The 190,677-nt window shown below is 71.5% G+C and carries 168 protein-coding genes and 5 pseudogenes; 86 read left to right on the forward strand and 87 right to left on the reverse strand.

The window, feature by feature from the left end; genetic code table 11:
* Positions 1 to 87 (reverse strand): annotated as a pseudogene (locus tag ADK57_RS49245) (polyphosphate kinase 2); the annotation flags it as partial.
* A gap of 49 nt (positions 88 to 136) precedes the next feature.
* Here ADK57_RS49245 and ADK57_RS26285 point away from each other — a divergent pair.
* The 11 genes from ADK57_RS26285 (at position 137) to ADK57_RS26335 (ending at position 15,367) form a co-directional block, all read left to right on the forward strand.
* Entirely contained in the window at positions 137 to 2,524 is a 2,388-nt protein-coding gene (locus ADK57_RS26285) for a phosphoketolase (RefSeq protein ID WP_053752047.1), read from the forward strand.
* Between the two features lie 35 nt (positions 2,525 to 2,559).
* Complete coding sequence (gene gap, locus ADK57_RS26290; protein ID WP_053752048.1) at positions 2,560 to 3,573, forward strand: type I glyceraldehyde-3-phosphate dehydrogenase; 1,014 nt, start codon at positions 2,560 to 2,562, stop codon at positions 3,571 to 3,573.
* Between the two features lie 168 nt (positions 3,574 to 3,741).
* A complete protein-coding gene (locus ADK57_RS26295; protein ID WP_053752049.1) occupies positions 3,742 to 6,471 on the forward strand; it encodes a bifunctional GNAT family N-acetyltransferase/acetate--CoA ligase family protein in 2,730 nt (909 codons plus the stop codon).
* A 13-nt stretch (positions 6,472 to 6,484) separates the two neighbouring features.
* Positions 6,485 to 7,219, forward strand: coding sequence for a CBS domain-containing protein (locus tag ADK57_RS26300; RefSeq protein WP_053752050.1), 735 nt, complete (start codon positions 6,485 to 6,487; stop codon positions 7,217 to 7,219).
* Between the two features lie 16 nt (positions 7,220 to 7,235).
* The gene (locus ADK57_RS26305; protein ID WP_053752051.1) at positions 7,236 to 7,739 is read left to right on the forward strand and encodes a flavodoxin domain-containing protein; all 504 of its coding nucleotides are present in this window, start codon (positions 7,236 to 7,238) and stop codon (positions 7,737 to 7,739) included.
* Positions 7,740 to 8,128: 389 nt separating this feature from the next.
* Positions 8,129 to 9,199 (forward strand): zinc-dependent alcohol dehydrogenase family protein, encoded by a 1,071-nt coding sequence (locus tag ADK57_RS26310; protein WP_053752052.1) that lies wholly within the window; start codon positions 8,129 to 8,131, stop codon positions 9,197 to 9,199.
* A 19-nt stretch (positions 9,200 to 9,218) separates the two neighbouring features.
* Positions 9,219 to 9,893: a helix-turn-helix domain-containing protein gene (locus ADK57_RS26315; RefSeq protein ID WP_053752053.1), complete on the forward strand. Its 675-nt coding sequence runs from the start codon at positions 9,219 to 9,221 to the stop codon at positions 9,891 to 9,893.
* A 48-nt stretch (positions 9,894 to 9,941) separates the two neighbouring features.
* Positions 9,942 to 10,382, forward strand: coding sequence for a pyridoxamine 5'-phosphate oxidase family protein (locus ADK57_RS26320; RefSeq protein ID WP_053752054.1), 441 nt, complete (start codon positions 9,942 to 9,944; stop codon positions 10,380 to 10,382).
* A gap of 147 nt (positions 10,383 to 10,529) precedes the next feature.
* A complete protein-coding gene (locus tag ADK57_RS26325) occupies positions 10,530 to 12,251 on the forward strand; it encodes a GAF domain-containing sensor histidine kinase (protein WP_053752055.1) in 1,722 nt (573 codons plus the stop codon).
* Between the two features lie 801 nt (positions 12,252 to 13,052).
* The gene (locus tag ADK57_RS26330; protein ID WP_053752056.1) at positions 13,053 to 13,418 is read left to right on the forward strand and encodes a hypothetical protein; all 366 of its coding nucleotides are present in this window, start codon (positions 13,053 to 13,055) and stop codon (positions 13,416 to 13,418) included.
* Positions 13,419 to 13,717: 299 nt separating this feature from the next.
* Complete coding sequence (locus ADK57_RS26335) at positions 13,718 to 15,367, forward strand: hypothetical protein (RefSeq protein ID WP_234390426.1); 1,650 nt, start codon at positions 13,718 to 13,720, stop codon at positions 15,365 to 15,367.
* A gap of 37 nt (positions 15,368 to 15,404) precedes the next feature.
* Here ADK57_RS26335 and ADK57_RS26340 read toward each other — a convergent pair whose 3' ends face one another.
* The 4 genes from ADK57_RS26340 to ADK57_RS26355 form a co-directional block, all read right to left on the reverse strand.
* Complete coding sequence (locus tag ADK57_RS26340) at positions 15,405 to 16,469, reverse strand: LacI family DNA-binding transcriptional regulator (RefSeq protein ID WP_053752057.1); 1,065 nt, start codon at positions 16,467 to 16,469, stop codon at positions 15,405 to 15,407.
* Between the two features lie 119 nt (positions 16,470 to 16,588).
* Positions 16,589 to 18,970, reverse strand: a complete 2,382-nt coding sequence (locus tag ADK57_RS26345; RefSeq protein WP_053752058.1) for a beta-galactosidase — start codon at positions 18,968 to 18,970, stop codon at positions 16,589 to 16,591.
* Entirely contained in the window at positions 18,970 to 20,730 is a 1,761-nt protein-coding gene (locus ADK57_RS26350) for a glycoside hydrolase family 35 protein (protein WP_053752059.1), read from the reverse strand. The genes ADK57_RS26345 and ADK57_RS26350 overlap by 1 nt, the downstream gene beginning before the upstream one ends.
* A 63-nt stretch (positions 20,731 to 20,793) precedes the next feature.
* Positions 20,794 to 21,963, reverse strand: a complete 1,170-nt coding sequence (locus ADK57_RS26355) for an MFS transporter (RefSeq protein ID WP_053752060.1) — start codon at positions 21,961 to 21,963, stop codon at positions 20,794 to 20,796.
* A gap of 196 nt (positions 21,964 to 22,159) precedes the next feature.
* Between ADK57_RS26355 and ADK57_RS26360 the strand changes: the two genes are divergently transcribed.
* The 3 genes from ADK57_RS26360 (at position 22,160) to ADK57_RS26370 (ending at position 24,342) form a co-directional block, all read left to right on the forward strand.
* Positions 22,160 to 22,858, forward strand: a complete 699-nt coding sequence (locus ADK57_RS26360; protein WP_053752061.1) for a helix-turn-helix transcriptional regulator — start codon at positions 22,160 to 22,162, stop codon at positions 22,856 to 22,858.
* Positions 22,855 to 23,832: a threo-3-hydroxy-L-aspartate ammonia-lyase gene (locus ADK57_RS26365; protein ID WP_053752062.1), complete on the forward strand. Its 978-nt coding sequence runs from the start codon at positions 22,855 to 22,857 to the stop codon at positions 23,830 to 23,832. The genes ADK57_RS26360 and ADK57_RS26365 overlap by 4 nt, the downstream gene beginning before the upstream one ends.
* 150 nt (positions 23,833 to 23,982) lie before the next feature.
* Positions 23,983 to 24,342: a cupin domain-containing protein gene (locus ADK57_RS26370; protein WP_053752063.1), complete on the forward strand. Its 360-nt coding sequence runs from the start codon at positions 23,983 to 23,985 to the stop codon at positions 24,340 to 24,342.
* Positions 24,343 to 24,363: 21 nt separating this feature from the next.
* Here ADK57_RS26370 and ADK57_RS26375 read toward each other — a convergent pair whose 3' ends face one another.
* The 5 genes from ADK57_RS26375 to ADK57_RS26395 form a co-directional block, all read right to left on the reverse strand.
* A complete protein-coding gene (locus ADK57_RS26375; protein WP_053752064.1) occupies positions 24,364 to 25,338 on the reverse strand; it encodes an NAD(P)-dependent alcohol dehydrogenase in 975 nt (324 codons plus the stop codon).
* A 125-nt stretch (positions 25,339 to 25,463) separates the two neighbouring features.
* Positions 25,464 to 26,822: a vWA domain-containing protein gene (locus tag ADK57_RS26380; protein ID WP_053752065.1), complete on the reverse strand. Its 1,359-nt coding sequence runs from the start codon at positions 26,820 to 26,822 to the stop codon at positions 25,464 to 25,466.
* The gene (locus ADK57_RS26385; protein ID WP_053752066.1) at positions 26,819 to 27,676 is read right to left on the reverse strand and encodes an AAA family ATPase; all 858 of its coding nucleotides are present in this window, start codon (positions 27,674 to 27,676) and stop codon (positions 26,819 to 26,821) included. Before ADK57_RS26385 ends, ADK57_RS26380 begins: the two co-directional genes overlap by 4 nt.
* Before the next feature lie 150 nt (positions 27,677 to 27,826).
* The gene (locus tag ADK57_RS26390; RefSeq protein ID WP_053752067.1) at positions 27,827 to 29,137 is read right to left on the reverse strand and encodes an FtsX-like permease family protein; all 1,311 of its coding nucleotides are present in this window, start codon (positions 29,135 to 29,137) and stop codon (positions 27,827 to 27,829) included.
* A 3-nt stretch (positions 29,138 to 29,140) separates the two neighbouring features.
* Positions 29,141 to 29,932: an ABC transporter ATP-binding protein gene (locus ADK57_RS26395; protein WP_053752068.1), complete on the reverse strand. Its 792-nt coding sequence runs from the start codon at positions 29,930 to 29,932 to the stop codon at positions 29,141 to 29,143.
* A gap of 135 nt (positions 29,933 to 30,067) precedes the next feature.
* Here ADK57_RS26395 and ADK57_RS26400 point away from each other — a divergent pair, with 135 nt between their 5' ends.
* The 3 genes from ADK57_RS26400 to ADK57_RS26410 all read left to right on the forward strand — a co-directional run bounded on the left by ADK57_RS26400 (position 30,068) and on the right by ADK57_RS26410 (position 32,134).
* Positions 30,068 to 30,712 (forward strand): hypothetical protein, encoded by a 645-nt coding sequence (locus tag ADK57_RS26400; protein WP_053752069.1) that lies wholly within the window; start codon positions 30,068 to 30,070, stop codon positions 30,710 to 30,712.
* A gap of 67 nt (positions 30,713 to 30,779) precedes the next feature.
* Positions 30,780 to 31,379 carry a hypothetical protein gene (locus ADK57_RS26405; protein ID WP_053752070.1) on the forward strand — a complete coding sequence of 200 codons (600 nt, stop codon included), beginning with the start codon at positions 30,780 to 30,782 and terminating at the stop codon, positions 31,377 to 31,379.
* Between the two features lie 176 nt (positions 31,380 to 31,555).
* Positions 31,556 to 32,134: a hypothetical protein gene (locus tag ADK57_RS26410; RefSeq protein ID WP_053752071.1), complete on the forward strand. Its 579-nt coding sequence runs from the start codon at positions 31,556 to 31,558 to the stop codon at positions 32,132 to 32,134.
* A gap of 69 nt (positions 32,135 to 32,203) precedes the next feature.
* Here ADK57_RS26410 and ADK57_RS26415 read toward each other — a convergent pair whose 3' ends face one another.
* The 6 genes from ADK57_RS26415 to rhaI form a co-directional block, all read right to left on the reverse strand.
* Entirely contained in the window at positions 32,204 to 32,848 is a 645-nt protein-coding gene (locus ADK57_RS26415) for a LutC/YkgG family protein (protein WP_053752072.1), read from the reverse strand.
* Complete coding sequence (locus ADK57_RS26420; RefSeq protein ID WP_053752073.1) at positions 32,845 to 34,365, reverse strand: LutB/LldF family L-lactate oxidation iron-sulfur protein; 1,521 nt, start codon at positions 34,363 to 34,365, stop codon at positions 32,845 to 32,847. Before ADK57_RS26420 ends, ADK57_RS26415 begins: the two co-directional genes overlap by 4 nt.
* Positions 34,362 to 35,117 (reverse strand): (Fe-S)-binding protein, encoded by a 756-nt coding sequence (locus ADK57_RS26425; protein WP_053752074.1) that lies wholly within the window; start codon positions 35,115 to 35,117, stop codon positions 34,362 to 34,364. The genes ADK57_RS26420 and ADK57_RS26425 overlap by 4 nt, the downstream gene beginning before the upstream one ends.
* Before the next feature lie 74 nt (positions 35,118 to 35,191).
* On the reverse strand, positions 35,192 to 36,640 hold the full coding sequence (locus ADK57_RS26430) for a rhamnulokinase (RefSeq protein ID WP_053752075.1): 1,449 nt from the start codon (positions 36,638 to 36,640) through the stop codon (positions 35,192 to 35,194).
* Positions 36,637 to 38,676 (reverse strand): bifunctional rhamnulose-1-phosphate aldolase/short-chain dehydrogenase, encoded by a 2,040-nt coding sequence (locus ADK57_RS26435; RefSeq protein WP_053752076.1) that lies wholly within the window; start codon positions 38,674 to 38,676, stop codon positions 36,637 to 36,639. Before ADK57_RS26435 ends, ADK57_RS26430 begins: the two co-directional genes overlap by 4 nt.
* Positions 38,677 to 38,802: 126 nt before the next feature.
* The gene (gene rhaI, locus ADK57_RS26440; protein ID WP_053752077.1) at positions 38,803 to 39,963 is read right to left on the reverse strand and encodes an L-rhamnose isomerase; all 1,161 of its coding nucleotides are present in this window, start codon (positions 39,961 to 39,963) and stop codon (positions 38,803 to 38,805) included.
* 272 nt (positions 39,964 to 40,235) lie between these two features.
* Here rhaI and ADK57_RS26445 point away from each other — a divergent pair, with 272 nt between their 5' ends.
* The 10 genes from ADK57_RS26445 (at position 40,236) to sigJ (ADK57_RS26490) (ending at position 51,385) form a co-directional block, all read left to right on the forward strand.
* The gene (locus ADK57_RS26445; protein ID WP_053752078.1) at positions 40,236 to 41,753 is read left to right on the forward strand and encodes a sugar ABC transporter ATP-binding protein; all 1,518 of its coding nucleotides are present in this window, start codon (positions 40,236 to 40,238) and stop codon (positions 41,751 to 41,753) included.
* Positions 41,750 to 42,790 (forward strand): ABC transporter permease, encoded by a 1,041-nt coding sequence (locus ADK57_RS26450; RefSeq protein WP_053752079.1) that lies wholly within the window; start codon positions 41,750 to 41,752, stop codon positions 42,788 to 42,790. The genes ADK57_RS26445 and ADK57_RS26450 overlap by 4 nt, the downstream gene beginning before the upstream one ends.
* Positions 42,783 to 43,814 carry an ABC transporter permease gene (locus tag ADK57_RS26455; RefSeq protein WP_053752080.1) on the forward strand — a complete coding sequence of 344 codons (1,032 nt, stop codon included), beginning with the start codon at positions 42,783 to 42,785 and terminating at the stop codon, positions 43,812 to 43,814. Before ADK57_RS26450 ends, ADK57_RS26455 begins: the two co-directional genes overlap by 8 nt.
* 70 nt (positions 43,815 to 43,884) lie before the next feature.
* A complete protein-coding gene (rhaS, locus tag ADK57_RS26460; protein ID WP_053752081.1) occupies positions 43,885 to 44,970 on the forward strand; it encodes a rhamnose ABC transporter substrate-binding protein in 1,086 nt (361 codons plus the stop codon).
* 41 nt (positions 44,971 to 45,011) lie between these two features.
* On the forward strand, positions 45,012 to 45,332 hold the full coding sequence (locus ADK57_RS26465; RefSeq protein WP_030043960.1) for an L-rhamnose mutarotase: 321 nt from the start codon (positions 45,012 to 45,014) through the stop codon (positions 45,330 to 45,332).
* Between the two features lie 74 nt (positions 45,333 to 45,406).
* Entirely contained in the window at positions 45,407 to 46,837 is a 1,431-nt protein-coding gene (locus ADK57_RS26470) for a BNR repeat-containing protein (protein WP_053752082.1), read from the forward strand.
* A 118-nt stretch (positions 46,838 to 46,955) separates the two neighbouring features.
* A complete protein-coding gene (locus ADK57_RS26475) occupies positions 46,956 to 47,981 on the forward strand; it encodes a LacI family DNA-binding transcriptional regulator (RefSeq protein WP_053752083.1) in 1,026 nt (341 codons plus the stop codon).
* 101 nt (positions 47,982 to 48,082) lie between these two features.
* Complete coding sequence (locus ADK57_RS26480) at positions 48,083 to 49,384, forward strand: alpha/beta fold hydrolase (protein ID WP_053752200.1); 1,302 nt, start codon at positions 48,083 to 48,085, stop codon at positions 49,382 to 49,384.
* 41 nt (positions 49,385 to 49,425) lie between these two features.
* A complete protein-coding gene (locus tag ADK57_RS26485; protein ID WP_053752084.1) occupies positions 49,426 to 50,169 on the forward strand; it encodes a PIG-L deacetylase family protein in 744 nt (247 codons plus the stop codon).
* 322 nt (positions 50,170 to 50,491) lie between these two features.
* Entirely contained in the window at positions 50,492 to 51,385 is an 894-nt protein-coding gene (sigJ, locus tag ADK57_RS26490) for an RNA polymerase sigma factor SigJ (RefSeq protein ID WP_053752085.1), read from the forward strand.
* Between the two features lies 1 nt (position 51,386).
* On the opposite strand, the gene ADK57_RS26495 is transcribed toward sigJ (ADK57_RS26490), so the two are convergent.
* On the reverse strand, positions 51,387 to 51,587 hold the full coding sequence (locus ADK57_RS26495; protein ID WP_053752086.1) for a DUF5999 family protein: 201 nt from the start codon (positions 51,585 to 51,587) through the stop codon (positions 51,387 to 51,389).
* A 200-nt stretch (positions 51,588 to 51,787) separates the two neighbouring features.
* Between ADK57_RS26495 and ADK57_RS26500 the strand changes: the two genes are divergently transcribed.
* Positions 51,788 to 52,618: a pentapeptide repeat-containing protein gene (locus ADK57_RS26500; RefSeq protein WP_053752087.1), complete on the forward strand. Its 831-nt coding sequence runs from the start codon at positions 51,788 to 51,790 to the stop codon at positions 52,616 to 52,618.
* Here the strand turns inward: ADK57_RS26500 and ADK57_RS26505 are convergent.
* Positions 52,580 to 54,100, reverse strand: a complete 1,521-nt coding sequence (locus ADK57_RS26505) for a cytochrome P450 (protein WP_053752088.1) — start codon at positions 54,098 to 54,100, stop codon at positions 52,580 to 52,582. The genes ADK57_RS26500 and ADK57_RS26505 overlap by 39 nt on opposite strands.
* A 107-nt stretch (positions 54,101 to 54,207) precedes the next feature.
* Between ADK57_RS26505 and ADK57_RS26510 the strand changes: the two genes are divergently transcribed.
* Entirely contained in the window at positions 54,208 to 54,810 is a 603-nt protein-coding gene (locus ADK57_RS26510) for a TetR/AcrR family transcriptional regulator (protein ID WP_053752089.1), read from the forward strand.
* 118 nt (positions 54,811 to 54,928) lie between these two features.
* Positions 54,929 to 55,654 carry a DUF2470 domain-containing protein gene (locus ADK57_RS26515; protein ID WP_053752090.1) on the forward strand — a complete coding sequence of 242 codons (726 nt, stop codon included), beginning with the start codon at positions 54,929 to 54,931 and terminating at the stop codon, positions 55,652 to 55,654.
* Here ADK57_RS26515 and ADK57_RS26520 read toward each other — a convergent pair.
* From ADK57_RS26520 to ADK57_RS26530, 3 genes are all read right to left on the reverse strand, one after another.
* On the reverse strand, positions 55,622 to 56,830 hold the full coding sequence (locus tag ADK57_RS26520; protein ID WP_053752091.1) for a lactonase family protein: 1,209 nt from the start codon (positions 56,828 to 56,830) through the stop codon (positions 55,622 to 55,624). The two genes, ADK57_RS26515 and ADK57_RS26520, sit on opposite strands and share 33 nt — an antisense overlap.
* Before the next feature lie 121 nt (positions 56,831 to 56,951).
* The gene (locus ADK57_RS26525) at positions 56,952 to 57,986 is read right to left on the reverse strand and encodes a hypothetical protein (protein WP_053752092.1); all 1,035 of its coding nucleotides are present in this window, start codon (positions 57,984 to 57,986) and stop codon (positions 56,952 to 56,954) included.
* Between the two features lie 54 nt (positions 57,987 to 58,040).
* Entirely contained in the window at positions 58,041 to 59,303 is a 1,263-nt protein-coding gene (locus tag ADK57_RS26530; protein ID WP_053752093.1) for an aromatic acid exporter family protein, read from the reverse strand.
* A gap of 193 nt (positions 59,304 to 59,496) precedes the next feature.
* Here ADK57_RS26530 and ADK57_RS26535 point away from each other — a divergent pair, with 193 nt between their 5' ends.
* Positions 59,497 to 60,834: an erythromycin esterase family protein gene (locus ADK57_RS26535; protein WP_078973354.1), complete on the forward strand. Its 1,338-nt coding sequence runs from the start codon at positions 59,497 to 59,499 to the stop codon at positions 60,832 to 60,834.
* Between the two features lie 9 nt (positions 60,835 to 60,843).
* On the opposite strand, the gene ADK57_RS26540 is transcribed toward ADK57_RS26535, so the two are convergent.
* A complete protein-coding gene (locus ADK57_RS26540) occupies positions 60,844 to 61,338 on the reverse strand; it encodes an FBP domain-containing protein (RefSeq protein WP_053752095.1) in 495 nt (164 codons plus the stop codon).
* A gap of 85 nt (positions 61,339 to 61,423) precedes the next feature.
* Between ADK57_RS26540 and ADK57_RS26545 the strand changes: the two genes are divergently transcribed.
* The 5 genes and pseudogenes from ADK57_RS26545 to ADK57_RS26565 all read left to right on the forward strand — a co-directional run bounded on the left by ADK57_RS26545 (position 61,424) and on the right by ADK57_RS26565 (position 65,486).
* Positions 61,424 to 62,404 (forward strand): DUF3626 domain-containing protein, encoded by a 981-nt coding sequence (locus ADK57_RS26545; protein ID WP_053752096.1) that lies wholly within the window; start codon positions 61,424 to 61,426, stop codon positions 62,402 to 62,404.
* Between the two features lie 35 nt (positions 62,405 to 62,439).
* A pseudogene (locus tag ADK57_RS26550) lies at positions 62,440 to 62,730 on the forward strand (hypothetical protein); the annotation flags it as partial.
* Between the two features lie 23 nt (positions 62,731 to 62,753).
* Complete coding sequence (locus ADK57_RS26555) at positions 62,754 to 63,746, forward strand: phosphotransferase family protein (RefSeq protein WP_053752201.1); 993 nt, start codon at positions 62,754 to 62,756, stop codon at positions 63,744 to 63,746.
* Between the two features lie 105 nt (positions 63,747 to 63,851).
* Positions 63,852 to 65,141, forward strand: coding sequence for an ROK family transcriptional regulator (locus ADK57_RS26560; protein ID WP_053752098.1), 1,290 nt, complete (start codon positions 63,852 to 63,854; stop codon positions 65,139 to 65,141).
* Positions 65,142 to 65,219: 78 nt separating this feature from the next.
* Positions 65,220 to 65,486: a hypothetical protein gene (locus ADK57_RS26565; protein WP_053752099.1), complete on the forward strand. Its 267-nt coding sequence runs from the start codon at positions 65,220 to 65,222 to the stop codon at positions 65,484 to 65,486.
* A 14-nt stretch (positions 65,487 to 65,500) separates the two neighbouring features.
* Here the strand turns inward: ADK57_RS26565 and ADK57_RS26570 are convergent, their stop codons facing one another.
* Complete coding sequence (locus tag ADK57_RS26570) at positions 65,501 to 66,529, reverse strand: SDR family oxidoreductase (RefSeq protein ID WP_053752100.1); 1,029 nt, start codon at positions 66,527 to 66,529, stop codon at positions 65,501 to 65,503.
* A gap of 105 nt (positions 66,530 to 66,634) precedes the next feature.
* Between ADK57_RS26570 and ADK57_RS26575 the strand changes: the two genes are divergently transcribed.
* Entirely contained in the window at positions 66,635 to 67,291 is a 657-nt protein-coding gene (locus tag ADK57_RS26575) for a M15 family metallopeptidase (RefSeq protein ID WP_053752101.1), read from the forward strand.
* Here the strand turns inward: ADK57_RS26575 and ADK57_RS49255 are convergent, their stop codons facing one another.
* The 4 genes from ADK57_RS49255 to ADK57_RS26590 all read right to left on the reverse strand — a co-directional run bounded on the left by ADK57_RS49255 (position 67,292) and on the right by ADK57_RS26590 (position 70,675).
* A complete protein-coding gene (locus ADK57_RS49255; protein ID WP_420711900.1) occupies positions 67,292 to 67,414 on the reverse strand; it encodes a hypothetical protein in 123 nt (40 codons plus the stop codon).
* Between the two features lie 284 nt (positions 67,415 to 67,698).
* The gene (locus ADK57_RS26580) at positions 67,699 to 68,892 is read right to left on the reverse strand and encodes an FUSC family protein (protein ID WP_053752102.1); all 1,194 of its coding nucleotides are present in this window, start codon (positions 68,890 to 68,892) and stop codon (positions 67,699 to 67,701) included.
* Positions 68,893 to 68,938: 46 nt separating this feature from the next.
* Positions 68,939 to 69,595, reverse strand: a complete 657-nt coding sequence (locus ADK57_RS26585; RefSeq protein WP_053752103.1) for an HAD family hydrolase — start codon at positions 69,593 to 69,595, stop codon at positions 68,939 to 68,941.
* A 42-nt stretch (positions 69,596 to 69,637) separates the two neighbouring features.
* Entirely contained in the window at positions 69,638 to 70,675 is a 1,038-nt protein-coding gene (locus ADK57_RS26590) for a PHP domain-containing protein (protein ID WP_078973343.1), read from the reverse strand.
* Positions 70,676 to 70,833: 158 nt separating this feature from the next.
* On the opposite strand from ADK57_RS26590, the pseudogene ADK57_RS26595 reads away from it, so the two are divergent.
* Both ADK57_RS26595 and ADK57_RS26600 read left to right on the forward strand, forming a co-directional pair.
* Positions 70,834 to 71,653, forward strand: a pseudogene (locus ADK57_RS26595) (SDR family oxidoreductase).
* Positions 71,654 to 71,710: 57 nt separating this feature from the next.
* Positions 71,711 to 71,947, forward strand: a complete 237-nt coding sequence (locus tag ADK57_RS26600; protein WP_053752105.1) for a hypothetical protein — start codon at positions 71,711 to 71,713, stop codon at positions 71,945 to 71,947.
* Between the two features lie 9 nt (positions 71,948 to 71,956).
* On the opposite strand, the gene ADK57_RS26605 is transcribed toward ADK57_RS26600, so the two are convergent.
* Positions 71,957 to 73,195 (reverse strand): ricin-type beta-trefoil lectin domain protein, encoded by a 1,239-nt coding sequence (locus ADK57_RS26605; RefSeq protein ID WP_053752106.1) that lies wholly within the window; start codon positions 73,193 to 73,195, stop codon positions 71,957 to 71,959.
* A 184-nt stretch (positions 73,196 to 73,379) separates the two neighbouring features.
* Positions 73,380 to 74,030 carry a VanZ family protein gene (locus ADK57_RS51420; protein WP_053752107.1) on the reverse strand — a complete coding sequence of 217 codons (651 nt, stop codon included), beginning with the start codon at positions 74,028 to 74,030 and terminating at the stop codon, positions 73,380 to 73,382.
* Positions 74,031 to 74,187: 157 nt separating this feature from the next.
* Here ADK57_RS51420 and ADK57_RS50600 point away from each other — a divergent pair, with 157 nt between their 5' ends.
* The gene (locus tag ADK57_RS50600; RefSeq protein WP_199830691.1) at positions 74,188 to 74,352 is read left to right on the forward strand and encodes a hypothetical protein; all 165 of its coding nucleotides are present in this window, start codon (positions 74,188 to 74,190) and stop codon (positions 74,350 to 74,352) included.
* Here ADK57_RS50600 and ADK57_RS26620 read toward each other — a convergent pair.
* The gene (locus tag ADK57_RS26620) at positions 74,340 to 75,002 is read right to left on the reverse strand and encodes a DUF4230 domain-containing protein (RefSeq protein ID WP_053752109.1); all 663 of its coding nucleotides are present in this window, start codon (positions 75,000 to 75,002) and stop codon (positions 74,340 to 74,342) included. The genes ADK57_RS50600 and ADK57_RS26620 overlap by 13 nt on opposite strands.
* Positions 75,003 to 75,144: 142 nt before the next feature.
* Between ADK57_RS26620 and ADK57_RS26625 the strand changes: the two genes are divergently transcribed.
* Positions 75,145 to 76,335, forward strand: coding sequence for a cytochrome P450 (locus ADK57_RS26625; protein ID WP_053752110.1), 1,191 nt, complete (start codon positions 75,145 to 75,147; stop codon positions 76,333 to 76,335).
* Between the two features lie 9 nt (positions 76,336 to 76,344).
* Here ADK57_RS26625 and otr(A) read toward each other — a convergent pair whose 3' ends face one another.
* The gene (gene otr(A), locus ADK57_RS26630; protein ID WP_053752111.1) at positions 76,345 to 78,207 is read right to left on the reverse strand and encodes a tetracycline resistance ribosomal protection protein Otr(A); all 1,863 of its coding nucleotides are present in this window, start codon (positions 78,205 to 78,207) and stop codon (positions 76,345 to 76,347) included.
* Positions 78,208 to 78,406: 199 nt separating this feature from the next.
* Between otr(A) and ADK57_RS26635 the strand changes: the two genes are divergently transcribed.
* Positions 78,407 to 79,360 (forward strand): ribose-phosphate diphosphokinase, encoded by a 954-nt coding sequence (locus ADK57_RS26635; RefSeq protein ID WP_053752112.1) that lies wholly within the window; start codon positions 78,407 to 78,409, stop codon positions 79,358 to 79,360.
* 78 nt (positions 79,361 to 79,438) lie between these two features.
* Positions 79,439 to 80,632: an elongation factor Tu gene (gene tuf / locus ADK57_RS26640; protein ID WP_053752113.1), complete on the forward strand. Its 1,194-nt coding sequence runs from the start codon at positions 79,439 to 79,441 to the stop codon at positions 80,630 to 80,632.
* A gap of 6 nt (positions 80,633 to 80,638) precedes the next feature.
* Here tuf and ADK57_RS26645 read toward each other — a convergent pair whose 3' ends face one another.
* Both ADK57_RS26645 and ADK57_RS26650 read right to left on the reverse strand, forming a co-directional pair.
* Complete coding sequence (locus ADK57_RS26645) at positions 80,639 to 81,019, reverse strand: anti-sigma factor antagonist (protein WP_078973344.1); 381 nt, start codon at positions 81,017 to 81,019, stop codon at positions 80,639 to 80,641.
* Between the two features lie 134 nt (positions 81,020 to 81,153).
* Positions 81,154 to 81,591 (reverse strand): MarR family winged helix-turn-helix transcriptional regulator, encoded by a 438-nt coding sequence (locus ADK57_RS26650; RefSeq protein ID WP_053752115.1) that lies wholly within the window; start codon positions 81,589 to 81,591, stop codon positions 81,154 to 81,156.
* Between the two features lie 103 nt (positions 81,592 to 81,694).
* Here ADK57_RS26650 and ADK57_RS26655 point away from each other — a divergent pair, with 103 nt between their 5' ends.
* The gene (locus ADK57_RS26655) at positions 81,695 to 83,149 is read left to right on the forward strand and encodes an aldehyde dehydrogenase family protein (RefSeq protein ID WP_053752116.1); all 1,455 of its coding nucleotides are present in this window, start codon (positions 81,695 to 81,697) and stop codon (positions 83,147 to 83,149) included.
* A gap of 25 nt (positions 83,150 to 83,174) precedes the next feature.
* A complete protein-coding gene (locus tag ADK57_RS26660; RefSeq protein WP_053752117.1) occupies positions 83,175 to 84,281 on the forward strand; it encodes an NAD(P)-dependent alcohol dehydrogenase in 1,107 nt (368 codons plus the stop codon).
* 1 nt (position 84,282) lies between these two features.
* Here the strand turns inward: ADK57_RS26660 and ADK57_RS26665 are convergent, their stop codons facing one another.
* Entirely contained in the window at positions 84,283 to 85,233 is a 951-nt protein-coding gene (locus ADK57_RS26665; protein ID WP_053752118.1) for an NADP-dependent oxidoreductase, read from the reverse strand.
* Between the two features lie 71 nt (positions 85,234 to 85,304).
* On the opposite strand from ADK57_RS26665, the gene ADK57_RS26670 reads away from it, so the two are divergent.
* Both ADK57_RS26670 and ADK57_RS26675 read left to right on the forward strand, forming a co-directional pair.
* Positions 85,305 to 86,264 carry a GlxA family transcriptional regulator gene (locus tag ADK57_RS26670; protein WP_053752119.1) on the forward strand — a complete coding sequence of 320 codons (960 nt, stop codon included), beginning with the start codon at positions 85,305 to 85,307 and terminating at the stop codon, positions 86,262 to 86,264.
* 65 nt (positions 86,265 to 86,329) lie between these two features.
* Positions 86,330 to 87,184, forward strand: coding sequence for a hypothetical protein (locus tag ADK57_RS26675; protein WP_053752120.1), 855 nt, complete (start codon positions 86,330 to 86,332; stop codon positions 87,182 to 87,184).
* Positions 87,185 to 87,188: 4 nt separating this feature from the next.
* On the opposite strand, the gene ADK57_RS26680 is transcribed toward ADK57_RS26675, so the two are convergent.
* Together ADK57_RS26680 and ADK57_RS26685 are read right to left on the reverse strand one after the other, a co-directional pair.
* Positions 87,189 to 87,752, reverse strand: a complete 564-nt coding sequence (locus ADK57_RS26680) for a TetR/AcrR family transcriptional regulator (RefSeq protein WP_053752121.1) — start codon at positions 87,750 to 87,752, stop codon at positions 87,189 to 87,191.
* The gene (locus tag ADK57_RS26685; protein ID WP_053752122.1) at positions 87,749 to 88,111 is read right to left on the reverse strand and encodes a DUF1304 domain-containing protein; all 363 of its coding nucleotides are present in this window, start codon (positions 88,109 to 88,111) and stop codon (positions 87,749 to 87,751) included. Before ADK57_RS26685 ends, ADK57_RS26680 begins: the two co-directional genes overlap by 4 nt.
* A 486-nt stretch (positions 88,112 to 88,597) precedes the next feature.
* Between ADK57_RS26685 and ADK57_RS26690 the strand changes: the two genes are divergently transcribed.
* The 5 genes from ADK57_RS26690 to ADK57_RS26710 are packed head-to-tail and all read left to right on the forward strand — an operon-like array spanning position 88,598 to position 92,915.
* On the forward strand, positions 88,598 to 90,298 hold the full coding sequence (locus ADK57_RS26690) for a sensor histidine kinase (RefSeq protein ID WP_053752123.1): 1,701 nt from the start codon (positions 88,598 to 88,600) through the stop codon (positions 90,296 to 90,298).
* 5 nt (positions 90,299 to 90,303) lie between these two features.
* Positions 90,304 to 90,714 carry a roadblock/LC7 domain-containing protein gene (locus tag ADK57_RS26695; RefSeq protein WP_030043913.1) on the forward strand — a complete coding sequence of 137 codons (411 nt, stop codon included), beginning with the start codon at positions 90,304 to 90,306 and terminating at the stop codon, positions 90,712 to 90,714.
* Positions 90,711 to 91,082 carry a DUF742 domain-containing protein gene (locus ADK57_RS26700; protein ID WP_053752124.1) on the forward strand — a complete coding sequence of 124 codons (372 nt, stop codon included), beginning with the start codon at positions 90,711 to 90,713 and terminating at the stop codon, positions 91,080 to 91,082. Before ADK57_RS26695 ends, ADK57_RS26700 begins: the two co-directional genes overlap by 4 nt.
* A complete protein-coding gene (locus ADK57_RS26705; RefSeq protein WP_053752125.1) occupies positions 91,063 to 91,668 on the forward strand; it encodes a GTP-binding protein in 606 nt (201 codons plus the stop codon). Before ADK57_RS26700 ends, ADK57_RS26705 begins: the two co-directional genes overlap by 20 nt.
* Positions 91,665 to 92,915: a cytochrome P450 gene (locus ADK57_RS26710; protein ID WP_053752126.1), complete on the forward strand. Its 1,251-nt coding sequence runs from the start codon at positions 91,665 to 91,667 to the stop codon at positions 92,913 to 92,915. Before ADK57_RS26705 ends, ADK57_RS26710 begins: the two co-directional genes overlap by 4 nt.
* A 61-nt stretch (positions 92,916 to 92,976) precedes the next feature.
* Here ADK57_RS26710 and ADK57_RS26715 read toward each other — a convergent pair whose 3' ends face one another.
* Positions 92,977 to 94,008 carry a 7-epi-alpha-eudesmol synthase gene (locus ADK57_RS26715; protein WP_053752127.1) on the reverse strand — a complete coding sequence of 344 codons (1,032 nt, stop codon included), beginning with the start codon at positions 94,006 to 94,008 and terminating at the stop codon, positions 92,977 to 92,979.
* Positions 94,009 to 94,355: 347 nt separating this feature from the next.
* Here ADK57_RS26715 and ADK57_RS26720 point away from each other — a divergent pair, with 347 nt between their 5' ends.
* A complete protein-coding gene (locus tag ADK57_RS26720; protein WP_053752128.1) occupies positions 94,356 to 94,748 on the forward strand; it encodes a VOC family protein in 393 nt (130 codons plus the stop codon).
* A gap of 40 nt (positions 94,749 to 94,788) precedes the next feature.
* Here the strand turns inward: ADK57_RS26720 and ADK57_RS26725 are convergent, their stop codons facing one another.
* Both ADK57_RS26725 and ADK57_RS26730 read right to left on the reverse strand, forming a co-directional pair.
* Complete coding sequence (locus tag ADK57_RS26725; RefSeq protein ID WP_053752129.1) at positions 94,789 to 95,085, reverse strand: DUF4235 domain-containing protein; 297 nt, start codon at positions 95,083 to 95,085, stop codon at positions 94,789 to 94,791.
* Positions 95,086 to 95,099: 14 nt separating this feature from the next.
* Positions 95,100 to 96,125, reverse strand: a complete 1,026-nt coding sequence (locus tag ADK57_RS26730) for a glutathione S-transferase family protein (RefSeq protein ID WP_053752130.1) — start codon at positions 96,123 to 96,125, stop codon at positions 95,100 to 95,102.
* 96 nt (positions 96,126 to 96,221) lie between these two features.
* Here ADK57_RS26730 and ADK57_RS26735 point away from each other — a divergent pair, with 96 nt between their 5' ends.
* Complete coding sequence (locus tag ADK57_RS26735) at positions 96,222 to 97,241, forward strand: cation diffusion facilitator family transporter (protein WP_078973345.1); 1,020 nt, start codon at positions 96,222 to 96,224, stop codon at positions 97,239 to 97,241.
* 62 nt (positions 97,242 to 97,303) lie between these two features.
* Here ADK57_RS26735 and ADK57_RS26740 read toward each other — a convergent pair whose 3' ends face one another.
* A complete protein-coding gene (locus tag ADK57_RS26740) occupies positions 97,304 to 97,753 on the reverse strand; it encodes a nitroreductase family deazaflavin-dependent oxidoreductase (protein ID WP_053752132.1) in 450 nt (149 codons plus the stop codon).
* A gap of 205 nt (positions 97,754 to 97,958) precedes the next feature.
* On the opposite strand from ADK57_RS26740, the gene ADK57_RS26745 reads away from it, so the two are divergent.
* Entirely contained in the window at positions 97,959 to 98,405 is a 447-nt protein-coding gene (locus ADK57_RS26745) for a nuclear transport factor 2 family protein (RefSeq protein ID WP_053752133.1), read from the forward strand.
* Positions 98,406 to 98,417: 12 nt separating this feature from the next.
* On the opposite strand, the gene ADK57_RS26750 is transcribed toward ADK57_RS26745, so the two are convergent.
* Positions 98,418 to 99,050: a LysE family transporter gene (locus ADK57_RS26750; protein ID WP_107091651.1), complete on the reverse strand. Its 633-nt coding sequence runs from the start codon at positions 99,048 to 99,050 to the stop codon at positions 98,418 to 98,420.
* A gap of 332 nt (positions 99,051 to 99,382) precedes the next feature.
* Here ADK57_RS26750 and ADK57_RS26755 point away from each other — a divergent pair, with 332 nt between their 5' ends.
* Together ADK57_RS26755 and ADK57_RS26760 are read left to right on the forward strand one after the other, a co-directional pair.
* Positions 99,383 to 100,582, forward strand: coding sequence for a cytochrome P450 (locus ADK57_RS26755; RefSeq protein ID WP_053752135.1), 1,200 nt, complete (start codon positions 99,383 to 99,385; stop codon positions 100,580 to 100,582).
* Between the two features lie 12 nt (positions 100,583 to 100,594).
* Positions 100,595 to 100,795 (forward strand): ferredoxin, encoded by a 201-nt coding sequence (locus ADK57_RS26760; protein ID WP_053752136.1) that lies wholly within the window; start codon positions 100,595 to 100,597, stop codon positions 100,793 to 100,795.
* Here the strand turns inward: ADK57_RS26760 and ADK57_RS26765 are convergent.
* The gene (locus tag ADK57_RS26765; RefSeq protein ID WP_053752137.1) at positions 100,770 to 101,672 is read right to left on the reverse strand and encodes a sigma-70 family RNA polymerase sigma factor; all 903 of its coding nucleotides are present in this window, start codon (positions 101,670 to 101,672) and stop codon (positions 100,770 to 100,772) included. The two genes, ADK57_RS26760 and ADK57_RS26765, sit on opposite strands and share 26 nt — an antisense overlap.
* A 66-nt stretch (positions 101,673 to 101,738) precedes the next feature.
* Here ADK57_RS26765 and ADK57_RS26770 point away from each other — a divergent pair, with 66 nt between their 5' ends.
* Positions 101,739 to 102,416 carry an FMN-dependent NADH-azoreductase gene (locus ADK57_RS26770; RefSeq protein WP_053752202.1) on the forward strand — a complete coding sequence of 226 codons (678 nt, stop codon included), beginning with the start codon at positions 101,739 to 101,741 and terminating at the stop codon, positions 102,414 to 102,416.
* A gap of 2 nt (positions 102,417 to 102,418) precedes the next feature.
* On the opposite strand, the gene ADK57_RS26775 is transcribed toward ADK57_RS26770, so the two are convergent.
* Positions 102,419 to 102,970: a TetR/AcrR family transcriptional regulator gene (locus tag ADK57_RS26775; RefSeq protein WP_053752138.1), complete on the reverse strand. Its 552-nt coding sequence runs from the start codon at positions 102,968 to 102,970 to the stop codon at positions 102,419 to 102,421.
* Positions 102,971 to 103,064: 94 nt separating this feature from the next.
* On the opposite strand from ADK57_RS26775, the gene ADK57_RS26780 reads away from it, so the two are divergent.
* The 3 genes from ADK57_RS26780 (at position 103,065) to ADK57_RS26790 (ending at position 105,289) form a co-directional block, all read left to right on the forward strand.
* On the forward strand, positions 103,065 to 103,523 hold the full coding sequence (locus ADK57_RS26780; protein WP_053752139.1) for a nuclear transport factor 2 family protein: 459 nt from the start codon (positions 103,065 to 103,067) through the stop codon (positions 103,521 to 103,523).
* 9 nt (positions 103,524 to 103,532) lie between these two features.
* A complete protein-coding gene (locus ADK57_RS26785) occupies positions 103,533 to 104,060 on the forward strand; it encodes a flavoprotein (protein WP_053752140.1) in 528 nt (175 codons plus the stop codon).
* Between the two features lie 257 nt (positions 104,061 to 104,317).
* Positions 104,318 to 105,289: an aldo/keto reductase gene (locus tag ADK57_RS26790; RefSeq protein ID WP_053752141.1), complete on the forward strand. Its 972-nt coding sequence runs from the start codon at positions 104,318 to 104,320 to the stop codon at positions 105,287 to 105,289.
* Positions 105,290 to 105,298: 9 nt separating this feature from the next.
* Here ADK57_RS26790 and ADK57_RS26795 read toward each other — a convergent pair whose 3' ends face one another.
* On the reverse strand, positions 105,299 to 106,117 hold the full coding sequence (locus ADK57_RS26795) for a phytanoyl-CoA dioxygenase family protein (protein WP_078973346.1): 819 nt from the start codon (positions 106,115 to 106,117) through the stop codon (positions 105,299 to 105,301).
* A gap of 63 nt (positions 106,118 to 106,180) precedes the next feature.
* On the opposite strand from ADK57_RS26795, the gene ADK57_RS26800 reads away from it, so the two are divergent.
* Complete coding sequence (locus ADK57_RS26800; protein ID WP_078973347.1) at positions 106,181 to 107,101, forward strand: helix-turn-helix domain-containing protein; 921 nt, start codon at positions 106,181 to 106,183, stop codon at positions 107,099 to 107,101.
* Positions 107,102 to 107,530: 429 nt separating this feature from the next.
* A complete protein-coding gene (locus tag ADK57_RS26805; protein WP_053752144.1) occupies positions 107,531 to 109,492 on the forward strand; it encodes a ricin-type beta-trefoil lectin domain protein in 1,962 nt (653 codons plus the stop codon).
* Positions 109,493 to 109,500: 8 nt separating this feature from the next.
* On the opposite strand, the gene ADK57_RS26810 is transcribed toward ADK57_RS26805, so the two are convergent.
* The 3 genes from ADK57_RS26810 to ADK57_RS26820 all read right to left on the reverse strand — a co-directional run bounded on the left by ADK57_RS26810 (position 109,501) and on the right by ADK57_RS26820 (position 113,048).
* Positions 109,501 to 110,799, reverse strand: a complete 1,299-nt coding sequence (locus ADK57_RS26810) for an arsenic transporter (RefSeq protein WP_053752145.1) — start codon at positions 110,797 to 110,799, stop codon at positions 109,501 to 109,503.
* 59 nt (positions 110,800 to 110,858) lie between these two features.
* Entirely contained in the window at positions 110,859 to 111,542 is a 684-nt protein-coding gene (locus ADK57_RS26815) for a DUF4232 domain-containing protein (protein ID WP_053752146.1), read from the reverse strand.
* 138 nt (positions 111,543 to 111,680) lie between these two features.
* Entirely contained in the window at positions 111,681 to 113,048 is a 1,368-nt protein-coding gene (locus ADK57_RS26820) for a serine/threonine-protein kinase (protein WP_053752147.1), read from the reverse strand.
* A gap of 88 nt (positions 113,049 to 113,136) precedes the next feature.
* Here ADK57_RS26820 and ADK57_RS26825 point away from each other — a divergent pair, with 88 nt between their 5' ends.
* Positions 113,137 to 113,688 (forward strand): RNA polymerase sigma factor, encoded by a 552-nt coding sequence (locus tag ADK57_RS26825; RefSeq protein WP_053752148.1) that lies wholly within the window; start codon positions 113,137 to 113,139, stop codon positions 113,686 to 113,688.
* 51 nt (positions 113,689 to 113,739) lie between these two features.
* On the opposite strand, the gene ADK57_RS26830 is transcribed toward ADK57_RS26825, so the two are convergent.
* Positions 113,740 to 116,124: a SpoIIE family protein phosphatase gene (locus ADK57_RS26830; RefSeq protein ID WP_053752149.1), complete on the reverse strand. Its 2,385-nt coding sequence runs from the start codon at positions 116,122 to 116,124 to the stop codon at positions 113,740 to 113,742.
* A 266-nt stretch (positions 116,125 to 116,390) separates the two neighbouring features.
* On the opposite strand from ADK57_RS26830, the gene ADK57_RS26835 reads away from it, so the two are divergent.
* The gene (locus ADK57_RS26835) at positions 116,391 to 119,495 is read left to right on the forward strand and encodes a glycoside hydrolase family 2 TIM barrel-domain containing protein (protein WP_053752150.1); all 3,105 of its coding nucleotides are present in this window, start codon (positions 116,391 to 116,393) and stop codon (positions 119,493 to 119,495) included.
* 144 nt (positions 119,496 to 119,639) lie between these two features.
* Positions 119,640 to 121,883: a glycoside hydrolase family 9 protein gene (locus tag ADK57_RS26840; protein WP_053752151.1), complete on the forward strand. Its 2,244-nt coding sequence runs from the start codon at positions 119,640 to 119,642 to the stop codon at positions 121,881 to 121,883.
* Here ADK57_RS26840 and ADK57_RS26845 read toward each other — a convergent pair.
* From ADK57_RS26845 to ADK57_RS26855, 3 genes are all read right to left on the reverse strand, one after another.
* On the reverse strand, positions 121,828 to 123,339 hold the full coding sequence (locus tag ADK57_RS26845) for a cytochrome b (RefSeq protein ID WP_053752152.1): 1,512 nt from the start codon (positions 123,337 to 123,339) through the stop codon (positions 121,828 to 121,830). The genes ADK57_RS26840 and ADK57_RS26845 overlap by 56 nt on opposite strands.
* Entirely contained in the window at positions 123,336 to 124,280 is a 945-nt protein-coding gene (gene sigJ / locus ADK57_RS26850; RefSeq protein WP_053752153.1) for an RNA polymerase sigma factor SigJ, read from the reverse strand. The genes ADK57_RS26845 and sigJ (ADK57_RS26850) overlap by 4 nt, the downstream gene beginning before the upstream one ends.
* Positions 124,281 to 124,373: 93 nt before the next feature.
* Positions 124,374 to 125,096 carry a 2OG-Fe(II) oxygenase gene (locus tag ADK57_RS26855; protein WP_053752154.1) on the reverse strand — a complete coding sequence of 241 codons (723 nt, stop codon included), beginning with the start codon at positions 125,094 to 125,096 and terminating at the stop codon, positions 124,374 to 124,376.
* A 183-nt stretch (positions 125,097 to 125,279) separates the two neighbouring features.
* On the opposite strand from ADK57_RS26855, the gene ADK57_RS26860 reads away from it, so the two are divergent.
* The 3 genes from ADK57_RS26860 to ADK57_RS26870 all read left to right on the forward strand — a co-directional run bounded on the left by ADK57_RS26860 (position 125,280) and on the right by ADK57_RS26870 (position 128,040).
* Complete coding sequence (locus ADK57_RS26860; RefSeq protein WP_053752155.1) at positions 125,280 to 125,525, forward strand: hypothetical protein; 246 nt, start codon at positions 125,280 to 125,282, stop codon at positions 125,523 to 125,525.
* Between the two features lie 3 nt (positions 125,526 to 125,528).
* Positions 125,529 to 125,906 carry a toxin Doc gene (locus ADK57_RS26865; protein ID WP_053752156.1) on the forward strand — a complete coding sequence of 126 codons (378 nt, stop codon included), beginning with the start codon at positions 125,529 to 125,531 and terminating at the stop codon, positions 125,904 to 125,906.
* Between the two features lie 511 nt (positions 125,907 to 126,417).
* Positions 126,418 to 128,040, forward strand: a complete 1,623-nt coding sequence (locus tag ADK57_RS26870) for an RICIN domain-containing protein (RefSeq protein WP_053752157.1) — start codon at positions 126,418 to 126,420, stop codon at positions 128,038 to 128,040.
* Positions 128,041 to 128,058: 18 nt separating this feature from the next.
* Here the strand turns inward: ADK57_RS26870 and ADK57_RS26875 are convergent, their stop codons facing one another.
* The 4 genes from ADK57_RS26875 to ADK57_RS26890 all read right to left on the reverse strand — a co-directional run bounded on the left by ADK57_RS26875 (position 128,059) and on the right by ADK57_RS26890 (position 131,940).
* Positions 128,059 to 129,228: a lactate 2-monooxygenase gene (locus ADK57_RS26875; RefSeq protein WP_053752158.1), complete on the reverse strand. Its 1,170-nt coding sequence runs from the start codon at positions 129,226 to 129,228 to the stop codon at positions 128,059 to 128,061.
* Positions 129,229 to 129,318: 90 nt separating this feature from the next.
* Positions 129,319 to 129,513 carry a hypothetical protein gene (locus ADK57_RS26880; RefSeq protein ID WP_053752159.1) on the reverse strand — a complete coding sequence of 65 codons (195 nt, stop codon included), beginning with the start codon at positions 129,511 to 129,513 and terminating at the stop codon, positions 129,319 to 129,321.
* Between the two features lie 29 nt (positions 129,514 to 129,542).
* A complete protein-coding gene (locus ADK57_RS26885; RefSeq protein WP_053752160.1) occupies positions 129,543 to 131,138 on the reverse strand; it encodes a purine-cytosine permease family protein in 1,596 nt (531 codons plus the stop codon).
* 250 nt (positions 131,139 to 131,388) lie between these two features.
* Positions 131,389 to 131,940, reverse strand: a complete 552-nt coding sequence (locus ADK57_RS26890) for a hypothetical protein (RefSeq protein ID WP_053752161.1) — start codon at positions 131,938 to 131,940, stop codon at positions 131,389 to 131,391.
* Between the two features lie 333 nt (positions 131,941 to 132,273).
* On the opposite strand from ADK57_RS26890, the gene ADK57_RS26895 reads away from it, so the two are divergent.
* The gene (locus ADK57_RS26895) at positions 132,274 to 132,708 is read left to right on the forward strand and encodes a protease inhibitor (protein WP_053752162.1); all 435 of its coding nucleotides are present in this window, start codon (positions 132,274 to 132,276) and stop codon (positions 132,706 to 132,708) included.
* Positions 132,709 to 132,843: 135 nt separating this feature from the next.
* Here the strand turns inward: ADK57_RS26895 and ADK57_RS26900 are convergent, their stop codons facing one another.
* The 8 genes from ADK57_RS26900 to ADK57_RS26935 form a co-directional block, all read right to left on the reverse strand.
* Positions 132,844 to 133,221 (reverse strand): STAS domain-containing protein, encoded by a 378-nt coding sequence (locus ADK57_RS26900; protein ID WP_063786012.1) that lies wholly within the window; start codon positions 133,219 to 133,221, stop codon positions 132,844 to 132,846.
* A gap of 142 nt (positions 133,222 to 133,363) precedes the next feature.
* Positions 133,364 to 133,561 (reverse strand): CDGSH iron-sulfur domain-containing protein, encoded by a 198-nt coding sequence (locus tag ADK57_RS26905; RefSeq protein ID WP_053752164.1) that lies wholly within the window; start codon positions 133,559 to 133,561, stop codon positions 133,364 to 133,366.
* Entirely contained in the window at positions 133,542 to 134,207 is a 666-nt protein-coding gene (locus ADK57_RS26910; protein ID WP_234390427.1) for a HemK2/MTQ2 family protein methyltransferase, read from the reverse strand. Before ADK57_RS26910 ends, ADK57_RS26905 begins: the two co-directional genes overlap by 20 nt.
* A 21-nt stretch (positions 134,208 to 134,228) precedes the next feature.
* A complete protein-coding gene (locus ADK57_RS26915; RefSeq protein ID WP_053752165.1) occupies positions 134,229 to 135,242 on the reverse strand; it encodes an iron-containing redox enzyme family protein in 1,014 nt (337 codons plus the stop codon).
* Positions 135,243 to 135,435: 193 nt separating this feature from the next.
* Positions 135,436 to 135,615: a hypothetical protein gene (locus tag ADK57_RS26920; protein ID WP_053752204.1), complete on the reverse strand. Its 180-nt coding sequence runs from the start codon at positions 135,613 to 135,615 to the stop codon at positions 135,436 to 135,438.
* Positions 135,616 to 135,693: 78 nt separating this feature from the next.
* A complete protein-coding gene (locus tag ADK57_RS26925) occupies positions 135,694 to 136,701 on the reverse strand; it encodes a hypothetical protein (protein WP_053752205.1) in 1,008 nt (335 codons plus the stop codon).
* 35 nt (positions 136,702 to 136,736) lie between these two features.
* Positions 136,737 to 137,231 (reverse strand): methyltransferase family protein, encoded by a 495-nt coding sequence (locus ADK57_RS26930; RefSeq protein WP_053752166.1) that lies wholly within the window; start codon positions 137,229 to 137,231, stop codon positions 136,737 to 136,739.
* 125 nt (positions 137,232 to 137,356) lie between these two features.
* Positions 137,357 to 138,859: an MFS transporter gene (locus ADK57_RS26935; RefSeq protein ID WP_053752167.1), complete on the reverse strand. Its 1,503-nt coding sequence runs from the start codon at positions 138,857 to 138,859 to the stop codon at positions 137,357 to 137,359.
* Positions 138,860 to 139,094: 235 nt separating this feature from the next.
* Here ADK57_RS26935 and ADK57_RS26940 point away from each other — a divergent pair, with 235 nt between their 5' ends.
* Positions 139,095 to 139,625 carry an SRPBCC family protein gene (locus tag ADK57_RS26940; protein WP_053752168.1) on the forward strand — a complete coding sequence of 177 codons (531 nt, stop codon included), beginning with the start codon at positions 139,095 to 139,097 and terminating at the stop codon, positions 139,623 to 139,625.
* A gap of 12 nt (positions 139,626 to 139,637) precedes the next feature.
* Here the strand turns inward: ADK57_RS26940 and ADK57_RS26945 are convergent, their stop codons facing one another.
* The 5 genes and pseudogenes from ADK57_RS26945 to ADK57_RS26965 all read right to left on the reverse strand — a co-directional run bounded on the left by ADK57_RS26945 (position 139,638) and on the right by ADK57_RS26965 (position 146,685).
* A complete protein-coding gene (locus ADK57_RS26945) occupies positions 139,638 to 142,451 on the reverse strand; it encodes an NHLP bacteriocin export ABC transporter permease/ATPase subunit (RefSeq protein WP_053752169.1) in 2,814 nt (937 codons plus the stop codon).
* A gap of 1 nt (position 142,452) precedes the next feature.
* Positions 142,453 to 144,678 (reverse strand): NHLP family bacteriocin export ABC transporter peptidase/permease/ATPase subunit, encoded by a 2,226-nt coding sequence (locus ADK57_RS26950; protein ID WP_053752170.1) that lies wholly within the window; start codon positions 144,676 to 144,678, stop codon positions 142,453 to 142,455.
* The gene (locus ADK57_RS26955) at positions 144,675 to 145,481 is read right to left on the reverse strand and encodes an HlyD family efflux transporter periplasmic adaptor subunit (protein ID WP_053752171.1); all 807 of its coding nucleotides are present in this window, start codon (positions 145,479 to 145,481) and stop codon (positions 144,675 to 144,677) included. The genes ADK57_RS26950 and ADK57_RS26955 overlap by 4 nt, the downstream gene beginning before the upstream one ends.
* Before the next feature lie 120 nt (positions 145,482 to 145,601).
* Positions 145,602 to 145,817 (reverse strand): hypothetical protein, encoded by a 216-nt coding sequence (locus ADK57_RS26960; RefSeq protein ID WP_053752172.1) that lies wholly within the window; start codon positions 145,815 to 145,817, stop codon positions 145,602 to 145,604.
* 454 nt (positions 145,818 to 146,271) lie between these two features.
* A pseudogene (locus tag ADK57_RS26965) lies at positions 146,272 to 146,685 on the reverse strand (PaaI family thioesterase).
* Between the two features lie 186 nt (positions 146,686 to 146,871).
* Here ADK57_RS26965 and ADK57_RS26970 point away from each other — a divergent pair.
* Entirely contained in the window at positions 146,872 to 148,206 is a 1,335-nt protein-coding gene (locus ADK57_RS26970) for a S1 family peptidase (protein ID WP_053752173.1), read from the forward strand.
* A 118-nt stretch (positions 148,207 to 148,324) separates the two neighbouring features.
* Here ADK57_RS26970 and ADK57_RS26975 read toward each other — a convergent pair whose 3' ends face one another.
* Entirely contained in the window at positions 148,325 to 150,478 is a 2,154-nt protein-coding gene (locus ADK57_RS26975; protein ID WP_053752206.1) for a SpoIIE family protein phosphatase, read from the reverse strand.
* A gap of 161 nt (positions 150,479 to 150,639) precedes the next feature.
* Between ADK57_RS26975 and ADK57_RS47870 the strand changes: the two are divergent.
* Positions 150,640 to 151,326, forward strand: a pseudogene (locus tag ADK57_RS47870) (LuxR C-terminal-related transcriptional regulator); the annotation flags it as partial.
* On the opposite strand, the gene ADK57_RS52560 reads toward ADK57_RS47870, so the two are convergent.
* The 4 genes from ADK57_RS52560 to lanKC form a co-directional block, all read right to left on the reverse strand.
* The gene (locus tag ADK57_RS52560; protein WP_063786013.1) at positions 151,249 to 153,171 is read right to left on the reverse strand and encodes an ABC transporter ATP-binding protein; all 1,923 of its coding nucleotides are present in this window, start codon (positions 153,169 to 153,171) and stop codon (positions 151,249 to 151,251) included. The pseudogene ADK57_RS47870 and the gene ADK57_RS52560 overlap by 78 nt on opposite strands.
* Entirely contained in the window at positions 153,168 to 154,937 is a 1,770-nt protein-coding gene (locus ADK57_RS26985) for an ABC transporter ATP-binding protein (protein ID WP_234390428.1), read from the reverse strand. Before ADK57_RS26985 ends, ADK57_RS52560 begins: the two co-directional genes overlap by 4 nt.
* Positions 154,938 to 155,058: 121 nt before the next feature.
* Entirely contained in the window at positions 155,059 to 155,175 is a 117-nt protein-coding gene (locus tag ADK57_RS26990; protein WP_053752174.1) for a SapB/AmfS family lanthipeptide, read from the reverse strand.
* 57 nt (positions 155,176 to 155,232) lie between these two features.
* Positions 155,233 to 157,839 carry a class III lanthionine synthetase LanKC gene (lanKC, locus tag ADK57_RS26995; RefSeq protein WP_053752175.1) on the reverse strand — a complete coding sequence of 869 codons (2,607 nt, stop codon included), beginning with the start codon at positions 157,837 to 157,839 and terminating at the stop codon, positions 155,233 to 155,235.
* Between the two features lie 188 nt (positions 157,840 to 158,027).
* Here lanKC and ADK57_RS27000 point away from each other — a divergent pair, with 188 nt between their 5' ends.
* From ADK57_RS27000 to ADK57_RS27025, 6 genes are all read left to right on the forward strand, one after another.
* On the forward strand, positions 158,028 to 160,484 hold the full coding sequence (locus ADK57_RS27000; protein ID WP_053752176.1) for a SpoIIE family protein phosphatase: 2,457 nt from the start codon (positions 158,028 to 158,030) through the stop codon (positions 160,482 to 160,484).
* A gap of 57 nt (positions 160,485 to 160,541) precedes the next feature.
* Positions 160,542 to 160,961 (forward strand): CBS domain-containing protein, encoded by a 420-nt coding sequence (locus ADK57_RS27005; RefSeq protein WP_053752177.1) that lies wholly within the window; start codon positions 160,542 to 160,544, stop codon positions 160,959 to 160,961.
* A 161-nt stretch (positions 160,962 to 161,122) separates the two neighbouring features.
* On the forward strand, positions 161,123 to 161,302 hold the full coding sequence (locus ADK57_RS27010) for a hypothetical protein (protein WP_053752178.1): 180 nt from the start codon (positions 161,123 to 161,125) through the stop codon (positions 161,300 to 161,302).
* A gap of 73 nt (positions 161,303 to 161,375) precedes the next feature.
* On the forward strand, positions 161,376 to 162,443 hold the full coding sequence (locus tag ADK57_RS27015; RefSeq protein WP_053752179.1) for a glucose-1-phosphate thymidylyltransferase: 1,068 nt from the start codon (positions 161,376 to 161,378) through the stop codon (positions 162,441 to 162,443).
* A complete protein-coding gene (gene rfbB / locus ADK57_RS27020; RefSeq protein WP_053752180.1) occupies positions 162,440 to 163,423 on the forward strand; it encodes a dTDP-glucose 4,6-dehydratase in 984 nt (327 codons plus the stop codon). The genes ADK57_RS27015 and rfbB overlap by 4 nt, the downstream gene beginning before the upstream one ends.
* 223 nt (positions 163,424 to 163,646) lie before the next feature.
* Entirely contained in the window at positions 163,647 to 164,450 is an 804-nt protein-coding gene (locus ADK57_RS27025; RefSeq protein WP_053752181.1) for a methyltransferase type 11, read from the forward strand.
* 175 nt (positions 164,451 to 164,625) lie between these two features.
* Here the strand turns inward: ADK57_RS27025 and ADK57_RS27030 are convergent, their stop codons facing one another.
* The gene (locus tag ADK57_RS27030) at positions 164,626 to 166,590 is read right to left on the reverse strand and encodes a glycosyltransferase family 2 protein (RefSeq protein WP_053752182.1); all 1,965 of its coding nucleotides are present in this window, start codon (positions 166,588 to 166,590) and stop codon (positions 164,626 to 164,628) included.
* Between the two features lie 183 nt (positions 166,591 to 166,773).
* Between ADK57_RS27030 and ADK57_RS27035 the strand changes: the two genes are divergently transcribed.
* Both ADK57_RS27035 and ADK57_RS27040 read left to right on the forward strand, forming a co-directional pair.
* A complete protein-coding gene (locus tag ADK57_RS27035) occupies positions 166,774 to 167,274 on the forward strand; it encodes a metallophosphoesterase family protein (RefSeq protein ID WP_053752183.1) in 501 nt (166 codons plus the stop codon).
* 67 nt (positions 167,275 to 167,341) lie between these two features.
* Positions 167,342 to 168,256, forward strand: a complete 915-nt coding sequence (locus ADK57_RS27040; RefSeq protein ID WP_053752184.1) for an aminoglycoside phosphotransferase family protein — start codon at positions 167,342 to 167,344, stop codon at positions 168,254 to 168,256.
* Positions 168,257 to 168,260: 4 nt separating this feature from the next.
* Here the strand turns inward: ADK57_RS27040 and ADK57_RS27045 are convergent, their stop codons facing one another.
* From ADK57_RS27045 to ADK57_RS27075, 7 genes are read right to left on the reverse strand one after another with little or no spacing between them, the layout of a single operon-like run.
* On the reverse strand, positions 168,261 to 168,854 hold the full coding sequence (locus ADK57_RS27045; RefSeq protein ID WP_053752185.1) for an SRPBCC family protein: 594 nt from the start codon (positions 168,852 to 168,854) through the stop codon (positions 168,261 to 168,263).
* Between the two features lie 21 nt (positions 168,855 to 168,875).
* Positions 168,876 to 169,985 (reverse strand): XdhC family protein, encoded by a 1,110-nt coding sequence (locus ADK57_RS27050; RefSeq protein ID WP_053752186.1) that lies wholly within the window; start codon positions 169,983 to 169,985, stop codon positions 168,876 to 168,878.
* A complete protein-coding gene (locus ADK57_RS27055) occupies positions 169,978 to 171,120 on the reverse strand; it encodes a VWA domain-containing protein (protein WP_053752187.1) in 1,143 nt (380 codons plus the stop codon). Before ADK57_RS27055 ends, ADK57_RS27050 begins: the two co-directional genes overlap by 8 nt.
* Complete coding sequence (locus tag ADK57_RS27060) at positions 171,117 to 172,001, reverse strand: AAA family ATPase (RefSeq protein WP_234390430.1); 885 nt, start codon at positions 171,999 to 172,001, stop codon at positions 171,117 to 171,119. Before ADK57_RS27060 ends, ADK57_RS27055 begins: the two co-directional genes overlap by 4 nt.
* 15 nt (positions 172,002 to 172,016) lie before the next feature.
* Complete coding sequence (locus tag ADK57_RS27065; RefSeq protein ID WP_053752189.1) at positions 172,017 to 172,871, reverse strand: FAD binding domain-containing protein; 855 nt, start codon at positions 172,869 to 172,871, stop codon at positions 172,017 to 172,019.
* Positions 172,868 to 175,231: a xanthine dehydrogenase family protein molybdopterin-binding subunit gene (locus tag ADK57_RS27070; protein ID WP_053752190.1), complete on the reverse strand. Its 2,364-nt coding sequence runs from the start codon at positions 175,229 to 175,231 to the stop codon at positions 172,868 to 172,870. The genes ADK57_RS27065 and ADK57_RS27070 overlap by 4 nt, the downstream gene beginning before the upstream one ends.
* Complete coding sequence (locus ADK57_RS27075; RefSeq protein ID WP_053752208.1) at positions 175,228 to 175,725, reverse strand: (2Fe-2S)-binding protein; 498 nt, start codon at positions 175,723 to 175,725, stop codon at positions 175,228 to 175,230. The genes ADK57_RS27070 and ADK57_RS27075 overlap by 4 nt, the downstream gene beginning before the upstream one ends.
* Before the next feature lie 229 nt (positions 175,726 to 175,954).
* Between ADK57_RS27075 and ADK57_RS27080 the strand changes: the two genes are divergently transcribed.
* Complete coding sequence (locus tag ADK57_RS27080) at positions 175,955 to 177,925, forward strand: elongation factor G (RefSeq protein WP_053752191.1); 1,971 nt, start codon at positions 175,955 to 175,957, stop codon at positions 177,923 to 177,925.
* Positions 177,926 to 178,006: 81 nt separating this feature from the next.
* Entirely contained in the window at positions 178,007 to 179,866 is a 1,860-nt protein-coding gene (locus tag ADK57_RS27085; RefSeq protein WP_078973357.1) for a cellulase family glycosylhydrolase, read from the forward strand.
* A 157-nt stretch (positions 179,867 to 180,023) separates the two neighbouring features.
* Here the strand turns inward: ADK57_RS27085 and ADK57_RS27090 are convergent, their stop codons facing one another.
* The gene (locus ADK57_RS27090) at positions 180,024 to 180,986 is read right to left on the reverse strand and encodes an NAD(P)H-dependent flavin oxidoreductase (protein WP_053752193.1); all 963 of its coding nucleotides are present in this window, start codon (positions 180,984 to 180,986) and stop codon (positions 180,024 to 180,026) included.
* Positions 180,987 to 181,329: 343 nt separating this feature from the next.
* Positions 181,330 to 182,583, reverse strand: coding sequence for a YncE family protein (locus tag ADK57_RS27095; RefSeq protein ID WP_053752194.1), 1,254 nt, complete (start codon positions 182,581 to 182,583; stop codon positions 181,330 to 181,332).
* Between the two features lie 171 nt (positions 182,584 to 182,754).
* On the opposite strand from ADK57_RS27095, the gene ADK57_RS27100 reads away from it, so the two are divergent.
* Positions 182,755 to 183,417 carry a TetR/AcrR family transcriptional regulator gene (locus ADK57_RS27100; RefSeq protein ID WP_053752195.1) on the forward strand — a complete coding sequence of 221 codons (663 nt, stop codon included), beginning with the start codon at positions 182,755 to 182,757 and terminating at the stop codon, positions 183,415 to 183,417.
* Between the two features lie 250 nt (positions 183,418 to 183,667).
* On the opposite strand, the gene ADK57_RS27105 is transcribed toward ADK57_RS27100, so the two are convergent.
* On the reverse strand, positions 183,668 to 184,915 hold the full coding sequence (locus tag ADK57_RS27105) for an MFS transporter (protein ID WP_053752196.1): 1,248 nt from the start codon (positions 184,913 to 184,915) through the stop codon (positions 183,668 to 183,670).
* A 122-nt stretch (positions 184,916 to 185,037) separates the two neighbouring features.
* Between ADK57_RS27105 and ADK57_RS27110 the strand changes: the two genes are divergently transcribed.
* Positions 185,038 to 186,006, forward strand: a complete 969-nt coding sequence (locus ADK57_RS27110) for a LysR family transcriptional regulator (RefSeq protein ID WP_053752197.1) — start codon at positions 185,038 to 185,040, stop codon at positions 186,004 to 186,006.
* A gap of 101 nt (positions 186,007 to 186,107) precedes the next feature.
* On the opposite strand, the gene ADK57_RS27115 is transcribed toward ADK57_RS27110, so the two are convergent.
* On the reverse strand, positions 186,108 to 187,337 hold the full coding sequence (locus ADK57_RS27115) for a glycosyltransferase (protein WP_053752209.1): 1,230 nt from the start codon (positions 187,335 to 187,337) through the stop codon (positions 186,108 to 186,110).
* Positions 187,338 to 187,541: 204 nt separating this feature from the next.
* Between ADK57_RS27115 and ADK57_RS27120 the strand changes: the two genes are divergently transcribed.
* On the forward strand, positions 187,542 to 189,518 hold the full coding sequence (locus ADK57_RS27120) for a ricin-type beta-trefoil lectin domain protein (RefSeq protein WP_078973352.1): 1,977 nt from the start codon (positions 187,542 to 187,544) through the stop codon (positions 189,516 to 189,518).
* Between the two features lie 7 nt (positions 189,519 to 189,525).
* Here the strand turns inward: ADK57_RS27120 and ADK57_RS27125 are convergent, their stop codons facing one another.
* Both ADK57_RS27125 and ADK57_RS27130 read right to left on the reverse strand, forming a co-directional pair.
* Positions 189,526 to 189,858 (reverse strand): hypothetical protein, encoded by a 333-nt coding sequence (locus ADK57_RS27125; RefSeq protein ID WP_053752198.1) that lies wholly within the window; start codon positions 189,856 to 189,858, stop codon positions 189,526 to 189,528.
* A partial coding sequence (locus ADK57_RS27130; RefSeq protein ID WP_078973359.1) for a cbb3-type cytochrome c oxidase subunit I occupies positions 189,855 to 190,677 on the reverse strand: 823 nt, incomplete at its 5' end. The genes ADK57_RS27130 and ADK57_RS27125, both read right to left, overlap by 4 nt.

The raw sequence follows: 190,677 nt of genomic DNA on the forward strand, positions 1-190,677 counted from the left end.
CTGCAGCTTCACCAACTCCGTCTGCAGGCGCAGCAGTTCCTCCTCGTACGTCTTGCGCGGCACCTTCTCCGCCTTCTTGCCCGCCATGCCGCCTCCACCACCCGATGACCTACGTCGATGACTTACGGAGTCACCCATGTCCAAGGTCGAACACCAGAACGCCACGGTACTTTCCGACAACGAACTGCGCACCCTGGACGCCCACTGGCGGGCCGCGAACTACCTGACCGCCGGCCAGATCTACCTCATGGCCAACCCCCTGCTCACCGAGCCGCTGAAGCCGGAGCACATCAAGCCGCGACTGCTCGGCCACTGGGGCACCTCGCCCGGCCTCAACCTCGTGTACACCCACCTCAACCGGGTGATCAAGGCGCGCGGACTCGACGCCCTGTGCGTCTGGGGCCCGGGCCACGGGGGACCGTCCGTGCTGGCCAACGCCTGGCTGGAGGGCAGCTACAGCGAGACCTACCCGGACGTGTCCCGGGACGCGACGGGCATGGAGCGGCTGTTCCACCAGTTCTCGTTCCCGGGCGGCGTGCCGAGCCACGTCGCGCCGGAGACACCGGGCTCGATCCACGAGGGCGGAGAACTCGGCTACTCGCTGGCGCACGCGTACGGTGCCGCCTTCGACAACCCGAACCTGCTGGTCGCCTGCGTGATCGGCGACGGCGAGGCGGAGACCGGGCCGCTGGCGGCCTCCTGGCACTCCAACAAGTTCCTCGACCCGGTGCATGACGGCGCGGTGCTGCCGATCCTGCATCTGAACGGCTACAAGATCGCCAACCCGACCGTCCTGTCCCGCATCCCCGAGGCCGAGCTGGACGCGCTGTTGCGCGGCTACGGCCACGAGCCGATCCACGTGAGCGGCGACGACCCGATGCAGGTCCACCGGGCGATGGCCCAGGCCTTCGACCGAGCGCTGGAACGCATCGACGTGATGCAGCGCACGGCACGCGAGGACGGCGTCAGCGAGCGCGTGCACTGGCCGGTGATCGTGCTGCGCACCCCCAAGGGCTGGACCGGCCCCGCCGAGGTCGACGGCGAGCCCGTGGAGGGGACGTGGCGCGCCCACCAGGTCCCGCTGTCCGGCGTACGCGAAAACCCGGAGCACCTGAGGCAGTTGGAGGCGTGGCTGCGCTCCTACCGCCCGACCGAGCTGTTCCACCCCGACGGGCGCCCTGCGGCGGACGTCCTGGCCTGCGTACCCGACGGTACGAAGCGGCTCGGCGCCACCCCCTACGCCAACGGCGGCCTGCTCGTCCGGGACCTTCCCGTCAGGTCCCTCGACGACTTCGCCGTGCCCGTCGACAAGCCCGGAACCACCCTGCACGAGCCCACCCGGGTCCTGGGAGACCTCCTCGAACGGATCATGGAGGACACCCGCATCCGTCGGGACTTCCGAGTCGTCGGTCCGGACGAGACCGCCTCCAACCGGCTGCAGGCCGTCTTCGACGCCAGCGGAAAGGCCTGGCAGGCGCAGACGCTCACGGTGGACGAGCACCTCGACCGGCACGGCCGGGTGATGGAGATCCTCTCCGAACACCTCTGCCAGGGCTGGCTGGAGGGCTACCTGCTCACCGGACGGCACGGGCTGTTCTCCTGCTACGAGGCGTTCGTGCACATCGTCGACTCGATGGTCAACCAGCACATCAAGTGGCTCAAGACATCGAGGGAGTTGCCCTGGCGGGCCCCGATCGCCTCGCTGAACTACCTGCTCACCTCGCACGTGTGGCGTCAGGACCACAACGGCTTCTCCCACCAGGACCCCGGCTTCGTCGACCACGTCCTCAACAAGAGCCCCGAGGTCGTCCGGGTCTACCTGCCGCCGGACGCCGACGCCAACACCCTGCTGTCGGTGGCGGACCACGCCCTGCGCAGCCGGGACTACGTCAACGTGATCGTGGCCGGCAAGCAGCCCTGCTTCGACTGGCTGTCCATGGACCAGGCGCGGGCCCACTGCGCACGCGGCGTCGGCATCTGGGACTGGGCCGGCACGGAGAACGGAGGCGAGCCCGACGTCGTACTCGCCTGCGCCGGGGACGTGCCCACCCAGGAGGTGCTGGCCGCCGCGCAGTTGCTGCGTCGACACCTGCCCCAGCTGGCCGTACGGGTCGTCAACGTGGTCGACATGACCCGGCTGCTGCCACGCGAGGAACACCCGCACGGCATGAGCGACTTCGAGTACGACGGCCTGTTCACCACCGACAAGCCGGTGATCTTCGCCTACCACGGCTATCCGTGGCTCATCCACCGCCTCGCCTACCGCCGCACTGGCCACAAGAACCTGCACGTGCGCGGCTACAAGGAGTCCGGCACCACCACCACGCCGTTCGACATGGTCGTGCGCAACGACCTGGACCGCCACCGCCTGGTCATGGACGTCATCGACCGCGTCCCCGGTCTGGGCGTGCGTGCCGCCGCCGTACGCCAGCAGATGGTCGACGTCCGCACCCGCCATCACGCCTGGATCCGCGAACACGGCACCGACCTGCCCGAAGTCGCCGACTGGAGCTGGAACGCCTGACCCCGGTCCCTCCGGAACGGAAGGAGTTCACCGCCATGACCGTACGCGTCGGCATCAACGGGTTCGGCCGCATCGGCCGCACCTATCTGCGCGCGGCACTCGACCGTGCCGACGCAGGCACCCAGTACGCCCACGTGGTCGCGATCAACGACATCGCGCCGCCCGCCACCCTGGCCCACCTGCTGGAGTACGACTCGACGTTCGGCCGCATCGGACGGGAGGTCCTCCACGACGACAGCTCGATCATCGTCGACGGCAGGCGCATCGCCGTCACCGCCGAGCGCGACCCGTCGTCCCTCCACTGGTCCGACTACGGCGCCGACATCGTCGTCGAGTCCACCGGGCGTTTCCGCGACCGCGACTCGGCCGGACTGCACCTGAAGGCCGGCGCCCACACCGTGTTGCTGTCGGCACCGGGCAAGGGCGTGGACGCCACCATCGTGATGGGCGTCAACGACGACACCTACGACCGGCACCACGACCGGATCGTCTCGGCCGCCTCCTGCACCACCAACTGCGTCGCCCCGATGGTCAAGGTGCTGCACGAGACCTTCGGCATCGACCGCGGCATGATGACCACCATCCACGGCTACACCAATGACCAGGCACTGCTCGACGGCCCGCACAAGGATCTGCGCAGGGCCCGTTCGGCCGCGCTGAGCATCATCCCCACCAGCACGGGAGCCGCCCGCGCCGTGGGTCTCGTCGTGCCGGAGCTGGCCGGGGCCCTCGAGGGCATCGCGGTCCGGGTGCCTGTCGAGGACGGATCGCTCACCGACCTCGCCGTGGTGCTGAACAGCGCGGCGACCGTGGACGAGATCAACGCGGCGTTCACCGCGGCCGCCGAGGGTCCGCTGAACGGCGTCCTGCGCGTCACGAAGGCCCCGATCGTCTCCCGCGACGTCATCGGCGACCCCGCCTCCTGCGTCTTCGACCCCGCCCTGACCCAGGCCAACGGCACCCTGGTCAAGGTCTTCGGCTGGTACGACAACGAGTGGGGCTACACCAACCGGCTCCTCGACCTCACGGCCCTGGTCGCGGACGACTGACACATCCCAAGGGGCCCGGTGCCGACGACCACCGGTCCCCGCCCCGCACCGGGGACGACCAGCGCAGCCTTGGGCCGACCGGCCCTCTTTCCCGACCCGGACAGCCCATGGGACCCCCCGCCGATCCGGTGGATGCTCGAAGTGGACAAACCTTGGAGGTGACCCCGGATGACGGACGACGTGCTCAGCCGACCCCCGCTCCACGCCCTGCTCGCGGACGGCACCACCGTGTGCATACGCCCCGCCGAGCCGGACGACCACGACCAGTTGGAGGGACTCTACGAGCACATGTCACCGGAGAACCTGCGCCTGAGGTTCTTCGCGGCGAGCCGGCGGTCCGCCGCCATGGCCGCCGAGCGGGCCTGTGCTCCGGCCCGCCCCGGCTACCGGGCCCTGCTGGCCGAGACGAACGGCCAGGTGATCGGTCTCGCCGAGTACGACACGGGCGACGACGAGGACTCCGCCGAGATCTCCGTCGCCGTCGCCGACGGACTGCACCACCGCGGTGTGGGCACCCTGCTCATCGAACACCTGGTCGCGGCGGCCCGAGCGGACGGCATCACCACCTTCACGGCCGACGCACTCAGCGAGAACCACGAGGTGCTCCGCCTCTTCTCCGATCTCGGCCTGCGCGTGGCACGCCACTTCGAGGGGCCCGAGGTGCGCTGCACCATCCTGCTCACCGAGGACGACACCTATCTGTCGGCAGTGGAGGCCCGTGGCCGGGCCGCCGACGTGGCCAGCCTCGGGCCGCTGCTGTGCCCGAACGCCGTCGCCGTCGTGGGCGCCGGACGCAGGCCCGGGTCGGTCGGCCGGGCGATCCTCCACCATCTGCGCGCGGGCGGCTTCACCCGACGCCTCTTCGCCGTGAACCCCGGTGTCCGCGCGATCCTGGGCGTCCCGTCCTACCCCTCCGTCAGCGCCCTGCCCAAGGTCCCGGACCTCGTGGTGATCGCCGTGCCCGCCGCCGCGGTCCCGGCCACCGCCGAGGAGTGCGGGAAGACGGGGGTACGGGCCCTGCTGGTCGTCTCGGCGGGTCTCGACAGCGACCAGGCACAGGCGCTGCTGGCCGCCTGCCGCACCTACGGCATGCGACTCGTCGGCCCCAACTGCCTCGGGATCTCCAACACCGACCCGGACCTGCGCCTCGACGCCACCTTCGCCGCCGACCATCCGCGCCCCGGCTCGGCAGGTGTGGCCGTGCAGTCCGGCGGGGTCGGTATCGCCCTGCTGGACGGGCTGTCCCGCCTCGGCATCGGCGTCTCGTCCTTCGTCTCGCTCGGCGACAAGTACGACGTCAGCGGCAACGACATGCTCCAGTGGTGGGAGAGCGACGGCCGCACCGGCCTGGCCCTGCTGCACCTGGAGTCCTTCGGCAACCCGCGGGCGTTCTCCCGTACCGCCCGCCGCGTGACCCGACGTATCCCGGTCCTCACCGTCGACGCGGGCCGCACGGACGCGGGCCGGCGGGCCGCCGCCTCGCACACCGCGGCCGCCGCCACCCGCACCATGACCCGGCAGGCCCTGTTCACCCAGGCCGGCATCACCGCCACCCGGTCGGTCGGCGAACTCCTGGAAACCGCCGCCCTGATGCACTCCCAGCCCCTGCCGACGGGCAGCCGCGTGGCGATCGTCACCAACGCGGGCGGCGCGGGCGTCCTGGCCGCCGACGCCTGCGCCGAGGCGGGACTCGCCCTGCCGCCGCCGACTCCCGCGCTGGTCGACGACCTGCTCGCCGTACTGCCCGAAGGGGCCGCCGCCGGCAACCCGGTGGACGCCACCGCAGCGGTGACGGAGGACCAGCTCGAGGAGTGCGTGGAACGGCTCCTGCGCCACCCGGGCATCGACGCGGTGCTCGTGGCCCTGGTGCCCACGGCGGTCGCCCAGGCGACCGGCGACGACCTCGTGCGGGCCCTCACCCGGGCGCCCGGGCGCCCGGCCCGCCCGGTCGTCGTGGTGCGCCTGGAGCAGGACCTGCCGGTCCGGCTGCTCCCCGCCACCTACGGCGGCACGATCCCCTCGTACGCCGAACCCCAGGCCGCCGCACGCGCCCTGGCCCATGCCGCTCATCGCGCCGCCTGGCTCGCCCGGCCCGCGGGCACGGTCCCCGACCTCGACGGCATCGAGGCCGAGCGGGCCCGCCGAGTGGTCGATGACTACCTCGCCGCACTCCCCCAGTCTCGGCTTCGCTCGACCGGGGGGACCCCCATCGACGGCGGCTGGCTCGACCCGCGCACCTGCGCCGACCTCCTGGCCTGCTACGGCATCCCGCAGATCCCGTGGGCCTGGGCGGAGACCGAGGACGAAGCCGTCCTGGCCGCCGACCGGCTGCGCGGCTTCGACGGCCGCGTGGTCATGAAGGCCCACTGGCCCGGGCTCGTGCACAAGACCCAACAGCACGCCGTTCACCTCGACCTGCGCGGCGACTCCCAGGTGCGCGCCGCCTTCAGGGACTTGGAGACACGATTCGCCGGGCTGATGACCGGCGTGGTCATGCAGCCGCTCGCGGCCCGCGGCACCGAACTGTTCGCGGGTGTCGTCCAGGACGAGGTGTTCGGCCCGCTCGTCCTGTTCGGGCTCGGCGGTACGGCCACGGAGGTACTGGCCGACCACGCCGCCAGGCTCGCCCCGCTCACGGACCACGACGTGCACGACCTGATCACGTCCCCGCGCTGCGCTCCGCTCCTGCTCGGGGCGGGCGGCAGCGGACCCGTCGACCTCGAAGACCTGGAGCAGCTGCTCCTGCGGCTTTCCCGCCTGGCCGGCGATCTGCCGCAGCTCGCCGAAGCCGACTTCAACCCGGTCCTCGCAACGCCGGGCCAGGTCACCGTGCTCGACGCGCGGATCCGCCTGCTTCCGCGTCGACCCCAAGACCCCTATCTGCGCCGGCTCCGCTGAGGAGGAAACGGACATGAAGCACAACAAGGTCGGCTCCGTGATGACCACGGACGTCGTTCGCGCCGAGTACGGCACCCCGTTCAAGGAAGTGGCACGGCGGCTCGCGGATCACCGCATCAGCGGACTGCCGGTGGTCGACGAGGACGACAAGGTCATCGGCGTCATCTCCGAGACGGACCTGGTGATGCGCCAGGCGGCCACGCCCGACCCCTACGAACAGCCCAGGCGTCGCCCGAGGCTCGTGGCGCTCACCCGCAGCGCCCGGCGACAGGCCGCGAAGGCGAAGGCACGTACCGCCGGTCAGCTGATGACCGAACCGCCGGTCACCGTGCACGCCGACGACACCATCGTCGAAGCAGCCCGGACCATGGCCCAGAGGCACGTGGAGCGGCTGCCGGTCCTCGACGAGGCGGAGCGGCTGGTCGGCATCGTCACCCGGCGCGACCTGCTCCAGGTCTTCCTGCGGCCGGATTCCGAGATCGGGCGCGAGGTGGTCGAGGAAGTGCTGGTAGGCGCGCTGTGGCTGGCTCCCCGCGGCATCGACGTCTCCGTGACGGAAGGCGTCGTCACGCTCGCCGGCCACATGGAGCGCAAGAGCGAGACGGAGATCGCCGTCTCGATGACCCGCCAGATCGACGGCGTGGTCGCCGTGGTCGACCAGCTCACCTACCGGCTGGACGACGCGCGACTGCAGCCCGACGAGCAGGCCCTGCACGGCGTGGCCGACGACTGGCTGCGCCGGCTGTGAGAGGAGGCGGACCGCCATGACCGGCAAGGTACTGGTGGCCTACGGAACGACGAACGGTGCGACCGCACAGATAGCCGAAACCATCGCCGAGGTCCTGTGCAAGGACGGCCTGACCGCCGAGGCGCTGCCGGCCCGGTCCGTGGCCGACGTGGCACCGTACGACGCAGTCGTGGTCGGCGGCGGCCTGTACGCCGGACGCTGGCACAAGGACGCCCGCCGCTTCGTCCGGCGCCACCGGCGGGCTCTCGCCGAACGCCCCCTCTGGCTCTTCAGCAGCGGCCCGCTCGACGCCTCGGCCTCCGAGCGGGACATTCCGCCCGTGCCCGGTGTGCAGCGGGTCATGACGCAGCTGGACGCCAACGGGCACGTCACGTTCGGCGGCTGCCTCGAGGAAGGCGCGAAGGGGCTGGTGGCCGGGATGATCCTCCGCTCCGGGAAAGGCGGGGACTTCCGGGACGCCGCTCACATCGAGGCGTGGGCGGCGCGCGTCGCCGACGAGGTGACGGACGGAGAGAAATAGAGGATCGGGAGAGCAGTAGGGGAGCGGGAGAGCAGTAGAGGAGCGGGAGAGCGGTAGAGGAGCGGGAGAGCGGTAGAGGAGACGGAGAGCGGTGGAGGAAGGGAGACGACGTCCGATCGTCGCGACCCCGGTGCCCGGATGTCACCCGGCACCGGGGCCGCCGTGGTTCGCAGGACATCTTCGCTCGCTCGCCGCCGGGCATCGGCCGTACGACGACCCCGTCCGGCCGCCGATGGGGGCCGACCGGCCCAAGCGGTACGACGGCCGCCCGGACAAGCTGGATCTGCGGGGCAATCCCGGCACAGTACCGGCGACAGGCTCGTACCGGCAGCCGTCGGGCCGCGGGGTCACCCGAGCTCCGCCGAAGACCGAGTGGCGTGAGGAGCATCATGAAAGGCTTCGTTTTCCACGGCCCCGGACAGTCCTCCTGGCAAAATGTCCCGGACCCAGGCATCAAGGACCCCACCGACGCGATCGTGCGCGTCGACGCCGTCACCATCTGCGGCACGGACCTCCACATCCTCAAGGGCGACGTGCCCGAGGTGCAGCCCGGCACGGTCCTGGGACACGAAGCGGTCGGTGAGATCGTCGAGGTCGGCAGCGACGTCCGCACCGTGCGGCCCGGGGACCGGGTCCTGGTCTCCTGCATCACCGCATGCGGGCGTTGCCACTACTGCCGTCAGGCCATGTACGGCCAGTGCCGGGGCGGCGGGGGCTGGATCCTCGGCCACCTGATCGACGGTACCCAGGCCGAGTACGTCCGGGTGCCCTACGCCGACCTGTCCGTCCACCCGCTGCCCGGCGACCTGGACAGCAACGACGCGGTACTGCTGGCAGACATCTTCCCGACCTCGTACGAGGTGGGAGTGCTCAACGGACACGTACGTCCGGGAGACACCGTCGCCGTCGTCGGGGCCGGCCCCATCGGACTGGCCGCGATCGCCACGGCCCGGCTGTTCGCGCCCGAGCGGATCGTCGCCGTCGACCTGGCCCCGGCCCGGCTGGAGGCGGCCAGGCGACTCGGCGCCGAGGCCGTGGCCGACGCCCGCGAGGCCCCGGAACAGCTCATCGCCGACCTCACCGACGGGCTCGGCGCCGACGTGGTCATCGAGGCGGTCGGCGTGCCGGAGAGCTTCGAGCTGTGCACCCGCATGGTGCGGCCGGGCGGACACGTGGCCAACGTCGGCGTGCACGGCAAGCCGGCCACCCTCCACCTCGAAGACCTGTGGATCAAGAACGTGACCATCACCACCGGTCTCGTCGACACCTACTCCACCCCCACCCTGCTGCGGATGGCGGCCGCCGGGCGGCTGCCCACCTCGCAGTTGGTCACCCACACCTTCCCGCTGGACCGGATGGAGGAGGCGTACGACGTCTTCGCCCGTGCCGCCGACACCGGCGCGCTCAAGGTCGTACTCGGCGGGCAGCAGCACGAGGTCGTCGCCGTGGGCGAGGCCTGACGAGAGGACGTGACCGGCCATGGCCGAACAGAAGCGGGCGAGCGCAGCGGAGGTACGGCACGTGGGCGACCTGGGCCGACGCATCGTCGCGCGGCGCGAACAACTCGGCCTGAACCGGACAGAGACAGCCGCCCGGGCGGGCATGGCGGCCAACTACCTGCGGCACCTGGAGGAGCACGCCACTGCGGCGCCCGACGGGGGTGTCCTCCTGAAGTTGGCCGGCGCCCTGGAAACGACGGTGACGGACCTGACCGGTGGCAACGTCGATCTGCCGCCGGGCCGTGGACAGGCTGCCCGCACCCCTGAGTTCAGGGAACTGAGCACATACGAGTGCCGAGCCCTGCTCTCGACACACGGAGTGGGGAGACTCGCGCTGTCCACCGCCTCGGGTCCCGTCATCGTGCCGGTCAACTACAGCGTCGTCGACGGCGCGGTCGTCTTCAGGACAGCCGCCGGAGCGACGCCGTCACTGGCGACCGGCTGCCGGGTGGCCTTCGAGGCCGACCACATCGACGAGGTGTTCAGCCGGGGCTGGAGCGTGCTGGTCCGCGGCCACGCGCGGACCGTGACGGATCCCGACGAGGCACGCCGGCTCGCCCAACGGGCGTACAGCACGCCCTGGGCCGGAGGCCGCCGCGACCAGTGGGTGCGTGTGGATCCGATCGCCGTCACCGGCCGCCGGATCACTGTGTGACGTGGATCGGTCACGCCCAACCTTCCTATCTGGTGAGAGACGACGCTGATGTACCCCAATGACGGATTCCGTGAACTCGACCGGCAGGAATGCCTGCGGCTGCTGGCGAAGGTGGTCCTCGGCCGCATCGTCCACACACGCCAGGCCCTGCCCGCCGTGCAGCCGGTCAACTTCTCTCTGGACAACGACAACGCCGTGATGCTGCGTACTTCCGCGTCGTCCGAACTGGTCCGCGCGATCGACGGCGCGGTGGTCGCCTTCGAGGCCGACGAGGTCGACGTGAGGGCGCACTCGGGCTGGAGCGTCGTCGTCACCGGGCCGGCCACTGTCGTCACCGACCCCGCCGAGCACGCACGCCTGATCCGGACCGGCCCACGCTCCTGGGTGCCCGCCCCGGACGAGGTCTTCGTCCGCATCGAGCCCGAGTTGGTGACCGGGCGCGAACTTGTCGGCGGGCGCACGATCTACGGCCTGCACCTGATGCCCTGAGCCTGCCGGAAGGCGTCATGCCGACGGAACGGCCGGTCGGCCCACCACGCACACCCGATTCCGTACCGTCACCCGCCGCGGGAGATTACCGTGGCACGTGACCGGCGCGGTGGGTGTCCGTGCGTCGAGGGGACCGGAGGTACGCAGGTGGGAAGCTCCGAGGAGTCAGAGGCCCGCCTACGGCTGCCGCAGCTGAAGCTGGACGAGCTGCTGGAGGAACTGCAGGCCCGTCTGGACGCCGCCCGCGGCACCCGCGACCGGGTGCACAGCCTGCTGGAAGCGGTGCTCTCCGTCGGCCGGGAACTCGAACTCGAGCAGGCACTGCGCAGCATCGTGGAAGCCGCCGCGGTGCTCGTCGACGCCGAGTACGCCGCCCTCGGGGTGATCGGCCCCGACGGCAAGCGGCTGTCCGCCTTCCACACGGTCGGCGTCAGTGCGGAGGAGATCGCCCGCATCGGCCCGTACCCGGAGGGCCACGGCATCCTCGGGGAGCTGATCCGCAAGCCCGAGCCGTTGCGCCTCGCCAAAATCTCCGAACACCCGGCGTCGTACGGCTTCCCGCCGAACCACCCGCCGATGAACACCTTCCTCGGCGTTCCCATCCGGGTGCGTGACCAGGTCTTCGGCAATCTGTACCTGACCGAGAAACGGGGTGGTGCGCAGTTCGACGAGGAGGACGTCTCGGTGACGTCGACGCTGGCCGTGGCGGCCGGTGTGGCGATCGACAACGCCCGCCTGTACGAGGAGTCCCGGCTGCGTGAACGCTGGCTGCGGGCGAGCGCGGAGATCACTCACAGTCTGATGTCCGGCAGCGAGCGCATGGAGGTCCTCGGCCTGATCGCCGAAGGGGCCAGGGAGATCACGGGCGCGGCCCTCGCCGTGGTGGCGGTGCCGATGGAGGACACCGGATCACTCACGGTGGAGCTCGCCATCGGGCGGGACGCGGAAGCCCACCGTGGACTCGTGGTGCCGGTGGACGAGAGCCTGATCGGCCAGGCCTTCGCCAACGCGGCTCCCGTCATCAGCCCGGACGTCTCCCACGACACGCGGGTATCGGCCGGGCCACCGCGTTTCTCGGGACTCGGTCCGGCCGCTGCGGTCCCCATCGGCACGGGTGACGGGGTACGAGGCGTGGTTCTGCTGGTCCGCGAGTCGGGTCGGGCGGCGTTCTCGGAGAAGGAGACCGAGCTGCTGCAGGGCTTCGCCGCGCAGGCGGCAATCGCGATGGAGCTGGCGGCGCGCCGCCAGGACGCCGAGGAGATCGCGGTGCTCAAGGACCGCGACCGGATCGCCAGGGACCTGCACGACCTGGCGATCCAGCGATTGTTCGCCACCGGGATGACACTGCAGAGCGCGGGCCGCTTCATCGAGCACGAGGAGGCTTCCGAGCGGGTCCGGCGGGCCGTGGACGACCTGGACGAGACCATCAAGATCATCCGCTCGACGATCTTCGGTCTGCGCTCGCGCGAGGGCGCCGCCGGATCCGGGCTGCGGGCGCGTGTGGTGCGGATCGTCGGCGAGACGGCGCCGGTCCTGGGCTTCACCCCCAGCGTGCGCATGGAAGGCCTGGTGGACACCGACGTGCCCAAGGGCGTGGCCGACCACGTGGTGGCCGTGCTCTCCGAGGCCCTGACCAACATCGCCCGGCACGCCCACGCCGGCCGGGCTGACGTCGTCCTGACGACGGCCGGCCGTGACGTGCGGCTGACGGTCGCCGACGACGGGGTGGGGATTCCGCCGGACGGCCGGCGCAGCGGGCTGCGCAACATGGCCGAACGGGCCCGGCAATTCGGCGGCGAACTGGAAGTGAGCAGCCCTCCCGAAGGCGGCACCACGCTCGTCTGGCACGCTCGGATACCGCAGGACTGAAACGACCGGTCCACCGCGTCCGGCACCGGTGGCTCGATCCGGTGCTCTCCGCGGCTGTGGTCCGGGAGGAGGTCATCCCCTCCTGACGCCCGTGGACCCGAGGAGACGGGCCGAACCCGACGCGTTCTGCAGGACGTTCGGGGAGAGACGCCCTTGGCCGGCAGCACGGTCGGCAGCAGCTCCAGGGGACGGCCGTACCGACCGATCCGAGCAGCACTCGAAGAGAGCCGCCCGCGTTGACGACGACGATCGAGCGGTGCGGCTGGTCCTCGAGGCCGACCAGCGCCATGGTCGGCCGGACGGCACACACCAGCGCGGCCCCGGCGGCCGAGGCGTAGCGGACCAGGGCGATCACCGGGCATCCCTCCTGACGTCCGAACGGGGGCCGCGGGGCCGCGGTCTCCCGCGGCCCCGGTGAGACCCGCAACCGACCAGCGATGTCGCAGAGCCTTCAGCAGAACGGTGTCCGAGTGTTCCCGCACGACCCGCACGACCCGCACGACCCGCACCACCATGGCCCCGTCCCGGCGGGCGGCATCCAACACACCCGGCAGGCAAGCCAGTTCACCTGGTCGGTGAAGACCACCGAACCGCCCCTGCCGGAGACCTCGTCGATGAACTCGGCCAGGGCCCCGTGGGCCGAGGCGTCCAGACCCGACCGGCGTTCGCCGAGGACCAGCGTTCGGGCCGCCCGTGGCCTCCCGCTCGACGCGGGCCGCGAGGGTGTGTCGCACGGCACGGCCCTCCGTGGCCTTCTGCACTACGCTGCCGCGCGTCACGGGTCGTGGTCAGGAGCGTCAGGTGCGGAGCAAGATCCTCGGTGTCGTCGTGGGCGCCGTCGCCGTGCTCGGGCCAGTCCTCCTGCTCACCCATGAGGTCAGCGCCACGCAGTCGACCACCGGCCTTGACCACTACAGCGCGGTGACGATCGACGGTCACTGGGTTCTGAAATCGAACATCGTCGCGGGGCGGACGCTGAGCCTGTACCACCCGCTGCCCTGGGTCGGCACCTCGTTGACGGACATGTCCTGCCCGACCGGTCTGAAGGCCGTCGCCGGGACCAGGCTCACCTGCCACGGAACCAGGGGCGACGGCTCGCTGGTCGACGTTCCCGTGAAGGTCGTCGCAGTGACCGACTCCTCCGTCACCTGGAAGTTCGACCGCTAGGCCACCGCCGGGCCACCGCCGGGCCCTGTCGTCACCTTCCCGTCGCGCGCGGCCCGACGCCTCCAGCAGCCGCCTCGGCCGAATGGCCGATCCACGACGATGCCCCACCGCCGCGCCTCCGGCCGTTCGGCCGATGCCGGGCACCTGCCCACGGCCGAAGAATGAGATCGCAGCCGACGGCCTCCCTGACCAGGGCACATCCGCGTACGCCACCGGCGCCGTGATGTCCCGGCCGGTCGCGCCCGCATACCCGGCACCGACCAGGCTGCGCCTCATTCCCGAACGGAGACGCCGCCCTCATGACAGTTCCTGCCGTGCCGGCTCCCGCCCAGGCGGACGCCGCGACGCCGCCCCGGAAGCCGCCGTACCGCCGGATCCCGGCGTTCGCGCGTCGCCGCCGCGTCCCCCTCGCCACCCTCACCATGCTTCCGCTGTACCTGGTGTGGGCGTTCTTCCGCGCCAACGGCGGCGGGGACCTCGCGGCCCAGGAGACATGGGCGCGCTTCGCCGCCGAGCACGGCGGCTCGGCGTACGGCCTGTTCTGGTACGGCGGGGTCCACACGGCGAACTACAGCGTGCTCTCTCCGTACTTGATGGGCTTCTTCGGCGTGCGCACGATCGCCGTCGCCTCCGGTCTCGCCGCCGGGTGGCTGACCGCGGTCCTGTTCGTACGGTCCGGGATCCGATGCCCGCTGCCACCGGCGCTGCTCGCCGCGTTCGGGCTGTGGGTCGACGTGGCGGCGGGCCGCGTGACCTTCGCTCTCGGCGTCGCCTTCGCCCTGGCTGCCTGTGTGCTGCTGGTGGGCGAGCGGCGGGTCGTACTGGCGGCCGGGTACGCGATGCTCGCGACGACGGCGAGCCCGGTGGCCGGCCTGTTCCTCGTGGTGGCCGGCGCGGCCTACGCGCTGCTCCGCGACGGGAGGCGGGCCGCCGCGCTGGCGGTCCCGCCGTTCGTGGTGGTGGGCGCGACCACACTGCTGTTCCCCTTCCACGGCGAGGAACCGATGGCGGCGGGACGGATCCTGTGGCCCGCCCTGCTGGGCGCGGCCGTGGCGGTGTGTGCGCCGCGCGCCTGGCGCGTCGTGCGACTCGGCGGCGCCGTGTACACGGCGGGTGTCGTCCTGACCTATCTGATCCCTTCGCCGATCGGCGCCAACGTGGAGCGGCTCGCGCTGCTCTTCGCGCCCGCCGTGCTCCTCGCCGCCCTGCTCTCGGCGGAACGGCGCCCGCGGTACGGGCGCGGTGTGCTCGCGCTGGCGCTCGCCGGGTCCCTGTTCTGGCTGGGATCGGGCACGCCCACCTCCTTCCTGCGCGGGACGGGGCAGGTGCCGGCCTGGGCGGCCGACAGCCACGGAGTCGTGCGGGCCCTGGGCCGGCTCGGCGCGGACCGCGCCCGCGTCGAGGTCGTCCCGGCCCACGACCACCGCGAGGCCGCCCTGCTCGCCCCGTACGTGAACATGGCGCGCGGCTGGAACACCCAGCTCGACGTCACACGCGGCCGCCTCTTCTACGACGGCACGCTGACGCCGATGTCCTACCGGGCCTGGCTGGCCCGCTGGGCCGTCGGCTTCGTGGTGCTGCCTGCGACCGAGCCCGACCGGTACGGGGAGGCCGAGGCGCGTCTGGTGCGCGGCGGGGCCGCGTGGCTGGAACCGGTGTGGCGCGACGCGCACTGGAAGGTCTACCGGGTGCGGAACGCCGTACCGCTGGTGTCGGCCCCCGCCACCGTGGTCCGTACGACCGATGCCGAACTCGACGTGCGCATACCGAAGCCGGGCTCGGTGACCGTACGGATCGCGTACTCGCCGTGGCTGCGGGTCGAGGGCGGCTGTCTGAGCCAGGAGGGCGAGTTCACGAGGCTGACGGTCGGCAGTGCGGGCGTGTACCGGATCGGGTCGTCGTACCTTCCCTCCTCACCCTCGTCCTCGTCGGATTCGGGCGGCTGCTGATCCTTCGGCATGGAGCCGGGCAGGTGCGGCGGACGACTCAGCGCGGCGCCGGCCCGCTGCTCCGGCGGACGACGAGGTCGACCGGGACGAGGGACTCCGGCTGCTCGGGTCCGGCGGAGCCGTCGATGCGGTTGAGCAGGAGGCGCAGGGAGCGGGTGCCGATCTCCGCGAAGTCGGTGCGCACGGTGGTCAGCGGCGGCAGCAGATGGGCGGCCTCCGGGATGTCGTCGTAGCCGACGACGCTGACCTCGCCCGGCACGGAGCGGCCGGCCTCGTGGAGGGCGTGCAGGACGCCGAGGGCCATCTGGTCGTTGGAGGCGAACACCGCCGTGACGTCCGGGCGCGCGGCCAGTCGTCGGCCCCGCTCGTACCCGGAGTCGGCGCTCCAGTCGCCGACCAGAGGTTCGGGGATCTCGGCGCCGGCCGCGGCGAGGGTCGACCGCCAGCTGTCCAGCCGGTGGTCGGCGGAGGTCCAGCCGGTCGGGCCGGCGATGTGCCACACCGTCGCGTGACCGAGCCCGAGGAGGTGCTCGATGGCCTTGCGGGCCCCGGTCCGTGAGTCGCCGGTGACCAGCTCGGTGTGATCGTCGAGGCCGTTCTCCAGTACTACCAGCGGTGTGTCGAGGTGGGTGTCGGCCAGGGCGCGGCCCACCCACAGCTGCGGGGCGATGGCGATCACGCCGTCCGCGCCCTCGGCCGACAGCCGGTTCACGGCCTCGATGACCGTGTCGTGGTCGGCCGTGTCGAGGGCGATGGAGCTGACCAGGTAACCGGCCTCCTGGGCGGCGGTGTTGATCGCCGTGAGGATGGCGGCGGGTCCGTAGCGGGCGGCGTCGAAGGAGATGACCCCGAGCATCCGGGTCCGGCCGCTAGCCAGCGACCTGGCACTGCGGCTGGGCCGGTAGCCGAGCGTGCGCATGGCCACCAGGACCCCCTCGCGCGTCTCCGGGCGGACGGAGGGGTGGTCGTTCAGCACGCGGGAGACGGTCTGTTTGGAGACACCGGCCAGTCGGGCCACGTCGTCCATCACGGGGCGCGAGCCCGCGAAGTTCCGTCTGCTGCGCCCCTTCGGGACGGCCCCGTCGGCGGCGCTTCGGGTCATGGTGGCGGTTTCCTCGACGTCGTGGCGGCGGTGTGGTCCCGCCCGGCAGGACCACAGCATAGGCGGGAGAGTCCCGAGGGCTCGGGGGCGCCGGACCCTCGGGCGGTACGGTCGAGCGGTCAGCCGGCCCGGACGGTCCAGGTGCGGGCGGTGACCCACTCGGCGCGCACGACGGCCGCCGTCTCCCCGGCGCCGCCCGCCTGCTCCGGCACGTACACCGGGGCGTCGGCGTGCAGGGGCAGCACCCTCAGCCGCAGACCGTCGGCGCGCAGGGCGCCGGCGGGCAGCCGGTCGAGGCCGATGTCCCACCCGCGCCCCGAGAAGAACTGGTCGGCGACGAGCGTGTCCCCCACGTACGCCCGCCCCACGTCACCGGTCCAGTGCAGGCGCAGCAGGGTCCCCGGCGGCAGGTCGTCCGGCACGTCGACGCGGTACTCGGCGGCGACGGTGTCGAAGTACTTGTCCGCGGGCGCGCTCGCCCGGCCCTGCACACCGGTCGCGGTCTCGGGCGCCGGACCGGCGGGCCGGACGAGAGTGACCTGAGGGGTGTCCTCTCCGCGTTCTGGAGACGGGACCGCGTAACGGGTGAACACCCCGTCCGCCTCCGGGCTCACCGGCACCCCGTCCACCACCGGTGTCCGCTCCGGTGCGGGCAGTACCGCGAACGACACAGGCGCCTGCGAGCCGTGCAGCCGTACCTCCTCGCGGTCGAAGACGACCCCGTCCCCGCACAGCACCAGCCGCTCGGCACCCCACGCCCGGCCCCGGTAGGCGGTACGAGCCGTCGCCGCGTCGAGGACGAGCAGGCCGACCCGTCGGCCGTGTGCCGTCTCCACCTCGACCAGGGCGTCGGTGCCGGGGCGCAGCCCGGTCACCAGCAGCCGGTCGCCGACGGGCGTGATGTCCCCGGTCGGCGCCCCGACCGACGCCACCGTCGAGGCGTCCAGGGCGAGTTCGGGGGCGATGCCGTCCGTCGCGGCCAGTACCAGGACCGTACGGCCGTCCACGTCGACCGTGCACACCGGCTGGGCGGTGGCCCACTCCAGCCGCAGCCCCGCCACGTCGAGCCGCAGCGGCCAGCAGAAGTAGGCGCCGCTCGGGACGGTGACAGGAGTGCTGGGCAGGGTCGACTCACCGGAGCCGTCCGGGAATCCGACCGTGAACGACGTGTCCGGGTGGTCCGGCAGAGGCTCGTGCGGCTGGTGGTTGTTGACGAACAGGAACCCCGAGGCGCCGTCGCTCCGCACGGCCCAGCGCAGGGTCTCCCGGTCGTCCTGAGCCGCCGGCTGCCGCTCGGGCAGCACGGACTCCATCGGCGCGATGAGGTGACCGAAGTCCGCCAACATCAGGTGCTGGAGACGCAGTTCGTGGTAGGTCCGCCGGTACTGGCCGTACTCGCCGAGCGGGGCCTGGAAGTCGTACGTCAGGACGGGCAGGTCGTTGGGGTAGTCGGTGGCGTGGGACTCCTGCAGGGTGGTGAGTTCACCGGCGGGGTTGGTGCCGCCGTGGAACATGTAGAAGCCCTGCCAGACCGAACCGCAGCCGATCTTGGTGAGGCCGAGGGCGCCGATGTCGTCGGGGTCGACGCGCGGCCGGCGGTGGTACGACACGGCCATGCCGCCGCCCAACTCGCAGGTCGCCCAGGGGAATCGGTCCGCGAAGGCGTCCGGCTCGCCGCCGCGCACGGTGGTGGGCCTCAGGTCGGCGCCGATGCCCTCGTCGTCGCGCTGGTGGGTGAAGAAGAAGTGCTTGCGGCAGGTGTCGGGCCAGCCGCCGTCCGCCTCGGTCCAGAAGGTCTCGGTGTAGCCGCCGTACAGCGGAAGCAGTTCGTCGGGCGGGAGCTGGACCCCGCCCCAGGCCGTCGACGTCCAGAGCGGGGCGCTCATTCCTGCCTCTTGGGCCATGCGCTTCAGGGTGAGGAGGTGGCCGGGCTGGTCGTAGAGCTCGTTCTCGATCTGGATCGCCACGATCGGGCCGCCGTGCGCCCGGTCGAGGCCGCGCAGCTGCTCGGCGATCGCCGTGAACCAGGCGCGGACGGGCTCCAGGTAGGCGGGGTCGTCGGTGCGCGGGGTGCAGTCGCGGGCCAGCAGCCAGTCGGGCAGGCCGCCGCCCCGGACCTCTGCGTGCGACCAGGGTCCGATGCGGGGGATGAAGTCCAGGCCGTGGCGGGCGCACAGCTCGGCGAAGCGGCGCAGGTCGCGGTCGCCGTCGAAGCGGACGCGGCCCTCGATCTCCTCGTGGTGGATCCAGATGAGGTAACTGGCCACGACGGTCACCCCGCCCGCCTTCATCTTCAGCAGCTCCTCCTCCCACTCCCCGGCGGGGTAGCGGGAGTAGTGGAACTCGCCGGAGACGGGGAACCAGGGGCGGCCGCCACGCGTGAGCCAACGGCTGTTGACCGCGATCGGGTCGGGCACCCCGGGGGCATCCGCGAAGGGCAGGTGCCCGGTGAGCGGCGGACCGGCGGGGGAGGGGACGCGCAGGCGGTGCGGGTGGGTCATCAGTCGTTCTCCGGTCCGAGGTCGGGAGTGTCGGTCAGCTGGGCGCGGGTGCCGGTCGTGGCGTGCAGCTCCAGCAGGACCAGTTCGTTGGAGCCCGAGCGCAGGACGGGGCCGGGGACGTACAGCGTGCGCTGCGGGCCGCGGTTCCAGTAGCGGCCGAGGTGGAAGCCGTTGACCCAGGCCTGGCCCTTGGTCCAGCCGGGGAGGGCGAGGAAGGCGTCGGCAGGGGTGTCCACGTCGAAGGTGCCCCGGTGGAAGGCGGGGACGGCGTCCGTGGCGGCGTCGGACGGGCCGAACGGCACGGCGGCCAGGTCGTCGAGGGGAACGGCCCGGCACTCCCAGCCGTGCAGGGCGGTGCCCTGGAAGGACACCGGACCGAGCAGGCCCTTGGGCGCGCCGATGCGCGGCCCGTAGTTGACGCCGCCCAGGTTCTCCACGAGAACCTCCAGCACGGCACCGGCGTGCGGCACGCGCACGGGCAGCGTCTCGTCGTGGCGTTCGCGCTCCAGTACGCCGACGCAGGCGCCGTCCACGAAGACCTGGGCGCGGTCGCCCACCCCGCCCGCGAAGTGCAGCAGCCCGTCGCCCGAGGCCGGAACGCTGGTGCGGTAGAGCACGTGACCGGTGTGCACCCCGAGCTCGTTCATGGTCACCGGGTCCTGCGAGCGCACCGCTGCGGCCGGCCCGCGGAGGTACGGAAGCAGCGGCGCCCGGTGGTCCAGGTCGACGTCCGTGAGCGGGAGTTTGCGGCCCGGGGCCGGGGCGGGCTCGTCAGGGACCGGTGCGTGCCGGGCGATGACCTCGCGGAACGCGTGGTACTTGGGGCCGGGGTCGCCGCTCTCGGTGAGCGGGGCGTCGTAGTCGTAGGACGTGACGGTGGGCTCGTAGGCGTGCTTGTGGTTGGCGCCGTTGGTGAAGCCGAAGTTGGTGCCCCCGTGGAACATGTAGATGCTGACGGAGGCACCGGCGGACAGCAGCCGGTCCAGGTCGGCCGCCGCGTCGGCCGCCGAACGCGTGTGGTGCGGCCCGCCCCAGTGGTCGAACCAGCCGATCCAGAACTCCGCGCACATCAGCGGGCCTTCGGGCTGGTGGGTGCGCAACGCGGCCAGATGCTCCTCGACCCGGCTGCCGAAGGTCGCGGTGGCGAGCGTGCCGGGCAGGCTTCCGGCGGCCAGGTGCTCGGCGTTGGCCTGGTCGCAGGTGAACAGCAGCTCCTCCACCCCGCGCGAACGCAGCGCCTGCTCGACGTGCTTGAGGTACGCGATGTCGTCGCCGTACGCCCCGTACTCGTTCTCCACCTGTACGGCGATCACCGGGCCGCCGTTCGCGGCGAGGTGCGGCAGCAGCGGCGGCAGGAGCAGGTCGAGGTAGCGGTCGAAGGCATCGGTGAAGCGGGGGTCGCTGGTGCGCAGCCGGATGTCGGGGTCGGAGATCAGCCACGCGGGCAGCCCGCCGTCGTCCCACTCGGCGCAGATGTACGGCCCGGGGCGCAGCAGCACGTGCAGGCCCTCCGCCTGGGCCAGCCGCAGGAAGCGGGGCAGGTCGAGCAGCCCGTCGAGGACGAGCGTGCCGGGTTCCGGCTCGTGCAGGTTCCAGGGCAGGTACGTCTCGACGGTGTTGAGGCCCATCAGACGTGCCTTGCGCAGCCGGTCGGTCCACTGGTCGGGATGGACGCGGAAGTAGTGCAGGGCCCCGGAGATGATCCGGAACGGCTCGCCGTGCAGGAAAAAGCCGTCGGACGAGGTCGTCAGAGCGGGCATGCGGGTGCTTCCCTTCGGTTCGGGTTCGACAGCGCGGTTCAACGGGCTCACGTACGCCCCGGTTCAACGAGTTCGCGTGCTGCGGATCAGCCAGAGCGTGGCGGACAGGCAGAGCGCCGAGACACCGCCGAGCAGCAGCGGCACCGACCGGATGCCGGCCGCCTCGATGGCCTTGCCGAGCGCCGGTCCCGCCGCGACTCCGCCGACCATGGACGCGGCGATGACCAGGGCTCCGGCCCGCCGGGCGCTCGGGGCCGCCCGGTGCAGCCAGGGCAGGCCGGTGGGGAAGATCGGGGCGATGAACAGACCGACACCGGCGTAGGCGTACGGCGCGAGCGCCGGGATCGACGCCAGCAGGAGACAGACCGTCATGCCCGCGCAGGAGACCGTGATGATGGCCTGGGCGGAGAAGCGCAGGGCGACCGGGGCGACCAGGAACCGGCCGACGGTCATCATCAGCCAGTACACGGAGGTCGCGGTCGCGGCGACCCCGGCGCCGTATCCCACGGTCTCCAGATGGGTCGGCTCCCAGCCGCCGACGCCCGCCTCGATGCCCACGTGCAGCACGTAGAGCGCGACGAACACGGCGAGCACCGAGCCCAGGCTGCGGCCGAGGACCCGTCGCCCGCCGCTCTCGGGGCCGTCGGTCGGTCCGGGCGCGTGGTCGCGTACGCCCTTCAGGCACAGCAGCAACGGCAGGTTGGCGAGCGCGAAACCGAGGAAGACCGCCGGGTAGTGCGCGGAGCCGACCACGCCGATCAGCGCCGGACCGAGGATCGCGCCGATGCCGAAGTGCGCGTTCAGGATGTTCAGCATCGCGGTCGAACGGCGACCGAAACCGACCGCGAACAGCTGGTTGAGGCCGTAGTCGATCCCGCCGAAGCCGAGCCCGGCCAGCAGCGCCATGGTCAGTGCGGCGGGCCAGTTCGGCGCGAGCGCGAAGCCTGCCGCGCCGACCGCCATGAGCAGGTACGAGGCGCCGAGGATCTGCCGGTTGCCGAGCCGGCCGTAGAGCCGGTCGAACAGCAGCACACCCGCGACCCCGCCGACGAAGTGGGCGCTCAGCCCCAGTCCCGCGGCCGAGGGGGACAGCCCGAACTCCCCGCGGAAGGCCGGGATGGCCGGCCCGTACAGCGCCTGGAGCGCGCCGATGAGGACGAAGCCCACGCAGGAGGCGGCCACGGCGGCGGGACTGAAGACCGGCGTGCCCGGCCGTACTCGGGTGGACGACATCGGCCTGCTGCTGTCGACAACTCGTTTTCCCCCCGGCACAGCACACCTCTCGATCGCTCCGACCGTTGTGATGTTACCGGTAACATAGTCGCCGTCAAGATCCCGGACGCAGATGAGTGCGCAGAAAGGAATTGGACTGTCGGTCCAGTGGCTGGACGTGTAGTCTAGAAGTCCTGGTGGTGGTGGAAGGAAGGGCATGCCGGTGGGCGGGGCGAGGGTGGAGGCGGAGCGGGACGCGGTCATCGCCGCGCTGGTCCCGGTGGTCGACGGGATCGCGGCCACGTTCGGCCCGGTGTGCGAGGTGGTGCTCCACGACTACCGGCGCCCGGAGGAGTCGGTGGTCGCCATCGCCGGCTCGGTGACGGGGCGCGCGGTGGGCGGTGCGATGAGCGAGATCGGCATGCGGATCGTCGCCCGGGGCGAGGAGGCGGACGACGAGCTGAACTACGTCACCAGGACCCGGACCGGACAGACCGTCAAGTCGTCCACGATGGTGCTGCGGGACTCCACGGGCGCGGTGTTCGGCGCGGTGTGCGTGAACCTGGACGTCACCGCGCTCACCGAGGCCCACACCGTGCTCGGCGCGCTCGCAGGCCTCGGCCGGCCGTCCGCCGAACTCCCGGTCACCACCTTCGGTAACGACATCGACTCCGTCGTCGACGTCATCCTCGACGACCACCACCTGAGACAGGACCGGGCGTGGGCGGGCCTCGACCGCGCGGCACGCCTGGAGCTGTTCCGCAGCCTCGAAGAGCGCGGGGTGTTCGCGGTGCGCCGCTCGGTCGAGCAGGTGGCCGCCCGGCTCGGCATCTCCCGCGCCTCCGCGTACAGCTACCTCGCCCAGGCCCGGGCCGCGACGGACGCGACCCCCGACTCCACCGGAGGACACGCGTGACGCCCACCACCCTGCCGGTCACCCTCGACGACATCCGTGCCGCGGCCGCCCGGCTCAAGGGCGTCGCGCACCGCACACCCGTGCTGCGCTCCCGCACCCTCGACGCGCTCGTCGGCGCCGAGGTCTTCCTCAAGTGCGAGAACTTCCAGCGGGTGGGAGCCTTCAAGTTCCGCGGCGCCTACAACGCGGCCTCGCGGCTGACCCCGGAGCAGCTCGCCCGGGGCATCGCCACCTACTCCTCCGGGAACCACGCCCAGGCCGTCGCCCTCGCCGCCCGCGAGCTCGGCACCACCGCGGTGATCGTGATGCCGCATGACGCCCCGGCCTCGAAGCGGGAAGCCACCGCGGGCTACGGCGCCGAGATCGTGACGTACGACCGCTACACCGGCGACCGCGTCGCCATCGCCGAGGCCCTGGCGTCCGAACGGGGCCTGACGGTCATCCCGCCCTACGAACACCCCCATGTCATCGCCGGGCAGGGCACGGCGGCACTCGAACTCCTCGAAGAGACGGGGGAGTTGGACGCGCTGATGACTCCGGTCGGCGGTGGCGGACTGATCGCCGGAAGCGCCACCGCGGCCAAGGGCCGGCACGCGGACCTGCGGGTGATCGGCGTCGAGCCGGAGGCGGGGGACGACACCAAGCGGTCCCTGGAGGCGGGCCGTCGCATCGAGATCCCCGTGCCGCACACCATCGCCGACGGCCAGGCCCTGCACACACCCGGCGAACTCACCTTCTCCATCAACCGGCTGCTCGTCGACGAGATCGCCCTGGTCTCGGACGACGAGATCCGGGAGGCGATGCGGTTCGCGTTCGAGCGTCTGAAGATCGTCGTCGAGCCGAGCGGTGCCACGCCGCTGGCCGCCCTGCTCGCGGGCCGGATGGGCAGCCTGCCACGCCGGGTCGGGGTGATCATCTCCGGGGGGAACGTCGATGCGGAGCGCTTCGCCCGGCTGTGCGGGGGCATGGACTGACGCGGCGGCGCCGTCACCCGAATGGCGGTTCCCGGCGGACGGGCGGACGATGGAGTGGTGGGGCACGGCCCCCGCCGGTGCCGCTCGCGGTGGGCGGGAGACGGAGGCCGGCCCCGGCCGTACAGAGCCCGGCCGGAAGGGAGAGTCGTCATGATCGAGGTGAAGACGCTCGACAAGCCGGACGAGCGCCGAGATTTCCCCCGGGGTCATCTCGAAGCCGTCCACATGAGTGGACTCGACTTCGCCGTGGCCACCTTCGAACCGGGCTGGCGCTGGTCGGAGTCCGTGGCCCCGATCGCGGGCACGGACAGCTGCGAGGTCCACCACAACGGCTATGTCGTGCAGGGGCGCATGCACATCCGCATGGACGACGGTGGCGAGAGCGAAGTGGGTCCCGGCGACGTCTTCGTGTGCCCGCCCGGACATGACGCCTGGGTCGTCGGCGACGAACAGGCCGTGGTGTACGACTTCGCGGGAGGCATGGCCAAGGAGTACGCGAAGGCCGACTGACGCCGACCGCGGGCGCACGCCTCACACGGTGACGACCACCTTCGCGCGCGCGTGCTCGACCTCCAGATACCGCATCGCCTCGGGCACCTCGCTCAGCGGATACGTGCGGTCGACGACCGGGGCGATCTTCCCGGCCTCGACGAGCTCCCGCAGCGCCGCGAGGTTGGCCTTGCCGGGTTTTGCCGGGAGTTCGAGCAGGCGCTGTCGGACGAAGGGCGACACCAGGCGCCGCTTGAAGAAGAGCCCCATCGGGCCGACCAGGCTGCCGCCCTCGAACACACCCCCGCCGGACAGGACGAGCGTCCCGGTGGGGGTCACGGCGCGCCGGAACGCGCCGAGGGAATGGTTGCCCACCAGGTCCAGTACGACCTCGTACTGGAGTCCGCCGCGGGTGAAGTCCTCCCGCGTGTAGTCGATGACGTGGTCCGCGCCGAGCGACCGGACGAGGTCGACGTTGCGTGTGCTGCACACGCCGGTCACCTCCGCGCCGTACGCCTTGGCGAGTTGCACCGCGAACGTGCCGACCCCGCCCGACGCCCCGTTCACCAGCACCGTCCGGCCCGCCCGGACCCCGGCCAGGTCGCGCAGGCCGATGAGCGCGGTGTTCGCGGCGAGGGGGATGGCGGCTGCCTGCTCGAAGGTGAGGCCGGCCGGCTTCAGGTCCACGGCGTCGTCGGCGGCGCACACGAACTGAGCGAAGGCGCCGTCGGCCTCGCCGTAGACCTCGTCGCCGGGGCGCAGTCCCCCGACCCCCGCACCCACGGCCTCCACCCGCCCGGCGAAGTCCCGGCCGCGGATCCTCGCCCTCGGCGCGCGCAGTCCGAACGCCAGGCGGGCGATCTTCGGGTCGCCGCGCATGAGATGCCAGTCGTAGGCGTTGAGCGCCGCCGCGTGCACCCGCACCAGCACCTCGCCGGCGGCGGGCACGGGCGCGTCGACCTCCCTGACTTCCAGGGTGTCCGCCGAGCCGTACCTGTCCTGGACCACTGCCTTCATCGGTCCCCCTCTGTTGCTGCGGAGCGTAGAGGCGGGAAGGCGGGACGGCTATCGGGGACAAGCCCTACGTCTCCGGGATGAGCCGAGCTGCTCACGAGGGGCGGCCTCAGCCGGGGCACCGCGAGTCAGACCGGCAGCAGACGCCCCACCAGGGCGCTGAGCTGGCGGGTGTTGCGGCATTCGTGCATCTCGACGGCTTCGGCGTAGGCGGGGGCGGCGGAGTCGCCCGTGCCCCACTGGGTGTGCGCCTCGGGGTTCAACCAGTAGACACGGCGGGCCCGTTCGGCGATCTGCCGGACGGCGGGCAGGTTCGGATCGCTCATGTTCGTACGGGCGTCACCGAGGACGAACACGGTGGTGCGCGGGCCGACCGCGTCGCCGTACCGCTCCGCGAACTCGCCGAGCGCGACGCCGTAGTCGCTGCTTCCGTGCCAGCCGGTGAGCGTCGCCTCCGCGCGGATCCGGGCGCCCAGACCCTCCGGGTCGGCCGCACCGTGTACGAGCAGCCGGGTCACCTCGTCGATCCGGTTGACGAAGGCGAACACCCGCACCTTGCTGAACTGGTCGTGCAACGCCTGCACCAGAAGCATCGTGAAGTCCGAGAACCCGGACACCGAGCCCGACACATCGCACAGCAGCACCAGTTCGGGCCGGGCGGGACGCCGCCGGCGCAGCACGGGCCGCATCGGCACCCCGCCCGTCGACAGCGACCCGCGCAGCGTCCGCCGCAGATCGATGCTGCCGCGCGCGGCACGCCGCCGCCGGGCCGCGAGCCGGGTGGCGAGCTTGCGGGCGAGCGGCTGCACCGTCCTGCGCAGCTCGGCCAGCCGGTCCTTCCCGGCGAACAGGAAGTCGACCCGGTCGGCGGTCGGGGCCACCGCCCGCCGCGCGATCTCGTCCCGGTCCCGCCGCTCGGCGACCCGCCGCCGGGCCTCGGCTCCCACCAGGGCGCGGAACGCCTCGATGCGCCGCCGGATCTCGTCCTCCAGGAGCCGATCCGTGAACCCCTGGCCGCGGCCCTGCGCCCGCACGTCGTCGCGTACGCGGGCGAGCAGCGTCTGCGGGCGGATCCGATCGAGCGTCTGGTACGACGACCAGCCGTCCGACGCCGGCGAGGAACCGTATCCGCCGAAACCGTCGACCGCCTCGGCCGCCAACCGGCCCATCAGTGCCCGGTCGTTGGCGGCCAGCGCGGCCGCGAGCCGGTCGCGCAGGCCGTCCCGGTCCGCGGCCTCCGTCTCCGGCGCTCCCACGCCCCGCGGGAAGTACAGGTCGAAGACCGGGTCGAACACCGGCCGTTGGGCCGTGCCGTGCAGCAGCGTCGCCGCCAGCCCCTCCCGCAGCAGCTCACGGTCAGCGAGCCCGAGTGCCGCCACCGCCTGCGCCGCGTCCACGGTCTCCCCGGTGCCGACCCGGACACCGTGCGCGCGAAGAGCGCCGACCAGGGACGTCAGCCGCTCCGGGACACCGGCCGGCGTGCTCACAGAGCTCCCAGGTCCAGCTTGGCACCGGCCTTGAGGACGTCGTCCTGGTGCTTGAGCAGCACGCCCAGACTGTCCCGTACAACGGTCTCGTCGAGCGTGTCGGCACCCAGCGCGAGGAGCGTGCGCGCCCAGTCGATGGTCTCGGCGACCGACGGCACCTTCCGCAGGTCCATGGCCCGCAGTGCGCCGACCACCCGGACCAGCGACTCGGCCAGCGCCTCGTCCAGACCGGGCACCTTGAGCCGTACGATCCGACGCTCCAGTTCCTCCTGAGGGAACCCGATGTGGAGGAACAGGCAGCGGCGGCGCAGCGCCTCGGACAGCTCACGGCTCGCGTTCGAGGTGAGGACGACGAAGGGGCGCCGGGTCGCGGTGATCGTGCCCAGCTCGGGGACGGTGACCTGGAAGTCGCTGAGCACCTCCAGGAGGAGACCCTCGACCTCCACGTCCGCCTTGTCGGTCTCGTCGATGAGCAGCACCTTGGGCTCGTCGCCGCGGATCGCGGTCAGCAGCGGACGGGGGAGCAGGAACTCCTCGCTGAAGATGTCCGTGCGCGCCTCGTCCCAGGTCTCGTCCCGGCCGGCGCTGATGCGCAGCAACTGCTTGGCGTGGTTCCACTCGTACAGCGCCCGGGACTCGTCGACGCCCTCGTAGCACTGCAGGCGCACCAGCCGCGCCCCCGCGACCTGGGCCACGGCCTTCGCGAGCTCCGTCTTGCCGACCCCGGCGGGGCCCTCCACGAGCAGCGGCTTGCCGAGACGGTCGGCGAGGAAGACGGTCGTGGCGACGGCGGGGGACGCGAGATAACCGGTCTCGGCGAGACGTGCGGAGACATCGTCGACGGAAGTGAACAACGGGGGCCTCCAGCTCGGCGGCGATACCTGGACCGCCACCTATCTAAGCGCTTGTTCAGCGCCTGTGTCACCAGGAATCCGGTGAGGGAAAGACAGAGGTGAGGGAAAGACAGAGGCGGCCGTCGAAACGGCCGCCCCCTCTCCTCGTCCTCACGCAGCCACCGCGACCGCCGCCACGGCCGGAGTACGCAGCACCCGCCGGGCCGTCACCAGGCTCGTCCCCAGCGTGGCCGCCGCCGCGACCGACACGACCGCGAGCCAGATACCGAGGCCCTGACCCGGCAGCACCGAGTCGGTGCGGACCACGGTGAACGGGATGATCCCGGCCAGCGCGGCCACCGTGCCGAAGAACAGGCCGGTGACCGTCAGGACCAGGCCCTCCGCGCCCACCGTGCCGAGGACCTGCCCCGGCGTCGCCCCCGCGAGGCGCTGCTGCCCGAACTCCCGGCCGCGGTAAGTGGTCGCCGCGTAGAGCGAGTTGACCAGCATCACGCAGACGAACACCACGATGATGCCGACGACCGTGAAGTTCAGCGTCTCCAGGTTCTTGGCGTCGACCGACTTCGTCGGACCCGAGGCGTCGACCGCGTCGCTCTCCACCGCCTGCATGTACAGCGTGGCCGTGGCGACCGCCGTGAACAGGATCAGCGACATCAGGATCCCGGCGAGGTGCTCCGCCCGGCGGCGCAGGTTGCGCACCGCCAGCCAGCCGCTCGCGCCGGTCAGCGGCAGCCGGTCCAGCACGCCCTTCAGCAGCCGCGGCGACAGCAGGGCGAAGCCCACCGACAACAGGATCGCCCCGTACGCGGGCGCAGCCATCAGCGCCGCGTCCGTCGCCGAGAAAGCGAAGGTGGAGCACACGGCCGCGGCTCCGGTGAGCAGCGCGGCGTACGCGAAGAACGTCCGTCCCCTGCCCCGCCGTTCGTGCCCGCGCGTCGCCCGCCGGACGGCGAGGAACGCGGCGCCGGCAGCCGCCAGCAGTGTGACGTCCACACCCGACAGCAGCGCGAAGGGACCGAAGGAGTGGTCGACGGTACGCGCGACCTGCCCGCTGTCCTGGAACACCTCCAGCAGCGCCCGCCCGCCGAGCACCGCCGGACCGATCGCCAGCACGGCGCCCACCAGGGCCACGGCCACCGCCTCACCCACCACCATCCGCTTGATCTGCGCCGGAGTCGCCCCCGAGCAGCGCAGCAGCTCCAACTCGGCCGCACGTTGGCGGACGTTGACCGTGAGTGACGAGGCGACGGCGAAGAACACCAGGAGCGTGCCGTAGCCGCCGACCACGCTCGCCGCGGTGGTCAGTGTCTGCGAGCTCACCGAGTCGACGCCGTCCTGCGCCGCCGTGTCGTGCATCGAGTTGAACGTCATGATGATCGCCGCGCCCAGCAAGGCGGACAGCAGCGTCGCGAGGAACCGTCCGGGCCGCTGCCGGATCGACCGCATGGCCAGCATGAACATCGCTCACACCCCCGCCATCGTGTCGTCGCCGAGATGGGCCAGCCGCTCGGCGACCGCGTCCGCCGTGGGAGCGTCCATCCGACCGGCCAGCCGGCCGTCGGCGAGGAACAGCACGGAGTCGGCGTAGGAGGCGGCGACCGGGTCGTGCGTCACCATCACCACGGTCCGCCCGTGCACCCGCACCGTCTGCTGGAGCAGCCGCAGCACGTCTCGCGCGCTGCGGGTGTCCAGGGCGCCCGTCGGCTCGTCCGCGAAGATCACCCGGGGCTCGGTGACCAGGGCGCGGGCGATCGCCACACGCTGGCGCTGGCCGCCGGAGAGCTGGTCGGGGAGATGGCCGAGGCGGTCACCGAGCCCGACGGACGTCAGTACCTCGCGGGCCCGCTCACGGTCCACGCGTCGCCCGGCGAGCTTGAGCGGCAGCACCGTGTTCTGGGCGACGGTCAGCGTGTCCAGCAGGTTGTACTGCTGGAACACGAACCCGATCCGGCCGCGCCGGAACCTCGTGAGCTCGGCCTCACCGCCCCCGGTCAGCTCGGTGCCGTCCACCCGCACGATGCCGCTGTCGGGCATGTCGAGGCCGGCCGCGCACTGCAACAGCGTCGACTTGCCGGAGCCCGACGGCCCCATCACCGCGGTGAAGGTGCCGCGGCCGAGGGTGAGTGTGACCCCGTCGAGGGCGGTCACGGCACTCTCGTCCGTCCCGTAGGTCTTGCTGACCTTGACCAGCCGCAGTGCTTCGGCGGCGGGTCCCGTGTCGTGCGTACGTCGCGAGCCTGCGCGAAACATCGTCATCACTCCCCGTCCGGCACGCCCTGTGCCTCGCTCAAGAAGCTACGGAGACGGCCGCCGGAGCACATGGGGCGCAGAACCCGTATCCCGGGGTGTACTCAGTGACACCCAACGGCCCGATGCGCCAAGGTGATCTCCATGACTGACGGAATAGCCTGGCTCGCCGAGCCCCGGTCCATCGCCTGGGGCGGCTACGGCATCGTGATCGCCCGCGACCTCGCCTCGGAGACACTCGCCTCGCGCGTCGCCGACACCGTGTCCGGCCCGCGCCGGGACAAGCGGTCCGTCGGAGAGCTCACCGGCCGACAGGTGCAGGACCTGCTGGAAGGCCTCTTCGGGGACGTCCACAACGGCGTCGCCCTGCGCCACGGCGAGATCGACGAGTGGGCGTACGTGGTCAAGTACGGCGGCTGGCAGGGGGAGTTCGGCGACCCGCCCCCGGTCTCGCGCGGTGGCGCGGACGTCTTCCTGCTGGAGTACCAGGAGGAGAACGGCAAGCCGGTGCCTCCGCGGTTCGCATACCTCCACGACGAGCGCTTGATGTGCGCGTTCAACCTGCACCTGGACAGCACGTGGGCATACGGCGAGCCGCACGGGGACCCCGAGGTGGCGTCCGCCGTGCAGGAACGGCTGACGGCCGCCGGACTGCCCGACGAGGAGCTGGAGCGGCGCGTCGTCCACCGGACCTCACTGGAGGTCATCGAGCGGCACTTCGGTCTCACCCTGCCCCGGCGGCCCATCCTGGAGGAGACGCTCCCCACGATGCTCCTGTGGAAGCTGTGACACGCCTGTGACCGGAGGTATGGCTTCCGCCACAGCACCACCCGGCCTGTCCTGATCGACTCGTCGGATGCGAAGAAGCACGATCGGCCGCTACGCCGTGGCGGGCGTGACCGTCCTCACCCTGGCCGGCTGCGGCAACATCCGCGCCGGGGCGGAGTCCACGGCCACCACCCCGAGTCCCGCGGCGACGGCGACGGCGCCGTCGTACTCGCCCGCCCCGCGTCACATCAGCGCCGAGTTGCGGAAGGCGGAGGACTCGGTGTGCGGCACCACGACACCGCCGCCGTCCGCCGAGGAGAGCTCCGCCTCGCCCTCGACGGATGCCGTCGAGGACCGGCCCCCGAACTACGCCGACAACAACGCCTATCGGCGCGCCCTGCCCCTCAAAGGCCTGGCCGTCTGCCGGGGCGACGTGCACGTCGGGCGGCTCACGGAGAACCTGAGGAGCGTCCCCGTGGACAGGGCGGAGGTCGACGCCGCGCTGTCCCGTCTCGGTTACGGCTACCAGGTCGAGCAGGTCCGAAGCACCGGCCAGGGCGTCCAGTTCGTCATCGGCCTCGACGGAGTGTGCGTCACGGGAACCCTGTTGCCGACCCACGAGAGCACGATCGAGGCCCACGGGCCCTACATGGAGGGCGGTTGCGTCGAGCCCGCCTACGGGCACTGACGCCGACCGGGCATCGACACCGCACGCGTGGACCTCATGGGCGTCGGCACGACCCGGGCGGGACGGGCCGTGCCGAGCGGCCAGGACGAGAGGGCGCTCACCACCACGACCGACGCCACCCCGGAGGACGCAGGCCGCTGAATCGGGTTGTCAGTGGGGCCTTGTACGTTGCGGGCATGGGTGTCTATCTGGTCGGCGTCGATGCGCAGGAATGGTTCAGCGAGGACGAGGGCGAGGGCGGGAAGGGCGCGATCGCCTCGGCGCTGAACGAGGAGTTGAGACGCCGCGGGCTGCCGCCGTACGAGTCCGTTCCGGAGCCGGGCCCGGCCGTGTGGTTCGAGGAGAAGCTGAGCCCTTCCATGGACGGGTTCGGCGCCTTGTGCCGCGCACACCTGACGCGGGAGGAGGAAGAGACGCTCTGCGGTTGGTCGGTGCTCGTGCCGGTCTCGCTCGACCAGGAGATACATCTGCCCATCGGCTCCGCCTACACGGACACGACCGTGATCGCGGGGGCGCCTCAGGTGCTCGCCCTCGCGCAGCGGCTGGCGTCGGTGATCGGGCTGCCGCCCGAGGTGCCGCAGGTGTTCGAGAACCTCGGCCTGACGCTGTGGTTCCTGGACGGCCCGGCCAAGGACCTGGCCGCCGCCCGGCGGGGACCGTGGAGCGAGGACCTGGACACCGCCTTCTACGTGGCCATGTACCTCCGCGCCGCCCAGCACTCACTGCGCCGCGGCTGCCCCGTCGCGTACTCCTGATCAGGCGTCCGTCACCGAGGCGCCTGCCGCACACCGCTCACCGGCGGCACCCGTCCTGACGACCGCGGCTCAAGCCGTCACGAGCACCACCTCCAGGGTGCGCGGCCCGTGCACCCCCTCCACCCGGTCCAGTTCGATGTCGCTGGTGGCGGACGGCCCGGAGATCCAGGTCAACGGGCGGGTCGGATCGAGCCGTTCGAGGGACTGCGGGACCGACGCCACGACCTGTTCGGGGACCCGTACGACACAGATGTGGTGGTCGGGGACGAGGGTGATGCGGCGGCGGCCCTGGTCCGGGCTCCCGTCCAGGACGATCGTGCCCGTCTCGGCGATCGCCACCGCGCACGCGGTGACCACGCTGTCGACCCGGTCCAGTTCGTGCGGGGTGCTCTCCGCCCGGTCGCAGACCCGCTCGGCCTCCGCCGCCGACAGCCACTGCGGGTCCAGACCCGGCGGTGCCAGTACGGTCTTCGAGCCCCGCGCGGCCAGCATCCCGGCGATCGTCGCCGCCAGGTCCGCGGTGGTGCAGCGGTGCACGATCGCCCGGTAGTCCGCCAGGTTCTCGGCCAGCAGATCCACCGTCTGCTCGACACTCCGGTCACCGTGCTCGCGCAGATAGTCCCGCGAAAGCGCCTGCTCGTACGGCGTGTCGTCCTGTTGTACGTCCGCCAGCGCGCGCCGCACCCGGCCCAGGATCCGCTCCCTGCTGCTCACTTCGCGGCCCCCTTGTCGCCGTTCCCGCCCTGCGTCCGCTGCCACCAGTCGCGGAACGGTTCCGCCGGTACCGGCGGCAGATCCCGCGTCCCGCTCCACGCGCTGCCGGGACCGGGCAGCGTGCGCGGATGGAAGCGACGGGTGCGCGAGGCCAGCCGCTGACCGGTGCGCAGTACCCCCGGGCGCGCGAACGCCCAGCGCGCCGCACGCATCGCCGCCCGCTCGGCGGCATGCCCCTTCGCGGGCTTCAGCACCACCTTGTTGCCCTCCCGGGTCACCGGGCCGCCCTCGACGACCCGTTCCCGCAGGTGCACCAGGACCTCGGGGATGTCGATGGCGACCGGGCACACCTCGTAGCAGGCCCCGCACAGCGACGAGGCGTACGGCAGGGAGGCGTCGATCTCGCTTGCCGTGCCCCGGAGTTGGGGGCTGAGGATGGCGCCGATCGGGCCCGGGTAGACCGAGCCGTAGGCGTGGCCGCCGGCCCGCTCGTACACCGGGCAGACGTTCAGACACGCCGAGCAGCGGATGCAGCGCAGGGCCTGGCGGCCGACCTCGTCGGCGAGGGTGTCGGTGCGGCCGTTGTCGAGCAGGACCAGGTGGAAGGTCTGCGGCCCGTCGGCTGTTTCGGAGTCCGTCGTGCCGGTCCACATGGACGTGTACGGGTTCATGCGCTCGGCCGTCGAGGAGCGGGGGAGGGTCTGCAGGAACACCTCCAGGTCCCGCCAGGTCGGCACGATCTTCTCGATGCCGACGACCGAGATGAGCGTCTCGGGGAGGGTCAGGCACATCCGCCCGTTGCCCTCGGACTCCACGACCACCAGCGTGCCGGTCTCGGCGACGATGAAGTTGGCGCCGGAGATGCCGACCTTGGCGCGCAGGAACTTCTCCCGCAGGTGCAGCCGGGCCGCATCGGCGAGTTCGGCGGGGGTGTCGGTGAGCCCTTCGGGGGCCGGGCGGCCCCACTCGCTCATCTCGCGCGCGAAGATGTCCCGGATCTCGCCCCGGTTGCGGTGGATCGCGGGGACGAGGATGTGCGAGGGCCGGTCCTTGCCCAACTGCACGATCAGCTCGGCGAGATCGGTCTCGTAGGCGTGGATCCCCTCGGCTTCGAGTGCCTCGTTGAGCCCGATCTCCTGTGTCGCCATCGACTTGACCTTGACGACCTCCGACTCGCCCGTCTCCTTGACGAGTTCGGTGACGATCCGGTTGGCCTCGTCGGCGTCGGCGGCCCAGTGGACGATGCCGCCCGCGGCCGTGACCGACTCCTCCACCTGTACGAGATACCGGTCCAGGTGACGGAGCGTGTGGTCCTTGATCTGCTTGCCCGCCTCCCGCAGTTCCGCCCAGTCGGACATCTCCGCGACGGCCTTGGCCCGCTTCGCACGGATGGTGTGCGTGGCGTGGCGCAGATTGCCCCGCAGGGTCGGGTTGTTGACCGCCTCGTGCGCGGCCTCCGGGAAGGCCGGGTGGGCGGGCGGGGGAAATGCGGGCATCCCTACGAACGTTCCGCTCATGCCGCCGGTTCCTCCTCCGTGCTCGCCAGGATCTCCGCGATGTGCACCGGCCGCATGCCCGTCTTCAGCCGGGTCATCGTCCCGCCGATGTGCATCAGACAGGAGTTGTCGGCCGCGCACAGCACCTCGGCGCCGGTCGACTCGGCGCTGCGCACCTTGTCCGTGCCCATCGCCGCCGAGACGTCCGCGTTCTTCAGGGCGAAGGTGCCGCCGAAGCCGCAGCACTCGTCGGCGCCCGGGAGTTCGACCAGCTCCAGCCCCTTCACGGCCTGGAGCAGCCGCCGGGGCCGGTCGCCCAGCCCGAGACCGCGCAGTCCGTGACAGGTCGGGTGGTAGGTCACGGTGTGCGGGTAGTACGCCCCGACGTCCGTCACCCCCAGCACGTCCACCAGGAACTCCGTGAGCTCGTACGTCTTCGGCACCACCGGCGCCAAGGCGGCCGCGAGGGTGTCCCCGCGCCCCTCGGCCCGGGCCCGCTCGCCCATCCGCGGATACAGCTCCCGCACCATCGCCCCGCACGACCCGGACGGCGTCACGATCGCCTCGTAGTCCCGGAAGACATCGGAGAAATGCCGGGCCAGCGGTTCCGCCTCATGCCGGTACCCGGTGTTGTAGTGCGCCTGCCCGCAGCAGGTCTGCGCCATCGGGAAGTCGACGGCGACGCCCAGTCTGGTCAGCAGTTTCACCACGGCGCGCCCGGTGTCCGGATAGAGCGTGTCGTTGACGCAGGTCAGGAACAGGGCGACACGCATCGCGGCTCCTTGTGGTGGTCGATCATCGGATGAGTGAAGGGTAGTCCGGGCCCGCAGCCCGGGGGGAGTCCCGGTCACCCCACGGCGAGCCGGGCCTGCGCCTCGCGCCACCGGGCGGTGTCGCCCCGCGGCTCGTACCGCGTCAGCGGCTGCGTACGGACGAGCAGTCCGCGCATTCCCGCCAGGTCGCCGACGAGGCCGTGGGCCCGGGCCTGCACCAGGACGTTCCCCAGAGCCGCGGCCTCCGTCGGGCCCGCGACGACCGGCAGTCCGCAGGCGTCGGCGGTCAGCTGGCACAGCAGCGCGTTGCGGGTGCCGCCGCCGACGACGTACACCACGTCGACCGGGTGGTCGGCCAGCCGCTGCGCGTCCTCGACGGCCCGGCGATGAGCCAGGGCGAGGGAGTCGAGGATGCAGCGCGTGATCTCGGCGGGCGACTCGGGCACCGGCTGCCCCGAGACACGGCACGCCTCGGCGATCCGCTCCGGCATCCGGCCCGGCGCCAGGAACGCGGCGTCACCCGCGTCCACCACCGACCGCAGCGCCGGCACCTTGGCCGCGTCGAGGAGCAGCGCTCCCAGATCGGGGTCGCCCCAGCCCCGTACGCACTCCTGGAGCAGCCACAGCCCCATGATGTTGCGCAGGTAGCGGACCGTGCCGTCCAGGCCCAGCTCGTTGGTGAAGTTGGCGGCCCGGCTCTCCTCGGTCAGTACCGGCGCGTCCAGCTCCAGGCCCGCGAGGGACCAGGTGCCGGTGCAGATGTACGCGAACCGCTCGCCGCCCGCCGGGACGGCCGCCACCGCGGACGCGGTGTCGTGCGACCCGACCGCCGTCACCGGCACCGGACCGCTCAGCCCGACCTCCTCCAGCACCTGGGGACGCAGCACGCCCGCCGCATCGCCGGGCTGCCGCAGCGGCGCGAACAGCCCGAGATCGATGCCGAGCCGGGAGGCGACGTCGTGCGACCACTCGCGCGTGCGGGGATCGATCAGCTGGGTGGTCGACGCGTTGGTCAGCTCGGTGCCCTGCTCGCCCGTGAGCCAGTAGGTCAGCAGGTCGGGGACGAGCAACAGCCGCCTCGCGTGCGCCAGTTGGCCGGAGGAGCGGGCCGCGACCAACTGGTAGAGGGTGTTGAAGGGCGCGTACTGCAAGCCGGTCGCCGCGTACAGCTCCTCGGCGGGCACGGTCGCCCACACCTTCTCCGCGACGCCCTCGGTCCGCGCGTCCCGGTAGTGCACGGGGTTGCCGAGCAGCGCCCCGTCGGCGTCGAGGAGGCCGTGGTCCACGGCCCAGCTGTCGATGCCGACGGAGTCGACCCGGCCGGCCGCCCGCAGTCCGTCGAGGACGCCCCGGTACAGCCCGAGGATGTCCCAGCGCAGCCCTTCGGGCACCCGGACCGGCCGGTTGGGGAAGCGGTGCGCCTCGGTCAGCTCCAGGCTGTCGGGGCCGACGCGGCCGACCATGACACGTCCGCTGGACGCGCCGAGGTCGACCGCGGCGTACGACTTCACGTGCGCGTTCATCGCAGGAAGGCGGCCGCGACGCCGGCGTCGACCGGGACGTGCAGCCCGGTGGTGTGCGTCAGCTCCCCGCCGGTCAGTGCGAAGACCGCGTTGGCGACGTGGTCGGGCAGTACCTCGCGCTTGAGGATGGTCCGCTGGGCGTAGAACTCGCCCAGCTTCTCCTCCGAGACGCCGTACACGGCCGCCCGCTGCGCACCCCAGCCACCCGCGAAGATGCCCGAGCCGCGTACCACCCCGTCCGGGTTGATCCCGTTGACGCGGATGCCGTGCTCGCCCAGCTCGGCGGCCAGCAGCCGTACCTGATGGGCCTGGTCGGCCTTGGTCGCGGAGTAGGCGATGTTGTTGGGGCCGGCGAACACGGCGTTCTTCGAGGCGATGTAGACGATGTCGCCCCCCAGCTCCTGCGCGATCATCACCCGGGCCGCCTCGCGCGAGACGAGGAAGGAGCCGCGGGCCATGATGTCGTGCTGGAGGTCCCAGTCCTTCGCCGACGTCTCCAGCAGCGGCTTGGAGATGGAGATCCCGGCGTTGTTGACCACCAGGTCGACCCCGCCGAAGGCGAGCGCCGCCGCCTTGAATGCCTCGGCGATCTGCTCCTCGGACGTCACGTCGACGGTCACGGCGACGGCCTTGTCGGGCCCGCCCAGCTCCTGGGCGACCTGAGAAGCGTTCTCGGCGTCGAGGTCCGCGATCACCACACACGCGCCCTCGGCGACCAGCCGCTCGGCGATCGCCTTACCGATCCCGCTCCCGGCGCCCGTGACGAGCGCGATGCGCGTCGCGAGCGGCTTGGGCTTCGGCATCCGCTGGAGCTTGGCCTCCTCGAGGGCCCAGTACTCGATGCGGAACTTCTCCGACTCCTCGATCGGCGCGTACGTCGAGACCGCCTCGGCCCCGCGCATCACGTTGATCGCGTTGACGTAGAACTCGCCGGCCACGCGGGCGGTCTGCTTGTCCTTGCCGAAGGAGAACATGCCCACGCCCGGCACCAGCACGATCGCCGGGTCGGCGCCGCGCATCGCGGGGGAGTCGGGCTCGGCGTGCCGCTGGTAGTAGGCGGCGTACTCCTCGCGGTACTCGGCGTGCAGCTCCTTCAGCCGGGCGATCGCCTCGTCGAGGGGAGCCGTCGGCGGCAGGTCGAGGACCAGCGGCCGGACCTTGGTCCGCAGGAAGTGGTCGGGGCAGGAGGTGCCGAGCGCGGCGAGCCGCGGGTGCTCGGCGGCGGACAGGAAGTCGAGGACGACGTCGGCGTCGGTGAAGTGTCCGACCTGCGGCCTGTCCTGGGAGGCGACGGCACGGACGTACGGCGCGAGCGCCGCGGCCCGCTCCTTCCGCTCGCCCTCGGGCAGCGCCTCGTACCCTTCGAGCGCCGGACCGAACGGCTGGGGCTTCCCCCGCTCGGCGAGGAACGCCTCCGCGGTCCGGATGATGTGCAGCGAGTTGCGCTCGCACTCCTCGGACGTGTCACCCCACGCCGTGATCCCGTGCCCACCGAGGACACAGCCGATCGCCTGCGGGTTGGCCTCCTTCACCGCCGCGATGTCCAGCCCCAGCTGGAAACCGGGCCGCCGCCACGGCACCCACACCACGGTGTCGCCGAAGCACTCGGCGGTCAGCTTCTCCCCGTCCGCGGCGCAGGCCAGCGCGATCCCGGAGTCGGGGTGCAGATGGTCGACGTGCGCGGCCTCGACGAGCCCGTGCATGGCGGTGTCGATGGACGGAGCCGCACCGCCCTTCCCGTGCAGGCAGTAGTCGAACGCGGCGACCATCTCGTCCTCGCGCTCGACGCCCGGATACACACCGGTCAGCGCGCGCAGCCGGTCCAGCCGCAGCACGGCCAGCCCGCCCTCGGTGAGTGTCCCGAGGTCACCACCGGACCCCTTCACCCACATCAGCTCGATGTCCCCGCCGGTGACGGGGTCGGTGTCGGTGCCCTTGGCGGACGTGTTGCCGCCGGCGTAGTTGGTGTTACGGGGATCGGCGCCGAGTCGATGGGAACGAGCGAGGAGGGCGGCGGCTTCGGGGTGGGGTGCCATGTCTCTTCAGTCCTTCTTGAAACGAGGGTTCGGACAGCGCCCCTTGGGGGGCGCGGGGAACTGCGCGACCAGCCACGTACGGCCGGCAGCCTGCAACGAGTGGTACGGGCAGATGAGAATCGGCGATCACGCCCCCCAGCCGGCCTGCTGACCACCCACCCGCTCCGCCACGATCTTCGCGGCCCACCCGGACCGCCGATACGCGGCGATCGGATCGGCGTCCAACCCCATCTCCTCCCGCACCTCACGAAGCAGCGGGCGCACGTCCGTGTTGTACGCGTCCATGATCACCGCGTTCGCCTCCAGCACGTCCCCCGACCGCTGCGCCACATCCAGCGCCTCCCGGTCCACGAGCAGAGCCTTCGCCGTGGCCTCCTGGACATTCATCACGGACCGGATGATCGCCGGGATCTTCGCCTCGATGTTGTGGCACTGGTCGAGCATGAACGCCACGTCGGGGGAGTACCCGCCACCCCGGATCACCTCGTACATGATCCGGAACAGCTGGAAGGGATCCGCGGCCCCCACCATCAGGTCGTCGTCCGCGTAGAACCGCGAGTTGAAGTCGAACCCGCCGAGCTTCCCCTCCCGCAGCAGCGTGGCGACGATGAACTCGATGTTGGTGCCGGGCGCGTGATGCCCGGTGTCCACCACGACCTGCGCCTTCTCACCCAGCTTCAGGCAGTGGGCGTAGGCCGTCCCCCAGTCCGGCACATCCGTGGTGTAGAAGGCGGGCTCGAAGAACTTGTACTCCAGCAGCATCCGCTGGTCGTCGCCGAGCCGCCGGTACACCTCGGCCAGCCCTTCCGCGAGCCGGTCCTGCCGCTCCCGGATGTCGTCCTGCCCGGGGTAGTTCGTCCCGTCCGCGAACCACAGTTTCAGATCATGCGAGCCGGTCGCGTCCATGATGTCGACGCACTCCAGCAGGTGATCGACGGCCTTCCGCCGCACCGCCGCATCCGCGTGACAGATGCTGCCCAGCTTGTAGGCGTCGTCCTGGAACGTGTTCGAGTTGATCGCGCCCAGCTTCACGCCGCGTTCCTCGGCGTACTTCGCCAGTGCTGCGTAGTCGTCGACCTTGTCCCACGGGATGTGCAGGGCGACCGTCGGTGCCACACCCGTGAACTCGTGGACCTTCGCCGCGTCCGCGAGCTTCTCCCATGGATCGCGGGGGACACCGGGCTGCGCGAACACCTTGAAACGCGTCCCCGAGTTCCCGTACGCCCACGACGGCGTCTCGACTGCCTGGGTCTTGAGAGCGGCCTTCACGGCGGCGAGTTCGGTCACTTCGGGGCTCCTGTGACGTCGGGGCGGAATGTCTTCTGAAAGGGCTTCAGGATGAAACGATTCAAGAGGCGAAGTTATGAGTCCCCCGGAGGGGTGTCAAGCCCTGTGACCCAGCCTTTTGCTCGTGACCACGCCGTGACCTACCTGCATCGAAATGTTTTCGACACGAACCCATTGACGTGACATGGGCTGCATGCCTAACGTCCCGGCAACCGAGTTGAAACCTTTCATGACGCTGTGACGGCCTCCGCCGGCGTTGTCGAGGAGCCCCCATGACCCACCCGTCCGACGCGGGTTTGGCCCCGGTGCTGTCGCTCAAGGACGTTTCGAAGTCCTTCGGAGCGGTGCGCGCACTGCGGGACGTTTCCCTGGAGCTGTTTGCCGGCGAGGTACATGCCCTCGCCGGTGAGAACGGCGCGGGCAAGTCCACCCTCATCAAGACGCTCGCCGGGGTGCACCGACCGGACGCCGGCCAGGTGCTGCTCGATGGCGAGCCCGTCCTCTTCCACGGACCCGGCGACGCCCGCGACGCCGGTATCGCCGTGATCTACCAGGAGCCCACGCTCTTTCCCGACCTGTCGATCGCCGAGAACATCTTCATGGGCCGCCAGCCGCGGCGCGCTCTCGGCCGGATCGACCACAAGGCCACGCACGCCGCGACCCTGGCCCTGATGCAGCGGCTCGGCGTCGAACTCGACCCCGACCGCCCCGCCCGCGGTCTGTCCATCGCCGACCAGCAGATCGTCGAGATCGCCAAGGCGCTCTCCTTCGACGCCCGCGTTCTGATCATGGACGAGCCGACCGCCGCCCTCACCGGCAGCGAGGTGGCCCGCCTGTTCGGCGTCGTCCGTACCCTGCGCGAGCAGGGCTCGGCCGTCCTCTTCATCTCGCACCGCCTGGAGGAGATCTTCCAGATCTGCCAGCGGGTCACCACGCTGCGCGACGGCGCCTTGATATCCAGCGAACCGATCGACGGGATGACCGAGGACGACCTGGTCCGCCGCATGGTCGGCCGTGACCTCGACGAGCTGTACCCCAAGCAGGAGGTCGAGCCCGGCGAAGTAGCGCTGAGCGTACGCCGGTTGACCCGCGAGGGCGTCTTCACGGACGTCTCCTTCGACGTCCGCCGCGGCGAGATCGTCGGCCTGGCCGGCCTCGTCGGAGCCGGCCGTACGGAGGTCGCCCGGGCCGTCTTCGGCATCGACCGCTGGGACGCGGGAGAGGTCGACATCGACGGCAAGGCGCTCACCAACGGCGCCCCCTCCACTGCCATGTCCGCCGGGCTCGCCCTGGTCCCCGAGGACCGCCGCGCCCAGGGCCTGGTGATGGACATGTCCATCGAGCGGAACATCGGGCTCACCGGACTCCGCACGACGGTGAAGGCCGGCCTCGTCGACCGCGGCGCCGAGCGCAGCCGCTCCCTCGACTGGGCCGTGAAGCTCCAGGTGAAGTACGCCCGGATCGCCGACACCGTCAACACCCTGTCCGGCGGCAACCAACAGAAGGTCGTCCTCGCCAAGTGGCTCGCCACCGGCCCGAAGGTGCTGATCGTCGACGAGCCCACCCGGGGCATCGACGTCGGCACGAAGGCCGAGGTGCACCGCCTCCTCAGCCAGCTCGCCGCAGACGGGGTGGCCGTGCTGATGATCTCCTCCGACCTGCCCGAGATCCTCGGTATGGCCGACCGCGTGCTCGTGATGCACGAGGGCCGACTCACCGCCGAGATCCCTCGCTCCGAAGCCACCGAGGAATCCGTGATGGCCGCAGCCACCGGGAGGGCCGCCGCATGACGGTGACCACCCCTCAGAACACCCCCGTCACCGAGGTGCCCAAGTCCAGTGGCACCCGGCTGGTGGACCGCGTCTTCAAGATGCGTGAACTCGCCATCCTGGCCGTCTTCCTGGTGATGATCGTCGTCACCCAGTTGGGCAACAGCGAGTTCCTGACCGAGCAGGGCATCAAGGACCTGCTGCTCAACGCGACCATCCTGGTGCTGGTCGCCGTCGGTCAGTCGCTGGTAGTGATCACGCGGAACGTCGACCTGTCGGTCGGCTCCACCCTCGGCATCAGCGCCTTCGCCGCCGGTACGTATCTCCAGGGCGGCGGGAACGCGGTCGTGGCCGTGGTCCTGGCGGTCCTGCTGGGTATCGGCTTCGGCCTGCTCAACGGCCTTCTCGTGAGCCTCGGCCAGGTGCCCGCGCTCGTCGTGACCCTCGGCACGCTCTACATCATCCGGGGCATCGACTCGATCTGGGTCGGCTCGCGGCAGATCACCGCGGCCGACCTGCCCGACGGCTTCGTGGACTTCGGCTCCGGCGGACTCTCCGCGGTGCCGTACCTGGCGCTGATCGCCCTGGTGGTGCTGGTGGCGACGGCGTACTACCTGAAGCACTTCGGCAGCGGCCGCGAGCTGTACGCGCTCGGCTCCAACCCGGAGGCCGCCCGTCTCGCCGGTATCCCGGTGCGCAAGCGGATCCTGGTCGCGTACACCTTCTGCGGCGCCCTCGCCGGACTCGCGGGCGCGCTGTACCTGGCCCGGTTCGGCAACGTCGACTCCGGCACGGGCAATGGCTACGAACTGACCGTCGTCAGTGCGGTCGTGGTCGGTGGCGTCGTCTTCACCGGCGGATCCGGCAGCGTCTACGGGGCGGCCCTGGGTGCCTTGCTGCTGACCTCCATCAACAGCGTGCTGCCCGCCCTCGGCGTCAGCTCGGTCTGGGTGCTCGCGATCAACGGCATCCTGCTCATCCTCGCCATCGCCGTGGACCGTGTGGTCGCGCTGCGGGTGGCGGCCGCTCTGAAGAAGAGGAACGCCCGCCATGGCTGACTCCACCCTGTCGCGCGCGATTCGCAGGTCCGCCTTGAAAAGGTGGGATTCAGCCGTCGGCGCGCTCCTGATCGTCGTGCTCCTGCTGTCCTTCACCACCGTCGACGGCTTCGGGAACGCGCTCAACCTGTCCTTCCTCATCGGCAACACCCTGCCGATCGCGCTGATCGCCCTCCCGATGACGCTGCTCGTGGTCGCCGGCGAGATCGATCTGTCGGTCGCCTCCACCGCCGGTCTGTCCGGCGCGGTGATGGGCGCCCTGTGGAACCAGGGCATGACCATCGAGGTGATCATCCCGATCTGCCTGCTCCTCGGCGTGGTCTGCGGACTGATCAACGGCCTGCTGGTCACCCGGCTCGGCCTGTCCTCCCTCGCCGTCACCATCGGTACCCTCGCCGCCTACCGGGGCATCGCACAGATCGTGCTCGGCTCCGACGCGGTGACCGACTTCCCCACGCAGTACCTGGACTTCGCGGCCGGCCGGATCGGCGAGAGCTTCGTCCCGCAGGCCTTCATCCCCTTCCTGGTGCTGCTCGTCATCGCCGTGGTCGCCCTGCACCTCACCCCCTTCGGGCGCTCCCTCTACGCGATCGGCGCCAGCGAGGAAGCCGCGCGCTTCTCCGGCATCCGCGTCAAGCGGCAGAAGCTGCTCCTGTTCACGGTGACCGGCCTGATGGCCTCCCTCACCGGCATCTTCTGGGCCCTGCACTACGCCAGTGCCCGCTTCGACAACGCGACGGGACTCGAACTCTCGGTCGTCGCGGCCGTGTTGCTCGGTGGCATCGACTTCGACGGCGGCAAGGGCACGCTCGGCGGCGCGATCGCGGGAGTCTTCCTGCTGGGCACGCTGCAGAACGTGATGAGCCTCTCGGACGTCTCCGCCCAGTCGCAGATCGTCGTCACCGGCGTCCTGCTCGTCCTCTCCGTGCTCGGCCCCCGGGTCGCACATCAGATCTCCGTCGCGAGGGCCGGCCGCAGAGCTGCCTCAGCGCCGGTGCCAAAGGCGCCCACTCCAGTCTCCTGAACGGCTGGCCCCCCCACCGCCGACCTCGCACACCCTCACCCGCCCGTCCCTCAGTACCAAAGGAACCCTCATGCGCAAGTCGACCCTCCGCCGCTCCTGTGCGGTCCTCGCCGCCGTCACCTCCCTCGCCCTGGCCACCACCGCCTGCGGCGGTACCACCAAGGAGGACGTGAAGAGCGAGAGCACCGCCTCCGCGGCCTCCGCGGGCAAGGCCGACCCGAACGCTGCCCTCAAGAAGGGCCTGACCGTCGGCTTCCTGCCCAAGCAGGTCAACAACCCGTACTTCACCTCCGCCGACAAGGGCGGCGAGGCGGCCCTGAAGGAGCTGGGCTCCAGCTACAAGGAGGTCGGCCCCTCCAGCGCCACCGACACCTCCGGCCAGGTCTCCTACGTCAACACGCTCACCCAGCAGCAGGTCGACGCGATGGCCGTCTCCGCGCAGGACCCGGGCGCCCTGTGCACCGCGCTCAAGCAGGCCATGAGCAACGACATCAAGGTCGTCACCTACGACTCCGACACCAAGCCGGAGTGCCGCAACGCCTTCGTCTCGCAGGCCAGCGCCGAGGACCTGGGCCGCACCGAGGTCCAGCTGCTCGCCGAGCAGATCGGCTACAAGGGCGAGATCGCGATCCTGTCGGCCGCGCAGACCGCGACGAACCAGAACGTCTGGATCGACTTCATGAAGGACGAGCTCAAGGACCCGAAGTACAAGGACATCAAGCTCGTCAAGGTCGCCTACGGTGACGACGACGCCCAGAAGTCCTTCCAGCAGACCCAGGGCCTGCTCCAGGAGTACCCGAACCTGAAGGGGATCATCTCCCCGACCACGGTCGGCATCAAGGCGGCCGCCCAGTACCTGTCGGGCTCCAAGTACAAGGGCAAGGTCAAGCTGACCGGCCTCGGCACCCCGAACGACATGCGCAAGTACGTCAAGAACGGCACCGTCGAGGGCTTCGAGCTGTGGGACCCGTCGAAGCTCGGCGAGCTGGCCGCCCGTACCTCGGTGGCGCTGGTCTCCGGCCAGATCACCGGCCAGGAGGGCGAGACCTTCACCGCCGGTGACATGGGCGAGTTCACCATCGGCAAGGACGGCGTGATCTCCCTCGGCAAGCCGACCGTCTTCACCAAGGACAACATCGACCAGTTCAACTTCTAGTCGTCAGTCCTCTTCAACACCCCGCTAAGGAGCGGTACCTCATGCAGCGCGTCTGTTTCCTGCTCAAAGTCCGACAGGACCGGATCGACGAGTACCGCGAGCGGCACGCCGCCGTGTGGCCGGAGATGCTCGAAGCTCTCTCGGCCACCGGCTGGCACAACTACTCCCTCTTCCTGCGCGACGACGGCCTGCTCGTCGGCTACCTGGAGACCGAGGACTTCCAGGCCGCGCTGGCCGGCATGGAAGCCGCCGAGGTCAACGCCCGCTGGCAGAAGGAGATGGCGCCGTTCTTCGAGTCCCTCGACGGCGCCCGGCCCGACGAGGCCATGAAGCCCCTCACCGAGGTGTTCCACCTCGCCTGAGACCGTGTTACACCTCCCCGTCGCCAGACCCCCTCCCCGTATCCGCACCTCGTTCGACAATGGAGTCCCCCGAGATGAACAGACGCACACTGCTCGGTGCCGCCCTCGCCGGCGCCGTGGTGACACCCGTCCTCGGCGCAGCCACCGCCCGTGCCGCCGACCCGGGTCCTTCGGTCACCGTGACCGGTACCACCACGCTCGACACCCAGGCCCTGTTCTTCGTGTCGTACAACGGCCTGGTCAACAACAACTCGTTCCAGAAGAACGCGATGCTGACCTACAAGGGCTACCAGTACGCCGTCTGGTACACCGCCGACCGCAACGCCGTCGTCGGCCGCCGCGTGTTCGGTTCGAACACCTGGTCCACCGTCAAGGTCGGCCACACCCTCAAGACCGACGACTCCCACAACGTCATCTCCATGGGCATCTCCAAGGTCGACGGCCGACTGCACCTCAACATGGACTCCCACAGCGACGGTTTCACCTACGTCAAGTCGGTGGCCGGCCTCATGGACAACCCCGGCGGACTGAGCTGGACCACGAGCCGCTTCGGCGCTCCCCAGTCCACCCTGGACGGCCTCGCCCTCACCTCGCAGTTCACCTACCCGCAGTTCGTCTCGACGCCCGAGGGCAAGCTCCAGCTGAGCTACCGCGTCGCCATCTCCGGCAACGGCCGCAACGCGATCGCCGAGTACGACGGCACGTCCTGGACCAACCTCGGCGAGTGGTCCAGCTCCACCGGCACCTACACCAGCGAGCACGGCTCGAGCACGGCCCGCAACATGTACCTGCACGGCATCGACTACGACGCGAACGGCCGCCTGCACTCCTTCTTCACCTGGCGCGAGCAGAACGGCGCCGTGATGTGCAACAGCGGCGGCATCACCAACCACGACACCGGCTACGTCTACTCGGACGACCGCGGTCGCACCTGGCGCAACAACGCGGGCGCCGTCGTCGGCACCACCGGAAGCTCCGACAAGGTCGCCGTCACCGACAGCGGGCTGGTGATCGACTCGCTGAACCCGGACCACTCCCTGATGAACCAGGAGAGCCAGTGGACCGACTCGGCGGGACGCCCCCACGCCATAATCAGCTACGTCCCCGGCCGTTTCGGGCAGTGCACGACGAACTACGTCACCGACCGCACCAACAACGGCCGTGCCTTCCACGTCCGCAAGAACGCCTCCGGCGCCTGGCAGAAGACCGAGATACCGGTGCCGCTGAACTCCAGCCAGCGCACCAAGCTGTTCCTCGACAAGTACGACAACGCCTACGCGCTCTTCCCCTTCCTCCGGATCGCCGCCGCTTCCGCGGCCTCGGGGTACACCGACTGGACGATGCTGTACGACGGCGTCGGCGCCGGCCTGAACGCCTTCGGCGAGGTCGTGTTCGACGAGTCACGGATCGGTGCGGACCACTTCCTGTCGGTCATGTACCAGGAGAAGTCCAGCGGTACGACGCCCTCGGCGCTTCGCTCGATCAACTTCAGCCTGCCTGCCTGATCCGTACCGTCGGGACCGGGAAACCGTGACCGACGCGGCAGTGGCGGGTGCGTGCGAACCACGAAGGTAGTGTGAACGCGCACCCGCCGCTTCCCATCTCCCTGGAGGTCCCCGCCCGATGGCCCAGTCGGTGGGTATAAAGGACGTCGCCCGTGCCGCCGGAGTCTCCGTCGGCACCGTCTCGAACGTCATCAACCGTCCGGACACGGTCGCCACCGAGACCCGGGCGCGGGTGCTGTCCGCGATAGACCGGCTCGGTTACGTCCGCAGCGAGTCCGCGCGTCAGCTGCGCGCGGGCCGCAGCCGGATCATGGGCCTGCTCGTCCTCGACATGGGCAACCCCTTCTTCGTCGACGTCGCGCGCGGTGCGGAACGGGCCGCGCGGGAGGCCGGCCTGGGCGTGATGGTCTGCAACAGCGCCCAGAACCCGGGCGAGGAGGCCGACTACCTCTCGCTCTTCGCCGAACAGCGGGTGCGGGGGGTCCTGCTGACCCCGGCCGACGCGACCGGCCGCAACATCGAGTCGTTCCGGCGCCACGGCATCCCCTTCGTCCTCGTCGACCGGGTCGCCGAGGGCACCACCGAGTGCTCGGTCTCCGTCGACGACGTGGCGGGCGGCGCGCTCGCCGTACGCCACCTCGTGGACGCCGGACACCGCTCCATCGCGTACGTCAGCGGTCCGCCCGGCCTCAACCAGGTCCGTGACCGCCGTACCGGCGCACTCAACGCACTGGCCGAGGCCGGACTCGGCCCCGAAGCCCTGCGTGAACTGCCCACCGAGCGGCTCGACGTGGCCGCCGGCCGGGACGCCGGCGCCCGCCTGCTCGGCCTCGGTGACCGCCCGACCGCCGTGTTCTGCGCCAACGACCTGCTCGCCCTGGGCGTCCTGCAGGCCATGTACGCGGCCGGCGTCGGCGTCCCCGACGAGCTGGCGATCGTCGGCTACGACGACATCGAGTTCGCCGCCGCGGCGGCCGTCCCGCTCACCTCGGTCCGCCAGCCCGCCGTCACCATGGGCGCCCTGGCCGCCGAACTCCTCCTGGAGGAGACGGAGGAGGAGACCTCGCCACGGGGGCACGAGCACCGCCGGGTCGTCCTCCAGCCGGAACTCGTCGTGCGCCGCTCCAGCCTCTCGGCCCGCTGACCCCCCAGTCAGTAGGATTTCATGATCCCGGGGGTCGGTGGCCGGAGGAACATGTGCTGAACTGGGACGCGGTCCGCAATCCGTCCGTCCCGGGAGCCCTGTTGTCCCTCACCTACCGCCAGCCCGGCGTCGTCCTCACCGACCGCCGCTTCACCGTGCCCCTCGACCACGACGACCCGGCGGGGGAGACCATCGAGCTCTACGCCCGCGAGGTCGTCGCGAGCGACAAGGCGGGCCAGGACCTGCCGTGGCTGATCTACCTCCAGGGCGGCCCCGGCTTCGGGGCGAACCGCTTCGTCGGCAAACCGGCCTGGCTCGGCCGCGCCCTGAAGGAGTACCGCGTCCTGCTCCTGGACCAGCGCGGCACCGGCCACTCCACCCCCGCCAACCGCCAGACGCTCCCGCTGCGCGGCGGCCCCGTCGAACAGGCCGACTACCTCACCCGCTTCCGCGCCGACTCGATCGTCCGCGACTGCGAGGCGATCCGCCCGGCCGTCACCGGCGGTGCCCCCTGGACCGTCCTCGGCCAGAGCTTCGGCGGCTTCTGCACGGTGAACTACCTCTCCACCGCCCCCGAGGGCCTGCGCGCCGCCGTCGTCACCGGCGGCCTGCCCTCGCTCGACGCCCACGCCGACGACGTCTACCGGGCCGCCTACCCGCGCATCGAACGCAAGGTCGCCGCGCACTACGAGCGCTACCCGCAGGACGTCGACCGCGCCCGGCAGATCGCCGAGTACGTCCTGCGGCACGAGCCGGTCCTGCCGAACGGCTACCGTCTCACCGCCGAGGCCTTCCAGTCCCTCGGCATCCTCCTCGGCGGCGGCGAGGGCAGCCACCGCCTGCACTTCCTCCTGGAACACGCCTTCGTCCGCACCCCGCAGGGGCCCGCCCTGTCCGACGCGTTCCAGGAAGAGGTCCAGTCCCTCCTGTCGTACGCGAGCCACCCCCTGTACGCCCTCGTCCACGAGGCGATCTACGGCCAGGACCGCCGCCCCACCGCCTGGTCGGCCGAACGCGTCCGTGCCGAGTTCCCCCGGTTCGACGCCGCCAAGACCCTCGCCGGCGACGGACCGCTGCTGTTCACCGGCGAGTCGGTCCATCCCTGGATGTTCGACTGCGACCCGGCGCTGCGCCCCCTGCGCGAGACCGCCGAACTCCTCGCCGCCCGCACCGACTGGACCCCTCTCTACGACCCCGCCCGCCTCACCGCCAACGAGGTGCCGGTCGCGGCGGCCGTGTACCACGACGACATGTACGTCGACACGGCCCACTCCCTGGAGACCGCCCGGACGATCCGCGGCCTGCGCACCTGGGTCACCGACGAGTTCGAACACGACGGCGTACGGGCGAGCGGCCCGCGCGTGCTGGACCGCCTGCTGTCACTGACCCGCGACGAGGTCTGACGCCGCCTTGAGATGTCAGCGCCGCGGACTAGTCTGCGGCCATGACCGAGCCGAAGACCACCCAGCTCCAGCCCATGCCCGACGACTGGCGGCGCGCGCTCGCGGTCGTGGCGCATCCGGACGATCTCGAGTACGGCTGCTCCGCGGCGATCGCCGCCTGGACCGACGCCGGCCGTGAGGTGGCGTACGTCCTCGCCACCCGCGGCGAGGCCGGCATCGACACGCTGGCACCTGCCGAGTGCGGCCCGCTGCGGGAGCAGGAGCAGCGGGCCAGTGCCGCCGTGGTGGGCGTGTCGGTGGTGGAGTTCCTCGACCACCGGGACGGGGTCGTCGAGTACGGCACCGCCCTGCGCCGCGACATCGCCGCCGCGATCCGCCGGCACCGGCCCGAACTGGTGATCACCCTCAACCACCGGGACACCTGGGGCGGCGTCGCCTGGAACACCCCCGACCACGTGGCGGTGGGACGGGCCACGCTGGACGCGGCGGGCGACGCGGGCAACCGCTGGATCTTCCCAGAACTCGTCGAGCAGGGCCTGGAACCCTGGAACGGCGTGCGCTGGGTCGCCGTCGCCGGCTCCAGCACGCCCACCCACGCCGTGGACGCGACGCCGGGACTGGAGCGCGCGGTGCACTCACTGCTCGAACACCGCACCTACATCGAGGCGTTGACCGACGAGGACCCGGAGACGTACGTACGGGGCTTCCTGACGGGCAACGCCGAGGCCACCGGGGAGCGGTTCGGCGGGAAGCCGGCGGTCGCCTTCGAGGTCTTCGGCCGGTAGGCCGTCGGGGGCGGGCACTGCACGGCGTCAGGCTGCCCGTGCCGCGAGCCCTCGCAGGATCAGCGCGGAAGGTGATCCGGGATGCGCCGTGATCCCGACATGCTGTGCCGAAATCCCGACACAAGGTGCAAGTCGTCGGCCAGGAGGCTCGGATGCCCGGACCCATCGTCACTCCCGTCCGGTCGCGGTCGGCCGGCGTTGCTGTGGCGGTGGCCGCCGCGAAGGCACACCGGTACTGAGAACGGGACGTTCACAGCCCGGAGCGGGCGTGGTTGGATCATCACGCCTTCATTCGGCACCGGGATCGTCTTGGGGGGACGACATGAACGACACAGAACTGCTCGCGGACCGCTTCGAAGAACACCGCGGGCACCTGCGGGCAGTGGCCTACCGCATGCTCGGCTCGCTGGCCGAGGCGGAGGACGCCGTCCAGGAGACCTGGCTGAAACTGAGCCGCACCGATGCCGGGGAGATCCAGAACCTCGGCGGCTGGCTGACCACCGTCGTCGGCCGGATCTGCCTCGACCTGCTGCGCTCACGCACCGTGCGCCGCGAGGATCCCCTGGACGACACCTTCGTCCCCGATCCCGTGATCCGGCCCCTGACAGTGACCGACCCGGAACAGGAGGTCCTGCGGGCCGACTCGGTCGGTCTCGCCCTCCTGGTGGTCCTGGAGACACTGGAACCCGCCGAGCGGCTCGCGTTCGTCCTGCACGACATGTTCGCGGTGCCCTTCGACGACATCGCGTCGATCCTGGAGCGCAGTTCCGCCGCGACCCGCCAACTGGCCAGCCGGGCAAGGCGCCGCGTGCAGGGGGGCACGCCCTCGGCCGAACCCGATCTCGGCAGGCAGCGTCAGGTCGTCGACGCCTTCCTCGCCGCCAGCCGTGCCGGGGACTTCGAGGCGCTGCTCGCCGTCCTCCACCCCGACATCGTGCTGCGGGTCGACTCCGGGGTGCTGGTCGGCGGTGCCGCCGTCTCGAAGCTGGTGAGCGGAGCGAAGGCGGTGGCCGAACAGGCGCTGATGTTCCGGCAGTTCGCCCCACTCGCCCAACTGGCCCTCGTCAACGGCGAGATCGGCCTGCTCAACGCCCCCGACGGACAGCTGCAGTCGGTCATGGGCGTCACCGTCGTCGACGGCCGCATCGTCGCGATGTACATCCTGGCCGACCCCGAACGCCTCGCCGGTCTCGAACTGCCGGACGCGACCGGCTGAGTCAGGCGGCCAGGGCCGGCATGCCGAGGATGCGGTGCGGGCTCACGATCCTTCCGTCGGGAAGGAGTTCACCGGTGTCGTCGAAGACGATGGTGCCGTTGCACAGCAGGCTCCAGCCCTGTTCGGGGTGGGCCGACACGATCACGGCGCAGTGGTGGCCCGGGGCGGTGGCGGAAGGGCACGGGGGCTGGTGGCTGCACATGACGTCTCTCCTCGATCCGGGTACGGCTCCTGGCTCGGTCGGCTCCTACCTCTGTGGTAGCCGAGGTTGTTTTCGGTTGGATGAGGGGACCCCCACAAGGCCGGAAACTCAGCGGTGAGTTTCCGGTCCCCAGCCGCGCCCCCCAGGGGCGGGCCGGCGCGAATCCGGGACATGACCTGCGGGAAAGTAGGCTGGAGGGCATGCCCGACCACATAACCGACCGGACCGGCCTGCGCGGCGACTGCGAGCAGTGCTTCGGCCTGTGCTGCGTCGCCCTGCCCTTCTCCGCGTCGGCGGACTTCGCCATCGACAAGCCGGCCGGAAAGCCCTGCCCGAATCTCCGGGGCGACCACCGCTGCGGTATCCACGCCGAGTTGCGGACCAAGGGCTTCACCGGTTGCACGGTCTACGACTGCTTCGGCGCCGGTCAGAAGGTCTCGCAGATCACCTTCGGCGGCCGGGGCGGGCGCACGGCCCGGAGCGACGACGTCCGGCGCATGGTCGACGTCTTCCCGGTCGTCCGCCAACTCCACGAACTGCTCTGGTACCTCACCGAGGCACTGACCCTGCCGGCCGCCCGCCCGATCCACGCCGACCTCAGCCGGGCGCTGGAGCGGACCGAGGCGCTGACTCGTCAGACCCCCGAGGAACTCGGCGTGTTGGACGTCGGCGCACACCGGCAGGAGATCAACGTGCTCCTGCTGAAGACCAGTGAGCTGGTCCGGGCGGGCGCAGGCGGCAAGAAGAAGAACCGCCGCGGCGCGGACCTGATGGGCGCCCGACTCAAGGGCGCCGACCTGCGGGGCGCCAGCCTGCGCGGCGCCTACCTCATCGCCGCCGACCTCACCGGCGCCGACCTGCGCGGCGCGGACCTGATCGGCGCCGACCTGCGCGACGCCGACCTCACTGACGCGGACCTGACCGACGCCTTCTTCCTCACCCAGCCGCAGCTGAACGCGGCCCGGGGCAGCGCGGGCACCCGGTTGCCGGGATCAGTCGCCCGCCCCGTGCACTGGGCAGCGCAGCTCTGAGGGAGCCTCGGTCTCGGCGGGCGTGGCGGACGAGTCCGAGGTGATGGCTGCCCGTCGCTCCAGGTGCAGCCGCAGACCCTCCGGCATCAGCGTGAGCCGCTCGGTCACCCGCAGCCGGTAGTCCGGGTCGGGCCGCAGCTCGTAGCGGCGCAGCAGCAGGCCGAGGACCAGGGTGGCCTCGTGCAGCGCGAACTGCCGCCCGATGCACGCCCGAGCCCCCGTCCCGAACGGCTTGAAGGTGTGCGGGGGACGCGACCGTACGGCCTTCGCCTCGAAGCGGTCCGGGTCGAACCGTTCGGCGTCGGCACCCCAGACCGCCCGGTCGCGGTGCAGCATCGGCGTGATCACCAGCGTCCACGCGCCCCGCCGCATCGGATGCGTCTTCGCCAGTACCGTGTCCTGCAGGGCCTCCCGGGCGAAGGCGGGCGCCGTCGGCCACAGCCGCAGCGTCTCGTCCAGCACCCGGCGGACGTATCGCAGCTTGGCCACCTGCTCGTAGCCGGGCGGCGCCGTGTCGCCCCAGACCCGGTCCACCTCGGCGCGGGCCCGGGCGGCGACGTCCGGATTCCGGGCGAGGTAGTGCAGGGCGAAGGACAGCGCGCCCGAGGTGGTCTCGTGGCCTGCGACCAGGAAGGTGATGACCTGACGCCGGACGTTCTCCGCGGACAGCCGTTCCCCGGTCTCGGGGTGGGCCGTCTCCAGCATCCGGTCCAGCAGGTCCCCGTCCCCGCTCCCGCTTGTCGTGCGCCGGGCTTGGACCAGATCGTCGACCGTGCGGTTGAGGTACGCGATGTCGGCCTCGTTGCGCCGCGCGGCCCGGCGCAGCAGCAGCGGGAACGGCACCGTGTTCAGCCGCTGCGCATAGGTGAGCGTGCCCACCATCGCGGTCACGAAGGGGTGCAGGCGGTCCCGTTCGAAGGAGTCGAAGTCGTGTCCGAAGCCGGTCCGCGCGATCGTCTCCAGGGTCAGCTTCGTCATGTCGCCCGGCACGTCCACCGCCCGGCCCGCCACCAGTTCGCGGTCCCAGTGGTCGGTGAGCCGCCCGGCCACCGCCAGCATCTTCGAGTGATAGCCCTCCATGGCCTCCCGGTTGAAGCCCGGGGCCAGGACGTCGTGCGCCAGTTGCCAGTTCGGCTCGTGGTTGTACGCCGTGAACAGCCCGTCCCCGGCGACCGGCCGCAGATTCGCGACCCCGAGCCCCACGTGCTTGGCGAACCGCGACTCGTCCGCCAGGTCGGCCACGAGGTCGGCACCCCACGTGAACACGAACTCCCTGCCGAAGGCCTTGCGCCGGAAGATCGGCCCCAGCTGCCGGGCGTACCGGAGGGTGTCCTGGAGGGGTGTGCGCCGGTCGACGCCGACCACGTCACCGAGCAGGGGCAGGCGGTGCGGGGGATGCGGGATGCGGTGCAGCTCGGGCCAGCCCTGCTCCGCACCGCGGAAGCCTGCGGGCAGCGTGGCCTCTGTCGTCGTCTCCGCCATGGCCCATCTCCCTTGATGCAGCGGCAGGTCGAGCGTGTTGTACGTCGGTTCAACAACGCCTTTCAGTCTGGTCCCGCTGTTGAACCGACGTCAAGTAAAGTGCGGGCATGGCCGCGAACCAGGGCGCACGCGCACGCCGTCGGCTCAGCACCGAGGAGCGTCGGGAGCAGCTGCTGTCGGTGGGGGCGCGGCTGTTCTCGGAGAGCCCGTACGACGAGGTGTGGATCGAGCAGGTCGCCGAGATCGCCGGTGTCTCGCGCGGGCTGCTGTACCACTACTTCCCGACCAAGCGGGACTTCTTCGCGGCGGTCGTCGAGCGCGAGAGTGAGCGGATGCTGCGGATGTCGGCTGCCGTGCCCGGCGTACCGGTGCGCGAGCAGCTCGCCGCCGGCCTCGACACGTATCTCGAGTACGTCCAGGCCCACGCACACGGTTACCGAGCCTTCCACCGTGCCGACGCGTCGGGCGACCAGAGCGTGCGCAAGGTCTACCGGCGGGCGCTGGCCGCGCAGGAGCGGCAGATCCTCGCGGCCCTGGCCGCCGATCCCGAGTTCGGCCCGCTCGCGCAGACGCGGCCCGAACTGCACCTGGCCGTCCGGGGCTGGCTGGGGTTCATCACCGCCGTGAGTCTGGAGTGGCTCCGCGGCTCGGACCTCTCCCGGGAACAGGTGCGCGACCTGTGTGCCCGGGCGCTGCTGGGCGTTCTCTGATCCTGAGGTGGCAGCGGAACCCTCTGATCCGCCCCGGCGGCAATCCGTGGCCGCCCGTGGTTGGCTTCGGCTCCGATCTTCGATAGGTTAGGCAAGGCTTACCTAAGGAGGTTTTGGGATGGGTGACAGCCAAACCTGGACGGCGGCACCTTCCGGGGCGGAGTGGGCCCGGTCGGTGCTCGCCGCCGCGTGGTCCTGCGCGGTGACCGCGGAGGGCGGACGCGAGGAGTTCGTCGGCGCGCACACCGTGACCGAGGACGGGCGGGTGCTGCTGCAGGTGCCCGAGGACAGCACCCTGCTCGCGGCCTCGATCTGCGCGCCCCGCGGGGAGCCGTCCGCCGTCCTGGAGTTCGCCGACGTCGCGCCCGTCCCGGTGCGCAACCGGATCCGGGCCCGGCTGTGGATGGCCGGATGGTTCGTCCCGGAGGACGGCCGCCTGGCGTTCCGGGCCACGCGTGTGGTGCTGCGCCGGCCCTCCGGCGCGGTGGTCGTCGACCTCGACGAGTTCGCCGCCGCCGCACCCGACCCGCTGGCCACGGCCGAGGCCCGGCTGCTCACCCATCTCGCCGACTGCCATGCCGACGCGGTCGAGCGGCTCACCCGCCTCGTCGACTCCGACAGCCTGCACGGCGCGGTCCGTGTCCAGCCCCTCGCGGTCGACCGGCACGGACTGACGCTGCGCGTCGAGCGGGCCCGGGCCCACGGCGACGTACGCCTGGCGTTCCACCGGCCCGCCGACGACGTCTCCCAGCTCACGGAGCGCATGCACGTCCTGCTCACCCAGGCCGGCACCACCACGTGTCCGCGGGCGCTACAGCGGCAGCGCGCAGACGGCGACGGGTGACGCGAACGGCTCGCCCGCGAGCCGCAGTCCACCGCTCTTCTCGTCCACGTGGAAGACGCTCACCGTGCCGGACTTCTGGTTCGCCGCGAACAGCAGCGTCCCGTCCGGCGAGAAGGCGATCTGCCGCGGGAAGTCGCCGGACACCGGAACCGTGTCGATCAGCCGCAGCCGGGCGCCGTTCGCCTCCACCGCGTAGCGCGTGAGGCTGTTGTGGCCCCGGTTGGCGAGATAGGCGTACGCGCCGTTCGACGTCACCAGGATCTGCGCCGGGTAGCTGGTACCCGACCCCGTTCCCGTCGACTGGGCGTCACCGACGGTCAATCGGCCGCCGTCCGGATCGTAGGCGCAGACCGCGACCGTGTTGTCGACCTCGTTGGCCAGATACGCGTACCGCCCCCCGGGGTGGAAGGTGAGGTGCCGCGGCCCGGCACCCGGCCGGGTGTGGGCCTGCGCGACCTCGTCGAGCCGGCCGGTCTGCTCGTCCAGGCGGTAGCTGTACACGGTGTCCGTGCCCAGGTCGACGGCGAGCACATGGCCGCCGTCGGGACTCGTCAGGAACTGGTGGGCGTGCGGACCCTCCTGACCCGGACCGGGCGCCGGACTGGAGTGGGTGACCAGGTCGGCGCGCTCACCGAGTGCGCCCGAGGCGTCGATCGGGTGCACGGCCACGCTGCCGGACGTGTAGTTGGCGCTGAGCAGCCAGCGCCCGCCCGGATGCACGGACAGATGACAGGGGCCCCCACCACCGGTGCTCCGGCTCCCCAGAACCTTGCGATCGGACAGCCGCACCGCGGTTACGGCACCCGCCTCGCGCTCGTTCACCGCGTACAGCGTGCGCCCGTTCGGATGCACAGCGAGGTATGACGGGTCGCCGACGCCGGCGACCGTGCCGGTCTTGGTGATACGGCCGCTCGTGGCGTCGTAGGTGGCGAGACCGATGCCCGTGCCGCCGCCCTCCACGGAGGTGTAGGTACCGAGGTAGAGCGGTCGGGGGCCGGAGGGTGCACGGCTCTCGGCCCCAGCGCTCGTGCTCGGCTCGGCGGCGCTCGGACTCGCCTCGGTGGCCGTCGGGTCGGTCGGCGGCGGCGCGTCGTCGCACGCGGGCAGCACGGCCGCGGCCCCCGTCCCCGCCAGGGCGCCGACGAATCGGCGCCTGCTCCAGCCCTCACTGCCCATGCGCACACCTCAGGTCGTCGCTCGTCCCGTCGCGACTGCCACCTTCGCGTGGATCACCCGTCAGGTGCAACAGCGGCATCATGCGTTGCGCACAGCGCAACGCATCCGCCGTGTCGTTGCCCTACCAGTCGCCGTCCGCCACGGGCTTCCCCGGCGCGTCCTTCAGCGGCTGCACCTGCGGCGGCGAGGGCTCCTGCCAGGGCTCGTGGTCGTCCCCGAGCCAGTCGCCGACCGGCTTGACGTCCTGGAGCGTGTCCGTGGCCGGGAGATCCTCGGCGTCCTGGTCGTAGTAGTCGAACCAGGGCAGCCCGGCGCGGGTGTACGCGGCGCGGTCCACGGGCGACGGCGGGGGAGTCTCGCCGGTGATACGGCGCCACTCGGGAGGCGTCACCAGGTGCACGAACACCCGTCCCGCGGGCTGCTCGGCCCAGTCCGTCGGCGGACGGTCGTCCCGGTAGACCTCCTGACGCATCGATCCACCCACGCCCAGTCCCATGGCGGCCGCGGCCCGCGGCCGGCCCGCGGGGGCCGCGGCAGGGGCCGCCGGTGCCGCCATGGGCATCGCGGCTCCGTAGCTCTTGCCCGGCATCGCCCTGGCCCGCTCCGCCCTGCGCCGCTCCTCCTCGCGCCACCGGGCCAGCGGCCCCTCGTTCAGCGGGAACGACTGCAGTTGTACGCCGCCCCAGACCTCCTCGCCCGTGACCTGCCCCTCGACGGTCGCGCCAAGCCCCAGCGGCACCGCCACGAACTGGCGGACCGTGCCCTTCCCGGAGTTGATGCCGTCCAGCCACGGCTGACGCGGAAGCACGACGTAGTTCTGCGGATCGCGGGAGAGCCGGTCGCTCCACGGCCGGCCCGAGACCGCGCACACCTTGCCCACCCCGACCTGCAACGCGGCCGGCTCCTTCGTGCCCGAGAAGCTCAGCCACATCGCCTCGCGCAGGTACACCGGCAGCATCACCCCGCCCCGGGCCCGCCACTGCTCCGGGACGGTGTCCGGGAAGTCGGAGACCCGGCGGACGGGAAACTCGCCGAGCCCCGGCGGCAGCGGATGCGTGCCCGTCTCGGGCAGCCGCAGCGTGCGCACGAACCGCACCGCCGCACCGCCCGGCAGCCGCAGTGTGTTCCCGTCGATCCGCACCGTGGTGTCGGTCATCGGCCCGCCCCCTTCGTCCCGCCCCCGGAGGCATGCCGCCTCAAGGTGACTTCTTCACCTTGAACGTCGCTCGGCGTCCGTGCGGTTCCGGCGCAGCTGCTCGGGCACGTGCAGGCTCTCCCGCAGCCGGGTGAGCCGCGGCATGCGTTCGCGCTGCTCGCGGGAGACGCGGTCCAGTTCCTCCAGGAGGCGGCGCGAGCGGTGCTCGGTGTCGAGCTCGTCGAGGATCCGGTTCACCTCGGTGAGGACGGCACCGAGCAGTTGCCACTGGCGGGCGTCGCGCTGGACCTCTTCCAGCAGCAGCTGGGCCAGCTTGTCGCGGGTGGCCGCGGCCTGTCGCAACTCGGCGGTCAGCCGGGACTCCGCCGCGTCGGCGTTCAGGCTCACCGGGGTGGTGACCAGGACCGCGAAGCTGACCACGGCATCCGCGATCTCCGACAGCAGCTGCTCGACGGCCGCGCCCGTCTCCGACGCGAAGGAGCGTGGAAGGGGCTCGGACTCGCGCTCCTTCGCGAGGTCGGTGAAGGTGCGCGCGAGCACCCGCAGCACGACCGTGCAGATCTCCAGCGTGTCCAGGCCGGTGCGCAGCACCACGCGGTGCAGCAGGCCCTCCTTCACGCGCGGATTGAACCGCAGACTGTCCTCGGCCTGCCGCAGGGCCGCGTCCACCTCGACGATGTCGTGGTCGAGCCGGCGCGCCTCGTGCAGCCGGGCCGTCGCATGCTCGACGGGCGTCCGGCCCGCGGCCTCCTCGCCCATGCTCAGCATCAACTGCCGCACCCGGCGGGCCAGCCCCTCGATCGACTCCCCGGCCTCGCCCACCCACACCGGCGGGGCGAACAGCAGATTGCAGCCCAGGCCGACGACCGCGCCGATCAGCGTCTCCAGCACCCGCGCCCAGGCGGTGTCACCGACGGTCGTGACCCCGAGCACCAGCATCGCGCTGATCGCCACCTCGGGCACGAACTCGTCGACCCGCACCAGATGCCCGACGGCCAGCGCCGCCACGATCAGCAGCCCGAGGCTCCACCAGGTCAGCCCCACCAGCAGACTGAAGGCGATGGCGACGAGGACCCCCGCGACCACCGAGTTCACCCGGCGGATTCCGGTGGTGAGCGTGGAGTAGAGGGTGACCTGGACGACCAGCAGCGCGGTCAGCGGTGCGGTGAGCGGTGCCGCCTCGGGGCTCAGACGCAGGGCGATGACGTAAGCGATCGTCGCCGCGGCCGACGACCGCAGCGCCTGTACGACGACCGGGTCCCGGTGCCGCTTCACCAAGCGCACCAGGGACGTCGTCCACTCACGTACGTCTCGCATCCTCGGGCCGTCCCCTTCCACAGATGTACCGAAGGTACTCATTGAGGACCGCAGCCGTCCGCAAGGAAACGTAGTTTGCCATTCCGCTACGGCCCCATGAGGAAGACCCCCGTCCTCGCCCCGTGGATGGCCGTACCACGCTGCTGTGGACAGCCGGATGGTCTGCGCCGTACCGGTACGAAAGCCTTGGATCATGACATGGCAACGGACCGGATCCCTCCTGACCCTGCTCGTCACCGTCGGCGTGGCCGCGTCGGCCGGCCCCCCGGCCACGGCCGCACCGGCCCCGGCCGTGGTCGAAGCCCTCGACCGGGCCGCCCACCCGCTGCGAACCGTCGAACCAGGCGGCGACACCCGCGATCTGGGCGCCCTCGACCGCATGATCGGCGGCGCCCGGGTGGTCGGCCTCGGCGAGGCCACCCACAGCTCGCACGACTTCTTCGCCCTCAAGGACCGCGTCTTTGGCCACCTCGTCGAGGAGAAGGGCTTCCGCACCTTTGCCCTGGAGGTGCCCTGGAGCACCGGCCTGCGGCTCGACGACTACGTGCTGAAGGGCGAGGGCGACCTGCGGCGCATCATGCGCGACGAGCTCCAGCGCGACTTCCTGTGGTGGAACAACACCGACTACCTGAGGCTCCTGGAGTGGATGCGGGCGTACAACGTCCGCCACCCCGGCGACCCCGTGCGGTTCATGGGCGACGACATCGCCTGGTCCGGACCCGAGTCGTACGACGCGGTCGAGGACCACATGGCCGCCACGCACCCCGGGGCGAGCGCCCGCCTCGCCGAGCTCTACCGCGGCCTGCGTCCCACCGTGCCGACGGGGACGTACATCGAGCAGTACATGAACAGGCCGTACGCCGAACGCATGGAGATGGCCCACCGCACGGGCGAGGCACTCGAACTGGTCAGGCGTCAGGGACCGGGCACCGGCGACCGGGAGGCGTACGCATGGGCCCTGCAGAGCGCGACGGCGATCGACCGGACCGCCCGTCAGTACGCCTTCGACTTCGAGGACCCCGCCGAGATCGCCGAGGCCATGACCTATCGCGACGGGGCGATGGCCGCCAACGTCGTCTGGTGGCACGAGCACACCGGCACCAAGGTGCTGCTGTCGGCCCACAACAACCACGTCGGGTACGTACCGGAGGACCCCGTCACCAACCCGAAGGTGCAGGGTGCCTACCTGCGGGAGAGCCTCGGCGCGGGGTATGTGAACGTGGGCCTGGCCTTCGACCACGGCTCGTTCAACGCCACCGGCCGCGAGGACACCGTCATCAGGCGCCGGACGCTGGGACCCGCCGCCCCCGGCAGCAACGAGCGGACCCTCGACCGCGTACGGCACCAGGACTACGTACTCGACCTGCGGGCCGCCGGACCGCCGGCCCGTCAGTGGCTGCGCCGGGCCCGGCCGACGCGCCAGATCGGCACGGCCTACCCGGACGGCCCGTACGACATCGCGCTCGCCCGCAGCTACGACGTCCTCGTCCACCTGCACGACGTGGTGGCGGCACGGCTGCGGGACCGGTAGCCGACGAAGTCAGACGTACAGCTTGTCGATGAAGGCGGACAGGTTGCCCGTCGCGCGGGCGATCTGCTCCTCCAGGGTGAGACTCTCCTCGAAGCGTGACCCGGATTCCAGGGCCTTCTTGCCGCGCAGGTAGAGAGAACACGCCAGGTCGGTGCACATGTACACGCCCACCGAGTTGCCCTCGCGGCCCGCCGCGCCCGCCCTGCGGGCCGTCATCAGGGAGACACCGCCGCCCGGGTGGGTGGTCAGGCACAGCGAGCACATGCTGCGGTGCAGCAGGCCGCGCCTGGACGACGGAAAGCGCAGGGAGACGCCGACCGGTCGGCCCTCCCGCTCGGTGACCAGATAGCTGCGGTCGGGTGCTCCGGGATCGCGCCAGCCCAGGAAGTCCAGGTCGTCCCACGGGCGTTGGTCGAGGTCCCGGGGGACGGCCAGGCGTTTGGCCTCGCCCTTCGAGCAGTTGACGAATGAGTTGCGTATGTCGTGCTCGGTGAGTGATCTCATGGGGGAGCCTCCTGGGTGATCGCGCGCTGAAACCTAGGGGTATTAGGTTGGCGCCAGGGTAGGCAGGCATGAGGGGGAGAGGCCAATGGATTTCCGGGACGTCGCGGCGCCGCGGGCGCGGGCCGCGCTGTCGTACGTGGCGGCGGGTTCCGAGGGGCCGGCCGTCGCCCCTGACCTGCGCATCACGCTGAACCTCCATCCGGACCGGGCGGTGGGCGGGCTGACCGTCCTGCGGGCGCTGGCCCAGGACGGCACGTATCACTCGCAGTTCGTCACGGGCACCGGCAACGGCGGCCTCACCGCGCATCCCGGCGGCGACCGGTGGCGCTGGGAGAGCCGGATCTTCGGCGGGGTCTACGACGACGCGGACGCCCACGACCGGCCGGTGTACGGCGCGTTGAACTTCCGTCACCAGGTCGTCGGCGCGGCACCGAGGTTCGGCTCCTCCCACTTCCGCCTCACCGGCGCCACGCTCGCCCGCGCCACCTTCTGCTACCCCGACAGCGCGGCCGAGCCGGCCGACTTCGGCGTCGCGGCGGGCATGTCCCTGATCGCGCTGGCCGAGGCGGACGAGCAGGACGCCCTCAACGACTACATCGAGGCGCAGGTGCACGCGGGCGTCGTCCTCGCCCGCGACGTGGAGGCGCTCGTCCTCGACGCGAGCTATCGCGGCACGCCCGTCGAGACGGCGGCCCGCCTGTTGCCGTGCCCCCTCGAATGGCACCCCGGCTACCGGCTCACCGTGGCTCAGCTGCGTCGGCACGCGGACTACCGGGGGCGGGAGTACGTGGAGCTGGGCGCGCGCATCGCCGAGGACGGCCGGATCGACCCGCGGATCATCGGCGACGCGGCCCGCACGGGACGGTACGAGCTGCAGGACCTGAAGATGGTGTGGCACACGCTGGCCCGCTTCGGGGCGCCGGAGGGGGCGGGCACCGCGTGCTCCGGCCGCGCGGCTGCTTCCGGGACGGCGGACGCGGCTCATTCCGGCGCCGCGGCCCGTTCCCCGGACGCGGACACCGGCGTCGGCGGCCACACCCCGGCGGCCAGCACTCCCTGCGCATAGGCCCGGGCGACCAGTTCCGTACGGTTCGCCGCGCCCGGCTCCGCCCGGCCTTCAGTGCCGCCCCGGAAGGCGGGGTGACCTTCGTGCAGCACCGGATCGCCGCCGAGGCCGAAGGGGAGGCCGAAGAGGTGGGGGAGCTGCTGGACGCGGGCGCCCGGGTGTACGTCTGCGGCGACGGCTCGCGGATGGCGCCCGGCGTGCAAGACGCGTTCCGTACCCTGTACCGGGAGCGCACGCAGGGCGCCGACGAGTCGGCCGCCGAGCGCTGGCTCGACGAGCTGGTGGAGACCGGGCGTTACGTCGAGGACGTGTACGCGGCCGGCTGACCGGAGGGAAGGGGCGGGTGCAGGTGGGGGACTCGACGCAATCGTGGGACCGGGCCCGGCGGGTCCTGGAAGGGGCGCGCCTGCCCGCCGGCCGCCTCACCGGCGTCCGCCCGCTGACCGGGGGCACCTACAACACCGTCGAGGAACTCCTCCTCACGGACGGCAGCCGTTACGTGCTGAAGGTCGCCCCGGCGCCGACCACGCCGGGCCTGCGGCACGAGAGCCGACTCCTGGTCTCCGAGGCGGAGTTCTACCGTGCGGCCGCCGAGGCCGGCGTACCGGCGCCGCACCTGGTGGCGCTCGGCGACGACACCGCCGTACCGCATCTGCTGATGACGGCCTGCCCGGGCGAACCGTGGAACGGCTCCCTGACGGAGTCCGAACGAGCTGCCCTGCGCCGGGAGTTGGGGCGTCAGGTGGCTCGTCTGCATGGTGTGACCGGCCCGGGCTTCGGCTATCCGTCGGGCGCGCTCGGGCCGCTCGCTCCCGACTGGCGGACCGCCTTCGGCGCCATGACCGAGGCGGTCCTGGACGACGCCCGCCGCTACCGGGCCCGGTTGCCCCGGCCCGTCGACGAGGTGGCGCGGACGATCGAAGCCGCCTTCCCCGCGCTCGACGAGGTCACCACCCCCTGCCTGGTCCACTTCGACCTGTGGCACGGGAACATCCTCCTGGACCGCCCGGCGGGGGAGGAGCCCCGCATCGGAGGTCTCATCGACGGGGAGCGGATGTTCTGGGGCGATCCCCTCGCCGACTTCGTCTCCCTGGCGCTGCTGGGGGACATCAAGAAGGACGAGGCGTTCCTCGCCGGCTACCGGGAAGCCGGCGGGCCGGCCGAGTTCGACACGCCGGCCCGGCTCCGCCTCGCCCTCTACCGCGTCTACCTCTACCTGATCATGCTCACCGAGACGATTCCGCGGGCGGTCGACGCCGAGAACGAGCGATGGGTCCAGGAGGCGGTCGCTCCGGAACTCGTCGCGGCGCTGGAGGAGATCGGGGAGCTGGCCCCCCGCTAGTACCGAGCGCTTAGTTCAGGGCGTGAATTAAGAAGGTGCGGAAAGTCGCGTCCGGTGGTCCCGCAGAGGTATGTTGCAGGTCGGGCAGGGTTCGGGAGGAGCCACATGGCGGGGCGCAACGGGCGTACGGTACGCGATCTGAGGCGGGCCAACCGCACGGCCGTGCTGCAACGGCTCTACTTCGACGGCCCCCTCAGCCGCTTCGAGCTCGGCCCGGCCACCGGGCTCAGCTCCGGCTCGGTCAGCAACGTCGTCGCCGACCTGGTCGCCGACGGCCTGGTCGAGGAGGCGGGCAGCGTCGACTCCGACGGCGGACGTCCCCGCACCCTCCTGCGCGTGGCGCCCGGCAGCGGCCACATGATCGGCGTCGACGTCGGCGAGACCCGGGTACGGATCGAGCTGTTCGACCTGACCCTCACCGAACTCGCCCGCACCGAACGGCCGTTGACACAGCAGCGCTACGACGTCGAGGTCATCGTCGGTCACATCCGGGACGGTGTCGCCGAGGTACTGGCCGAGTCGGGCATCGAGCCCGGACAACTCCTCGGCGTCGGCATCGGCGTCCCCGGCATCGTCGAACGCACTCCGGAGCGCGGTGCCGTGGTGCACGGGCAGACGATCGGATGGGACGCGGTGCCGCTCGAAGCGCTGCTGCGCACCGGAACCCAACTTCCCGACACCGTGCGGTACTTCATCGACAACGGCGCCAAGACCCTGGGCCAGGCCGAGATGTGGTTCGGCGGCGGACGCGGTGCCCGCAACGCCGTCGTGGTGCTCTTCGGCTCCGGCGTCGGCGCCTGCCTCGTCACGCCCGAGGCGGAGCACGGACGGGCGGTCGAGTGGGGGCATCTGACGGTACGGGTCAGGGGGCGCCGGTGCCGGTGCGGTGCCCTCGGCTGCCTGGAGGCGTACGCGGGCGCCGAGTCCTTGCTGGAGCGCTGGCGCGAGGAGGGCGGACGGCCGCCGCGGGGCGCCGACGAGGAGACCGCGCTGACCGCGATGCTTGCCGCGGCCTACCCCGCCGAAGGCGGTGAAGCCGACCCCGTGGCCCTCGCCGTCCTGGAGGAGACCGCCGAGTACCTGGGCGCGGGCCTGTCCGACCTGATCAACCTCTTCCAGCCCGAGCGCATCCTCATCGGTGGCTGGGCCGGGCTCCAGCTGGGCGCGCGGTTCCTGCCCGCCGTACGCCGGCACGCGGTGTCGTACGCCCTGCGTCATCCGGCCGAGAAGGTGACCGTCGACCTCGGCCGGCTGGGGCCCGACGCGGTCACCGTCGGCGCCGCGATCCTCCCGCTCGCCGACTTCTTCGCACGCGGCGGCCGGCGCCCCGAACCGGCACCCGAGGGGCCCGCGCCCGCCTGGCGCACGGCCCTGGACGAGCGGGCGCCGCACTGACGTTTCGCTGGTCGTCGCGGAGGTACTCGCGTGGCGCCCGAACGACACGAAGCCCGAACGACACGAAGGGAGTGCGCCGTGGCCGAGCACCGCGACGAAGGATCCGGCGAGAACGGGGTGGCCGTGCCCCGGGACCTCCCGGACCAGCAGGCCCATGACGGCGAGGACCCCTGGGAGGTCGGCGCCGGTGGCGCGCAGGGCGACACCGTCGACGCCACGGACACCACCGAGGCCGAGCCCGACGACGTCCCCGACACGGACGAGGCCGGCACGGGCAGGCAGGGCGCGCCGCGGTCGGGCGCGGTACACCCCGAGCACCCGGTACCGGACGAGCCGTCTGCCTGAGCCCGATCCCGCCGTCAGCCGACCTTCCGGCCCTCCATGGGCTCCGTCCCTGCTCCCGCCCCCTGCTGCATGCCCAGGAGGAACTCCTCGAGCACCTCCGGCGCCGTGTGATCCGGCTGCCAGCCGAGTTCCGTGCGGGCGCGGGTGCAGTCCATCAGGGGAAGCCTGAGGACCGCGTCGAAGAGGTGCGGGGAGGCGGGCAGCAGATGCAGGCCCCAGGCGGCGGCGATCGCCGAGCGGGCCGCGGTACGCGGCAGCCGTACGGGGCGGGCGCCGAGCATCTCGCCCAGCAGCTCCGCGTCGACGGGCGGTTCGCCCGCCAGGTTGAAGGCGCCGTTGACGTCGGTGCGCAGGGCGAGGTGGTACGCCTTGGCCGCGTCGTCGGTGTGCAGCGCCTGGACGCGCAGGCCCGGGATGTCGGGAAGGAAGGGCAGCACGTCGGGCCGCGCCAGCGGGCCGGGCAGGAAGCGACCGCCGAAGATGCGGCGCTGCTCGCTCGCCGACTCCCGCTTGAAGAGGAAGGCGGGCCTCATCCGTACCACCCGGACATCCGGGTGGGCGCGCTCGAACGTGTCCAGGGCACGCTCCAGGTAGGCCTTCTCCCGGCAGTACGCGGCGTCCGGCCAGCCGTGCGTCGGCCAGGTCTCGTCCACGGCGTGGTCCTTCGGTCCCGGTGAGTACGCGCCGACGGACGACGCGTGCACCAGGGTCGGCACGCCGGCCGTCGCCACTGCGTCGAACACCCGGATGGAACCGAGGACGTTCGTGCGCCAGGTCGTCGCCGGGTCGTGCGTCGGCTGGAACGCCCACGCCAGATGGACCACCGCGTCGGCGCCCTCGAACTCCTTGATCAGATCGGACCGGTCGGACGCGAGGTCCACCGTCGACCACTCCGTCTTCGGGGGCATCCACTCGGGGAGCCGGCGGGCCAGCCCCCGCACGGACTCGACCTTCGGGTCCTCGGAGAGGAGGCGTACCACGCTGGTGCCGACGTTCCCGGTGGCGCCGGTGACCACGATTGTGCTGCCCGTTGCGCTGCTCACTTTCGGCTCCTCTCGACCGCGGATCCGACGGGACCGCCCGAGTACCCGGGGACCGGCGATGCACGCGGCTCACGCGGCCGCTTCCGGCCGCGAGACGATCAGGCCATGAGTGAGATCATCCTGATGTCGGACCCCAGGGTCGCGGCCGTTCCCGTCGACGAGTGCGGTGAGCGCCTCGTGGACGTGAGCGGGTGCCTTCCGGTCGACGACCGCAAGCACAAGGACTCCCACGGCGCCGAGCTCCACCTGCGACAGGGCGTCCTCGACCGGCTCCTGCGTGCGCAGACCCTGTTGCCCGAGGGGCTGCGCCTGCTCTTCGTCGAGGGATACCGTCCGCCGGCCCTCCAGCGGTCCTACTTCGAGGAGTACGCGGACTCACTGCGCGCCGGGCACCCCGACTGGCCCGCCGACCGGATCCGCTCGGCGGCGAGCCGTTATGTGTCCCCGCCGGAGATCGCCCCGCACACCGCCGGTGCGGCCGTCGACCTGACGCTCGTCGACACCGAGGGCCGCGAACTCGACCTCGGCACCCCCATGAACGCCGGCCCCGAGCAGAGCGACGGAGCCTGCTACACGGCGGCCGCCGGCATCTCCGACGAGGCCAGAGCCAACCGCGCCGTGCTCGGCGGGGCCATGAGCGTGGCCGGCCTCGTCAACTACCCCACCGAGTGGTGGCACTGGTCGTACGGAGACCGCTACTGGGCCCTGGCGACCGGCGCGCCCGCCGCGCTCTACGGGCCTCGGGAACCCGACGCCGATTAGCTATGGCTGGTCGGCGAAGGCGTTCACGCCCGTGCGCCGAGCCGACAGCTCCCACAGGCGTGCCGCCTGTTCCGGGTCGACGGCGTAGTCCTTGACGCCGGTGCGTTCATTCCCGGACGCCACGAATCGCAGTGCCCTCGAAGTCAAGCCCGTCCAGCGCAAACGTGTCCGGGGCCCGCATGGGAAAGCCCCGACCGGACGGGGGAATCACGGTCGGGGCCGATCAGGTGTGGGCGCGGATGGCGGTCGCCTCTCGGCGAAAGGCTCCACAGGGCTTCAGCCGAACGATCGTCCCTGTGGGCAAAAGGTGAGGCCCGGGGACACTGTCCCATCCACACCCACGGCTTGTTCAACGGGCAACTACCCATGGATGTTCCATGGTCCGGCGCTCCGCGGGGTGATCCGTGTCACGGTCTGCGGGTGCGCGGGACGGCCTCGTCCCAGAGGTTCTCCGCCTGCAGCAGCAGGGTTCCCAGGACGACCGTACGAGTGTGGTCCTGGGCGGCGTGCTCCCGCAGCCCGTTCCGCAGGTGCTCGTGCAGTTCGTGCATCGCCTCCTCGGTCGCGTCGGCCGAGCGCGCCTCCTCGCGGGCGCCCAGCAGACGGCGGCTCTCCGCGTGGCAGGCGTCCCCGATCAGCTCCAGGAGACGGGCGTACGAGCACAGCGCCGGGCCGTCGGGCGAAGCAGGCGTGCGGTCGCCGTCGGCCGCCACCGCGAGGGCCCTGGTCAGTGCCCTGATGTGCCCGGTGATACGGCTCCAGCGCTCGTCCTCCTCGGTGGGCGGAACGGTGGGCGGAACGGTCGGCGGGACCCGGTGGAGGGCCCGCAGCGGGCGGGAGGTGAAGCGCAGGCTCTCCCGGCTCCAGCGGCGGGCCGACCGCAGCGCGTCCAGCCGCCGCTCCAGCCGTGTCGAGGCACTCGACCAGCCGGCGGCGGACTGAGCGTCCCACTCGTTCTCCCGCAGATCACCGGCGACGGTGTGCAGCACGTCGCCCGCCTCCCCGGCGAGCGCCGCGAGGTTCTCCCGTACGTCGCGCAGATGGATCGGCGGCAGCACGAGCGCGTTGACCGCGACCCCGATGACCGCGCCCAGCGCCGCCTGTCCCACCCGGTGACCGACCGCCGACGCCGTGACCGTGCCGGAGGCGAGGGTGAACACCGCGGTGGTCGCAGCGTAGATGCCCTGGTCGCCGAAGCGGGGCCAGTTCGAGAGCAGCATCAGCACGGGTACGGACAGCGCCAGCGCGCCCAGTGTGTCGCCGGTGAGCCACTGTGCCGCCGACGCCAGCAGCGTCCCGGCGCAGATCGCCGTGAACTGCTGCGCGGCCTGTCTGAGCGAGCTGTAGACGGTGGCCTGCACCAGCACCAGCGCCACCCAGGGTGCCATCAGGGCCATCGGGTCGGCCAGCCAGTCACTCGCCACGAACCAGGCGAGCAGCGCCGCCGCGGCGGCCTTCAACGACTGCACCAGCAGATCGCGTTCCCGCCCGGGGCCCCGCCAGGCGGCCAGGCCGGCCCGGCCGACGGCGTGCACCTCGCGCCGCGCGGCGTCGGCCGGGCGGGCGGCGCGCACTCGTCCCGTATCTGTCACATGGATCATGCACGGCGGGTATCCGCACGGCGCCGCCCCTCACCCCGGGGGCAGCTCACCCCAAGGGACTCTCCGCCAACGACGCCAGCAGCTCGGCCGGATCGGCGTAGATCGCCGTCGCCCCCGCCTCCTCCAGGTCCGCGCGCGGAATGCCGCCGCACAGGACGCCCACGCAGCGCACCCCGGCCCTGGTGCCCGCGCGCATGTCCCAGACCGTGTCGCCGACGAACACGGCCCGCTCGGCGGGTACTTCGGCCAGTTCCAGGGCGTGTTCGACGGGTTCGGGCGCGGGCTTGCCCTTCTCGACGTCGTCGGCGCTCGCGGTGGCGGCGATCGCGTCGTCCGCGCCGATCGCCCGCCGCAGGGCGTCGAGTTCCGCGCCGCTCGCGGAGGTCGCCAGCACCACCCGCCAGCCCCGCAGGTCCAGGCGCCGCAGCAGCCGTCCGGCGTCCTGGAGTGCGGGCAGCCGGTCGAAGTACTGGCCGTACAGGGCCTTGTGGGCGGCGCTCAGTTCCGCGTCCCGGTCCTTGTTCCGGTCGTCGCCGAGCAGATGGGCGACGAGGTCGTCCGAGCCGAGGCCCACGGCCCGGTGGATGGCGTGCATCGGCACCCGGTGGCCCGCCTGCCGGAACGCCTCCCACCAGGTCGTCACATGCAGGTGATTGGTGTCGACGAGGGTCCCGTCGACGTCGAACACGGCCGCCCGTTCCATTCGCCCGTCCTTCCTGTGCTCTCCCGGCGCACGAGTACCACGTCAGGGGCTCGCCACTCGGTCCGGCACCCGGTCCTCCCGGCTCCACGCCAGCAGCTCTTCCAGGGACCAGGTGGTGACCACACGCTCGACGGGCACCCCGCACTCCTCGGCCCGCGCACACCCGTGGATCTGCCAGTCCAGCTGGCCGGGCGCGTGTGCGTCGGTGTCGACCGAGAACAGCACACCCGCCTCCACGGCCCGGCCGAGCAGCCGCCGAGGCGGATCGAGGCGCTCGGGACGGCTGTTGATCTCCACCGCCGTACCGGACTCGGCACACGCGGCGAACACCTCGGCCGCGTCGAACTCCGACTCGGGCCGCCCCCGGCCCGTCACCAGCCGTCCCGTGCAGTGCCCGAGGACGTCCGCGTGCGGATCGCGTACGGCGGCCACCATGCGGCGGGTCATCGAGCGGGCGTCCATCCGCAGCTTGGAGTGCACGGACACCACCACGACGTCCAGTCGATCCAGCAGCTCCGGCTCCTGGTCGAGCGAGCCGTCGTCGAGGATGTCGCACTCGATGCCGGTGAGGAGGCGGAACGGCGCCCACGTCTCGTTGAGTTCCGCCACCACTTCCAGTTGTCTGCGCAGTCGCTCGGGCGACAGTCCGCGGGCCACGGTCAGGCGGGGTGAATGGTCGGTCAGCACCGCCCACTCGTGGCCCAGTTCCGCCGCCGCCCGGCCCATCTCCTCGATCGGGCTGCCGCCGTCCGACCAGTCGGAGTGCAGATGGCAGTCCCCACGCAGCAGCGCCCTCAGCCGTTCGCCGCCCCGGGCGAGCGGGGACGCGGCCTCGCCCTCCAGCTTCTCCAGGTAACCGGGCAGCCGGCCCTCCAGCGCCTCGCGCACCACCTGCGCCGTCGTCGGGCCGACGCCCTTGAGCGTCTCCAGGGTCCCGGCGTCCGCCCGTTCGCGCACCTCGCCCTCGGGCAGCGCGGCCAGCACCCGGGCGGCGGTACGGAAGGCGCGCACACGGTACGTCGGTGCCCGGCCCCGCTCCAGCAGGAAGCCGATCCGCTCCAGGGCCTCCACGGGATCCATCGCCACCTCCTCCTCCAGAGTTCCCCAGGGCGGGGTGGGCCGCACGACGAGACCGCCCAGGGCGGGAGGGCGGCCGTCCGATCGGCGGGCGGTTTGTCCGCCACGTGGCCGGGTGCGATGCCTCGTCGCCTTCGCCCGCGTCCACGAGGGGGCCTGTCATGTCCGCCCCCACCGCACCCCGCAGCGAGGTGGCCGTGATCGCGGGCGCCGACTCCGGCATCGGCAGGGCCACCGCCGTCCGCCTGGCCAGGGCGGGCATGGACGTCGGCATCACCTGGCACAGCGACCGCAAGGGCGCGGAGGAGACCGCCGAGGAGGTCCGGGCCCACGGGCAGCGGGCAGCCGTGGCCCGGATGGACCTGCCCAGGCTGCCCGTCGCCGCCGGCACCGTCGGCGAGCTCTGCGACCGGCTCGGCCGCCTCTGCAGCCTCGACGGCCTGGTCGACAACGCCGGTACGGGCACCATGACGCCGTGCCTGGACCTGGCGCTCGACGCCGTCCGCGAGGTCGTCGACATCGACCTGATCGGCCCGTTCCCGTGCGGGCAGAAGGCGGCCCGGCACATGATCCGGCAGGGGAGCGGAGGCCGGATCGTCAACGTGACCTGCGTCCACGAACACCGGCCGCGGGTCGGCGCCGCCCCCTACTGCGCGGCCAAGGGCGGCCTCGGTCTGCTCACCCGGGTCATGGCCCTGGAGCTCGCCGAGTACGGCATCGACGTCAACGCGGTGGCACCCGGCGAGATCGCCACCCCGATGACCGGCCAGGAGGACACCGACCCCGGACACCGAGGACCGCCTCGGCGTCCCGCTGGACCGCCCCGGCGACGTCCGTGAGACCGCGGCCGTGATCGCCTTCCTCGCCGGCCCCGACGCCTCGTACGTCACCGGCGCCTCCTGGAGCGTGGACGGCGGCATGCTCCGGATGGGCGCGCAGGCCGGCTCGCACCTGGGCAGTGACGACTGGCGGCGGCCCTGAGCCCGGGCGGGTGACGCGAGCGCAGCCCTCCCGCGGGTTGCGCTCTACGCTCGATACATGACCGAAAGTGCGAGTCCCTACATCTCTCACCCGCGGATCCTGGTGCTCGGGGTACAGCCGACGACGCCACCCTTCCGGATCGTGGAGATCGACGGCCAGATGGTCGGTGAGGCGAGGGCCGTCACCGACGTCCTGGAGGCCGCCGCCGCGTTCGGCATCACCGTCCACGACCTGGACGACCCGGACGTGGTGCGCTGGGTGGGCGGTGACAAGTTCACCTGGACCCGGCACTGACCGACGGGTTCAGCCGACCGTCCACTTCTGGTTGGCGCCCCCGGTGCAGGTCCACAACTGCAGCCGGGTGCCGTTGGCCGGATCGTTCCCGGTCACGTCGAGGCACTTGTCGGCCTGCGGATTGACGATGTCGCCCGCCGTGGAGACGGCCCACCGCTGGTTGGCGCCGCCCGTGCAGTCCCACAGCTGGACGGTCGAGCCGTCCGCGGTGCCGTTGCCGGTGACGTCCAGGCACTTGCCGAGCGCGCGGAGCGTGCCGTCCGCGCCGGCGGTCCACTGCTGGGCGGCGCTGCCGTTGCAGTCGTAGAGCTGTACGGGTGTGCCGTTGGCGGAGTTCGCCCCGGCCACGTCCACGCACTTGCCGGCCAGCCCTCTGATCGCGCCGCCGGTGGCCGCGCCGCCGGTCGTCACCGACACGTGGTCCACCACCAGCTGTTGCGGGAAGACGGTGGAGCCGTCCGGGTCGCCGGGCCAGTAGCCGCCGACCGCCAGGTTCAGGATCAGGAAGAACGGCTTGTCGAACACCCAGCTTCGCCCGCCCAGGTCGGCGGGCGTGCGCCGCTGGTAGACCTGGCCGTCCACCGACCAGGTGATCGAGTCGGGGGCCCAGTCGACGGCGAAGGTGTGGAAGGCGTCCGCGAAGGCCTGGCCGCCCGGGAGGGAGTACGCCGCGCCGATGCCGCCGGAGCCGGAGTAGCCGGGGCCGTGGATCGTGCCGTGCACGGTGGAGGGCTCGTAGCCGACGTTCTCCATGACGTCGATCTCGCCCGAGTCCGGCCAGCCGACCTGCCCGAGGTCGTTGCCGAGCATCCAGAACGCGGGCCACATGCCCTGCCCGCGCGGGACCTTCAAACGCGCCTCGACATGTCCGTACTGCGCGGTGAACTTCCCGGCGGTGTTCAGCCGGGCCGAGGTGTACTGGCAGGTTCCGTACCAGCACTGGTAGTTGGCCGGGTTCTCCTTGCGGGCCGTGATCACCAGATGGCCCTGGCCGTCCAGAGCGGCGTTGCGGTTGCCCGGCGTGTAGTACTGCCGCTCGTGGTTGTTGACGTTGTCGCCGGTCTCGACCTGCCACTTCGAGGAGTCGACCGCGGCCCCGGCGGGCCCGTCGAAGGTGTCGGAGAACGTCACCGCGGCGGCGGTCACGTTCGGCGGATCCGCCTGCGCCGCACCGGTCGCGACTGACGCGACGAGCACGGCGGACAGGGCGGCGAGGAGACATCTGCGGAGCAGGCGTGGAGCGGCCACGGCTCTCCCTTCCGTACGGCGTCCCGGCGTACGGGTGCGCCGACCGAGGTGGGGGGTGAAGGCGTCTCCTCTTGATTTAAGTAGTGAAATAAGAGAGCGTCAATACCTTGGTACGGACCAGGAATTGAGGGGGCGGGTGGCGACGGCCCGACTGCCCGGCCCTCGCCACCCGCCCCTCTCGGTCTCAGCTGTGCACGGCCCGGCTCATGCGACGCCCCAGGAGCAGGTAGCCCACCAGGGCCCCGGTCGTGTTGAGGATGACGTCGTCGATGTCGAAGGCCCGGCCGGTGATCAGTGCGCCCTGGGCGAACTCCACCAGGAGCATCACGGTCGCCGTCAGCAGGAGTACCCGCAGGATCCCGCGTGTTCGCGGGGCGACGACGGGCACCAGAACGCCGAACGGGACGCCCAGCAGCAGGTTCCCGCCGATCTGCTTGACTGCGTCCCGCAGTGCGGGCTGGTCCAGATAGGCCCGCAGGGAGCGCCCCGGCCGCATGTTGGTGTGCGTCAGCGCCTCCGAGGCGGGGGAGGGCTCCAGGGTCAGCCGGGCCAGTACGACGGCGAACGCCACCATCACCGCGAAGGCGCACAGCATCGCCAGCAGGCGGAGGGGAAACGGCACGGAATGCCGCTTGCTTCGGGTCGAGCGCGACCCCCGTTCGGCCTTGGCGGTCTTGCCGGTCTTCCCGGACTTGGTTGCCTTGGTTGCCTTGGATGCGTTTGCGCTCTTGTCGGCCTTCGCGGTCTTGCCTGCCTTTTCGGTCTTCGTGGCCTTGTCGGGCCTGTTGGCGCGCAGGCGTAGGGCGGACGGTGGACGTAACCCGGTACGAGCCATGCGGTCCTCCAGTCTTCAACTTCCCTGCGTCGTAAGGCGATTACCCACGAACCGGAGGACAATGCCGCGCCGGGCGTCCGCGCCCCCGCTTTCCCTGCGTACGGTCGGGGCACTCCGGGCCGGGACCCGGCACCCGCTGTGCCGGATCCCGGACACCATGACGGCCGTGCCCGCGGTGCTGCTCGGCGGGGCGCTCGCCGGAGGCGTGGCACCCGGCTTCGCCGACGCGGTCGCCCACGCCGTGAACGAAGCCGGGTCCGGCGGCGCCGTGGTCGCCTCCAGCCACCGCCGGGGATCCTCCACGGCTGATCAGGTGCCGTAGCTGACCTTCACCTCCTTGAATCCGAGGGAGCCCAGCAGCCCCTTCAGCATGGTCGTGGTGTTGGTCTCGGCACGCTTGGTCAGCTCGCTCTCCTTCGCGGCGTCGGTGATGTGCCGCACGGCGAGCTTCTGCACGGCCTGCTCGCTGTTGGGGTTGTCCGAGAAGAGGTCGCCGAGGCGGTCCAGGAGACCGCGTTGCTTGGAGACGGCGTAGGAGCGGTCGGCGTCGAGGGCAGCCTTGCCCAGTTGGGCGTGCGGCAGCTGCAGGGCGGCGGACGTACGGTCGTCGTTGACCGTCACGTCGTTCTTGCCGACCTTCCCGAGGTCGACGTAGGCGTCGACGGAGCCCGCCCCGACGTACAGGGTGCGGGAGCCGCGGATCGCGTCGGGCAGGTACTTGGTGTCCTTCTCCAGGTCCACCACGACCTGGAAGTTGCCGGAGGCGGCGTCGTAACGGCTGATGTCCTGGATGGACTGGAGCAGTGCGGGGCCCGAACGGTCGTGCGTCTCCGTGCCGAACAGGTCCTTGAGACCCGGCAGCACGCTCAGCCGGATCCCCGCGAAGAACACGACGAGCACCAGCACTACGGCGCTCACCGCCTTCGCCCAGCCCGGCATGCGTTTGGACACGCGCCTGATGGGAGTCGTCATGGCGACGGCCCTCCTTCCTACTGTTCGAATTCCCCTCAAAGGACTTGGCAGACCGTCTCGTTGGCCGATTGACACCGCTGACGGAGGCAAGGAGGGCGCACTAGCGTGAAGAACCCCCCTATCGGCGCGACTGGAGACCCGGATGAGCGCAGACAGCACCTCCCGGACCCTTCGCCCCATGCACCACATCGCCTTCCCGGAGCCCGGTCCGCCCCGGCTCGGCACCCTCGCCACCGGTACCCCGGTCTGGCTCGTGACCCGGTACGCCGAGGTACGGCAGGTGCTCATGGACCCCCGCTTCGACCGGAGTTCCCTGAAGGCCGAGGACGCCCCGCAGCTGCTCGTCGTACCGAACCTGCTGGACGCCCCGGACGGCCTGCTCAACCAGGACGGTCCCGCCCATCAGCGGCTGCGCGGCACGGTCCAGCGGGCGTTCACGCCCCGCGCCATCGCCCGCTGGCGGCCGTGGGTGGCCGCGGTGGTCGAGTCCCTCCTCGACGAGTTCGCGGCACGTTCCCAACCGGCGGACATCGTCGAGGGGTTCACCCGTGCCCTGCCCGTCTCGGTCGTCTCCCGTCTGATGGGGCTGGACGACGCGGACTGGGAGCGCATCCGGTACTGGGCCGACCACGCCCTGTCCGGAGGGGCGCACACCGCCGAGGAAGTCGGCCTGGCCATGCGGGAGTTCGGTGTCTTCACCGCCGGCCTGGTCGTCGAGCGGCGGAAGGATCCCGGCGACGATCTGGTCAGCGGGCTGGTGGTGGCCGGAGACGGTGCCGGAATCGACGAACGGCAGCTGGTGACCCTGGTCCTGGGACTGGTCGTGGCCGGCCACGAGACCACCATGACGGCACTCGGCAACATCCTCGTCCACCTCCTCACCGACGGGCACGCGGCCTGGCCGGGCCTCGCCGAGGACGAGGACGCGGCGGCGACCGCGGTCGAGCAGCTGCTGCGGACGGTCCCGCTCAGCGAGGGCAGGGTGCTGCCCGGCCTGATCCGCCGGGCCGTCGAGGCCGTCGAGATCGGCGGCGTGACCATCCCGGCGGGCGGCGTGGTCGCCGTCCAGACGAACTCCGCCAACCGCGACCCCGACGTGTTCCCGCCCGGCCCGCCCGACCTCTTCACGCCGCCGGCCGCGCCCAGCGTGGTCTTCGGCGCCGGACCCCACCACTGCCTCGGCGCCTGGCTCGCCCGGCTGGAACTGGGCCTCGCCCTGCACCGCCTGGCCGCCCGCTTCCCGGGACTGCGGGCCGAGTTCACCCTCGACACGATCGAGTGGCGGGAGGGTCAGATGACCCGCGGCCCGCGCCGGCTGCCCGTGTCCTGGTAGGAACTCAGGCTAGTGCGGCTTGAGTTCACGGTCGCCCGAGGGCCGCGACCACCACACGCCCTCGCCGTGGGTCAGCCCGGGCAGCCGCAGCTCGACCTCGCGCACCCGCCGGGCCGGCAGCTCGCCGGTGATCAGCCAGGCCGTGGCACCGCCCGTCGTCCCCGTGAACTCGCTCCCTACGGTGGCCAGTTGAGCCGTGACCGGCGCCAGTGCGTCCAGCGGGACCTCCGCCTCGAAGGCGTGGTACGGCTCGAACAGCCGGGTCCCCGCCCGCTCAAGGGCCCGGCGCAGCACGATCGGTGTGAGCCCGCGGAAGTCGGCGGCGGTGCTGATCGGCGCGCAGAAACCGGACCGGATCAGCGTGACCCGGTAGTCCGTGACGGATGCGCCGCACAGCCCGGTGGTCATGGTCGCGTGGACCGTCTCCTCGATGGCCTGGTGGAAGGCGCGGGGGAGCGCGCCGAGTTCCGTCTCGTACGTGAACACGCCGCCGGAGCCGCGCGGTCCCGGCTCCACTCGCAGCCCGATCGTCGCCCAGTAGCGGGTGCGGTCGTGCCACGGCAGTTCGTCCGAGGCCTCGCCGACGCCGGCCGGCCGCTCCAGGAACCGGGCCCGGCCCGGCTCGAAGTCGGCGTCGATACCGTAGGCGTCGGCGAGGGTCGCCGCGAGGACCTCCATCTGGACCTCGCCGTAGAGGAGCAGCGCGGTGGCGCCCAAGGCCGCGGGCCGGGCGTGGATCAGGGGGTCCTCGTCGGCGAGGGCGAGCAGGGCCTTGCGCAGGGGCGCCGCCTGTTCGGGGTGGCGGGCCGTGACGAGGGTCTCCAGCGTCGGCGCCGCGAACTGCGGGGCGCGGTCCCCTCGGGGATCGCCCAGGCGGTCGCCCACCCGGATGCCGGGGACACCGGTCAGGGCGGCGATGTTCCCGGCGGTGAGCCGCTCCGCCCCGCCGACGACATCCAGGTGCGTCACTCTCCCGGAGACCTCGGTGGTCCGGCCGTCGGCCTCGCGTCGCAGGAACGCAAGGCGCCTGCGCGGCGTCACCTCACCGTCGTGGAGACGTAGATACGCCGTCCGCTCGCCGCCCGGACCGGGCCGGACGGCGAACACCGTGCCGCGCGGTTCGCAGTCCGTCGTCGTGGATGCCGGCGGGATCAGCCGGGTGACGCCCTCGACCAGCTCGGCGACGCCCTGGCCGCCGAGGGCCGAGCCGAAGAAGACGGGGTGGAAGGAGCCGTCGGCGGTGCGCGCGGCCAGGGCCCTGCGCACATCGTCGGGGGTCGGCTCGGGGCCGTCCACGACGGCCGCGAGGACGTCCGGGTCGACCTCGGCGAGCGCCTCGGCCAGCCGCCGGTCGGCCGGGAGGGGCACCGCGCGGGCCCGGGCCGTGCCGATGTCCGTCACGTCCGTGAGCGGGGCGATGTGCGGGGTGAGCCTGCGCCGGATGTCGGCGAGCAAGGTGCCGGAGCGGGCGCCCGCCCGGTCGATCTTGTTGACGAAGACCAGCGTGGGCAGCCGCAGTCGCCGCAGGGTCCGCATCAGGACGCGGGTCTGGGCCTGTACGCCCTCCACGGCGGACAGCAGCAGGATCGCGCCGTCGAGGACCTCCAGGGCGCGCTCGACCTCGGCGATGAAGTCGGAGTGCCCCGGGGTGTCGATGAGGTTGACCTGTGTGCCGCCGACGGTGAACGTGGCGACGGCGGAGCGGATGGTGATGCCGCGCTGCCGCTCGATCGTCCCGTCGTCCGTGCGGGTGTCACCGGCGTCGACGCTGCCGAGCCGCTCGATCACGCCGTGGTCGAACAGCAGCCGCTCGGTCAGGCTGGTCTTACCGGCGTCGACGTGGGCCAGAATTCCGATGTTCAGGGTGTGCATGCGGGGTCGTGTCCTCGAGAACCGTCGTCCAGTAGGGGCGCTGGGGGTGGTCGAGGAGTCGGCGCATGCGAGGGGTCCTGACGTGAGGGAACACGGACAGGCTCATCATGGCCCGCCCCCGTGGACGGTCCGCAACCGGTTTTCGCCCGGCCCGTAGCATGAGCCCCGCCAGCCGGAATGATCATGCGAGGAGCGGATCGTGCGAGACATCGCCGTGTTCAGCGGGAGCGCCCACCCCGAGCTGGCCCAGGAGGTCTGCGCGCATCTCGGAGTGCCGCTCAGCCCCACCCGGGTCAGCCGGTTCGCGAACGACTGCCTGGAGGTACAGCTGCAGGCAAACTGCCGGGAACGGGACGTCTTCCTCATCCAGCCGCTGGTCAGGCCGGTCCAGGAGCATCTCGTCGAGCTGCTGATGATGTGCGACGCGGCGCGCGGGGCGTCGGCGGGGCGGATCAACGTCGTCATGCCGCACTACTCCTACGCCCGTTCCGACAAGAAGGACGCCCCTCGCATATCGCTGGGCGGGCGGCTGGTCGCGGACCTGATGGTGGCGGCCGGCGCGAGCCGGGTCCTGGCGATGACGCTGCACTCGCCACAGGTCCACGGGTTCTTCTCGGTCCCGGTCGACCACCTGCACGCGCTGCGCGAGCTGGCCGCGCACTTCCGGCACTACGACCTGTCCCGCACCACCGTCGTGTCACCGGACCTCGGCAACGCCAAGGAGGCCGCAGCCTTCGCCCGGCTGATAGGCGCCCAGGTGGCCGCCGGCGCCAAACAGCGGTTCGCGGACGACCGGGTCAGCATCAACTCGGTCATCGGCGAGGTCGCGGGACGCGATGTCATCGTGCTGGACGACGAGATCGCCAAGGGGAGTACGGTTCTCGAACTCCTCGATCGGTTGCGGGAGTTGGGGCCGCGCTCGATACGGGTCGCCTGCACGCACGGACTGTTCGCGGACGGCGCGCTCAAGCGGATCGGCGAGCAGCCCGACGTACTGGAGATCGTGTGCACCAACACCGTGCCGGTCCCCGAGGAGGAGCGCACGGACAAGCTGCGGATCCTGACCGTCGCCCCCGCGCTCGCCGAGGCCGTGCGCCGCATTCACAACGGTGAGTCCGTCAGCGCCCTGTTCGACGCGCCGCGAACCGAATAGACAGGAAGGAACGCGGCACAGCTCGCGGCACAGCGTGGCAAGGCTCGGCATCACCCGGATGCTCAGGGAGGGCTCGCAGTGGCGAAGGCGAAGTTCGAGCGGACGAAACCGCACGTCAACATCGGCACCATCGGTCACATCGACCACGGCAAGACGACCCTGACGGCGGCCATCACGAAGGTGCTGCACGACCGGTTCCCCGACCTCAATCCGTACACGCCGTTCGACCAGATCGACAAGGCGCCCGAGGAACGGCAGCGCGGGATCACGATCTCGATCGCCCACGTCGAGTACCAGACGGAACGCCGGCACTACGCGCACGTCGACTGCCCCGGCCACGCGGACTACATCAAGAACATGATCACCGGCGCCGCCCAGATGGACGGTGCGATCCTGGTCGTCGCGGCCACCGACGGGCCCATGCCGCAGACCAAGGAGCACGTGCTGCTGGCCCGGCAGGTGGGCGTCCCGTACATCGTCGTGGCCCTCAACAAGACGGACATGGTCGACGACGAGGAGATCCTGGAACTCGTCGAGCTGGAGGTCCGCGAGCTGCTGACCGAGTACGAGTTCCCCGGCGACGACCTCCCGGTGGTGAAGGTCTCCGCGCTCAAGGCCCTCGAAGGCGACCCCGGATGGAGCGCCTCGGTTCTCGAACTTCTCGCCGCCGTCGACGAGTTCGTGCCCGAGCCGGTGCGGGACGTCGATCGGCCCTTCCTCATGCCGATCGAGGACGTCTTCACCATCACCGGCCGCGGCACCGTCGTCACCGGCCGGATCGAGCGCGGCACGCTGCACGTCAACAAGGAGGTCGAGATCATCGGCATCCACGAGCAGAAGACGAAGACGACGGTCACCGGCATCGAGATGTTCCGCAAGCTCCTCGACGAGGGCCGGGCGGGCGAGAACGTCGGTCTGCTGCTGCGGGGCGTGAAGCGGGAGGACGTCGAGCGCGGACAGGTCGTCATCCAGCCGGGCTCGGTGACCCCGCACACGGTCTTCGAAGCGCGGGCGTACATTCTGTCGAAGGACGAGGGCGGCCGGCACACGCCGTTCTTCCAGAACTACCGCCCGCAGTTCTACTTCCGCACGACCGACGTGACCGGGGTGGTCACCCTGCCCAAGGGCACCGAGATGGTCATGCCGGGCGACAACACGACCATGCACGTCGAGCTGATCCAGCCCATCGCCATGGAGGAGGGGCTGAAGTTCGCCATCCGCGAGGGCGGCCGCACGGTCGGCGCGGGGCAGGTCACGAAGATCGTGAAATAGCCGCGGTCACACCGAGCCGGACGTGGCCTCGGGCTGGCCCAGGGCCGCGTCCAGCGTCGGCATCGGCGGCAGCAGCCGGGCGAGCCCGGTGACCCGCAGGACGCGCAGCGTGAGCGGATGTGTGCAGACCAGGAGCAGTCGGCCGCCGTTGTCCAGCATCCGGCTCCGGGCGCGGTAGAGCAGCCGCAGCCCGGAGCAGTCGAAGAACTCGACCCGGCTGAGGTCGATCACCACGCGGACGTCGGTCCGCCCCGTCACCCGGTCGAGATACGGGATGATCTCCATCGCGGCGGCGATGTCGATCTCCCCGCGGAACTCCAGCACCGTGTGCCCCCGGTCCTGATGGACGCGCAGGTGTCGGGTGAGCGGTGCAGGTACCTGCTCCACGACGAGATCGCCTCCAACCGGCTCCTGAAGCGGCAGGGGTGCGCCCAAATCCGTTCCCCGCCCTGCAAGTTACCCTCGATGGAGTGAATTTGAGCATGTTCGATTGACATATGTCTTCGAATTGCGACGGTGTCTCACGACAAGGCGTGCCAGGCCTTGGAGAGCGCCTGGCGGAACTGCTCGCTCTGGTGTGCCGTGAGCTCCCGGACCATCCGCTCCTCCAGCTCCCGCACGGGCCCTTCGTGCAGCGCGAGCAACTCGCGGCCGGCGTCGGTCAGCAGGATCAGCAACTCGCGGCGGTTGCGGGGATTGCGCTCCCGGCGCACCAGGCCGCGGTTCTCCAGGGACCGTACGAGATCGGCGATGGACTGGGCCGTGACGAACGAGTCCCGGGCCAGTTGGGCCGCCGACAGTCCGTCGTGCCGCTCCAGCACGGTGAGCGCGGTGTACTGCAGTGCGGTGATCCCGGAGGGTTTGACCAGGTCATCCAGGTGAGAGCGCACAACCAGCTCCACCTGCTTCACCATGTAGAGGAGAGACGGAGGTGTCTTGGCTGCCTGGGTGTCGAGCATGACTTCAGGTTAGAGCATTGACAGGAAACCTGTCTGTAATGAGACTGCGAACCAACAGGAATCCTGTTGATTGAAATCTTGGCGATGAGGCTGAGGAGTGGCGATGACCACCATCGAGATCGAACCCGGACGGCTGTTCATCGGGGGGCAGTGGCGGGAGGCCGCCGACGGCGCGCGCACCGAGGTGGTCGACCCGTCCCGGGGCACGGTCGTCACGACCGTCGCGGAGGCGGGCGCCGTCGACGTGGACGCGGCCGTACGCGCTGCCCGCGAGGCCTTCGACGGCGGCCAGTGGTCGGGGATGAGCGGCCGTGAGCGGGGCCGGATCCTGCACCGGGTCGCCCAGCTGATCCGCGAGAACGCCGAGGAGCTCGGCGCCCTGGAGAGCCTGGACGTGGGCAAGCCGATCAGCCTGTGCCAGGCCGTCGACGTGACGAACGCGGCCAACGACTACGAGCACTACGCCGCCCTCGCCTACTCCCTGGACGGCGCGACCCGCGACACGCCCATGAACGCCCTCGCGTACACCCGGCGTGAGCCGCTCGGTGTGGTCGCCGCGATCACGCCCTTCAACTTCCCGCTCATCCTGGCCGGCTCCAAGATCGCCCCGGCGCTCGCGGCCGGGAACACGGTGGTCCACAAGCCGGCCGACGAGACTCCGCTCAGCGCCCTCTACATGGCCGGACTGCTGCGGGAGGCGGGCGTCCCGGACGGCGTGGTCAACGTCGTCACCGGCTCAGGTCCGGTGGCCGGCGAGGCGCTGCTGCGGCACAGCGGTGTCGACAAGATCGCCTTCACCGGCTCCACCGCCATCGGCCGGCACGCGGCGAGCATCGCGGGCGAGAACCTCAAGCCCGTCACCATGGAGCTCGGCGGCAACGCGGCCCACATCGTCTTCGAGGACGCCGACCTGGAGAAGGCGGTCGGCGCCGTCATCAAGGGCTTCGTCTTCAACACCGGGCAGTTCTGCATGGGCGGTCCGCGGCTGCTCGTGTCGCGCCCGGTCTACAGCACCATGCTCGGCATCCTCGCCGAGGCGGTGCCCGGTGTACCGCTCGGCGACCCCCGGCAGCCCGAGACCGTCGTGGGGCCGATGGCGGGGGAGCGGCACCTCAAGAAGGTCGAGGAGTACGTCGAGCTCGCCCGCAAGGAGGGCGGCCGTATCGTCTGCGGCGGCGAACGCCTGGACCTCGACGGCGGCTACTACTACAAGCCCACCGTGATCGCCGACCTGCCGAACGACTCCCGGGTCGTCCAGGAGGAGGTCTTCGGCCCCGTCCTCACGGTGCAGCCCTTCGACTCCGAGGAGGAGGCGATCCAGCTCGCCAACTCCACGCCCTACGGCCTGGCTTCCGGCGTCCAGACGACGAACCTCGCCCGGGCCCACCGCATCGCCGACCGGCTCCAGGCGGGCATCGTCTGGATCAACGACTGGGCGATGCTCGACCCGGCCGTCCCGTTCGGCGGGGTCAAGGACTCCGGCTTCGGCCGCGAGTACGGGCCCGAGGCGCTCACCGCGTACACCAGGGTCAAGTCCGTCGTCGTCTCGCTCGACTGAGCGCGCACTCCAGGGAGTTCCCACGATGTCCATCACCACCCGCGCCGCCGTCGTCGAGTCCGGCGGAGCACCCTTCACCCTCTCCGACGTCCAGCTCGACGAGCCCGGCCCGCACGAGGCGGTCGTCCGCATGGTGGCCACCGGCCTGTGCCACACCGACCTCGGCGTGGCGAGCGGCGGTCTGCCCTTCCCGCTGCCCGGCGTCCTGGGCCACGAGGGTGCCGGTGTCGTCGAGGCAGTCGGCTCCGACGTCACCGGCCTCGCGCCCGGCGACCACGTCGTGCTGTCCTTCACCTCCTGCGGCGACTGCCGCAACTGCCGGGGCGGCCACCCCGCCTACTGCGCCACCTGGCTGCCGCTGAACCTCATCGGCGGCCGCCGCGCCGACGGCAGCAGCACCATCAGCCGGGACGGAGAGCCGCTCGGCGGCCACTTCTTCGGCCAGTCCTCGTTCGCCGAGCGGGCCCTCGTGGACGAGCGCAGCCTCGTCAAGGTCGACCCGGACGTACCGCTGGAGTCGATCGCCCCGCTGGGCTGCGGTGTCCAGACCGGCGTCGGCGCCGTGTGGAACGTGCTGAAGCCGACCACCGGCTCCGCCGTCGTCGTCCTCGGCGCCGGAGCCGTCGGCCTGTCGGCGGTCATGGCCGCCGCCCTCACCCCCGCCACCACGATCGTCGCCGTCGACCGGGTCGCCGAACGCCTGTCGCTGGCAAAGGAGTTGGGGGCCACCCACACCGTCAACGCGAGCCAGACCGATCTCGCCGAGGCCCTCGCCGAGATCACCGGCGGCCAGGGCGCCGACGGCGTCGTGGAGACCACCGGCAATGTCGCCGTCCTGCGCCAGGGCGTCGACGCGCTCGCCGCCCGCGGCACCCTGGTCGTCGTCGGCGCCCCGCCGTTCGGCACCGAGGTCGCCCTCGACGTGAACGGGATGCTCGGCGGCAAGCAGGTCGTCGGTCTCACCCTCGGCGACGCCGAGACGCAGACCTTCATCCCCGCCCTGGTCCGGCTGGTGAAGGAGGGACGGCTCCCGCTGCACCGCCTGATCAGCACCTATCCGTTCGCGGACATCGACCAGGCGGTCCGGGACATGGGTGCGGGCAAGGCGATCAAGCCCGTGCTCACCTTCTGACTCAGTCCGCCACCAGGACGAGCTTTCCCGTGGTCCGGCCGGTGTCGCCCAGCGCATGCGCCTCGGCGGCATCGGCCAACGGGAAGGTGCCCGCGATCGTGGCCCTCAGCTTCCCCTGCTCCACGAGGTCCACGATCGCCCGCATCCCGGCCCGGTCGGCGTCCACGAGCATCCTCAGGGCCCGTACGCCGAGCCGCTCGGCCTCCTCGTAGAGGTCGTCCGACCCGACCGGCAGGATCGACACCACGAGCCCGCCCGGACGCAGTACGCGCAGCGACTTCACGGACGTCTCGCCGCCGAGCGTGTCCAGGACGACGTCCACGTCCTTCACGGCCTCGGCGAAGTCCGTCTCCCGGTAGTCGATCGCCTCGTCCACGCCGATCTCGCGCAGGAAGTCGTGCTTGCCCGCGCTCGCCGTGCCGATCACGTACGCGCCCCGTGCCTTGGCGATCTGCACGGCCACGTGCCCCACCCCGCCGGCCGCCGCGTGGATCAGCACCCGCTGACCCGGCTGCAGGTCCGCCGTCTCGACCAGGGCCTGCCACGCGGTCAGGGAGACCAGGGGCAGCGCGCCCGCCTGCGTGTGGTCGATGACGGCCGGCTTGTGCGTGAGGGCGCGGACCGGGGCGATCACGTACTCGGCGTGCGAGCCGTGGCCGAACGGGTACGGCAGCATGCCGAAGACCTCGTCACCGGGCTTGAAGGTGGCGACGCCGATGCCGACCGCCTCGACCACCCCGGAGACGTCCCAGCCGAGCACGAAGGGCGGCTCGCCCAGGAAACCGCCGGTCGCCCGGTGCTTCCAGTCGGTGGGGTTGAGGCCGGCGGCACGGACCCGGACCAGCACCTGGTTCGGACGCGGGCGCGGTCGCTCCACCTCCACTTCCTTCAGGACCTCGGGACCGCCGAGGACGTCCTGGCTGATGGCTCGCATCGTGTTCACAGTGCTCATGGTGAAACAGCCTGCCGGGAGCCGCCCGTCCGGGAAATGGCACGATTGCCAACCTTCGATAGGATCGTGCCATGAGGCATGTGGAGCGGGTCGAGCGAGTCGCGGTTCTGGCCCTTGACGGTGTGTACCCCTTCGAACTGGGCATCCCCAGCCGGATCTTCGGCGCGGCCGGCAGCCGGTACGAGGTGCTGACCTGCACCGTCGACGGCCGCCCGGTGCGCAGCAACGCGGACTTCAGCATCGGCGTCGAACACGGCCCCGAGATCCTCGCCACGGCCGACACCGTGGTGATCCCGGCTGTCTCGCCCTCCCGGGTGACCGACGAGCTCCCGGACGAGGTCACGGCCGCCCTTGCGTACATCCGCCCGGATGCGCGGATCGTCTCCATCTGCACGGGCGCGTTCGTCCTCGCCGCGGCCGGGCTGCTCGACGGACGCAAGGCCACCACCCACTGGCATCTCGCCGACCGGTTCCGCCGCATGTTCCCGAACGTCGACCTCGACCCGGACGTGCTCTTCGTCGACGACGGCAGGATCCTCACCTCGGCCGGAGCCGCCTCCGGCGTCGACGTCTGCCTGCACCTGGTGCGTCAGGACCACGGCAGCGAACTCGCCAACTTCGTCGCCCGGTGCTGCGTGGTCCCGCCGTTCCGGGACGGCGGCCAGGCCCAGTACATCCAGCAGCCGGTCCCGGAACAGGGTGCCGCGAGCACTGCTGCCACCCGCGCCTGGGCCCTGGAGCGTCTCGGCGAACCCCTGACCCTCGCCGACCTCGCCGGCCACGCCCGGATGAGCCTGCGCACCTTCGCCCGCCGCTTCGGCGAGGAGGTCGGCCTCAGCCCCGGCCGCTGGCTGATCCAGCAGCGCCTGGCCCGCGCACGGCACCTGCTGGAGGCCAGCGACCTGTCCGTGGACCAGATCGCCGGACAGGTCGGCTTCGCCACGGGTGCCTCCCTGCGCCAGCACCTGCACGCCTCCATCGGCGTCTCGCCCCAGGCGTACCGGCGGACGTTCCATGCGGCGGCCCGCTGAACGTTCCGTGCCGCTGCCGCGTCGTAGGACCGGACAGTGATCGGGGACGGGGAACAGGGGCGGGGATGCGCAGAGGGCTGGTGGCTGTGGCGGTACTGGTGGTGGCCGGGGCCGTGGGGTGCGGTGCCGAGGAGGACGTGGACCTGGTCGTCGAGGGGACGGCCCCGGCAACGCCCTACGGCGGACCGCTGTACGTGCCCACGAAGGACCTCGACGAGGACAGTGAGGAAGCCGCTCTCATCGAGTCGGGGGCGGCAGGGCGGGCGCTGGAGTGCGACGGAGAGGTCTACTCGGGAGGCCAGGGCGAGACGTGGGGCAGGAGCGAGGGCGGTTCGACTCCCGAGGAGGGACTGAAGCTGTACTTCGACATCGAGCAGCCGGAGATCCCCCGGTCCGGCTGGCGCCTGGAGCGCGAGGAGGACGACCGCGCTCTCTTCTCCTTCGACGTGTTGGGCAGGACCAAGGTCGCGGTCGTCGTCGCCAAGGAACAGAAGGACCGGCCGGGTTGGGGCCCGGAGACCAACGCCTCCTGCGATCCGGCCGAACTCCCGGCGCGTTTCACCGACACCATGGAGATCGAGATCTGGACCGACAAGGCCGGGAAGCGGATTCCGACCACCACCCTCAGCAGTCACTTCGGTCCGGAGCACTGTGACTGGCAGAGCGTGCACTTCCTGTACATGGGCCGGGGCGGGGACAGCCGGCAGTACGTCCGCGATCCCGACGGAGTGTTCGAAAGCGACCTGCTCACCGCCCCGTACGACGGGGACGTCCGCATGCCCGACGACGCCCGGGACACCGGATACCGTCTGGACGAGCAGGAGTTGTGGCTGACGGACGATCCCTCCAAGGCGTACGTCCGCACGCCCGACGGCGTGGAGGCCTGGCCCCTGACGAAGCGGGGAGTGGCCTGCGCGTGACCCTTCAGCGGCTTGCGTGCAGGGCGACCAGCAACTGCCAGACCTGGTCGGCGATGTCGCGGGCATCGGCCTCGAGGAGCCCGTGCAGCCAGTCGGCCAGGACCCCGGCGAAGGTGGCGGCGACGGCCGAAGCGACCAGCGGGGCGTCCGCCGCCCCCGCGAGTTCGCGCTCACGCAGGCTGTAGGCGCGCAGGTCCCGGTGCAGCACCCGGCCCAGCGGGCCGCCGCCGCCCGGGGCCAGCAGCACGCGGTACAGCGCGGCGCGCGGGGCGAGCGAGTCGAAGAACTCCGCCAGCGCGGGCGGCGCGTGCACGGGGTCGGGCCGGCCGCGCCAGGCGTGCAGCGCGTCCACGGCCTCCCGCACGACGTCCGCGCAGGCGTCGACCGCCAGTGCCTCCAGGCCGTCGTAGTGGACGTAGAAGGTGGCTCGTCCGACCCCGGCCCGGCGTACCAGCGCGGCGACGCCGACCTCCGCGAGGGGCCGCTCGGCGCACTCGTCGAGGAGGGCCTGGCGCAGCCGCGCCCGCGTGTGCGCGGCCCGCGGGTCCTGCGGGGCGTCCCGGCTCACCGGGCCAGCAGGACGGCGCCCAGGGCGAGCGCGCCCGGCAGGGCCTGCGCGAACAGGATGCGGCGGTTCGCGGTGACGGAGCCGAAGACGCCGGCGACCACGACACAGACCAGGAAGAACACCTGTGCGCGGAATCCGGTGGGATCCGAGGCGACAAGCCCCCAGACCAGCCCCGCCGCGAGGAATCCGTTGTATAGCCCCTGGTTGGCGGCCATCGGCGCGGTCGCCGCCGCCATCTCCCGATCGAACCCGTGCAGCGCCCTGCCGGGCTTCTTCTGCCACAGGAACATCTCCATCACCAGGATGTAGACATGCAACGCGGCCACCAGGCCGACCAGTACGGACGCCAGGGTCTCCATGAGCTTCCTCTGTTTCTTGGACGGGTGTCCACTATAGCTGGACAGCTGTCCAGGAAGTCACCCTGTCGGTGTCCCTCGCCGGCGTGCGGCGTATGACGGATCAACCCGAGCGTCGACATCCGCCGGTCGTGCGAACGCGGCACCGGGTCGTGCGCTGCCACGCTGGAGAACCCGGCGCGCCCGGTGCTCGTCGTGGAGTGCGAAGGCCGGATCGGCGGCCACCTCATGGGCTCCGGCGGGCACTTCGGGGGACTTCGCAGGTAAGTAAAGGGATTTGTCGATGTGTTGGTTCCTGTCGGAGAGTGACGGAACCCTCACCTCCGCCGGGAGGGTGCAGTTGATCCATTGGGCCTCAAACCCGATAAGCTCCCCTTCGGCGCTGCGAGTTGATGCGATTTCGGTCCGTCGTCTCGCGATGCGTATTCATGAGTGCGTTCCCCCCTTGAACACTCCCCTTGTTCGAACGTGTTGCTTCGAAGGATGCAGATGGAACTCGCCACTCCGCCGCCGGCGGCGCGGGCCCCTGTCGCCTGGTACAGCTGGTGGTTGATGCCGCTGGCCTTAGGAGGCGGGACGGTTGCCGCCACGTTCATGAGCTCGGAGCGAATAACAGCCGCAGTCGCGGGCGTTGCCGCCACGGCAGCCAGCGCGTTGTGCGTTCGCCTCCTGCTCCGCACCCGCTCCGAACTGCGCCGGGCGGAGACTTCCTTCCGCACCTCGCAGGCCGAGCACTCCCAGCAGTGGCAGCAGCATGTCGCGGGCCTGGAGCGGAAGTTCTCGGCCGAGCGTGCCGCTCAGGAGGCCCAGTTCGCCGACCAGGCAGGCGCCTACGAGGTGCAGCTGGCCGAGCAGTCCCGGACCTTCGAGGAACGGATCGCCGAGCAGACCACCGCGTACGAGGCACGGATCGCCGACCAGGCCACGTCCTACGAGGCGCAGCTCGCCGACCAGGCCGGGGTCTGGAAGGAACAGCTGACGCACCAGCAGGACGCGGTCGCCCGCCTCGCCGGCGAGCAGCTGCCGGATGCGATCAAGCGCCTGCGTGACGGTGAGGCCATCGACGACCTGCTGCCCAGCACCAACCAGTGTGCGAAGGTCAGTACCGACCTCCAGGCCGAACTCCGCAAGATCCTCAGGACCGCCCTGATCGGCGTCGAGGAGGAGTTCAACCGCTCGACCTCTGCCGAGCAGGCCGTCATCAGCATCGGCAACCGCATTCACGTGCTGACCAGCAAGCTCCGCGGTCGCCTGCACGAGATGCAGGGCGAGCACGGCCGCCTGCCGGCCGTCGCCCGCGGCCTGATGGAGCTCGACCAGGAGATCGGCCCCGCCGACTGCCTGGCCGCCAGCATCGGCGTGCTCGGCGGCTCGGACCGGCCCGGCCGGCAGTGGCAGGAGCCGCAGCGTCTGCTGAGCGTGGTGCGCGGCGGCATCGGCCGCATCAAGGACTTCCACCGCGTCCAGGTGCGTCACCTGCCCGAACTCGGCGTCGACGGCGGTCTGGTCGACCACCTCACGCTGATCTTCGCCCATCTGCTGGACAACGCGGCTCGCTACTCGCCGCCCACCGAGCCGGTGGTCGTCTCCGGCAAGGAGGTCCCCAACGGCGTCGGCATCGAGATCCAGGACTCCGGCAAGGGCCTGAGCGAGGAGAAGAAGCGCGACGCCGAGAACGCCCTCGCGGGCACCGCGGCCGGACCCGGCCTCGGCGGCGTCTCGGAGGACGCCAACCTCGGCCTGCGGGTCGTCGGCGCCCTCGCCCGTCGTTACGGCATCCGCGTCACCTTCGCGGACTCGCCCTGGCTCGGTACCTCGGTGGTGGTCGTGGTCCCGCACAAGTACTTCAGCCAGCTGCCCGCGGTCACCCCCGCGGCCCCGGCCCCGGTGGTCCAGGCCGCCGCGGCCACCCCGGCCCAGGTTCCGGCCGCCGTCGAGTCCGCGGCGGAGGAGTCCGACGCCGTGGACACCACGCCCGGCGGACTGCCCCGGCGCAGGAGCAAGCGGAGCGAGACGGAGCGGCATCAGCCGGCCGAACGGACCGAGGGGGCCGGCGTCCTGGCCGTCCCGCCCGACGCGTCCTTCACCGGCCTGGCCGCCTTCGCCACCGCCGGACGCGAGTCCGTCGAGGCAGACGGAACGGCCGATGGCCGCGAGTCCGCAGAGCACCGCACTGAAGAGAGCGACTAGTCCACATGACGCAACAGGGAACCGACGTGAGCTGGGCGCTGCGTGATCTGGTGGAGTCAATCCCGGAGATCCGCTTCGCCCTCGTGGCCTCCAGCGACGGCAAGGCAATCACTTCATTTGGTGCAGAAGACCCCGACGACGTGGACCGTTTCGCGGCCGTGGTGGCCGGCCTGCAGGCGCTGGCCCAGCCGGTCGCCGAGCAGTTCCCCAAGTACGCGGGGCAACTGCGGCTGGCGATGATCGAGGTGGACGGCGGTCACCTCTTCGTCGTCCGCGCGGGTGTGGAGACGTATCTCGGCGTCCTTGCCAGGGAAGGCCTCGACCAGGGGCTGCTAGGACACCAGATGAGGGATCTGGCCCGCCGGATGGGTGAGCTCCTCGGCACCACTCCGCGCCTGGAGGAGCACTCTGGATGAGTGCTCCCCGCCGGCCCACGGACCCGTCCGGTCTCGAGCGCTACTACGTCCTGACCGGAGGACGTAGCGGACCGGGCGGTTCGGCGTCGAGTCTCGACGTGGCAACCCTCATCGTCTCCCGCACCGCCCCCGTGTCGGGCATACAGCATGAGCACGAGGAGATCCTCCGGCGCTGCCGCGATCCGCTGTCGGTGGCCGAACTCGGCGCCCATCTCGGATTGCCCTTCAACATTCTCGCGGTGCTGTTGGCGGATCTGCTGGAGGCAGGCCGCGTCGAAGCCCGTGACCCCATCCCGGCGCACGACGCCGGTCGCGGGCCAGACCTCGCGCTCCTTGAGGAGGTACTCAGTGGACTTCAAAGGCTTTGACCATCCCGGCGGCCCGGACGCCGGGGGCACCCGCTCGGTGAAGGTGATGATCGCCGGCGGCTTCGGGACCGGGAAGACCACGATGGTCCGCTCGGTCAGCGACATCAAGCCGCTCACCACCGAGGAGACCCTCACGCAGGCGAGCGCCGACGTCGACCACCTCATCGGCGTCGCGGACAAGACCGAGACCACGGTCAGCCTGGACTTCGGCAAGATCGGCATCAACGAGAAGCTGGTGCTCTACCTGTTCGGCACCCCGGGCCAGGAGCGCTTCTGGTTCCTGTGGAACGGACTGTTCAAGGGCGCGCTCGGCGCGGTCGTCCTGGTGGACACCCGCCGGCTCGCCTCCAGCTTCCGGGCGATCGAGGAGATGGAGCGGCAGAACGTCCCCTTCGTGATCGCCCTGAACGTCTTCCCCGACTCCAAGGACCACCCGGTCGAGGAGATCCGGGACGCCCTGGACATCTCCCCGCACACCCCGATCGTGGCCTGCGACGCCCGCGACCGGGCCTCCAGCCGTGACGTACTGGTCGCTCTGATACGTCACTTGAAGGAACGCTCCGCCGTCGCACTGGAGCCTCGATGAACGACCAGCCCTTAAACGATCCCGACACCCCGCGCGGCTGCCCCGTCGCCCACGGCGGGGCCGATCTCGCCCGGCTGTACGGCCCGGAGGCGGCGACCGACCCGCACGGCATCTACGAGCGGCTGCGCAAGGAACACGGCACGGTCGCGCCGGTCCTGCTGGAGGGCGACGTTCCCGCCTGGCTGGTCCTCGGCTACCGGGACAACCGGCGGGTGCTCGACAACCCCCGCCAGTTCAGCCGGGACGCGCGGATCTGGCGGGAGTGGCTGGAGGGCCGTGTCGCGGAGACCTCACCGCTGATCCCGATGGTCGGCTGGCGGCCCGACTGCGTCTCGCAGGACGGCGAACCGCACCGCCGGCTGCGCGGTGCGGTCACCGACGGGCTGCAGGCGGCGTCCAGTCGCGGCGTCCGTCGTCATGCCACGCACTTCGCGAACCAACTGATCGACGCGTTCGCGGAGGCCGGCCAGGCCGACCTGGTGGCGGACTACGCCGAGTACCTGCCGATGCTCGTGCTCACCCGGATCCTCGGGCTCCCCGCTGCGGAGGGGCGCAGTCTGGTCGAGTCCTGCGCCAACGTCCTCAAGGGTGGTGAGGAGGCGCTCGCCCACAACGACCGCATCATCCAGATCCTCGGCGAACTCGCCGAGCGCAAGCGGACCGAGCCGGGCTCCGACTTCACGACGGCCCTCCTCGAGCACCACGCCGGCCTCGACACGGACGAGGTCGTCAGCCATCTGCGGCTGGTGCTGATAGCCGCGCACACCACGACCAGCAACCTGCTGGCCCGGGTGCTGCAGCTGGTGTTCACCGACGCCTCCCGCCTCGCCGGACTGGTCAGCGGTCAGCTGAACATCTCCGGGGTGGTGGAGGAGGTCATGTGGAACTCGCCGCCGCTGGCGGTCATGCCGGGGCGGTTCGCGGCCACCGACCTCGAACTCGGCGGACACCACATCCAGGAGGGCGACCTGCTCGTCCTCGGGCTCGCGCCGGGCAACGCCGATCCGGAGGTCCGGCCCGATCCGGGGGTGTCCGTCCAGGGCAACCAGTCGCACCTCGCGTTCAGCGGGGGACCGCACGAGTGCCCCGGGCAGAACATCGGGCAGTCGATCATCGAGATCGGCGTGGACGTCCTGCTGCACCGGCTGCCGGGCCTGCGTCTGGCCGTACCGCCGGAGGAGCTCGGTTCGACCGCCTCGACCTGGGAGTCCCGGCTGGACTCCCTGCCGGTCGAGTTTCCCGTGTAGGGCACGCGCGGTCCGCGTCTTCGCTGCCCGGTCGGGTCACCGACCGGGCAGCGCTGTTGTGTCACACGGCCAGCAGGTCGTCCACCGAACCCCGGCCGGCCAGTTCGGCGGCGGCCGCCGGACCCTCCTTGGCCGCCGCGTAGCGGCCCGACACCAGCGCCCACTCGTAGTTGCCGTTGATCCAGTGCTGGATGGCCTCCACGCCCATCCGCACCCGGGCCCGCTGGTCCTCGTCCAGGCCGAGCTCGTCGCACATCCCCGGGACGCGGGCCTCCAGTTCCAGGTACTCGTCGAGGCAGGCGGTCGTCATGCGGAATGCCTCGGCGGCCGCCTCCTTCCACGAGCAGTCCCGCTCCCGGTGCAGCACGGCGATCAGGTTGTGACCGTCGCCGCGGCGCTTCTCGCGCTCGAAGGAGTGGATGTCGTTCATGAACCCGATGGTGTCCGCGGCCAGATCGCGCATCCGCTCCATCAGGGGATGCGCCATCGCCTGCGTCGGCACCTCGAAGCCCCGGCTGCGCTCTCCCGCGTCGATGCTGTGGTGGATGCCGACCGTACGGCGGCGGAACGCGGCGTACTCGTCCAGTCCCAGCGTCCCCGCGAGTCCACGGGCCGCCAGGTCGACCTCCTCGCAGTGGGCCACGAGGAATCGCCCCCAGGAGGCGGCGAACCGGGTCTGCCAGGTCAGGGACATGCCATCAGAGAGATGGTTCCAGACCTCCGCCCAGGCCAGGGTGATGGGGCAGACCACGCGGGGGCGGATCCCCGCAGGCCGCAGCGGTGTGACGATGAGCTCGCGCGCGACCTCCGCTATGCGGTCCGCGCGGTCCGGCTGGTTCGCGTCGAACTGGTCGTCGAAGAGGAAGGCCAGCGAGAACCAGTTCATGAGGACGACCATGTCGTCCGCGCCGGCGTGCGGGTAGGTGCGGGCCGCGGCCTGGGGAAGGTCCCAGGATTTGTATTCCTCGAACCCGGCCAGGCTGCGTATCAGGCCCATGTCCCAGATCCAGCGCAGATGACGCGCCCGGGCGTGCTCCAGATGTTCGCTGACGGGGGTGTCGAAGGGGAGGTCGAAACGGACGTCCTGAGGCATGAGCTTCCTTTCGGGAGACGGACGCAGAGCCCCCCACCCCTGCGGGCCGGCGGTCACGGCGACCGCCCAGGCACTCGAACTGGACTTCTGTGGCCGAAAGTTGAACCGAGAAGCGGTACCAGGCTGCCCAGAGCGTAAATGATCTATACCGTGACCTGGCCGTGATCTCCGTTACTGCTCAAGTCTCTTGAGCTGCGTATACTCCCTCCCCTCCCGCCCGTCGGCGCCACCCGCCTTTCCGCGACGGGGAGTTGATGGTTGCCGACTGAATCGGCCGGGCCGGGATATCCGCTAGGTACAGGGCGGCGGGACAGCACCGTTCCGCGCCCCGGACCTTCGGAGGAGACATGGCACTGGTCAAAGCGGGCGTCGTCGTGCTCGACTGCGCCGAGCCCGAGAAGCTCGCCGTGTTCTACAAGGAACTGCTGGGCGCCGAGCAGACGCACGAGAGTGCCAACAGGGTCGAGATCAAGGGTGCCGACGGGATGTGCATGGCCTTCCGGCGCGATGTGAACGCCACGCCGCCGAGCTGGCCGCGGCCCGAGAACGCCCTCCAGGCCCACCTCGACTTCGTGGTGGAGGACCTGGACGAGGCGGAGCGCGGGGTGGTCGGGCTGGGCGGGCGGCCCCTGGAAACGAAGGACGCGGCCGGACCCTACGAGGAACGCGGCTACGCCGACCCGGCCGGCCACTCCTTCACCCTGCGCCTCGTCCCGTCGACCGCGCCGAAGCAGGGCTGAGCCCCGCTCGGGCGCGCCCGAGCGGGGAGGGGGCCTGCGGTCAGTCCCGGCCGCCCTTCTCGCCGGCCGGCCAGACACCGGTCGAGCGCTCGATGGCCTTGGCACCCGTGCGGTCCACCGCACTGCGCACCACGGCGAAGATGGCGCCCTGGATCGCGGCGGCCAGCAGGATCTCTCCCCAGCCGCGGTCCCGGTCCAGGGCGTCGGGAGCGTCGTCCTCGTGCCGGATCGCCTTCCAGGTCTTCTGGAAGGCCAGTCCGGCCAGTGTTCCGCTCGTCCAGCCCAGCACGAAGCCGACCGGCTTGTAGACGAAGGGCAGCTTCTTCTTCTTGGCCACGTGAATCTCCTTGGTCAGCGGGTGGGTTGGTGGTCTTCCGGGATCCTTTCGCCCTCGGGTACCGGACCCGGCGGCGTCCCGTCGCCGAACGGCCGGCCACCCAGCTCCTCCCGGTGATGGGGTGTCAGCCAGCTCGACAGGTCCGGCCCGAGGGGCACGATTCCGGTCGGGTTGATGCCGGTGTGCACCTGGTAGTAGTGCCGCTTGATGTGGTCGAAGTCGACGGTGTCGCCGAAGCCCGGTGTCTGGTAGAGGTCGCGGACGTACGCCCACAGGACCTCGTTCTCGGCCAGCTTCCAGCGGTTGCACTTGAAGTGGCCGTGGTAGACGGCGTCGAAGCGGACCAGGGTGGTGAACAGCCGGATGTCCGCCTCGGTGATCGTGTCGCCGACCAGGTAGCGCTGCCTGGCCAGCCGGGGTGTCAGCAGGTCCAGGCGCCGGAAGACGCCCTCGCACGCCGCCTCGTACTCCTCCTGGCCGGTGGCGAAGCCCGCCCGGTACACGCCGTTGTTGACGTCCTCGTAGACGTCCGCCATCACCGAGTCGATCTCGTCGCGCAGCGCCCGCGGATACAGGTCGGGCGCGCCTTCCCGGTGCAGGGCCGTCCACTCGGTGGCGAAGTCCAGGGTGATGCGCTGGTAGTCGTTGGTGACCAGCTTCCCGCTGGGCACGTCCACGATCGCGGGCACGCTCACACCGCCCGGGTAGTCCGTCTCCCGCCGGTCGTAGGCCTCGCTCAGGTAGCGGATGCCGAGGACGGGGTCCCGGCCGTCGGGGTCGAGGGTGAAGCGCCAGCTGCGGTCGTCCTGGATCGGGTCGGCGAGGGCGAGGGACAGGGCGTCCTCCAGGCCGAGGAGGCGCCGGGAGACCAGGGCGCGGCTCGCCCACGGACAGGCACGGCTGGCCACCAGTCGGTAGCGGCCGGCCTCCACCGGCCAGCCGCCTCGGCCGTCCGCGGTGATCCGGTCCGCGAAGTGGCTCTTGGACCGCTGGAACGACTTCTTGCCGTACGCGCTGTTGCCGTCGTCTCCGGCACCCATGTGTCCTCCCTGCCGTGTGCTTTCCCTGGTGAACGCGTTCCCCGTTTTACGCCGACGGCACGGTGTGAGCCCCACCGACCGGGGCAGTCGGCGGAGGTGACAGGGACATCCTCAAACCAGAAGGCAGACCGGACCTCAGACCAGAAGGCAGACCGGCCTTCAGACCAGAAGGCAGACCGGAAGACGCGCGTCACCGTGCTCGTGGCGCTCGCGGCCAATCTCGTGATCGCCCTCGCCAAGGCCGTCGGCGGGCTCCTCGCGGCATCGCCGGCGTTGCTGTCGGAGGCCGCGCACTCCGTGGCCGACAGCATGAACGAGGTCTTTCTGCTCGCCGCGCTGCGGCGCAGCCGCCGCCCCGCGGACCGGCGCCACCCCTTCGGCTACGGAAAGGAGCGGTTCTTCTGGTCGCTCCTCGCGGCCGTCGGGATCTTCGTGATGGGCGGCTGCTTCTCCTTCTTCCAGGGCGTCGAGGCCCTCAGAAACGGTGCGGAGGAGAAGTTCAGCGGGTATGTGGCGGGCCTGGTCGTGCTGGGTGTCGCCCTCCTCGCCGAGGGGGGCTCGCTGGTCCGGGCCCTGTACCAGGTGCGCCGGCAGGGCGGGGGCATGGACGGTCTGCGCGACCCGGCCCTGCGTACGGTCGTCGCCGAGGACGGTACGGCGGTGCTCGGTGTCACCCTCGCGATCGTCGGCATGGCGCTGCACATGGTCACCGGGCAGGTGGTGTGGGAGGCGTCCAGCTCGCTGGCGATCGGTGCTCTGCTCGTCTACGTGGCCTACCGGCTCGGCCGCGAGGCACGGGATCAGCTGATCGGGGAGGCCGCCGACGTGGAGTCCAGCGACAGGATCCGGGCACTGCTGGCGGCGCAGCCCGAGATCGACAGCGTGGAGGCGCTGTTCACGATGAAGATGGGGCTGGACTCGCTGCTGGTGGCCGCCCGCATCGACCTGGTGCCAGGACTGGACAGCGAGCGGGTCGAGGAGGTCGCGGTGCGGATCAAGCGATCCATCGCGAGCATCGTTGCGGAGACCGGCCAGATCTTCCTCGACGTGACCGACCGGCCCGCCGCCGAGGCAGCGGAAAGCCCCGCCGCGACGGGGGAACGCGGCGGGGCCTGAGGCTCGGATGCCCGGCGGAAACGGGTCCATGCGTCCCCGCGCGGGAATTTTTTCCGGAGGCTTCAGCTCCGGTCCGAGGGCTCCAGCACGAAGACAGGAATGTCCCGGTCCGTCTTCTTCTGGTAATCGGCGTACGGGGGGTAGGCCGCGACCGAGCGCTCCCACCACGCGGCCTTCTCCGCGCCGGTGACCTCACGGGCCGTCATGTCCTGCTTGACCGGGCCGTCCTGGAGTTCCACGTGGGGATCGGCCTTGATGTTGTGGAACCAGACGGGGTGCTTGGGCGCTCCGCCCTGCGATGCCACCACCGCGTAACTTCCCTCGTGTTCGACGCGCATCAGCGGCGTCTTGCGTATCTTGCCGCTCTTCGCGCCCCGGGTCGTCAGCAGGATGACGGGCAGTCCCGTGTCCCGCAGAGTCGTCCCCTCGGTGCCGCCGGAACTCTCGTACAGCTCCACCTGGTCGCGAACCCACTGCTCCGGGCTGGGTTCGTACTCGCCCTCAAGAGGCATGCCATCCGTCCCATCGTCGTCGACTGCGGCTTGCTCCTACGCGGTTCAACATCGGTACGAACGGCTTTCATCCATACCGCGTTCCCCAACGGCCTCAAAGAGCGCCGGGCGGCCATTACTTCGCGGGTAATCGCCCGAGCCGAGCACGTACGGCACAGTCGTGACCGCACCGCACGACAGCCGTCCGTCCGAGGGAGAGGGCCCCATGACCACCACGACCCCCACGACCCCCACCACGACGACCCGCGCCCTGGTCGAGGAACTGCTGCGCAGGATCGGCCGGGGCGACCCGGAGCGGATCGCCGAGCTGTACGCCGAGCCCGCCGACTGGAAGCTGGACTGGCCCGAGGACGAGCACGGCCGCAGCGCGACGCCGTGGATCCGGCACCGCGTCACCCGCGCCGACGCCGCCGCCCACTACCGGGAGCTGGCCGCGCACCACCGTCCGGGAGAGGCGGCGACGGAGATCGAGCGCATCCTGGTGGACGGCGCCGACGCCGTGGTGCTCGGTGAGATCCGGCAGACCGCCGCGGCCACCGGGCGCGCCTATCGCGCCAGGTTCGCCCTGCACCTCACCGTCGAGAACGGACTGGTCGTCCGCCACCACGTCTACGAGGACAGCCTCGCGGTGGCCCGCGCCTTCGCACCGTGACCGCCGGCCGGCTCACGACGGAGCCACCACCATCCGCACGGCCAACGCCGTCATCACCGCGCTCGACAGCAGTGCCGTCGCCAGCCGCCCCCGGTGCCCGGTCAGGGCCCGGCCCAGCAGGGCACCGCTCCCGGCGAGCAGCAGTTGCCAGCTCGCGGACGCGACGAAGGCCGCGAGGACGAACACCCCTTGTTCCAGGGGCCGTACGGCCTCCTCGGCACGGGTGCCGAGCACCAGGGCGGCGAAGTAGATCACGGTGGTGGGGTTGAGCAGGGTGATCCCGAGCAGCGCCAGAAAGGCACGCGCGGGGCTCGGGGGAGGCGGGTCGACGCGGGTGGCGAGCCGGTGGCCGCGGTACTGCCGTACGGCCGTGAGGGCGCCCAGTACCGCGAGCGCCAGCAGCACCAGGGCGGAGGCCCAGCGCAGCGGTCCGAGCACCGGCCGCAGCGCGCCGGCGAGTGCGGAGCCGCCGAGGGTGGCCAGCAGGGCGTAGAGCCCGTCGGCGGCCGCGATGCCGAGCGCGGCGCAGGCACCGGTCCGCAGGGACGTACGTGCGGTGAGGGAGACCAGATAGGCGCCGACCGCGCCGACGGGGACGGCGATGCCGTACCCGGCGAGCAGTCCCGCGACGAGCGCGGCGGTCATGAGCGCGCAGGCGTGGGCCCCCATGGACGGCCGGGCTGCTGCTGGACGCGCACCGGACGAACGGCGGTGGCGGTCAGGAGCAGCGGGGCATCGGTTTTCAGCATGGCCAGATCCTGGCGGTGGCGGTCGTTCGGGGACAACCGATTTTCCGAGGTGCGACGACCAGGCCCGGCCGGGCGGTGAATCGGGCCGTCCCCATCGCGTTCGGGAAACGGTGGTCCCCGGCCATATCGCCCTCGTCACCGATCTGGCCGAACTTCTCGTCCCGCCATAGATGCCCGGGGCATCTAATGAGGATCTGCACGACGCACCCTTCGTCTGCGAGGTCTGCCATGACGGAAACGGAACCCGTCGCCTTCCCCCAGAGCCGGACCTGTCCCTACCGCCCGCCGACCGCCTACGACCCGCTGCGCACCGCCCGGCCACTGACCCGGATCACCCTCTTCGACGGCCGTCCCGCCTGGCTGGTCAGCGGTCATGCCGCCGCCCGCGCCCTGCTGGCCGACCCGCGCCTGTCCACCGACCGGACCCGGCCGGGTTTCCCCGCGCCCTCGGCGCGCTTCGCGGCCGCACGGAACCGGAAGACCGCGTTGCTGGGCGTCGACGATCCCGAGCACCGCACCCAGCGGCGGATGATGATCCCCGGCTTCACCCTCAGGCGCGCCACCGAACTGCGCCCGCGCATCCAGCAGGTCGTGGACGAACGGATCGACGCGATGATGGCCCAGGGGCCGCCCGCCGAACTGGTGAGCGCCTTCGCGCTGCCCGTGCCGTCGACGGTGATCTGCGCCCTGCTCGGCGTCCCGTACGCCGACCACGACTTCTTCGAAGGACAGTCCCGACGCCTGCTGCGCGGTCCGACGGCCGCCGACACCCTGGACGCCCGCGACCAACTCGACGCGTACGTCGGGGAATTGATCGACCGGAAACGGAAACAGCGCGAGTCCGGCGACGGCGTGCTGGACGAACTCGTCCACCAGCAGCTGCGCGACGGCGAGATCGACCGCCAGGAAGCGATCTCCCTGGCGCTCATCCTGCTGGTCGCGGGCCACGAGACGACCGCCAACATGATCTCGCTCGGCACCTACACACTCCTCCAACACCCCGAGCGGCTGGCCGAGTTGCGCAACGATCCCGCACTCCTGCCCGCCGCGGTCGAGGAGCTCATGCGGATGCTGTCGATCGCCGACGGTCTGCTGCGGTCGGCGACCGAGGACATCGAGGTGGCGGGCACGACGATCCGGGCAGGGGACGGCGTGGTCTTCGCGACCTCGGTCATCAACCGCGACGAGGACGTGTACGCCGACCCCGACACCCTGGACTGGCACCGGCCGGCCCGCCACCACGTCGCGTTCGGGTTCGGTATCCACCAGTGCCTGGGCCAGAACCTGGCCCGTGCCGAACTGGAGATCGCCCTGCACACGCTCTTCGACCGGCTGCCCGCGCTCCGCCTCGCCGCCCCCGCGGACGAGATCCCCTTCAAGCCCGGCGACACGATCCAGGGGATGCTGGAACTCCCCGTGACCTGGTAAGAGGCTCCGGTCATGCGCATCGACATCGACAAGGACGTCTGCATCGGCGCGGGCCAGTGCGCCCTGGCAGCCCCGGGCGTCTTCACCCAGGACGACGACGGCTACAGCACCCTCCTGCCCGGCCGGGAGGACGGCGGCGGCGACCCCATGGTCCGGGAGGCCGCCCGGGCCTGCCCCGTCACCGCCATCACGGTGTCCCGGACAGTGGGCTGAGCTTCGGCAGGCCGAGGACGCCCAGATCGAGCCGGTCGAGCCGCGCCGGATCGGCGACGACGTCGTACGCGGTGATCCGTCCGCCCTCGACGGTGACCCTCAGGGCGAACAACAGCCGCCCGCGCGGGGCGACAACCACACCGACGTCACCGTCGACGAGGGCGACGGCCGCGAACCGCGACCGCTCGCGCAGGGTCACGGTCCCCTCCGCCACCGCCCGGGCACCCCGCAACTCGCGGGCCACCCCGGGCGGCAGGGCGGCGGGGTCGGCACGCCGGACCACGTCGGGGGCCAGCACGTCCAGCAGCCCGCCGAGGTCACCGCCCCGTGCGGCGGCCAGGAACGCCTCGACCACCTGCCGATGCCCATCGAGGTCGGTGCCCGGGACCGCGGGAGTGCCCCGGACCTTCTGCCGGGCGCGACTGGCGAGCTTCTTCGCGGTCGGCTGGGAACGGTCCACGACCTGGGCGATCCGGTCGAAGGGCACGCCGAACAGGTCGTGCAGCACGAACGCGACCCGTTCGGCGGGGCCCAGCCGGTCGAGCACCACGAGCAGGGCGAGGCCCACGGAGTCACCGAGCACCGCCGCATCCTCGGGCGTGTTCCCCTCGCCCGCCACCGGCTGCTCGTCGCCGTACGGCTGCTCGCGCCGTGACGAGCGCGATCGCAGCATGTCCAGGCAGATCCGGGAGACCACCGTCGTCAGCCAGCCCGCCAGGTTGTCGATGCCGTCGCCGCCCGTACGGCTCAGTCGCAGCCAGGCCTCCTGGACGGCGTCCTCCGCCTCGTCGACCGAGCCCAGCATGCGGTGCGCCACCGCCCGCAGCTGCCCGCGCCGTTCCTCGAACCGCCGCGCCAGCTCGTCGCGCCCGTCCATGGGTCACCTTTCTCCGTCGTGCTCCGTCATCCCCCTGACGTACCCGACGTGACCGAGGTGACCGACATGCCGCTCCTGCACATCGACTCCAGCGCCGACACGGCCGACGACTCCGTCAGCAGGCGCCTGACCGGCCTGTTCGCGAGGACATGGCGCGCACGCAACGGCACGGCGCCCTACCGCCGCCGCGATCTGTCCGCCGACCCGATCCCGGCACTCGGCCCGGCGTACACCACCCTCGGCCGCCGCGTGGAACGCGAGGGCTTCGTCCCGCCGGCCAAGGTGCCGGCGCTGATCGAGAACGCCGCCGAGGAGCGGGAGTGGGAACTGACGCTGCCCCTGATCACCGAACTGCTCGCCGCGGACACCGTGTTGCTCGGCGTCCCGATGTACAACTTCTCCGTGCCCGCGTCCCTCAAGGCGTGGATCGACCGCGTCACGTTCCCCGGCGCGTACGCCGATCCGGACACCGGCGACAGACTGCTGGGGGACACCCGCGTGGTCGTGGTCATGGCGCGCGGCGGTGGCTACGGCCCCGGTACGCCGCGCGAGCGCCACGACTTCCAGACGCCGTACCTCAGGGCCTACTTCGGCAGCCTGGGCGTGGCGCCGGAGAACCTCCACCTCGTGGCCGCCGAACTGACCCTCACCGGCCTCCTGCCGCACCTGGCGGGCCTGGAGGACCTGGCGGCGGACTCCCTCGCCCGGGCGCGCGCGGCCGTGACGGCCCTCGCCGCCGCCTGACCTCAGCGGGACTCCAGCAGCAACCGGGCCGCCTCGCGCGCCTCGGCGGCCGGTTGCGTGCTTGAGGTGATACCCGCCGTGACCATGGCACCCTCGGCCAGCAGGAACAGCGGCCCGGCCAGTGCGGCGGGCCGTCCCGCAGCGGCCACCAGCGAGGCGAGGTAGTCGCCGAACGCCCGCTTGTGCGCGCGGACCTGGGCCGCCACGAGGGACGACGTGGCGCCCAGTTCGCCGTACGAGTTGATCCACGCGCACCCGCGGAAGCCTTCCTCGCCGAACCATCCCTCCAGCCAGTCGAAGACCGCCAGGATGCGCCGCTCCGGATCCTCCTCGCGCTCCACGTGCGCGGCGAGCCGCCCGCGCCAGCGCCCGTCCCGTCGCTCCAGATAGGCCTCGACCAGCTGCTCCTTCGCAGGAAACAGCTGGTAGAGCCGCTTGAGCGAGACCCCGGAGGCACCGCGGACTTCGTCCATGCCGACGGTCTGGATGCCCCGTCCGTAGAACAGCTCCTCGGCGGCGTCCAGCACCCGCTCCCTGGCTGTCGCGCTGTCCATGTCCGGCCACTCCTTGACGTGAGAACGCTCGTTCTCCTACGTTGGCGATCGTACCGGAGAACGATCGTTCTCCCTGTCCGCCCCGGAGGATGCCGTGACCGACCGCCCGCCCCTGCCGCCCTTCACCCGCGAGAGTGCGGCGCAGAAGGTCCAGGCCGCCGAGGACGCCTGGAACACCCGTGACCCGCACCGGGTGGCGCTCGCCTACTCGCCGGACTCGGTGTGGCGCAACCGCGACACCTTCGTCACGGGCCGCGCGCAGATCGTCGAGTTCCTCACCGCGAAGTGGGCGCGCGAGCACGAGTACGCGCTGCGCAAGGACCTCTGGGCGTTCGACGGCAACCGCATCGCCGTCCGCTTCCAGTACGAGTGCCGGGACGCGAGCGGCCGATGGTGGCGCTCGTACGGCAACGAGCTGTGGGAGTTCGACGAGCACGGGCTGATGACCCGGCGCGAGGCGAGCATCAACGACGTCTCCATCGAGGAGAGCCGGCGGCGCATCTTCGGTCCGCGGCCGGAAGCCGAACGCGGCCGGTCCTTCCCGCTTGAGTAGGGTGCGCGGGTGACCGAACAGGCCGGGAAACCCTTCCTCTACGTCGTCGTCTGCGCCGCCGGGATCGCGGTGGACGTCAGCAAGCTGATCACCGCCGCCCAGGAACGCGACTGGGAGGTCGGCGTGATCGCGACGCCCGTCGCGATGAACGGCTTCTTCGACACCGCCGCCGTCGAGACGCAGACCGGACGGCCGATCCGCTCGGCCTGGCGCAGCCCCGGCGACCCGCGTCCCTTCCCGCCGCCGGACGCCGTCGTGGTCGCGCCCGCCACCTTCAACACCGTCAACAAGTGGGCGGCCGGGCTCGCCGACACCCTCGCCGTGGCAACCCTGTGCGAGACGTACGGCCTGGGCGTCCCGGTCACCGCACTGCCGTGCGTGGCCGACGCGCTCGCCGCCCATCCCGCCTACCAGGACAGTCTGATACGGCTGCGCGCCATGGGCGTGAGGTTCGGCGAGCCGTACTCCGGCGAGGTGGGGGAGGACGGCACGCGCCCGGAGTTCGGCTGGGAGCGGGCGCTGGATCTTCTGGAGTGAGCCGGACGGTGACGCCGAGCGCGGTGCCGACGGGCAGCCAGGTGAAGAGCGCGCCGAGGTCGCCGGGGCTTTCGCCGGTGCTGAAGTTGTCGTGAAGGTGCCTCATCCAGCCAGGAACGGACGTCACGGACCCGCCGAACTCCGAGACAGGGACCACTGCGCTGGACCTGGCCGAGGAGACTCGCCGTCGGGGCCCGGAGCGCGGGCGAAGTCGTACGCTCCCCTTCATACCCATCCCGAAGGCAGGAGCGGCAACGATGCAGTACGTGAAGCTCGGTTCGACGGGCCTGGACGTCTCGCGGATCTGTCTGGGCTGCATGACCTACGGCCTGCCCGACCGCGGCACGCACGAGTGGACCCTCGACGAGGAGGAGTCACGTCCGCTGATCCGGCAGGCGCTGGACGCCGGGATCAACTTCTTCGACACCGCCAACGTCTACTCCGACGGCACCAGCGAGGAGATCGTCGGCAAGGCCCTGCGCGACTTCGCCCGCCGCGACGACATCGTGCTCGCGACCAAGGTGCACGGCCGGATGCGGCCCGGGGCCAACGGCGCCGGACTGTCCCGCAAGGTGATCATGACCGAGATCGACCACAGCCTCGGCCGCCTCGGCACCGACTACGTCGACCTCTACCAGATCCACCGTTACGACCCGCACACCCCGGTCGAGGAGACGATGGAAGCCCTGCACGACCTGGTGAAGGCGGGCAAGGTGCGTTACATCGGGGCGAGTTCGATGTACGCCTGGCAGTTCTCCAAGATGCAGTACACGGCCGAGCGGAACGGCTGGACCAAGTTCGTCTCCATGCAGAACCACTACAACCTCCTCTACCGCGAGGAGGAGCGCGAGATGCTGCCGCTCTGCGCGGACCAGGGCGTCGGCGTCCTGCCGTGGAGCCCGCTGGCCCGCGGCCGGCTGACCCGGGACTGGGGCACCGTCACCGAGCGCAGTGCGAACGACAACTTCGGCAGCCGCCTCTACCCGGAGGGCGACCGCACCATCGTCGAGGCCGTCACCCGCATCGCGGACGACCGGGGCGTCCCGCGCGCCCGGGTGGCTCTCGCCTGGCTGCTGCACCAGGAGACGGTGGCCGCACCGATCGTCGGCGCGGCCAGGCCGCAGCACATCGAGGACGCCGTGGCCGCCGTCGAACTCGAGCTCAGCGACAAGGAGATCGAGGAGCTGGAGCAGCCCTACGGTCCGCACCCGATCGTCGGTCACTCCTGAGGGGCTCGCTCAGTGCGGTCCGTGCGGTGCGAATTCCGTGCCGCACGGACCCGCGCCCTCGCTCTCCGGCAGCGGCACCCGGTCGCCGCTCATCGACAGCGTGCGGTAGTAGTGCCCGATGCGCTCGGTGGAACGGCCGACGTAGTGGCCGATGAAGGAGCGGCGGAACCGGTCGGCGGTGCGGTTGGGCTGCGAGCCGTGCACCAGACTGCCGTTGAAGAACAGGACATCGCCGGGGGACATGTCGACGGGTACGGCCGCCAGACCGCGCGGCGGCGGAACGTACTCCTGCGCGAAGGACAGCTCGGCGTCCGCCTCCTGTGGGCAGAACAGCTCCATCCGGTGCGTGCCGGGCACGACCTCCAGACCGCCGTTGTCCCGGTCGATCACGTCGCAGGCGATCCAGGCCGCCACACACGTGCCCGGCTCGACCCGCAGATAGAAGTTGTCCTGGTGCAACGCCTGACCCCGTGCCCCGGGTGGCTTGAAGTAGAACATGCTCTGCGCGGCCAGCGCCTCCTCGCCGAGCAGCGTCTCCAGCACGCCGCGCAGCCGCGGATCCAGGAGCACGCGCCGCGAGAGCTCGTTGATCTCGTGCGGGTGCAGCACCCTCGGATACCGCCGCAGCGGATCCGCGGACGCCCGCGGCTCGAAGTGCCCGGGCACCGGCCCGGCCGCGTGCAGTGCCGCGAACTCGGCACACAGCGCCTCGATCTCGTCGTGGCCGAACACTCCTCGCACGACGGTGAAGCCGTCCTCATGGAACCGCCGCAGCCCGTCCTCGGGCAGGATGGGGGCGCCGGCGGCGCCGATGTCCATGGCTGTCATACGTCCGCCCTTCGGTCGGGTGCCTTCGGTACGACACGCTAGGCCGCCGCGTCCCCGAGGAGGATGCCCGTGACCGCTGACGGATTGCCCGAGACTGCCGAGGCCGGGGATCCGGGACCGCCGCCGGGCCTGGTCGTGGTCGGGCACTTCGACCAGCCGCCGGGGTACGGCGTGAACCGGCCCTGGGGAGCGGACAGTTGGCTGTTCACCTGGACGACCGGCGGAGGCGGGAGACTCCGCCAGGGCTCGGCGCGGACGACGGCCGGTACCGGCGATCTCGTCGTGCTCGCCCCGGGAGTCCGGCACGACTACGGCGTCGAACCGGGCGCCCCGCACTGGCGGTTCTGGTGGGCGCACTGCCAGGCCAGACCGTCCTGGCCGGCCTGGCTGCGCCCGTACGACGCCGGCGACGGCATGTACGTCGTCACCCCGACCCCGTCCGCCGCACACGCCCGGATCGAGTCGGCGTTCCACCGCATGCTCACCGACGCCCGCTGGACGGGGACCGGGGCGCCGCCCGCCGGCCATGCCGACCGGGAGCAGGTCGCCGTGGCGCACGGCACCGCGGCCCGCGAACTCGCCCTGTGCGCGCTGGAGGAGGTCGTCCTGCTCACCGCCGGCGCCGCGCGCACCCCGGCGTCCCCGTCCGGTGTCGACCCGCGGGTGCGCCGGGCCCAGGAGATGCTCGCGGCCGACCCGGGGGCACCGCACACCGTCGAATCGCTCGCCGCGAGCGTCCGGTTGTCCCCCTCACGGTTCGCCCACCTGTTCACCCAGCAACTCGGCCGGTCCCCGATGCGGGCGCTGCGCGAGGCACGACTGCACCACGCCGCCCGGCTGCTGGAGAGCACCGACCTGTCCGTGGAACGGGTGGCCGCCGCCTCCGGCTTCGTCAGCCCCTTCCACTTCAACCGGGTCTTCCGTGAGCGCTACGGCATGCCCCCCGGCGCCTACCGGGCCGGCGGCCCAATGGTTGGCAGGTGAGCGGCGAAGACCGGTCGCAGGCGCGGTGGAGTGGCCGTTCAATGGTTGGCGCGAAGTCGACGCGGAGGCAAGTGAATACCGTTCCCATTTACCGCGCCGATACCGGGACCTCCTTAAAGGTGTCGCAAAGGGGTCGCTATTGACCAGTTGTCAATTCCGGTCCGCCCGAACGCAATGCACAAAACCGTGAGGTCCCTTGTTACACCTCGCTGACCTGTGCAAAGGTGTGCCCTGTCGGCGCACGGACATTAACTTCTCCTGTGTGCACGAGGCCGCTCCCGTACGCTCCCCCCACGCTTCAAAAGAGCTGCCCCTGGCGGGCGTTCGAGATGCCGAACCCTGTGCGGACGAACCCCCGGCGCCTCGCCGGCGGCACCGCATACCCCTTGGTATGGACTTTGTACAGAACGCCCTCGGAGGAATGCCGCTGTGAAAGACGCAGGCCTGTCGAATTCCCCGACTCCTGCTCGTCCCTCCGACGCCACGGACGAGCAACTGAGCGCCGAGCTCAAGAAGTGGAGCGGGGCGACACCGGCGCTCCAGCCCGTCGGTGAGCTCCTCGACCGGCACTGGGAAGCGGCTTTCGCCTACGCACGGCTGTGCACCGACGGCGCCCGCCCCGCGGGGATGCTCACCACCGCGGCATTCACCCGGCTCTTCGGTGAAACACTGCGCCAGAACGGGCCGACGTCCGCCTGGCGGCCCCAACTGCTGGTCACCGTGCGCCGTATCGCGGCGGAGTGGGACGCCGACCGCAGACGCGAGCTGCTGCACCCGGAGCTGAGAACCGAAGGCGGCGGGGAGCGCGTCGTCGCCCGCCTGCTGCCGCCGGCCCACCGCCGCCTGCTGTCCGGGGCGTTCCAGCGGCTGCCCCAGTCGGCCCGCTGTCTGCTGTGGCACACCGAGGTCGAGTCCGAACCGCTCGGCGTACCCGCCGCACTGCTGGGACTGGATGAGGAGGACGCACTCGTCGAACTGCGGCGCGCCCGCGAGCGGTTGCGGGAGGAGTGTCTCCAGGTCCACCGCGAACTCGCCCCCGAGCAGGAGTGCCGCCACTACCTCCGGCTGCTGGACGTGACCTATCGGCGCGGCGCTGTCGACATCGACGTCGACCTTCGCGGCCACCTGGAGGGGTGCAAGCACTGCCGGTACACCGCCGACCAGTTGCACCAGTTCAACCAGGGCCTCGGCGGCGCACTCGCCGAGGCGGTGCTCGGCTGGGGGGCAGGCGCCTATCTGGAGGCACGCGCACGCGTGGACGAGGTTCCCGACGAGGCACAGGCGCAGGCGCAGGCGGTGCTGGAGGCGCAGGCCCAGCGCCCGGCCGTCGTGGGCGAGTCCTTCATGAGCGGGGCGGAAGCACAGCCCCCGGCGGTCCCGGACGAGTCCTTCGTCCCGGCGCAGGACGCCCGGCTGTCCGCCGTCGCGGGTGCGGCCTTCGAGACGCCCGCTCGTCCGACCTCGGCCCCCCGTACCGGTCCGCGCACGGCCTCCCGTCGCTCCGCCCACAAGGCCGCCCGCCGCACGGCCCGCCGCAACCTCACCGCGGCCGTCCTGACCGTGAGCACCCTGATCGTCCTGCCGCTGGTCCTGTGGTCCTCCCTCGACTCCTCGGACGACACCACCCAGGCCACCTCGGACGCACCCGGCGACGGTGGCGGCGCGACCCCCAACCCGTCCTGGGCCGGCTCCGGCGACAGCGAGCAGGGCACCATGCGCGGCCGGCTGCACAACGTGGCATCGGGGCTGTGCGTCGGCGTCGTCGGAGAGAAGGCCGTCAAGGACGCGGAGACCGAGCTCACCGACTGTTCCTCGGCGGCCGCCCAGCAGTGGTCGTACGCATCCGACGGGCTGCTGCGCAACGCGGACGCCCCCGATCTCTGCCTGGACTCCCACCTCGGCTACTCGGTCCGGCTGGCCCCGTGCACGGGCGCGGCCAAGGCGGCCGACAAGAGCATCCGCTACGACTTCACCCTCCAGGGCATCCTGGTGCCGCGCTGGGACCAGGACCTGGCCCTGACCCCCGCCGCCACCGACGGAGCGGGCTCGCTGGTCGTGAAGACCCGCGACGACAGCCCCGCGCAGCGCTGGGTGATCGACACCTCGAAGGCCGACCTCCAGATGGAGGTGGTCAACTGGGGCGAGGACAGCACCCTGGCGAGGGTGCCCGCGCCCACGCCCGAGCCGTCGAGGACTCCGAGCCCGAAGTCCACGCCCACGCCCACGCCGTCCGCGAGTCCGTCGACCCCCAAGGCCTCGCCCACGCCGACGCCCACGTATCCGTATCCCACGAGCGGGGCCTGCTACTACAACCCGTACTACTGCTCGGGGAACGGCCAGAACGGTGGCTGGTCCGGTTACGACTACGGGGACGGCCGCAGCCGCAACTGACCGTCGCCTCAGGCCCCGACGACCTGGAGCGACGCCCACAGCGCCACCACGGCGGGCACCAGCGCGGCCGGCGTGGCGAGCAGGCCGAGGCGGGTGAACTCCCCGAGCTCGACCTCGTGTCCGTGCCCGTGCGCGATGCGCCGCCACAGCAGCGTGGCCAGCGACCCGGCGTAGGTCAGGTTCGGGCCGATGTTCACGCCGAGCAGCACCGCGAGGACGGCACCGGGGCCTGCGGCGGCGGTCAGCGGCAGCAGGACCAGGACCGCGGGCAGGTTGTTGATCAGGTTCGCCAGTACGGCGGCCAGCGCCGCGATGCCGAGCAGCGCGGCCAGTCCCGTCCCGTGGGGCAGCGCGTGCCGCAGCGCGTCGGCGAGACCGTTGTCGACCACCGCCCGCACGACGACGCCGAGCGCGAGCACGAACGCCAGGAAAGCGGGCGACGCCGCCCGCACCACGGTGAGCGCGGTGGCCTGCCGCCGGACGAGGGCGCGCCCGGCCAGCACGAGCGCCCCCGCCAGCGCGGCCCAGGCGGGCTCGGCGCCGAGGGCGGAGGTCACCACGAACCCGGCCAGCGTGCAGGCGACGGTGACGAGCGCGAACAGCGGCAGTTCCGGCGCCTCGGCGGTCTCGGGGGAGTGGGTGACCTCGTCCAGGTCGCGCTCGAAGAACCGCCGGAAGAGCACGTACTCGGCGCCGATCGCCACGAGCCAGGGCAGCGCCATCAACGCCGCGAACCGCGTGAAGCTCAGCCCGCTCGCCGCGAACGCCAGCAGATTGGTGAGGTTGGAGACCGGAAGCAGCAGCGAGGCCGTGTTCGACAGGTGCGCGCACGCGTAGACGTGCGGCTTGGCCCGGACCCCCATCCGGGTGGCGGTGGCGAACACCACCGGCGTCAGCAGCACCACGGTGGCGTCCAGACTCAGCACGGCCGTGACCGTCGACGCCAGCGCGAAAACCCCGGCCAGCAGCCGCCCGGGTGACCCCGCCGCCCGACGGGCCAGCCACGCCCCGCACGCCCGGAAGAGCCCCTCGCCATCACAGAAGTGGGCGAGGACCAGCACCGCGGCGAGGAACCCGACCACCGGCCCGAGCCGCTCGGCCTCGGCCCGCGCGTGCTCCAGCGAGATCGCCCCGGTCGCGATCGCCACCCCCGCCGCCGGGACCGCCGGCACCGCCTCCGGCCATCCCCGGGGACGGAGCACGGCCCAGCCGAGGACGGCGACGAGCAGGGCGACGGACAGGGTTTCGGCGAGCGGGGCGTTCAGGGGGTGGATCCTTCGGGACGTGATCAGATCGTGCCCGGCCATCAAAGCAGGCGCCGGTAAGAGGCAGGCGAGGGCCCCCGACAGGCCCTCGCTGCGGCGGCTCAGGGGCCGGAACCGGCCGCGAAGACCGTCAGGAACACCGAGGACGCGTTGCCGGACACCGGCACCTGCCCCGCCGTCCACGCCACCTTCAGCGGGTCCCGCTCGTCCGGCGGGGTCACCAGCAGCGACTGAGGAGTGGCGGCCCGCGCCCCGCTGACCTCGGGGTTGGAGAACGTCAGCCCGGCCCAGGCACTCCTGCCCGGCGCCAGCGTGACCGTCACGGGCGTGCCGGCGGAGCGCCGCGGGTCCGGCCCCAGCTGCTTGCCGGACGCGTCCAGGAAGGCGGCGCCCGGGTAGCCGCGCACGGTACAGGTACGGCCGGAGGTGTTGGTCAGGACGACCGGGAAGTTCCACTGCCCGGCACCCGGGTCGTTGCGCCCGACGGACGCGCGCAGCTCGGAGGTGTGGCAGCGGGCGCTCACGGCAGTGGGGGAGTCCTCGGCGGCGGGCGAGGAGGCCGAGGCGCTCGGGGCCGGGGTCGGGGTCGGTGTGGGGCCGGAGGGGGCGGCCGACGCGGCCGAGGCGGTCGTACCGCCCTCGGTCGCGGGGGCGGCCGTGCCGGTCACCTTCTGTGGAGCGCTCGATGTGCCGTCACCGCCGCCGCACGAGGTCAGCAGGCCGAGCACCGCGACCGCGCCGACGAGCCGGGCCGCTCGCGGTACGCCCTGGGACGTCTTCGCCATGTCTGTCCACATGTCTGTCCACACTCCCGGAAACTCGTCGCACACGTGGCACACGTGCGTACGGCGCGTTGTGCCCCGTCACTGAGGTCCGATGCGACCGGAGACGGAAAAGTTCGCCGGTCACCCCAGGGAATCACGTCAGCTTCCGAGCCGTACGGAATCCAGGACGCGGTCGGTCGCCGACGCACCGCCGCTCTGCCGGATCTGCACGTACACCCGCGGCTGCCCGTCGCCGTCCGCCGACGTGAGCCCGGCCTCCGTGACGGACCCGCCGCCCGGGCAGTGGCTCCAGCCGCGGACCCTGCCGTGCCAGGCGGGGCCGGTGTAGGCGCGGGCGCCGTCGTAGTGGCAGCCGGGGTGGGCGAGGGCGTCCACCCGGGCGGTGACGTCGCCGTGCCCGCTCAGTCCGACGAACACGCCGTTCACGTCCGCGGTGAGGTCCTGCCACTTTCCCAGGTCGTCCGCGACGACGAGCCCCGGCTCCCGCCCCGCGGGCAGACCGAGCGCCCGCGGATCCCACCCCGAGTCGCGCAACTGCCGCCCCCACGCCCCGGGCACCTCGGCGACGATCCGGCCGGTCGCGTCCCGGACCCGTACGTCGGCGGTCCCGGAGGAGCGGGCCAGCAGCGCGGTGGTCACACCGGCGGCCACGACCGCGAGTACCAGGGCGGCCGGCGCGACGGCCTTCGCGCGCACGCGGGGAGGCCGCCCGCCCGCCGGTGACGCCAGCCGTTCCAGCTCCTCGGCGAAGGAGCGGGCGCCGGGCCAGCGCCGCTCCCGGTCCGGGTGCAGCGCCCGCATCAGGGCCCGTCGGACGCCGGGATCCAGGTCGGGACGCAACCGGTCCGGGCGTACGACCTTGCCGGGCGGGCCCGGAACCGTGCCGGTGACCAGGTGGTAGCCGACCGCGCCGAGGCCGTACACGTCGGCGCGCTCGTCGATGCCCGCGCCGGGCTCGGCCTGTTCCGGCGGCCGGTAACCGTCCGACCCCGCCGCCTGGGTGAGGCCGGAGGCCTGCGCGAGGCTCTTGGCCAGCCCGAGGTCGGCGAGCAGCACCCGAAAGGTGCCGTCGGGGGCGGAGGCCAGCAGCAGGTTGGTCGGCTTGATGTCCCGGTGCACGATCCCCGCCTCGTGCAGCGCGGCGGCGCCCAGGGCGGCCAGCGCGGTCAGCCGCAGCGCCCGGGGCACGGGCAGCGGACCGGCGGCGAGCAGGTCGGCGAGGGTGCCGCCGTCGGCGTACTCCATGACGAAGTACGGTCTGCCGTCCGGGAGTTCACCGATGTCGTGGACCTGCACCACCCGCTCCGAACCGGCCCGGCGCAGCATCCGCGCCTCGGACAGGAACCGTTCGCGCACGTCCAGCCGACGCGACCAGTTGTCGGCGAGGACCTTGACGGCGACCGGGGCATCGAGCTCGTCGTCGTGGGCGAGCCAGACCGTGCCGAACGCGCCTGTGCCCAGGGGCCGTTCGAGGCGGTAGCGTCCGATCCGCTCGACGGAGTGCATACGGCTATCATGCCTGGGCCGAAATCCACCCGGGGGCCGCCGGGACCGCCCGGGATCCGCCCGAGACCCGTCCCGAGGGGAGCAGCCCGTGCCGGACGCGGCGCCGACCGAGGACCTCGCACGGCGTGCGGCGGCGGGCGACCGGGCCGCGCTGGACGAGCTGCTGGAAGCGATCCGGCCCGAAGTCCTGCGACGCTGCGGGCGGTTCCTGCCCTGCCGGGAGGACGCGGAGGAGGCGGCGCAGGACGTCCTGCTCCAAGTGGCCCGGAAGATCGGGACATTCGAGGGCCGCAGCCGTTTCGGCACCTGGCTCTACACGGTCGTCGCCAACTGCGCCCGCCAGAAGTACCGCGAGCTCAAGCGACACGCCGCCGAACAGCCGGCGCCGATCGACGCCGCCCAGTACGTCGACCCGCGCACCACGAGCGTCATCGCCGGTTCCCGCGTCGACCTGCTGGAGGCGCTGGAGCGGCTGGAGCGCGAACACCCGCACCTGGTGGCGCCGTTGGTGTACCGGGACATCTGCCAGCTGGAGTACGCGGAGGCCGCCGAACGCACGGGCGTCCCGCTCGGCACGTTCAAGTCGCGGCTGCACGAGGCCCGCAGGCAGGTCAGGCCCTGGCTGTCCGCACCGTCCTGAAGAGCGCTCACTCCGCGCTCACTTGGTGCTCATCCCGCGCTCACTCCGCGCTCACTCCTCGTCGGCCAGGCTGATCTCCGACCAGATCGTCTTGCCGTCGGTGGTGTGCCGGCTGCCCCAGCGCTGGGTGAGCTGAGCCACCAGCAGCAGACCGCGTCCGCCTTCGTCCCATGTCTTGGCGCGGCGCAGGTGCGGGGCCGTGTGGCTGGTGTCGGACACCTCGCAGATCAGCGTGGTCTCGTCGTGGATCAGACGCAGCCGGATGGGCTGGGAGCCGTACCGGATCGCGTTGGTGACGAGCTCGCTGACCACCAGCTCGGCGGTGAACGCCGCCTCGCTCAGCCCCCATCGGTCGAGCTGGGCGACGACCTGCTTGCGGATCGGGGCGACGAGCGCCGGATCGGCGGGGATGTCCCAGGTGGCGACCTGGGACGCGGGCAGTCCCCGGGTGCGGGCCAGCAGCAGCGCCACGTCGTCCAGCGCGCCGCCCGACGGCAGCAGACCGTGCAGCACGCGGTCGCAGGTCTCCTCCAGCGAGGAGGAGGGGGCCGCAAGGGCGTCGCGGAGCAGGGCGTGGCTGGTGTCCACGTCCCGCTCCCGCGTCTCGATGAGCCCGTCGGTGTACAGGGACAGCACGGTGCCCTCGGCCAGTTCGAGCTCCGCGGACTCGAACGGCAGCCCGCCCAGTCCCAGCGGCGGCCCCGGGGGCATGTCGACCTCCTGGGGTGCGCCGCCCGGCGGGAGCATCACGGGCGCCGGATGCCCGGCCCGGGCCATCGTGCAGCGCCGGGACACCGGGTCGTACACCGCGTACAGACAGGTGGCGCCGACCTCGCCGGGGCTGCCCTCGCCACCGGCCTCCGCGGACAGCCGTACGACGAGGTCGTCGAGGTGGGTCAGCAACTCGTCCGGGGCCAGGTCGATGTCGGCGAGAGTGCGTACGGCGGTGCGCAGCCGGCCCATCGTCGCCGAGGCCTGGATGCCGTGGCCGACGACGTCCCCGACGACCATCGCCACCCGCATCCCGGACAGCGGGATCACGTCGAACCAGTCGCCGCCCACCCCGGCGCGGGCCGCCGGAAGGTAGCGCGAGGCCGCTTCCACGGCGGCCGTGCGCGCCAGCGACCGGGGCAGCAGGCTGCGCTGCAGGGCGAGGGCGGTCTCGCGCTCGCGGGAGTAGCGGCGGGCGTTGTCGATGCAGACGGCCGCCCGGGCCGTGACCTCCTCGGCGAGGAGCGCGTCGTCCGGCGTGAACGCGTCCGGCCGCCGGAACCGGGTCAGGACGGCCACGCCGAGTGTCTGGCCGCGGGCCTGGATCGGCACGGACATCGTGGCGTGGATGCCGTACTCCCTGATGCGGTCCTGGCGCACCGGGTCCCAGGCGAGCCACTCGGCGAGGTCGCGGGTCTCCGTCGACGCCACGATGGTGTGACCCGCCACGAGGGAGTCGGCCTGGGGCGAGGGGGCGGGATAGACGTCGACCTGGCCCGGCTTGGCCACGGCCTCGGGGCTGCCCGGGTTCACGGACTGGTGGGCCACCCGGCGCATTCTGACGGGGGCGGTCACCCTGGCCGTGAGGGGCTCGGCTCCGGCGTCCGGCGGGTCCAGCAGGTCGACACTGACGAAGTCGGCGAGGGCGGGGACGAACACGTCCGCCAGCTCCTGAGCCGTCCGGGTGACGTCGAGGGTGGTGCCGATGCGGACACTGGCCTCGTTCACCAGTTGGAGCCGCTCCCGGGCGAGGTACTGGTCGGTGAAGTCGTGGGCGGCGACGCACACCCCCCGCACCCGCCCCTTGGCGTCGGTGATCGGCGCCATCCGGGCCAGCCAGGCGTACATCCGGCCGTCGCCGCCGATCGGCACGTACGTCCGCACGTCGTGCCCCCGGCCGGTGGCGAGCACGCGGTGCAGATGCTGCTCGATGTCCTCGCTCTGCGGTCTGCCGCTCATCTCCGGCACCCGCAGCCCCCGCACCCGCTCCTCGGGCAGCCCGAGCACCTCGGCCATGGCGGTGTTCATGCGGCGCAGCCGCAGCCGCTCGTCGTAGATCGCGACGGCGCAGGGGGACTGTACGAGCTCGGCCCTGTCCAGCGGGTCGTCGGGTGCGTGCGGGCCGTCGCCCGCCAGTGGAGTGACCACGAGCCAGTCGCCGGGGCCGTCGTCCGGCTGTCTGTGGTGGGCGAGCAGCCACACGGACACCGTCGAACCGTTGCGGTGACGCAGTGTGAGTGTGCCGTCCCAGCGGGTCCTCCCGGGCCCGGGTGCCGTGTCCTCACCTGCGCTGACCAGCAGCTCGGCGGCGGGGCGGCCCACGACGTCGGCGGCCGGCCAGCCGAGGAGGAGGCGGGCGCCCTCGTTCCACTCCACCACCGTGCCCGCGTCGTCGATGACAGCCCGCGCCGTCGCGGCATCGTCGAACGGATACACCGGGCTCATCGTCGCAGCTCCATCGCGGACACTCACAGTGAACAGGCGCGCCACTTCGGTCCCAGCCTAGTGCGTCGAGCTCGTGCGCGGATGGGGAACGGCAGTGCGGGCGGGGCCGTCATCGAGCCGTGGTCAAGGGGGAAATCCGGCCGTTGTGACGCCCGGGACAGAAGCGGCTCACCGGACCCTTGACGGGCGCGAGTGGCGCACCGTCAGAATCTGTTTGTTCACGATCAGTTGTGAGTACTTCTGGGCCCTGATGAGGGAGAGCCGCCATGACGGTCACTCGCAGATCGCTTCTCCTCGCCTCCGCGGCAGCGCCGGCGGCCGGGGCGCTCCTGGGCGCCCCGGCCGCCGGCGCTGCCGAGGTCGCCGAGGTCGCCGGGGGCGCCTCCGGCCGCCGTACGGTCGCATTGCGTGACGGCTGGCGCTTCGCGCTGGTCAACCCGGGCGGGATCACCGACCCGACCGGTGAGTACACCGACGCAGCCGCCCCGGGTTACGACGACTCGGGGTGGCGCGAGGTCGCGGTGCCGCACGACTGGAGCATCGAGCTGGCCCCGACCACGCAGAACGGCACCACCAGCGGCACCGGCTTCTTCCCCGGCGGCCTCGGCTGGTACCGCCTCGCCTTCACGCTGCCGCCCGCCCTGGCCGGCAAGTTGATATCGGTGGAGTTCGACGGCGTCTACATGGACTCCTACGTCCACTGCAACGGCACGGAGGTGGGCCGGCACCCCTACGGCTATACCGGTTTCGCCTTCGACGTGACCGACCTGCTGCACACCGACGGCACCACCGAGAACGTGATCGCGGTCAAGGTGCAGAACCGGCTCCCCAGCAGTCGCTGGTACTCCGGCAGCGGCATCTACCGCGAGGCCCGCCTGGTGGTCACCGACCCGGTGCACGTGGCCCGCCGGGGCACGTACGTCACCACGCCGGACATCACCGAGGAGCGGGCGCTCGTCCAGGTGCGGACCTCCGTGGTCAACGAGACCGGCAGCGCGAACGAGGTCGAGATCCGTTCGAGGATCAAGGACCCGGCCGGCCGGACGGTGGCCCGCACGGCCACCACCGTCGCCGTGGACACCGAGGCGACCGAGACCCATGAACTCACCGTCACCAGACCCAGGTTCTGGGACTTCGCGTCGCCCCACCGCTACACCCTGGAGACCGAACTCCGCGTCGGCGGCAAGGCCGTCGACACGTATCGCACCCCCTTCGGCATCCGCACCTACCGCCTCGACCCCGACGAGGGTTTCCACCTCAACGGCCGCTACGCCAAGATCAAGGGCGTCGACCTGCACCACGACCTGGGCGCGCTCGGTGCCGCCGTCAGCATCGACGCGATCCGCAGACAGATGACCATCATGAAGTCGATGGGCGTCAACGCCTTCCGCACCTCCCACAACCCGCCCTCCCCGGAGATGATCGAGGTCTGCGAGGAACTGGGCATCGTGATGATGGTGGAGGCGTTCGACTGCTGGAAGAGCCCCAAGACGCGTTACGACTACGGCCGGTTCTTCGACGAGTGGGCCGACAGGGACATCACCGAGATGGTGTTGGCCGCCCGCAACTCGCCCGCCGTCATCATGTGGTCGATCGGCAACGAGATCTCCGAGTTCACCTCCACCGCCGGTCTCGCCATGGCGGACCGGCTGATCGCCGCGGTCAAGGCGTCCGACCACACCCGCCCGGTCGTGATCGGCTCCCACCGGCACCGCACCGTGCCCGCCGAGGGATCCCCGGGTGACCTGATCCTCGCCAAGCTCGACGGCCTCGGGCTGAACTACAACACCGCCAAGTCGGTGGACGCCCTGCACGCCCGCTACCCGCACCTGTTTCTCTTCGAGTCGGAGTCGTCCTCCGAGACCTCCACCCGCGGCGCCTACCAGGAGCCGGAGCGCCTCAACACCGGCGAGAACCACACACCGGGCAAGCGGGCCACCTCGTCGTACGACAACAACCTCGCCTCCTGGACGATGAGCGGCGAGTACGGGCACAAGAAGGACCGGGACCGGAAGTGGTTCACCGGGGAGTTCCTGTGGTCGGGGATCGACTACATCGGGGAGCCCACGCCCTACGACGTGTTCCCGGTCAAGGCCTCCTTCTTCGGCGCGGTGGACACGGCCGGCTTCCCGAAGGACATGTACTACCTGTTCCAGAGCCAGTGGACCAGCGAGCCCATGGTCCATCTGCTGCCGATGACCTGGAACCACGAGCCGGGCGACACGGTCGAGGTGTGGGCGTACTCCAACGTCGCCACCGTCGAGCTGTTCCTCAACGGCAAGTCCCTCGGCACGCGGACGTTCGACACGAAGAAGACCACCGACGGCCGGGAGTACCTGGAGACCACCGAGGCGACCGGCGACGACAAGACCTTCACCGACGGCCCCTACCCCGGCAGTTACACCAGCCCGAACGGCAGCGCGGGCAAACTCCACCTCACCTGGAAGGTGCCCTACCAGCCGGGCGAGTTGAAGGCGGTGGCCCGCAGCGACGGCAGGGTGGTCGCCACCGACGTCCTGCGCACCGCCGGGAAGCCGCACGCCGTACGGCTCACCGCGGATCGCAAGTCCCTTGCCGCCGACGGCCGTTCACTGGCCTTCGTGACCGCGGACATCGTGGACGCCCGCGGAGTGGTCGTGCCCGGCGCCGAACACCTGATCTCCTTCGACGTGACGGGCGGCTCCCTCGCCGGGCTGGACAACGGCCGCGAGGAGAGCGCCGAGCGCTACCAGGCGAGCACCCGGACCGCCTTCCACGGCAAGGCGCTCGCGATCGTACGGTCCGGCACCAGGCCGGGGTCCCTGAAGGTGACCGCGCGCGTGGAAGGCCTGCGGTCGGACTCCGCGACCGTGCGAACCACGCCCGCCCGGTCGGCCGCAGCCACCCGGCCGGCCGCCTTCGAGCCCGACTATCCGGTGCCCTCGAACTACCCCTACGCGGACGCCGGTTACTCCGGCCGTCCCGACACGCTCCCCGCCGCGATGCTCGACGGCGACCCCGCAACCGGCTGGTCCAACGCCTTCGGCAAGGCGGCCACCGCCCTGCTGCCGGCGTTCAACGGCGCCAGGGCCGAGGACTGGGTCTGTGTGGACTTCGGGCGGACGCGGACCTTCGACCGCGTGGAGGTCTCCTTCACCCTGAGTACGACCCACAGTCTGCCCGCCTCCGTGGCGGCCGAGGTGTGGGACGGCAGTGCGTACGTGCCGGTCGAGGGAGCGGCCGTCGCCTGGGCCACCGTCTCGGACGAACCGACGGTCGTCGCCTTCGACGCCATACGCGGCTCACGGCTCAGGCTCACTCTGACCAGCAGCTATCCGGGCGAGGCCAGGGGTGCGGTGCGCATCAGCAGGCTGGAGGTTCCGGCCGGCTGAGCGGCTTTTGGTGCGGTCCGGACGGGAACCGGTCCCGTCCGGACCGTTGACTGGTGTCATGCCTCCAACAAACATGGCCTGCGTCCGCATCTGGGAGCGCTCCCACGACGAGCGTCACCCGCACCTCCCCTGAGGAGCCCAGACGTGAAACGACGCAGAACCGCCTTGCTCTCCCTGACGGCCCTGATGGGGGCGGCACTGGTGGGCCTCCCCGCCCCCGGGGCCGCCGCAGACGAGGTCGAACAGGTCAAGAACGGCACCTTCGACACCACCACCGCCCCCTGGTGGACCACCAGCAACGTCACCGCGGGCCTGTCCGAGGGACAGCTCTGCGCGGACGTGCCGGGCGGCACCGCCAACCGCTGGGACGCCGCCGTCGGCCAGAACGACCTCACCCTGGTGAAGGGGGAGTCGTACAAGTTCTCCTTCACCGCGAACGGTTCGCCCGACGGACACGCCGTGCGCGCGATCGTCGGCCTGTCGGCGGCGCCGTACGACACCTACTTCGAGGTGACCCCGCAACTGAGCGTGTCGGGGAACGCGTACTCCTACACGTTCACTTCACCCGTCGACACCGCCCAGGGGCAGGTCGGCTTCCAACTCGGCGGCAGCGCCGACCCGTTCCGCTTCTGCATGGACGACGTGTCCCTGCTGGGCGGGGTGCCGCCCGAGGTGTACGAGCCCGACACCGGACCCCGGGTGCGCGTCAACCAGGTCGCCTATCTGCCCGCGGGCCCGAAGAACGCCACGCTGGTCACGGACGCGACCACGAAACTGCCCTGGCAGCTGAAGAACGCCGGTGGCGCGGTGGTCGCCCAGGGCTGGACCGTGCCGCGCGGCACCGACGCCTCCTCCGGGCAGAACGTCCACTCGATCGACTTCGGCGCCTACAAGAAGCAGGGCACGGGCTTCACCCTGGTCGCCGACGGCGAGAGGGGCCGCCCCTTCGACATCGGCACGGGCGCCTACGAGAAGCTGCGCCTGGACGCCGCGAAGTACTACTACACGCAGCGCAGCGGCATCGCGATCCGCGACGACCTGCGCCCGGGCTACGCCCGCCCCGCCGGCCACGTCGACGTGGCGCCCAACCAGGGCGACTCGGACGTGCCGTGTCAGCCGGGCGTCTGCGACTACTCACTGGACGTCACCGGTGGCTGGTACGACGCCGGCGACCACGGCAAGTACGTCGTCAACGGCGGCATCTCCACCTGGGAACTGCTGAGCACCCACGAGCGCTCCCTGACGGCCCGCACCGGACAGCCGGCCAAGCTGGGCGACGGCTCGCTCGCCATCCCGGAGAGCGGCAACAAGGTGCCGGACATCCTCGACGAGGTCCGCTGGGAACTGGACTTCCTGCTGAAGATGCAGGTGCCGGACGGGCAACCGCTGGCCGGGATGGCCCACCACAAGATCCACGACGAACAGTGGACCGGCCTGCCGCTGCTGCCCGGCGACGACCCGCAGAAGCGCGAACTGCACCCGCCGAGCACCCAGGCGACGCTGAACCTGGCGGCGACGGCCGCGCAGGCGGCCCGGCTTTTCCGGCCCTACGACAAGGCGTTCGCGACGAAGGCCCTGGCCGCCGCACGCAAGGCCTGGAGCGCGGCCCTCGCCCACCCCGCGATGTACGCCGACCCCAACGACGGCATCGGCGGCGGCGCCTACCCCGACTCCGACGCCACGGACGAGTTCTACTGGGCGGCGGCCGAGCTGTATCTGACCACGGGGGAGAAGGCGTTCGCCGACCACGTTCTCGCCTCGCCCGTGCACACGGCCGACATCTTCGGCCCCCTCGGCTACGACTGGGCCAGGACGGCGGCAGCGGCCCGCCTCGACCTCGCGACCGTGCCGAGCAGACTGCCCGGCCGGGACAAGGTGAGGCAGTCGGTGATCAAGGGCGCGGACCGCTACCTGACCACGCTCACGTCACAGGCCTACGGCATGCCGTACGCACCCGCCGACAACCTCTACGACTGGGGCTCCAACCACCAGATCCTGCACAACGCCGTCGTCATCGCCACCGCGTACGACATCAGCGGCGCCTCGAAGTACCGTGACGGGGCCGTCCAGAGCATGGACTACATCCTCGGCCGCAACGCGCTGAACATGTCGTACGTGACCGGCTACGGCGAGGTCGACTCCCATAACCAGCACAGCCGTTGGTACGCCCACCAGCTCGACCCCGCCCTCCCGGCCCCGCCCGACGGGACCCTCGCGGGCGGACCGAACTCGAGCATCCAGGACCCCTACGCACAGAGCAAACTCCAAGGCTGCGTCGGCCAGTTCTGCTACATCGACGACATCCAGTCCTGGTCGACCAACGAGCACACCATCAACTGGAACTCGGCCCTGACCCGGATGGCGTCCTTCGTGGCGGACCAGGGATAGGGGCGGGCGGCTCGTGCTCCACGAGTTCCCCGGGCCGCTCGTGGGCGGTCAGGGTGTGGAGCCGGGCCGGATCGAGCGGCTGGTGCACCTCGACGTACTCGCCGTGCGGCAGCCGCTTGATCACGCCGGTCTCGCGACCGTGCAACACCAGCTCCCTGTCCCGGAGTCGGAGCCCGAGGCAGATGCGCCGGGTGGCGACGAAGACGACCGCCGGGACGACGAACACCGAGATCCGGACCGCCCACGTGACCGTGTTGATCGAGAGATGGAGACGGGTCGCCACGATGTCGTTGCCTCCGCCCGCCAGCAGGATCAGGTAGGCGCTGATCCAGGCCGCGCCGATCGCCGTGCGGACGGGCCGGTTGCGCGGGCGGTCGAGGAGGTGGTGCTCCCGCCGGTCGCCCGTGATCCGGGCCTCCAGGAACGGATATACGCCGATGAACAGCAGGAGGAGCGGGAAGACGACGATCGGGATCAGCACACCGAGGACGAGTGTGTGGCCCCACAGCGTGATCTCCCACCCCGGCATGATCCGGACCAGGCCCTCGGCGAAACCCAGATACCAGTCGGGCTGGGCGCCCGTCGAGACCTGGTCGGCGCGGAAGGGGCCGTACGCCCAGACGGGATTGATCGTCGCCACGGCCGCGATCAGCGCGAGCACCCCGAAGACGAGGAAGAAGAATCCGCCCGCCTTCGCCATGTACACCGGCATGAACGGGGCGCCGACGACGTTGCGTTCGGTCCGTCCGGGACCCGCGAACTGCGTGTGCTTGTGGTACACGACCAGCAGGAGGTGGGCCACCACGAGCGCCGCCATGATGCCCGGGATCACCAGGACGTGCAGCGAGTAGAACCGGGCCACGATGTCGTGGCCCGGGAACTCGCCGCCGAACAGGAACATCGAGAGATACGTGCCCACGATCGGGACCGACAGCAGGGCACCGTCGACGAACCTGAGCCCGGTGCCCGACAGCAGATCGTCCGGCAGCGAGTAGCCGAACAGGCCCTCGAAGAGGCCGAGGAACAGCAGCGCCCAGCCGAACAGCCAGTTGATCTCCCGCGGTTTGCGGAACGACCCCGTGAAGAAGTGCCGCATCATGTGCGTGAGCATCCCGGCCACGAAGACCAGCGCCGCCCAGTGGTGCAGCTGCCGGATCAGCAGGCCGCCACGCACGTCGAAGCTGATGTCCAGGGTGGAGGCGTACGCCTCGGACATGCGGACGCCGTTGAGCGGGGTGTAACTGCCGTGGTACGTCACCTCGTTCATCGACGGATGGAAGAAGAGCGTGAGCCACACGCCGGTGAGGATCAGGACGAGGAAGCTGTACAGACAGATCTCGCCGAGCAGGAAGGACCAGTGGTCGGGGAAGACCTTGCGCAGGTACCGCCTGCCGAGGGTGTGGATGCCGAGTCGGCCGTCGAACCAGTCGGCCACCCGCTCGCCCTTGCCTGTCACGTCTCCTCCCGGTGCACGTGTGTGAGCTTCTGGGGGTTCGTCACGATGTAGACGCCCGAGACCTGGTCGCCCTCCGGGGTGAGGTCCATGACCATCACCGCGTACGGCGAGTCGCCGTCGAAGACCACCGCCGCGTCGTCGCCGTTGACGCGGCGGTAGCGCAGGTCGAGGTGGCGAGGGCCGTGCCGGCCCGCGTAGCCGGTGATGAGGCGGACGGCCTTGTCCCGGCCGTGCACCGGTCGCAGTCCCGCCGGTTTGCGCAAGCCCCCGCCGTCCGTCCACACCGTGACGTCCGGCGCCAGGATCTCCATCAGTTCCGCGATGTCCCCGCCGAGCGCGGCCCGCACGAACCGCTCGGTCGCCTCCCGTCGCACCCGCGGATGCGCCCGGTACAGCGGCCGCCGCGCGTGCACATGGGCCCGCGCGCGATGCGCCAGCTGCCGTACGGCCGCCGGGGTACGGTCGATGATCTCCGCGATCTCGGTGTGGGCGTACCCGAACACCTCGTTGAGCACGAACACCGCCCGTTCCAGCGGCGTGAGGGACTCCAGCACCACCAGCATCGCCATCGACACGGCCTCGGCACGCAACGCCGGGTCCTCGGCCCCGTTGTCCTCTTCGGCGACCAGCGGCTCGGGCAGCCATGGGCCGACGTACGTCTCCCGGCGGCGGCTGATCGCGGCACGGCGGGACAGGGCGTGGTTGACGGCGATCCGGACGAGATACGCCCGCGGGTTGTCGATCCCGTCGAGTGAGCCGCCGCCGCGCCGCCCCGTCCACGACAACCAGGTCTCCTGCAGCACGTCCTCGGTGTCGGCGACACTGCCCAGCATGTTGTAGACGACGCCGAACAACAGCTCGCGATGTCCGACGAACAGACCGCCCGCGTCGACCGGTCTCCCCTCGGTCTCGGGAATGTCGGGAACGGACTGCTCGGACATGTGTGGGCCTCCCCAGTGGCTCGCTCACCACTACGAGGGCCGGCGGGGGCCGGAATGTGACATCAGGCCGGTGGAATGTGACCCGCGTCTCACCTAGGACGCGTCGTGGAAGACGATCCCCAGCGCGTGGCGGCGACCCGAGCGCACCACGCTGACCCCGTGCCGCATCGCCCCGGCCGACCAGCCCCGCCGGGTGCGCACCGGGCGGTCCCGGGTCGTGAAGACCAGCCCGTGACCTTGACGGAGCGCGGTCGCGGTGCCCCGGGACTGGGCGCGGGGACGCTGCTCCACCATCAGGAACTCGCCGCCCGTGTAGTCCGTGCCGTACTCGTCGAGGCCGACGACCACCTGGAGCGGGAAGAGCATCTCGCCGAACACGTCCCGGTGCAGCGCGTTCCAGTCGCCCTGCCCGTACCGCAGCAGGATCTGCGCCGAGCGGTCCTGCCCGGCCGCGTGACACCGCGCCAGCCACTCCTCGAGCGAGTCCGGCCAGGGTGCCGGCCGGCCGAGCCGGGCCGCCCAGTCGCGGGCGACGGGCAGCAGGCGCGGATAGAGCGCCGCGCGCAGGGCACTCACCGGCGCGGGCAGGTCGTGCGTGAAGTAGCGGTACTCCCCGGATCCGAACCGGTGCCGCGCCATGTCGACCGTGGTCCGGAACAGCTCCGGCTTCTCGTGGAGCGCCGCCAGATCACGGCATTCGGCGGGTGTCAGCAGCCGCCCGGTCGACGCGCAGCCGTGCTCGTCCAGTTCTGCGGCGAGCACGGTCCAGTCGGTGTCGGTGACCCGGCTGCGGGCCCGGTCGGTGGTGAGGGTCATGACCTCGCCCCTCTGCTTCCTCGTCCTGTGCCGTTCGTGGTTTCCCGTCCACGAGTCTGCTGTCCCGTCCGCCCCGCGTCCGGCGGGAATCGGACACGGTGTTCCCGTCCTTCCGGTACCGGTGCGCCACCTGCTTGACCTGGGCATATTTACGAGTAAGTACCCGAGCGGTACCGTGAGGGCATGCCAGCTCTCAACGTGGAGTTCAGCGACCGCGAGCTAGAGGACCTGCGGCAGATAGCCAAGGAGCGGGGTACGTCCATGAAGGCTCTCGTGCGGGAGGCGGCCGCCGCCGACATCGCCCGGCACCGAGCGCTGCAGGAGGGCGCGGAGGCGTTCCGCCGGTTCTTCGCGTCCCACGCCGACGAGTTCGCGGAGGCTTTCCCGGACGACGAACCGTCCGCCAAGGGCGAGGGGCGGGTCGCCTGACTCATGGCTCCCGTCGTTCACATCGACGTGCCCTGGCTGCTCCAGCGGCACGAAGAGGTCCTGCCCGAGCAGCCCACGATCAACGACTTCTCCGCCTTAGTCGCCGCCGTCGCCCGGCACCGCGTCGACCCGCCCCGCCTCGGCGTGGACTCCGACCCGGCCTGGCGGGCAGCCGCGCTGCTGCACACCCTCGCCCTGCTCAAGCCGCTGCCGTCGGCCAACGCCCGCTTCGCCTGCGCGACAGCCGTGGCGTACATGTTCGTCAGCGGCGTCGGCATCGACCCGCCCTACGGCGCCCTCGTCGACCTCGCCCGCGACCTGATCTCCGGCAAGACGGACGTCTACGGCGCGGCCGACCGGCTGCGTTCCTGGCAGATCTGACGCTCCCCGGGTGCCGGCCCGCCGCCCGCCCCCGGGGCCGCCGGCCGAGGGCGGGAGGAACGGGGCCGGCGGCCGACTTCGCGCAGGAGAGCCGCCGTCCTGCGCGGGGGCCTCCGAGGAAAAGGCCGGTTCCAGTGCACTACGCGGCGGTGTGCGCCGGGAGCGTGCGTACCGCTCCGGCGCGTGCGCGTGATTCACACGGGGCGCATACGAGGGCGAAAGCCGGTACCGGCTCGATGAGTTGCCCGCTGCCTCGTAGCCGTATCTGACTTTCTTTCAATGGTGTGGATGTTTCCCAAGTGCCTTGTTGGTCATGAGTGACTGTGCCAGGGTGAACAACCGGTGTGGGGGGTAAGGGCCGGCTCGGATTCGTCCCGTGGGGAACCGGGATGGACGGAGGTTGGTGAATTCATGCTCCTCGCGTCGCGCCCGAAAGGTGAGCGCCGGTCCGGGCTCCTTTCCGGCGACCAGAACTTCTGTGTCCCCATGCGCGTGGGAAGGAATCCGCTCAGTGCCCACCCCCCACCCCCCTCGCCCTCCTTACCCCCAGGCCGGCGGGGTTCCCGAAGAATCCGACGAGATCCTCGGCGCCGCGCTGAGAGGCCGCACGGACATCGAGGTCGGCAAGTCCGTCGCGCTGCTCATGGCTCGGCACTGGCATCCGGCCCACGAGTACGCGGCGATCTGTCTGGCCTCCCCGGAGGACACCGCCTCCATGGTCACCGCCGCCGCCTTTCACCAGGTCTTCGACCGGCTGACCCTCGGCGAGCCGGCCGTGGCGCTGCGCCCGCGGCTTCTGGTGACCGTGCGGGACACGGTCAGACAGTGGTCGGCCGAGGACCGGATATCCGCAGTCATGCCGGAGTTGGGGAAACCCGCCGGAGGCCGCGGTATGCGCGTGGCCAAGTCCCTGACGCCCGAAAATCGCAAGTTGGCGGAGCGTTCATTCCATGCGCTTCCCGGACTCGCACGGTGTTTGCTGTGGCACGTCGAGGTCGAGGCGGAGGGTATTGCCGTCCCCGCCGCACTCCTTGGCATGGATACCGACACCGCGTCGGCCGCTCTCGAACAGGCGCGTGAAAAACTCCGCGAAGGTTGTGTACATGCCCATCGGGAACTCGCGCCGACGAAGGATTGCCGCTTCTACAACCGACTCCTCGACGTTCCCATTCGCCGCGGCGGGGCCCTGCTGCCGGATGTCCAGCAGCATCTGGGGGAGTGCCGCCACTGCCGAAACGCCGCCGAACAACTGAGCCATTTCGAGGGCGGTTTGGGTGTGCTGCTCGCCGAGGCGGTGCTCGGCTGGGGCGGCCGACGCTATCTGGAGTCCCGACCGGGCCGGACGGAGCAGCCTCCCCGCACGCGCGGATCCTCCCGGCACGGCGGCGGACGCCGTCGTCTGCTGGCGGGGATCCCCGCTCCCGGCCGCCGGATCCCGGGCGGACTGCGCTCCTCGAGGACGCTCCTGACGGGTGTGGGCCTGGCCTCCGCAGGACTGCTCGCGACCGTACTCGTCGCCAGTCTGTGGTCGGACGAGGACGGCGTCGACCCGGCCGCCTCCACCAGCGCGTCCGGCGGCGTCGGCGCCGCCCCGGGCGCCGGTTCCCAGGCCCCGCCGACGGCGTCCTCCGGCACCGCCCAGCTCCCCGGCACGCCGGGACGCACCAGACTGCGCAACATCGGCGCCGACCTGTGCCTCGACATCACGGGCGAGCCGAAGCCCGGGGCGGGTACGGAGCTGGCGGCATGTTCGTCCGCCCCGACACAGCAGTGGTCGTACGAGAGCGACGGGCTGCTGCGCAGCGTGGCCGACCCCGACCTGTGTCTCGACTCGCACGCCGACGCGGGCGTGGTCATCCTCGGCAGGTGCGCCGGGGACAAGGCCAAGCGGTCCTACGACGTGCGCTACGACCTCACCGTGCAGGGCGAGTTACTGCCCCGCTGGGACGAGCAGCTCGCCCTCGCCTCCACCACCGACGACCCGGGCGCCGACATCGTCGTCAAGGTCCGCGACGGCTCCGCCGAGCAGCGCTGGCTGACCGACCCGGCCTCGACGGCCACCCCCGGTTCGCTGTCGGTCACCGGGACCCAGACGCCCGGCGCGCGGGTGGTGGGGCTGGCGGACCGGACCTAGGCAGGGCCTTCCCGGCTCTCATGCCGGCTCCTCCACCAGGTCGGCGGGGCCGACGCTCGCCGGTGTGGCGTGGCCGGACAGGGCCAGGGTGAGGTCCAACTCCGCGAGCAGACAGCGGATCACGTGCTCGACGCCCGCCTGGCCGTCGAGTCCGAGACCGTAGACGTACGGCCGTCCGACGCAAACCGCCCGGGCGCCCAGGGCGAGGGCCTTGAAGACGTCGTCGCCCGTGCGGACGCCGCTGTCGAACAGAACGGTCAGCCGGTCGCCGACCGCTGCCGCGACCCGCGGCAGCGCGTCGGCCGCCGCGACCGAGCCGGCCACCTGACGGCCGCCGTGGTTGGACACCACCACGCCGTCCATCCCGGCGTCGGCGGCGAGCCGGGCGTCGTCCGGGTGCAGGACGCCCTTGAGGACGATCGGGCCGTCCCAGTTCTCCCGCAGGAACGCCAGGTCCGGCCAGGTCTTGGCGGGATCCGCGAACATGCCGACGAAGTGCATCACCGCCGCGTTCGGATCCTCGTGCACCGGCTTCGCCAGGCCCGCCCGGAAGGCCGGGTCGGAGAAGTAGTTGGCGGTGCCCACGCCGTGCAGGAACGGCAGATACGCCTGGTCGAGGTCGCGGGGCCGCCAGGACAGGAGGGGGGTGTCGAGGGTGACGACCAGTGCCGTGAACCCGGCCGCCCTCGCCCGGGCGAGGAAGCTCCGGGCCACCTCGGGGTCCTTCGGCCAGTACAGCTGGAACCAGCGCTCGGCGTCCCCCATCGCCTCGGCGACCTGCTCCATCGGCGTGCTGGACGCCGAGGACAGGATGTACGGCACGCCCTGCGCGGCGGCGGCCCGGGCGGCGGCCGACTCGGCCTCCGGGTGCATGATCGACAGCACGCCGACCGGCGCCAGGGCCAGCGGTGCGGGCAGAGCGCGGCCCAGCACCTCGACGGACAGGTCCCGTTCGTGGACGTCCCGCAGCATGCGCGGCACGATCCGGCGGCGCTCCAGAGCGGCCCGGTTGGCGCGGGCCGTGCTGCCGTCACCCGCGCTGCCCGCCACATAACCGACCGGGCCGGGGCCGAGCCGCTGCTCGGTCAGCTCCTCCAGCCGGGTCAGATCGGTGGGCAGGCGGGGTACGGCGCCCGACATCCCGTTCAGATAGATCTCGTACTGGAAGTCCGCCCAGTGCTTGCCCATCGGTACCGCCCCGCCTCTCCTCGTCGAGCAGCGTCGCCCCGACCATACCGGCGAGTACGCTCAGCTCCGCTTACCGGGGCGGACGAGGCGTCAGGGTCCGGCGGCCGACTCGTGCAGGACGCGGGCCGGCTCGCGCGGCTGCGAGAACATCGGCCGGTTCCGATCCGTCGGCTGCCCCACCGGGATGCCCGAGTAGCTGTGCCCGGCCACGACGGCCTCGCGCAGTCCGAAGCGCTCGGCCTCGCCCACGACGGCCTGGCCATGGGTCTGCTGCCCGGCGGGCATCCCTTGCCTCCCGGAGAGGGCGGACAGGGTCAGGGGGTGGACCCGTGCCCGGCCGCGCGCAGTTCGGCCGCGGTCTTCTCGGCCTGTGCCCCGGGACCGGTGATCGGCGGCACCGGGGTGTCGACGGTACGGGCCAGCCGCGCCCCCTCGGGGCCGTAGGCGGCCCGGGGTTCGGGGAACAGCCTCAGCATGGCCAGGTACAGCACCGCGGACACGACCAGCGACAGCGGCAGGCTGATGTCGACGCCGTTCGCCAGATCGCCCAGCGGGCCGACGAACTGTCCCGGGATGTCGGTGAAGAGCACTCCGACGAGCGCCGACACCCACCAGGCGGTCATGCCGCGCCAGTTCCAGCCGTGCGCGAACCAGTAACGGCCGCCGCGCTGACGGCGGTTGAAGACCTGCAGCGCCTCCGGGTCGTACCAGCCGCGCCGGACGTGGAAGCCAAGGATCATCACGACCATCCACGGCGTGGTGCAGGTGATGATCATCGTGGCGAAGGTCGAGATCGACTGCACGAGGTTCAGCCCGAAGCGCCCGACGAAGATGAACGCGATGGACAACACGCCGACCAGCACCGTCGCCTGCACCCGGGACAGCCGCGGGAACACCGAGGAGAAGTCGAGCCCGGTGCCGTACAGCGAGGTCGTGCCCGTGGACATGCCGCCGATCAGCGCCAGCAGACACACCGGGAGGAAGAACCAGCCGGGCGAGATCGCCAGCAGCCCGCCCACGAAGTCGGGGGCGGCGGGATCGACGTACTCCGGCGCCTTCCTGGCGATGATGCTCGCGGTCGCCAGGCCGAAGACGAACGGCAGCAGCGTCGCGATCTGCGACAGGAACGCGGCGCCGACGACCCGGCGGCGCGGGGTGCTCGCCGGGATGTAGCGCGACCAGTCGCCGAGGAACGCCCCGAACGACACCGGGTTCGACAGCACGATCAGCGCCGCGCCGATGAAGGACGGCCAGAACAAGGCGTCGGTCGCCGCGTCCGCCGAGTCGGTGAACACGCCCGCGTACGAAGGGTCGAAGTCGCCGGCGAAGGCGATCGCGCCGAGCAGGAACAGGACGGTCGCCGAGGCCACCGCGACCTTGTTGACGAACAGCATGAACCGGAAGCCGTACACGCACACCGCGAGGACCAGCCCGGCGAACAGCGCGTACGCGACGCCGTACGACACATCGCTGCGCTCCAGGCCGAAGAGCCGGTGCGCGCCGCCGACCAGGGCGTCGCCGGAGCTCCACACCGAGATGGAGAAGAAGGCGATCGCGGTGAGCAGAGAGAGGAAGGAGCCGACCACCCGGCCGTGCACACCGAGGTGCGCGGACGACGAGACGGCGTTGTTGGTGCCGTTGACCGGACCGAACACCGCCATCGGGCACAGGATCAGCGCACCCACGACGACTCCGAGGAGCGTGGCCGCGAGCCCCTGCCAGAAGGACAGGCCGAACAGGATCGGGAAGGCGCCGAGCACACAGGTGGAGAAGGTGTTGGCGCCGCCGAAGGCGAGCCGGAACAGGTCGAGAGGGCTCGCGCTGCGGTCCGCGTCGGGGATGCGGTCGACGCCGTGCGTCTCGACCTCCGTCAGGGACGGCGCGGGGGAGGTGTCGGGCTGCGGGGACAAGGGGGCTCCAGCGAGGGGACGGCGGTGGAGCGCGTGGTGGCGCGGTGGCGAGGACGGCCGCTCGCCGTCGCCGGGGTGTGGGATGCGAACGGATGCCGTCCTCTTCGGGATCTGCCGACCGTAAGGCCGTGCACGAGACCCGCACCAGAGGACGGTTCATCCATCCTGCGGGGCGCAATTGTGCGAATCATCCACCTCTCGGCTCATCCACCTCTCGGCTCATCCACCTCCCGGCTCATCCACCTCCCGGTCACTCGCCGTCCGTGGCGGGGTCCTGCGGCTCGGCGTCGGGACCCTGGGCCCGCACCCGCTGGACGTGTTCGAGGGAGTCCCGCAGTTCGGCGAGCCAGTCGTCGGTGTGGCGCTGCACCAGGCGGACGCACCAGGCGAGGGCGTCGCTGCGGCTGCGGGCGACGCCTCCGGCCACGAGGGTGTCCAGGACCTGGCGTTCGGGCTGGCGCAGCCGGGTCATCACGGGCGCGGCCACATGCGTGAACAGGACCCGCTCCCCGCCGCACTCCACGCCCCAGGACACCTTCCGGCGGAACCGGTGCTCGGCTTCCTGCGCCACCGCCATCCGGGCCTCCCGGGTGCGCTCCCGGAACTCCTGGACCCGGCCCTGGACGGCCGCCTCCCGCTCGGCGGCCGAGACGTCCTCGGCGAGCCCGGGTTCGGGGATGCGGCCGATCACGGTGATCTCCTCGCGGTCGACAGTCACCTCGACCAGGGCCTCGAAGAGGTCGTCCGGCACTCGGCCGGCGAACCAGCCGCGCAGCTTCTCCAGCTGCTCTGTAGTAATCATGTAATCACGATTACTCCGACCGAACATGAACACAAGGGGCGGAACGGAAGTGCGCTCAGGGCTGAAGCGGAATGTTTCAGGACTATTAAGTGACGGGGGGAATCCGGCCATCCGGCCGGAATGGGCGATCAAGAACCGCGCGGTTCCTGGAAGAGGGCGTTCGAATTCAGTTACTTCACGCCACTGATTCAACACGCAAGGTTACTGAAACCGGTGGGGTCGATGTGAGTTTCGGTGCCGGACTCGGCAGACTCGCGCTCGCCGCACCGGCACCGACCGAGCCGGATCGCGGCGCACCGACATCTCGTCGAATCAAGCGGAAGGATGCACACAATGCGGAACACCGCGCGCTGGGCAGCAACTCTGGGTCTCACGGCCACCGCCGTCTGCGGACCCCTGACAGGCGCCGCCCTCGCCGAACCGTCCACCGCCCCGTCAGCGCTCTACGCCCCCTCGGCCCTGGTGTTCACCATGGGTCACGGCGACAGCGCGGCCACCGTCACCCCGGAACGCGCGGTCACCCTCACCTGCGCCCCCACCGCCTCCGGCACCCACCCGGCCGCCTCCTCGGCCTGCGCGGAACTGCGCGCCGCCGACGGGGACTTCGACGCCCTGGCGGTCAGAGACGGCGTCCTGTGTACCAAGGAGTACGACCCCGTCGTCGTCACGGTCGACGGTGTCTGGCGTGGCCAGCGAGTCTCCTACCAGCGCACCTTCGCCAACGAGTGCGTGAAGAGCTTCCACGGGAGCAGCGTCTTCACGTTCTGAGAGACCGGGATCGCACGTTCTTCGTGGCTGTCCCGAGGGGCCTGCAGATGGGGAGTGCGAACCCCTGTCACGGAGACCTGTGATCCCGCACCGGGGATCGGCGGGCGGAGTGGGGCCGCCCGCCGATCCCTCGGGTCACTCGCCGTCCTTCCCGGGGGGAATTCCCGGCAGTGGAGGGAAGCGGCCCAACAGGCCTGTGGCGCGCAGGAGCTGGTGGATGTGCGGCCGGTCGCTGACGAGGCGGAGCCGGCCCCCGCGCTGCCGGGTCCGGGTCTCGGCCCGGCACAGCACGCGCAGGCCGGAGCAGTCGAAGAAGTCGACGCGCCGCAGGTCCACCAGCACGTCCGGTTCGGGGCCCGCCGTCGCCGCGTCCAGGTACGCCACCAGGAAGCCGGCCGAGGCCAGGTCGATCTCGCCCGTGACCTCGACCACCGTGAAGCGTCCGTCCGCCCGGATACGGGCATGGGGGTTCGACGCAGGGGCTTCGAAGGCGCGGTCGTCCGCGTCCGGCATGTCCGCTCCACCTCGGCAGGGGCGCATTCGATCTCGGTAGCTACCCCGCTGCGGCGCGAACCATCCCCACGGCGGCCGCCACAAGATCTGGTTCACTCGACCAGGTGAACTTCCGTCGATTCAATTGACGAATCGCGTGTTTCTAGCCCCGGTCGCGGTGGCTGGTGTCGCACCAGGGATACCGCCGACTGCGGCGGCAGGTGCACAGGGCCACCCGGAAGCGGTCGGAGGAGACCGTGGTGCCGTCCTCCAGTTCCACTACCACCGGTCCCTCCACCAGCAGTGGGCCGCGGCGCTGCACGGTGATCCGGCGGGACTTGTCAGACGGGGAGTTCGGCACGGACGACCACCAGCTCTTCCTTCTCCTCGGCGGGTGCCAGCAGGCCGCGCTCCCGCAGCCAGTGCTCCCGCCCGCGCAGCACCGGACCGAACGCGATCCTCCGGCGCAGGGTCACGGATGCCTTCAGTCCGGCCGTGCGCAGATGGTCCAGCGTCCGGCCGGGGTCGCTCAGCGCGGAGTGCACGATCAGCAGGACGCCCCCGGGGCGCAACAGGGCGGGCGCCTCCCGGCAGATCCGGTCCAGCACGAACCGTCCGTCACGGCCGGCGTCCCAGGCCCGGGACGCCCCGCGCGACAGCCGCACACCCAAGGGTGTCGGCACATACGGCGGGTTGGTCAGGATGAGGTCGAACGACTGGTCCCGTACGGGACCGAAGAGGTTCCCGCGCCGGATGTCGACCGGCAATCCCGCCAGCCAGGCGTTCAGCCGTGCCGTGCAGACGGCCCGCCAGGACACGTCCACCGCGGTCACGCGGGTGCCGCGGCGCGCGGCATCGAGCGCCAGCGCACCCGACCCGGTGCCCACGTCGAGCACCTCCGCGCCCGGTGGAAGCGGCTCTTCCGACAGGGCCCCGGCGAGTAGGGCAGTGTCCTCCTGGGGGGCGTAGACACCCGGCAGGACCAACGGCAGTACCAGTGGATTCACCCCGCCCGGGTACCCCGGCAATCAGGAGGTATGGGGTATTTCGGAAGTCGGAGGTATGCGCAGTGACGACCGTCCGGCCCGCCAGTCGGTGAGCAGACGGGCGGCCAGGCGGTCCTCGACGTGTTCCGTGGCGTCGATGCCGAAAGCGACGTCGGCCGCCAGATGCGGCTCCTCGGCCAGCAGCCCGCCGATGACCTCGTGGCGTACGACCTGCTCGTGCACCGCGTCGGCCTCGACGTGCTCGTCGTAGAAGAACTCGGCGGCCCCTCCGGCGCCGGTACGCCGCATCGCTTCGGCCAGGCGCCGGGAACCCGGCGACGACGTGATCTCGACCGCCGCGAAGTGGCCCACCAGCGCGCCCCGCAGGGATCGGTGCAGACCGAAGAGGGACATGAGGTTCACCGTGGCCAGCACCTCCGCGGAGGCCGCGTCGAGGTAGCAGCCGTACGTCGTGTCGAGGTCCAGGTCCGCCATCAGGTCGGCGAACAGCCGCGCGTGCACTCGGTCGGGGCGGCCGCCGCCGTACTCGTCGAACTCCACCGCCGCCATGCCCGCCTTGGCCCGGCCCCACAGCCGCGGCAGCACCCAGGCGTGCGGATCGGCCTCTTTCAGGTGGTACAGCGAGCGCTGCGCGGCGTACTCGCGCAGCTGCCACAGCTCGCCCTCCTTGCGCAGGTAGTGGCTGACGCCCGTGCCGTCGACCGGTTCGACCAGGAGCTCCGCGAGCGCGTCCTCCACGCTCTCGTGCGGGGCGGTGTCGCCGCGCAGGGCCGACAGGAAGCGGTGCTCCAGCGCGGCGCGGGTGCGCAGCAGGTCCGGGTCCCATTCGAGGTCCGGGGCGACGCCTTCGAAACCGCGGTAGTGCAGCTCGTAGCAGAGGTACAGGGCGAGCTGGAGGTCGTCGCCGTACACGGCCGCGCCCGCGACCTCCTCGTGGCGCGGCAGCGGTCCGGCACCCCGCAGATACTCCGCCACGGCTGCCGAGACCGGTCCGCGGGCGGACGGCAGCCGTGGTTCGCGGTTCTCGTGTGGCATGCGCCCCGGGTACCCCGGCCGCGCTGTGCCACCCACCTGCGGAGAGTCGTCCCCGGGACGGGGGCGGGCCGGTCGCCTGTACCCGGGGCGCGGGTGTGCTCGTCACCGGCACCGAGGACGGCGTGCGCCACATCGTCGGCGAGATCTCGGGCGCGCTCGCCGACCTCGGCTTGCCCGATCCCCGGACAGGAGGTCAGTCGCCCCCGGACTCCTCCTGGGCGCGGGTGTTCGGGGTGATGGCCTCCGCGGCCTCACCCCTGCGGCGCCGCCCCGCGGACTCCTGGGCGCGGGTCTCGGCCTCCTCCACCTCGCGCAGCACCTCTTCGAGCGCCGTTTCGGGCGGCGCGTCGGTCCGGTCGTTCTTCTTCGCCATCTTTGCCTTCTTCGCCTCGGACACGGCTCTCTCCTTTCCTCCGACTTCGCTGGTGGGGTGCTCTGCGATCTCTCCGGTTCAGCTCGTCGCGCTCGCGATGCGCAGCGGTACCGGGTCCGGGGGAGCGTCCTCCTCGTTGCGGCGGACGATCTCCGCCCACCAGGACGGGCCGTCCTCGATGTGACGCAGGAGGATGCCTTCGCGGATCGCCCACGGACAGAGGGTGAGGGTCCTGAGCCCGGTCAGTTTCATGGCCGTGTGCGCGACCACCGCGCCGGCCAGGCTCTGCCCCGCCCGGGGCGCCGAGATGCCGGGGAGCTGGGCGCGTTGGGAGGCAGGCAGAACAGCCAGGCGGGCGACCGCCTCCCGTAGGTCCGCGCGGTGTAAGCGCCGTTCCTTGAACGGGCCGTGCCGGCCGGGCGGGGCCCCGCACAGGCGTCCCAGTTGTTGGAAGGTGCGCGAGGTGGCCACCGCGGTGTGCGGCCCTTCCCAGCGGATCCGGCCCGCCACGTCCCGCAGTTGATGGCGGACCTTGCGGCGCAACGCGCGTACCAGCTCCGGCTGCGGCGGATCCTGGCCCTCGAAGAACTCGTGGGTCAGCCGGCTCGCGCCGAGCGGCAGTGAGGCCACGAAGTCCGGCAGACGGCCGCGTCCGAAGGCCACTTCGAGCGATCCGCCGCCGATGTCCAGCAGGGCGAGCGGCCCCGACCGCCAGCCCATCCAGCGCCGCGCGCCGAGGAACGTGAGCTCGGCCTCCACCTCGCCCGGCAGGGTGCACAGCCCGACTCCCGTCCGGGTCCGTACGGTACGCAGCACCTCCTGACGGTTCGGGGCGCTGCGCACCACCGCGGTCGCGAAGGCCAGAGGGCTCGCCGCGCCCCAGCGGGTCGCGGTTCTGCTCGCCTCGGCGACCGCCTCGACGAGCCGTTCGACCGCATCCTCCGGCACCGGGCAGCCGGGCTTCACCTGATCGGAGAGTCTGAGGCGCCACTTGGCGGTGTGGACCGGCAGTGGCACCCCGCCCTCCGCGTCCGCGACGACCAGTCTGACCGTCTTGGATCCCACGTCAACCACGCTGATTCGCATGCCCCGTGGGTACCCAGTCGCGGCATCGCCCAACGTCAGCCGCCGCGCCACGGACGCAGTCTCGGCCACCAGCCCGGCACCGCATTCCGGTACCGCTCGTACTCGGCGCCGAACCGGTCGCCGAGCGCCGGCTCCTCGTACCACTTCGCGAACGCCGCCATCAGCAGGCCGGCGCACACCCCGTACAGGAGCAGGACCGGCCGGGCGAGCAGCAGCGCCTGGCCGCCGATCACGGCGACCACCGCGACGTACATCGGATTGCGCACATACCGGTACAGCCCGCCGACCACGAGGTGCTCGGTGGGGGCGACCGGTGCGGGGGTGCCGAGGCCCTCGCGCACGAACCGGGTGAAGGCGGACAGCAGGACCACCGCGCCCGCGGCCGACGGGACGACGCCGAGCAGCCGCACCGGCGGCCACCAGTCGCCGGCCCGCCACCCGGTCAGCCACCACGGCACCAGGACGGCGACGGTGCCGGGCGCGAGCGCGAGAAAGAGCGTGCTGCCGAGCGCCGCGACCGGTTTGCGCATACGGCCACGATGGCAGCTCGCCCCTGCGCCCACCACGGTTCCGGCGTCCCGGACGGCGAAGAGGGGCCGCCGTCTCCCTGCAGACGGCGGCCCCTCGGCCTTGACGGCGGCTCGGTCGAGCCGGATCACATATGGACGACCGGTGCCGCCTCCGGGTCCTGCTCGGGTACCCCGCGCCGGTAGAGCAGGAAGGCGATCAGCGCGCCGGCGGCGAAGAAGCCCGCCGACCACCAGAAGGCGGTGGTGTAGCTCTCGATCGTCGCCTGGGCCTGGACCAGCTTGCCGGTGGCGTCCTTGCCCGCCAGGTAGTCGGTCGCGGCGCTCGCGGCCAGCGTGTTCAGCAGGGCCGTACCGATCGAACCGCCCACCTGCTGCATGGCGTTGACCGTGGCGGAGGCGACGCCCGCGTCCTCGGCCGCGACCCCGCCGGTGGCCAGTTGCATGGCCGGCGGCATGACGATGCCGAGGCCGATGCCGGTCACGATCAGCTGCGGGAGTACCGCGGTCGTGTAGTCGGAGCCGACGCTGATCCCGGTCAGCCAGGCCATGCCGATCGCGGCGACCGCGAATCCCAGCGGGATGACCGCCTTCGGCCCGATCCGCGGGACCAGCGTGGTCGTGCTGAGCTGTGCCGCCACCATCAGCGCGGCGACCATCGGCAGGAACGCCACACCGGTCTTGGTCGGGCTGAAGCCCAGGTTCAGTTGCAGGTAGTAGGTGAGGAACAGGAACACACCGAACATGCCCGCGCCGGATATCAGCACGGCCAGGAAGGAGGCCGCGCGGTTGCGGTCCAGCAGGATGCGCAGCGGCAGCAGCGGGTGCGCGGCGCGCGTCTGCCACCAGGCGAACGCGGCCAGCAGGACACCGCCCGCGATCAGGAAGCCCCAGGTGGCGGGGGAGTTCCAGTCGTGCGTCTCCGCGTTGGAGAAACCGTAGACCAGGGAGAACAGGCCCGCGGCGACCAGGATGGTGCCCGGCACGTCCAGCTTGGAGTTCGAAGCGTCGCGCTTGTTGGAGAGCAGCAGCCAGCCGCCCGCGAAGGCGACGACGGCGATGACGACGTTGACGTAGAGCGTCCAGCGCCAGTCGAGGGCGTCGGTCAGGACGCCGCCGAGCAGCAGACCCACCGCACCACCGGCACCGGCGATGGCGCCGTACACGCTGAACGCCTTGGCGCGCTCACGGGCGTCGGTGAACGTCGTGTTGAGCAGGGAGAGCGCGGCGGGCGCGAGGAGCGCGCCGAAGGCACCCTGAAGGGCGCGCGCGGTGACCAGCATTTCGAAGTTGGTTGCGGCGCCACCGAGGGCGGAGACGGCCGCGAAGCCGACGACACCGACGAGGAAGGCGGGCTTGCGGCCGAACAGGTCGGCTATCCGGCCGCCGAGCAGGAGCAGGGAGGCGAACGCCAGGGCGTACGCGGTGACGATCCACTGCCGGTTGCCGTCGGAGAACCCGAGGTCGGCCTGGGCCGACGGCAGGGCGATGTTCACGATGGTGGCGTCCAGGACCACCATCAGCTGGGCGAGGGCGATGACGGCGAGGATCCACCACCGCTTCGAGGCGGGCGCGGAGGACGCCGCGGCGGCGCTCTCCGGGCCGCTCTCGGTCAGGGTCTTCTGGGACATCGGGGAACCACTCCAGGGAAGTCGTCCGACAGCGTGAGCATGTAAACGAAACGGTTTCGTACACGTCGAGGCTAGACCACTTTCAGCGAAACGGCAACGTTTCGCTGGAGGGTCCGACGCGGCTCATCGAGCGGCCGCGGTCCGTCGGCGGGATCGTGGAGGCGTGTGGTCCCAGCCGGTCCGCCACGTCGCACGGACGACGCCGGACGACCCCTCACCGAAGGAGTGATCCACCATGTCCGCCGACCTCACCGGCACCTGTCTGACCCTGGACGACGGCCGCTCTGCCATCTGCTTCAGCCGCGTCTACGATCATCCCGTCGACCGCGTCTGGCAGTTCGTGACCGACGCCGACGAGCTCGCCCACTGGTTCCCCGCCCGCGCCGAGATCGAACTGCACCCCGGCGGCACGATCACGTTCGGCGGTGACCCGAACCTGGAGGACTCGACCGGCCGGGTGATCGTCGCGGATCCGCCCCGGCACCTGTCCTTCGAGTGGGGCGGCGACGAACTGCATTTCGACCTGGAGCCGCTGGACGACCGGCGCGCACGCTTCACGCTCACCAACGTCCTGACCACCGAGGACACCGCCGCCCGCAACGGCGCCGGCTGGGAGGTGTGCCTGGCCGCGCTGGACGCGTGGACCCGCGGCGAGAACACCGACGGGCCGCACGCGGGGGCCGACGCGTCCTGGCGGGAGTTCTACGACGGGTACGTCCGGGCCGGCGTCCCCTCCGGCGCCCCCGTCCCCGGCCTCGACGCCTGACTTGTCGACCCCTCAGGCCATCTGGCGCCGCACCAGCTCGTGCAGCCGGCCGCCCGTGTCCGCGAGGAGCTGCGCGGGCGGGCCCTGCTGGGCGACCTTGCCGTCCTCCATGACGATCACACGGTCCGCGTCCAGCACCGTCGACAGGCGGTGCGCGATGACGATCCGGGTGGCGTTGAGGGCCTTGGTGCTCTCGATGACCGTGCGTTGCGTCTCGTTGTCGAGGGCGCTGGTCGCCTCGTCGAAGAAGAGGATGCGCGGCCGGCGGATCAACGCCTGGGCGATCATGAGGCGTTGGCGCTGGCCGCCGGAGACCGCGCCGCTGCCCGAGACGATGGTGTGCAGGCCCATCGGCATCCGCTTGATGTCCTCGGCGAGCCCCGCCATCTCGGCCGCCGCCAGCGCCTCCTCGGGCGTGTACGGCTCGGTGCCGCAGATGACGTCCAGGATGGAGCCGGTGAACGGTTGAGCGTGCTGGAGCACCACCCCGCACTGCCGGCGTACGGCGGACTGGTCGAGGGCGGCCAGGTCCTGACCGTCGTACAGCACACTGCCCGAGACCGGCCGGTCGAAGCCGATCAGCAGCCTGAGCAGGGTCGACTTGCCGCAGCCGCTCGGGCCGACGATCGCCACGAACTCGCCCGGCCGTACGTCGAACGAGACGTCGTCCAGGACCAGCGGACCGTCGTCCGAGTAGCGGAAGGAGAGCCGCCGTGCCTCGATCCCGCCGGACAGCGGGCCGGGGCGGGTGCTGGCCGTGCGCACCTCGGGCGTGGCGTCCAGCACCGGCCTGATCTCCTCGAACAGCGGCAGCGCGGCCACCACCGAGACGAAGGAGCCGGTCAGCTGGGTGACCGCCGTCAGCAGCATCGTCACCGAGGTGTTGAAGGTGAGGAACGCGGCGGCCGACATGGCCCCGCGCGCCGGACCCGCCAGCAGCATGAACATCACCAGGGTGCACAGCGGCAGGTAGACCGCGCCCATCACCGTGGTCAGGTTCTTGATGCGGCCGACCTTCTGCTGGAGCTCTCGGCTGCGCGCGAACTCGGAGGCCCAGGCCGCGTAGGCGTAGTTCTCGGCCGCCGCGACCCTGAGCTTCGGCAGGCCGCGCAGGGTCTGGAAGGCCTGGTTGTTCAGCTTGTTGCCGAGCACCACGAGCCGCCGCTGCCAGCGCACCTGCCACAGCCCCAGCCCCAGGAACACCGCGGCGATGACGACGAGCATGCCGATCGCCGCCAGTGCCATCGAGGCGCTGTACCAGAAGAGGAGTCCCAGGTTCATCGCGCCCACGGTCACCGACTGGGCGACCACCGGGCCGATGCCCGCCATCATCTTGCGGATCGCGCTGATGCCCATCGCGGCGCTCGCCAGCTCGCCGGTCGAGCGCTCGGTGAAGAACTTGGTCGGCAGTCTCAACAGCCGGTCCCAGACCGCCGGTTGGAGCGTCGACTCGATCCGGCCCTCCAGGCGGAGGATGGTCAGGTTCTGCATCAGCATGAAGGCCGCCGCCACCACGCTGCTGATCATCACGGCCAGACAGACCTGCACGATCAGGTGGGTCTGCGCCTTCGGCACGAACTCGCCCAGCACCTTGCCGGTGGCGATCGGCACCAGCGCCCCGATGGCCACCGTCACCAGACCACTGATCAGGAGGTTCGTCAGGTCGCCGCCCGTGCCGCGCATGCTGAAGCGAAGCAGCCCCAGCGGGCTGAGCCGGCGGTCGGGCAACGGACGGTAGAACATCACCGCGCGCGGCTCGAACTCCTCCGCGTTGGCTTTCTCGATCGGTGTCTCACGTCCGGTCGCCGGGTGCACGGACACATAGCCGCCGCGCCGCCACAGCAACGCGACCGGCGCACCCGACAGGGCCCGGTGGCCCACCAGCGGACCCACGTTGTCCCGCCACCAGCGGCCGTCCAGCCGTACCGCCCGGGTCCGCACCCGGGAGGCCAGCGCGATCCGCTCGACGGGATCGAGGCGGTCGCTCTCGGTGCCGGACTGCGCGGGCTCGGCAAGGGGGATCCCGGCCGCCCGGGCGACCAGCTTGCAGGCGGCGTAACTGGCGTCCGCGTCGGCGGCCGTGGTGCGCTTCGACGACTTGCCGATGGACGCCAGCAGCGTCCGGTCGGCCTGGGCGCGGACCGCCTCACCGGCCTTGATGCCGGCGGCCGTCCGCGTCTCGTGCGTGTGCTCCAGCTGCTCGATCCACCGGTCCAGCGTGGTCAGCAGCCGGTACTGCTGGTCGACCATGCTCTGCCACACGGCCGGGTCCATCAGAAGGTCGGCCGCCGCCTCCGCGCCGTACAGCGAGCCGTACTGCACGCTGCCCGGCGGGACCTGCATCCAGAACACGTCGTCGTCGGTGGGCGCGGCCGCCCGTTCGGTCGCCATCGGCGCCTGGAAGAGGATGGACAGACTGCGGCCGACGCCCAGGGCGAGGGCGTACTCCAGCGGGCTCGTCGTCGGCGGCACGTACTGGGGGTTGCCGTACTCGTCGTAGGACCACGTCTGGGTGTCCGCGGGCTGGTACAGCTCGCGCAGGTTGATCCGACGCACCGCGCAGTCCCTGAGCGGGCGGGCGACCAGGGTGTGCTGGGGCCCCGCGACCGGGCCGAGCAGCAGCGAGCCCGCCTCCAGACGGCCGAGGTGGTGCCAGTGGCCCTGCGCTTCGGCGTCGACCGCGAACAGGTCCACGGCCCCCGCCGCGACCAGCCACAGCACCTGCGGTCCCTCCAGATCGATGCGGCTGAGGCCGACGCAGTCGATCGGCGTGCCCATCGACCCGAGCGCCCCCAGAACGAGGTCTCCCTCGTGTGCGGTCGTCATCTCACCGCTCCCTGACCAGCTCGGCGTACGCGCCACCGCGCGCCACCAGCTCCTCGTGCCGTCCGCGTTCCACGATCGTGCCGTGCTGGAGTACGACGATCTCGTCGCTGTCGCGCACGGTGCTGAGGCGGTGTGCGATCACCACACAGGCGCAGCCGCGCTTGCGCAGGTTGTCCATGACCACCAGCTCGGTCTCGGCGTCCAGCGCGCTGGTGACCTCGTCGAGGACCAGGATGCTGGGCCTGCGCACCAACGCCCGGGCGATCTCCAGGCGTTGGCGCTGCCCGCCGGAGAAGTTGCGGCCGTCCTGCTCGACCCTGCTGTGGATGCCGCCGGGGCGGCGCATCACGACGTCGTAGAGAGCGGAGTCCCGCAGCGCGTCCACCACGGCGTCGTCGGGGATCGACGGGTCCCACAACGCCACGTTGTCGCGGACCGAGCCCTCGAAGAGGAAGACGTCCTGGTCGACGAAGGAGACGGACGCGGCCAGAGCCCCGCGCGCAATGTCGTCGATGCGCCGGCCGTCGATACGGATCACGCCCTCCCAGGGCGCGTACAGGCCGGATATCAGGCGGGACACCGTGGACTTGCCGCTGCCGGAGCCGCCGACCAGGGCGACCTGCCTGCCCGGGCCGACGGTCAGGTCGAAGCCGGAGAGCAGGGGCTTGTCGAGCGGGTTGTAGCCGAAGGTGATGTTCTGCAGCTCGACATGGCCCTGCAGACGGCGCGTGGAGTCGCCGGCGCCGGGGCGGCCGTAGAGCGGGTCGGCCTGGAAGTTCTCCACGTCCTTCAGCCGGGCCACGTCGGCCGCGAAGTCCTGGATGCGGCTCGCGACGCCGTTCAGGCGGGTGATCGGGGCGGTGAAGCGGGTGACCAGCGCCTGGAAGGCGACCAGCAGGCCGACCGAGATGCCGCCCTCCACGGCCCGCATCCCGCCGATCCACAGGATCAGCGCGCTGTTCAACGAGGCGAGCGTCGGCGCGACCACGCCCAGCCAGGCGCTCGGCACCCCGAGCCGCTGCTGCTCCTCCAGGGTGGTGGCGTGCTGCCCGGCCCACTTGCGGAAGTAGCCGTCCTCGCCGCCGGTCGCCTTCATCGTCTCGATCAACTGAAGGCCGGAGTAAGCCGTGTTGGTGAGCCGGGCGCTGTCGGCGCGCAGCTTCGCCGTACGGGTGGCGCGCAGCCGGATGACGACCCGCATGGCGACCACGTTGAACAGCGCCACGCCGATGCCGACGTAGGTGAGTTGCGGGTCGTACGTGTAGAGCAGCACCGCGTAGAGGACGACGACCACGGCGTCCACGCCCGCCGCCGCGAGGTCGCGGGCCAGTGTCTCGGCCACGGCGTCGTTGGACTGGAGGCGCTGCACCAGGTCGGCCGGGCTGCGCTGGGAGAAGAAGGTGACCGGCAGCCGCAGCAGATGGCGCAGGAAACGGGCGCTGGAGAGGGTGGAGGAGATGATGCGGCCGTGCAGCAGGTTCGCCTGCTGCAGCCAGGTCAGCACGAGCGTGAGCAGCACGGACGCGCCCATCGACGCGAACAGCACGCCGAGCAGGGAGGTCTGGCCCCCGATCAGGAACATGTCGATGTAGGTGCGGCTCAGCGCCGGTACGGCCGCGCCGACCACCACCAGCAGCAGGCTCGCCAGCACCGCCGCCGGCATGGTGCCCGCGGTGCCGCGCAGCCGGGCCGGCATCGCGCCCAGCACACCGGGCTTGCGTCCGCCCCTGGTGAAGCCCTCGCCGGGCTCCATGACCAGGACGACGCCGGTGAAGCTGCCGTCGAAGTCCTCCATCGGCACGAAACGGCGGCCCTTGCCGGGGTCGTTGATGTACACCCCGCGGCGGCCGAAGCGGCGCCCCATGCCGTCGTAGACGACGTAGTGGTTGAACTCCCAGAACAGCACGGCCGGCGTCCGCACCTCGGCGAGAGCGGCCGTGTCCATCTGCATGCCCTTGGCGGTCAGGCCGTAACTGCGGGCCGCCTTCAGCAGGTTGCTGGCCCGCGAGCCGTCCCGGGAGACACCGCAGGCGATGCGCAGCTCCTCCAGCGGAACGTGCTTGCCGTAGTGGCCGAGCACCATGGCCAGGGAGGCGGCGCCGCACTCGACCGCCTCCATCTGGAGCACGGTGGGCGTACGGACCGTCTTGACCTTGCCCGTGGGAACGGGGCGTCGCTTGGGCGGGGCGGCCCTGCGCCTGCTTCTGGTGTCCTGGGCGGCACTCACGGCAGCAGCCAATCGACGGGACGCTCGTCGGCCAGCCGGATCGAACCACTGGCCGTCGTCATGGAGGTGAGGGAGAACGGTGGCCCGTCCGCGGACGACCACTTGTAGCCGCTCTTCGTACCGGACGACTTGTCCAGCTTGACCAGCACGGCCACCGGCCGGCCGTCCTTGGTGAACTGCTCGCCGAGCTGGCTGTCCCCGAGGAACGCGCCGATCTGCTGGGCCGACTGGGCGGAGCGGTCCACCGTCTTCACATGGCCGCGCAGCACGCCGTACTCCTGCGTGGGCACCGAGGAGACGGTCAGGTCCACGGCGGCGTTCGCGGGAATGGAGGCCGCGTTCTCGGCGGGGACGTACACCGTCGCGTACAGCGGGTCGGTGGCGCGGGCGACCTTCTCCACGGCGGCGACGTTCGCGCCGGTCTGGATGATCTGGCCGATGGTGGCGGCGAGCGCCGTGACCCGGCCCGCGGCGACGGTGCGGACGACGGTGTCGCCCTCGGCCGTACGGACCTTCAGGACGGGGGAGTCGGCGGGCAGCCGCTCGCCCTGCTCGGCGACGACCGCGGTGACCTGACCGGCCACCGGGCTCTGCAGGATGTAACTGCCCTCGCCGTGGGTGAGGATCGCGGGAGCGCTGACCGTTGAGGCCACCGAGCCGGTCACCGCCCACACGGACGCGGCGGCCATCACGGCCACGGTCACGGAGAGGACGAGCCAGCCCTGAGGGCGGGCGAAGCGCACCGGAAGGTCGAGCTCCTCCGGCGACTGGAGCTTGGCGAGGGCCTGTTGGCGGAACTGCACGGAACTTCCCTCACCTGCGAACGAGTAAGGACCGGCTCGCGTGAGCCGGCTGGTCTACGACAACCGAGAGCCCCGGAGCCGCAGTACGGCTCCGGGACTCGAAGATCACAAAAGGTGCGATCAGATACCGGCGACCAGGCTGGTGACCGGGGCGGTGTTCAGGCCGGTGACACCCTCAACCGTGCCGACAGCCGTGTTGACCAGGCCGGAAACCGGGGCGATGCCGTCCACCAGGCCGGTGACGGTGCCGAGGGCGTTCACGGACAGGCCGCCGGAGACGTTGTCGAGCTCGGCGTCGGAGATCTCAACGGTCTCAACCTGGGGGGTGGAGTTCATGATGGAACTTCCCTTCATATGGGTATTTCACAAGGGGGGAGCGGCCCCCTCTGGGGACAGACGGACGGCCGCGACCGCAGGCGCCGGGCGCCCGTTTCCGAGAAGCCCTTGGCGGCTCCTGCGGTGCGATGGATCAAAGCACGCTGCGGGTCCGGGCATCCAATCAACCACCCGTCCCACCAGGGCACTTGTGCCGCAGGAGTACCCATCCGTGCAGGAGTGGGCACTGCTTGGCGGCGACTTCTTCACACATGGCACAGCTGTGTGCCAGTACGGGCCGCCGCCCCCGCCCTCGCGAATCCGACACTCCGCGCCAATGGCGTGAGGTGCGCCGTGGCTTGTGCAGATCCTTCGTGTGCAGTGACCTCGTTGGGCATTCGATGTGCAGATTCCCGGGAGCAAGGATTCGGTCCGGTGTTCGCGACGGAACGTCGCCGACCGATTGCCGAACGTGTCAGCCCAGTAGTGCGTAGACCGTGCTCGCTCGTGACGCGATCTGCCCGGACTGCGCGTCGGTCATCGTGATGTCGGCGAACGCCATCCGGCGGCCCAGCTTGGTGACGACCGCTTCGATCAGGACATCCGAACCGGTCACCGCCCGTTGGAAGGACGTGGACTGCTGCACCGTCGTCATCGGCCCGTAGGTGCCCCGGGCGGCCGACACGGCGATCACGGTCGCGGTGTCGGCGGCGGCCATCAGGGCCTACCCGGACAGCCCGCCGCCCTCCCGGGACAACCGCTCCGACCAGGGCAGACGCAGTCTCGCGCGGTCCTCTCCCAACGCCTCCACGCGCAGCCCCAGTTCGAGGACCCAGGGGGCGAAGTCGTCGGCGAGGATCTTGTCGGCTTCGGTCGTGGTCATCGTCATATGGGGGATTGTTCCCCGCACCGGGCCGCCGGGTGCGAGCCGTGGCCGATTCGGTGTTTCACGCGGGGCGCACGGAAACGGAATTGAACGCCCCGTGCGCACCGTGCGTACCCACTGCCATCCAGGCGCCCTTAACAACTGCCGGACATCGGCAGCAGACTCCGGTCCCTCAGGAGGTCGAGAAGTTTGAGTCACAAGCGAATTCCGAAGCGCAAGGCCGCGATAGCGGCGGGCAGTGTGGTCGCGCTCGGAGCGGCGGCGATCCTCTTGCCGAACGCCAACGCCTCCCAGGACGGCTCCTCGAACGACACCGCCGCCGCGCCCCGGACCCTGAAGGCGGGGGACGCTTCGGATCTCGCCTCGCAACTCTCGGGACTGCTCGGTGATGCGTTCGCCGGTTCCTACTACGACACCGACAGCCAGCAACTGGTCGTCAACGTCATCTCCGGCGACAACAACAACGTGATCGTCCAGGCGGAGAAGGCGGGCGCGAAGGTCCGCGAGGTCGAGAACAGCATCCGCGAACTCGAGGCCGGCGCCCAGACCCTCAAGGCCGAGGCGACCATCCCGGGTACCGCGTGGGCCGTCGACCCGCGGACCAACAAGATCCTGGTCACCGCCGACAGCACGGTCACCGGAGACAACTGGGACACCCTTGAGTCGACGGTCGAGAGCCTCGGCTCCGGCATGGCCACCATCAAGAAGTCGGCCGGCACCTTCAAGACGTTCCTCTCCGGCGGTGACGCCATCTTCGGCGGCGGCGCACGCTGCTCGGCGGGCTTCAACGTCACCGCGGGCGACGGCAGCCCCGCCTTCCTGACCGCCGGTCACTGCGGGGTCGCGGAGGCCGCGTGGTCCGACGCGCAGGACGGCGAGCCGATCGCCACCGTCGACCAGGCCACATTCCCCGGCGACGGCGACTTCGCGCTCGTGAAGTACGACGACCCGGCGACCGAGGCGCCCAGCGACGTCAACGTCGGCGACGGCCAGACCGTGGCGATCTCCCAGGCCGCGGACGCCGAGGTGGGCCTCGAGGTGTTCCGGATGGGCAGCACCACCGGTCTGAACGACGGTCAGGTCCTCGGACTCGACGCCACCGTGAACTACCCCGAGGGCACCGTCACCGGGCTCATCCAGACCGACGTCTGCGCCGAGCCCGGCGACAGCGGCGGCTCCCTGTTCACCCAGGACGGTCTCGCGATCGGCCTGACCTCGGGCGGCAGCGGCGACTGCACGGTCGGCGGCGAGACCTTCTTCCAGCCGGTCACCACCGCACTGGCGGCGGTCGGCGCGACGCTCGGAGCGGGTGACGCGGCGGGCGGCGAAGAGGCCGGCGCGGGTGAAGAGGCCGGCGCGGGCGAGGAAGCCGGGGCGGGCGAGGAAGCCGGCGCCGGTGAGGAAGCCGGGGCGGGCGAGGAAGCCGGCGCCGGTGAAGAGGCCGGGGCGGGCGAGGAGACCGGTACCGGTGAGGACACCGGCGCGGGCGTCGAGGACAACTCCGGCCTGACCGAGACCCAGTGATCCACGCGTCGAGAGCGGTTCGCCCCCACTGAGCCGCTCTCGACGCGCGAGGACACGGACCGGTCCGGCCCTCCGGCGGGAGGGCCGGACCGGTCCGTTTTGCCTTTCGTCCCCTCCTTCAGCCCTGCGACCGCGCTCTCAGCAGCAGCAGTGCCACGTCGTCGATCCGCTCCTGTGTGGCCGCGCTGTGGCGGACGAGTTCGTCGGCCAGCTCGTCCAGCGGCCGGTCCCCCGCCTCGGCGAGGCGCCGCCCGAGTCCGGCGAGCGCCTCCTCGATGTCGACGCCGGGCGACTCGATCAGCCCGTCGGTGTAGAGGACGAGCACGGATCCGGGAGCGAGGTCCACCTCCGTGGTCGGATACGTGGCCGAGCTGTCGATGCCCAGCAGCGGGCCGCCGGCCAGGTCCAGCACCCGCACCCGCCCGTCGGGCCGGCGCAGCAGCGGTGGCGGATGTCCCGCCCGGGCCATCACCATCCGCCCCCGGCCCGGATCGAGCCGCAGGTACAGACAGCTGGCGAAGAGATCCGAACCGAGGTCGATCAGCAGCCGGTTGGTGCTGCGCATGACCTCCTCGGGAGGCTGTCCCACGGTCGTGTAGGCGCGTACGGCGGTACGGATCTGCCCCATCAGCCCGGCCGCGGTCACGTTGTGGCCCTGCACGTCCCCGATCACCGCCGCCGCCAGCCCCTGCGCCGGCACCAGGTCGTAGAAGTCGCCGCCGATGTCCATGCCCTGGGTGGCCGGAAGGTAGCGCGCGGCCGCGTCGATACCGGGCAGCGGCGGCAGCGAGTGCGGCAGCAGGGCTTCCTGCAGGCCGTGCGCCAACTGGTGTTTGGCGTCGTAGAGCACCGCCCGCTCCAGGGCCTGCGCGATCAGCCCGCCCAGGCTCGTCAGCACCGCCCGCTCGTCCGCGGGGAAGGGGTGCGGCTCGGCGTAGGCGAGCACACACGTGCCCACCGGGCGGCCGGTGGCGATCAGCGGCAGATACGCCCAGGAGGTGAAGCCGTCGGGCGTGGCGTGCCGTTCCGGATACAGCCGCTCCAGCTGTTCCCGGGAGTCGAAGAACGCGGGCACACCGCTGGTCAGGACGTGCGTGCCCGGTGTCTGTTCGCTCAGCGGCAGCCCGTCGAAGCGTTCCACGACGTGCGGGTCCTCGTATCCGCGGTGGCCCAGCACATGCAGGCGGCCCGCCCGGGAACCGAGCACGACCAGGGCCTGACTGCCCACCGCCGGAGCGATCTCGTCCGCGACCAGCTGCACCACGTCCTGCACGCTCACCGCCTCGGTGAGCGCCCCGGCCAGGCTCAGCACCTGGGAGATGGTCACGAGCCGGGAGGGGGCGTCACCGGGCTGCGGCCCGGCCCGGCTCATCTCCGCCACCGCCCGGGCCCGGCTGATGCGCACGCTCAGTCCGGTCGTGCTCGGATACAGCCGGAACGACAGCCAGTCGCCGGGCGGGCGCAGCGCCACGAACGACGTGCTGTGCTGACTGAGCAGCGCGGCCCGGTAGCGGTCCTCGTACGCCGGGTCGTTGAGCCAGGGCACCGCCGCCCACAGCTGGGAGCCGAGCAGATCGCTCACCTGCACGCCCATCAGCTCGGCCGCGGCGGCGTTGGCGAAGCCGATCCGCCCGTGCAGGTCGAGCGAGCACAGCCCGTACGGCAGCCGCGCCACCATCCGCGCCGCCTCGACCGTGCCGAGCGTGCCGGCCGCGCCGCCCACCGTCGGCGCGGCGAGCAGATCGGGTTCGGCGTGCAGCGGGACGCTGTCCTCGACGGCCCGTTCCAGCCGTACCGCCAGCCGGTCGCAGGCCGCGACGAGGTGGTCCCGCTCCCGGTCGGACAGCTCCGGCGGATGCGAGCCGGGCCAGGTCACGAAGACCGCGCCGTACACGGTGGTCTCGGTGGCGACCGGCACCGCGGCCAGCGCGAAGGGGTAGGGCAGCACGACCGCGATCCGCGGATAGCGGCGCGCCATCTCCTCCTCGCCGCCCACCCAGACCAGCCGCCGTTCGCGCACCGCCTCGGCCACCGGGATCGGCGCGCTCAGCCCCACCCGCTCCCATGGCGCCGCGAACGCCCGGGGCAGACCCGCCATCACCGCCATCTCCAGCACCGACGCGTCGTCCGCCAGCAGATAGACGGCACCGGAGTGCGCGTGGACCTCGTCCATCATCGACGCCAGCGCCAGCGACAGCAGGGGCCGGCCGACGCGGGTCCTCGCGGTCACCGGCGCCTGTGCGGACGTCTGCCCGTCGGACACGCCGACCACCTCCTCGCCCGGCCGTGCGACGGGTCCCAGGCTCAAATCTCCCCCCTGGCGGCTCATCGCGCACGGCGAGCGGCGCCCGGAAGCACCGTTGCGGCTCGCGTACGGCACAGGAATGCCCGCGTCACGGTGAAGCCGGGCGGGTACCCCGTCCGCCCCCGCCCATGCCCCCACAGTCGAAGCGCGCGTCGGCGTACGGGCGCCTCGCGTGCGCCCCCGCGCATCCCGATGGCCGGTTCTCCGCGCCCGCGAACTGTCACGCCCGCGAACAATGGGGCACGCGTTCAACACATGGAACCGGCGTACGGCGAGCTGAAGGGGCGGCAGTGATCCGGGTGCTTCTGGTCCACGACGAGTCTCTGGTCCGATCGGTCCTTGCGGAGTGGCTCCGCAAGGAACCCGACCTGAGGGTGTACGACACCCCGTGGCGCGGCGCGCCAGGACGCGTGAGGTCCGTACGGCCGGACGTCTGCGCGGCCGACCTGGAGTGCGCCGACGCCTACGGCATCCCGCCGCTCGGCGACCTCTGTGCGCGCGGCCCGGACCCGGAGCAGCCCCGGCTGCTGGTCCTTGCCGGGGCGAACAGGCCAGGCCTGCTGAAGCGGGCCGTCGAGGCCGGGGCGCTCGGCTACGTCGGCAAGGAGGGCTCGCCGCAGAGCCTGGTGCGCGGGATCCGCCGCGTCGCCGAGGGGGAACGTTTCGTCGACGACTCGCTCGGCTTCGGTTTCCTCAAGGCCGCGCAGATGCCGCTGACCCGCAGAGAACTCAGCGTGTTATCCCTGGCCGCCGAGGGAGCCTCCGTCGCGGAGATCGCCGGGTGCCTGCACCTGTCCCACGGGACCGTGCGCAACTACATGGCGGCCATCACCCGCAAGACCGGGGCCCGCAACCGCGTCGACGCGATCCGCATCTCGCAGGGGGAGGGCTGGCTCTGACCGCCCGGCCGGTACGGGCGTCCAGCCGCCGACGAGATCCTGGTACGGCGCGCAGACCCGCACCAGCTCGTCGTGCGTCCCGTACGCCGTGCGCCGGCCGTCCATGACCAGCACCCGGCCGGCCCGCCGTGCCGAGCTGATCCGGTGGGCGACCACGACCAGAGTGCCGCCCGGCCGGGCCGCGAAGGCGCGCTCGGCGCGCTCCTCCGCCACCGGGTCCAGGTGGCAGGTCGCCTCGTCGAGCAGGGCGAGCGGGGCGTACGACAGATAGGCCCGCGTCAGCGCGATCAGCTGCCGCTCACCCGCCGAGAGGGCCGCCGGATCCACCCGGGCAGCGGGCCCGCCCAGCGCGTCGAGCAGCGGAGTCAGCCCGACTGCCTCCGCCGCGGCGAGCAGCTCCGGCTCGGGCACGGGGTCCGGCCGCAGATGCCCGAGGTTCTCGGCGAGGGTGCCGGTGAAGACGTACGCCTCCTGCGGGATGAGCACCCGCCGGTCAGCCGCCTGCGACACGCGCAGCCCGCACACCCTGATCGTGCCGTCCCGCGGCTCCAGCAGCCCGGCGACCAGCGCGGTGAGCGTCGACTTGCCGATGCCGCTGGGGCCCACGACTGCCAAGTGGCCGCCAATCGGGAGGGTGAGGTCGAGGTCGTCGATGACGGGGGCGGCGGTGGGGCCGTAGGCGAAGGTGACGGAGGTGAGGGACAGGGCGGGGGCGGCGGTGGTCGGGTCCGGACCGGATTGTGGGACAGGTGTGGCGTCCGGGTCGCGGCCGTCCGGCCCGGTGCATGCGAGAGGTGTGCCGTCCGAGGGGTCGTCCGCCCCGCGGATCAGTCGGCGCAGCACCACCAGGAGCCGTGAGCCGCTCGTGCCCAGGCCGTGGACCAGGTTGCTCAGGGCGGGGAGGAGGGACTGGGTGACGTAGGCGAGGGCGCCGACCAGGGCACCCGTGGTGACGCCGTGGGCGAGGAGCCAGGGTGCGGCGGCGAGCAGCAGCACGATCGGGAGCCGGCCGCCGACCGCGAGGGAGGCCACGCGCAGGACGCTCCAGCGGGCGAGGGAGCGGGCGGTCCGGAACTCCGCGTCGATCCGGCGCCCGGTGTCGGCGGCGACCCTGTCCTCAGCGCCGGCCGCGGTGATGTCCCGCAACCCCGGGCAGACGGTGCCGAGGTCGTCGGCCAGGGCTTCGTCGGAGACGAGGAACGCCTCCTGCCGACGGGCCAGCGGGCGCAGCGTCGCCGCGAACAGGGCCACTCCGGCCAGCAGCGGAGGCCCGACGACCAGCAGGAGCAGCGGGTCCAGAGAGAACAGGCCGACCAGGGCGCCGACGGCGGTGAACAGGAACGAACGCGACACCATCACCAGCCCGGCGAACGTGTCCCGCGCGATCTCCACCTGCTGGGTCAGCCCGGACAGCGCCCCGCCGTCCGCCTCCCGCACCCCGCGCGCCACGACCCGGGCGACGAGCCGGTCCCGGAGCGGTTCCACCAACGCGGCCACGGCGGCGTACACACGGGCGGTGCCGTACGCGCCGACGGCGACCCCGAGCCCGGCCGCCCCGAGCCAGGCGAGCCCCGCCTCCGGCCGCCCGGCCAGAAACCCGTCGTCCAGGGCGCGGGCAGGCGCGTACCCGGTGAGGAAGGTCTGCCCGGTCTCCAGCACCGACCAGCCGCCGAGCCGTACCAGAACCCGCCACCGGTCCCGCAGGAACCGGATCCCGAGCCGATGCAGCCCCCCGGTCACGACGGCGGCCCCTTCGGTCACGACGGCCCCTCCTCCGCGAAGGCATGGAACTTCCCGGACTCCCCGGACTCCCCGGACTCTCCGGACTCTCCGGACTCTCCGGACTCTCCGGACTCCCCGGACTCCCCGGACTCCCCGAACACCGCCCGATACCCCGCGTCCCGCCACAGCTCCTCGTGCCGCCCCACCGCCCGCACCCGCCCCCCGTCCAGCCAGGCCACCGCGTCCGCGCGCGCCGCAGTGGCCGCCCGGTGGGCGATCAGGAGCCGGGTGCTGTCCGAACCGCCGCTCACCAGTGCCTGCGTGATGTGCGCCTCCGTCACCGTGTCGAGGCTCGACAGGGCGTCGTCGAGGATCAGCAGGCGGCCGCCGTGGGCGAACGCCCTTGCCAGGCCCAGGCGTTGGGACTCGCCGCCGGAGCGCGGGGCGTCGGCGCACAGCGTCTCGTAGCCGTGGGGCAGTCGGCGGACGAAGTCGTCCGCGCGGGCCGTGCGGGCGGCCTCCCGGATGCGGGCGGGGGAGGGGGACGTCAGGCCGAGGCCGATCGTCTCCGCGACGGTGCCGGTCAGCAGCGCGGGGCGATCGAAGGCGTGGCCGACCGCGCGGCGCAGCTCGTCGTGGCTCAGCTCGCGCAGCGGTACCCCGTCGAGGAGGACCTCTCCGGCGTCCGGGTCGGCGAGCCGCCCGGCGACCGCGGCGAGCAGCGACTTGCCCGCCCCCGACCGGCCGACCACCGCGAGTGTCGTCCCGCCGGGTACGGCGAGGTCGACCCCGTCGAGCACGGCGCGTCCGCCGCGCCGGGCGGTCACCCCGCGCAGTTCCAGCCGGCCCGGACCGGGAGGCAGCCGGTGCGGGCCGTAGGCGGGGGCGGGTTCGGTCAGGACCTCGCCGAGGCGTCCGGTCGCCGCCCGGGCCCGGGCCAGGCCCGCGAGCTGCCCGACCAGCACACCCACACCGGCCGCGAGGACCGCGTACCGCCAGGCGGCGAGCACCTCGCCCACGGACAGCCGGTGCCGGGTGAGGAGCACCCCGGCCACGGCCACGACCGCGAGCTGGAGCAGCGGTGCCACGGCCACGGCCTGCCCGGCCGCGCGCCCCTGCACCCGCCACATGCGGTGGCCGGACCGGGACAGTTCGGGAAGCGGCCGCAGGATCCGCGCTCTCTCGCGGTCCGCCGTACCGGCCGCGGCGATGGTGCGATGGCCGCCCACGGCCTCCGCGAGCGCCGACGCGATCCTCCCCTGCACTTCCTGGTAGCGCGTCACGCACTCCGAGGTGTTCCGCGACAGGGTCCGCAGCAGCAGTGCCAGCACCGGCGCCCCGGCGAGGAACACCGCCGCGAGCCACGGGTCGATCAGGCACAGCGCCACGATGCCGCCCACGGGTCCGGCGAGCGCGGCGACCAGCGCGGCGCGGGCGGCCGGTGCCGTGCCGGCCTGCGCGGCGTTGCCGACCAGGCGGGCGACGAGGTCGCCCGGTCCGAAGCGGGCGGCGGCGCGCGGGCCCACGTCCAGGACGTGCCCGGTCAGCCGGCGGCGCAGCCAGGCCGTGGTGCGGGCGTCGACCGTGCCGCTCAGCACGGTCTGGCACGCGTCGAGCAGGGCGAGCACCAGGACCAGTCCGGCGCAGTACAGCACCCAGCGGGTCGCCGCGGCCTCGGCCAGCAGCAGGTCCAGGGCCCGGCCCAGTGCGGCCGGCAGTAGCAGACCGGCCCCCGTCGCGGCCGTGCTCACCAGGAACAGGGCCACGCAGTGGGCGCCGCTGTGCCGGGCGGCCGGTGCTGCCAAGTCATGTTCGGCATGGGGCGTCACAGGGCTGTGGCCTCCCGTCCGGGGCGGTGCGCAGGACCCCGGGCGGCCCCTCCCTCGCGGGAGCGGACCGCCCGGGGCCGCGGGTGCGCGGTGTCCGTCAGAGACAGAGCAGGACGCTGGCCGCGCTGATGCAGGACAGCAGGCTGACCGTGCTGTTGCCGGCGCCGTCGGTACGCTCTTCGGACTCCATCGTCTGCAGGTCGAGAAGTGCCATCTCGTGTCCTTCCTCTAGGTCGTCCACCCGTGGGGACGGGGTTGGGTCACGACTCCGTCAGGTTGCGGAGCCGCGCTGTGGGGGCCGCCCGAGCGGCGGCAGGAACGGCAGGTGCGCGGTCGCCCGGTCGTCGAGGGCCGCGCCGAGCGCGAGCAGGCACCCTGCCGTTCCGGTGCCCAGGTCCATCGACAGCCGCATCATCTGGTGTCCAGGGAAGGCCAGTTGGCCCTGGTAGGACATGGCGAACCAGCCGAGCCCGGCGATCTGCTCGCCGAGCCGTTCGTCGCCGGCACCGGGCGTGGTGGTGCGGGCGAGGTGCAGGATCATCCCCGCGCGGCCCTGGAAGAGGCCGGGCTGCGCGTAGAAGCGGGAGGTGGCCGCGGTCAGGACGCCGGCGCGGGCCCGCTCGAACTCCCCGGTGTCGTCGGCGGCGTGAGCGAGGTGGTCGTCGAGGACCATCCCGAGCCCCGCGCTGCCGTCGCCGAGGTACGGGAGCGTCCGCCAGCCCTCGTCGACCTCCAGGGAACCGCCCTCACGGGTCACACAGCTCTCCAGGTCCCGGCGCAGCGCTGTGCCGGCCGCCGCAAGCAGCTCCGGCTCGCCGGTCCGCTCGTACTGCCGCAGCAGGAACAGCGCGGGCCCGCTCCACCCTCGCAGCAGACCGGCCCGCCGCCGGGGCGTGGCGGGGCGCGGCTCCGCGAGTCGTCGTACGAGGATCCGCGCGGCCTCGGCGGCCCGCTCGGCGAGTTCCTTCTCGCCGGTCGTGTCGGCCAGGCCGCCCAGGACCAGGCCGAGCCCGGCCAGCCCGCCGTGCAGGTCGGAGGAGAGGTTCTGCCAGCGCTCCTCGAGGATGCCGTCGATCAGGTCCAGGGCCCGTTGCCGGTGGCCGAGCAGGTCCAGGACGTGGGCGACGCCCGCGAGGCCGTCGTAGAGGCCGAGCGGCGTGCCGACCGGCGGCGGCGCGGTGTGGTCGAGGAGCCAGCGCTCGCCCTCGTCGTACCGCTCGGCACCGACCGCCTCCAGCGCGTACAGCACACCCGCCGCACCGTGCGCGAGGCCGAGGCCGCCGCCGTCGGAGAACTGGGCGATGTCGCCGGGGAAGAGCCGGTCGTCGCGCTCGGGCGTGGCCGAGGCGAGGAGCGCCTTCACCATGGAGTCGCGGCTGTAGGGCCAGTCGCCCGGCTCGACGAAGGAAACCGGTGGCGACGACGGCCGCGCGGCCACGTCCCGTGTGATCTCCGCGACCGCCTCGTCCAGGAACTCCTTCGGTACGTCCGGGAATTGGCGCGCGACGACCTCCGCGAGGTGGGCCGCCTTGCCGCGGTCCACCACGAACAGCGTGGTGACCGGCAGGAACAGGGCGAGCCGGAGGCAGGCCAGCGCGTACCGGTCGATGTCGATGCCCGTGCGGTCCGGCGGGGCGAAGTACCCGGGGTGGGCGACGACCTGGCGGCCCTGTTCGGAGACGGGGGCGGCGGCCTCGAAGTCGAGCAGGGACACCGACTCCTCGTCGGGGCCGACCATGATGTTGAAGACATGCAGGTCGTTGAAGACGATCCCGCGCGCGTGCACCGCCTCCACCGCCCGCTCCACGGCCCCGTGGATGCGCACCGCCCACGCCGAGTAGGCGGCCACCGCCTCCGGATCGGGGTCCGGGGTGAGCAGCGGGTGCCGCTCGGCGAAGAAGGAGTTGAGCGGCCGTCCCTCAAGGAAGTCCATGACCAGGAAACGGTGGTCGCCGAGCGTGAACCAGTCCCGCACCTGAGGCACCACACCGGTCCCCGACACCTGCTCCAGGGCGTACTTCTCCCGCTCGAGGCGTGTGATCGCGTCGGCTCCGTCGGAGGCCAGCCCCGCGTGCGGACGCCCCTCCTTCAGGACGACCTTGCTGCCGTCCCGGATGTCGGTGCCCGCGTACACCCCGCCGCCGTTGGAGAAGTGCAGCGCCTTCTCGATCCGGTACGGCAGCTCGCCCACCGTCGTGGCGTTGCGCGCCGCCAGATGCGGCTCCAGGAAGGCGGGCAGCGTCACCCACTCCGGCACCTGGAAGGAGGGCGCCCTCCGGTCCGGCACCAGCCGCCCCTCGCCGTCGCGCACCGCCGGCACGAGCGAGCCGCGCTCGTCGACGATGAAGGCGCGCGCGAAAGCGCCGTGGCGGACGTAGAGCGGACCGTCGTACCAGCGCAGGTCGGTGAGGATGTACGGCCCCTCGAAGCCCTCCAGCAGCCCGCCCAGCTCGCGCAGCACGGTGTGCAGCTGCTCCTCGTCGGCCGGGTAGACGGTGACGAACTTGCCGCTGGTGTCGCGGCCCGCGTACTTGGTGTTGCGCAGGTGCAGCAGGTGCGGGCCCGGCACGAACTTGAACGGGATGCGGCGGGGCACGCAGTAGTCCCACACGATCGCGGCGGTCTGCTCCGCGTTCGCCCGGGTGGCGGAGGCGTGGATCTTCCAGCCCTGGGCCGGACCCGGCACCGGTGAGCCGTCCGGGCCGAGCGGCGTCAGCGTCAGCCAGTCGCCGATCCGTGCCGCCTCCCAGCCCTCGGGCACCTCGCGCCGCGCCGTCTCGTACAGCGGCGCCGCCTCCCGGCCTTCCGCGGACAACCGGTCCGGCGTCTCGTAGAAGTGTCTGTCGGCGAGTGCGTACACCTCGTAGCGCTTGTCCATGCGTCCCCCTCCGTGGAACCGGCAACGAGCCTTCCAGCGGGTCCGCGGCCACGGACAGTCACGCCTGTCACGGGCTCACCGTGCGGAACGCATGCGTAAAGACATGTTCGGGGAGTTTCGAGCACGGATCGTCCCGTGGCTCCACGGAACGGCCACAGGGGCTGCGCAGGTGCCCCATAAGCGTTGTAATGGCGGACGTGGTCAGTGAGGGCGCGGCGGGACGCGGAACGAGAACGTTGCGTGCCGAAGTTGCCCTCGCAGCGCTCATGGACGATCCGGAATCACCCGAACGGCTCCGCCGCGTTCTCGAACAGGGGCTCGTCTTCGCGCGTGCGACGTTCGCCGCCCTGTACGCCCCGGGTGCGGGCGGCGACCAGCTCTGCCTGGTCGAGTCCGCCGGTGTGCCCAGGAGGCTGTACGGGCTGCGCGACACCTACGCCCGCTCCGGCCGCTCCCCGGTGGCCGACGCCCTGCGCGACGGACGGCCGGTGTGGCTCGGCCCCGAGGAGCTCGCGGCCTTCGCCGAGGCCCGGCGGGCACCGTCGCGGGAGTTCCACCTGGCGGCCCTGCCCACGCACGGCGACGACGGCGGGGCCTGCCTGCTGGCCGTCAGCGAGGACGCGGCCGGCTTCGACACCGACGGCCGCAAATGCCTCGAACTGATCGCCGACGCCGTCGACCTCCCCGCCCCGGGCGAGCGGATCGAGGGCGGCGAACTGGCCGCGGGCGCCTTCAGCCTCGCCATGGACACCGGGCGCGTCGAGGTCGGCGGCGAGATCCTCGAGCTGTTCGGGATCGGCCCCGACGAGTTCGACGGCAAGGTCGAGACCCTGCTCGGCCTGACCGTGCCGGAGGACCTCCCCTCGCTGATGTCCGTGGTGGAGGCCGACCACATGTCCATCGGCGAGCGCGAGCTGGAGTTCCGGGTCCTGCAGCCCACCGGACCGCCCAAATGGCTCAGGCTGCGCGGCCGCCTTCTGCCCGGCGGCGACGGCCGCCCGGCACGGCTCGTGGGCACCGTCGGCGACGCCTCCAAACTGCGCTCCGACGTCACCGACGTGGCCCGCGTCCAGCGCCTGGCCGCCGCCCTCGCCATCGCGGGCACCGTCCGCGACGTCAGCCAGGCCGTCGTCTCCGCACTGCGCGGGCCGCTGCGGGCCGACCGGATCGCCCTGGCCGAGCTGGAGGGCGAACGTCTCGTCGTCACCGTCCTCGACCCGCCCGAACCGGAGGCCTGGCCCGAGTTGTGGCGCACGGAGTGGCGCTCCGAATGGCCCGACGCGCCCGTGCGCGCCATGCCCACGCTCGCCGCCGCCCTGCGCGAGGGCCGCGCCCGGATCTGGCCCGCCGGCACCGCCCTGGAACCCGCCCTCGCCGAGGTCGGCCCCGGCGGCCTCGCGGTGCTGCCGCTGCCCGGAGTCGGCCGCATGGCGGGCGCCTGTCTCATCGGCTGGGACACCCCGCACGACTTCGGCACCGACGAACGCGCCCTGCTCACCGCCTCGGCGGGCCTCGCCGGGCAGGCCCTGATGCGCGCCCACGCCTTCGACGCCGAGCACGAACTCGTCGGCATGCTCCAGCGCCAGCTGCTGCCGCGCCGCCTGCCCAAACTGCCCGGCGCGGTCGCCGTCGCCCGCTACCTGCCGAGCACGGCAGGCCTCGAGCTCGGCGGCGACTGGTACGACGTGATCCCGCTGCCCGACAACCACGTCGCGCTCGTCATCGGCGACGTCCAGGGTCACAGCGCGGGCGCCGCCACCCTGATGGGCCAGATGCGCACGGCCCTGCGTGCCTACGCCGTCGAGGGCCACCCCCCGGACGTCGTCGTCTCCCACGCCAACCGCCTCCTCATGGACATGGAGACCGACCTCTTCGCCACCTGCGCCTACGTCGACATCGACTTGGAGGAGGGCTCCGCCTGGTACGTGCGCGCCGGACACCTGCCGCCGGTGCTGCGTCACCCGGACGGCAGCACCGAGATCCCCGAGGCGGACGGCGGCCCGCCGCTCGGCGTGGTGAGGCAGGCCGACTTCCCGATGAGCCCGCTCAGGCTGCAACCCGGCACGGTCGTCGCACTGACCACGGACGGCCTCGTCGAGTCCCACGAGGCCGACATCGACGAGGGCATGGACCGCTTCGCCCAGGAGCTCGCCGTCTCCGACCCCGCCCACCTCGGACTCGTCGCCGACGCCCTGCTGGGCAACGCCCGCCGCAGCGACGACGTCGCCCTGCTCCTGATGCGCTACGACGGCCTGGCCGTGCGCCCGCAGCGCGAGGGCTGGACCGTGTGGCGCGTCCCCCAGGCCGTCGGGCAGGCCCGCCGCTTCACCCGCCGCACCCTGCGCACCTGGGGTGTCCCGGCCGACGCGACGGACACCGTCCTGCTGGTCGTCTCCGAGCTCGTCACCAACGCCCTCGTCCACACCGACGGCAGGGTCCGCCTCGACCTCATGCGCATCAACCACCGGCTGCGCGTGGCCGTCTCGGACTCCTCCCCGCGCACTCCCGTCAAGCCGACCAGCATCGGCTGGGAGGCCACCGGCGGCCGCGGCATCCTCCTCGTCGAGGCCATGTCGACGGCATGGGGGACCGTGCCCGTCAGCGGCGGCAAGCAGGTGTGGAGCGAGATCCCGCTGGAGGCGTGACGACGGCCCGCCCACCGGGGTACCCGAGGCAGGGAACCCCGAGCAGGGAGGAACGTCATGACCCAGCACGTCAGTGACATCATGACCAGCGCGCCGGTCACCGTGGAACCGCAGACCTCCGTCACGGCGGTTGCCCGGATCATGCGCGACCAGGACCTCGGCGCGGTCATCGTGACAGACGGCGACGACCTGCGAGGCCTGGTCACCGACCGCGACCTCGTGGTGCGCTCGCTCGCCGAGGGCGGCGACCCTGAGCAGACCACCGTGGCCGGCGCGTGCAGCGACGACCTGGTCACCCTGACCCCCGAGGACGACCTGGACCACGCCGTCGAGCTCATGCGCGAGCACGCCGTACGCCGGCTCCCGGTCGTCGAGGGCGGCCGCCCCGTCGGCATCGTGGCCCTCGCCGACCTGGCGATGGAACGCGATCCCGAGACGGCCCTGGGCGACATCAGCGTGGCCCGGCCCAACACCTGAGGACGACAGCTTGCACGAAAGTGCTAACCCGGCGCCCGGGAGGGGGCGCCGGTTTGACCTGACCGCCGTCGGGGACCCGGTGGTACAGCTCGGAAGGACGCAGAGCCCCGGACCCTCAGCGGCCGGAGGCAGGATCGGACGCAGAAGGAAGATGAAGCGCCGTGACCGCGCAGACCAGTGAGAAACCCGTTGCCCGCAGGCCCGAGACGGGCTGGTCGAGGGCCCGCCGCCTGCGCGGCCAACGCGCCCTGCTGACCTGCCTGCCCGCCGTGGAGGACGAAAGCACCCGGCCCGCGACGCAGCCGGGCCGCGAGGGGAACATCTTCAGGGGCGAGGACTGACCGCGGTGCGCAGGCCGTAACGCGCAAGCCATGCGCTCGCCATGGTCCGTTCGGCCGGGCTAAGGTGACGCAGATGAAGGCTCTCGTGTTGTCCGGCGGCGCCGGTACACGGTTGAGGCCGATCACGCACACGTCGGCCAAACAGCTGGTGCCCGTTGCGAACAAAGCTGTCCTTTTCTACGGCCTGGAATCGATCGCCGCGGCCGGTATCACCGACGTCGGAGTGGTCGTCGGCGACACCGCCGCCGAGATCCAGGAAGCAGTCGGGGACGGCTCGAAGTTCGGTCTGGAAATCACCTACATCCCCCAGGAAAGACCCCTGGGACTCGCCCACGCGGTCCTGATCGCACAGGACTACCTGGGTGACGACGACTTCGTGATGTATCTGGGCGACAACTTCATCGTCGGCGGCATCACCGATCTCGTCGACGAGTTCCGCGAGCACCGGCCCGACGCCCAGATCCTGCTCACCCGGGTCCCGGACCCCCGCGCCTTCGGCGTCGCCGAACTCGACCCGCACGGGCGCGTGACGCGTCTGGAGGAGAAGCCGGAACACCCCAAGAGCGATCTCGCCCTGGTCGGGGTGTACCTGTTCACGTCCGCGATCCACGAGGCGGTGCACGCCATCGAGCCGTCCTGGCGCGGCGAGTTGGAGATCACCCACGCCATCCAGCACCTCATCGACGTCCACGCCGACGTACGTTCCACCGTCATCCAGGGCTACTGGAAGGACACCGGGAACGTCGAGGACATGCTGGAGGTCAACCGCAGGGTCCTGGAGACCATGGACGCGCGGATCGACGGCGAGGTCGACGACAAGTCCGAGACCATCGGGCGAGTCGTCGTGGAGGAGGGGGCGCGCATCGTCAGGTCACGCATCGTCGGGCCCGTCGTCGTCGGCGCCGGAACGCTGGTCAGCGACTCCTACATCGGACCCTTCACCTCCATCGCGGAGAACTGCCGGATCACCGACAGCGAGGTGGAGTTCTCCATCGTGCTGCGGAACTCCTCGATCGACGGTGTCGGCAGGATCGAGTCCTCACTCGTCGGCCGCCACGTCGAGGTGACCCCCGCCCCCCACGTGCCCAGCGCCCACCGTCTCGTCCTCGGAGACCACAGCAAGGTGCAGATCCACACATGAACCTCCTCGTCACCGGTGCCGCCGGGTTCATCGGCTCGACCTACGTCCGCACACTGCTCGCCGACGAGGCGTCCGACGCGCCCCGGATCACCGTGCTCGACAAGCTCACGTACGCCGGCACCCTCGACAACCTCGAACTCGACCACCCCCGCCTGGAGTTCGTCCAGGGCGACATCCGTGACGCCGAACTCGTCGACAAGCTGATGGCCGACGTCGGCCAGGTCGTGCACTTCGCCGCCGAGTCGCACGTCGACCGCTCGATCACCGGCGCGGACGACTTCGTCCTCACCAACGTGGTCGGCACCCAGACCCTGCTGGACGCGGCCCTGCGGCACGGCGTGGCACCCTTCGTCCACATCTCCACCGACGAGGTCTACGGCTCCGTGTCGACCGGCTCGGCCACGGAGGAGGACCTGCTGCGGCCCAGCTCCCCGTACTCCGCCTCCAAGGCCTCCTCCGACCTGCTCGCCCTCGCCTACCACCACACCCACGGCCTGGACGTCCGCGTCACCCGCTGCTCCAACAACTACGGCCCGCACCAGTTCCCCGAGAAGGTCGTTCCGCTGTTCATCAGCAACCTCCTCGACGGGAAGAACGTCCCGCTGTACGGCGAGGGCCGCAACGTCCGTGACTGGCTGCACGTCGAGGACCACTGCCAGGGCGTCGACCTCGTACGGACCAGGGGCCGCGCGGGCGAGGTCTACAACATCGGCGGCGGCACCGAACTGAGCAACAGCGAGCTGACCGGCCTGCTGCTGGAGGCCTGCGGGGCCGACTGGGACCGGGTCGATCACGTCACCGACCGCAAGGGCCACGACCTGCGCTACTCCGTCGACTGGACCAAGGCCCGCACCGAACTCGGCTACCGCCCCAGGCACGACTTCACGGCGGGACTCGCCGACACCGTCGCCTGGTACCGGGACAACCGTGCCTGGTGGGAGCCACTGAAGCGACGCGCCGCACTCCAGGGCACATCATGAGGCCGGTCACCGGCGCGGGCTCCATACCCGGGCACGACACGAGCGGCATCCTGCACACCACCGACTCCGGCGAGGCACCAGGTACGACTCGGCCCGTGAGGCGCTCCGCCTCCTCGGCGCCGACCCGGACCGGGTGCGCTCCGTCGGCTGCGAGGCCTTCCCGGCCCGCACCCCGCCCCACCCTGCACGAAGTCCTTTTCCGGATCCGCAAGGAGTCCCCTGCGTGAAACGCCATGAGTTCCTGCGGGAGCTGCACAAGGTCAGCGCCAACCGCAACTACCTCGAAATCGGGGTCAACGACGGTCGCAGTCTCGCCTTGTCCCGCGTTCCCTCCATCGCGATCGACCCCGCGTTCAAGGTGGTCACCGAGATCCGGTGCGACGTCCACCTGGTGAAGGCCACCAGTGACGACTTCTTCGCCCGGGACAACCCGCTCGGCCACCTCAAGGGCGGTCGTCACCCGGTGCGCAACCTGCGCCGGGGCCGCAGCCCGATCGGCTACTGGCGGCGCACCACCCTCGACCTGTCGTTCATCGACGGCATGCACCTGTTCGAGTTCGCGCTGCGCGACTTCATGAACGTGGAGAAGCACTCCGACTGGTCCAGCGTGATCGTCCTCGACGACATGTTGCCCCGCAACATCGACGAGGCCGCCCGCGACCGGCACACCGGCGCCTGGACCGGGGACGTCTACAAGGTCGCCGAGATCCTCGGCCGCTACCGCCCCGACCTGGTCACCGTCTTCGTCGACACCCAGCCCACGGGTCAGCTCGTGATCTTCGGCGCCGACCCGGACAACACGGTCCTGCACGACAAGTACGACGAGATCATGGCCGAGTTCGACGTGCCGGACCCGCAGAAGGTGCCCGAGGCGATCCTGGAACGGGTCCGGGCGGTGCCGCCGAAGGACCTGCTGCAAGCCCCGTTCTGGGGCCCGATGACCAAGGCCCGCAACATCGGCGTCGGCCGCTCCCGCGGCTGGGAGCCGCTGCGCACGGCCCTGGAGAAGATCGCCGTCAGCCGCTGATCCGCGGGCCGCGCAGACCCTCGTGGAAGGCGGAGCAGGTCCGGTACGACCGCAGCAGTCCCGGACCGCTCCGCCTTCGCGAGCGACGGCCCCTCGGCGTCCTGGAAGACCGGGGAATCCGGAGACCGAGGGCCCCGATACCCAGGCGCCCTCGGTCCTCAGCGATCGCCGGTTCTCACGCTCTCCAAGCCCTGACCCGGGAAGCAGCCATCCCCCGGACCCGCCGGACCAGGCGCCGAGCCCGGCGTGTCAGCCGTCGTACGACACCGGGCCCGGGCGGACGCACCACCTGTACTCCGCCCGGCCCGACGCGCAGGGCCGGCGGCAGCGTGAGGAAACGTGACTCGCGGGCAGTGCGGGCCGGGCACAGCGCCACCCGCCAGGTCCCGCCCTTGAGGTCGCCGACGGGCAGCACGGCCTCCAGCAGCGCTCCGGGGCCGTCCGGGGACGGCGACAGCGTGCCGGGGACGTCGCGGGAGGCCGGGCCGGTGAGCCGCAGCAGCACCTCGGTGTCGCCAGGCAGGTACAGCGGCAGGGGCGCGCGCAGCCGGTCGCCGGTGACGGTGACGTCTTCGGGGGACAGACTGCCAAGGCCCAGCCGTTTGTCCGCGCTGTCGACGGCCAGGGCGAGATGGGCGTGCGGGTCGGTCCAGTACGGCAGCACCACCCGGCCGGCCACCACCCCGGCGGACGCGGCGGTCCGGTCCTTGCGGGGGACCGGACGGACCGGACCCAGGCGGCAGTCCTTGGTCCAGCCGCCCAGCTTGACCCGGACGAAGAAGTCCCACAGCCCGGCGCCCACCGGGACGCCGTCGGCCGCGCTGGCGGGGTCGACGACGGCCGTGACCCGCAGCACGAGCCGGACCCGCTCGCCCTCCCCGACCGGGACGATCTCCCGGGTGACCTCGCCCGGCTGGAAGTACTGTGCCGAGGTGGCGCGTTCGCGCAGCAGCAGGTCCGCCGTGGCCGTCCCGAAACGGGCGACGCTGTCGGCCGCCACCCGGGCGACCGCATCGGCGACGTCCCGCGGCGGACCGGACGCCGGTGCACCGGCGGGCCCGGCCGGGAACGTCATCGGTTCACCGCCGACCGCGTACTCGACGGCGAAGCCGACGTGCAGCGCCCCGTCCTCCCACCGCACGCCCGTCGGCTCCGCCCTGAGGGCGACGGAGGCCTCCCACTCGGCGAACGCGACGACGTCGTCGAACCGGTCGGCGGCGATCAACGCGGCGACGATCCGCTGCGTCGGCTGGAGCCCCGTCGCGACACCGGGCCCGAAGCGCTCGACGACGACCCCGTGGATCTCGTCGAACAGTTCCCTGCGGTAGTCCGCGGGCAGCTTGAGCAGGCGCCGCCCGCGCATGCGCTCGACCATCTCGTTGCGCAGCCAGCGCCGCAGGAGACGGTCGCGCAGCGGTCCCGGCTCGGTGTACTTCTCGACGACGTCGAGGGCCTCGCGGAGGTTCTCGAAGTATCCGGCAGGCTCGAAGCGCTGGAAGCCGGCGTTGGACGCGTCGTCTCGCTTGACGTGGTAGTAGCAGACGTAGTCGCTCAGCACGGAGACGTTGCCCGCGCGCAGGTACGCCTCGGTGACGAAGACGTGGTCCTCCAGCCGCCGCCTGCCCTCCGGGAAGCGCAGCCCGATGTCGTCGAGGAACTTCCGGCGGAACATCTTGTGCGGGGTGAGGCTGTCGATCAGCGGGGCGTTCTCGACGTCGGCGTGCGGATGGTTGCGGCGGAACAACTCCACCGGCACGGGCCGACCCTTGCCGGCCATCTTGCCGACGACGACGTCGGCGCCGTTGGCCACCCCGTAGTCGTACATCCGCTCCAGGGCCTCGTCGCCGAGGTAGTCGTCGTTGTCGACGAACATGACGTACTCGCCCTCGGCGGCGGCGATCCCCACGTTGCGGGGCTTGCCCGACCACCCGGAGTTCTCCTGGTGGACGACCGTCACTCTGGGGTCCTGGGCGGCCACCTCGTCGAGGCGGGCCGGTGTGCCGTCGGTGGAACCGTCGTCGACGAAGACCACTTCGTACTCTTCGGGAGGCAGTGACTGTCTCAGTAACGAGGCGATGCAGTCCTCGATGTAGGTCCCCGGGTTGTAGACGGGAACGATGACGCTGACCTTCACCGGCATCGGGCTCCGGGCCCCCTCAGTTTGCTTGCCTTGGGTGATGTCGCTGGTACGCGTTGGCAGATGCTAACGCCCTCCGACCTGCTGTCCGTCTTCGGCCCTCCGGTGAGAACGCGTGGCGTGTCGCGGCGCGCGGTCGCGCCCGGCCTGCCGGTCCTTTCGGCGCGGCACGAGTAACCTGCCGCCGTGCGCCTCCTGTTGATGTCCGACACCCATCTCCCGCGGCGGGCCAAGGCGCTCCCCGAGCCGCTGCTCGCCGAACTCCCGCGTGCCGACGTCGTGTTCCACGCCGGGGACTGGGTCGACACGGCCACCCTCGACCTGCTGGAAGCCGGCAGCGACAGGCTTGTCGCGGTGTACGGCAACAACGACGGACCGCAGTTGCGCGCCCGGCTCCCCGAGGTGGCGTACGTCGAACTCGGTGGCCTGCGTTTCGCCGTCGTCCACGAGACGGGCGCCGCCCAGGGCCGTGAGGCACGCTGCGCCGCCCGCTTCCCCGACACCGACGTCCTGGTCTTCGGGCACAGCCACATCCCCTGGGACACCACAGCCCCCACCGGCCTGCGCCTGCTCAATCCGGGCTCGCCGACCGACCGCCGCCGCCAGCCGCACTGCACCTACATGACCGCCACGGTGGCCGAGGGCCGCCTCACAGAGGTACACCTGCACCGGTTGCCCCCGCGTTAGGGACCGATGCGTCGCACACCGCTATTTCGTTGGACGTACGGGTGGTCGGCCCGCTGAACTGGACGGCGTGCTGATCGACACCACTCTCGTACGCCGTCTGCTCGCCGCCCGGTTCCCGCGGTGGGCGCACCTGCCCCTCGCCCCGGTTCGGCAGTCCGGCATGGACAACGCCACCTTCCGGCTCGGCACCGACCTGTCCGTACGGCTGCCGCGCTACGCCCACTGGGTGGGCCAGGTGGAGCGTGAACACCGTTGGCTGCCGCACATCGCCCCGCGACTGCCGCTGCCCGTCTCCGAGCCGGTGGCGAAGGGCGAACCCGGCGAGGGCTACCCGTACCCGTGGTCCGTGTACCGATGGCTGGAGGGGGAGACGGCGACGACCGAGGGACTGGCCGACCCCGTCGGGGCCGCACGCGACCTCGGCGGATTCCTCCAGGCCCTCCGGTCGATCGACGCCACAGGGGGTCCCGGGCCCGAGCCGAGCAACGCCTTCCGTGGGGTGCCGATGGGCGACGAACGGGATTCCGTGGCGGCGGATTCACTCGTACGGGGCAAGATCGAAGCTCTGAAGAAGGGGCGCCTGGTTGACACGGACGCGGTGACGGAGGTCTGGGAGGCGGCCCTCGCGGCCCCTGCCTGGGACCGGCCGCCGGTGTGGATCCACGGCGACCTCGACGCGGGCAACCTGCTGACCGTGGACGGCAGGCTCAGCGCCGTCATCGACTTCGGGACGCTGGCGGTGGCCGATCCGGCGGTGGACCTGCTGCCCGCCTGGAAGTTCCTGCCCGGCTCGGCGCGGGACGCCTTCCGGGAGGCGGTCGGCCTCGACGAGGCGACCTGGGCGCGGGGCCGCGGCTGGGCCGTCGCGGGGTCGCTGCCGGTGCCGGACGACCCGTTCTTCCAGGCGGACCCCGCCCGGGTGACGGCCGCCCTGCGGCACCTCGACGCGGTCGTCGAGGACCACCGCAGCCACGGTTCCTGACGGCTCAGGCCCGCCGCCGTCGCCGTATCCGCGTGACCGCGAGCACCACGACGACCGCCACGGCCGCTGCGACGGCCGCCCGCTTGGCGACGGGCACGCCGGCCGTGCGCAACAGGTCGATCGGCCTTTCGTCAGGCTCCCGCACCGCCACCGCCGACTCGGCCAGCCGTTCGGACAGGCATTCGGCGAACCGGCCCACCAGCCGGTCGCCGACCTCCGCCAGCACTCCCCGCCCGAACTGCGCCGGACGCCCGGTCACGGTCAGATCGGTCCGCACCGACACGGCCGTGCCGTCGTCGCGCTCGGCCAGCGTGCCGGTCACCGTGGCCCGGGCCGTGCCCTGGCCGCGGGTCTCCCGGCCGCTCGCGAGCAGCACCATGCGGTGCGCCGCCTCGTCCTGCTCCTCGAAGACGGCGGTCCCCCGATAGGCGACGGTGACCGGACCGACCTTGACCTTCACCGAGCCGGTCACGGTCTTGCCGTCGTAGTCCTCCACCGTCGCCCCGGGCAGACACGGCGCGACCCGCTCGATGTCGAGGAGCGCCCGCCAGGCGTCGTCGACCGGCACGGGCACGGTGAACTCGTGGTGCAGCTCCATGACTTCCTCCAAGGACTGGGCCTAGGACTGAGACTCGGTCGGATGGATCGCTCCCGCCGTCGCCGTCAGCGGGGCGCCGCTGCCGCCCCAGCGCAGCGCGACGATCTCGGCGGCGACGGACACGCCGACCTCTTCGGGCGTACGGGCGCCCAGGTCGAGCCCCACGGGGGAGCGCAGCCGGGACAACTCGCCCTCGGTGAGCCCGGCCTCCGTCAGCCGTTGCATCCGGTCGTCGTGGGTGCGGCGGCTGCCCATCGCGCCGATGTACGCGGCCGGCCGGCGCAGCGCCACCTCCAGCAGCGGTACGTCGAACTTCGGGTCGTGGGTGAGGACGCAGATCACCGTGCGATCGTCAGTGTCCGTGTCCCGCAGGTAGCGGTGCGGCCAGTCCACGACCACCTCGACGCCCTCCGGGAAGCGCTTGGGCGTGGCGAAGACCGGGCGGGCGTCGCAGACCGTGACCCGGTAGCCGAGGAAGTCTCCGATGCGGGCGACCGCCGCCGCGTAGTCGATCGCGCCGAAGACCAGCATGCGCGGCGGGGGCGCGAAGGAGTGCAGGAAGACGGTGACCGCGTCCTCGCGGCGCTCGCCGTGCGGTCCGTAGTGTCTGAGGCCCGTGGCACCGAGGGCGAGTTCGCCGCGCGCGTCGGCCGTGACCGCCACGTCCAGGCCGTCCGTGCCGAGCGTGCCGGCGACCCGGTCCGGCCACACCGCGAGGGTGGCTCCGCGCGGCGCCGGCCCGTCGGTGACCGTGGCCACGGTCACCGGACGGCCCGCGGCAACCGACTCGGCGACTGCGCCGAAGGACGGGTCCGACTCCGGTGTGACCGGTCGGACCAGCAGCGTGATCTCGCCGCCGCAGGTGAGCCCGACCGCAAAGGCGTCCGCGTCGCTGTACCCGAAGGTCTCCAGGCGGGCCTCCCCGCTCGCCACCACTTCCTGGGCGAGCTCGAAGACGGCCCCCTCGACACAGCCGCCGGACACACTGCCCACGACCTCGTCGCCGGGGCCCACGGCCATGGCCGCACCGGGATCGCGCGGCGCGCTGCGGCTGACCGCCACCACCGTCGCCAGGCCGAAGGGTGCGCGGGACGCGTACCAGCCGTTCAGTGCCGGGAGAATGTCACGCACGATCCGCTCCTTCCACAAAAGCCACGTCGGCTCCTGCCACCACCGCCGCCAGACGCTCCAGCGCGGCCAGGCTGTGCCCCTCGACGAACGCGTCCACGCTCGGCAGTGCTGCCGCCATGCCGGCCGCCAGGGGCGCGTACCCGGGGCGTGCCTTGAGCGGATTGGCCCAGATCACCCGGTACGCCAGCCGGTGCAAGCGTCGCATCCGGTCCGCGAGCAGCTCCGGATCGCCACGCTCCCAGCCGTCCGAGAGCAGCACGACGACCGCGCCGCGCGCCATGCCCCGCTGCCCCCACCGGTTCAGGAACTCCCGCAGCAGCTCACCGAGCCGGGTGCCGCCGCGCCAGTCGGGCACGGCCGCCGCGAGCGCGGCCATCGCCAGGTCGGGATCGCGGTGCGACAGCTCCCGCGTCACCCGGGTCAGCCGGGTGCCGATCGTGAACACCTCCGTCCGCGTGCCCCGCGCGGCCGCGTGCGCGAACCTCAGCAACGCGTCCGCGTACGGCGCCATCGAGCCGCTGACGTCGACGAGCAGCACGACCCGGCGCGGCCGCACGGCCCGGGCCCGGTGCCGCAGCAGCGCCGGCTCCCCGCCCCGTCGCAGCAGCTCCCGTACGGTCCGCCGCGGATCGACGTCACCACGCCGGGCCGGCCGCCGACGCGCGGTGCGCCGGGCCTCACCCGGCAGCGCGAACGCGGCCAGCAGCCGGTGCACCGCGGCGCGCTCGGCCGCGTCCAGTTCGGCGAAGTCGCGGTGGCGCAGTACCTCGGCCGTGCCGGCCGGCGTCGCGGAGGGCGGCGCGAGGGGCTCCCGCCCAGCTGTCGTACGAAACGCGGGGGCGTCCCGTACGACCATCCGCAGACGTGGCGGGGGAGCGGCGACCGCGGCCGGTCCGACGGGCTCGGCCGCGCCGAAGCAGGCGGCGAACACCCGCTCGTAGCGCTCCAGGTCGTCCGGGCTCCCGCACAGGGTCAGCCGGCCCGCCCAGTACACGTCGGACCGCATCCCGGGCCCCAGCACGTCCACCGCCCGCAGGAACGCGTGCAGCCGCTCGGTGCTCGCGTCGACGCCGGCCGCCCGCAGGGCACGGGCGAAACCGAGCAGGGCGGCGTCCGGGGCGAGCACGGCCCTCACGCTCCTCGGGCCTCTCGGGCGGCGAGCACCGCCGCCAGGTCAAGACCCCGCGCCCGTTCCGCGTCCTCCCGGTACTTCAGCACCGATCCCAGCGTCGCCACCGCCAGCTCCGCGTCCACCTCACGCGCGCCCAGCGCGTCCAGCGCCTCGGCCCAGTCGATCGTCTCGGCCACCCCCGGCGGCTTGACCAGGTCCTGCGCCCGCAACGCCTGCACCAGCGCGGTGACCTGCTCGGCGAGCCGCGCCGACACCCGCGGCAACCGCCGCCGCACGATGGCGAGTTCACGGGCGAAGCCGGGATGGTCGAACCAGTGGTAGAGGCAGCGCCGCTTCAACGCGTCGTGCACCTCCCGCGTGCGGTTGGAGGTCAGCACGACCACGGGCGGCACCTCGGCCCGCAGCGTGCCCAGTTCCGGGATCGTGACCGCGAACTCGGACAACAGCTCCAGCAGGAACGCCTCGAACTCGTCGTCGGCACGGTCGATCTCGTCCACGAGCAGCACCGACGGCTGGGTCTCCAGGGCCCTCAGCAGCGGCCGGGCGACCAGGAACCGCCGGTCGTACAGTTCGCCCTCCAGCCGCTCGGCGTCGGTGCTTCCCGCCGCCTCGGCGGCCCTCAGGTGCAGCAGCTGGCGCGGGAAGTCCCAGTCGTACAGGGCCTGCGAGGCGTCGATGCCCTCGTGGCACTGCAACCGGATCAGCGGGGCGTCCAGCGCCTCAGCGAGGGCGGACGCGAGCGCGGTCTTGCCGACGCCCGCGTCGCCCTCGCAGAAGAGCGGCCGGTGCAGCCGGAGGGCCAGGAAGCAGGCGACGGCCAGCCCGTCGTCGACGAGGTATCCCGTCTCCTCCAGGCGGGCCCGTACCCGTGCCGGGCCGTCCACGTCCGTGATGGCAGCTCACCCCATCCCGGCGGCGGCCAGTACCGCCCGCCTGGTCAGCACCCGTGCCAGATGCGCCCGGTACTCGGGGGAGGCCGACAGGTCCTGCGACGGCCGGGTCCCGACGGCCGCCGACTGTGCCGCCCGCGCCACGGCCCGCGCGTCCCCGGCACCGGCCAGGGCCTCCTCGGCCGCCGAGGCGCGCACCGGGGCCGGCCCCATGTTGGTCAGCCCCACGCGGGCCTCGGCGATGTGCCCGTCCTCGCGCCTCACCAGAGCGGCCACGCCGACGACCGCCCAGGCCTGCGCCACCCGTTGGAACTTCTCGTACCGGAACCCCCAGCCGTCCGCCTTGGGGATCCTGACCTCGACGAGCAGCTCGTCGGGCGCCAGCGCGGACTGCAGGTAGTCGACGAAGAAGTCCCGCGCGGGGATCGCGCGCCGTCCCCGCGGCCCTACGACGATCAGCTCGCCCTCCAGCGCCAGCAGCACTGCGGGCAGGTCCCCCGCCGGATCGGCGTGCGCGAGAGAGCCGCCGAGGGTGCCGCGATGCCGTACGGCGGGATCCGCGACCGTGGCAGTGGCGGCCGCCAGCAGACCCGCGTGCCGGCGGACGAGCGGCTCGCGGATCACGTCGTGGTGCGTGGTCATCGCGCCGACCACGAGTGTGCCGCCGTCCTCCCGGACCCCGCGCAGCCCGGGGATCCGGCCGACGTCCACGACCAGTTCGGGAAAGGCCAGCCGCAGCCTCAGCAGCGGCAGCAGGCTCTGCCCGCCGGCCAGCACCTTCGCCTCGTCACCGGCGGCGGCGAGTGCGCGTACCGCCGCGTCGACGCTCGTCGGCCGGGTGTACTCGAATGCCGGAGGAATCATCGCGAGGCCTCCTCGATCGCCTTCCAGACCCGTTCGGGGGTGCAGGGCATTCGGACGTCCCCGACGCCCAACGGCCGCAGTGCGTCCACGATCGCGTTGACGACGGCGGGAGTGGAGGCGATGGTCCCTGCTTCCCCGACTCCCTTGACCCCCAAGGGATTCGAGGACGCGGGCGTCTGTGTCCGGTCCGTCACGAAGTCCGGCAGGTCCGGCGCGGACGGCACGAGATAGTCGGCCATCGTCCCCGAGACCAGGTTGCCCTCGTCGTCGTACACGGCCTCCTCGTACAACGCCTGCCCGATGCCCTGCGCGAGCCCGCCGTGCACCTGCCCCTCGACGATCATCGGGTTGATCACCCGGCCGACGTCGTCCACGCAGACGTAGGACCGGATCCGCGTCCGCCCGGTCTCCGTGTCGACCTCGACCGCGCACAGGTGGGTGCCGTGCGGGTAGGAGAAGTTGTCCGGGTCGAGCAGGTGCTCGGCGTTGATGGTGGGTTCCATGCCGTCGGGCAGGTCGTGCGAGGAGAACGTCTCGAAGGCGACCTCCTGGATGGTCCGGCGGGCGTCGGGAGAGCCCTTCACGGAGAACACGCCGTGGGTGAACTCCAGGTCGTGCTCGCTCGCTTCGAGCAGATGTGCGGCGACCTTCCGTGCCTTCTCGACCACCTTCTGCGCCGCGTGGTGCACGGCCGTGCCCCCGACCACCAGGGACCGCGAGCCGTACGTGTCCATTCCCTGCGGGGACGCCTTGGTGTCCCCGTGCACCACTTCGACGTCCTCGAACGGCACGCCCAGCACGTCGGCGGCGATCTGGCTCCAACAGGTCACATGGCCCTGCCCGTGCGGGCTGGTCCCGGTGACCACCTCGACCTTGCCGGTGGGCAGCATGCGGATGCTCGCCGCCTCCCAGCCGCCGGCCGCGTACCGCAGATCGCGCAGCACCCGGCTCGGCGCCAGCCCGCACATCTCGGTGTACGTCGACACACCGATCCCGAGCCGTACGGTGTCCCCGCGTTCGACGCGCTTGTCCTGCTCGGCACGCAGCTCGTCGTACCCGAACAGGGCGAGGGCCTTGTCCGTCGCGGCCTCGTAGTTGCCGCTGTCGTACGTCAGTCCCGCGACGGACGTGTACGGGAACTCCTCGTGCCGGATCCAGTTGCGGCGCCGCAACTCCACCGGGTCCAGGGCGAGTTCGACGGCCAGCTCGTCCATGATCCGTTCGATGGCGTACGTCGCCTCCGGGCGTCCGGCGCCCCGGTAGGCGTCGGTGGGCGTCCTGGTCGTGAAGACGCCGGTGCAGGTGAAGTCGTAGGAGTCCATCTTGTAGATCGCCGGGTACATGAAGGCGCCCAGGATCGGGATGCCCGGCGTGACCAGCATCAGGTACGCGCCCATGTCGGCCAGCAGGTCGACCTTGAGGCCGAGCAGCTTTCCGTCGCGGTTCGCGGCGATCTCGATGTCCTGGATCATGCCGCGTCCGTGATGGGTCGCCAGGTAGCCCTCGGAGCGGGACTCGGTCCACTTCACCGGGCGGCCCAGGCGGCGTGCGACCGTGAGGGCGAGGGCCTCCTCGCCGTAGACCTGGAGCTTGGAGCCGAAGCCGCCGCCCACGTCGGGGGCGATCACGCGGAGCTTGTGCTCCGGGATCCCGGTGACCACGGAGAGCATGACCCTGAGGATGTGCGGGATCTGCGTGGCCGAGTACACCGTGAACTCGCCGGACGCGGCGAGCGGGGTGACCACGACCGCGCGCGGCTCCATGGCGTTGGGGATCAGCCGCTGCTGGTGGTAGCGGCGCTTCAGGGTCACCTCGGCGCGCTGCCGTACGGTCTCGAAGTCCTCGCCGGTCTTCAGGGGCCAGACGTAGCAGCGGTTGGTGCCCTTGCCGGAGTGGACCAGCGGGGTGCCCGGCTCCAGTGCGGCCTCCAGATCGAGGACCGGACGCAGAGGCTCGTAGTCGACCTCGATCGCCTCCAGGGCGTCGGCCGCCGCGTACCGGTCGCGGGCCACCACGACCGCCACCGGGTCGCCCGCGTACCGCACCTCGTCGACCGCGACCGGCGGATGGTCGGGCAGCACGATGTCCTCGGTCACCGGCCAGGCACAGGGCAGCGATCCCATCCCCTCCGCGAGGTCGCTGCCGCTGAACGCCGCGACGACGCCCGGGCGTTCGAGGGCGGGCGTGACGTCGATCCGGTCGATACGGGCGTGGGCCATGGGGCTGCGGAGGATGGCGAGGTGCAGCAGGCCGGCCGCATCGATGTTGTCGGTCCAGTTGGTCTGACCGGTGAGGAGGCGGGCGTCCTCCTTGCGGGGCCGGGAGCGGCCGACCTCCCGTTCGGTGAGCTGCTCGGTCATGCCGTGACCTCCTGCCCGGAGGGCCGGGACGACTCGGGGGCTTCGGCCGCGGCCAGCACCGCGCGCACGATGTTCTGGTAGCCCGTGCAGCGGCAGAGGTTGCCTTCCAGGGCGTGGCGTACCTCGTCCGAGGAGGGGTGCGGGTTCTCGCGCAGCAGATCCCGTGCGGCCATGATCATGCCCGGGGTGCAGTAACCGCACTGCAGCGCGTGCCGCTCGTGGAAGGCGCGTTGCAGACCCGTCCACTCCCCGTTCCGCGCCAGCCCCTGGACGGTGGTCACTTCGCCGCCGTCCGCCTGGACGGCGAGGACCGAGCAGCTCTTGACGCTCTCGCCGTCCAGGTCGACCGTGCAGGCCCCGCAGTTGGAGGTGTCGCAGCCAATGGGGGTGCCGGTCAGGCCCAGCCGGTCACGCAGGTAGTGGACCAGCAGGAGACGGGGCTCCACCTCGTCCTGGTACGTCGTGCCGTCCACCTTCACCGAGATACGGGTCATGTGCCCTCCCAGGACCACGGGACGTGATGTGCGTCACTCTAGGACTGCTCCGTGGAGGGGGCGAGGGGCGGGACGTCACTGGTTGAGCGTTAATCCGTTGGCGCCGTGGCGCCGGAGCTGCTGAACTTCAGGTGACCTTGTCTTCGCACGAGTCCAGGAGCAGCAATGCGCGCACCGTTCATGTCCGCCCCGGAAGGAATGACCCCCTCTTCGAAGGACATGACGCTTCGTGCACTTGCTCAACCTCGGGATCCTCGCCCACGTCGACGCAGGTAAGACCAGCCTGACCGAGCGGCTGTTGCACTCGGTCGGTGTGATCGACGAGATCGGCCGCGTTGACGACGGGAACACGCAGACCGACACCCTCGCGCTGGAGCGCCGGCGCGGCATCACCATCAAGTCCGCCGTCGTCTCCTTCGCGATCGACGACGTGACCGTCAACCTCATCGACACCCCCGGCCACCCCGACTTCATCGCCGAGGTGGAGCGGGTACTCGGTGTCCTCGACGGCGCCGTGCTCGTCGTCTCGGCCGTCGAGGGCGTCCAGGCGCAGACCCGTGTGCTGATGCGGACCCTGCAGCGCCTGCGCATCCCCACGCTCGTCTTCGTCAACAAGATCGACCGGCGGGGTGCGGGCCACGAAGGCGTGCTGCGGGCCATCTCCGAACGGCTCACGCCCTCCGCCGTACCGATGGGCACACCCGCCGGACTCGGCACGCGCGCCGCCCGCTTCACCCCCGGCCTCGGCCCTGCCGCGCTCGACGTCCTCGCCGACCACGACGACGACCTGCTGTCCGCCTACGTCGAGGACACCGTCTCCGAAGCCCGGCTCCGCGCCGCCCTCGCGGCCCGAACCCGGCAGGCCCTGGTGCACCCGGTGTACTTCGGATCCGCCGTCACCGGCGCGGGCGTCGACGAACTCATCGCGGGGATCAAGGAGTTGCTGCCCGCGGCCGACGGTGACCCCGACGGCCCGCTCTCCGGCACCGTCTTCAAGGTCGAACGGGGCCCGGCGGGGGAGAAGGTGGCGTACGCACGGATGTTCTCCGGAACCCTGCGCACCCGTGACCGGATCCCCTTCGGCGACGCCCGCGAGGACGGCAGGATCACCGCGGTCAGCGTCTTCGACCACGGCACGGACGTCCGCCGGGACACCGTTCCCGCGGGCCGCATCGCCAAGCTGTGGGGCCTCGCCGACATCAGGATCGGCGACTCCCTCGGCGAACCCCGCAAGGCGTACGGCCACTTCTTCGCTCCGCCGACCCTCGAAACCGTCGTCGTCCCCGGACCGCACACGGACGGCGGAGCCCTGCACCTTGCGCTCACGCGACTCGCCGAACAGGACCCGCTGATCGGCCTGCGCCACGACGAGGTACGCAGGGAAACCTCCGTCTCCCTGTACGGCGAGGTCCAGAAGGAGGTCGTCCAGGCCACCCTCGCCGACGAGTTCGGACTCGAGGTCACCTTCCGCGAGACCACACCGCTGTGCATCGAGCGGCCCGCCGGGACCGGGACGGCGGTCGAGTTCATCAAGAAGGACGCCAACCCGTTCCTCGCGACCGTCGGCCTGCGAGTCGACCCGGCGCCGCCCGGCTCGGGGGTCGGCTTCCTGCTGGAGGTGGAGCTCGGCTCCATGCCGTACGCCTTCTTCAAGGCCATCGAGGACACCGTGCGCGACACCCTGGGGCAGGGTCTGCACGGCTGGCAGGTCGCCGACTGCACGGTCACGATGACCCACTGCGGCTACTGGCCCCGGCAGAGCCACTCCCACCAGGGCTTCGACAAGAGCATGTCCAGCACCGGCGCCGACTTCCGCGGGCTGACCCCGCTGGTCCTCGTCGAGGCGCTCAAGCGGGCGGGCACCCAGGTGTACGAGCCGATGCACCGCTTCCGCATCGAGGCTCCGCAGGACACGCTCGGTGCGCTCCTGCCGGTGCTGGCCGCGCTGCGGGCCGTACCCCGGACCACCGAGACGCACGGCGACATCTGCGTTCTGGAAGGTGTCGTTCCGGCGGACCGGGTACACGAACTGGAGCAGCGGCTTCCGGGGCTCAGCCGGGGGGAGGGGGAAGTGGAGAGCTCCTTCGACCACTACGCGCCCGTCGCACGCGGCACGTCGCCGCGCAGGCCGCGCACGGACAACAACCCGCTGAACCGCAAGGAGTACCTGCTGAACGTCACGCGCCGGGTGGGCGGATGAGGCACTGATCACCAAAGGTGAAACTTACTCATCAGTCAGATGGTGTTGACGTTGTACCGAAATCGCCGGACTGTAATGGACATGCCGAATATACGCGCGCGTCTGCTCGTTGTTCTGGTTGTCCTCTCCGGATTCCTGACGGTGACGGGCGTGAGACCCGCCACCGCCGAAGCCCTCCCCGACTCGCTCTGGTTCGACGACACCCCCGTCACCGTGCAGGACGGCCGTTTCACCGACGGCCTCGGCCGCGAGGTCGTCCTGCGCGGTTACAACGTCTCCGGCGAGACCAAGCTGGCCGAGAACAACGGCCTGCCCTTCGCCTCCGTCGCCGACGCGAAGAAGTCCGCGACCGCGCTGCGCGCCCTAGGCGGCGGCAACACGGTCCGCTTCCTGCTGTCCTGGGCGTACGCCGAACCCGTGCGCGGCCAGGTCAGCGAGGCCTACCTGGCCGCCGCCACCGACCAGATGCGCGCCTTCCTCGACGCCGGCATCCGCGTCTACCCCGACTTCCACCAGGACCTCTACTCCCGCCACCTCTTCGACCCCGACAGCTGGTACACGGGCGACGGCGCCCCCAAGTGGGCCGTGGACGCCGGGAACTACCCGGACGAGAACTGCGGGATCTGCCTGTTCTGGGGCCAGAACATCACCCAGAACGAGGCCGTGAAGCAGGCGTCGTACGACTTCTGGCACAACGCGTACGGTCTCCAGGACGCGTTCCTCACCACCGCCCAGAAGACGATGACGTACGTCAAACAGCACGTCAGCGCCGCCGAGTTCACAGGCGTAGTCGGCTTCGACCCCTACAACGAGCCGCACGCCGGCGTGTACGACTCCGGCCAGACCAGCCGCGCCTGGGAGCGCGACGTGCTGTGGCCCTTCTACGAGAAGTTCCGCGCCCGCATGGACACGGCCGGCTGGCAGGACAAGCCCGCCTTCGTCGAGCCGAACCTGTTCTGGAACGCCAACATCAGCTTCCAGAAGCAGGAGGGCGGACTCCTCGACTCCGGGACCCTCGGCCCGGACTACGTGTTCAACACCCACTTCTACGACCAGAAGGCCATCTCCGGGATCTTCATGCCGGGCAAGGCGGCCGACGGCCAGTACTCGGGCGACTTCGGCACGGTCCGCGACCGCGCCGCGGCCACGGACACCGCCGCCGTCGTCAGCGAGTTCGGCCACCCCCTCGCGGGCAACGTCTCCGACAAGGCGCCGACCGTCCTCAAGGCGATGTACCAGGCCCTCGACTCCCGCCTCCCGGGCGCGAGTTGGTGGTCGAACCCGACGGCCTCGGGCCCGGTCCTGTCCGGTTCGCAGTGGCAGTGGGACATCTACAACGGACGCCATCACGAGCTGATGAACGGCAACGCCGACAAGGTGCTGACCACCGGCGACGCCTGGAACGACGAGGACCTGTCGGCCGTACGCCTCGACGACTCGGGGACGGCCGTGCTGCGCCAGGACGCCCGGCTGCTCGACCGCGTCTACCCGAGCGCCACCGCCGGTTCGACCGTCGCCTTCACCTACGAGGACCGCTCCCGCGACGGCTCCACGACCCTGACCTGGAACCCGGTGCCGAGTTCGCTCCCGAACGTCTCCCGGCTGGTGGGCTCGGGACAGTACGGCCTGCTGCTGTGGCGCTCCGACGGCACGTCGGCGCCCACCGAACTGCACCTCCCGGCATCCTTCCCGACCTCCACCACCACGGTCGTCTCCGACCTGGGTACGTCCTACGCCCCGCCGGCGTACACCCGGACGACCCCGATCGCGGCGGCCCCGGAACCGGGCGGCACGGGCAGCCGCCGCCTTCTGCTCACCGCACCCGACAACGGTGTCCTGCACTACGCGCTGGTGACCAACGGAACGACCTCGCCCTCGGCGGACCTGCTCGGCGCGGCCCGGTCCGAGTTGTCGGCGTGGGCGGCACGGCAGGCCGGCTGAGGCCGCTCGGCCCGCCGTGCGACAGGGCGGGCCTGCTCACGCCCGGCGCAGGCAGCCGGGCCGGACACCGCCTCTACGAGGAGGCGGCTCCGGCCCGGTTCCAGCGGCCCGCCGAGGTCGCCGAACGGGCCGTCGAGGTCCAGCAGGCCGGAGTGTCTCAGTACTTTCCCGCGCGGTTCAGGGCGTCCTCGGCCTGGGCGGCCAGGGTTTCGACGAGGTCGGCTGCGGGTGGCTGGTCGGTGACGAGGTCGACCGCCTCGCCGGCCCAGACCGGTAGCGGCGGCACGTGGCCCTGGGCCACGTCCTCGTGATAAGCCCGCTGGGCCTCGGCATCCGTGGCGAGTTCCGCTTCCCGGCCCCGCCATTGGTCGAGGTAGCGATGGCCCAGGGTGCGGGCGGTGTACCGGGCGGGCCACCGCGAACCGCGGGCGATGTCGAGCACGCGGTTGCGCTCGGTGTCCTGCCCGTGTCCCTCGACGATCGCGGTGGCGATCGCCGGGGGGACCAGGGCTTCGGCGGTGGCCTGGAAGCGGGTGCCGATGAGTGCCCCCGCGGCCCCCAGAGCCAGGACGGCCGCCAGTCCGCGGCCGTCGCCGATCCCGCCGGCCGCCAGCACCGGAACCGGTGCCGCAAGGTCTGCCACCACCGGCACGAACGGCAAGGTGGACCGCCCGTGCCGGGCCCCGTGTCCACCGCCCTCGGTGCCCTGCGCCACGATGACGTCGGCGCCCAGGTCCACTGCCTGTCTGGCCTCATCCAGGTCGGTGACCTGGATGATGAGTGCCGCGCCGGCCTGGCGGATGCGTTCGGTGAACGCGCTCGGGTCCCCGAAGGACAGCATCACCGCCCTGGGTTGGTGCTCCAGTGCCCGCTCGACCGCGCTGGTGTCGATCGCCCAGGTCTGAAAGCCGATGCCCCACGGCTTGTCGGTGCCCTGTGCGACGAGAGGCAGTTCGCGGGCCAGCCAGCCCGGATCCCCGTTCCCGGAGCCCAGCAGCCCGAGCCCGCCGCCCCGCGAGACGGCCGCCGTCAGCGCACCACCGGCAGAACCGCCCATCGGTGCCAGCGCGATCGGATGCCGCACACCGAACAACTTCGTGAACGCTGTCGACAACGCCATGTCCGCCATCCTCGCGCGTACCGCTCGCCGGCACGCAGGGGCATCCCCCGCAGGCTCCCCGCCAATCGGCCGCGAGCGGGGAATCCAAACCGGCGACCATTGCCCGGAGTTGGAGAGCGGCGCAGCCAGATCACCTCATGACGCCCGTTCTGGGCGGGCCGGTCGGCGGGCCGTGCTCGGTACCGTCACCGCCCCGATCCCTTCGGGTCCCGGAGCGGCAGACCCAGGGCGCGCCGCCGCCTCGGTCGCCGCGCAGCGAATGGCGACCGAGGACGGGACGGGACAGGGCGGGACAGGGCGGAACGGCAAGGTCAAGGCCCTTGAGCGGCTGACGAGTTGAGCCTCAGGAGGCCGGGCCTGTCCAGTCCGCGGTCACGTGGCCGAGGCGCACGCGCTGCGGGTGGTCGCCCACCGGTACCGAGACCGTCTTCTGCCCGGTGGCGAAGTCGATCGCCGTGACCTGGTCGGCGCCGCTCTCGGAGACGACACAGCTCTTGCCGTCGCCGCTGACGGTCGCCCAGTAGGGCTTGGCGACGGGCACGAGCGGGCCTTCCTGGAGGGTGGCGCGGTCGACGACGGTCGCGTAGTCGTCCATCGTGCCCGCCACGCACAGCTTGGAGCCGTCCGGCTTCATCGAAATGCCGTGGTGGCGCGAGTCGTTGACGAACGTGGTGCGGTCGTCACTGGTCGCCGGGTTCTTCGGCAGCGTCTTCGTCCGGACGATCTTGTCGGTGGCGATGTCGTACTCGAAGAAGCCGTTGAAGAACGACACCTGGAAGTACAGCTTGGACTCGTCCGGCGAGAAGACGGCGGGCCGCACCGCGTCGGAGTAGTCACTCAGGCCGATCGCGTCCAGCCGCTCCCGCATGTCGATGACCTTGACCTGCTGGTACGTCGTCGCGTCGACGACGGTGATGACCCGGTTGCCCTTCGTCCAGTCCAGCCACGGCGCGTCGGTCGAGGTGTTCACGTCGCCGATGGCCATGTTCCAGATGTACTTGCCGTCCTTGGTGAAGATGTTCTCGTGCGGCTTGTCGCCCGTGCCGAACGAGCCGAGCTGCTTGCCGGTGACGATGTCCAGCACGTGCACGGTGTTCCCGGTGGACGCGGACACCGCGACCCGCTTGCCGTCGGGGGAGACGGCCATGTGGTCCGAACGGTAACCCGACACGGGGAAGCGCCAGTTGATGTTCCCGGTGGCCAGGTCGATGGAGACGACGTCGGCGAAGCTCGGCCGCGAGACCACCACCGACGTGCCGTCCGGCGTGGAGTACATGTCGTCGACGAACTGGTCGTGGCCCTCGCCGACGCTGTTGCGGATGGTCATGTAGGCGATCCACCGGATCGGATCGGCGTTGATCTCCGCCATCCGCTGGTCCTTGTCGGGAATCACGTTGATCCGGGCGACCTTCGCGAAGTCCCCGGACGACTTGATGACGTCGGCGGTGCCGTCCCAGTTGTTGCCCACGAACATCACCTCGCGCAGGGCTGCCGCCGAGGAGTCCGGAGCGGCGCCGGCGACGGTCGCGGGGGCGGTGACGGTCAGGACGACGGCGGCGGCCATGGAGCAAAGGTGCCTGGGTCCGAAAGCACGCATGAGTGCTCTCTCCTCTGGGGTGGGCGGGTGCCGGGGCGCGGCGATGAATCTGAACACGGCTGCATTCAGAGTTGACTTACTCGAAAGTAAGGAAGAGGCGGCCTTCTCGACAAGACCGCGTACACGACAAACTTGGTGTCCCAGGACGGGGCGAGGCAGTGAGGAGGCACGGTGGCGGGCAGGCTCAAGGCGCCGAGCGGCCGTTACGGCGGCAAATCGGCCGAGGAGCGGCAGGCCGAGCGGCGCCGCCGCTTCCTGGACGCCGCACTTCAGCTCTTCGGCGACGTCCCCGGATACCGCGCCACCACCGTCGCCGCGCTCAGCGAGGCCGCGGGACTGTCCACGCGCCAGTTCTACGAGGAGTTCCGCACCCTCGAGGACGTCTTGGCCGCGTTGCACCTCCAGGTCAACGACTGGGCCGAGGAGGCCGTCCTCGCCGCGGTGACCGGCGCGCAGCACCTGCCGCTCGCCGAACGCGCCGCCGCGATCTTCCGCGCGTACGCCGCGAACGTGACCGCGGACCCGCGCCGTGTCCGCATCACTTTCGTCGAGATCATCGGCGTCAGTCCGCGCATGGAGGAACAGCGCCTGGCCCGCCGCTCCCGCTGGGTCGACCTCGTGTGTGCCGAGGCGGAGGCCTTCGCCGCGCGGGGGGAGGCGGCGCCCCGCGACTACCGGCTCGCCGCGACGGCGTTCATCGGCAGCGTCAACGGCCTGCTGCACGACTGGAACGCGGGATGGGTGCAGGCCACGCTGGACGAGGTGGTCGACGAACTGGTCCGGCAACTGCTGGGGATTCTGCAGCCGCCGGGGTGGGTGCCGGGGGAGGGCTAGGAGGGGGCGGCTCGAACGCGATCCGCGAGGCAGACCGTTCGCGCTCGCGGAGGGGGCGTCGGCTGCCGGTGCGGGGCCGAGGACCGGTCAGGCAGTCCGAGCTCGTCGTGGCGGCGGTAAGGACTCACCCGCTTCGCTGCCGTCACTCGCGACATCCCCATCTCCGCGGCACCATGCGCGACTTGGCGGGTGCGACAGCGCTCGATGAGCAGGCGGCGCCCTTCCGGGGTGAGCGGGGCGTTGCGGGGAGTCATGCGACCCGGACGTCTTCGGCGGACGCGGCGGGCTCGGGGGCGGAGAAATGTATCCGTTTGGGCAGCAAGAGCGGGGTGGCGAGCAGGAGAACGCCGGACATGGTGATCGCGGCGAGCGGGCTGGTGAGTGTGGCGAGAAGGCCCCAGATCACCGTCAGGGCAGCTTGTAGGAGTTTGCTGACGGCACTCCATGTGCTGAGGACTTGGGCGGTGTGATCCGCGGGGATCCGTTGCAGGCGTTCTGTTGCGTAGATCGGATTGAAGATGCCCATGCAGGTGATCAGCAGGCCCTCGACGATGATCACGGTGAGGAGCCCGGGGATGCCGGGACGGACGAACGTGAGACCGAGTGGGAAGAGCGATCGCAGCCAGCCGGAGACGATCATGACCCGGTGCCGGCCGTAGCGGGTCACGAGGCGCACGGAGAGGCGGGCGCCCACGAAGCCGCCGAGTGCCGGGATGCCGAAGGCGAGACCGTACTGCCAGGCCGGGAAGTGGTACTGGCCCAGCAGGAGGACGGACAGGAGCGGGACGGTGGCCATGATGAGGCCGCCGACCAGGACCGAGTTGAGGAACAGGCGCCTCAGTGCGCGGTCGCGGAGGATGAACCGCCGGCCGCCGTGAAGGTCGGCTCCGCGCGACCTGGTGGCCCGGTCGCGGGGTGCCGCGACGTCGCCTCCGCGGATGCGGAGGACCCCGAGCGCGGACAGCAGGTAGCTGAGGGCGTCGGCCATGACAGTGGTGACCGGGCCGAGCAAGCCTGTGAGTGCACCGCCGAGGGGCGGGCCCGCGGCGGTCGCCACCCAGTTCGTGCCCTCGAATCTCCCGTTCGCCACAAGGAGGTGATCGCCACGGACGAGGTACTTCATATACGCGCCGGATGCGGCAGTGAAGGCGATACTCGCGGTCCCGGAGATGACCGAGACGACCAGCAGTTGGCCGTATGAAAGCAAACCGAGGACGTACGCGATCGGGACACTTGCCATCGCGATGAACCGGATCAGGTCCATTGCGATCATCACCGGACGCTTGGCCCGGTGCTCGACCCACGGCCCGAGCGAGAACGCGACAATCGCCGCGACGGCGAGCCCCGCCGCTTCCAGGAGCGACACGGCGAATGCCGACGAGTGCAGCACTCGCACCGCGATCAGCGGGAACGCGCCGAAGGCAATCCACGTACCGTATGTACTGACGGCGTAGGCCGACCACAGCCAACCGAAACTGCGGCCCAACTGCACGCGCATGCGACTCCCTCGGACAACCGACGTTCGGGTCTCTGCATCACACCGGCCGCACCGTCACGGGATCAAACAACCGTCTCCCGGGCGAGCCACAACCATCGGTTGGGCACGTTTACGCTGGATCGATGGATACCGAGGCGGTGCGATCGTTCGTTCGCGCGGCCGAGCTCGGACAGCTGCAACACGCGGCCGACGAGCTCGGCGTAACGCAACAGGCCGTGTCGAAGCGGATCGCGACCCTGGAGCGCGAACTCGACGTCCGGTTGTTCACCCGAACCGCCCGAGGGGTCGAGCTGACACTCGACGGCCAGGCTTTCCTCCCGCACGCCCGGAGCATCGTCACGGGTGTCGATCGCGCCATCACCGCGATCAGGCCGGGCTCGCGGGCCCTTCGGATCGACGTTCTCGGCCTGCGATCCGCCCAGGCCGTCGTCCTGCACGACTATTGGCGGTCGCATCCCGAAACCGACCTCGACGTGGTGACCCTCAGGGTCAACGACCCTCGCGTGGCGGTCACCGCCGTCCAATCAGGCGATATCGACGCCTCGTTCCGCTCGGTCACCGACCCGGCCACACTGCCGCGCGACGTGCAAATGATCCACGCGTTCGACTCCCCGCTGGAACTCCTCGTCGGCCCGAGGCACCCGCTCGCCTGCGCACGCACACTGACACCGTCCCAGCTGCGCCGGCACCGGATCTGGGTGCCGGGTATCGCGCCGCGAAGCGAATGGGCAGAGTTCTACGATCAGCTCGCCACCGACTTCGACCTCCGCGTTGACGCCGCGGGCCCGAACTTCGGCAACGAGGTACTCCTCGACATCCTCGCGGACTCCGCGGACGTGGCAACCCTCGTAGGCTCGCGCGACCGCTACATCTGGCCGACCAACCACGACCTGCGCCGCATCCCGATCGTGAATCCGACGCTCGCATACCCGCTCTCGCTCATCGTCCCCCGAGCGAATCCACACCCAGGACTTCGGGCGATCATCAACCACTTCGGAAACCTGGCACCGCTCCCCGAGACGGCCTGGCTCCCATCCTGGGCGACGACGCCACGCCGCAGCGACGGAAACTTCGAACACACCCGACGCTGACGGCCGCTTCCAGCAGCACACTGCCGACACGACTGGCCGAACGCACCCCTGGCCAAGGTGATTCGACCGGCCGTTGCCGACAACGTCATGGTCGGCAACCCCTAGTCGGCCAGCCGGTTCACCGCGTCGAGCACCGGCGTGATCCCGTCCTCGCTCCGGATGCGCGCCCCCAGCGCCCGGGCCCGCTCGCCGTACCCGGGATCACGGGTGGCCCGCACGAGCGCAGCGGCCAGCGCGTCGGCCGTCAGGCGGCGCAGCGGAACAGTGCGCGGGGCCACGCCCAGGCCGACCAGCCGCGCCGCCCAGAACCCCTCGTCGAACTGAATCGGCACCGGCACGGCCGGCACCCCCGCCCGCAGCCCGGCAGCGGTGGTGCCCGCACCCGCGTGGTGGACGACCGCCGCCATCCGCGGGAAGAGCAGGGAGTGCGGGACCTCGCCGATGGTCAGCATGTCGTCGCCGGAGGCCTCCAGCCCGGCCCAGCCCCGCTGGATCACCCCGCGCAGCCCGGCCGTTCGCAGGGCACGCACGATGTCGGCCCCGAGCCGCCGCGGATCGGGCACGGTCGCGCTGCCCAGCCCCACGAAGACCGGCGGCGGCCCGGCATCGACGAACTCCTCCAGCCGGGGCGGCAGCCGGTCCTCCCCGTCGTACGGCCACCAGTAGCCCGCCACGTCGAGACCCGCCCGCCAGTCGCGCGGCCGTGCGACCACCAGCGGGCTGAAGCCGTGCAGCACCGGCCAGCCCTGGCGCTCCCGGGCCCGCAGTCCCGCGGTGGTATGTGCGCGGGGCAGCCCCAGCCGGGCCCGTAGGGGCGGTAAGGCCGCGGCGAAGACCTGCTCGACGGCCAGGCTCACGCCCATCCCGGCGACCCGGTTGCCGACGGGCCCCCAGGAGCCGACGCCCAGCATCGGCGGCGCGAACTCCCGGGTGGGGGAGAGGGGTTGGAGGTGGACGCCCAGGCTCGGCAGGGACAGCCCCTCGGCGATGGTGTGCCCCAGCGGGCCGAGGGAGGCGGCGAGGAGCAGTGCGTCGCTGGTGCGGGCCGCCGCCACCAGGTCGTCGGTCATCAGCCCGACCAGTGCCCGCGCCATCGCCACCACCCGCACCATTTTGCCCACGCCGGTCGCACTGCGGTGCAGCCTCCGCCCGCGCGAGGATTCCAGCTCCGCCCGAGGGTCCGTCGGCAGTGGGTGGAACCGGAGCCCCGCCCGCGCCGCCAGCGGCTCGAACCGGGCGTGGGTGACCAGGGTGACCTCGTGTCCGGCGCGGGAAAGTCCGTGTCCCAGGCCGGTGTAGGGGGCCACGTCGCCCCGGGACCCCGCCGTCATGATGGCTACGCGCACGAAGGCCAGTATGGCGGCGGGACGAGCCACCCCGGGCAACGAACCGTACGCAACGGCAACTTCACCCTTGTCACATCCGTTGACTTGCCTCTCCGGTGGCTCTACGTTCGGCGCGCACAATGTTCGGATCACCGATCTCTGTTCGAAATTCCGACCATCCTCGGTGTTCCTCCCGCATGAAGGAGCCGCATGTACCCCCCGCCGCGATCACCTCGCTCGACCGCCAGAGGCCTCGTACGACGCTGTAGAGCCACGGCCGTCCGTGCCCTGGCCCTTGCCCTGACCGCGACCGCCGCCCTGCTGTTCGCCCAGCCGACTCCGGCGCTGGCGGCGACGAGCCGTCAGATATCGGTGCCCGCCGCCCCGATGGGCTGGGCGTCCTGGAACAGCTTCGCCGCGAAGATCGACTACAACGTGATCAAGCAGCAGGTGGACGCGTTCGTCGCGGCGGGCCTGCCCGCGGCCGGGTACAACTACATCAACATCGACGAAGGCTGGTGGCAGGGCACCCGGGACGCCGCCGGCAACATCACGATCGATGAGACCGAGTGGCCGGGCGGCATGAAGGCCATCGCCGACTACATCCACAGCAAGGGCCTGAAGGCGGGCATCTACACCGACGCCGGCAAGGACGGCTGCGGCTACTACTTCCCGACGGGCCGGCCCGCCGCGCCCGGCTCGGGCAGCGAGGGCCACTACGACCAGGACATGCTCCAGTTCTCGAAGTGGGGCTTCGACTTCGTGAAGGTCGACTGGTGCGGCGGCGACGCCGAGGGCCTCGACGCGAAGACCACGTACCAGGCCATCAGTGACGCGATCACGAAGGCCACGGCGACCACGGGCCGGCCGCTGACCCTCTCGCTCTGCAACTGGGGCTACCAGAACCCGTGGAACTGGGCCCCGGGCCAGGGCGCGATGTGGCGGACCAACACCGACATCATCTACTACGGCAACAAGCCCTCGATGACGAGTCTGCTGGCCAACTACGACACCAACCTGCACCCCACGGCCCAGCACACCGGCTACTACAACGACCCGGACATGCTGATGGTCGGCATGGACGGCTTCACCGCCGCCCAGAACCGCACCCACATGAACCTGTGGGCGATCTCCGGCGCCCCCCTCCTGGCCGGCAACAACCTGGCCACCATGACCGCGGAGACCGCCGGGATCCTGAAGAACCCCGAGGTCATCGCGGTCGACCAGGACTCGCGCGGCCTCCAGGGCGTCGAGGTCGCCGAGGACACCACGGGAGCGCAGGTCTACGGCAAGGTCCTGTCCGGCGCCGGCAACCGCGCGGTCGTCCTGCTCAACCGCACCTCCGCCGCCAAGAACATCACCGTGCGCTGGTCGGACCTGGGCCTGACCAACGCCAACGCCACGGTCCGTGACCTGTGGGCGCGCGCCGACGTGGGGACGTACGGCACGAGTTACACGGCGAGCGTCCCGGCGGGCGGCTCGGTGATGCTCACGGTCACCGGCGGCACCGAGGCGGCGAGCAGCACCTACACCGGCACGTCGAGCTTCACCGGCGTGGTCGCCGGGAGCACCGGCCTGAAGACGGTCGACGTCTCCTACACCAACAACACCTCCACCACCCGCACGGCCACCCTCCAGGTCAACGGCCAGACGCCCACCAAGGTCGCCTTCCCGCCGACCGGATCGAGCCCGGGCACGATCTCCGTCGCGGCCTCCCTGTCCAAGGGCTCCGCCAACACGCTCGCCTTCTCGGGAGCGTCGGGCATCGACTCGGTCACCGTCAGACCCCTGCCCGGCGCGAACGGCACCATGGCCGTCGGCAAGCAGTCCGGCCGCTGCCTCGACATCTACAACAACACCATCACCAACGGCACCCAGGCCGAGCTGTGGGACTGCAACGGCGGCCAGAACCAGTCCTGGAGCTACACCTCCCGCAAGGAACTCGTGGTGTACGGCAACAAGTGCCTGGACGCCTACAACCGCGGCACGACCAACGGCACCAAGGTCGTCATCTGGGACTGCAACGGCCAGACCAACCAGCAGTGGAACGTGAACAGCGACGGCACCTTCACCAACGTCAACGCCGGTCTCTGCCTCGACGCGAACAACAACGGCACGGCCAACGGCTCACTGCTGGTGCTGTGGTCGTGCAACGGCGGCGACAACCAGAAGTGGACGCTGACGTAGCACCCGCCTAGGCGAGACACACCAGCGACACCACCGCGGCCACCGCGGCGCCGCCCAGCAGCCAGCAGGCCAGCAGGCGGCGCCGCAGCCCGCGGTACGCCTCCTCGTACTCGCCCCGCAACTCCCCGGCCCGCGCCACCGTGCGCTGCCAGGAGGTGCGGGCGAGTGCGAGGTACTCCGCCTCGAACCGGCGCTCCACTTCCTCCCGCTGGGCGTCGGTGAGCCAGTGCAGCGGGGCGGTGAAGCGCGCGGCGGCACTGCGGCCCTCCGCGCGGGCGGCGGCGAGGAGGAGATGTCCCTCGATGTCGTTGAGGAGCGTGCGGGTGTCGGGGGTGCTCACCGGGCGGCCAACTCCCTTTCCGGCGCCCCCGGTGCGGGGGCGTGGTGCAGGTCGAACGCGGGGGACTCGCTGCGGATCCGGGGAAGCGCGACGAAGTTGTGCCGGGGTGGCGGGCAGGAGGTCGCCCACTCCAGTGAGCGGCCGTAGCCCCACGGGTCGTCGGCGGCGACCGGCTCGCCGTACTTGGCCGTCTTCCAGACGTTGTAGAAGAAGGGCAGAAGGGACAGGCCGAGCAGGAAGGAGAAGACGCTCGACAGCGTGTTGAGCGTGGTGAGGCCCTCCACCGCCAGATAGTCGGGAATCCGGCGCTGCATTCCGTTCACGCCCAGCCAGTGCTGGACGAGGAACGTGCCGTGGAAGCCGGTGAACAGCGTCCAGAAGGTGATCTTCCCGAGGCGCTCGCCGAGCATCTTGCCGGTGAACTTCGGCCACCAGAAGTGGAATCCGGCGAACATCGCGAAGACCACGGTGCCGAAGACGACGTAATGGAAGTGCGCCACGACGAAATAGGTGTCCGAGGTCGGGAAGTCCAGCGGCGGTGAGGCGAGCATGACGCCGGTCAGGCCGCCGAAGACGAACGTGACCAGGAAGCCGGTCGCCCACAGCATCGGGGTCTCGAAGGACAGGCTTCCGTTCCACATCGTTCCGATCCAGTTGAAGAACTTCACGCCTGTCGGCACGGCGATGAGGAACGTCATGAAGGAGAAGAACGGCAGGAGTACACCGCCGGTGACGTACATGTGGTGGGCCCACACCGTCACGGACAGGCCCGCGATGGAGATGGTCGCCGCGATCAGGCCCATGTAGCCGAACATCGGC

Origin of the sequence: Streptomyces sp. MMG1533 (genome assembly GCF_001279775.1) — a bacterium.
In the GTDB taxonomy this organism is placed as follows: domain Bacteria; phylum Actinomycetota; class Actinomycetes; order Streptomycetales; family Streptomycetaceae; genus Streptomyces.

What these genes read in the sequence shown, in the direction of transcription:
- ADK57_RS26495 (WP_053752086.1), bottom strand. Translation starts at nt 51,587, where the DNA reads ATGTGCAGCCACCAGCCCCCGTGCCCTTCCGCCACCGCCCCGGGCCAC.
- ADK57_RS26775 (WP_053752138.1), bottom strand. Translation starts at nt 102,970, where the DNA reads ATGGACAGCGCGACAGCCAGGGAGCGGGTGCTGGACGCCGCCGAGGAG.
- ADK57_RS26650 (WP_053752115.1), bottom strand. Translation starts at nt 81,591, where the DNA reads ATGCTCGACACCCAGGCAGCCAAGACACCTCCGTCTCTCCTCTACATG.
- ADK57_RS26300 (WP_053752050.1), top strand. Translation starts at nt 6,485, where the DNA reads ATGAAGCACAACAAGGTCGGCTCCGTGATGACCACGGACGTCGTTCGC.
- ADK57_RS26800 (WP_078973347.1), top strand. Translation starts at nt 106,181, where the DNA reads ATGCCCGTGACCGCTGACGGATTGCCCGAGACTGCCGAGGCCGGGGAT.
- ADK57_RS26515 (WP_053752090.1), top strand. Translation starts at nt 54,929, where the DNA reads ATGGGTGACAGCCAAACCTGGACGGCGGCACCTTCCGGGGCGGAGTGG.
- ADK57_RS26710 (WP_053752126.1), top strand. Translation starts at nt 91,665, where the DNA reads ATGAACGACCAGCCCTTAAACGATCCCGACACCCCGCGCGGCTGCCCC.
- ADK57_RS27065 (WP_053752189.1), bottom strand. Translation starts at nt 172,871, where the DNA reads ATGATTCCTCCGGCATTCGAGTACACCCGGCCGACGAGCGTCGACGCG.
- ADK57_RS26435 (WP_053752076.1), bottom strand. Translation starts at nt 38,676, where the DNA reads ATGGCACCCCACCCCGAAGCCGCCGCCCTCCTCGCTCGTTCCCATCGA.
- ADK57_RS26820 (WP_053752147.1), bottom strand. Translation starts at nt 113,048, where the DNA reads ATGCACTCCGTCGAGCGGATCGGACGCTACCGCCTCGAACGGCCCCTG.
- ADK57_RS26295 (WP_053752049.1), top strand. Translation starts at nt 3,742, where the DNA reads ATGACGGACGACGTGCTCAGCCGACCCCCGCTCCACGCCCTGCTCGCG.
- sigJ (WP_053752085.1), top strand. Translation starts at nt 50,492, where the DNA reads ATGAACGACACAGAACTGCTCGCGGACCGCTTCGAAGAACACCGCGGG.
- ADK57_RS26750 (WP_107091651.1), bottom strand. Translation starts at nt 99,050, where the DNA reads ATGACCGCCGCGCTCGTCGCGGGACTGCTCGCCGGGTACGGCATCGCC.
- ADK57_RS26445 (WP_053752078.1), top strand. Translation starts at nt 40,236, where the DNA reads ATGACCCACCCGTCCGACGCGGGTTTGGCCCCGGTGCTGTCGCTCAAG.
- ADK57_RS26505 (WP_053752088.1), bottom strand. Translation starts at nt 54,100, where the DNA reads ATGGCGGAGACGACGACAGAGGCCACGCTGCCCGCAGGCTTCCGCGGT.
- ADK57_RS26690 (WP_053752123.1), top strand. Translation starts at nt 88,598, where the DNA reads ATGGAACTCGCCACTCCGCCGCCGGCGGCGCGGGCCCCTGTCGCCTGG.
- ADK57_RS26360 (WP_053752061.1), top strand. Translation starts at nt 22,160, where the DNA reads ATGCCGGTGGGCGGGGCGAGGGTGGAGGCGGAGCGGGACGCGGTCATC.
- ADK57_RS26795 (WP_078973346.1), bottom strand. Translation starts at nt 106,117, where the DNA reads ATGACAGCCATGGACATCGGCGCCGCCGGCGCCCCCATCCTGCCCGAG.
- ADK57_RS27120 (WP_078973352.1), top strand. Translation starts at nt 187,542, where the DNA reads ATGTACCCCCCGCCGCGATCACCTCGCTCGACCGCCAGAGGCCTCGTA.
- ADK57_RS26315 (WP_053752053.1), top strand. Translation starts at nt 9,219, where the DNA reads ATGGCCGAACAGAAGCGGGCGAGCGCAGCGGAGGTACGGCACGTGGGC.
- ADK57_RS26285 (WP_053752047.1), top strand. Translation starts at nt 137, where the DNA reads ATGTCCAAGGTCGAACACCAGAACGCCACGGTACTTTCCGACAACGAA.
- ADK57_RS26400 (WP_053752069.1), top strand. Translation starts at nt 30,068, where the DNA reads ATGACTGACGGAATAGCCTGGCTCGCCGAGCCCCGGTCCATCGCCTGG.
- ADK57_RS26685 (WP_053752122.1), bottom strand. Translation starts at nt 88,111, where the DNA reads ATGGAGACCCTGGCGTCCGTACTGGTCGGCCTGGTGGCCGCGTTGCAT.
- ADK57_RS26310 (WP_053752052.1), top strand. Translation starts at nt 8,129, where the DNA reads ATGAAAGGCTTCGTTTTCCACGGCCCCGGACAGTCCTCCTGGCAAAAT.
- ADK57_RS26305 (WP_053752051.1), top strand. Translation starts at nt 7,236, where the DNA reads ATGACCGGCAAGGTACTGGTGGCCTACGGAACGACGAACGGTGCGACC.
- ADK57_RS26450 (WP_053752079.1), top strand. Translation starts at nt 41,750, where the DNA reads ATGACGGTGACCACCCCTCAGAACACCCCCGTCACCGAGGTGCCCAAG.
- gap (WP_053752048.1), top strand. Translation starts at nt 2,560, where the DNA reads ATGACCGTACGCGTCGGCATCAACGGGTTCGGCCGCATCGGCCGCACC.
- ADK57_RS26530 (WP_053752093.1), bottom strand. Translation starts at nt 59,303, where the DNA reads ATGCGAGACGTACGTGAGTGGACGACGTCCCTGGTGCGCTTGGTGAAG.
- ADK57_RS26740 (WP_053752132.1), bottom strand. Translation starts at nt 97,753, where the DNA reads ATGCCTCTTGAGGGCGAGTACGAACCCAGCCCGGAGCAGTGGGTTCGC.
- ADK57_RS26600 (WP_053752105.1), top strand. Translation starts at nt 71,711, where the DNA reads ATGACCGAAAGTGCGAGTCCCTACATCTCTCACCCGCGGATCCTGGTG.
- ADK57_RS26715 (WP_053752127.1), bottom strand. Translation starts at nt 94,008, where the DNA reads ATGCCTCAGGACGTCCGTTTCGACCTCCCCTTCGACACCCCCGTCAGC.
- ADK57_RS26675 (WP_053752120.1), top strand. Translation starts at nt 86,330, where the DNA reads ATGCGCAGAGGGCTGGTGGCTGTGGCGGTACTGGTGGTGGCCGGGGCC.
- sigJ (WP_053752153.1), bottom strand. Translation starts at nt 124,280, where the DNA reads ATGTCCGAGCAGTCCGTTCCCGACATTCCCGAGACCGAGGGGAGACCG.
- ADK57_RS26345 (WP_053752058.1), bottom strand. Translation starts at nt 18,970, where the DNA reads ATGACCCACCCGCACCGCCTGCGCGTCCCCTCCCCCGCCGGTCCGCCG.
- ADK57_RS26990 (WP_053752174.1), bottom strand. Translation starts at nt 155,175, where the DNA reads ATGGCACTTCTCGACCTGCAGACGATGGAGTCCGAAGAGCGTACCGAC.
- ADK57_RS27090 (WP_053752193.1), bottom strand. Translation starts at nt 180,986, where the DNA reads ATGGCGTTGTCGACAGCGTTCACGAAGTTGTTCGGTGTGCGGCATCCG.
- ADK57_RS26350 (WP_053752059.1), bottom strand. Translation starts at nt 20,730, where the DNA reads ATGCCCGCTCTGACGACCTCGTCCGACGGCTTTTTCCTGCACGGCGAG.
- lanKC (WP_053752175.1), bottom strand. Translation starts at nt 157,839, where the DNA reads ATGGACAAGCGCTACGAGGTGTACGCACTCGCCGACAGACACTTCTAC.
- ADK57_RS26920 (WP_053752204.1), bottom strand. Translation starts at nt 135,615, where the DNA reads ATGGCGAAGAAGAACGACCGGACCGACGCGCCGCCCGAAACGGCGCTC.
- ADK57_RS26790 (WP_053752141.1), top strand. Translation starts at nt 104,318, where the DNA reads ATGCAGTACGTGAAGCTCGGTTCGACGGGCCTGGACGTCTCGCGGATC.
- ADK57_RS26455 (WP_053752080.1), top strand. Translation starts at nt 42,783, where the DNA reads ATGGCTGACTCCACCCTGTCGCGCGCGATTCGCAGGTCCGCCTTGAAA.
- ADK57_RS26425 (WP_053752074.1), bottom strand. Translation starts at nt 35,117, where the DNA reads ATGCGTGTCGCCCTGTTCCTGACCTGCGTCAACGACACGCTCTATCCG.
- ADK57_RS26625 (WP_053752110.1), top strand. Translation starts at nt 75,145, where the DNA reads ATGAGCGCAGACAGCACCTCCCGGACCCTTCGCCCCATGCACCACATC.
- ADK57_RS26510 (WP_053752089.1), top strand. Translation starts at nt 54,208, where the DNA reads ATGGCCGCGAACCAGGGCGCACGCGCACGCCGTCGGCTCAGCACCGAG.
- ADK57_RS26940 (WP_053752168.1), top strand. Translation starts at nt 139,095, where the DNA reads ATGTCCGCCGACCTCACCGGCACCTGTCTGACCCTGGACGACGGCCGC.
- ADK57_RS26720 (WP_053752128.1), top strand. Translation starts at nt 94,356, where the DNA reads ATGGCACTGGTCAAAGCGGGCGTCGTCGTGCTCGACTGCGCCGAGCCC.
- ADK57_RS27110 (WP_053752197.1), top strand. Translation starts at nt 185,038, where the DNA reads ATGGATACCGAGGCGGTGCGATCGTTCGTTCGCGCGGCCGAGCTCGGA.
- ADK57_RS27105 (WP_053752196.1), bottom strand. Translation starts at nt 184,915, where the DNA reads ATGCGCGTGCAGTTGGGCCGCAGTTTCGGTTGGCTGTGGTCGGCCTAC.
- ADK57_RS26755 (WP_053752135.1), top strand. Translation starts at nt 99,383, where the DNA reads ATGACGGAAACGGAACCCGTCGCCTTCCCCCAGAGCCGGACCTGTCCC.
- ADK57_RS26500 (WP_053752087.1), top strand. Translation starts at nt 51,788, where the DNA reads ATGCCCGACCACATAACCGACCGGACCGGCCTGCGCGGCGACTGCGAG.
- ADK57_RS26895 (WP_053752162.1), top strand. Translation starts at nt 132,274, where the DNA reads ATGCGGAACACCGCGCGCTGGGCAGCAACTCTGGGTCTCACGGCCACC.
- ADK57_RS26420 (WP_053752073.1), bottom strand. Translation starts at nt 34,365, where the DNA reads ATGAGCGGAACGTTCGTAGGGATGCCCGCATTTCCCCCGCCCGCCCAC.
- ADK57_RS26535 (WP_078973354.1), top strand. Translation starts at nt 59,497, where the DNA reads ATGACATGGCAACGGACCGGATCCCTCCTGACCCTGCTCGTCACCGTC.
- ADK57_RS26865 (WP_053752156.1), top strand. Translation starts at nt 125,529, where the DNA reads ATGGCTCCCGTCGTTCACATCGACGTGCCCTGGCTGCTCCAGCGGCAC.
- ADK57_RS26810 (WP_053752145.1), bottom strand. Translation starts at nt 110,799, where the DNA reads ATGGCCGGGCACGATCTGATCACGTCCCGAAGGATCCACCCCCTGAAC.
- ADK57_RS26335 (WP_234390426.1), top strand. Translation starts at nt 13,718, where the DNA reads ATGACAGTTCCTGCCGTGCCGGCTCCCGCCCAGGCGGACGCCGCGACG.
- ADK57_RS26430 (WP_053752075.1), bottom strand. Translation starts at nt 36,640, where the DNA reads ATGAACGCGCACGTGAAGTCGTACGCCGCGGTCGACCTCGGCGCGTCC.
- ADK57_RS26935 (WP_053752167.1), bottom strand. Translation starts at nt 138,859, where the DNA reads ATGTCCCAGAAGACCCTGACCGAGAGCGGCCCGGAGAGCGCCGCCGCG.
- ADK57_RS26545 (WP_053752096.1), top strand. Translation starts at nt 61,424, where the DNA reads ATGGATTTCCGGGACGTCGCGGCGCCGCGGGCGCGGGCCGCGCTGTCG.
- ADK57_RS26405 (WP_053752070.1), top strand. Translation starts at nt 30,780, where the DNA reads ATGCGAAGAAGCACGATCGGCCGCTACGCCGTGGCGGGCGTGACCGTC.
- ADK57_RS27015 (WP_053752179.1), top strand. Translation starts at nt 161,376, where the DNA reads ATGAAGGCTCTCGTGTTGTCCGGCGGCGCCGGTACACGGTTGAGGCCG.
- ADK57_RS26880 (WP_053752159.1), bottom strand. Translation starts at nt 129,513, where the DNA reads ATGCCCGCCGGGCAGCAGACCCATGGCCAGGCCGTCGTGGGCGAGGCC.
- ADK57_RS26660 (WP_053752117.1), top strand. Translation starts at nt 83,175, where the DNA reads ATGTCCATCACCACCCGCGCCGCCGTCGTCGAGTCCGGCGGAGCACCC.
- ADK57_RS26340 (WP_053752057.1), bottom strand. Translation starts at nt 16,469, where the DNA reads ATGACCCGAAGCGCCGCCGACGGGGCCGTCCCGAAGGGGCGCAGCAGA.
- ADK57_RS26655 (WP_053752116.1), top strand. Translation starts at nt 81,695, where the DNA reads ATGACCACCATCGAGATCGAACCCGGACGGCTGTTCATCGGGGGGCAG.
- ADK57_RS26475 (WP_053752083.1), top strand. Translation starts at nt 46,956, where the DNA reads ATGGCCCAGTCGGTGGGTATAAAGGACGTCGCCCGTGCCGCCGGAGTC.
- ADK57_RS26830 (WP_053752149.1), bottom strand. Translation starts at nt 116,124, where the DNA reads ATGAGCCCGGTGTATCCGTTCGACGATGCCGCGACGGCGCGGGCTGTC.
- ADK57_RS26670 (WP_053752119.1), top strand. Translation starts at nt 85,305, where the DNA reads ATGAGGCATGTGGAGCGGGTCGAGCGAGTCGCGGTTCTGGCCCTTGAC.
- ADK57_RS27045 (WP_053752185.1), bottom strand. Translation starts at nt 168,854, where the DNA reads ATGGAGCTGCACCACGAGTTCACCGTGCCCGTGCCGGTCGACGACGCC.
- ADK57_RS26855 (WP_053752154.1), bottom strand. Translation starts at nt 125,096, where the DNA reads ATGACCCTCACCACCGACCGGGCCCGCAGCCGGGTCACCGACACCGAC.
- ADK57_RS26765 (WP_053752137.1), bottom strand. Translation starts at nt 101,672, where the DNA reads ATGGACGGGCGCGACGAGCTGGCGCGGCGGTTCGAGGAACGGCGCGGG.
- ADK57_RS27000 (WP_053752176.1), top strand. Translation starts at nt 158,028, where the DNA reads ATGGCGGACGTGGTCAGTGAGGGCGCGGCGGGACGCGGAACGAGAACG.
- ADK57_RS51420 (WP_053752107.1), bottom strand. Translation starts at nt 74,030, where the DNA reads ATGGCTCGTACCGGGTTACGTCCACCGTCCGCCCTACGCCTGCGCGCC.
- ADK57_RS26395 (WP_053752068.1), bottom strand. Translation starts at nt 29,932, where the DNA reads ATGACGATGTTTCGCGCAGGCTCGCGACGTACGCACGACACGGGACCC.
- ADK57_RS26875 (WP_053752158.1), bottom strand. Translation starts at nt 129,228, where the DNA reads ATGGGCAAGCACTGGGCGGACTTCCAGTACGAGATCTATCTGAACGGG.
- rfbB (WP_053752180.1), top strand. Translation starts at nt 162,440, where the DNA reads ATGAACCTCCTCGTCACCGGTGCCGCCGGGTTCATCGGCTCGACCTAC.
- ADK57_RS27095 (WP_053752194.1), bottom strand. Translation starts at nt 182,583, where the DNA reads ATGCGTGCTTTCGGACCCAGGCACCTTTGCTCCATGGCCGCCGCCGTC.
- ADK57_RS26590 (WP_078973343.1), bottom strand. Translation starts at nt 70,675, where the DNA reads ATGGATCCCGTGGAGGCCCTGGAGCGGATCGGCTTCCTGCTGGAGCGG.
- ADK57_RS26520 (WP_053752091.1), bottom strand. Translation starts at nt 56,830, where the DNA reads ATGGGCAGTGAGGGCTGGAGCAGGCGCCGATTCGTCGGCGCCCTGGCG.
- ADK57_RS26700 (WP_053752124.1), top strand. Translation starts at nt 90,711, where the DNA reads ATGAGTGCTCCCCGCCGGCCCACGGACCCGTCCGGTCTCGAGCGCTAC.
- ADK57_RS26835 (WP_053752150.1), top strand. Translation starts at nt 116,391, where the DNA reads ATGACGGTCACTCGCAGATCGCTTCTCCTCGCCTCCGCGGCAGCGCCG.
- ADK57_RS26580 (WP_053752102.1), bottom strand. Translation starts at nt 68,892, where the DNA reads ATGATCCATGTGACAGATACGGGACGAGTGCGCGCCGCCCGCCCGGCC.
- ADK57_RS26370 (WP_053752063.1), top strand. Translation starts at nt 23,983, where the DNA reads ATGATCGAGGTGAAGACGCTCGACAAGCCGGACGAGCGCCGAGATTTC.
- ADK57_RS26730 (WP_053752130.1), bottom strand. Translation starts at nt 96,125, where the DNA reads ATGGGTGCCGGAGACGACGGCAACAGCGCGTACGGCAAGAAGTCGTTC.
- ADK57_RS26900 (WP_063786012.1), bottom strand. Translation starts at nt 133,221, where the DNA reads ATGCCGGACGCGGACGACCGCGCCTTCGAAGCCCCTGCGTCGAACCCC.
- ADK57_RS26665 (WP_053752118.1), bottom strand. Translation starts at nt 85,233, where the DNA reads ATGAGCACTGTGAACACGATGCGAGCCATCAGCCAGGACGTCCTCGGC.
- ADK57_RS26375 (WP_053752064.1), bottom strand. Translation starts at nt 25,338, where the DNA reads ATGAAGGCAGTGGTCCAGGACAGGTACGGCTCGGCGGACACCCTGGAA.
- ADK57_RS27115 (WP_053752209.1), bottom strand. Translation starts at nt 187,337, where the DNA reads ATGACGGCGGGGTCCCGGGGCGACGTGGCCCCCTACACCGGCCTGGGA.
- ADK57_RS26960 (WP_053752172.1), bottom strand. Translation starts at nt 145,817, where the DNA reads ATGAACTCCACCCCCCAGGTTGAGACCGTTGAGATCTCCGACGCCGAG.
- ADK57_RS26815 (WP_053752146.1), bottom strand. Translation starts at nt 111,542, where the DNA reads ATGGCGAAGACGTCCCAGGGCGTACCGCGAGCGGCCCGGCTCGTCGGC.
- ADK57_RS26925 (WP_053752205.1), bottom strand. Translation starts at nt 136,701, where the DNA reads ATGCGAATCAGCGTGGTTGACGTGGGATCCAAGACGGTCAGACTGGTC.
- ADK57_RS26745 (WP_053752133.1), top strand. Translation starts at nt 97,959, where the DNA reads ATGACCACCACGACCCCCACGACCCCCACCACGACGACCCGCGCCCTG.
- ADK57_RS26390 (WP_053752067.1), bottom strand. Translation starts at nt 29,137, where the DNA reads ATGTTCATGCTGGCCATGCGGTCGATCCGGCAGCGGCCCGGACGGTTC.
- ADK57_RS26355 (WP_053752060.1), bottom strand. Translation starts at nt 21,963, where the DNA reads ATGTCGTCCACCCGAGTACGGCCGGGCACGCCGGTCTTCAGTCCCGCC.
- rhaS (WP_053752081.1), top strand. Translation starts at nt 43,885, where the DNA reads ATGCGCAAGTCGACCCTCCGCCGCTCCTGTGCGGTCCTCGCCGCCGTC.
- ADK57_RS26930 (WP_053752166.1), bottom strand. Translation starts at nt 137,231, where the DNA reads ATGCGCAAACCGGTCGCGGCGCTCGGCAGCACGCTCTTTCTCGCGCTC.
- ADK57_RS26525 (WP_053752092.1), bottom strand. Translation starts at nt 57,986, where the DNA reads ATGACCGACACCACGGTGCGGATCGACGGGAACACACTGCGGCTGCCG.
- ADK57_RS26575 (WP_053752101.1), top strand. Translation starts at nt 66,635, where the DNA reads ATGAGTGAGATCATCCTGATGTCGGACCCCAGGGTCGCGGCCGTTCCC.
- ADK57_RS26465 (WP_030043960.1), top strand. Translation starts at nt 45,012, where the DNA reads ATGCAGCGCGTCTGTTTCCTGCTCAAAGTCCGACAGGACCGGATCGAC.
- ADK57_RS26485 (WP_053752084.1), top strand. Translation starts at nt 49,426, where the DNA reads ATGACCGAGCCGAAGACCACCCAGCTCCAGCCCATGCCCGACGACTGG.
- ADK57_RS26540 (WP_053752095.1), bottom strand. Translation starts at nt 61,338, where the DNA reads ATGAGATCACTCACCGAGCACGACATACGCAACTCATTCGTCAACTGC.
- ADK57_RS26770 (WP_053752202.1), top strand. Translation starts at nt 101,739, where the DNA reads ATGCCGCTCCTGCACATCGACTCCAGCGCCGACACGGCCGACGACTCC.
- ADK57_RS26585 (WP_053752103.1), bottom strand. Translation starts at nt 69,595, where the DNA reads ATGGAACGGGCGGCCGTGTTCGACGTCGACGGGACCCTCGTCGACACC.
- ADK57_RS26410 (WP_053752071.1), top strand. Translation starts at nt 31,556, where the DNA reads ATGGGTGTCTATCTGGTCGGCGTCGATGCGCAGGAATGGTTCAGCGAG.
- ADK57_RS26620 (WP_053752109.1), bottom strand. Translation starts at nt 75,002, where the DNA reads ATGACGACTCCCATCAGGCGCGTGTCCAAACGCATGCCGGGCTGGGCG.
- ADK57_RS26915 (WP_053752165.1), bottom strand. Translation starts at nt 135,242, where the DNA reads ATGCCACACGAGAACCGCGAACCACGGCTGCCGTCCGCCCGCGGACCG.
- ADK57_RS26695 (WP_030043913.1), top strand. Translation starts at nt 90,304, where the DNA reads ATGACGCAACAGGGAACCGACGTGAGCTGGGCGCTGCGTGATCTGGTG.
- ADK57_RS26945 (WP_053752169.1), bottom strand. Translation starts at nt 142,451, where the DNA reads ATGACGACCGCACACGAGGGAGACCTCGTTCTGGGGGCGCTCGGGTCG.
- ADK57_RS27085 (WP_078973357.1), top strand. Translation starts at nt 178,007, where the DNA reads ATGCCGAATATACGCGCGCGTCTGCTCGTTGTTCTGGTTGTCCTCTCC.
- ADK57_RS27070 (WP_053752190.1), bottom strand. Translation starts at nt 175,231, where the DNA reads ATGACCGAGCAGCTCACCGAACGGGAGGTCGGCCGCTCCCGGCCCCGC.
- ADK57_RS27075 (WP_053752208.1), bottom strand. Translation starts at nt 175,725, where the DNA reads ATGACCCGTATCTCGGTGAAGGTGGACGGCACGACGTACCAGGACGAG.
- ADK57_RS27030 (WP_053752182.1), bottom strand. Translation starts at nt 166,590, where the DNA reads ATGCCGGTGAAGGTCAGCGTCATCGTTCCCGTCTACAACCCGGGGACC.
- ADK57_RS27005 (WP_053752177.1), top strand. Translation starts at nt 160,542, where the DNA reads ATGACCCAGCACGTCAGTGACATCATGACCAGCGCGCCGGTCACCGTG.
- ADK57_RS50600 (WP_199830691.1), top strand. Translation starts at nt 74,188, where the DNA reads ATGACGGCCGTGCCCGCGGTGCTGCTCGGCGGGGCGCTCGCCGGAGGC.
- ADK57_RS26320 (WP_053752054.1), top strand. Translation starts at nt 9,942, where the DNA reads ATGTACCCCAATGACGGATTCCGTGAACTCGACCGGCAGGAATGCCTG.
- ADK57_RS26860 (WP_053752155.1), top strand. Translation starts at nt 125,280, where the DNA reads ATGCCAGCTCTCAACGTGGAGTTCAGCGACCGCGAGCTAGAGGACCTG.
- ADK57_RS26470 (WP_053752082.1), top strand. Translation starts at nt 45,407, where the DNA reads ATGAACAGACGCACACTGCTCGGTGCCGCCCTCGCCGGCGCCGTGGTG.
- ADK57_RS26760 (WP_053752136.1), top strand. Translation starts at nt 100,595, where the DNA reads ATGCGCATCGACATCGACAAGGACGTCTGCATCGGCGCGGGCCAGTGC.
- ADK57_RS26890 (WP_053752161.1), bottom strand. Translation starts at nt 131,940, where the DNA reads ATGATTACTACAGAGCAGCTGGAGAAGCTGCGCGGCTGGTTCGCCGGC.
- ADK57_RS26560 (WP_053752098.1), top strand. Translation starts at nt 63,852, where the DNA reads ATGGCGGGGCGCAACGGGCGTACGGTACGCGATCTGAGGCGGGCCAAC.